Source organism: Planctopirus sp. SH287 (assembly GCF_056500625.1).
Genome location: NZ_CM151403.1, coordinates 4,284,386 through 4,515,071, shown reverse-complemented (window position 1 = coordinate 4,515,071; position 230,686 = coordinate 4,284,386). Strand labels below are relative to the sequence as shown.

The 230,686-nt window shown below is 54.0% G+C and carries 162 protein-coding genes and 2 tRNA genes (2 of these 164 cut by a window edge); 81 read left to right on the top strand and 83 right to left on the bottom strand.

Going from position 1 to position 230,686, the window contains the following annotated elements; translation table 11 throughout:
• A protein-coding gene (locus tag SH287x_RS16715; RefSeq protein WP_479515524.1) for a TAT-variant-translocated molybdopterin oxidoreductase crosses the window boundary here: on the bottom strand, positions 1–2,841 show its 5' portion. 537 nt of this gene lie to the left of the window's left edge; the window shows 2,841 of its 3,378 coding nt (coding positions 1–2,841); its start codon is at positions 2,839–2,841; its stop codon lies beyond the left edge, outside the window.
• Between the two features lie 99 nt (positions 2,842–2,940).
• Positions 2,941–3,624, bottom strand: a complete 684-nt coding sequence (locus SH287x_RS16710) for a cytochrome c3 family protein (protein WP_479515523.1) — start codon at positions 3,622–3,624, stop codon at positions 2,941–2,943.
• A gap of 1,013 nt (positions 3,625–4,637) precedes the next feature.
• Between SH287x_RS16710 and glgX the strand changes: the two genes are divergently transcribed.
• The 5 genes from glgX to SH287x_RS16685 all read left to right on the top strand — a co-directional run bounded on the left by glgX (position 4,638) and on the right by SH287x_RS16685 (position 14,957).
• Entirely contained in the window at positions 4,638–6,776 is a 2,139-nt protein-coding gene (gene glgX, locus SH287x_RS16705) for a glycogen debranching protein GlgX (RefSeq protein WP_479515522.1), read from the top strand.
• Positions 6,777–7,110: 334 nt separating this feature from the next.
• Positions 7,111–10,497, top strand: a complete 3,387-nt coding sequence (locus SH287x_RS16700; protein ID WP_479515521.1) for a hypothetical protein — start codon at positions 7,111–7,113, stop codon at positions 10,495–10,497.
• A gap of 396 nt (positions 10,498–10,893) precedes the next feature.
• Positions 10,894–11,832, top strand: a complete 939-nt coding sequence (locus SH287x_RS16695; protein WP_479515520.1) for an ABC transporter ATP-binding protein — start codon at positions 10,894–10,896, stop codon at positions 11,830–11,832.
• Positions 11,833–11,961: 129 nt separating this feature from the next.
• Positions 11,962–13,593 (top strand): ABC transporter permease, encoded by a 1,632-nt coding sequence (locus SH287x_RS16690; RefSeq protein ID WP_479515519.1) that lies wholly within the window; start codon positions 11,962–11,964, stop codon positions 13,591–13,593.
• Positions 13,590–14,957 (top strand): hypothetical protein, encoded by a 1,368-nt coding sequence (locus SH287x_RS16685; protein WP_479515518.1) that lies wholly within the window; start codon positions 13,590–13,592, stop codon positions 14,955–14,957. The genes SH287x_RS16690 and SH287x_RS16685 overlap by 4 nt, the downstream gene beginning before the upstream one ends.
• Positions 14,958–15,496: 539 nt before the next feature.
• Here the strand turns inward: SH287x_RS16685 and arsD are convergent.
• The gene (arsD, locus tag SH287x_RS16680; RefSeq protein ID WP_479515517.1) at positions 15,497–15,898 is read right to left on the bottom strand and encodes an arsenite efflux transporter metallochaperone ArsD; all 402 of its coding nucleotides are present in this window, start codon (positions 15,896–15,898) and stop codon (positions 15,497–15,499) included.
• 445 nt (positions 15,899–16,343) lie between these two features.
• Between arsD and SH287x_RS16675 the strand changes: the two genes are divergently transcribed.
• The 5 genes from SH287x_RS16675 (at position 16,344) to SH287x_RS16655 (ending at position 23,047) form a co-directional block, all read left to right on the top strand.
• Positions 16,344–18,206: a carbon starvation CstA family protein gene (locus SH287x_RS16675; RefSeq protein ID WP_479515516.1), complete on the top strand. Its 1,863-nt coding sequence runs from the start codon at positions 16,344–16,346 to the stop codon at positions 18,204–18,206.
• Between the two features lie 370 nt (positions 18,207–18,576).
• On the top strand, positions 18,577–19,593 hold the full coding sequence (locus tag SH287x_RS16670; protein WP_479515515.1) for a polyprenyl synthetase family protein: 1,017 nt from the start codon (positions 18,577–18,579) through the stop codon (positions 19,591–19,593).
• Between the two features lie 99 nt (positions 19,594–19,692).
• Entirely contained in the window at positions 19,693–20,751 is a 1,059-nt protein-coding gene (locus tag SH287x_RS16665) for a ligase-associated DNA damage response exonuclease (RefSeq protein ID WP_479515514.1), read from the top strand.
• A 545-nt stretch (positions 20,752–21,296) separates the two neighbouring features.
• The gene (locus tag SH287x_RS16660) at positions 21,297–21,665 is read left to right on the top strand and encodes an STAS domain-containing protein (RefSeq protein WP_479515513.1); all 369 of its coding nucleotides are present in this window, start codon (positions 21,297–21,299) and stop codon (positions 21,663–21,665) included.
• Between the two features lie 386 nt (positions 21,666–22,051).
• Positions 22,052–23,047 (top strand): cell division protein FtsQ/DivIB, encoded by a 996-nt coding sequence (locus tag SH287x_RS16655; RefSeq protein WP_479515512.1) that lies wholly within the window; start codon positions 22,052–22,054, stop codon positions 23,045–23,047.
• Between the two features lie 62 nt (positions 23,048–23,109).
• Here SH287x_RS16655 and SH287x_RS16650 read toward each other — a convergent pair whose 3' ends face one another.
• Positions 23,110–24,435, bottom strand: coding sequence for a nucleotide sugar dehydrogenase (locus tag SH287x_RS16650; protein ID WP_479515511.1), 1,326 nt, complete (start codon positions 24,433–24,435; stop codon positions 23,110–23,112).
• Positions 24,436–24,832: 397 nt separating this feature from the next.
• On the opposite strand from SH287x_RS16650, the gene SH287x_RS16645 reads away from it, so the two are divergent.
• Positions 24,833–27,136: an outer membrane protein assembly factor BamB family protein gene (locus SH287x_RS16645; protein ID WP_479515510.1), complete on the top strand. Its 2,304-nt coding sequence runs from the start codon at positions 24,833–24,835 to the stop codon at positions 27,134–27,136.
• A 167-nt stretch (positions 27,137–27,303) separates the two neighbouring features.
• Here the strand turns inward: SH287x_RS16645 and SH287x_RS16640 are convergent, their stop codons facing one another.
• Together SH287x_RS16640 and SH287x_RS16635 are read right to left on the bottom strand one after the other, a co-directional pair.
• Positions 27,304–29,022: a protein kinase domain-containing protein gene (locus SH287x_RS16640; protein ID WP_479515509.1), complete on the bottom strand. Its 1,719-nt coding sequence runs from the start codon at positions 29,020–29,022 to the stop codon at positions 27,304–27,306.
• A gap of 128 nt (positions 29,023–29,150) precedes the next feature.
• On the bottom strand, positions 29,151–29,744 hold the full coding sequence (locus SH287x_RS16635; RefSeq protein WP_479515508.1) for an RNA polymerase sigma factor: 594 nt from the start codon (positions 29,742–29,744) through the stop codon (positions 29,151–29,153).
• A 289-nt stretch (positions 29,745–30,033) separates the two neighbouring features.
• Between SH287x_RS16635 and SH287x_RS16630 the strand changes: the two genes are divergently transcribed.
• The 4 genes from SH287x_RS16630 (at position 30,034) to SH287x_RS16615 (ending at position 40,397) form a co-directional block, all read left to right on the top strand.
• Entirely contained in the window at positions 30,034–31,413 is a 1,380-nt protein-coding gene (locus SH287x_RS16630; RefSeq protein WP_479515507.1) for a hypothetical protein, read from the top strand.
• A gap of 111 nt (positions 31,414–31,524) precedes the next feature.
• Positions 31,525–32,649 carry a hypothetical protein gene (locus SH287x_RS16625; protein ID WP_479515506.1) on the top strand — a complete coding sequence of 375 codons (1,125 nt, stop codon included), beginning with the start codon at positions 31,525–31,527 and terminating at the stop codon, positions 32,647–32,649.
• A 75-nt stretch (positions 32,650–32,724) separates the two neighbouring features.
• Positions 32,725–39,402: an SUMF1/EgtB/PvdO family nonheme iron enzyme gene (locus SH287x_RS16620; protein ID WP_479515505.1), complete on the top strand. Its 6,678-nt coding sequence runs from the start codon at positions 32,725–32,727 to the stop codon at positions 39,400–39,402.
• Between the two features lie 203 nt (positions 39,403–39,605).
• Positions 39,606–40,397 carry a phosphoadenylyl-sulfate reductase gene (locus SH287x_RS16615; RefSeq protein WP_479515504.1) on the top strand — a complete coding sequence of 264 codons (792 nt, stop codon included), beginning with the start codon at positions 39,606–39,608 and terminating at the stop codon, positions 40,395–40,397.
• Between the two features lie 51 nt (positions 40,398–40,448).
• On the opposite strand, the gene SH287x_RS16610 is transcribed toward SH287x_RS16615, so the two are convergent.
• From SH287x_RS16610 to SH287x_RS16595, 4 genes are all read right to left on the bottom strand, one after another.
• Entirely contained in the window at positions 40,449–41,117 is a 669-nt protein-coding gene (locus SH287x_RS16610; RefSeq protein WP_479515503.1) for an RNA polymerase sigma factor, read from the bottom strand.
• 48 nt (positions 41,118–41,165) lie between these two features.
• A complete protein-coding gene (locus SH287x_RS16605) occupies positions 41,166–42,596 on the bottom strand; it encodes a hypothetical protein (protein ID WP_479515502.1) in 1,431 nt (476 codons plus the stop codon).
• A gap of 70 nt (positions 42,597–42,666) precedes the next feature.
• Positions 42,667–44,385 carry a serine/threonine-protein kinase gene (locus tag SH287x_RS16600; protein WP_479515501.1) on the bottom strand — a complete coding sequence of 573 codons (1,719 nt, stop codon included), beginning with the start codon at positions 44,383–44,385 and terminating at the stop codon, positions 42,667–42,669.
• Between the two features lie 237 nt (positions 44,386–44,622).
• Complete coding sequence (locus SH287x_RS16595) at positions 44,623–45,435, bottom strand: hypothetical protein (protein WP_479515500.1); 813 nt, start codon at positions 45,433–45,435, stop codon at positions 44,623–44,625.
• Positions 45,436–45,790: 355 nt separating this feature from the next.
• Here SH287x_RS16595 and SH287x_RS16590 point away from each other — a divergent pair, with 355 nt between their 5' ends.
• From SH287x_RS16590 to uppS, 8 genes are all read left to right on the top strand, one after another.
• The gene (locus SH287x_RS16590; RefSeq protein WP_479515499.1) at positions 45,791–46,573 is read left to right on the top strand and encodes a DUF4114 domain-containing protein; all 783 of its coding nucleotides are present in this window, start codon (positions 45,791–45,793) and stop codon (positions 46,571–46,573) included.
• A gap of 164 nt (positions 46,574–46,737) precedes the next feature.
• Positions 46,738–47,157, top strand: a complete 420-nt coding sequence (locus SH287x_RS16585) for a TadE/TadG family type IV pilus assembly protein (RefSeq protein WP_479515498.1) — start codon at positions 46,738–46,740, stop codon at positions 47,155–47,157.
• A gap of 43 nt (positions 47,158–47,200) precedes the next feature.
• Positions 47,201–48,397 carry a vWA domain-containing protein gene (locus SH287x_RS16580; RefSeq protein ID WP_479515497.1) on the top strand — a complete coding sequence of 399 codons (1,197 nt, stop codon included), beginning with the start codon at positions 47,201–47,203 and terminating at the stop codon, positions 48,395–48,397.
• 59 nt (positions 48,398–48,456) lie between these two features.
• Positions 48,457–48,831 (top strand): TadE/TadG family type IV pilus assembly protein, encoded by a 375-nt coding sequence (locus tag SH287x_RS16575; protein WP_479515496.1) that lies wholly within the window; start codon positions 48,457–48,459, stop codon positions 48,829–48,831.
• Between the two features lie 162 nt (positions 48,832–48,993).
• On the top strand, positions 48,994–50,247 hold the full coding sequence (gene corA, locus SH287x_RS16570) for a magnesium/cobalt transporter CorA (protein ID WP_479515495.1): 1,254 nt from the start codon (positions 48,994–48,996) through the stop codon (positions 50,245–50,247).
• 340 nt (positions 50,248–50,587) lie between these two features.
• Positions 50,588–54,280 carry a secretin N-terminal domain-containing protein gene (locus SH287x_RS16565; protein ID WP_479515494.1) on the top strand — a complete coding sequence of 1,231 codons (3,693 nt, stop codon included), beginning with the start codon at positions 50,588–50,590 and terminating at the stop codon, positions 54,278–54,280.
• A 125-nt stretch (positions 54,281–54,405) separates the two neighbouring features.
• Positions 54,406–56,079, top strand: a complete 1,674-nt coding sequence (locus SH287x_RS16560; protein WP_479515493.1) for a GspE/PulE family protein — start codon at positions 54,406–54,408, stop codon at positions 56,077–56,079.
• Between the two features lie 762 nt (positions 56,080–56,841).
• On the top strand, positions 56,842–57,606 hold the full coding sequence (gene uppS, locus SH287x_RS16555) for an undecaprenyl pyrophosphate synthase (protein ID WP_479515492.1): 765 nt from the start codon (positions 56,842–56,844) through the stop codon (positions 57,604–57,606).
• Positions 57,607–58,331: 725 nt separating this feature from the next.
• On the opposite strand, the gene SH287x_RS16550 is transcribed toward uppS, so the two are convergent.
• Both SH287x_RS16550 and SH287x_RS16545 read right to left on the bottom strand, forming a co-directional pair.
• Positions 58,332–59,759, bottom strand: coding sequence for an IS1380 family transposase (locus tag SH287x_RS16550; protein WP_479514981.1), 1,428 nt, complete (start codon positions 59,757–59,759; stop codon positions 58,332–58,334).
• A 146-nt stretch (positions 59,760–59,905) separates the two neighbouring features.
• Positions 59,906–61,129 (bottom strand): FG-GAP repeat domain-containing protein, encoded by a 1,224-nt coding sequence (locus tag SH287x_RS16545; protein WP_479515491.1) that lies wholly within the window; start codon positions 61,127–61,129, stop codon positions 59,906–59,908.
• Between the two features lie 849 nt (positions 61,130–61,978).
• On the opposite strand from SH287x_RS16545, the gene SH287x_RS16540 reads away from it, so the two are divergent.
• On the top strand, positions 61,979–62,527 hold the full coding sequence (locus tag SH287x_RS16540) for a Flp family type IVb pilin (RefSeq protein ID WP_479515490.1): 549 nt from the start codon (positions 61,979–61,981) through the stop codon (positions 62,525–62,527).
• A gap of 143 nt (positions 62,528–62,670) precedes the next feature.
• On the opposite strand, the gene SH287x_RS16535 is transcribed toward SH287x_RS16540, so the two are convergent.
• On the bottom strand, positions 62,671–64,059 hold the full coding sequence (locus SH287x_RS16535) for a BBP7 family outer membrane beta-barrel protein (protein WP_479515489.1): 1,389 nt from the start codon (positions 64,057–64,059) through the stop codon (positions 62,671–62,673).
• A 667-nt stretch (positions 64,060–64,726) separates the two neighbouring features.
• On the opposite strand from SH287x_RS16535, the gene SH287x_RS16530 reads away from it, so the two are divergent.
• Positions 64,727–65,917 carry a serine hydrolase domain-containing protein gene (locus SH287x_RS16530; protein WP_479515488.1) on the top strand — a complete coding sequence of 397 codons (1,191 nt, stop codon included), beginning with the start codon at positions 64,727–64,729 and terminating at the stop codon, positions 65,915–65,917.
• A 120-nt stretch (positions 65,918–66,037) separates the two neighbouring features.
• Here SH287x_RS16530 and SH287x_RS16525 read toward each other — a convergent pair whose 3' ends face one another.
• The 3 genes from SH287x_RS16525 to SH287x_RS16515 form a co-directional block, all read right to left on the bottom strand.
• Positions 66,038–67,108, bottom strand: a complete 1,071-nt coding sequence (locus SH287x_RS16525; protein WP_479515487.1) for a DUF1571 domain-containing protein — start codon at positions 67,106–67,108, stop codon at positions 66,038–66,040.
• A gap of 148 nt (positions 67,109–67,256) precedes the next feature.
• Positions 67,257–67,538 carry a hypothetical protein gene (locus SH287x_RS16520; protein WP_479515486.1) on the bottom strand — a complete coding sequence of 94 codons (282 nt, stop codon included), beginning with the start codon at positions 67,536–67,538 and terminating at the stop codon, positions 67,257–67,259.
• Between the two features lie 170 nt (positions 67,539–67,708).
• Positions 67,709–68,059 carry a hypothetical protein gene (locus SH287x_RS16515; RefSeq protein WP_479515485.1) on the bottom strand — a complete coding sequence of 117 codons (351 nt, stop codon included), beginning with the start codon at positions 68,057–68,059 and terminating at the stop codon, positions 67,709–67,711.
• Positions 68,060–68,407: 348 nt separating this feature from the next.
• Between SH287x_RS16515 and SH287x_RS16510 the strand changes: the two genes are divergently transcribed.
• Entirely contained in the window at positions 68,408–69,706 is a 1,299-nt protein-coding gene (locus SH287x_RS16510; protein ID WP_479515484.1) for a nickel pincer cofactor-dependent isomerase, group 22, read from the top strand.
• Positions 69,707–69,759: 53 nt separating this feature from the next.
• Complete coding sequence (locus SH287x_RS16505; protein ID WP_479515483.1) at positions 69,760–70,437, top strand: HD domain-containing protein; 678 nt, start codon at positions 69,760–69,762, stop codon at positions 70,435–70,437.
• Positions 70,438–71,323: 886 nt separating this feature from the next.
• On the opposite strand, the gene SH287x_RS16500 is transcribed toward SH287x_RS16505, so the two are convergent.
• The 4 genes from SH287x_RS16500 to SH287x_RS16485 all read right to left on the bottom strand — a co-directional run bounded on the left by SH287x_RS16500 (position 71,324) and on the right by SH287x_RS16485 (position 77,088).
• A complete protein-coding gene (locus SH287x_RS16500) occupies positions 71,324–71,644 on the bottom strand; it encodes a hypothetical protein (protein WP_479515482.1) in 321 nt (106 codons plus the stop codon).
• 285 nt (positions 71,645–71,929) lie between these two features.
• Positions 71,930–73,657 carry a hypothetical protein gene (locus SH287x_RS16495; RefSeq protein ID WP_479515481.1) on the bottom strand — a complete coding sequence of 576 codons (1,728 nt, stop codon included), beginning with the start codon at positions 73,655–73,657 and terminating at the stop codon, positions 71,930–71,932.
• Between the two features lie 768 nt (positions 73,658–74,425).
• Positions 74,426–75,451, bottom strand: a complete 1,026-nt coding sequence (locus SH287x_RS16490) for a DUF1559 domain-containing protein (RefSeq protein WP_479515480.1) — start codon at positions 75,449–75,451, stop codon at positions 74,426–74,428.
• A 596-nt stretch (positions 75,452–76,047) separates the two neighbouring features.
• Entirely contained in the window at positions 76,048–77,088 is a 1,041-nt protein-coding gene (locus SH287x_RS16485; protein ID WP_479515479.1) for a DUF1559 family PulG-like putative transporter, read from the bottom strand.
• 604 nt (positions 77,089–77,692) lie between these two features.
• Here SH287x_RS16485 and SH287x_RS16480 point away from each other — a divergent pair.
• Positions 77,693–78,667, top strand: a complete 975-nt coding sequence (locus SH287x_RS16480; protein WP_479515478.1) for a helix-turn-helix domain-containing protein — start codon at positions 77,693–77,695, stop codon at positions 78,665–78,667.
• 452 nt (positions 78,668–79,119) lie between these two features.
• Here the strand turns inward: SH287x_RS16480 and SH287x_RS16475 are convergent, their stop codons facing one another.
• The gene (locus tag SH287x_RS16475) at positions 79,120–82,026 is read right to left on the bottom strand and encodes a tetratricopeptide repeat protein (protein ID WP_479515477.1); all 2,907 of its coding nucleotides are present in this window, start codon (positions 82,024–82,026) and stop codon (positions 79,120–79,122) included.
• 476 nt (positions 82,027–82,502) lie between these two features.
• On the opposite strand from SH287x_RS16475, the gene SH287x_RS16470 reads away from it, so the two are divergent.
• The 8 genes from SH287x_RS16470 (at position 82,503) to SH287x_RS16435 (ending at position 93,805) form a co-directional block, all read left to right on the top strand.
• The gene (locus SH287x_RS16470) at positions 82,503–84,137 is read left to right on the top strand and encodes an arylsulfatase (protein ID WP_479518718.1); all 1,635 of its coding nucleotides are present in this window, start codon (positions 82,503–82,505) and stop codon (positions 84,135–84,137) included.
• Positions 84,138–84,310: 173 nt separating this feature from the next.
• Complete coding sequence (locus tag SH287x_RS16465) at positions 84,311–85,375, top strand: hypothetical protein (RefSeq protein ID WP_479515476.1); 1,065 nt, start codon at positions 84,311–84,313, stop codon at positions 85,373–85,375.
• A gap of 391 nt (positions 85,376–85,766) precedes the next feature.
• Positions 85,767–86,267, top strand: a complete 501-nt coding sequence (locus tag SH287x_RS16460) for a hypothetical protein (protein ID WP_479515475.1) — start codon at positions 85,767–85,769, stop codon at positions 86,265–86,267.
• A gap of 905 nt (positions 86,268–87,172) precedes the next feature.
• Complete coding sequence (locus tag SH287x_RS16455; protein ID WP_479515474.1) at positions 87,173–88,252, top strand: DUF1559 family PulG-like putative transporter; 1,080 nt, start codon at positions 87,173–87,175, stop codon at positions 88,250–88,252.
• Between the two features lie 174 nt (positions 88,253–88,426).
• On the top strand, positions 88,427–89,362 hold the full coding sequence (locus SH287x_RS16450) for a DUF1559 family PulG-like putative transporter (RefSeq protein WP_479515473.1): 936 nt from the start codon (positions 88,427–88,429) through the stop codon (positions 89,360–89,362).
• Positions 89,359–90,945 (top strand): DUF1549 and DUF1553 domain-containing protein, encoded by a 1,587-nt coding sequence (locus SH287x_RS16445; protein ID WP_479515472.1) that lies wholly within the window; start codon positions 89,359–89,361, stop codon positions 90,943–90,945. The genes SH287x_RS16450 and SH287x_RS16445 overlap by 4 nt, the downstream gene beginning before the upstream one ends.
• 11 nt (positions 90,946–90,956) lie before the next feature.
• Positions 90,957–92,252, top strand: coding sequence for a DUF1501 domain-containing protein (locus SH287x_RS16440; RefSeq protein WP_479515471.1), 1,296 nt, complete (start codon positions 90,957–90,959; stop codon positions 92,250–92,252).
• Positions 92,249–93,805 (top strand): hypothetical protein, encoded by a 1,557-nt coding sequence (locus SH287x_RS16435; protein WP_479515470.1) that lies wholly within the window; start codon positions 92,249–92,251, stop codon positions 93,803–93,805. Before SH287x_RS16440 ends, SH287x_RS16435 begins: the two co-directional genes overlap by 4 nt.
• Before the next feature lie 197 nt (positions 93,806–94,002).
• On the opposite strand, the gene SH287x_RS16430 is transcribed toward SH287x_RS16435, so the two are convergent.
• From SH287x_RS16430 to SH287x_RS16415, 4 genes are all read right to left on the bottom strand, one after another.
• A complete protein-coding gene (locus tag SH287x_RS16430; RefSeq protein ID WP_479515469.1) occupies positions 94,003–94,398 on the bottom strand; it encodes a hypothetical protein in 396 nt (131 codons plus the stop codon).
• 345 nt (positions 94,399–94,743) lie between these two features.
• Positions 94,744–95,820 (bottom strand): DUF1559 domain-containing protein, encoded by a 1,077-nt coding sequence (locus tag SH287x_RS16425; protein WP_479515468.1) that lies wholly within the window; start codon positions 95,818–95,820, stop codon positions 94,744–94,746.
• A gap of 647 nt (positions 95,821–96,467) precedes the next feature.
• Entirely contained in the window at positions 96,468–97,922 is a 1,455-nt protein-coding gene (locus tag SH287x_RS16420) for a DUF1501 domain-containing protein (RefSeq protein ID WP_479515467.1), read from the bottom strand.
• Positions 97,923–97,930: 8 nt separating this feature from the next.
• The gene (locus SH287x_RS16415) at positions 97,931–101,836 is read right to left on the bottom strand and encodes a PSD1 and planctomycete cytochrome C domain-containing protein (protein ID WP_479515466.1); all 3,906 of its coding nucleotides are present in this window, start codon (positions 101,834–101,836) and stop codon (positions 97,931–97,933) included.
• Positions 101,837–101,908: 72 nt separating this feature from the next.
• Here SH287x_RS16415 and SH287x_RS16410 point away from each other — a divergent pair, with 72 nt between their 5' ends.
• A complete protein-coding gene (locus SH287x_RS16410; RefSeq protein ID WP_479515465.1) occupies positions 101,909–102,703 on the top strand; it encodes a helix-turn-helix domain-containing protein in 795 nt (264 codons plus the stop codon).
• Positions 102,704–103,136: 433 nt separating this feature from the next.
• Here the strand turns inward: SH287x_RS16410 and SH287x_RS16405 are convergent.
• Positions 103,137–103,210: transfer RNA gene (locus tag SH287x_RS16405), tRNA-Val, on the bottom strand.
• 395 nt (positions 103,211–103,605) lie between these two features.
• Here SH287x_RS16405 and SH287x_RS16400 point away from each other — a divergent pair.
• The gene (locus SH287x_RS16400) at positions 103,606–105,900 is read left to right on the top strand and encodes a hypothetical protein (RefSeq protein ID WP_479515464.1); all 2,295 of its coding nucleotides are present in this window, start codon (positions 103,606–103,608) and stop codon (positions 105,898–105,900) included.
• On the opposite strand, the gene SH287x_RS16395 is transcribed toward SH287x_RS16400, so the two are convergent.
• From SH287x_RS16395 to SH287x_RS16380, 4 genes are all read right to left on the bottom strand, one after another.
• Positions 105,875–106,960 carry a lysylphosphatidylglycerol synthase transmembrane domain-containing protein gene (locus SH287x_RS16395; protein WP_479515463.1) on the bottom strand — a complete coding sequence of 362 codons (1,086 nt, stop codon included), beginning with the start codon at positions 106,958–106,960 and terminating at the stop codon, positions 105,875–105,877. The two genes, SH287x_RS16400 and SH287x_RS16395, sit on opposite strands and share 26 nt — an antisense overlap.
• A gap of 174 nt (positions 106,961–107,134) precedes the next feature.
• The gene (locus SH287x_RS16390; RefSeq protein ID WP_479515462.1) at positions 107,135–111,946 is read right to left on the bottom strand and encodes an outer membrane protein assembly factor BamB family protein; all 4,812 of its coding nucleotides are present in this window, start codon (positions 111,944–111,946) and stop codon (positions 107,135–107,137) included.
• Positions 111,947–112,015: 69 nt separating this feature from the next.
• Entirely contained in the window at positions 112,016–112,570 is a 555-nt protein-coding gene (locus SH287x_RS16385) for an RNA polymerase sigma factor (RefSeq protein WP_479515461.1), read from the bottom strand.
• A 174-nt stretch (positions 112,571–112,744) separates the two neighbouring features.
• Complete coding sequence (locus SH287x_RS16380) at positions 112,745–113,569, bottom strand: alpha/beta hydrolase (protein WP_479515460.1); 825 nt, start codon at positions 113,567–113,569, stop codon at positions 112,745–112,747.
• Between the two features lie 301 nt (positions 113,570–113,870).
• On the opposite strand from SH287x_RS16380, the gene SH287x_RS16375 reads away from it, so the two are divergent.
• Both SH287x_RS16375 and SH287x_RS16370 read left to right on the top strand, forming a co-directional pair.
• Positions 113,871–114,806, top strand: coding sequence for a DUF1559 domain-containing protein (locus SH287x_RS16375; protein WP_479515459.1), 936 nt, complete (start codon positions 113,871–113,873; stop codon positions 114,804–114,806).
• Positions 114,807–114,932: 126 nt separating this feature from the next.
• Positions 114,933–115,379, top strand: a complete 447-nt coding sequence (locus tag SH287x_RS16370; RefSeq protein WP_479515458.1) for a hypothetical protein — start codon at positions 114,933–114,935, stop codon at positions 115,377–115,379.
• A 1,244-nt stretch (positions 115,380–116,623) separates the two neighbouring features.
• On the opposite strand, the gene SH287x_RS16365 is transcribed toward SH287x_RS16370, so the two are convergent.
• Positions 116,624–118,507, bottom strand: coding sequence for an ATP-binding protein (locus SH287x_RS16365; RefSeq protein WP_479515457.1), 1,884 nt, complete (start codon positions 118,505–118,507; stop codon positions 116,624–116,626).
• Positions 118,508–118,709: 202 nt separating this feature from the next.
• Here SH287x_RS16365 and rpmA point away from each other — a divergent pair, with 202 nt between their 5' ends.
• Positions 118,710–118,979, top strand: coding sequence for a 50S ribosomal protein L27 (gene rpmA, locus SH287x_RS16360; RefSeq protein WP_479515456.1), 270 nt, complete (start codon positions 118,710–118,712; stop codon positions 118,977–118,979).
• 553 nt (positions 118,980–119,532) lie between these two features.
• Entirely contained in the window at positions 119,533–119,856 is a 324-nt protein-coding gene (locus SH287x_RS16355; protein ID WP_479515455.1) for a tetratricopeptide repeat protein, read from the top strand.
• Positions 119,857–120,106: 250 nt separating this feature from the next.
• On the opposite strand, the gene SH287x_RS16350 is transcribed toward SH287x_RS16355, so the two are convergent.
• Both SH287x_RS16350 and SH287x_RS16345 read right to left on the bottom strand, forming a co-directional pair.
• Complete coding sequence (locus SH287x_RS16350; protein WP_479515454.1) at positions 120,107–120,526, bottom strand: hypothetical protein; 420 nt, start codon at positions 120,524–120,526, stop codon at positions 120,107–120,109.
• Positions 120,527–120,734: 208 nt separating this feature from the next.
• The gene (locus SH287x_RS16345; protein WP_479515453.1) at positions 120,735–121,646 is read right to left on the bottom strand and encodes a DUF1559 domain-containing protein; all 912 of its coding nucleotides are present in this window, start codon (positions 121,644–121,646) and stop codon (positions 120,735–120,737) included.
• Positions 121,647–121,905: 259 nt separating this feature from the next.
• Between SH287x_RS16345 and SH287x_RS16340 the strand changes: the two genes are divergently transcribed.
• Positions 121,906–122,082, top strand: coding sequence for a hypothetical protein (locus SH287x_RS16340; protein WP_479515452.1), 177 nt, complete (start codon positions 121,906–121,908; stop codon positions 122,080–122,082).
• A 78-nt stretch (positions 122,083–122,160) separates the two neighbouring features.
• On the opposite strand, the gene SH287x_RS16335 is transcribed toward SH287x_RS16340, so the two are convergent.
• From SH287x_RS16335 to SH287x_RS16315, 5 genes are all read right to left on the bottom strand, one after another.
• A complete protein-coding gene (locus SH287x_RS16335; protein WP_479515451.1) occupies positions 122,161–123,648 on the bottom strand; it encodes a DUF1501 domain-containing protein in 1,488 nt (495 codons plus the stop codon).
• An 87-nt stretch (positions 123,649–123,735) separates the two neighbouring features.
• A complete protein-coding gene (locus SH287x_RS16330) occupies positions 123,736–124,326 on the bottom strand; it encodes a nucleotidyl transferase AbiEii/AbiGii toxin family protein (RefSeq protein WP_479515450.1) in 591 nt (196 codons plus the stop codon).
• Between the two features lie 220 nt (positions 124,327–124,546).
• Entirely contained in the window at positions 124,547–127,672 is a 3,126-nt protein-coding gene (locus tag SH287x_RS16325) for a PSD1 and planctomycete cytochrome C domain-containing protein (RefSeq protein WP_479515449.1), read from the bottom strand.
• A 412-nt stretch (positions 127,673–128,084) separates the two neighbouring features.
• Entirely contained in the window at positions 128,085–129,434 is a 1,350-nt protein-coding gene (locus SH287x_RS16320) for a sigma-54-dependent transcriptional regulator (RefSeq protein ID WP_479515448.1), read from the bottom strand.
• An 85-nt stretch (positions 129,435–129,519) separates the two neighbouring features.
• The gene (locus SH287x_RS16315) at positions 129,520–130,476 is read right to left on the bottom strand and encodes an aldose 1-epimerase (protein WP_479515447.1); all 957 of its coding nucleotides are present in this window, start codon (positions 130,474–130,476) and stop codon (positions 129,520–129,522) included.
• Positions 130,477–130,592: 116 nt separating this feature from the next.
• On the opposite strand from SH287x_RS16315, the gene SH287x_RS16310 reads away from it, so the two are divergent.
• The 5 genes from SH287x_RS16310 (at position 130,593) to rph (ending at position 136,251) form a co-directional block, all read left to right on the top strand.
• On the top strand, positions 130,593–131,819 hold the full coding sequence (locus tag SH287x_RS16310; protein WP_479515446.1) for a hypothetical protein: 1,227 nt from the start codon (positions 130,593–130,595) through the stop codon (positions 131,817–131,819).
• A gap of 123 nt (positions 131,820–131,942) precedes the next feature.
• A complete protein-coding gene (locus SH287x_RS16305) occupies positions 131,943–133,262 on the top strand; it encodes an N-acetylglucosamine-6-phosphate deacetylase (protein WP_479515445.1) in 1,320 nt (439 codons plus the stop codon).
• Positions 133,249–134,043, top strand: a complete 795-nt coding sequence (locus SH287x_RS16300) for a platelet-activating factor acetylhydrolase IB subunit (protein WP_479515444.1) — start codon at positions 133,249–133,251, stop codon at positions 134,041–134,043. The genes SH287x_RS16305 and SH287x_RS16300 overlap by 14 nt, the downstream gene beginning before the upstream one ends.
• 281 nt (positions 134,044–134,324) lie before the next feature.
• Entirely contained in the window at positions 134,325–135,476 is a 1,152-nt protein-coding gene (locus tag SH287x_RS16295) for a hypothetical protein (RefSeq protein WP_479515443.1), read from the top strand.
• Between the two features lie 55 nt (positions 135,477–135,531).
• Positions 135,532–136,251: a ribonuclease PH gene (gene rph, locus SH287x_RS16290; protein WP_479515442.1), complete on the top strand. Its 720-nt coding sequence runs from the start codon at positions 135,532–135,534 to the stop codon at positions 136,249–136,251.
• A 214-nt stretch (positions 136,252–136,465) separates the two neighbouring features.
• Here rph and SH287x_RS16285 read toward each other — a convergent pair whose 3' ends face one another.
• From SH287x_RS16285 to SH287x_RS16265, 5 genes are all read right to left on the bottom strand, one after another.
• Positions 136,466–136,690, bottom strand: a complete 225-nt coding sequence (locus SH287x_RS16285) for a hypothetical protein (RefSeq protein ID WP_479515441.1) — start codon at positions 136,688–136,690, stop codon at positions 136,466–136,468.
• The gene (locus SH287x_RS16280; RefSeq protein WP_479515440.1) at positions 136,691–136,918 is read right to left on the bottom strand and encodes a hypothetical protein; all 228 of its coding nucleotides are present in this window, start codon (positions 136,916–136,918) and stop codon (positions 136,691–136,693) included.
• A 185-nt stretch (positions 136,919–137,103) separates the two neighbouring features.
• Positions 137,104–138,021, bottom strand: a complete 918-nt coding sequence (locus SH287x_RS16275) for a hypothetical protein (RefSeq protein WP_479515439.1) — start codon at positions 138,019–138,021, stop codon at positions 137,104–137,106.
• An 18-nt stretch (positions 138,022–138,039) separates the two neighbouring features.
• On the bottom strand, positions 138,040–138,477 hold the full coding sequence (locus SH287x_RS16270) for a hypothetical protein (RefSeq protein ID WP_479515438.1): 438 nt from the start codon (positions 138,475–138,477) through the stop codon (positions 138,040–138,042).
• A gap of 260 nt (positions 138,478–138,737) precedes the next feature.
• Positions 138,738–139,808 (bottom strand): DnaA/Hda family protein, encoded by a 1,071-nt coding sequence (locus tag SH287x_RS16265; protein WP_479515437.1) that lies wholly within the window; start codon positions 139,806–139,808, stop codon positions 138,738–138,740.
• A 451-nt stretch (positions 139,809–140,259) separates the two neighbouring features.
• Between SH287x_RS16265 and SH287x_RS16260 the strand changes: the two genes are divergently transcribed.
• Together SH287x_RS16260 and SH287x_RS16255 are read left to right on the top strand one after the other, a co-directional pair.
• Positions 140,260–141,585 (top strand): metallophosphoesterase family protein, encoded by a 1,326-nt coding sequence (locus tag SH287x_RS16260; protein WP_479515436.1) that lies wholly within the window; start codon positions 140,260–140,262, stop codon positions 141,583–141,585.
• Positions 141,582–144,725, top strand: a complete 3,144-nt coding sequence (locus SH287x_RS16255) for an AAA family ATPase (protein ID WP_479515435.1) — start codon at positions 141,582–141,584, stop codon at positions 144,723–144,725. The genes SH287x_RS16260 and SH287x_RS16255 overlap by 4 nt, the downstream gene beginning before the upstream one ends.
• Before the next feature lie 153 nt (positions 144,726–144,878).
• Here the strand turns inward: SH287x_RS16255 and SH287x_RS16250 are convergent, their stop codons facing one another.
• Complete coding sequence (locus tag SH287x_RS16250) at positions 144,879–146,072, bottom strand: XylR family transcriptional regulator (protein WP_479515434.1); 1,194 nt, start codon at positions 146,070–146,072, stop codon at positions 144,879–144,881.
• A 294-nt stretch (positions 146,073–146,366) separates the two neighbouring features.
• Here SH287x_RS16250 and SH287x_RS16245 point away from each other — a divergent pair, with 294 nt between their 5' ends.
• Entirely contained in the window at positions 146,367–147,293 is a 927-nt protein-coding gene (locus tag SH287x_RS16245) for a DUF1559 domain-containing protein (protein ID WP_479515433.1), read from the top strand.
• A 362-nt stretch (positions 147,294–147,655) separates the two neighbouring features.
• On the opposite strand, the gene SH287x_RS16240 is transcribed toward SH287x_RS16245, so the two are convergent.
• Positions 147,656–148,306, bottom strand: a complete 651-nt coding sequence (locus SH287x_RS16240) for a response regulator (protein ID WP_479515432.1) — start codon at positions 148,304–148,306, stop codon at positions 147,656–147,658.
• Positions 148,307–148,684: 378 nt separating this feature from the next.
• On the opposite strand from SH287x_RS16240, the gene SH287x_RS16235 reads away from it, so the two are divergent.
• From SH287x_RS16235 to SH287x_RS16220, 4 genes are all read left to right on the top strand, one after another.
• On the top strand, positions 148,685–149,521 hold the full coding sequence (locus SH287x_RS16235; protein ID WP_479515431.1) for a MotA/TolQ/ExbB proton channel family protein: 837 nt from the start codon (positions 148,685–148,687) through the stop codon (positions 149,519–149,521).
• A 78-nt stretch (positions 149,522–149,599) separates the two neighbouring features.
• Positions 149,600–150,055 (top strand): ExbD/TolR family protein, encoded by a 456-nt coding sequence (locus SH287x_RS16230; RefSeq protein WP_479515430.1) that lies wholly within the window; start codon positions 149,600–149,602, stop codon positions 150,053–150,055.
• Between the two features lies 1 nt (position 150,056).
• Positions 150,057–150,602, top strand: a complete 546-nt coding sequence (locus SH287x_RS16225; RefSeq protein ID WP_479515429.1) for an ExbD/TolR family protein — start codon at positions 150,057–150,059, stop codon at positions 150,600–150,602.
• Positions 150,603–150,615: 13 nt separating this feature from the next.
• Positions 150,616–151,716, top strand: coding sequence for a hypothetical protein (locus SH287x_RS16220; protein WP_479515428.1), 1,101 nt, complete (start codon positions 150,616–150,618; stop codon positions 151,714–151,716).
• A gap of 108 nt (positions 151,717–151,824) precedes the next feature.
• Here the strand turns inward: SH287x_RS16220 and SH287x_RS16215 are convergent, their stop codons facing one another.
• Positions 151,825–152,049 (bottom strand): hypothetical protein, encoded by a 225-nt coding sequence (locus tag SH287x_RS16215; RefSeq protein WP_479515427.1) that lies wholly within the window; start codon positions 152,047–152,049, stop codon positions 151,825–151,827.
• Between the two features lie 187 nt (positions 152,050–152,236).
• On the opposite strand from SH287x_RS16215, the gene SH287x_RS16210 reads away from it, so the two are divergent.
• Together SH287x_RS16210 and SH287x_RS16205 are read left to right on the top strand one after the other, a co-directional pair.
• The gene (locus SH287x_RS16210; RefSeq protein ID WP_479515426.1) at positions 152,237–152,440 is read left to right on the top strand and encodes a hypothetical protein; all 204 of its coding nucleotides are present in this window, start codon (positions 152,237–152,239) and stop codon (positions 152,438–152,440) included.
• A gap of 13 nt (positions 152,441–152,453) precedes the next feature.
• Positions 152,454–155,003 carry a DEAD/DEAH box helicase gene (locus tag SH287x_RS16205; protein WP_479515425.1) on the top strand — a complete coding sequence of 850 codons (2,550 nt, stop codon included), beginning with the start codon at positions 152,454–152,456 and terminating at the stop codon, positions 155,001–155,003.
• A 405-nt stretch (positions 155,004–155,408) separates the two neighbouring features.
• Here the strand turns inward: SH287x_RS16205 and SH287x_RS16200 are convergent, their stop codons facing one another.
• The 3 genes from SH287x_RS16200 to SH287x_RS16190 all read right to left on the bottom strand — a co-directional run bounded on the left by SH287x_RS16200 (position 155,409) and on the right by SH287x_RS16190 (position 157,905).
• On the bottom strand, positions 155,409–156,653 hold the full coding sequence (locus SH287x_RS16200) for a putative sulfate/molybdate transporter (protein ID WP_479515424.1): 1,245 nt from the start codon (positions 156,651–156,653) through the stop codon (positions 155,409–155,411).
• A gap of 35 nt (positions 156,654–156,688) precedes the next feature.
• A complete protein-coding gene (locus tag SH287x_RS16195; RefSeq protein WP_479515423.1) occupies positions 156,689–157,081 on the bottom strand; it encodes an acyl-CoA thioesterase in 393 nt (130 codons plus the stop codon).
• Positions 157,082–157,557: 476 nt separating this feature from the next.
• Positions 157,558–157,905 (bottom strand): hypothetical protein, encoded by a 348-nt coding sequence (locus tag SH287x_RS16190; RefSeq protein ID WP_479515422.1) that lies wholly within the window; start codon positions 157,903–157,905, stop codon positions 157,558–157,560.
• A 437-nt stretch (positions 157,906–158,342) separates the two neighbouring features.
• Between SH287x_RS16190 and SH287x_RS16185 the strand changes: the two genes are divergently transcribed.
• Positions 158,343–159,038 (top strand): hypothetical protein, encoded by a 696-nt coding sequence (locus SH287x_RS16185; RefSeq protein WP_479515421.1) that lies wholly within the window; start codon positions 158,343–158,345, stop codon positions 159,036–159,038.
• 38 nt (positions 159,039–159,076) lie between these two features.
• On the opposite strand, the gene SH287x_RS16180 is transcribed toward SH287x_RS16185, so the two are convergent.
• Positions 159,077–159,955, bottom strand: a complete 879-nt coding sequence (locus SH287x_RS16180; protein WP_479515420.1) for a 3'-5' exonuclease — start codon at positions 159,953–159,955, stop codon at positions 159,077–159,079.
• Positions 159,956–160,307: 352 nt separating this feature from the next.
• On the opposite strand from SH287x_RS16180, the gene SH287x_RS16175 reads away from it, so the two are divergent.
• Positions 160,308–161,453 carry a BPSS1187 family protein gene (locus SH287x_RS16175; RefSeq protein ID WP_479515419.1) on the top strand — a complete coding sequence of 382 codons (1,146 nt, stop codon included), beginning with the start codon at positions 160,308–160,310 and terminating at the stop codon, positions 161,451–161,453.
• A gap of 129 nt (positions 161,454–161,582) precedes the next feature.
• Here the strand turns inward: SH287x_RS16175 and SH287x_RS16170 are convergent, their stop codons facing one another.
• The 4 genes from SH287x_RS16170 to SH287x_RS16155 form a co-directional block, all read right to left on the bottom strand.
• Entirely contained in the window at positions 161,583–162,041 is a 459-nt protein-coding gene (locus SH287x_RS16170; RefSeq protein ID WP_479515418.1) for a hypothetical protein, read from the bottom strand.
• Positions 162,031–163,140, bottom strand: a complete 1,110-nt coding sequence (locus SH287x_RS16165) for a DUF1559 domain-containing protein (RefSeq protein ID WP_479515417.1) — start codon at positions 163,138–163,140, stop codon at positions 162,031–162,033. Before SH287x_RS16165 ends, SH287x_RS16170 begins: the two co-directional genes overlap by 11 nt.
• Before the next feature lie 1,039 nt (positions 163,141–164,179).
• Positions 164,180–165,148, bottom strand: a complete 969-nt coding sequence (locus tag SH287x_RS16160; protein WP_479515416.1) for an NTP transferase domain-containing protein — start codon at positions 165,146–165,148, stop codon at positions 164,180–164,182.
• An 86-nt stretch (positions 165,149–165,234) separates the two neighbouring features.
• Complete coding sequence (locus SH287x_RS16155; RefSeq protein WP_479515415.1) at positions 165,235–166,467, bottom strand: hypothetical protein; 1,233 nt, start codon at positions 166,465–166,467, stop codon at positions 165,235–165,237.
• 147 nt (positions 166,468–166,614) lie between these two features.
• Between SH287x_RS16155 and SH287x_RS16150 the strand changes: the two genes are divergently transcribed.
• Positions 166,615–168,171 (top strand): MFS transporter, encoded by a 1,557-nt coding sequence (locus SH287x_RS16150; RefSeq protein ID WP_479515414.1) that lies wholly within the window; start codon positions 166,615–166,617, stop codon positions 168,169–168,171.
• Between the two features lie 18 nt (positions 168,172–168,189).
• Here the strand turns inward: SH287x_RS16150 and hisC are convergent, their stop codons facing one another.
• A complete protein-coding gene (gene hisC / locus SH287x_RS16145) occupies positions 168,190–169,266 on the bottom strand; it encodes a histidinol-phosphate transaminase (protein WP_479515413.1) in 1,077 nt (358 codons plus the stop codon).
• A 409-nt stretch (positions 169,267–169,675) separates the two neighbouring features.
• Here hisC and SH287x_RS16140 point away from each other — a divergent pair, with 409 nt between their 5' ends.
• Positions 169,676–170,323, top strand: a complete 648-nt coding sequence (locus SH287x_RS16140; RefSeq protein WP_479515412.1) for a hypothetical protein — start codon at positions 169,676–169,678, stop codon at positions 170,321–170,323.
• Positions 170,324–170,582: 259 nt separating this feature from the next.
• Entirely contained in the window at positions 170,583–171,413 is an 831-nt protein-coding gene (locus SH287x_RS16135; protein ID WP_479515411.1) for a BON domain-containing protein, read from the top strand.
• A gap of 151 nt (positions 171,414–171,564) precedes the next feature.
• Here the strand turns inward: SH287x_RS16135 and SH287x_RS16130 are convergent.
• From SH287x_RS16130 to SH287x_RS16120, 3 genes are all read right to left on the bottom strand, one after another.
• Positions 171,565–171,637: transfer RNA gene (locus SH287x_RS16130), tRNA-Lys, on the bottom strand.
• Positions 171,638–171,768: 131 nt separating this feature from the next.
• The gene (locus tag SH287x_RS16125; protein ID WP_479515410.1) at positions 171,769–172,902 is read right to left on the bottom strand and encodes a tRNA dihydrouridine synthase; all 1,134 of its coding nucleotides are present in this window, start codon (positions 172,900–172,902) and stop codon (positions 171,769–171,771) included.
• Positions 172,903–173,029: 127 nt separating this feature from the next.
• Positions 173,030–173,656 carry a Maf family protein gene (locus SH287x_RS16120; RefSeq protein WP_479515409.1) on the bottom strand — a complete coding sequence of 209 codons (627 nt, stop codon included), beginning with the start codon at positions 173,654–173,656 and terminating at the stop codon, positions 173,030–173,032.
• A 554-nt stretch (positions 173,657–174,210) separates the two neighbouring features.
• Between SH287x_RS16120 and SH287x_RS16115 the strand changes: the two genes are divergently transcribed.
• The 3 genes from SH287x_RS16115 (at position 174,211) to murJ (ending at position 180,103) form a co-directional block, all read left to right on the top strand.
• Entirely contained in the window at positions 174,211–177,576 is a 3,366-nt protein-coding gene (locus SH287x_RS16115; protein ID WP_479515408.1) for a sigma 54-interacting transcriptional regulator, read from the top strand.
• Positions 177,577–177,663: 87 nt separating this feature from the next.
• Positions 177,664–178,299, top strand: a complete 636-nt coding sequence (locus tag SH287x_RS16110) for a protein-disulfide reductase DsbD domain-containing protein (protein ID WP_479515407.1) — start codon at positions 177,664–177,666, stop codon at positions 178,297–178,299.
• A gap of 58 nt (positions 178,300–178,357) precedes the next feature.
• The gene (gene murJ, locus SH287x_RS16105; RefSeq protein WP_479515406.1) at positions 178,358–180,103 is read left to right on the top strand and encodes a murein biosynthesis integral membrane protein MurJ; all 1,746 of its coding nucleotides are present in this window, start codon (positions 178,358–178,360) and stop codon (positions 180,101–180,103) included.
• A gap of 260 nt (positions 180,104–180,363) precedes the next feature.
• Here the strand turns inward: murJ and SH287x_RS16100 are convergent, their stop codons facing one another.
• Complete coding sequence (locus tag SH287x_RS16100; RefSeq protein WP_479515405.1) at positions 180,364–182,199, bottom strand: hypothetical protein; 1,836 nt, start codon at positions 182,197–182,199, stop codon at positions 180,364–180,366.
• A gap of 513 nt (positions 182,200–182,712) precedes the next feature.
• Between SH287x_RS16100 and SH287x_RS16095 the strand changes: the two genes are divergently transcribed.
• From SH287x_RS16095 to SH287x_RS16080, 4 genes are all read left to right on the top strand, one after another.
• Complete coding sequence (locus SH287x_RS16095) at positions 182,713–183,120, top strand: hypothetical protein (RefSeq protein WP_479515404.1); 408 nt, start codon at positions 182,713–182,715, stop codon at positions 183,118–183,120.
• 104 nt (positions 183,121–183,224) lie between these two features.
• Positions 183,225–185,129 carry a lipopolysaccharide kinase InaA family protein gene (locus SH287x_RS16090; protein ID WP_479515403.1) on the top strand — a complete coding sequence of 635 codons (1,905 nt, stop codon included), beginning with the start codon at positions 183,225–183,227 and terminating at the stop codon, positions 185,127–185,129.
• The gene (locus SH287x_RS16085; RefSeq protein ID WP_479515402.1) at positions 185,126–186,109 is read left to right on the top strand and encodes a hypothetical protein; all 984 of its coding nucleotides are present in this window, start codon (positions 185,126–185,128) and stop codon (positions 186,107–186,109) included. Before SH287x_RS16090 ends, SH287x_RS16085 begins: the two co-directional genes overlap by 4 nt.
• A gap of 210 nt (positions 186,110–186,319) precedes the next feature.
• Positions 186,320–187,066, top strand: coding sequence for a TerC family protein (locus tag SH287x_RS16080; protein ID WP_479515401.1), 747 nt, complete (start codon positions 186,320–186,322; stop codon positions 187,064–187,066).
• Here the strand turns inward: SH287x_RS16080 and SH287x_RS16075 are convergent.
• Both SH287x_RS16075 and SH287x_RS16070 read right to left on the bottom strand, forming a co-directional pair.
• Positions 187,055–188,380, bottom strand: a complete 1,326-nt coding sequence (locus tag SH287x_RS16075; protein ID WP_479515400.1) for an FAD-binding oxidoreductase — start codon at positions 188,378–188,380, stop codon at positions 187,055–187,057. The two genes, SH287x_RS16080 and SH287x_RS16075, sit on opposite strands and share 12 nt — an antisense overlap.
• A gap of 163 nt (positions 188,381–188,543) precedes the next feature.
• Entirely contained in the window at positions 188,544–189,944 is a 1,401-nt protein-coding gene (locus SH287x_RS16070; RefSeq protein WP_479515399.1) for a Gfo/Idh/MocA family protein, read from the bottom strand.
• Between the two features lie 200 nt (positions 189,945–190,144).
• Here SH287x_RS16070 and SH287x_RS16065 point away from each other — a divergent pair, with 200 nt between their 5' ends.
• The 3 genes from SH287x_RS16065 to msrA all read left to right on the top strand — a co-directional run bounded on the left by SH287x_RS16065 (position 190,145) and on the right by msrA (position 193,442).
• Positions 190,145–191,494: a Gfo/Idh/MocA family protein gene (locus SH287x_RS16065; RefSeq protein WP_479515398.1), complete on the top strand. Its 1,350-nt coding sequence runs from the start codon at positions 190,145–190,147 to the stop codon at positions 191,492–191,494.
• A gap of 138 nt (positions 191,495–191,632) precedes the next feature.
• Entirely contained in the window at positions 191,633–192,661 is a 1,029-nt protein-coding gene (locus SH287x_RS16060) for a GspE/PulE/PilB domain-containing protein (RefSeq protein ID WP_479515397.1), read from the top strand.
• A 208-nt stretch (positions 192,662–192,869) separates the two neighbouring features.
• Positions 192,870–193,442: a peptide-methionine (S)-S-oxide reductase MsrA gene (gene msrA / locus SH287x_RS16055; protein ID WP_479515396.1), complete on the top strand. Its 573-nt coding sequence runs from the start codon at positions 192,870–192,872 to the stop codon at positions 193,440–193,442.
• A gap of 50 nt (positions 193,443–193,492) precedes the next feature.
• Here msrA and SH287x_RS16050 read toward each other — a convergent pair whose 3' ends face one another.
• A complete protein-coding gene (locus SH287x_RS16050) occupies positions 193,493–194,851 on the bottom strand; it encodes a (Fe-S)-binding protein (protein WP_479515395.1) in 1,359 nt (452 codons plus the stop codon).
• Positions 194,852–195,004: 153 nt separating this feature from the next.
• Here SH287x_RS16050 and SH287x_RS16045 point away from each other — a divergent pair, with 153 nt between their 5' ends.
• Both SH287x_RS16045 and SH287x_RS16040 read left to right on the top strand, forming a co-directional pair.
• Positions 195,005–196,255: a glycosyltransferase family 4 protein gene (locus tag SH287x_RS16045; RefSeq protein WP_479515394.1), complete on the top strand. Its 1,251-nt coding sequence runs from the start codon at positions 195,005–195,007 to the stop codon at positions 196,253–196,255.
• A gap of 35 nt (positions 196,256–196,290) precedes the next feature.
• Entirely contained in the window at positions 196,291–196,818 is a 528-nt protein-coding gene (locus SH287x_RS16040) for an NUDIX hydrolase (protein WP_479515393.1), read from the top strand.
• A gap of 41 nt (positions 196,819–196,859) precedes the next feature.
• Here SH287x_RS16040 and truD read toward each other — a convergent pair whose 3' ends face one another.
• From truD to SH287x_RS15975, 13 genes are all read right to left on the bottom strand, one after another.
• Entirely contained in the window at positions 196,860–198,104 is a 1,245-nt protein-coding gene (gene truD, locus SH287x_RS16035) for a tRNA pseudouridine(13) synthase TruD (protein WP_479518717.1), read from the bottom strand.
• Between the two features lie 160 nt (positions 198,105–198,264).
• Positions 198,265–199,104 (bottom strand): peptidylprolyl isomerase, encoded by an 840-nt coding sequence (locus tag SH287x_RS16030; protein WP_479515392.1) that lies wholly within the window; start codon positions 199,102–199,104, stop codon positions 198,265–198,267.
• Between the two features lie 51 nt (positions 199,105–199,155).
• The gene (gene fabF / locus SH287x_RS16025) at positions 199,156–200,445 is read right to left on the bottom strand and encodes a beta-ketoacyl-ACP synthase II (protein ID WP_479515391.1); all 1,290 of its coding nucleotides are present in this window, start codon (positions 200,443–200,445) and stop codon (positions 199,156–199,158) included.
• A gap of 42 nt (positions 200,446–200,487) precedes the next feature.
• The gene (locus tag SH287x_RS16020) at positions 200,488–200,976 is read right to left on the bottom strand and encodes a 3-hydroxyacyl-ACP dehydratase FabZ family protein (RefSeq protein ID WP_479515390.1); all 489 of its coding nucleotides are present in this window, start codon (positions 200,974–200,976) and stop codon (positions 200,488–200,490) included.
• 174 nt (positions 200,977–201,150) lie between these two features.
• Positions 201,151–201,537: an acyl carrier protein gene (locus SH287x_RS16015; RefSeq protein ID WP_479515389.1), complete on the bottom strand. Its 387-nt coding sequence runs from the start codon at positions 201,535–201,537 to the stop codon at positions 201,151–201,153.
• Positions 201,538–201,743: 206 nt separating this feature from the next.
• Positions 201,744–202,499: a 3-oxoacyl-[acyl-carrier-protein] reductase gene (fabG, locus tag SH287x_RS16010; protein ID WP_479515388.1), complete on the bottom strand. Its 756-nt coding sequence runs from the start codon at positions 202,497–202,499 to the stop codon at positions 201,744–201,746.
• A 113-nt stretch (positions 202,500–202,612) separates the two neighbouring features.
• The gene (locus tag SH287x_RS16005; protein ID WP_479515387.1) at positions 202,613–203,116 is read right to left on the bottom strand and encodes a 3-hydroxyacyl-ACP dehydratase FabZ family protein; all 504 of its coding nucleotides are present in this window, start codon (positions 203,114–203,116) and stop codon (positions 202,613–202,615) included.
• 215 nt (positions 203,117–203,331) lie between these two features.
• Positions 203,332–204,843, bottom strand: coding sequence for a hypothetical protein (locus SH287x_RS16000; protein ID WP_479515386.1), 1,512 nt, complete (start codon positions 204,841–204,843; stop codon positions 203,332–203,334).
• Positions 204,840–206,522 (bottom strand): hypothetical protein, encoded by a 1,683-nt coding sequence (locus tag SH287x_RS15995; RefSeq protein WP_479515385.1) that lies wholly within the window; start codon positions 206,520–206,522, stop codon positions 204,840–204,842. The genes SH287x_RS16000 and SH287x_RS15995 overlap by 4 nt, the downstream gene beginning before the upstream one ends.
• A gap of 70 nt (positions 206,523–206,592) precedes the next feature.
• The gene (locus SH287x_RS15990; RefSeq protein ID WP_479515384.1) at positions 206,593–208,722 is read right to left on the bottom strand and encodes a hypothetical protein; all 2,130 of its coding nucleotides are present in this window, start codon (positions 208,720–208,722) and stop codon (positions 206,593–206,595) included.
• A 175-nt stretch (positions 208,723–208,897) separates the two neighbouring features.
• The gene (locus SH287x_RS15985; protein ID WP_479515383.1) at positions 208,898–209,281 is read right to left on the bottom strand and encodes a hypothetical protein; all 384 of its coding nucleotides are present in this window, start codon (positions 209,279–209,281) and stop codon (positions 208,898–208,900) included.
• Positions 209,282–209,318: 37 nt separating this feature from the next.
• Positions 209,319–210,047 carry a hypothetical protein gene (locus SH287x_RS15980; protein ID WP_479515382.1) on the bottom strand — a complete coding sequence of 243 codons (729 nt, stop codon included), beginning with the start codon at positions 210,045–210,047 and terminating at the stop codon, positions 209,319–209,321.
• A gap of 84 nt (positions 210,048–210,131) precedes the next feature.
• The gene (locus tag SH287x_RS15975) at positions 210,132–210,932 is read right to left on the bottom strand and encodes a lysophospholipid acyltransferase family protein (RefSeq protein WP_479515381.1); all 801 of its coding nucleotides are present in this window, start codon (positions 210,930–210,932) and stop codon (positions 210,132–210,134) included.
• A gap of 573 nt (positions 210,933–211,505) precedes the next feature.
• Between SH287x_RS15975 and SH287x_RS15970 the strand changes: the two genes are divergently transcribed.
• Positions 211,506–212,432, top strand: coding sequence for a DUF1559 domain-containing protein (locus SH287x_RS15970; RefSeq protein ID WP_479515380.1), 927 nt, complete (start codon positions 211,506–211,508; stop codon positions 212,430–212,432).
• Positions 212,433–212,616: 184 nt separating this feature from the next.
• On the opposite strand, the gene SH287x_RS15965 is transcribed toward SH287x_RS15970, so the two are convergent.
• On the bottom strand, positions 212,617–213,090 hold the full coding sequence (locus SH287x_RS15965; RefSeq protein WP_479515379.1) for a YkgJ family cysteine cluster protein: 474 nt from the start codon (positions 213,088–213,090) through the stop codon (positions 212,617–212,619).
• 139 nt (positions 213,091–213,229) lie between these two features.
• On the opposite strand from SH287x_RS15965, the gene purM reads away from it, so the two are divergent.
• The 3 genes from purM to SH287x_RS15950 all read left to right on the top strand — a co-directional run bounded on the left by purM (position 213,230) and on the right by SH287x_RS15950 (position 217,743).
• A complete protein-coding gene (purM, locus tag SH287x_RS15960; protein WP_479515378.1) occupies positions 213,230–214,294 on the top strand; it encodes a phosphoribosylformylglycinamidine cyclo-ligase in 1,065 nt (354 codons plus the stop codon).
• Positions 214,294–215,124 carry an ABC transporter permease gene (locus tag SH287x_RS15955; RefSeq protein WP_479515377.1) on the top strand — a complete coding sequence of 277 codons (831 nt, stop codon included), beginning with the start codon at positions 214,294–214,296 and terminating at the stop codon, positions 215,122–215,124. The genes purM and SH287x_RS15955 overlap by 1 nt, the downstream gene beginning before the upstream one ends.
• A gap of 621 nt (positions 215,125–215,745) precedes the next feature.
• Positions 215,746–217,743: a hypothetical protein gene (locus SH287x_RS15950; RefSeq protein ID WP_479515376.1), complete on the top strand. Its 1,998-nt coding sequence runs from the start codon at positions 215,746–215,748 to the stop codon at positions 217,741–217,743.
• 607 nt (positions 217,744–218,350) lie between these two features.
• Here the strand turns inward: SH287x_RS15950 and SH287x_RS15945 are convergent.
• The 3 genes from SH287x_RS15945 to SH287x_RS15935 all read right to left on the bottom strand — a co-directional run bounded on the left by SH287x_RS15945 (position 218,351) and on the right by SH287x_RS15935 (position 223,030).
• Positions 218,351–220,321 (bottom strand): monovalent cation:proton antiporter family protein, encoded by a 1,971-nt coding sequence (locus tag SH287x_RS15945; RefSeq protein ID WP_479515375.1) that lies wholly within the window; start codon positions 220,319–220,321, stop codon positions 218,351–218,353.
• Positions 220,322–220,587: 266 nt separating this feature from the next.
• Positions 220,588–222,114 (bottom strand): DUF2817 domain-containing protein, encoded by a 1,527-nt coding sequence (locus tag SH287x_RS15940; protein ID WP_479515374.1) that lies wholly within the window; start codon positions 222,112–222,114, stop codon positions 220,588–220,590.
• Positions 222,115–222,346: 232 nt separating this feature from the next.
• Positions 222,347–223,030: a hypothetical protein gene (locus tag SH287x_RS15935; protein WP_479515373.1), complete on the bottom strand. Its 684-nt coding sequence runs from the start codon at positions 223,028–223,030 to the stop codon at positions 222,347–222,349.
• Between the two features lie 296 nt (positions 223,031–223,326).
• On the opposite strand from SH287x_RS15935, the gene SH287x_RS15930 reads away from it, so the two are divergent.
• Both SH287x_RS15930 and SH287x_RS15925 read left to right on the top strand, forming a co-directional pair.
• Positions 223,327–223,515: a hypothetical protein gene (locus SH287x_RS15930; protein ID WP_479515372.1), complete on the top strand. Its 189-nt coding sequence runs from the start codon at positions 223,327–223,329 to the stop codon at positions 223,513–223,515.
• 32 nt (positions 223,516–223,547) lie between these two features.
• Entirely contained in the window at positions 223,548–225,092 is a 1,545-nt protein-coding gene (locus tag SH287x_RS15925; RefSeq protein WP_479515371.1) for a transglutaminase-like domain-containing protein, read from the top strand.
• A 655-nt stretch (positions 225,093–225,747) separates the two neighbouring features.
• On the opposite strand, the gene SH287x_RS15920 is transcribed toward SH287x_RS15925, so the two are convergent.
• From SH287x_RS15920 to SH287x_RS15905, 4 genes are all read right to left on the bottom strand, one after another.
• The gene (locus SH287x_RS15920) at positions 225,748–226,713 is read right to left on the bottom strand and encodes a DUF1559 domain-containing protein (protein ID WP_479515370.1); all 966 of its coding nucleotides are present in this window, start codon (positions 226,711–226,713) and stop codon (positions 225,748–225,750) included.
• A 151-nt stretch (positions 226,714–226,864) separates the two neighbouring features.
• Positions 226,865–227,380 carry a hypothetical protein gene (locus tag SH287x_RS15915; RefSeq protein ID WP_479515369.1) on the bottom strand — a complete coding sequence of 172 codons (516 nt, stop codon included), beginning with the start codon at positions 227,378–227,380 and terminating at the stop codon, positions 226,865–226,867.
• Between the two features lie 344 nt (positions 227,381–227,724).
• The gene (metF, locus tag SH287x_RS15910; protein WP_479515368.1) at positions 227,725–228,669 is read right to left on the bottom strand and encodes a methylenetetrahydrofolate reductase [NAD(P)H]; all 945 of its coding nucleotides are present in this window, start codon (positions 228,667–228,669) and stop codon (positions 227,725–227,727) included.
• Positions 228,669–229,910 (bottom strand): LL-diaminopimelate aminotransferase, encoded by a 1,242-nt coding sequence (locus SH287x_RS15905; protein ID WP_479515367.1) that lies wholly within the window; start codon positions 229,908–229,910, stop codon positions 228,669–228,671. Before SH287x_RS15905 ends, metF begins: the two co-directional genes overlap by 1 nt.
• A gap of 396 nt (positions 229,911–230,306) precedes the next feature.
• On the opposite strand from SH287x_RS15905, the gene SH287x_RS15900 reads away from it, so the two are divergent.
• Positions 230,307–230,686: the 5' end (the start) of a UDP-glucuronic acid decarboxylase family protein gene (locus SH287x_RS15900; RefSeq protein WP_479515366.1), read on the top strand. It continues 562 nt past the right edge of the window; only the first 380 of its 942 coding nucleotides appear in the window; the start codon lies at positions 230,307–230,309; the stop codon falls past the right edge of the window.

The window sequence follows — 230,686 nt, the reverse complement described above, 5'->3', positions numbered from 1 at the left end:
GATCATCAGTGGCAGATCGTTGCCTTCAGACTGAGCCTCATCATATTTGGCATTGTAATCGAGGAAATTGAAGCGGCGAACCTTATAGGGGCAGTTGTTCGCACAGTAGCGGGTACCCACACAGCGGTTGTACGCCATGTCGTTCAGACCCTCAGGGCTGTGAGCGGTCGCAGCGACTGGGCAAACCTGCTCGCAAGGAGCATTTTCACAATGCTGGCAAGTGACTGGCTGAGTGGCGAGCACCGGGTTTTCGTCATCGCCTTTGAAGTAGCGATCAATTCGCAGCCAGTGCATTTCACGGCCCTTGGCGACCTGATCGCGGCCAACAATCGGGACGTTATTTTCTGCGGTACAGGCAATAGTGCAGGCGTTGCAACCCACGCAGCGCGAGAGATCGATCGACATGCCCCACGCACGGTTTTCTTCCGAGCGCTTCTGCCAGTCAGGGGCCGGCCACAGCGATTCCAGCGGTGGCACGTGAACAACATGCTGGGCGAAATCCGGATGAGCCTTATAGTCTTCAATCGTCCCTTCACGAACGAGCTTACCAATACGGCCAGCAACACCCTGCATGCCGATCACATCGATGTTGTGGTGATCCTGCGTGGTGGCCAGTGTGTAGGAACCGCTGGCTTTGCTGATCTTTGCACCGGTGAGAATGTCACTTCCCACAGGCCGGATCGATGCGGCATCCACACCGACGGGCGCGATGTCGTCGGAAAGCAATCCTCCGACGTGGCCAGCGGCGGTGCGTCCATACCCCAGTGCCACTCCGATCGAACCAGCGGCCTGGCCCGGCAGGAGATAAACAGGGAGGTTGATCGATTTATCACCCAGGGCGATCTGGACAAGATTGCCCATCGTCACGCCAATTTTCCTGGCAGTGGCGGGACTCATAATGGCGGCGTTGTCCCAGACGATCTTGGTGAGATGATCCGGAGCTTCCTGCAACCAGCCATTATTGGCAAAGCGGCCATCAAAAGTGCTGCTGGAAGGAGAGAAGACAATTTCAAAGTCATCGGCTGCTGACAACTGAGACTCGGGCAATTCCAATCCGTCGACCAGAGTCACTTCGACGGAGGAGAGTTCTTCTTCTTTGAAGAAGCCATCATGAGCCAGTCGGCGGAATTCTTCGGTAAAGCCTGAAGCCGGGAGGATATCGCGAAGCGTCGTGCGGACAATATCGAGCGATACGGTATCGGAATTATCAGCAAAATAGGCCAGGACTTCGAGTTCTGACTTCGTATCAAAAATCGGCTCGATCAGTGGCTGGCGCAGGATCAGTCGCCCATCCCATGAGCGGAAGTCCGACCAGGATTCAAACTGATGGGAACGAGGCAGATGCCAGGTGGAGGCCAGTGAAGTCTCATCGACATAATCACTCAAATGGATTCGATGCTTCACCTTGGTGAATGCGTCGCCGAAGCCAATGGCGGCCGGAGCGGCGTAAACGGGGTTGCCACCAATGACAAAGGCCACATCCACGTTGCCGGCATTCATTTCCGCCGTCAGAGCCTTGAGTTGCTCAACGTAAGGAAGCTTGCCGATCTCATCGGTGGAGGCCGTGGCATTCGCGACAAACTTGACGGTTGCCCCGATGTTTTTCAGCTTGCTGTTAAGACGATGGACGCGGGCCTGGACATCCGCAGGCTGGATCATCCCGACCGTGACGACCGATTTTCCCTGAGCCGCAACAAGATCACTGGCAGCGGCGGCGATCCACCGATCCTGCTCAGAACGTCCCTCTTCTTTTTTGGCGCTGAGTGGCTGACCTGCCAATGTCTGATCAACAGCGGCTTCGAGCTTGGCGACAATCGCGCCAATATCACCGCTGCGGGCGGGAATGCGGTGATCCGCAGCACCACCGGCACTGGAATACTGGCTTTCAACCACATAGAGGCGGTTCATCGGCCCGTTGTCCGGTACCCGCCGTGGTGCCCATTCCTTCAGATTTGATGTGGCCTGGGGATGCTGCCCGAACAGGTCGGCATCAATCGCCACAATGACGTCGGCACCACGCAGATCAATGACTGTCCGCACTGGCTGACCGAAGGCTTTTTGTGTTCCCAGACGATCGTTGTCATAGCTGACGGATTCGTATTCGTACCACTTGGCTTCGGGGAAGCGGGCAAGGAAGGCGTCTTTCAGGCGAGCACGGGAAGGCGAACTGCTCGCTTCGGCCAGTACGCGAACCCCTTTTCCGCCTGAGGTGGCAGCCGCTGGCAGGAGCCTGTCGGCGAAGGCATGAAAGGCACCCCAGGAAGACATCTGAGCCTTACCCGATTTGATCTCTCCCACGGATTGTGAGCGGTCAGGATCATAGAGGTGCAGCAGGGTGGCTTGTGAGTAGCCATCGCTCCCACCACCAGACAAGGGATGCTCGGAGCTTCCGTCCACCTTGATGGGGCGACCATCGATGGAAGTGACTTCCAGTGGGCGAACCAGACCGGCAAACTCAATCGCTGAAGCGAAATACTGAGGCTCGCCCGGAATCCGATTCATCGGACGATTGACGAACGGGGCGATGATTTCCTTTTCCCATCGGCAACCGGCCACACCAGCCAATGCCAGAGAGGCACCCATCAGTTGCAGCCAGCGACGACGGCTGACACCTGTGGGAAATTCTGAGGCAGCGACAGGGAATTCGCGATGAAGGAATTCGACGAACTCGGGTGTTCGCTCCAACTGATCAATGCTGCGCCAGTATTCGTTAGGAACGTATGACTGGCTGTGAGCAGCACCAGCATCAGGCGTCAGTGGGTTGGAGGCAATCGACATGGTCGGAATGATCTCTTCAGCGGGCGTATGGCTGGCAACTTCAACAGGAGAGACCGAAGTCACCCCGCATCGTCGTTGATCATGCAATGACAACAAAACCAATCAGATAATTTATCTCGACAGGCAACTGACAACCCGGCGGCTGTCAGCAACCCACAGGGATCAGCGGTGGCAGGTCGAACAGTTTTCTTTAGTCTTCAGGTGCAATTGCTCCTGAATCCGTCTTCCCACAACCAGAGGATCTTCAGCGGGAACCCAGTCCATCTGGGTCACCAGTTCGGGAGGACGAAGGTTGGGAGCAGGATTGCGGTGACATTCCAGGCACCAGGCCATCGACAGAGGCTTTTTCTGAGCAACCTCTTCCATCTTGTCGATGCGGCCATGGCAAGAAACGCAGCCGACGCCCCGGCGGACGTGGGCACTGTGATTAAAATAAGCATAGTCAGGAAGGTCGTGAATCTTGACCCACTGAACTGAGTCACCACTGGCGTAGCTTTCCCGCAAAGGCAACAGCTTGGGGCTTTTTGATCGCACTGAGGTGGTTGCCACAATGCCATTCTCATCGGCGCCGCGATGGCATTTGATGCAGGTGGCGGTGGGAGGAATGGCTGCATAAGCCGCGACTTCCACCGTGTTATGACAGTAGCGACAATCCATTTTCAGTTTGCCGGCATGCAGGGCATGACTGAAGGGAATCGGTTGTTTGGGCTGGTAACCAACATCCAGTGTCCAGGGACTGCCTCCGACGAAAAGCAACCCGACCACATAGAGGGCACCAAACGCGACCAACCCGCCCAGCACTGGGAGTGCACGATCAAGCCATGTGGGAAAGCGAAACTTCTGCATCTACACGTACCGACTCGGTGAGTGATCCGAATATCAACCAAAGACCTGCCAGAGGCTATCATTTTGGCAAGCAGTGATTCCCGCCATTTCGTCAAAGTGGTTGGGGAAATCCCTGCGAAAAAATGAATGGCAACAGGTCACGACACAGAACGCGCCGTGCGGCGATATTGCTGTGGATCGTAGATGCCAGTGACGAGAAGAGCAATCACTGAAGGGGCCTTTCGATTCGATTTCCCGAAGTCGAAAAGAAGGATGTTTTTCACAGAAACAAGAGCGAAAAACATCGTACCGGCAAGCTTTGCCACGGCGTGTAACAGGTTTTCGCTTAATAACTTACGCGACCAGGCGCAGTTGAGATTCAGTCTCTACTTAATCGGCTTGCCAACTTGACTCCGAAACCTGGGGTCATCGCGCCATTGAGATTCCCAATAATGGGAACAACACGGGGCCTGCTGCCAGCGTCTCTCCCCCACGCGCGAGCTTCGCCCACCCGATGGCTGCGATATTCTGAAGGTGATTTTTGCGTTTAATGAGAGGAAATCGCCCTGTGTGCTGACGAAGGCTTTCTCACAGCAACTGAAACGCAACTTGTTCAACTTTTCATGGAACGATGTTGCGCTGAATCTGCTATTCAATACTCACTGGCGGCGATTCGAGGTGGCCTGACGAGACGTTGGCACTATTTTTCACGGTCTTTTGATGCAAACAAGCGGATCGAGAGCATTTCCTGCCTTGTCAGCCGCTGCCTCCCTGTTTTGCGAGTGGGGCCAGGGACGAGACTGGCATGACCTGACAGCACTGAGGGCATGTGCATTCGTTCTGTTTCTCATGATTTTTGCGGTTACTATTCATCCGGCAAACTGTTACTCCTGATGCAATCCCACTGTTGCAATCCCACTGTGTGCCCAGTGGCATCATCGATCTCTTCAGTCAACGTGAAACCGTGAGCATTGCGACAAGTCAGGCTGAGAGCAGCCTGACGTTTCCCCATTAGAAAATCAGGACTATTCATAATGCGAGTTTGGGCAGGCCGACCTTATCCTCTGGGCGCCACGTGGGATGGTGCTGGTGTCAATTTTGCCCTGTTTTCCGAGAACGCCACACGCGTGGAACTCTGTCTCTTCGACTCAGGGGATTCTTTGAGCGAGTCACAAAGAATTGAACTTCCTGAGCAGACCGATCAGGTCTGGCATGGTTACTTCCCGGAAATCCGCCCCGGCCAGCTCTATGGCTATCGTGTTGACGGCCCCTATGAGCCGGCTTCTGGCATGCGATTTAATCCGAATAAGCTGCTGCTCGATCCTTATGCCAAAGCGATCGGTCGTGACCTCTATTGGCATGATTCTGTCTTTGGCTATGAGGTAGGTCATGATCATGATGACTTGAGTTTTGATACGCGTGATAGCGCCCCTTATGCTCCTTTAGCACTGGTGGTTGAAGAAGCCTATACCTGGGGTGATGACAGGCCGCTATTAACCCCCTGGCATAACACAATCATCTATGAACTTCATGTCAAGGGATTTACGCAGCAGATGCCCGGCGTGCCCGACAGGCTCCGTGGGACTTATGCCGGCCTGGCTTCTGCTCCCGCGATTGACCACCTGAAGAAATTAGGGGTGACAGCGGTCGAACTCATGCCGATCCATCATCATATTGACGAACATGGCCTGCATCAGCGGGGGAAATCAAATTATTGGGGCTATAATACTCTCGCTTACTTTGCGCCCAGTGTGCGATTCAGTTCCGTTCGTCACCCGTTGTTTGCTGCCCATGAGTTCAAGTCGATGGTGCGCACGCTTCACGCTGCGGGGATCGAAGTCATTCTGGACGTTGTATATAATCATACGGCGGAAGGAAATCAGCTGGGGCCAACGCTATCACTGCGAGGGATTGATAACACGAGCTATTATCGCCTGGTAGGTGACAACCCCCGCTACTATATGGATTTTACGGGGTGCGGGAACACCCTGAATATGCGTCACCCGCGCGTCCTGCAACTGGTCATGGATAGTCTTCGCTACTGGGTGCAGGAAATGCATGTGGATGGTTTCCGTTTTGACCTGGCCAGCGCGCTGGCTCGCGAGCTTTATGATGTTGATAAGCTGGGTGCGTTTTTCGATATCATCCATCAGGATCCCGTACTCTCTCGCGTGAAGTTGATTGCCGAACCATGGGATGTCGGCCCTGGTGGCTATCAGGTGGGGAACTTCCCGACAGGTTGGACAGAATGGAACGGAAAATATCGCGATTGTATGCGACGCTTCTGGCGAGGTGACGGTGGGACGATCGGTGAGACCGCCACGCGGTTAACAGGCTCCAGTGACCTTTACGCCCACAGCGGAAGGCGGCCTTATGCCAGCGTCAATTTCATTACCTGTCACGATGGATTTACTCTCCATGACCTGGTGAGTTACGAGCACAAGCACAACGAAGCGAACGGCGAAGAGAATCGTGATGGAGCAAACGACAATCATAGTGCCAGCTATGGCGTTGAAGGCGAAACGACTGATGCCAATGTCAATCGCATTCGCATGCGACAAAAGCGCAATCTGATCGCCACACTCCTGTTCTCTCAGGGGGTCCCGATGATTTACTCAGGTGATGAGCTTGGGCAGACACAGAAGGGAAACAACAACGCTTATTGCCACGATAATCCGCTCTCCTGGGTCGACTGGAGCCTGCTGGAGAAGGAAAAAGACTGGTTTGATTTCTTTCGCAAGCTCATCGGTATCCGTGTATCGCAACCGGCTTTGCGCCGCCGCCGTTTCTTTTCCGGGCGTAATAAACGTGATGAAAATGGGAAAGATGTCTATTGGCTGGCCAGCGATGGCAAAGAGATGGCCGATGACTGCTGGAATCAGGACTCCATCCGCTGCTTCGGGATGCTGATGGGGGGCGACCTGGAAGAATTCGACGAGCAGGGGAATCCGATACGGGGAGATAATCTGCTTGTTCTATTCAATGCGGGAAGCGAGCCGGTTTCGTTCCATTATCCCGTCGCCGGGCCGGCTGGCCCCAGCATGGATCTGATGATTGATACGGCTCGGCCGCACGCTGTGCATGTGGCGTTTGATGCGGTTCATCCTTATCCCATGGAAGGGCGCTCGCTGGCGCTGTTCCGCTGGAAGCCATCCACGCCTGAAATTTCATAGCGATCCTGACGCCCGGCGTGTGGGGAAATCAGAGTGAAATCCTATAAAGGAGCGTCGGAAAACGCTTCCACCGGCTGAAGATCCGTCGATTCTTCCAGCGATCATCATTCTGGCCGCACGGGGTTCATCTTTTCTTCGCAGTCGCCTGTCAGCATAGACTGACCAGCGTGCCTTCAAGTTCAAAGAGGCTTTGTTTTCTTGAGATCCTCTTCCGATTTTTTGTAAACGTGTTTGACCAACTGTTATGGCCGATCTAACGCATAATCATCGGGAAGAGTCGGAATCAGGAGGAAGTTTGACGCGCGGCAGGCGTGCTTCTCCCCGGGTGACAATTTTGCCAATTGTACTGGGCGCGGTCACAACGCTGCTTTCGTTGGCGATTGTTTATGCGGCTGTGACATTACCGCAACAGATTCTCTTGTCAGATCCTATTGAAGTGGTGGGGCCGCCGCTTCTGGAGGTCTATAGTGAGAAATCGGAAAGTGCGGCGTATTTAGCAGCCAGCCTGGGAGTGATTATCTGCGGTTGGTTGCTGAGCTTATGGGTTCCTTCACTGGAGCGATGGAAGGTCAGCAGGACGGCGACGCTCACGGCAGCCGTTATTGCAGTGCAGCTGGTCAGCCTTGCGCTGTCGCGTCAGTTTTACCCCCAATTGACCGTTATGCCGTTGGCGGCATTTATGGGGGGATGCCTGGCGGCGGAACTGGCTCGTCGACAGCGGACTTTGTCGAGAGTCTTTCTGGCAGTGATTCTGGCGTTAGGTTTACTTCTCCTCTTTATGGTCGATGTGGAATCATATAGTACGTCGGCAGGCGTTCTGGGAAAGGCCGTGACGGTCTATCTTGTGGCGATCCTCGCGGCCGTTTTGGGGAGTGATGCTTCAAAAGAGTTTCGCAAGACGGGAATTTGGAATCGGGCGACGCTGGTGCTGGTTCCCATTGTGCTCTGGGTTCAGCAGCAGTCACTGATTGACTTACTGTCACCATTAATGTTGTTGAGCGCCGTCTTCACGGGAGTTGCCATCGGGGCATTTTCCGCCCCCTGGCTGACGAGGCTTGCAGGGCTTGAAGTCCGTCATGCTTTGCTTGATCGCTCTGGCATGACGCCTGATCAACAGGAACTTTCGCGACAAATCACGCCTGAGCACGTGACGCAGCCGTGGATTTATTCCCGCTGGTTTTTAACTGGTGTTGCCCTGCTATTGTTTATTGCGTTGGGGCTTCACTGGAATTCCTGGTGGTCTGCTGGCGGCTTTTTTTTGTTGCTGGCAGGGATTGGCTGGTGTTCGCTACCGACTCGCTTGATGGCCGAGAATTCTTCTGCTGGTCGATCTGAGGTTAATTCACGTTTGTGGTGGAGGGCCTACTTTCCAAGCATCAGCCGTTGGCAGCAGACATGGTGGGGGCCTGTCTGCCTGTCCTTCAGTTTGCTGTTCGTGTTTGTGCCAGTGCTGACTCTCAATAGTGGTGTTGACCCCTTTCATGATGGACAGATTCTTAGCGCGATGCGGGAATTGAAAGCCGGACGCACATTGTATGTCGATGTCTTTCCATTGAGATCCTATTATCTTCTGATCGCGTGGTTTGGCAGTTGTATTCTGCCTCCCACCGTAACCGGGTTTCAGGTGGCGGAACAACTGACCTGGGCGATACCTATTGCGGGTAGCAGTTTAATAGTGTTTGCCTGGACGCGATCCGCGATATGGGGGCTCGTTGCGGCTTTAATGACGCTGACGATTGCTGTCAATGATGTGACTACGATCAATCTTGGTTCGCGCCAGGGGATTCACTTATGGACAGCCGGGTTGGCTCTGCTTGTTCTGCGTGGCCAGTTTCTCATGCGATTGGCTGGCGTCGCTGTTCTTTCCTGTGCCACCACGGCGATTGGTTTAGACGGGTATATACCGTTTATGGCAGGGATGGTGTTGGCAGAACTCACGATCCCAGGGAGAACATCGCTAAATGATATGGCATTGTGGAAAGAGGTTGGTACACGGCTGGGAAGGTCATTTTTGTTGGGAATTACGGGACTGGTGGTTCCTTTAGTGATGCTGGGGTTGGTAGCGGGCGGTCAGGCTGTAGTGACTTACATCACAATCACGCTCGATCTGATTCGCACGCTGGATGCTTTTTATGGGCTTCCCTGGCCGACTTCTTACTTGATTTTCAGTCGGGTTTTCACGGGATTTCTTCTGCTGGCGATCTGGGGGATGGTCGGAGCGTCAATCGCGTGTCATGCGGGTTCGTCGCGCAAAGCCACGCTATGGATTTATCTATTTATTTTCTTTGTCCTGATTTGCCGGCGTTCTGTCGGACGCAGCGGTTATCAACAACTTCAAGCGATTGATTTTCCCATGTGGATCCTGGGAGTGTTAATAGTGTTTGAGATTCTGAGCTACTATCGACGGCGGGGGTGGCGTAGCGATTGGAATCGTCGTGGTATCGTCGGGTTGATTCTCATGGGCAGCCTTCTCTTGCTGAATCCCAATCGTGGGTTATCCGATCCCTGGACAGCTGCCAGGATGGTCTCACAGGTTCCCCGAGAGGAATCATTTCGCAAGATGATTCCGGCCCCACTGTTGACCTTGCCTCCTCAGACTTATATCTGGCCTATTGAGGAAGGCATTATTAATCACTTAATGGATCAACCGAATCCTACCCGGCATGCCATTGCTTATTGTATCAGTTCGACTGATGAACAGGCGCAGGCATTGAAAGACTTGAAGCACCGCCGGCCACTCCTGGTGCGGCATGAAACATTTGAAATTGACGGCATCCCGTGGTCACTGCGCTATGACCGCCTCAGCCCCTGGATCTTTGCTAACTACCGGCCATCGGCAATTAATGGGCTGCTCATTCCGCGAGAGAGAGATTGGACTCCCTCTGCGACAACACTTGAGAAATGGGGATACCCGCTCCCGATGCGCTGGCTTCCTTTGCGCTGGGGGGAAGCTCTGGCGGATCAATTGAAGGTTCCCGAACGACTGCCGCTCGATTTTGCTCCTTCGGAACAGAAATTGAGTCAAGCCGTCATCTTCCAGCCTCAGTTGGTGAACCCTCAGGCTCACAAGACACAAACAGAATCCGCGGCTGCGTCTCAAAACAGGGCACCAACTTCTGGAGCCTTGACCGCAGGCTCTCCGGTGGAAACCATGCACTGGAACGCCTTGATGATCGAAGGGGAACTATTTGCCGCAAATGCTGATGGGGAGGAAGGTTCGCAACGGCCAACTTCTGATTCCGGCCAAATGAATCCTGCGGCAAAAAACTTGTATGCCAACAACTTTTTGGGCCGACAATGGATCCAGGATGCCAGGGCAAGACAATCGCTTCAGATGGATCTGAGGTTCTCGTCACCGGGTTCATCTTCAGCAGCACTCTTATCGCAACCGGAAGTGTCAAATCCGGAGCTGTCGCAGCCAGAGAATACGAGCGGGCGTCAGTTTGACTCCACAAACGTGATCACCTGTCTGCTTTCCAACCGGCCGGGGCGATTTCGTTTGCTGATACCGATTGCGACCAGTCCCGGCTGGATCTGGCGCATTCAGGCCGATCAGTTGCGGGCGGTTCTGTCACAAACAGAAGGGGCTTCGCTGGGGGTAAAAACCATGAAAAGCGATTCCAGAACGATGGCTGGCAACGTTCAGGGCTGGGGAGTGACCCGTTGCGAGTTGTGGAGAGTGGAAGACTGGCAGCCTCCCGTACGGGAAAACACTCGATAGTCATTAATGGTGATCGCTCATCAAGACTTCAGGCCGGATGAGCGCTGTTTATTGGAGAAGTGTCTGTTCAAATGTCCCATTTTTTTGATATTGAAAAGCTGGGGGAGTCCACGATTGCCAGAAAATGGCCAGCAGATATGAAGTTTTCAAGAAACTCGTTTGGCGGGAACCAGCGATTTGGCCGTATGTTACGTATTGTCTCACGAATTCTCGCTCGAGAGTCCACTTCGCGGCATTCAACAGGTTGCGGAGAGTCCCGTCTGTGGCCATGATCCTTAAATATGTTTTCCCATTCTGAATCAGCAGTTGCTGGTGATTCTTTTTTTCCATGACCGGATTGGCCTGTTCAGATCAGAGCAGGAAATCCAGCCCCTTACAACAAGAGTCGAGTCCCTGATGAGCACAGAGTCTGCCTCCCGGACAGCATCTTCCGAATCAGTTCCCGCTCAAGGCCAGGCTGCCTCGGAGCCGGTGATTTCCATTCGTAACCTTTCCAAGGATTACCGGGACTTCTGGGGCCGGCCCAAAGTCAAAGCCTTGAAGTCGCTGACGATGGAAGTTCGCAAAGGGGAAGTCTTTGGTCTGCTGGGGCCAAACGGTTCGGGCAAAACGACCACGATGAAGCTCCTGCTGGGGCTTCTGTTCCCTACTGAAGGCGAGATTTCCATTCTCGGGCGTCCGGCGACCGATGTCTCCAAGAACGAGCGGATTGGTTATCTCCCGGAAGAATCTTACCTTTACCGTTTCCTGAACGCCGAAGAAACGCTGGACTTTTATGGACGTCTGTTCCGTTTGTCTGCTGCTGAGCGAAAGAAGCGAACCGATGAATTGCTGGAACTGGTCAAGGTCAGCCATGCCCGCAAGCGCCAATTGAAAGAGTATTCCAAGGGGATGACTCGTCGTATTGGTCTGGCTCAGGCGTTGATCAATGACCCGGAACTGATTCTTCTCGACGAACCCACCAGCGGTCTGGATCCTCTGGGAAATCGCGATATGAAGGATTTGATTCTCCGATTGAAGGATCAGGGCAAGACGATTGTCATGTGCAGTCACCTGCTGGGCGATGTTCAGGATGTGTGTGACCGCATTGCGATCCTTTACGGTGGTGAACTGAAAGTGATGGGGAAAGTGGAAGACCTCGTCAAAGAACAGAATGCCACACAAATCCGCTCCAGCAAGCTTTCACCAGAGGCGATTGCCGAGATGGAAGCTGTCCTTCGCAAGCATGGGGCGACCGACGTGCTGATCGATCAGCCGACGTCTTCTCTGGAGGATCTCTTCCTGCGAACAGTGCAGGAGAGCAAAGAGCGTCCTGGTCACCGTATTTCGGTCTGATCAATCCCCAGGGTCGATGGCTGGTTCTTGTGATCCGTGCGGATTTTTCGTACGGCCATCTGACGCTGATATTCCCTTTTTTAATGTTGTCTCTCCGTCATCCGCGTGTTCTCTTCGGTGAAATAGACCATGGACTTTTTTCCGGAAGCATTCAATTTCAAGGTGGCGATCCAGCAATGGCTGGCCGTTCTTGGACTGGGAATATCGGCCCTGCTGCTGATCACCTTTCTGACCACATTGGCATCAGATGGGGTGAAAGGGGCGAAACGCTACCTCAATTCTCTGCTGGAGAGTTTGCGAGAGATCATTTCGATCTCTCCCGCTCGCTGCTATGCGACGGCGAAGTTGACGTTTATCGAAGCCGTTCGTCGTAAAGCGCTGTATGTGTTTGTTGTGTTTGCGATTCTGTTCATGTTTGCCGGCTGGTTTATCTCCGATCCCGGCCAGCGTCCGCTCGATTCGGTGAAAGTCCACGTGACGTTCATTCTGAACTCGCTCACCTGGCTGATTTTGATTGTGATGGTGCTTCTGGCCTGTATTGGTATTCCCGAAGACATTCGCCTACGCTCGATTCACACTGTGGTGACAAAGCCCACCAGCCGGTTTGAAATCGTGATTTCCCGCATGCTGGGTTATGCCGCTGTGGGAACAGTGCTTCTGGGGGTGATGTCAGCCGTTTCGCTGGTCTGGATTTACCGGCAGGTTCCAGCAGCTGCCCAGTCGGAATTGACGGCTCGTCAACCAGTCTGGGGAGCAATCTCTTTCCTTGACCGTGTCGGTGAGAAAACCGACGCCGGTATCAACGTGGGGGATATCTGGGCCTTCCGTAGCTACATCGAAGGGGCGACCAAGTCCCGGGCCGTCTGGGTCTTCCCAAATGTCACTCCTGAGATGCTGACGACCATTCAGAATGAATCCGGGGAAAGTTACGACGCCCTGCGGCTGGAGTCCCGGTTTGAAGCCTTCCGCAGCCATAAAGGCAACATGGAGCGGGCCACAAACTTTCAGTACACCATTTTGAACCCCGAGAAAAATCTGGAAGTTCCCGCAGGGACTTTTCAGGTTCGTGAGTTCCGCGGACGGACCGATGGTATCCGTCGGAAAATCATTGCCGCTGACAGTAACAATGAGGCCAAAACCTATGACCTCTTTGATGACCTGGTGGCGAAAGATGGAAGTCTGACGGTTTCTGTGGCCTGTACAGATCCTGGTCAATACCTGGGGATGGCTCGCCCGGATTTGTTCATTCGCCTGCCGGACGCCTCTTTCACCGTCAGCTTTTTGAAGTCGATGCTTGGCGTCTGGATGTTCATGGTGCTGACCGTCGTTCTGGGGGTCACGGCCAGTACATTCGTGAAGGGGCCGTTCGCGATCATTCTGACGTTTACCTTTATCCTTGTGGGCAACATGGCTCGCGAGTTTATGAAAACCTTGCTGTCGGCCCAGTGGACGGGGGGCGGCTTGTTTGAATCGGCTTACCGTATCCTGACCTTCATGAACGACACCACAGAACTGCCTGATAATGCAGGCACGCGATTGATCAAGTATGTGGATTGGGTTTTAAACGGCTTCCTGTGGATTGTGCAGCAGATCCTGCCCAACTTCAGTTACTTCGATACCACACGCTATCTGGCAAATGGTTTTGATGTTGATAATCAGGCAGCCGTGATTCCTGCCATCATGGTGACGATTGGCTACTTAATTCCTTGTGTTCTTCTCGGCTATTACTGTCTGCGTTCGCGTGAACTGGAGGCAAAATGAACCAAATTGATTCGCAGTTCCGCAAACTGCTTTATCTGGGTCTGATCGTTGCATTACTGATTCCGATTGTCGTTCTGGGAATCCCTGGGGGTGGGCAATCCGGTAGTACCGGCGGTGTTCTGCCCAGCCTGCGATCCCAGTTTGAACTGGGGGAATCGGACATTGGCAAAATTGACCCTACCAGCTCTGCCATGAATATGGTGCTGCTGGGTTTCCGGGGCATTGCGGTCAACATGCTCTGGGCTAACGTCGAAGAGTACAAAAAGACCAAGAACTGGTCGCAAATGCGGGCCACTGCCGACGCAATTATTCGTCTGCAGCCGCACTTCATCACTGTCTGGCGATTCAACAGCTGGAACCTGGCTTTCAACGTCAGTGCCGAATTCGACGATGTGAAAGACCGCTTTTACTGGGTCAAAGAAGGCGCGAAGTTCTTGCAAAAGGGCGTCGACGTTAACGGCAAAAATCCGGATCTTCCCTGGGAAGAAGGCCGTGTGACCGGCTTCAAAATCGGGATGTCTGACGAAGCCCGCTTCTTCCGCGAGTTCTTTAAGAAAGACCCCGACGTTGAGCAGTTCAAGGGCGGACCCGATCCCAAGATCAACGAACAGGCTGTCGATAACTACCTCGTCGCTCGCGACTGGTATCTGACCGCCAACGACCGGGAACTTTCCCAGCGCCAAAGAATTCTCGACCGCACCCTGTTCCGCTCTTACCCTGCCCGTTCTTACTTTGACTATGCCTCAGCACTGCAAAAAGACGGCATGTTTGGCGAGCAAACTCGTGTGGCCTGGGATGATGCTTATCGCGACTGGACAACAAAATACGGCCGCGAAGTCTTCCGTGTTCCAGAAATCCCCGAAGCGGAAATGTGGATGGAGATGGGCGAAGACGATGTCACCTCTCAATCCAAGACACCCGACATGGAACGCAAACTGCGCAAAGCGGTGGATGACTACCAGAAGATCGTCAACTACCGTTATTGGCGCGAGCGTGCCCGATGTGAACGTGATCCTCAAATGGCTGACGCTCACCGGGAAATCTATGAAGCCCAGGTTGCTTATGGCGAGCAACGATTGACCGAAGCCAAAGCTCTCGTCGAATCGGGGATGAAAAACTTCGGCGAAATGCTCAAGAAGTATCCTGACCTCCTTGGTGTCGATGATTTGCTGGTCGAAGACGCTCTCACCGCCGTCCTGATCTGGCAATACATTCTCAGACTCAGTGGCGAAACACCCACAGACGACTTCCCACTGAAGGTCATCTGGGATGCTCAGCAGGAGCGACTGCCTGAAGTCCAGAAACGGCTTGATCGCTGGCTGCTGGAACAATCTCGCCAAGCCGCCAAAAAGTCAGCCGCTTAATCGATCTGACTGACAACTGACAATCGAAATGAATCATACGACGACGCACAAAACCAACAGGTCTTGTGCGTCGTCCCCTTTCGAGGTTTAGGGCGGCGTCTGTAGGCCAGTTAATGGGTGATATCGTTTTGTAAGTATATAGAGAGAGTTGCTGTGCGTTAGAAACAGTAGGGTGCATGGAGTCTTCGGAATGCACCAGTCTTTGCATTTGACACCGAATTGGTGCATTGGCATGCACCCTACATGAGATACTTTCTGTACGTTAGAAACAGTAGAGTGCATGGAGTCCTCGGAATGCACCAGTCTTTGCTATCGTTCTCCGACAGCTTTTCAAACGAGTCGATAAAATCCGAATCCACATGATTAACCGAGGTCAAGCACTACGTTAGCTACTCGCTGATAGATAGACGGGTATCGTTTTATCGTGTGCACATCCATAGGGGATGGGCGAGGGAGAAATTCTCCTTTGCAAGGCTAACGCCGCCAGAAAAAAAGGCGTTGCACTGTGATATCTGTCCCTGATGGGAGTTCTTGGCGATTCAGCAGCAGCCGGGATGGCCACAACCGTCATGATCATGGTCGTGATCGTGTGAACCTGTGGAGAAGTCGACGATCGACAGGTTGGGCAGCAGCTTGGAGCGAATGCCGGCCCAGCCCGCCATTTGTTTCCGTGAGGGATAGAGACCGCGCGAACGTTCTTGCCCATCCACGAAAATGACCGGCAGAACTTCAACGCCAGCCGTGGCCAGAATTGATTGAATAGCCGCATTCTCAGCAAAAGCGGCCGGTTCCTGAGCCAGTTGATATCTCTGAACAGTCACGCCTTTCGCCTTGAGCCAGTCCAGGTCGGAGGCAAACTGAGTCAGCACCGGATCTGCCTCCGGGCCGCAAACACCTGTGGGACAGCACAGAGCTTGATCAAAGATTTGAATGGTTTTCATCGGGCTGTCTTTCAGAAGTGAGAACGTAGAGCCGTGCCACAGTTTGATCTTGGGGTTTCACATTGGCGATGCAGTAAGAACGCCTGACAAAACCGGTTGTGCCCGTTGGAAAACGTTAAATGCTTCGTCAATTCCCGCTGCATCAGAGGTTTTGTTAGAGTTTTTAAGTGCCCTGGTGCCACATGGCGTCAAACGCCGTTCACGGCCAGAACGTGGCTAAACAACGCGGCTAAAACAGGCACCAGCCAATAAGCCCCGAACCGCAGTGATCATACGGCACAGAGCTTGCCAGGAGAAACTCACAAAAGACTCGCCAAAGGGGCCATCAGGGCCACAGAGAGATTCAGCGTGAAAAGGCGCTCACGTTTTTTGTGCTGAACCAGTCGGACTTCTGTTTCTCGGTGAAAAGACTGACACACTGACGGATCCACGGTTTATCATATCAGTGGGGTTTGCTACAACACAGGCAAAGCGATTTGTACAGGTCATTTTGATCGACGCAGTGCGGGGATATGCCGTGGGTATGCTGGGAATTGTTGTTATCGCGGCTGTTGTCCTTTATGCGGCCTGGCGATTATATGCACCGCTGCTGGTTCGCTTGCTGGAACTGGATGATGCGCGACCGACACCGGCTGTGACGCAGTGTGACCATCTCGACTATGAACCGATTGAGTCGGATGCGTTGCTTTCACAGCATTTTTCCGCGATTGCTGCTGCGGGGCCGATTGTGGGGCCGATCTTTGCGGGAATCGCGTTTGGCTGGCTTCCGGCTGTGATATGGATCCTTGTGGGAGCCATCTTTATTGGCGGGGTGCATGACATCACCTCGCTGGTGGCCTCTGTGCGACATAAAGCCCGGTCAATTGCCGAAGTTGTCCGTGAGCACATGAGCCGGCGGGCTTTCCTGTTGTTCCTGTCCTTCGTCTGGCTGGCGCTGGTTTATATTGTGGTCGCATTTACAGATATCACGGCCCGCGCCTTTGTGGGCGAGGTTGACTTAGGGAATGGCGAACTGGTGAATGGTGGCGGGATTGCCTCCTCTTCGCTGATCTATCTGGTGATTCCTATTATTATGGGAATCACGATGCGCTACACCAAGCTTTCGCTGGGTTGGGCCACACTCATTTTTCTGCCGCTGGTGGGAGTGTCGATCTATGTGGGGCAATTCATCCCACTGAATATGGAAGAGTTCACCGTCTGGATGGGTTGGGCCACTAACCCCGCTGAAGCCAAGTCAGCCGCCATCAAGACCTGGGATCTGCTCCTGCTCTTTTATTGCTGCATTGCCTCGGTAGCGCCCATGTGGCTCCTGCTGCAACCGCGCGGGCATCTGGGCGGGTACTTTCTTTATATGGCTCTGGGAGGCGGAGCTGCCGGTCTGGTGGTGGGTTGTTTCCTTAATCAGCAGCCCATTCAGTACCCGATGTTTCGTGGCTGGGCACCTCCCGATGCTGGCGATTCGGTTTTTCCCATGCTGTTTATCACCATCGCGTGTGGTGCCTGTTCTGGTTTCCATGCGCTCATCGCTTCGGGAACAACTTCCAAGCAATTGCGAGTGGAAACAGATGCCAAGGTTGTGGGTTACGGCGCCATGCTGCTGGAAGCGATGGTCGCTATTCTTTCTCTGGCCTGCGTCATGCGGCTATCCCAGTCTGATCCGATGTTGAAAGGTGGCGCGCTGGAACCCAACGTGATTTATGCCACCGGGCTGGGGAGTTTTCTCCAGACGTTCGGAATTCCCGCAACGCTCGCGGTCTCGTTTGCTCTCATGGCGTTCACCACGTTTGTCTATGACACGCTCGATGTCTGCACGCGGCTGGGTCGCTATATCATTCAGGAATTGACGGGGTTGCAGAACAACCTGGGGCGATGGATCGGCACGATCGTTTCCGCAGCCACACCGGCGTTTTTTGTCACACAACAAGTGACGAATATGAAAGGCGAGGTTGTCCCTTCGTGGAAGGTCTTCTGGCCGCTCTTTGGTGCCAGTAATCAGCTGCTGGCCGCTCTGACATTGTTGGGCGTGACGGTCTGGTTGTGGCAAACCCGGCGGGCGGCCTGGGTCTGGATTGTGACGGGAATTCCGATGGTCTGGATGTACGTGGTCAGCCTCTGGGCACTGGCTGTGATGACCAACGGCACCTGGCAGCAAATCCAGTCGGGTGGCAAAACCGCACCGGTCAGCTATGTGATTCTGGCCGTTTCGACCCTGCTGATGATTCTGGCAATCCTGATGCTGATTGAGGCAGGACTGGCTTTGTGGGCCTCCAGGCGGAAGCCTCCCGTTCCTGTGGTTGCCACCGCGTAATCGTTGCCATCCTGGGGTTGATGTTCATAACCTGTTTGCACTGAACAGGATCTGGCTTTCTTGGTCAGTTTCAGCAGGTCGGCACTTCATGAGAACTTACAGGTTTTCATGAAGTCGGTTAATTCCGGCATGCCGATTTCGGTTTGATTTTCAGTGAACGAAAAATTTTGTCCAAGACTGACAAAATACAGGTGATGAATCCCGTCTGCCGATGATGTCTATGTCAGTTGAGTCCCAGCAGTGATCATCCGCCCTGAGGCGCGTCACAGAGGGCGACCCATCGACTTTGGTCTCTCGGGTGCAACACGATCCCTGTGAGTTTTGTGCATGACTTACAAGGGTTTTGTGGGTGAAGTAGGAAGCTGCAATTATGGCGATGTCAAAACCACCGACGCTTGAACAGCCCCTTCAAGGCGGGCGTCTCCTGGCATCGATTGATGATTTTCTCGCAGCAGATCTGGCTGAGGTTGAGCAGATTCTGGTCAATGAACTGGAGAGTGATCAGCCCTGCGTTAAAGACATTCTTCAGCATGCGACCCGATTTCGTGGCAAACGCTTGCGACCGATTCTTGTACTGCTGGCCGCACGGGCTTGTGGCCATGTCAATTCTGCTCATAAGTTGCTGGCCGCTGTGGTGGAAATGATCCACATTGCCACGCTGGTACATGACGATGTGCTGGATGAAGCGTCCACCCGGCGGCATGTGGCGACTGTCAATGCTCGCTGGAACAACGAAACGAGTGTCCTGTTTGGCGATTATCTGTTTACCCACGCGTTTCATCTTGCCAGCGATTTGCCCACCACTTATGCCTGCCGGATCATTGGGAGAGCCACGAACAAAGTCTGCGAAGGCGAACTGACGCAGATTCACGAACGTGGCAACCTTGATCTTAATGAGGCCACGTACTTTCGCATCATTGATGGGAAGACAGCCGAGTTGACGGCCGTCAGTACCCATCTGGGAGCCTATTACGCGGATCAACCAACCGAAATTGTCTCCCGGTTGGAAACTTACGGCCGCAAGTTAGGAGTGGCGTTCCAGATTGCTGATGATCTGTTAGATCTGGTCGGGATTGAAAAGAAGACTGGCAAAACGTTGGGGTCTGATCTTCAGAAGCAGAAGCTGACTCTGCCCATCATTCGGCTGCTGAACACCGCTTCTGCGAAGGAGGCTGTGGCCATTCGCGAACTGTTAGCCCACCCGGAGGCAGGGACTCGTGAGGAACTGGCGAAGTATCTGCGAAACAGCGATGCGTTGGACTACACGGCTAAGACCGCTGGTCAACTGGTCAACGAGGCCTGCCAGCAATTGGAGGCCATCCCTGACAGCCCCGCGAGGCAGTTTCTTACGGAGATTGCCCGCTTCTCCATCGAGCGGTCGTTCTGATCGTCAGCGAGGTTCTGACCCGTCAGGCTTGATGTTCGATGGCTGATGGCATCGAATGAAGGACGTTTCGCGTCACGTCTGCCCATGCGGATTTCATTCATGTCAACATCAGGGTACTTGCTGCGCCCGACGGCTGCGGGGCTGTATTGCGAAAAGGGGGGCTTCCATATTGACCCCACGTCCCCTGTTGCCAAAGCCATTGTGACTCATGCGCATGCCGATCATGCCAGTCGGGGTCACGCCAGGTACATTACCAGTCGGTCTGGTGCTGCTCTTGTCCAGCATCGGGTCGGTCAACATGCGGTGATTGAAAGCTGGGAATTTGGCGAGCAGCACCGCGTGGGAGATGTGCTGGTTTCCTTACATCCTGCGGGCCATATCCTTGGGTCGGCTCAGGTTCGCGTGGAATGGAGCAACTCGTCGGGGATGTCAGAGGTGTGGGTCGTCACGGGAGATTATCGCCGTGAATTAGACCCCACCTGTGAACCATTTGAAGCAGTTCGCTGCGATACTCTCGTCACAGAAGCCACCTTTGCCCGTCCCCAATTTCTCTGGCCTTCTGCCGAGGGAGAATTACAAAAGCTGACGTCCTGGTGGAAAGCGAATCAGGCCAGGGGATGCACCAGTATTCTTTACGCTTATGCGCTTGGCAAAGCGCAGCGCATTCTGGCGGCGCTGGATCCTGCCGATGGGCCGATCTTTGCTCCTTCTGTCGTGCGAGACATCAGCCAGATCTATCGACAAGAGGGAATTTCCCTGCCGATGGAACTTGATCCGCAGACAGAGATGCAGCCGGAATTGTGGACACGGGCGTTGATTATTCAACCACCTTCCCGCAGGTATCGTGAGATATTCCCGCAATCGGATAAGGTGTCAACGGCCTTTGCTTCTGGCTGGATGCTCGATCACCGTGAGTGGAAAAGACGACAGGTCGATATGGGCTTCGTCATTTCGGATCATCCGGATCATCAGGAGATTTTGGACACGATTGAGCAATGCGGTGCCCGGCGAGTCTTTGCCACACATGGCGAAACCAACTGGCTGTGTGCTGTCCTCAATGGGCAGGGGATCGAGGCACATGACCTGGATTCTCTGCGCGTCGCCCGTGGCGCTCGGCCCGATCAATCCTGGTGGACGCCGTCAAACAAGAAGCCCTGATGCTTCAGATTCCGAAAGCATTAAGGAAAAAATCACTCGCCCTTGATGTGCGTCACCGAAAAAACGAGAGCGGCACGGCGAGTATGTTAGTTCCGTCATTACTCATTCGAGCAGTTGTGTAAAGATACCCCTTACATCTTATACGGTTTCCATGAAATAACTGCGCTGCTCGAATTCCACATGTCTTTTCACAGGCTGGACTTCGGAACAACGCACCGCGTAGTTTTTTCTTGTGAATGGTATTATCGTCGCGTGTTGCGCAAGCAACTTACTCTCTCCCTGGCGACCTTCGCGTCTTTTACGGGGGGAAAAATTTCGCTTTCACCGGCAAGTCTCGTCGCCTTGGTGAGCGGGGACTAAGCTTGAGAACTTCCGCATAACCGGTCACCCGTGACAGCTCAGTTATGAACAGTCAAAGAGTTTTTTTCGGCGACACTTTTTTTGTTTCGGGCGACTGGACATGATGAGGGGGCAAGCCAGAAGGCTGTCGATGTTCCACGTGGCGGCAAGGATTGGAACCACGCGAGAGAGAGGATTGCTGAGGCATGACCCATCCGAACGATGATTTTCGACTTGAATGGCACGGCAACACCGTCGTCATCACCCCCACTGGTACCGTTGAGGGCATGAACTGGGAACTGATCGAGCAGGCGGCGGAAGTCGTGCTGGGGCCGATTCGTGAACAGCATGCGGCACCCATGGTGGTGTTCGATTTATCCCAGGTCAATTATTTTGGTAGCGTGTTTCTTGCGCTGCTCCTGCGTTGCCACAAAAATGTGCGCAGCCGCGGCGGAGAACTGGTTCTCTGTGGCCTTTCCGAAACCGCGCGTGAACTACTGAAAATCACGGCACTCGATACCGTCTGGGCGATTTACGAATCGAAAGAGTCAGCACTGAAAGCGGTTGATTCGTAACCCTCTGGTTCATGAAACACCGCTGGCTTGACGGAAGATTGGCGGCGGCACGAGCTTCGTTCAGAAAGAACGGCTCACACCGCCGCCATCATGCTTTGGGCCTCGCGTTGAATTCACGTCAAACGCCCCCTTCGCTCATGGCACCACTGCGCCAGCGTTGTTGGTGAGACCTCAGGGCTGACGTTGAAATACGCCTGATTCGCTCAAGATTCCGGCCATTTTTGCCGATCACCGAGCTATGGGAGATCAGTCATCGATGAGACTGTCTCCTGACATACGGGCTTCTTACGATTCTCTCTCCCACCGGCAGGGATGCTGGCATCACTTCGTTTAAGGGTCTTCTCCACTTCGTTGCGAAGCAGAGCAGGCCTCACTGAGTTCGCCAGATGACCCACCAGACGGCCCGTCAATCTTCAGCCTGGATGCGGCTATTTCGCCCACGCATTCTGGTTGTGCTTGCTGTTTCTCTTTCCACACTGGTGATGCTGCCCACCTGGCTTCGTCATGTTCCCCGGCTGGATCAACAAACGGAATACCAGCTTTCCTGGTCACAGTTGGAACTTCCACCCGGCCCGGAAGACTTACCGCAAAATCTGGCTCAGCAGTTCGAGCAGATTGCCGGTGTCAGTTCCCTCTCTTTGTTCGATCAACGGGCCGCTGAGAAAATTGCGTGGACGCTTTCTCATCATCCCTGGATTGCTCAAGTGGAAGAGGTGCGTCTCTCTTTTCCGGCGAAAGGGCTTGTCCGTGTGGAGTATCGCCGCCCGGTGGCCATGGTCGAACGGCCGCAAGGTGTTTATCCCATCGCTGCGGATGGTGTTCTGTTACCACCACAGGATTTTCGTCGCGACGCGATTGCCAGCTTCCCTCAAATACGAGGCATCACCACTCAACCCGCCGGTGCTCCTGGCACCTCCTGGGGAGACCCGATTGTAGAAAGCGCGGCTCGCCTGGCACAGCTTTTAGAAGCCGACTGGCATCAACTCGGACTGGAAGCCATTATTCCAGCCGCTTCCACCGAATTCATGACAGACACCCGCTCACTGGGTGATCTCCCCCCAGAAGAACGACGGTCAGATCAGGATGGTTTCCGTGGGCCTGTCCTGCTGACAGAAGAAAACAAGAGCAAAGAGCCAAAGCCTTCGGCCTCAGTTCCTGAGTTCATCATTCTGACTAAGACGGGATCGCAGATCGAATGGGGCAAAGCGCCGGGTGACAGTGGCCCAGGGGAACTGACTGCCGCCCAGAAGTTGGGCCGGCTTAATCGTTATGCCACGGATGTCGGGAGCTTCGGTAGCGGCTATGCCATCGATCTGCGCCACTGGCATGAAATCAGCCGTCGCCCCATGACCGCGACTAGGCCAACAACGACGCGAAGATAGCCATTGGAATTGACAACGTCGCATCCCCTCTGCGGTTCAGTCCCTTTCGGGATTCAACAGCATCACGCCTTACGGATCTTCTCTCGTCCTTCTTTGATGTTCTTTGTCGCGTTGCGAGTATCAAGAACAAACCTGGCGTGGTTGACAATAAACTGATAGTCGTAGGCCGAGTGGTCGGTGGAGATCAGCACGCAATCCTGAGCGGCCAGAAATTCAGGTGTCAGTTCCTGACTTTCCATATGCGGCAGGTTTGGATAGTGCCGCATCTTTGGCAGAACGGGAACATGCGGGTCATTATACGTGAGATCGGCTTTTCGTTCAGCGAGGATTTTCATTAACTCGAACGACGGGCTTTCTCGCGGATCGTCGACATCCTTCTTGTAGGCCGCTCCCAGAATGCAGATCTTGCTCCCTTTAATCGGCTTACCGGCATCGTTGAGGAACTCGGCCAGGCGAGTGATCACATAATTGGGCATGTGGACGTTAATCTCGCCCGCTAGTTCGATAAAGCGGGTCTGCTCACCATGTTTGCGCGCCAGCCATGTCAGGTAAAAGGGGTCAATCGGGATGCAGTGACCACCCAATCCCGGGCCAGGATAAAAGGCCTGGAAACCAAATGGCTTGGTTTTTGCGGCATCAATCACTTCCCAGACATCGATGTTCATCTTGTCGTAGAGCATTTTCAGCTCGTTGACGAGCGCAATGTTCACCGCGCGGTAGGTGTTTTCAAGGATCTTGCAGGCTTCGGCAATCTCCATGCTTGAAACGGGCACGACCTTCACGACGGCCTTGCTATACATCGCACAGGCGAGTTCGGTGCTGACGGGATCGTAGCCACCGACAACTTTGGGAATCGCTTCGGCACTGAATGTCGGGTTGCCGGGGTCTTCGCGTTCGGGGCTGAAGGCCAGAAAGAAATCCTGGCCCGCCTTCATGCCCGTCGCTTCGAGTACGGGGAGAACGTTGACGCGCGTTGTGGTGGGATGCGTTGTGCTTTCCAGCACGATCAACTGACCGGGGCGAAGGGCCTTGGCGATAGAGTGAGCCGTCCCTTCGATATAACTGAGGTCAGGATCGCGGCTCTCATTCAGGGGAGTCGGGACACAAATAATGACACAGTCGGCCTCACTCAGGCGTGCCATATCGGCAGTCGGCTCGAACTTCTTTTCGTTAATAAGGCCCGTGATGAGGCTGGCTTCGATATGCTTGATATAGCTTTGGCCAGCCTTGAGCTTGTCGACCTTTGTCTGATCGACATCAAAGCCCATGCAGCGAAATCCGGCCGATGTGAACGCGCGGATCAGCGGCAGGCCAACATAGCCCAGACCAATGACGCCGATAGTTGCCGACTTGTCGGCCAGTTTCTTTGCAAGCTGCTGTCCGGACATGGGACTCTTTCGGTTAAAACCTGAGCAAAGGTTACGATGGGAAAAACATGTGCCAACGCCACTTGTCGAGAACATAGCTTGTATTTTTCAAACAGGGCAAGACAAGTTCCGTCACTGACGAGAGTCGAATGGATTTGCTTCGACGGCGATCAGAGGCAGTCTTGATGTTTTTCGCATGACCGTCAGGCCAGACAGAAATAGTCAGCGTTTTATAAGTTTTCTATGCGAATTCTCTGTTCTGCCGTCAAACTGGGGCTATGTGGCAAGCTTGGGGCGATCAGGGGATCTGGTGAGGGGCGGTATGTTGGTGGACAGGAAGAAAGCCGCGTCGTTCCTTTGGCAACCGCAACGTCGATCATTCTTGAACAGGAAGGCTTTGTGGTCAGGCCGGAATGGCATGTGGCTGTATGGCATGTGCCTGCATTGTGTGAGTCTGGGATGGCTGTGGCTTTGCTTTTCTTCGGTCTCGTTGGCACAGATGCCGGAACAACCACTTGTCCAAGCTCGCAAACTGCGTGAAAACTGGTCGTTCGATCTTCCCACGCCGGTCATTCGTCAGTTGGATGTGGCCAAAGAACACACTTCAGCGGGCCAATGGAGCGAGGCCATCCAGTTGTTAGACACGCTCCTGGATCAATCGGCCGGGGAGTTGCTGCCACTGGATCAGGTTCCCGTTCCACTGAACACTCTGGTTCGTGAAGAGGGCATGAGCAAAGCGATTGAACCGGCCTTTCAAAGTTGGAAGAGATATCTCAGTGTCGAACTGACGATTCGCTTCTGGTTGAGCCAATGGCCCGAAGCGGGCCGACAGGTTTATCGGAATGAACTTGATGGCCGGGCCATGCGCTGGTGGCAGGAGTATGAGACGACGGGCGAACTGGCCCTGGTGGATCGTATTGTTCAGCGGGCCTGGCTGTCGTCTGTCGGTGACGAGGCGATCAATGTGCAAGCCCATCGGGCGTTTGAACGAAGAGATTACAACGTTGCTCGCAGCCTGTGGAGTTCCTTGTTGCCTTCTCGCCTTCAGAAGGGACTGGTGGTTCATCAACGGTCAATAGAGCCTGAGGGATTACCCGCTTACCCGGACAGCCAACTCGAACCGGCGGGGCTGCTGGCCCGAGTTGTTCTTTGCGATCTCTATGGTGCCGAGTGGGCAGCGTTTGAATCAGGACGTGGCCTGCTGGAGAGGGAATTTCCACAAGCACCTGGCCGATTGGGGACGCACGAAGGTCTCTGGGGGAAGCTGATTGATGATCTGATCATCGATCTCAAGCAGCAAACCCGGGTGGTCGAGGCATTGCCAGAAGCGGTGGAGTTGCCGTTGACTGGCGTGGAACCTCTTCTCAAGGATCAGACATTACCAGTCACGTGGGCCGGGAGACCGGCTCGCACAGGAGACCGGGGGCCTGCTTTTGATCTGGGGAAAGAAGTCTGGTCAGCAGTGATCCCTCAGGAAAAGCTCTCGTTTTATAAAACGCCAGACCACCCACGGCTTCTCACGGATGTGCCGCAGTCGTATCCGGTAATCTGGAAAGATCTGGTGCTGATTCCCACAGCATCCCAGATTCTCGCCTGGAATTTGAATCGTGGAAACCCGGCCTGGAAAGTCAACACGGAAGAGGGAGCCGCGATTTACCCTCCCAACGGCAGTGACTCTCTGGTGCCACCGATTTTGCCTTCCCTGGGTCATCCGGCCTATTCCCTCACTGTGGCCGAAGACCGACTCTATGCCCGCCTGGGTTGGCCCATTGCTCTCCGGGCAGCCAACGAAACCCGTGACGTTTCCAGTTCATTAATTTGCCTGGATCTTGGGGCCAATCAGGGCAAGCTCCATTGGCGCGTGGCTCCAGAAGATTTGTTTGAAGACGGCGATGGCTGGGATTTTATCGGCACACCCGTTGTGCGGGACAATGCGGTTTATGTCATCGTTGCCAGAAGCCAGGCACTCGTCGATTGGGGGCTGGTTTGTCTCGAAGAAGAGACCGGGGATCTTCGCTGGTTGAGAGAACTCGGGCATGGCATGACCAAACTGCTGCCGAATGTGAATCAACTGGGCCTTTACTTACCCACTTTGCATGATGGAAAGGTTTACCTGTCGACCGAACTGGGAAGCGTGATGTGCGTGGATGGTCAAACCGGTCGGCTGGAGTGGGGAGTCACCTTGTCGATTCGCGAGGACGGGCCACAGCGGGCTTCCTATCTGGTGATGCCCTGCGTCGCTCACGGGAATCAGATTCTGGTCTCGCCTGTTGATGGAGAAGACCTTTATGCACTCGATGCTTCGACAGGAGCCGTGCAGTGGGTCAGGCCACAACCCGAGCCATTAACGCAACTGCTGGGAACAGCCGATGGTCAATTGATCGCAGCCGGCAAATCTCTCTGGAGTTTTGATCTGGCGACAGGCGGGACACGCTGGCGGTTTCTTCAGAGTGATCCCGAGTGGACGAGCTACGGTCGCGGAGTGTTTTCCAGAAACTCGGTCTTCTGGCCAACGCGAGATGTCCTGTTCGAGATTGATCTGTCCACGGGTCAACCCACGCGATGGCATGAATGGCAATGGAGTGGAGAGCACCAGCGGGGAGGGCATCTGGCGATCACAAAGGGACGACTGGTGGTCTCACAACCCGAGCGATTGAGCGTGTATGGCGAATTCTCTGGCTTGAAACGTGAGAAAGCCTCGCCTTCACTTTCGGCCCGCTGAACCCGTTTCCGGGTTCAGGGTGGCGGCGTATGGGCGTCATTTGTCCTGAACAGTTTGGACTTTTACGCCGCCAGAACGCCACCGTTATGAGGGAAGCCAGACATAAAGTGAAAGTCGTAGAGATCTCGCACAGAATTCCTGCCATAGACAAAACCGCGACGCGGCTTTTAAGGAGCCTCGGACATCTGGCAGACGATGGCATAGAGTTGCTTCTGCATGGCAGAGGCCGACTCGAACCGCTGTTCGGGCGATTTCTCCAGCGAACGTTGAATCAGTTCGCAAAGTGCGGGGGGGACTTCCGGACAGATTTTGCTGATCGGAGCCGGTCGTTCTTCAAGAATCGCCAGGAACTTGCAGGGATGATTGTCCAGGACGATCGGTGGTTGTCCGGCAATTAACCAGTACAACGTCGCCCCGGCTGAGTAGAGATCGGAGCCGGGCTTCGCATCCCGCGAGTTAATAAACTGATCGGGGGACATGAACGCCAATGATCCAATCACATCGCCATTGCGAGTCATCTGGCTCATGCCGGCATTGGCAAAATTCTTCGCCAGGCCGAAGTCAGCCAACTTGGCAATCAGCTTGCTACCCGTCCGGCTGATCAACAGGTTTTCGGGCTTGATATCCCGATGAACCATGCCTCGTTTGTGTGCGAAGGACAGGGCACCCAGAATTTGCAACATCATGCCGCAAGCCATCCGGATTCGCTTCGCAGGACTCCATGACGCCGACAGCTCAGCCCATGGTAACGAAGGGAAGTATTCCGTACTGAGAAACAGCATTCCCTGATGCTGGCCCATCTCGATGAGACGAATAATATGGGGATGGTTCAGTTGAGCGAGGATCGAAGCTTCCCGCATAAAGATCTGAACCGACCGGCTTTCCTGATTTGCCTCTGCGGCCAGCAATTTGACCGCACAGAGTTCACCATCGGCCTTGCGGACCGCGCGATAGATGGCTCCCAGTTCTCCCTCGCCGATCATTTCATAGAGCTGGTATCCGGGAATCTGAGGGCCAGCAACCGCTTCCAGTGACGACGGGGCAGGGGCTTGCGCCGAAGGACTGGCCATTTGTCTGAGCGGCTTGGGAGCCATCTCGACAGCGGGCTTCGCGGCGGTAGGCTTGGGGACTGTGGGCTTGGGGGCAGCCATCGGAAGTGGCTTCTCTCGCGGCTTTTGGGGCGTAGCCGGTTCCGGGATATGCACGGTCAACCTGGTTCGCCCTACAGAGACCACATCCCCATCTTTCAGATCCCGCTCCGTGACTCGCACCCCATTAACGAAGGTCCCGTTGGAACTGTTCAGATCCAGCAGAAAGCAGGAGGGAGGGTTCATCTCCAGACGAAAATGATGGCGGGAGATGCGCGGATCGTCCTTGAGGCGAAGCTGGGCATGCACTGATCGGCCCACGAGCAACGTATCGTGCTCCGTGTAAGTGAATCTCAAATCGGCATCTGTTCCCGTAGAAACGAGGAGATGCACTTCCCGCCCAGGAGTTGCCGGTGTTCCGCTTCCCGCGCCAAACAGAAGCGTGGCTTCCATCTCAGCCGGCGAATCAGAAGCCCGCGGGGAAGAAGCAGGAACCGGTGAAGAAGAGGGTGTTGGCTCGCTGGTCATGGATCGGCCCTGCTGCTGGCTGGCAAGGCCAGGTCGTGCTTGAAAAGGCTGGCGAGGTCTGGAATTGAGACCGGCCTTTAGAATCAATTCCTGTTGAAGTTGTTGCAAGAGTTCCAGCAGATTTTTGCGCTCATGCTCTCGAAACAGCGAAAGATAGTCTTCGATTTGCGGACGATTCCCGGTGCGCCATTCCGCTTCAAACTGGTCACACGCGGCATCTAATCGGCGAAGTGTATCTAAATCACCTACAAACGCGGCCAGCGAGTTCATACAACCATTCCCGAACATGACCATTCAATAGCGACCCGGAATCTCAGCGGTGTGACAGAGTTGATTGAAGTCGTAAATCTCCTCTCAGAAGTAAATGCGAAATTCCGGGGGCGATCCGACAGCCATTTTTATAAATTCCACCGGGACACTTCCTGTTGCCATACCAGTTTGACCAGATTCAACTTGCGTTCAACTTTCTTTTCTGTGCAGTCCAACTGGTCGGCAATCTCACGAATGGTATAGGCCATCAATCTTAAGATCGCATAAGGACGAAGATCCTCGTCGAGCAATTCCAGCATTTCTGCACAAAGCAACTCTGGTGCATCCCCCTGTGGAGAAGCGGGTTTCCACTCGATTCCTTGGTCAACAAAATTCTGCTGGCCCCCTCGTTTCTGGGCAAATTCGCGTTCCTGAATTTTCAACGCTTTCCGGACGGTCATCATCCCCAGAAGATTCCAGAGATCTTCACGATCCATGTCGGGGCTGAGATCACCCCGGCCGGCTTTCTCCCAGAAACTGATCACGGCACTCTGCAGAGCATCCTCGGCATCTGCCATCCGTCCTGCACGATTTTTTAACGAAGAGCGTACCAGCGCCAGCAGTCGCGGGCGGAAGTGATCCACCAGTTGACCTAAAGACTCGTCGTGCCCTTCGCGCCATTGTCGGTAGAGCAGCGTGATTGAGCCTGAAGTCCCTTCGGGCGTTGATTGTGGTTGAGTCATGAATATTTGCTGAACCGTGCCGGTTATCTTTTCAAAACACTTTATTGCGCTCAGCAAGCTCTGTAAATTCGTGAAGCTATTATTCTGGATTTCTGCCGGGTTTGATCAGCGTGAAGGAAAGCGGGATTGTCCGCTGGATTTCGCTAACGACGGTGTACCCTCTCCACGGTTTGACCCGTACAAATCCCTGAAGTCAGGGGGTGAATTTTTCCCGAGGGAAGAATTCTTGTCGGGTGAGAGACCGCTTTTCGCATTTACCAATACTGACGAAGTTATAGCGGACGACCGTATGCCTATTCGATTGATGCTGGATCGCCAATTGTTCACGTTTGATGAACCCACTGTGACGATTGGGCGGGCGCAGGATAATCTCCTGAGCTTGCCCAATGACTCCCGGCTGGAACCGCATCATCTCGTCCTGCGCTCGGTACAGGATCGCTGGATCATTGAAGTCGTGGATGTTGCCGAAGTGAGAATTTCCGGCGGGCGGCCCACACGATTCGGCTGGCTCAGTCCGGGGGACACGATCCTGCTGACCGAAGCCGGGCCAGAACTTGTATTTGAGCCTGTGGGGGCTGCCGTAAAAGCGGCCCCCCTTCCCGGAATCGTGCAGGCTGCCATCGCCAGCCAGAATGTGTTGCCATCCCAACCTGTTCCCACCCTCTCATCAGATCAGCCCTCTCCCGATGAACGTTCTGCGGGAACAAAGCTGCGACTGCCTCAGGGGGTGCTGGTCGGTCTTGCCAGCGCGGTGGTGCTGGTTCCGTTATTGTGGCTCTCCGGCATGTATCTGACACGAGGGACATCAAACGCCCAGAATGAGCCACAGGTTGTGTCGCCACAGCCTGATGCGACACAGCCTGCGGGCATGTCTGCCGTCAATCCCGTCCAGCCACCACTCGTCGCGGCAACATTAACCCCTGAACCCGCCATGGCGACTGCCGCGACTGCGGCTGCCACTTTCACGCCCACGCCTGTCTCATCCACTCCCGCGCCGCTGGTCGAAACACCGCCGGTGAAATCTCAATCCCCGCTCAATCCACAGGATCTTCTGGTGCTGGTGGGCATTGGAAATCTTCGTGATGAAGCCCGGCCTCATCTGCTGGGAATGGGCTGGCTGTGGGATGCTCAGACCGTGGTCGTCAGCCGGGATCTGGGCATGGCTCTGGAGGGAGTCATTCAACTTGTCGCCAAAGAAGGTCATTCCCTTCAGGCTTGTGTGATTCAAGGGATCCCGATCCCGATCTCATCGATTGAACATCCGGCTCACGCCTCTCAAATCTCGTGGCTCCGTTTGCAGGAACCTGCGGAACTGACCGTCGCAGGCAAAGACTGCTGGCGCTCTGTTACAGCGATTGATATTGAACGCCTGCGAGGCAAAGGCAAGAAGATCACTTACGTTTCTTACCAGGCATTTCCTCGCAATGAATCGGCTCAGGGAGGACATGGTTTGTCGCTCATGGCTTATGACCCGGAATGGATTCGGATCACCTCCCTGCCGGCCAGTTTTCTCTATGAGCAACGTCGGCATATGTTCAAACCCCTGTCAGAAGAGACTCCACTGGAACGGGGGGGGATTCTGTTGGATGAAGACCAAAAAATTGTCGGCATGGTGCTCCGCGATTCCAGCGTTATCTGGGGAGACCAGCTCAATCCGTCGCTGCTTTAAGTCCTTCCTCCAGAACTCATCTGATTGAAGGACAAGACTCTCCAGAACTTGATAGTGATTCCTACAACTTCGCCGCCTGGCATGTCCTGCAAACTTTCAAGAGACTCGATTATGTCCCTCCGCGCTGCTCTCCTCTCGATGATGTTGCCTGGACTGTTTGGGTCGCAAGCCATGGCACAAGTGATCGATATCAATCGACTGTACCGCGACATTGTGGTGGTGGAGCGTGAAGAAGCCGCTGCGAAAAAGGTTCGTCTGGAATGGATCACCAATGAGCGGACCCGCATCCACACGGAACTGAAAGAGCATGAAGGCGAACTGGAAAAGCTGAAAGAAATGGTGCCCAATCCCCGACGAGAACGGGCCTTGCTGCCTATCGAAGCCAAAAAGCGGCAACTGGAAAACCGCCAGTTCAACGAGTGGGCCAGCAAGTCAGCGACACCAGAATACCGCAATGCCGTTCTCAGTGGTCGCGGCCCGAATGCGCTCCTGAAGATGCTGGGGCCAATTGCTCATTATCGGAAACAGCGGGAAGTGAAATCTTCCAGCGAATTTCCCAGCCTGAATTCCAGCGAATACATCACTTCCAGCATGGCCGGCCAATTAAACCTCAGCCCCGCCACCATGGCGGGATCTCAACTGGTCATTCGCCTCAATCAGAACCCGTTGGAAATCCAGTGGCCTGCAGTCCTCAGTCAATTGTTTCTGCCCGATTGTCAACGCGTCGATAAACTGAGGGCCGAGTACACTCGAGTCTTAAATTCTCCGACGGGTGCCGATGCAACGGCCCGCATCGCAAGCTGGAAAGACTTTGATGAAGCCCTGGAACTGGTTCAGGCCAAGGTCATCAAGAAACGGCAGGAGGCCACGAAAGACACCGCGTTGGATGGCTCCCGCCGGGTCAAAATGTATGTCGAATTGCGGGACAGTATTCGCTATCTGGAATCGATTCGCGTCGCTGCGGAGCGGTATAAAAATGTCCCTGCCGATTACAAGGTTCGATCCTTCCCCGGTGGCTCCATCGAAGACTTTCTCGCCTTTTGTTACACGCATGGGATGATGTTGAAAGAAGCGAAGCCTGGCGATGAAGAAGCCTATATGAAGCTGGGTCGCCAGATGCAGGATTATGCACGCGATGTGCAGTACGTCGAAGACTGGAAGAAGGACATCGAAGAACGCATGGACGAGTTGTCGGCTACGGATAAGGAACTGGTCTGGCGGGCCTCGGCCAAGTAATTCCCGTTTTTGTCCGGCTGAGCGGTGTTTCTTTGTGTAGTCTTATGTCTTTGACGAATTGAGGAGGACAACAACATGGCAGAGCCTCCAGCGGGTTCCGTGCCGCCCCGGCGTGCTGCGGCTGGTTCACCGGCGCAAATCTCTGATCCACCACCAGATTCCACACGACATCCCCGCGCGGGGGATACCAGCCGGGCAGGAGATGCTGTGCCGGAATCTAAAGCCAACTTCACCGAGTTTCCATTTTTTCTGGGACGTTACCGCGTCGAAAAGTTTCTCGGCAGCGGAGCCATGGGGGCGGTTTACCTCGCCGAAGACACCAAGCTCGACCGCAAAGTGGCGCTTAAGGTGCCCAAGCTGGATGGTGTTGACGCCGAAAAGTTGTTGCGGCGCATGGAGATTGAAGCCAAATCTCTCGCCAAGATCGAACATCCGCACGTTTGCCGCGTCCTCGATTTTGATCAACACGATGGCACCCACTTCATCGCCATGGAATTCATTCCCGGCGAAGAATTGCACGATATTCTGAAACGCATCGGGAAGAAGCGCAAACCCAAGGAAGCCGTCAACATCATTCTGCAACTGGCCAAAGGGCTGGAAGCAGCCCACGCCAGCGGCATCATCCACCGCGACTTAAAGCCCGGCAACGTCCGGCGGCGCGAAGATGGCCGCATGGTCATCATGGATTTTGGACTGGCCCGTCAAACTCAAGTCTCCAGCGATGCCGAGCGAACTCAAGGGGGGACGATTCTTGGTTCTGCGGCTTACATGTCCCCCGAACAGGCCAATGGTCGGGTCGATGACATTGATGAAAGCAGCGACATCTATGCTTTAGGCGTCATGCTCTTTGAACTTCTGACAGGGCAATGGCCCTTTCAGGGGAGTGCGATGCAGGTGATCGGCCAGAAAACGGTGCTCGATCCCCCCAATCCCTTGACGCTGGTGCCTGACCTTTCCCCTCAGTTGGCGAACATCTGCCTGAAGATGATCGCGAAGAATCAAGCTGATCGCTATGCGCGCTGTGCTGATGTGACGCGCGACCTGAAGTCCATTGATTGGAAAGCCAGTGTTGCCGACGTTCCCAGCATTCTGGGTGTCAACAACCTCGACTCTCGTCAGATGGCCGTTGTGAACGCGAAAGACGCCCCCGAGGCACCTGCCATGAACATGCTTCCTGCGATGAGTGGAGAGTTTCCCACACCGAATATTTCTCTGGAGGGGATCAAGGGATGGCCGGGTGGCATTTCTGTTCCTGCCGTCCCGGTTAAGAAAAAGAAAGCGGGTGGGAAGAGTCGCGGGAAACTCGACTGGAAACCGCTGACGGCTCCAGCCTTGAAGTGGTGGGCTGCGCAGCCGGTTGCGGTCAAGTGGTTGAGTCTTGCGGGTGGGCCAGCCGCCTTGCTCATGCTGATGGTTGTGTTCTTTTTTCAGACCGAGCAGGGCGTCTTGCGGATTGAAATCGATGATCCGACGCTGGCGGTCAGTTTCGATGGTCACTTCGTGACGTTCGATCAGGCTGGCAAGTCGATTAAAGTCAGCCCGACCAAGCAGCATACGTTAGAAGTCCGTCAGAACGGCATCGCGGTCGATGGGGGGACTCGGGAAATCACTTTGAAAAGCGGTGAAAACCGTTTGGTCAAGGTCTCACTGCTCAGCGGCAAGGTGGTGATTGATGATACGCCAATCGCTTCAAGCTCCTTACCCGATGGATTGAAGGATGAGCGGGTTCCCGACGTGTTTGAAGCCCTTTTCACTACCACTAAAGGTGATTTTGTTGTCGAAGTCCACCGAGACTGGGCACCTATCGGGGCCGATCGTTTCTACGCTTTGGTGAAATCGGGTTTCTATGACGAGACCCGATTCTTCCGTGTTGTGCCGGGCTTCGTGGCGCAGTTCGGTATCGCCGCCGATCCTCAGGTGCAGGTCAAGTGGAACGATGCGACGCTCGCAGACGACCCTGTCAATCAGCCTAACGAACGTGGAACTCTTACCTTTGCGACCTCTGGCCGCAATACCCGCTCGACTCAACTCTTCATCAATTGTGCCGATAACCGCCGCCTTGATAGCAAGGGGTTCAGCCCTTTTGCCCGTGTGACCAAAGGGATGGATGTCGTTGACAAGATCAATTCCGAGTATGGTGAGACCCCAGACCAAATGCTGATCAAGCAACAGGGGAATGCCTATCTCTCGAAAGAGTTCCCCAGATTGGATGGAATCCTTTCAGCAAAGATTCTTTCATCCACAACGGCCAATTCGGCAGCCTCAGCGAAACCACTGGTCTCCCCATTCTCGACAGCTCAGGCCAAAGCCACTCAGGACGCGTGGGCCAAATCACTGGGCCAGTCGGTGGTGGAGAAGAATTCCATTGGTATGGATCTGGTGCTCATCCCCCCCGGTGAGTTCACGATGGGGGCCAGCGCGGCGGAAGCCGCCTATTCCGCAGATGAAGAAAAGCCTCATCCGGTCAGGTTGACACGGGCCTTCCGCATGGCAGCGAAGGAGATCACGCAGGCGGAGTATTTACGGATCATGGGGTCAAATCCCAGCACGTTTTCCCCCGAAGGGGTGAACAAGCACAAACTTGATGGCCGTGATCCGGGAAAACTCCCTGTGGATAACGTCTCCTGGTACGACGCCATCGACTTTTGCAACACTCTGTCATGGCGGGAAAATCTGCCGCTCTATTATGTGCTGCAGAAAGTTCAGCGGGACAAAGACAACAAAATCTTCATGGCGGAAGTCTCTGTAAAGAATAGCGGGGGCTACCGATTGCCCACTGAAGCCGAGTGGGAATTTGCCTGCCGGGCTGGCACGACCACGCCGTTTCACTTTGGTGATATCAACGATGGCAAGGATGCCAACATTGATGGCAACTATCCTTATGGAACTGTGGTTACGGGAGTTTCACTGGGCAGCACGGTCGGTGTGGGGAAGTATCGGGACAATGCCTTCGGCCTTCTGGATATGCACGGGAATGTGCGGGAATGGTGCGAGGATTGGTATGACAAGAATTTCGTCTCCCGGAGTCAGGGCATTGCGATTGACCCGTTGAACGATTTGCCGGGAAGCGTGCGTATTCTTCGCGGCGGGTCATGGAACAGCAACGGCCGCAGCACCCGCGCGGCCCATCGCCTGCGGGACGCCCCCGCCAGCACCAACAACTTCAGCGGTTTCCGCGTGGTGAAGACCGTGAATGAGCCGCCGAAACCCGCAGTTGTCGGGAGTGTTTCGGTGTCGACACCTATTACAACCGCCACTCCCATGAAGTCCCCGTTCTCGGCAGAGCAGGCGAAAACGGGTCAGGAGACTTGGGCCAAGTCGCTGGGAAAAACGGTGATCGAAAAGAACTCCATCGGCATGGATCTGGTGCTCATTCCACCGGGAGAATTCCAGATGGGATCGCCCTTCTCGGAACGGAATCGCGACAGCAATGAAACACCTCATCAAGTACGCCTGACACGGCCATATCGCTTGGGGGCCACTGAAGTCACGGTCGGTCAATTCCGTCAATTTGTCGAAGCTACCGGCTATCAAACCGAAGCCGAACGGGACGGCAAAGGCTCGGGTTGGAATGAATCGACAAAAAGCTTCGACGATAACAAAAAGGGATACTCATGGAAGTCGACAGGGTTTTCGCAAAATGACAATCATCCGGTCGTGAATGTCACTTGGAACGACACTCAAGCGTTTGTGGCCTGGCTCAGTCAGAAAGAAGGTCGGGCTTACCGTCTTCCAACTCAAGCCGAGTGGGAGTATGCCTGCCGTGCAGGAACAACGACCGCTTGGTGGCATGGAAATGACCCGAATGGTCTCGTGCAGAGCGGCAATATTGCTGATGCTTTTGGACACGCTCGTTGGGGGGGGAAGTTTCCCAAGTATGATTATCTTAAAGTCAGTGATGGAGATGTTTTTACAGCCATCGTTGGCAATCACGGTCGGACAAATGCCTTTGCTCTGTCAGACATGCACGGAAATGTCAGTGAATGGTGCGCTGACTGGTTTGATAAAGATTTTTATTCCAAGGCCACAGGTATAGAGATTGACCCATTCAACCTGACGTCCTCGGGAACTCGCGTGGTCTGCGGTTCTAGTTGGATGCATGAAGTCAAGCACAGCCGTTCTGCACTTCGCCGCGGATTAAAGCCTGATTACCGTAGCGACTTTAACGGCTTTCGTGTTGCCATGAGTGAGGACGCAACATCGTTGATGGCCTCTGCTAGCGGCAGTTCCTCGACAGTTTCTCTTTCAACGACAACGTCCACACCTCCTGCTGTCATGCCGCAAAAAACTGACGTTCCCGTGTCCGTTTCCAATGGCTCGCGCGCTGGTGAAGTGCGTGAGTTCACCGATCGGAAGATCAAATTCTGCTGGTGCCCGCCCGGGAATTTTCTGATGGGTAGCCCGGAATCGGACAATGAGGCGGCTCAGGATGAAAAGCCGCAGGTTTCCGTAACACTCACCCACGGATTCTGGATGGCGCAGACAGAAGCCACACATGATCAGTGGCAGCACGTCATCGGCACAAATCCCTGGATTGGCCAACACCATTACAAGGTCGGCCCCGACTATCCGGCGACATTTATCAGTCAGGAAGACGCGACCGTGTATTGCCAGAAACTGACCGATCAGGAACGCCGCGCGGGACGCCTGCCGGAAGGCTGTGTCTATCGATTGCCCACGGAAGCCGAGTGGGAATACGCCTGTAGAGCCGGAACCACGACCAGATACAGTTTTGGAAATGATAGCAGCCAATTGAAAGACTACGGCTGGATTCGCTCCAACGCCTTTGACATTATTAGCGAAAGGTATGCTCACCGGGTGGGACTGAAGAAACCCAATCCTTGGGGACTATATGACATTTATGGCAATGTGTGGGAATGGTGTGTTGACGGTTACACGGAGCGATTGCCGGGAGGCATTAACCCCAGAATCCCCGGTTCCAATTTGAGTGTGCTTCGTGGTGCGGGATACTTTAATGTTGCAGGTTCAGCCACTCGCAATCGGCATGCCGCTGGCGATGGCCGCTTCCGCGATGGCATTGGCTTTCGTGTCGTGCTGGCTTCGACCAGCGGTACCTCGTCTCTCCCTGCCTCTGGAGCGGCGACATCATTGCCTGCGCCGCCGAACGGAAGCGTATCCCAATCCTCATTTCCGGTTGGGATCGTCAATGGCGATTTCTCACAAGGGTGGGATGGATGGACAAGAGAAGAGGGCGCGATCCTAGGGTTTCGCTTGTTTACTCCCCCGGGCAAGAACGAAACGGCCATGACCACCTACGGTGCGATGGCCGGAGATAGTGTCACCGGTCGGATGTACCAGCAATTCGTTGTCCCCTCAAACGCACAAACTCTTGAGTTTGTGACCCATGGTTCCAGTCGCGCCGAGGTTTATACGGCACTTCGTACCGGTGATACCAGAATTCACAAAGCGAACGGCCCGAATAAACAGCAAGGCGTAAGTGTGCAATGGGACATCAGCAAGCTTCGTGGGCAACTTGTCACATTGGAAGTTGTGGATACTTCAAAACAGAATTATGGGTATGTCGGTGTTAGTGGGTTTCGCATTATAAATGCAGCCCTCTCGGATCAGAACACCGCTCAGCCATCGGTCTCTGAAGCATCTCCACCGATTGTTCCTGCGTCGCCAGTTCCAGTAAGTCCAGCCCAGTTCGTTTCCATTTTCAACGGCCGCGACTTCACCGGATGGCAAGGTGCGACCAATGAATTTGAAATCCAGAATGGCGTTCTGAGGTGCAAGGGAACCGGAATGGGGACGCTCTATACCACCAAAAGCTATGACGATTTTATCGTGCGTCTGGAATACCGCCTGATGCCCGGCGCCAACAATGGGTTGGCCATCCGGTTCCCCGGAGGAACGGAAACTCCCTCCCATGTGGGCATGGGCGAAATTCAAATCTTCGATGACGTCAACGGAGTTCCTGCGGATCGCAGCAAATCCACCTGGGATCCCCGTCAAGCCCATGGCTCCGTCTATGGAATGACCGCGGCAAACGCCCCGATTGTCGCGCGGGCCATTGGGCTGTGGAATCAAATGGAAGCGCGCGTTGAAGGTTCCCGGATTATCGTCAAGGTCAATGGCCGGCAGGTCACCAACCACAACGCCTCCCAAGTCACGAGCTTTATGGGAACGACGGAATACGTGGGCCGAAATCGCACCTCGGGCTTCTTCGGCTTCTGCGGCAACAAAGGCGTGGTGGAATTCCGCGATATCGAAATTCAGGAGCTGGGGCAGAAATTGTCTCAATCCTCCAGCGCAACGCCAGTTTCGTCAGCAACCCCATCCCCAGCGACAACGACATCCCCAGCCACGGCCACAAGTCCTGCTCCCCAAAAGATCACTCCGCCCGACGATGCTGTTGAGTTTCGTGGGAAGTCGTACAAAGTGTTCAGCGCGGTGCTCGCGTGGCAGGAAGCCAAAAAGCGGTGTGAGACGCTCGGCGGACATCTGGCAGTGATCAACAATGCCCAGGAAAACCAGTTCATTGTCGATCTGATGCAAAAATCGAATGTAGCTGAAGCCTGGTTGGGCGCAAGCGATGAAACAAAGGAAGGAGATTGGGTCTGGGTGACGGGGCAAAAAATGAACTACCGTCACTGGGGGAAACTGCAGCCTAACAACAAAGGAACCGGCGAGGATTATCTCATCATTCTGTTGTCCCAACAGGGGCAGTGGTCAGATCAACCCAACTTCTCGGCTCAGCACAAACCCGGTTTCATTTGCCAATGGGATTGAGCCTGAGGCGTCGTTGCCCGCCTTCGAGTGAACAAAAGTAGGGCAGGCTCCCGCCTGCCGTCCTTAACTGGAATGGCTGTGGCTGGAATGGCAGGCGGGGGCCTGCCCTACTGTGGCTCGCATTGCCCGATATTCGATGGGTCTGCTAGACTTTGAAAGAGTCACGACCTCAACCCGCCGAATCTCAACTGAAACTACATGGCATGGCGAAGCTTTCTCAGGCAGATCTGAACGAACTGAACCGCACTTTCGAGGAGCGTTCTCCTACCGAACTGCTGCATTGGGCCACCGAAATGTTCGGCCCCAGGGCCGCCGCCATCTCGGCCATGCAGATGGCGGGCAGCGTGCTTTGCCATATGATCAGCACCCAGAAACTTGATTTATCCGTGCTGTTCGTCGATACCGGCGTCAATTTTCAGGAAACACTCGAGACACGGGACCGCATTGCCAGCGAATACGGCGTGGATGTCCGCACGTTGAAGCCCGCTCTCTCGATGGATGAGCAAACAAAGCAGTTGGGCGTCCTCTATCTGACTCCCGATGGCCAGGAACGCTGCTGCCACCTGCGGAAATCTGTCCCACTCGCCAAAACCAAGGGGCAGTACGACTGCCTGATCAGCAGTCTTCGCCGGGCCGAAGGGGGAAAACGGGACAATGTTCCCATTCTCTCCGTTGACCCGCCCATGAATTCATTACGGCTCAATCCTCTGGCGAATCTCAAGGATGATGAGATGGATGCGTACATTGCCACGCATCAGGTCATCATTAATCCTCTGCATTATCAGGGATATTCGACGATCGGGTGCAATCGCTGCACAACCCCCGTGTTGCCGAACGAACCCAAGCGGGCCGGTCGCTGGCGGCATCTGGGGCCATGGGCCATGTATTGCGGCTTAAACGCCACTGACGTTGAGGGCGGTATCTCTCCATCGATTGAACTGGGCCAGGAAGTGGTTGACCGCATTCTGGGCCGCTCGACAGACTTTGCCATCTGAGCCAACGCTCTCTGAAACTGAGATGGCCCGCCATCGAACGAGGAACGGGGTCTAAACGACGGGCGGGAGGATCGCCTCGGAAAGCCCTGCTTTGGCCAGGCGGGTTCTCAGTTGCTGAAGGATGTGGGATTTGTGGTTGGCGACTGTCTGCTCACTGATGCCCAGCATCCGGGCCACGCGCTGGTTGGGATACCCCAGCGCAAACAGCAGTTCGCAGCATTTCAGACGTTCAAATTCACCCCGGCTCTGCCAGCGATTAACCAGTTCTGAAAGGCTGGTCGCCAGGCAGGTTTCAATCTGAGCCACCGTTTCCCGGCCACGATGCAGGCTGGAGGCTTTGTGCTGCTTCTTGTCAACATGCTGGAAGCTGCTGTCGTCCAGTCCTTCGGGTGAGTTGTTCGTCAATGAATACATGCGCCGACGACCGGCTTTTCGCAATGTGTCGATCAGCAGATGAGCCGCAATCTGGTTCAGGAAAGGTTCGAGCGGTCGGGTATCATCGAAATGAGGCAACGATCTGACGAAGGCGAGGAAAACGTCCTGGACAAGATCTTCGGCTGTCGCCGCATCTCCCAGACGAGACTTCATCCAGGCAAAAAGTCGCGGTTCATGCTGTGCGACCAGTTCCCGCCAGGCATCGGCATCCTGTCGGCGGATGCGGGCCATGAGCCAGGTCTCTGCCGAAAGACCTGCGGGGATATCAGGCAACGGAGTGTTCATGACTATCCATACAGGACATGGCGAGCGAAAAAAGCTTGATGACAAGAGTCATCGTGATGGGTCTGCTGCGTGACTGCTGCGTTGGCGACTATACAGCATTATCCCCCAGGCAAGCAAAGCGAGGAATCCTGCCGCTCCGATCACAAGCTTGATACGGCTTTGAGAAAGCAATGTTTCCTGCTGGAGATGCAGCTGCTGAACGACCTGAGACAGATGCAGGTTCTCTGTCGAAATCAACAGATGGACTGCGTACATCCGCCCCGTCACCGTGCCGAATTGGTGCTCGGTTTCTTCCACGACCTGCTGTGTAATGGCGCGGGTGGCGTCAGAGGTGATATCAATCGAGTGAGCCGGTGCAGGGGGAAGGCCCGGATACCGGCGGCAGACTTCTTCCACCAGCCATTGTCTCAATTGCTGATGGGCACTGTTTTCGGCATCAGCCAACGTGGCATAACGACCACTCATCAGATGGGCGTGACCGGCAGGAACTTTGCCAGGATCAATCACCCAGTCAGGAAGCGGGTTGATTCGTGTAAAAGTGGGGCTGGTGAGGGGCATCTCTTCCGGTATGGCAAGCAGTGGCTTGGCCGGTTCATTCATGGGCTGCAACGCATCAGCCGGGGTATTCTCGTGAGAGAGTTTGGCTGGCATGACTGACGAATAAAGATCGGTGGACTTGGCCGTTACGATAGAGGCAATCGTTGTCGTTTTATATGGCTCGGGGTTTACTGTTTGCCCCCGGGCAGCCGGTTCCCAGCGGGGAACATCTTTCAGCCATGAAACAGGGCTGGCTTGTTGCCGATGGCTGGTGCTTCCGGTTCCCCAACTTGTGGAGGAAGTGACGACTGACTGGGTGGATACTGTCGTGAACGCGGATCCGATGAAAATCAGCGGGAGAGCCGTGAGAGTGGCGATTGATGCCAGGACAAGCCACCGGTGACCTGACGATGTGGTGGGCGCGGAGGAAGGGGGAAAGGTCGCAGCAGTTGGCGAGACCTTCACAGGCCGAGCTGTTGCCTCACGAGAAGAAGGCTTTGTGCGAACCATGTCAAAAACGACTTTGGCAATGATCCCCCCAGCAAAACAAACGCCCCACATGGTGAGCATCCCCATTGTGAGTGGGCTGAGGCCCATCCGGGGATGCATGGGGTATGACGGTGCGCGGAAACCTACAAATGATATGGCCAGCAACAGAAACAACGAGAAAGTCGCTGCAATCATGATAGGCCCGACTGCCGTCAGATTCTTCTGCGGGCGAGGTGAAAGACCCGGCTCCCGCCTTTCAACTTCTGGAGTAACACTTTCTGGAGTAAAATAGTGCGGCAGTGACTCTTTCTGCCAATCGTCCGATTTGTGGCTGGGCGAACTGACCAGACGGCCCAGAGCAAAGAAAATAGCCACGAGAATCCCGCCCACCACGAGGGACGCAAAGAGAATCATCGCACCGAAGGCGGCAACAAAAAACAGGCCTGTGGACATGATCCCGATTCCTTCGAAACGGATTTCAAATGCTAGAGTCACTCACACGTGGAAAACTTTGGCAGCGAGATCAAGGGAGGGACTCAAGTGATTTCTTCAAATGGTGCGGCCTCTGGCGCAGGGTGGGTGACGACAGTTGCAACACACAGGAAATCCACCCCGCCATCAGGCATCCCCAAACCGGCGGGAACCAGAAAACGATGCACAACAACCAGCCAAACATCGCCGCATAGAACGTGGCGAAAATTGAAAAACTGCGTTTTCTCGCCAATTGGCTGCTTTGTGCCCAGTTTCCAAAGGCAAACAGCCCGGCGAAATAAATGATCCATGCCATGAGGACAGGGCTGCCACCAAAACCAATCAAAGGGCGGCCCAGTTGCATGACCATGGCGCGGTGGCTGCTGGCCGAGATGGCGTTTTCCGCCAGCAAGAAACTGGCCAGCAGATAGCCGCAGCTTCCGACTAATGCCCCGGCCAACGCCATGGTGCGGAAACCTAATGTCGACGGCCCACTGGTCGTCTGACGCGACCACCAGAACAGCGTCTGTAAAACAATGACGGCTATCGCAGATTGAGTGGCCAGCAAAGCCAGTCCTGACACAGTCTTCCAGGGAAGACGGTCGACAAAGAATGGCAGCCCCAGATTCAATGCCACCGCTAAACCGAACGAAAGGACAATGGCGAGCGCCACCGATTGCGACCATCCTCCCAGCAAGCCACCGGGGATGGTGTCCACCAGACGGGGTTTATTGCCAGAAGCTGCTTTGATCAATGGAGCGGTTGCCGCTGTTTTGACTGCGGGAACGGGTGCAACAGTTGCGAAAGTCGCAGCAGCAGCAGGAATTGACGGGGGTAAGAAATCCCTTAGGGGGATTGATGGGCTGCCTGTTTTCATTGTAGGGATGGTCTGACCTGACATGTGACCTGGCATCTGATGAAAGGAAGCCTGGCCATTGATGGTATGGTCAAAAGATGCGGAAACCATAGATCCGCGCGTTTCAATACCTATTGCCGCCACGACGGCTTGGCGAAAGTCCTGAAGTGTCGCAAATCGGTCGGCGGGATCTTTCGCTAAAGCTTTCGCAAGGACAGGTCTCATGGCAACCGGCAAGCCACTGACATCGGGGAGGTGGGTCAAGTGGCGCATCAGCACTTCGCCCGTCGTTTCGCCGGCAAAGGGAACACGGCCTGTCAACATCTCGAACAGGATGATCGCGAGGCTATAGAGGTCAACATGCGGGCCATACCGACCATGAGAGACTTCGGGGGCCATATAATGAACCGTTCCGATGGTCTGTGTGTGCAGACCATCGGCGCGATCAACGAGTTTCGACAACCCGACATCGCCAATTTTGACGATGCCATGAGTGCGGTAGATATTCGCCGGCTTCAGGTCGCGATGAATGAGGCCACGCGAATGGAGATATTCCAGCCCTTCAATAAGACCCACAAACCAGTCAACCACTTCTTCGGAAGGTAAGCCGCGGGGATGAGTGGAAATGACATCGTCCAGCGTGATGCCGTCGATGTACTCCATGACGATCCAGGGGTTGGCGTCAGTGTCGTGGAGAATGTCGAAGATCGTGACCAGATGAGGGTGACTCAGATTCAGGCACTGACGAACACCCCGCAGTTCAGTCTCTGTTCCCTGATGCAGCAGTTTCAGGGCCACACGTTTGCCGCCGGTGGAAACGCCTTCGTAGACCTCGCCAAATCCTCCGCGCTGGATGCCGCGAATGATCACGAATCCGGGAAGAGGCTGACTTTGAGGAGCGTACTGAAATCGCATGAACGCCCTCTCTGAAATTCGAAAGTGACAGGGTGACGGGAGTCTGTTAAAGGTGCCGTTTTGTAGCGGAATCAAGCATGAATCATCGAGAATCATTGCCCGGAATGCCAGTCGCTGTATGACATTGGCAGATCACCGGCTGATGTGTGATTCATTCTTGTCAAAGAAGCTCTGCTGGAATGATATCCACCCGCAAGTGCTGCGGGTGGATATTGCGGGTGGATTTTCAGTCGCTGATTATTCGACCTGAGCGACGCCGGAAGGTGTCTTCGATGGCACCTGGAAGTAGGCGTCAATCTGGCGGGTCAGATCATCGTTTGTCAGGGGAATGGCGACTTCTTCCACAGGGATCAAGCCCGAGATCTGGCCCGACTGATCGATCAGCTTTTCCTTGACGTCCAGTTGACGATTCAAGCCAGCAATGAGTTCGCGGGCACGGCTCAGGTTGGAGTCATCGATTGTGACCGAAGTGGCGGCTTCAGCAGCACGAACCGTCTCGACACGGGCGGTCAGTTGCTCTAGTTGCACTTCCAGATCCTGCTTGGCTTTGAGCATTGTGGCCAGTTTTTCCTGATTGGCGACGAGAGTTTGCTCGCGAGCCAGCAGGATTTTCTGATCGGCCGCCAGCGATTGCTCGGAAGCCTTGAATCGCTCAAAGCGAATCGACAGATCGCGCTGCACATCGTTCGCTGTATAAGTATGGCCCGCGTAACGGAATGTCCCCTGGCCAGCGGCCAGACTGGATTTTTGCGTCAGAATCGTCTGCTTCTGATGCCCCAGACGGTCGCTTCGCGAGGCGATTTGCTGCTTGAGATGTTCGGTATCCACCTGCTGTTCAGCAATGACTTGCATGCACTGGCGAATATCGGGAATCAGTTTTTCCACGAGTTGTCGGGCACGGGCAATTTCAAATTCGACGGGAACTTCGGCTTTGACCGCACTCCGGAAGTTGGAGGCCCCTGTCCGTAGATAGCTGGGCAGATCAGCCCCGAAGACCATGGCGCCCAGACCCAACGCCCCCACGCCGGCAATAACGAGTTTCTTCAGCATGTTTTTCCCCCCCGCACGGGTGATCAACCGAATTTACGGCAAATTTTGAATCACGAAATTTGTGGCCAAACAGAGCCATTAGCCGTAATTCGCTGAGCCGGGGGAAATCTTTGAAAAAAACTGCCGGGTTTTGAAAAGGTTTTCCCTGCACTTTTTTATGGAGGATGCGGCATCTCCCCGTGTTTTCAAAAAACCACGCCCCTCTGTGGTGGTCTTGAGACGGAGAATCGCGACAAACCGGATTATTCGGACAAGAAACACCTGAAACTGAAAATTGTGAGCTCGTTTTTTGACTTTACGGCGACATGGCGTAGGTTTCCGCTCGTTGCGGGAAAATCCTTACAGGAATTGTGTCATGTTCAGAGTATTCGGGCCGTGTCTGGTTGTTGTGATTACCTCCATGGTCGCGATGGAGCATGCCTGTGCTCAGGCGGCAAAGAATCCATTCAACCTGCCGAAGTACAGCGCCGTCCAGCAGGCGAAGTCAGATACCCGTTCCACGCAATTTTACAATTCGGTACGGCCAACATTTCAGACCTTTATTGATAAGAGTCTGAAGGAAGCCTCGCAGTTCAAGATTGCTCCCGATTATGTGCTCGACCCGACGCGCCTTTATCTCCCGCTCAGCACGCTTCAACCCGTTCGAGTCTACTTCCTGCATGAAGGGGCTGGTTATCGCAATCAGTTGGGAGTCTCGATTGTCGATGCCGGGCATGGTCGAAGCGGCTCATCAGCTCTGATTGATCCGCTGACCCAAGGGAAGCTGATTTTTGAAGACTCCTCATTTGAACTGACTCAAGTCAAAGACAAGAAGGGGAAGGTGACTTCCCAGTCAGGCGGCCTGGAGGCTGGCGATTTTGTCGAAATCGGACACATTGCCGCGGGTAAGCAGGTTGACTTCTTCCTGGCCTCCGACGGTGCGAACGGCACCAAAGCGCTGCTGCGAAACTTCAAAGAACTCAACTCAGACGGTCTGCAACACGTCATCGCGGTTTACTTCAAAGATACCCATCCCGGCTATGTTCTGATTGGTTTTGAAGACATCGTCGGCGGTGGTGACCTGGACTATAACGACACGCTATTCGTCGTTGACTTTGGCTATGACATCTCGATCGATAAAGAAGATCTGCCTCACTAATTAGCTATTGGTAGGGTGCATGAAGTTCCGACGTAATGCACCAATTGATCGAGCTATATCGAAGAACGGAAATACTGGTGCATTGGCATGCACCCTACAAGCTGATTGGCCATTGGTAGGGTGCATGAAATTCCGACGCAATGCACCAATTCACTGATTAAGTTATGCAAAAACTATCGCCTCATAACCGTCTGCAGTTACAGCACTCCCGCAAGGGAGCGGCAGCCGTAGAAATGGCGCTCGTGCTTCCTGTGCTCATTCTGGTGGTGTTTGGAACGATTGCCATTTCACAAGTCATCCACTTTCGTAAAGGGGTGGTTGCGGCAACCGCTGAAGGGATTCGGATCGCTTCCCGCCGGGATGTCAGCAGCAGCGAAGTCGATACATTGATCCGTCAGATTTTAGATGGGCGGAGGATCAATAGCGTCGCGGTCAGTATCACTCCGTCCGATATTTCAACTTTAAAGCCCGGTGATCTGATCGAAGTGAAAGTCACTGCTGACTATCAGGCGCTGGGTGTCGAACCACTTGGCTGGACAGTTCCTGCGAAGATCAGTTATCAGGCCGCTATATTACGTGAATAGCTAGTCGTTGCGAGTTGTACCTATCGCCTGGAAAGGCGTCACCATGCGTAGAGATTACACCCTGCGAAATGCGAATCGTTTGCGGCTGCATTCCCATCCGCGACGGGGTGCGATTGCTGTCCTGGCTGCCTTTGTGATGGTGGCTATTCTGGCACTGGCGGGATTCTTTCTCTCGCTCTCTTATGTAGAACTTGCACGAGCCGAATTGCGAGCTGCCACAGATGCGGCTGCCAGATCGGCTGTGATCCGTCTGGTTGAAACACAATCTGTCAGCCAGGGGCGGACAGCTGCCCGTACGGTTGCTTCGAAGTTTGAAGTCGGAGGTAAAGCTCTGAGTTTGAACAATAGCGATATCCAGTTTGGTCGCTCGACGCGACAAGCCAACGGGGCCTATTCATTTACAGAGAATGGAACTCCGACCAATGCCGCACGTGTGTATGGGCGAAAAACCAAGACATCCGCTTCCGGGGCGGTTGAGTTGCCATTTGGCAGTTTTGTCGGGGCACCCGAATACTCGACACAGCTTAATGCGATTGCGATGCGACTGGACTATGACATTGTCATTGTGCTGGATCGATCGGGGTCGATGGGCTGGGATCTGACAGGGGTGGAATATGAATACCCCGAAGCGATTCGCCAGCGCCCTTTTGTGGAAAACTATTTCAGTCCGCCTGATCCCGTGGGAAGCCGGTGGGCGATCCTTTCGCAAAGCCTGGGAAGTTTTTTGACCATTCTTGAACAGCGTCAGGTTGCTGCTCGGGTGGGGTTAGTGACATATGCCGGGAACTATACGTTCGGAAAGTATTCTTCAGTCACTGTGAAAACCGAAAGTGACCTGACGTCGGACTTGACGAGTATTCGCAACAAGATGACGGCTATTGGACAAGTCCCGTTGATTGGCGCCACGGATATTGGTGCGGGAATGACCACCGCGCAGACAATCCTGACGACATCCAGCCAGGCGCGCCTGAAAACCGGTCAGCCGATCATGGTCATCTTCAGCGATGGCATGTTTAACCAGGGGGTTGAACCTCTGGGCCTGGCGACCAGTGCTTATGCTCAATCCGGAACAATCATTCACAGCGTGACTTTTGGTGCGACAGCCGAAGGGCGGGCGACCATGGACGCTGTCGCACAAGCCGCCGGCAAAGGATTGAGCCTGCATGCCACTAATGCTGCTGAGTTGATTGATAGCTTCAAGTCGATTGCCAACGCCATTCCCATTTTGGTGACAGAATGATTTGCTCTGCGGGCCTGCATCAGAAAAATCATCGACATCAACGACGGCGCGGGGCGTTGATGGTTGAGTTCTCGCTTGTTTTTCCCGTTTTTATGACAGTGCTGCTCTTCTTTTTTGAAGCCTGGCGCGTGGTTCAATGTCAGCAAACGGTTGATCAGGCCACTTTTGAAGCAGCGAGAGTGGCAATTGTTCCCGGAAAAACGGTGGCCGAAGCCAAGGCCCGCGCGTTGATTGTTCTCTCCAGCACCAACCAGAAAGCGGCGACGATCACCATCACGCCAGATCCGATCACGGAAAAAACCGAACAGGTGACCGTGAAAATCGCCCTGCCCTTGAGTGATGTGGGGATCTTCTTTAAGTATTTCTCGTCTGGTTACATCATCGAATCGGAAATGACACTGACCCACGAGAATTCCCGCATTGGCCGTTTGTAAGGTTTTGGGTGGCAGTATTGCCCCGGAAATTGGATGGTCTGTTGATAAAAATGTGGTGTCATCGGGCAGGATTTTGTTCCTGACTGCTGGCTGGCACGGCTATCGTTTTCTCAGTGACAGTTGTTGCCCCTGACGGCTACGCCCCTGTTTCTGAGATTGATCATGACTTTGCCAACGAACGCCACTTCGATGCTTCGCCCCCCGATGCGGGAATCTACCGGCGATCTCTCCAAGCCGACAAATGGTGGCGGTCTTCTTGAGAACGGGGGGCGTCACCGGTTGCCGGTGCGGCAAAAGCGCCGGTGGTTTCAACGGGTTGTTGCCGCTGGCCTGCCACCGGGAACCATGGCCCTTTCTGATCAGATCCGGCCGGTGAAGTTGCAACTGATTTCTTACTCGCCCACGACATTTCAGGATACCACGCTGAATTCTGCCGCCGAACTCTGCCCACTCCTGGTGCCAGATCAGATCCATTGGTTGAATGTGGATGGTTATGGCAATAACGAACTTTTGAAAGAACTGGCGGCTCAGTTCAAAATCCACCCGCTGGCCATGGAAGATGTGGTCAACAATCATCAGCGGGCCAAGGTCGATAATTACGACAACCAACTCTTTATTGTCGCCCGCCGTGTCATGGGGCCACCCTTCGCCAGTGAGCAGATCAGTTTTGTACTGGCTGACAATGTTCTGCTGACATTCCAGGAGGACGTCGAAGGAGACTGCTTCGATGCTGTACGCGAGCGACTGAGAAATAACCGGGGGAGAACGCGCATCTCTGGCAGTGACTACCTGCTTTACGAATTACTGGATGCGGTCATCGACAGTTACTTCCCGGTGATCGAACGGCTGGGAGAAGATCTGGACGAAATCGAAATGATGGTTCAGCAGCATCCCAGCCCGCGTTCGCTCTCTTTGATTCACAATCACCGGGCCGATTTGCTGCAATTGAGGCGAGCGGTCTGGCCACTTCGAGAAGCGGTGCAACATCTGCTGCGCGGTGAGTTTCCTCAGATCACACGAGAAACACTCCTCTATTTGCGCGATGGTTATGATCACGTTGTGCAGATCATGGACATTCTCGACATCTACCGGGAAACCTGCGGCGATCTCAGGGATTATTACTACAACATTGTCAGCAGCCGTACGAACGATGTGATGCGCACGCTGACGATTATTTCCACGCTGTTTCTGCCGATGACATTTGTGGCCGGCGTGTACGGAATGAACTTTCGGGACATGCCCGAGCTTGTCCAGCCCTGGGGATATCCCGCGTGCCTGGCGCTGATGGCCCTGATCGGAATGGGCTTCCTCGTCTTTTTCTGGCGGAAAGGCTGGCTGGAAAATTTCGATCATGAACAGAAATCGCCCGCACGATCTTTCTCTCAAGTGCTTCCTGCGAAAAAAGATCCGTCATAATTGATGGCGGGCGGCAGTGAACTCACTCACGCGGTTTAGTGGAACGGGATCGCAGGAAGATCTGGTTTGAGACGATTGGATCCCTGCTTCCGCATAATCGGTTTCTGCGGCGTAACCCGCAGACCACCCTTCAGGTTGCGTATCCCGAAATCTTTTCTCAACATGCGAAGCCTGCCAAAATCCCCGGTTGCCGAAAAAAGGACTGGTTCGACCGGAACTTCAATGGCGGGGATCTGGTTTGAATATCTACGGGGATGCAACGACGCTCGTTTTGTGCCATTGGCATGAAAAAGTGTCCGCCTGACCATTCCTTGTCTGACTGATGAATAGAGTGCCGGGCATGATGATGTTCCGGAAAGGGTGTGAGATGGACGGGACGATTCCCCACAACAATGACCGGCGGCTTGCTGTCAGTCATGCGGAACATGCGACTTTCGGGACAACCCGATGCGCATTGACTCGCTTGTTTCTGGTCACAGTGGTTACCAGCCAGTGGCTGGCGGGCTTCAATGCCTTTGCTCAGGAACTCAAGGACGGTAACAACGACGTCAACACCACGGTGTCAGTGGCTCCCGCAGAAAGCACTGGCACGGTTCCTGTTGAGCCAGCCGCGACTCCGTCCTCTGAGTCAACCCCGCCAGTGTCCGCTCAGTCTGTGTCCGCTCAGTCTGTGTCCGCTCAGTCTGTGTCCGCTCAGTCTGTGTCCGCTCAGTCTGTGTCCGCTCAGTCTGTGTCCACTCAGTCTGTGACCACTGAGCCAGCCGCAACTGAAGCGGCGACGCCCAGTCTCCCCACCGTCAAAGCGGGTGACGTGACCACACCTACCGCAGTCAAATCACCTGCAGGAACGCCTGCAACAAACCCCACTCCACAAACGGTGGCCAGCTTTAACGCCGTAGCCGCACCGCTCCCTGCGTCAGAGGATCCCGAGCGACCCTTTTCCTTCAGCTTTCGATACGCCCCCTGGGCCGATGTGCTCCAGCTGTTCGCGACCAAAGCCAATCTGACGCTCGACCTGACGGAAGTTCCTCCAGGAACCTTTAATTACCTCGACAACCGCAAATACACACCCACTGAAGCACTGGATATCCTGAACGGATACCTGTTGCAGAAGGGATTCGTACTTGTTCGTCGGGATCAGTTTCTGGTGGTGGCGAACATTTCGAATGGGATTCCACCCAACCTGGTGCCCGATGTGCTTCCCGAAGAGTTGGAGCAACGCGGCAAGAATGAACTGATGTCTGTGGTCATTCCGCTGGTAGGATTGGATGCCGAGGTGGCTGCCAGTGAAGTGAAAGAACTGATCGGGCCGCAGGGGAAGGTCTCCTCATTGAGGAACACCAACTCCCTCATTGTGACCGATATTGGCTCAAATCTGCGACGGATTTATCGCTTGCTGACGGGGGATGGCGCCACAGGCAACCGCGAACTGACTTTCAAATCGGTTCCTCTGAAGCACATTACGGCGGCTGAAGCGGAGCGAACTGTCAGGCGATTGTTCGGGTTGCCATCGTCAACCGCGACAGTCACGTCCAGCGCTCCTGCTTTCGGTGGACGGGAAGATCGCAACCGCTGGGAAGACCGGGGCCGTGATGACCGCGGCCGGGGGGGGGATCCTCGTGAGCAGGCGCAACAGGCTTCTCGAACCACAACAGCCACCAACTCGCTGGCATCCAAGCTGCAAGTGACCGCAGAAGCACGTACCAATTCGCTGTTGATTGCTGCTCCTGTGACTCTGCTTCCAACGGTGGAAGAACTGATTAAATCCATCGATGTGGATCGCGGTGCCGATGGTCGACCATTGGCCGGTGACTCACCTGTTTCGCTGCGTGTTTATCAGGTGACCTCCAGTGATCTGACCCAGGTTGTCCGTACGATCAGCACGTTAATGCCCGGAACCGTGGTGGGTGAAGATGCCCGTTATGGAAAGATCTTCATTCAGGCCACAGAGACGGAACATGCCGAGATCGATCGGTTAGTGAAGCAGTTAGCCGGCGATGCATCGTCTTCGGTGGCAGTGATCAATCTGATCAAGCTGGATCCTGTGGCAGCGTCCAATACGCTGCGTTCGTTGTTCTCCAGCGAAGGGCGCGAAGCCCCCAGCATTGAACCCGATGCCTATGGCAGTCGCCTGATGATCCGTGGGACTCCTGACCAGTTGGCACAGGTGAAATCACTGTTGGCGGAACTCGGTGAAGATGGCTCAGGAACAGGCAAACGGACAACGGGCCAGGGAATGGTGCGATCGTTGGCACTGGGGGGACGTGACCCGGAAGAAATGTTGCCCCTGCTGCAAAAAGTCTGGTCATCAACAGACGAAAGCCCCATCCGGATCGTCGTTCCTTCCTCACGTAATCCTGTGAAGGAACTGAAGACACCCGGTGCCCGACGGATCGAACCCACACCTCGCCCGGCACCACGAGCCGCTGACCCCACAACGGCTCTCCCTTTCCGCCGGGACGAAGCTCATCAGCGTGATGAAGGACGCAATGCCACATGGGACAATGGGAATGACGTTGCTCCTGCCGTGGCGGCAATGGAACAGGGGACGCCCCGCCGGAGCCTGCTGACCGTCTCGCGAACCTCTCGCCAGCAAGCCGATTTACCGGAGACGACCCCGGTGAATGAACTGCCGGCGGTCGCTCTGGAAGATGATGAATCCGAAACGACTTCAGCCATTCTTCCGGCCACTGATGAAAATCAGGCTGATAAAGATGAATCTGATAAAGATGAAGCCGCAGATAAGGACACCCCTTCCAGTGAAGAGGCTGACTCTTCCACCAACGTCAACAACGCAAACAAAGCCGGCAGCAGCCCAGCCGTTCAGACACCTGCGGGAGTCTCAATGACGGTCAATGGGGATGAAATCATCATGACTTCTCCCGATACCGAAGCGCTGGATCGGTTAGAAGAACTGTTCGGTACGTTGTCGGAATCGATTCCTGTGCGCACCCGCTGGACGATTTTCTATCTTCGCTCTGCCGATGCCACAGAAACAGCCACCATGCTCGAACGATTGTTTCCCCAGAGCAGCGTGACAGCGTCTTCTGCCGCAGATTCGGGAGGCATGTTTGGCGGCTTCACCAGCGGCTTCTCTTCCATGGGGCGGGGCATGCTGAATGCTACAGGACTCGATTCTCTCGGATCGCCTTCGCAGCCCGTTCGCATTATCACTGATACCCGTGCCAACGCACTGTTTGTCTCCGGCCCAACCGACAAGGTTCGTGAAATTGAGCAGATGCTTGAGATTCTGGACGCTGATGAATTGCCTCAAAACGCTCGCGATCGTTTGCCACGTTCTCTTGCGGTGAATTACGCCGACGTTGAGGAAGTGGCTTCGATTGTCCAGGAAGTTTTCAAAGACAAGCTGGAAGCGCCTCAAGCGGCTCCCGGCGGTGGTGCAGGTGGACGCGGCGGACGGGGAGGTGGTGACTTCAATCCTCTTGCCATGCTGATGGGACAACAGGGGGGCGCCCAAGGCCGGGGTGCCCAGCGCGGCCCGGAAATGACATTGGGAGTCGACACCCGAACCAGCCATCTGGTGGTTTCTGCCAACGACAGCCTGTTTCAGCAGGTCTCTGAGCTTGTTGAGGATCTCGACACCCGCGCGAAAGATGCCCGCCAGACCATTCGTGTGATCACTCTGGATAAGGCTGATCCCGCCGTGCTGTCGCAGTCCATTTCCTCGTTGATGCCCAAAGTCAGCGTGAGCGGTTCCACACGCACCCGTCCTTCACGAAGTGAAACGAATTCAGGGGGAAATACACCCTCACAACCTCAACAGCAAGCTCCCAACCCCGATGACTTCCGCCGAATGATGGAACAGCGGATGCGGGAACGCACCGGTGGTGGTGGCACTCCCGGCGGTGGAGGATTTGGTGGCGGTGGAGGCAATACGGGTGGGTTTGGTGGTGGACGCGGTGGTAACACCGGCGGTGGATTTGGAGGCGGCGGTGCTGGTGGCGGTGGGCGTGGAGGAAACACTGGCGGCGGAGGAGGACGAGGCACAGGCGGTGGGCGAGGAGGCCGCTGATTCGATATCATCTCTGAAGATCAACTCATTGCTTCTTCAGCCTGATAGATCGCCTTCCACAAAAGTTCGTGCCTGGCTCTCATCTTAACGACCCGACGACCTCTTCCACGCCTGAAGACTGAATCATGAATATCGGTGCGACATTAGTCCGCAAAGGGGTCATCACTTCCGACCAACTGAAAGAGTTGGCCGTGGGGAGCGGTGCCCGTGTGGATCGGCTCGTGATCGATAAGGGGTGGGCTGACGAAGGGTTGGTTCTGCAAACGCTGGCTGCTGAGCTGGGCATGCGGTTCGTCGATGTCAAACACGAAGCTATTGACCGCGAACTGCTGATGCAGTTCCCAACCAATGCCGTGTTCCGGCACTCACTGCTTCCTCTGGGCCGCGACAACGGCAACGTCATTGTTGCCACGAGTGACCCCTTCAATCTGGAAGCCCTCGAAGAGCTTTCCAGCGTCAGTGGTTTTCATCTGGAACCGGTGCTGGCCCGCAAGCTCGATGTGATCGAGATGATCAAGGATCATCTGGGCGTCGGGGGTGATACGCTCAATCAACTGGTCGCGCAACGGGCAGCGGACGGAGTGGAATTACTCAGTGAACCGCTGGATCAGACCGGTGACCTGGAAGACGCGGCCGAAGCTGCCTCGGTGATCAAGCTGGTCAATGAATTGCTGGTCGAAGCGCTTGAAATGCAGGCGAGCGATGTCCACATCGAGCCTCAGGAAAACGGGCTGGTGATCCGTTTCCGCGTGGATGGTTTACTTCGTGTGCAACCATTGCCACCTTCGATCAATCAGTTCCAGCAGGCGATTGTGACTCGATTAAAGATCATGTCACGGTTGAACATCGCTGAAAAACGCCTGCCTCAAGACGGCCGCATCAAACTGAAAATCAAAGGCCGCGAGATCGACGTCCGCGTGTCGATCATCCCCATGCTTTACGGCGAAGGCGTCGTCATGCGTCTGCTCGATAAAGGGCGGATGGTTTTCAGCCTGAAGAACGTGGGCATGCCAGCCATCGTGGATACTCCCTTTCGGAATCTGATCAATCTTCCGCACGGGATTGTGCTGGTCACTGGCCCCACCGGGAGTGGTAAAACGTCGACGCTCTATAGTGCGCTGCACGAAATCAAAGACCCTGCCACCAAGATCATCACTGTTGAAGATCCCGTAGAATATCAGATGCCCGGCATCAGCCAGATCCAGGTGCATTCCAAGATTGGCCTGACGTTCGCAGCGGGTTTGCGCAGTATTCTTCGTCATGACCCTGACGTGATTCTGATCGGGGAAATTCGCGATAGTGAAACAGCGGAAGCGGCGATTCAGGCGTCGTTAACAGGTCACCTGGTCTTCAGCACGCTGCACACCAACGACGCACCATCGGCGTTTGCGCGACTGGTCGATATGGGCGTGGAACCTTATCTGGTCTCCAGCACAGTGGCCGGCGTGCTGGCTCAGCGGCTGGTTCGCAGGCTCTGCAAGCACTGTCGGCGCGCTGTGAAAGTCACGCCGGGAATGCTCCCCGATGATTTTCCAGAACCTGATTGCGAAGTCATTTACGAACCTGTTGGTTGCCGGGAATGTCGCGACATTGGCTTTGCCGGACGACAGGCCATTTTCGAGTTGTTGCTGACAGATGCGGAAGTTGGCCGGCTTTGTATTCGGAGAGCCGCCGCAACCGAAATTCGTACCCACGCCCTGACAGCCGGCATGGTCACGTTGCGCTACTCAGGACTTCTTCGCGTGGCTGACGGCACCACCACACTGGAAGAAGTGGATCGCCTGGCCAAGCGGGAATAGTCAGCTTTGGGCTGTCTATGACACACATCTGGCGGGTTGTAATGCTCACGGCCTTGTGGCTGTCTTTATACATAAATTTTCTCATTCCATTGAACAAGCGGCACGGCATTGACGCCATCAAGGGGTGATGACCAGATCAACCCACGGGAGTTCCGGCCTGGGATAAACTTGCTCATCGGAATGACTCCTTTGCGTTCTTCGCGCCTTTGCGGTGAGTCAAAGAATTTTTACCGCGAAGAAAAGAAGATCGCGAAGGAATTTGGAAGAGATCGAGTGCCGTGTCACGGCTTTGTCTTCGGGTTGATGTCGCCGCAACGTCCTCCGCTGTCGGACTTAACAACAGAAGAAACCCGAATTTTATACTTTGACAATGCAAGAGGGGAGTCGAACGGGATGGGGCGGGAGCCTGCCCTGTGACTTTTGGACAGTATCAACCCCATGAATTCCCTCGGCTGTGTGCCAGATGTTGAGGTAAAGGCCGCAAGGTGGTATGAGCCACCCATGCCAATTTCGTGGTGCGGTTCAGATGGCGAAAAAGTTGTGTATAAACGACAGCCCAGAGCCGTAAGCATGGCAGAGACAGGTCACAACAAAAGCATCGCTTGTGTGCGATGACTTCAGAAAAAACGGCGAGTGGCTCCATGATGTTGCAGAATTCTGTTAGCCTCTGCTGATGGATGAAACACCGAACTGCCCCTGTTTTCTCAGTTCTCAGTGGCTCATGCAGGATCGATCTTCCTCGCTCTTGAGAGCGCTTCCCTGATGACAGTATCCCACCTTCAAATCTCTGACCAGAAAAGCCCCACGCTGCCGCGACATATCGCAGTCATCATGGATGGCAACGGTCGTTGGGCACAGCGGCAGGGGCTGGAACGAATTGAAGGTCATCGACGTGGTGTTCAATCCGTCCGTGCTGTGGTCGAAGAATGTACCCGTCTGGGAATTGAACAGCTTACCCTCTATTGCCTGAGCAGCGAAAACTGGAAGCGTCCTGAAGCAGAACTCAATTTTCTCATGCAATTGCTGAGAGAGTTTCTGATCGCCGAACGTCCCGAGATCATTCGCCAGAATCTGCAATTTTCGGTGATCGGTCGAAGAACCGAGTTGCCGCAAGATGTTTTGGACGAGATCGATGCGACGGCTCACGCAGCTCGTTCACACACCGGCATGCGTTTGTGCCTGGCTATTAACTATGGCAGTCGTGCCGAGATTGTTGACGCCGTGCGATCCCTGGCCCGAGATGTAGCAGACGGGAAACTTGCTCCCGAAGCGATTGATGAGGAACTCATTTCCGCACGTCTCAACACGCAAGGAATGCCAGATCCTGATCTGGTCATTCGCACGGCTGGCGAAATGCGTCTGTCGAATTTTCTGCTTTGGCAGATCAGTTATGCTGAACTGTTCGTCACACCCACGTTCTGGCCCGAGTTTCGCGAAAAAGAACTGCATGCGGCGCTGGAAGCTTTTTCTCGTCGCCAACGACGATTCGGCGGGCTGAATCAAACTCCAACTAACCCTTCTCCCTGAGGGAGAAGGTGGCCGCAGGCCGGATGAGGGGGACGCGTGGCTCTCAACGAAAGGGAGCACACCGCAATCGACGAAATATGATCGATAGCTCTCTGAAACACCGATAGTTAAATCCCCTCACCCCAGCCCTCTCCCGCCAGCGGGAGAGGGAGTCATCAAACCCTTCCCCCGCTTGCCTGCCCTCTGGCGGCGTAAGCCCCATACGTGGATGAACAACTGGCCTTCATACGCCGCCCCAAACCCCGCGAGGGGCCTCTGGTGGCGTAAGCCCCATTCGTGGATAAACGACTGGCCTTCATACGCCGCCACGAACCCTGCAAGGGGCTGAGGGAGAAGGTGGCCGCAGGCTGGATGAGGGGGACGCGTGGCTCTCAATAAAGAGGAGCGTGTTGCTATCGAGGAAGTGTTATCGATAGCTATCTGAAATGCGTATAAATACCCCTCACCCCGGCCCTCTCCCGCAGGCGGGAGAGGGAGTGCTAACCCGGATATCTCACCAGGGCGTGGGGGTGGTGTTTTTTTGCTGGTTGGTAATCGGTTGGAGGGCTGGTGGGGGCCGATCGTTGGGGATTTCGTGATCGCGGAGCGGAATTGCAACGGATTTCCGGCGGGTTCATGGTTTTTTACTCTGCTCAGCGCAGAACTTCTCCCCGCTCTTCGCTGTCGAAACAGGTCTTCGACCGAAGAGGCCTTGGCAAACTCCTGATTTCTAAGCCATAGGCTGGTTACACTCGCAGAGGTGTCCGTTCCTGACGCCGGAGGTTGCCAAGGATCTCTCGGAACAGCGCCTGATACGGATACGCCTGCGACAACGACAGCACCACCCGTCGCACACTCACACTGATTCGTCCACCGATCTTGAGCAGCCTGGCCCGAATCGTGTTGACCTGAGCTGTCGCCAGCGACGTGCCTTTCAGGCCGAACTCCTTGAGCGCTTTATGCAGCACATACGCCATGGTCGAGAACAGCACCCGCAACTGATTACTGCGCATGGCGTGGGTACTCGTGCGGTCGGCGAACAGGAACAACTGCTGTTCTTTAATCCGGTTCTCCATCTCGCCGCGAGCACAATACAGATCCTCGTATAGCGGCCGGGCAGCCATGCGTCTTTCCGGCAGACTCGTCACCACGAACCGGGGGTTGCTCCCTTTCGATAAGTGCTCAGCCTTGCCCACCACCCGGCGGGCCTGCGACCAGCTTTTCCGGGTGCGATACTCAAAGTCTTTGAACACCCGGGAAGAGGCCTGAGTCTGCTCGAACAGAGCTTGCGCCTCGTGCAATTCTTTCCCGATGATGTTCAGCAATCTCTTGTTCTTGGCCAGGCCGAAGACATAATCCACGCGGTTTTGTTCACACCAGTGCAGGATCGCTTCGCGACAGAAGCCGCTGTCGCCACGCACAATGATCCGCACCTGAGGCCAGGCAGCACGCAGCTTGGGAACGATCTTCGCCAAGACCTCCACGGTGCCCGCACAGGCGTCGATATTCGAGGGTTTGAGTAAGGCCAGGAGCGGCCAGCCATCACAAAAACAGTACAGCGGCAGGTAGCAATAATTCTGGTAGTACCCGTGAAAGAACTTGCCAAGCTGATCGCCGTGAATGGGGTTGTCTGTGGCGTCGAAGTCGAGAATCAGTTCTGGCGGTACGCACAGTTTGGCCTTCATCCGAATGAAGATATCGACCAGCGTTTCCTGCAACTGGTCGATGCTGGCGACAATCTTCTTGTAGCGACTTTTCGCACTGGCTCCGGGCGGTGTGAGTTCCAGCCGGTTGAGCGTGCTCTTGCCCGCCAGCGGCTTGCCGTGATCTTGTGGATGGAGGCGATTGTGGCCAGTGATATCCTTTCGTCCACAGAGCAGCGCCAGGAGAGGATCATGGCGAAGTTGTTCGTGATCGTTGAGGTCTTCATACCCCAAAGCCAGCCCCATCACCCGCTGGAGCAGGAGTTCTTCCACGGTGAATTCAATGAGTTCTTCATCGCGATGATCGGTGAAACACCCGGCCAACTGGCGGACGATGCCGAACCGCTCTTCGACTTCGCGGAGTAAGAGCCCCCCGGCATCGGAAGTGATCTTCCCGCCGTCAAAATCAGCGACCACTTCCCGGCGATCGTGGTGCTGAAAGAGCAGCTGCTGCGTGTTACACTCTGTCATGACGAGACGTCCTTGTGCTGGCGTGGTGAGTTGTGTGGTAACAACACTTTACGCAAATCCAGGCGTCTCGTTTATGCTGCGCTGTGAGAAATCCGGGCTAATCCTTCTTTCTGAAAAAGAAAGGGATCACACTCCGTGATGCGTCATTACTGATTCCAGTAAATCACCACGTTGTGTGTGGCGCGGCCGCCTGTGATGAGATCGGGTTTGCCATCGCCGTTCAGGTCAGCGGCCAAGGCATCTTCCACGGCACAGCCTCCATCGTCGATGACATGTTTCTTCCATGTGGTGCCGAGTGATGCCCGGTTGTCGGGGGCCACATCATTCACCTCAAACACCATCAGCCCCGGCCCGTTGGTAAGGGCTGTCCCTTTTTCACGGAAGCCGACGATGACTTCATCACAACCATCATGGTTCAAGTCAGCCGTCCAGAGAGCATGGCCCTGCTTGAGTCCCGTCTCCAGGACAACACGTTTCCATCGGGGTTGAGTCGCATCCTCTGCCAGATAGACCACAGCATCGGTGCCGTGCATCGGTTCGATCGTTGCGAAAAATGGCTTTGATGTGTGCGAGAGCGGCTGATCATCATGCCTTTTCCCTTGAAGGATGCCGCGTTTCACTTCACCGGCTCCCTGGAGTTCGGGCTTGTTCCCTGTCGCTCCTGTTGTCAGTAGGCTTTTCATAAGCGAACCGTCAGATTTTTTGACCAGATGATGCACACCTTCCTGTGAAGCCGTGTATGTATTGTCGGCTCCGCTTTCGTTCAGGCTGACATGTGTGTGGGCGTGCAATCGGTTCAAGGTCGAGTCAATGGGAACGGGTTGCCAGCGATCTGTGGCGGGATTCCTGGGGATCTCGAAAGCTAACAGTCTGGCCCCTTCCTCGACGGATCGATTCAGAGGCGAAACAACAAGTTGCGGCTGACCAGTCCCCAGAATATCAGCAAACGACATGCGATGCGTACTGAGTTCTTTACCGATGAAGTTCACTTTCCAAAGTGCCTTGGGGTCGGCTTGGCGACTGATCCATTGGAGCGTGCCGATCTTTGTCCAGCCCGCACCGATCGCGAAATCAATCTGACCATCGCCATCAATATCGTGAGCAGCCAGACAGACATTATCACGCTCTGTCTGGTCTTCAAGAATGACATGCTTTTGCCAGGTGGGATTCTCATACCACTGGATGCGATTCTCGCTGACGGCGACGACATCGGGCCGATGGTCGCCGTTCACATCAGCCACACTGACGGCATAGCAGACCTTACCAATTTCGGGATCGATCACCTGTTTACGAAACGTGGGGAATTCGGCTGCCGAAGCAGAACCGGCAAGCAGGGCCAGGCTCAAGAGTGACTGAAGGGGGCGTGACATGGTGAGAATCCTCTGTGAAGGCGCTCCGTCCTGATGAGGGAGCTATTTTCGCGGACTCTGTGTTGTACCGCATTCCGTATTGGAAAAGACATAGGCAAGACCGCCTCGTTCTTCTGCCTGGCAAGAACCTGCACCAGCGATGGGGTGGCAAAGAAACTCTGCGAAAAGCTCCTCAAAAAGGCTTCGTGTTCAAGCTTCTTGACGTTTTGTTGTCAATCGCGCCAATTGCGATAATCGCTGCAACCCCGAGGATCGTTACAACCGCACCTTCGGGAGGATTGATTTCTCGTGGTAACTCATTCTGGTGGAGTGACTTACTGCGGCGGTTCCGATTGTAGCGATTCTGTGGATCCTCCCAATGGCACGCTCTGTGCTGATTACTCCGCCATCGGGACGTTAATCGTTCTGAACTGTGTGACGAGCGTGTGCAGGTGACCTGAGACCTCCTGAAACACGCCTTGAGACGAATGTCGTCCACGTCTGTGGCAAGCGTGGACGACTCCCGCCCGCCAGTCGCCTGGGGCAGCACAACGTTTTCTTTTCACTTTCGTGAACTGTAGTGAACAGAAAATGTGCCCCAGGCTTCTGCGGCGAACGGGACTTCGGCGTCGCCAGCACTTATTCCGGCGTTGCAGCAAACGCCATCAGCCACAAAGCAGCCATTAATCCTCAATACCTACTTTTTCGCTATCGGCAAGAAGACTTAAAGCTTCTGACGTACTGACGAATTCTCTATGCCGCACTTCTAGAGTGCCTGTCATTAAAGACTCACCGGGGTCATGCCCCCATTAGAAAATGAGATATCTACAGAGTTCACTGTTTCCCTATTGCCACGAGAGGATATTTGTTATGCGAGCTTTACTTCGCGATGAAAGCGGGTTCATTATCAGTGCCGAACTGGTGCTGATCGGAACCCTGGTTGTGTTGGGAATGATTACCGGCCTGGTCTGTTTAAGATCGGCTGTGGTCGATGAATTGGCCTCTGTCGGGGCCGCCTTACGAGGCATGAATCAGTCGTATTACACGCCGGCCTTTTTTGGATGCCGGAAGTGGTGGGGTTCCACCAGTTTTACAGCAGGCTCTTACTACCGCGACGTCAATTTTATGGGTAGTTTTCCGGCTGCCGCTGAAATTCAGGGAGGTTGGGGAGTCGGTGGTGGTGGTGGCGGTGTCATCACAACACCGAATACAGGAGCGGCAGTGATTGAGAATAACGGAACTGCTCCGGCGTCTCCTGCCCCGATCCCCGAGGATTGTGCTCCGCCTGTCGTCACTCCTTGCGATTCATGCCCGCCCATGGGGCAGGGCACTGGGGGCGGAACCTTTCAGCGTCTGGGGCCTGATGGCCGGCCAGAGATCCCTTTTGGCCCTTCGCCTCAGGCTTTACCACAGTTGTAATTGATAGATTAACACTTTGGATCGTTCTATAAAACAAGCACGTCACACGAGGCATTGAGTCGCCTGGTGTGACGTGCTTGCATTGTCTGTTGAACGGAACTTACCTGAGGGGTAAAGACCTTCAAGCCATCGTCGCGAAAGTGTTAATAGCGAATTTCGCCACCGACAGTAATACCATAGAGAAACATATTGGTGAATTTTGGGTCGAGGATCAGGTTCGATTGGGGAGGGTTCGTCTGATTCGTCGCATTGTAGTCGACGTTCATATATGGTCGGCTGACAAATCCTGTATACATCCCTTCCCAGCTCACAAAGAGTGAGAATGAATCTGACAGATGAACCTTGCCGGACACCTGCAGGTCAAGGATTGGCCCGAAAGTAGTGTCCGAGATGGTTTGGGACGTCAATGCTTCATTCGGCAGGACGTTCTCGTTTTGAAGCGTGGCCTTGTAGGAATTCAAACCGATCAAAGCTTTGGGTTCGGCTGCGATCGAGAATCGTCTCCCAACCAGTTCTGCTCTCAAACCGATCTGCGGCCCGTAGAAGTTATTGTTAACCTCGGAATCGATCGTCGTGGTGTAAGTAGGAGCCGCTGGGTCGGAAGGATCATCTAAGGTACTCACGCCTGTCTGATTGAGAGATTCCCGAAAATTCAGATAGCGGAAACCAACCAGAGGACGCACCTGAAAGAACGCGTTGGGATCAAAGGAATCGATCACATAATTCGATTCCACACCCCAGACACCAGTCTTCAAGTCGGCTTGATAGGAACGATTAAAAACTCGTAGCAGGTTTTCTCCGTCCACATCGACCGGGATGACGGGATACAATGCGTCAATAGCTCCGGGGCCAGAGGGGAGTTCCACCAAGCCTGTAACAATGCCGTTTGATGTCTGCAAACTGAAGACACTGGTTTCCAGGGTTCCGTTGCCGATCGGCAGACCCCACATACCGCGAATGCCGTTATTGTTATTGAGATCTATCTCATAGAGATTTTGAACGATCCCGTTCCCAATAAACCCGCCCGTGACAGGGTCATTGACCTCAACCTCTTCACCAATGTTTCCATTGAATCCAGACAGGTCTGTCCCAATCACCCGGTTACCTGGTTTGGAAATTGTCCAGTTCAGATATTCCAACCGGAAAAAGCCATGACGAAAGGTGTTCTTCAGCGCTTTATCGATGGGCGAGTCTTGATAGAGCCATCCCCCATCGTCGGGATATTGCTGATAGGTCGTGTTCGGCATATTTCCCTGGAGAAAGCCATCCCCCCCTGTCCCGTATGCGGGAGGAAATGGTGCCGAATACCCTGGTGGGCCATAATTGTGCCCATTACCATGAGGCCCATTGGGAACCATGCCCTGGCCGTATTGTCCGGCGCCGACAGGGCCGGGGCCAAACGATGGCTGAGCATAGCCACCGGGGCCATACACCATCTCGCCTTGGGGAAAGGCCCCCTGCTGAGCCTGGACTTCGTTCCCCAATAGCAATGGCAGCAGGCACAACATGCTGAGTGAATACCGAAGGGGCATGTTCACCTTCCCTGGTCGAGTGTCCACAGTAGGGTCATCCTGCTGGCGACGAGACAATACGTGGTCAGGCTTTTCTCTAGAGAGAATCAGCCTGCAATCCACGCGAGAATTCCGAATGTGTCGTATGTATCGGTATTGGCGGGTGGTGGACTTGCCGCTTTCCGGTCTGGCGGGGTTAAAAAACTCCGCCTGTATGAGTTGAATTGAATGTAGCGGCGGATCATGCCTTTTGCTCACCGGCAAAAACCGCCAGTGGGTCACCTGCTCTGGTTGCACCTGATATGAATCGCAACTTGAAATTACGTGTTGAGGATCGCGTAAACATGCTTGCCCCCAAAGTTGCAAGCATGGCACACAGAGCGCTATTTCAAATTGGAATGCGTATAAAGCCCCCACACCCCGGCCGCAAACGGGAGAGGGAGTGTGAAAATCTTTCTCCCTCAGGGAGAAGTTGGGCCGCAGGCCGGATCAGATGAAGGGTTAAGCATTGGCATTGGAAACACTGATGGTTCATCGGCTCTCCCACACTAGCTCTCTCTCACGTGGAAAAAGGGAATTTTCCCGGACAGTCTTTAAGCACTCGTTTCACAGGGAAACTGAGACGATTCGTCGAGCATTTGCCTTACCAGATGGCCTGGTTCAACGTGGGTGTCTCCTAGGATTGGTGATGTTGTTTTCCATTGGAGAGCAGCAAATGCTTTCCGCTAAAGATCTTCCTTCAGGCGAGGTGGAAAAGTCCATCCGAGCTTACGTTGACCAGCATCCCCAAGCTGTTATTGCCGCAACGATCATTCAACAGGGGAAAACGGCGTTTTATACGGCGGGAAAATTTGAAAAAGAGGGGCAGTTACAAGCAGTCAACGAACATTCCGTCTTTGCCATTGCTTCAGTCACCAAGACATTTACAGCCGGTTTGCTGGCTGTTCTGGTGGCTGAAAACCGCCTCCGTCTGGATGATCCAGCAAATCGATACTTGCCCGATGAGTGGCAACTTCCTCAGGAAGTATCCTCTGAAGGAACCCGCCAGATCACATTGCGAGAGCTTTCAACGCATTATTCCGGCTTGCCTGTGCAACCACCCACCATCGCTGCTTTCGCTCGCCAACATCAAACCGTGCTGAATCCTTACTCACAGTTTCAGCGGGAAGACCTCGCCAACACGATGTCGACCCTGAAATTGTCACATCCGATGGGTAGCAAATATCTCTACTCAAATCTTGGCACGGGACTGCTGGGGCATGCTCTGGCAAAAGCTGCCGGTCAACCAGACTTCGAGACCGCATTGAGAACGTCGGTACTGGCTCCCCTTTCCATGCACGAGACCGCTTTCCAGATGACGCCGGCGATGCAATCACATGTCGTTCCCACCTTCGATAAAGAGGGGACGCCGGCTCCCATGTGGGAGTTCGCTACGCTGGAAGCGGCTGGCGGTTTGAAATCGACCAGTCATGACCTGACTCGCTGGGTTCAACTTCATTGCGGCCCAAAACCAGGTGAAAAAGAAGTTCAAGCGGGCGATGGGCTTCACCCGGAAGAATCCCGCCTGGCAACGGCTTTAAGAACCACTTTGGTGGCGCAGTTTCCTCGTGAGGTTCCCGCCACATCCCGCAAACTCATCATGGGTTTGGGGTGGCATCTCATCGCTTTGCCGCCGCGCCCTGCTGCCCAGGGACAAAATTCTCTCACGGCTGATCCTGTGCAACGCATTGTGTTCCACAACGGGGGAACCACCGCATCGCGCAGCTTTGTCGCGTTTGCGCCTGACCACAGCGTTGGCATCGTCCTTCTGGCCAACGTTCCACACTCGCTGGATGACATCGGGATCTCATGGATGGCTCAGATGATGGCTTCCGATTGATACCGGGAAACGACTGAGGCCGGACGAGAAAATTCTCACCCGGCCTCAGCAACATGGCATCACTTGCGAACCACTGATCACGGCCTCTGACATGCGGGGAAGGCTGTCAGCGACGAAGAGTTAATTGCGGCGGAACCGATATTCTTCGTTGCTCGAATCAAAATCGGCCGTGGCCAACTGCTGGCGGAACTCAATTTCCGTGTAGCTATAGGCTTCTACCAGCGTGTCATCGTCGAGAGTTTCCGATGTTTCCCCACCATTTGATGGCCAGGAATAATTGCGGATGCAGACAGGAATCTTCCACTCATTATCGATCAGCGTAATCGTCTTGCGATAATCGGGTGATTGAGTCTTTGAAAGGTATTCCACCTGGAATGCCGTACAGGGACGGTCTCCAAACGTCTCGTTTTCCAGGAGGTCACACGAGGCGAGGTTATTCGATTTGAGATCAATGTTGTGGTAATGGAGGAGAAGTTTCGTTAATTCGAGCAGGCCGGCTTTGGTCACCGGGTGTCGGGATTCCGCCATCGCCAATGAGCTTTCAGGCTCTATGGAGAGAGCCGGCAAGCGGGCCTTCCAGCCACCAGCGTGAACAATCATCTTGTCCGAGTTTTCACCCGCGACATACAGCACTTCACGACCAGTGTCTCCTGTCAGCCACTTCAGATAAATACTGAACGGGGCATGACGAATCTTAACGAACATCGTCTGTTCTTCCGTCAGTTCACCAGCGACAAGTTCCTGCTTGGTGAACTGGGCGGTGTAATCAGGAACCTGCTGAAGATGCAACAGACCTTCGCTAAGCATCGCCACTTTACGGCGGAGGTTCACCATGTGAACTGGCTCAGCCTCAGCAGTGGTGGAAGGCTTTAAGGCCAGAGAAGATTCCGCTTCGGCAGAAATGGCCGAAGGATTTGCCAATGGCCCTGTTCCGCCAGAACTGGCGTTTGCCAAGGCGACACCCGTTTCGGCGTTGGCATTTTCCTGAGCCAGAGCCGGAGTGTTCCCGCCAAAAGACATTTTCAGTGGTTGTGTCTTTTTGACCACCATCTGCCGATAATCTGCACCGGCAATGGACGGGTCAAATTCGAGTCGGAGACCCACCAATGTGACAAAAGCCACTGCGATGGCCCCGCCATTGGCACGGTAAACGGATGGCAACGAAGAATAGTATCGGAAGAGTCGACGCATGCGCGAGGTGTCCTGCCTGGGATTCCATGGCCAAAATCGCGAAACAACGAAAATTGCGTCGGGGGTCGATTTTCAACGGCCATGAAGTTGGTCACAAGACGTTGAGCAACGAGCGGACAACTGGTTGCACTCAAACTGACATCAGCTTTCATCGGCCACAAAACGCGCGGACAGTAAGCAGACTGCTCGCAGCGGCTGAAAAGAATGCCAGACAGAACGCGATCAAGAAGTCGCAGAAGAGAAATCCCCACCCACCGATGAATGGGATCGGCTGAAGCTGCTGATCTTCACCAACAGAGTTTTTTTCAGCCGACTGAACGGCGCCGTTGCGACAAGCGATCCAGGCAGGAGAGTTTGCCATGCCAGTGGCAAACCCCCTCAAATCCTGGCAGATCACTGAACTCAGCCGCAGGTTCGTTGGCAGGTTCATGGCGATCGATCCCGCCCATGAAACACACTCACCCGGCATGGAGCATGCCGGGTGAGAGGAGATCGTCATCACAGATCATTCAACGTCATCGGATCGTCCGTCCCGAGAGACTGGACTGTCAACGAAGGGGATCTTCTGGAATGTCAGACACTGTCACTGCGAGACTGTGACTACGAGACCGTGGCAGCAGTGACGGTGGTGGTCATGAGCCAGCGCTCCTGATCCACAATCACCAGTTCCGCAGGATTTGATGTTGAGGGAGCGAGTTCCACTCCCGCACCTTCCAGAAGACCTGCCTGCTCGGATTCCGCAGGAATGTTCCCTTCGTTTCCGACAATGCGATACCACTGAAGGTGAGGCCAGTCACGGCGGACAGCATTCAATGCCGTCAAAAGTGCCTTGCTGGCGGCACCGGGCTTAAAGCCGCACTGTGCTGCTGCCTCGTTATGCGTGGCAAGCTTGTCGGCTCGCTTCAGGGCAAAAATCACTTCGGCAAGAGCATCGGCACGGGTTGAGGCCATGTTGAATCTCCAACGAACAAAAAAATGATAGAGGCGAGGAAATGGCCTTCCTGGCGCGGCTCTCGTCACCAGTCAAAAATGCAGTGACTCGTGAAAAGAGATCCGAGCAGGCTCTCACCTGCCACGAATCTCTCTCCACCAGCTTAATCAATTTTGCGGCTCATCTCAATGACTGAGTTCAGCACTTTGAATAGATCGTCATCTGGTAACTGGTGCGTGCGATCACTGTCTTCACACCGTTGAAGCCAGGTCCTCTTTCAATCAGCCACATCGTCTTGGCGGGTTTAGTGTTACCATACAACAACTTGCGTGAAACTTTCTTCGCTTTCGCGGTCGGGATTTGCTTCCATGTCATCACTTTCCAACACGGCCCATTTGGAAAATCATGCCCAACTTTTCCCAAGATTGGCCCGGCTGCGACAAACATTTTCCCGGCCACTCGAAGTCCATCTTCCCCAAGCCGTTCATCGGGAACTCTCCCTCCTGCGGCTGGATCAGAAGCTGGCTTGTGGCGAAACCGTCGCCATCACTGCGGGGAGTCGCGGGATTGCTTCCATCGATGTGATAATCAAAGCTGTCGTTGAATTCATTCAATCGCTGGGCGGGATCCCCTTCGTTGTTCCCGCGATGGGAAGCCACGGAGGTGCGACCGCAACGGGACAGGCGCAGCTTCTCGCAGATTATGGCATCACCCCCCAAACCATGGGTTGCGAAATCCACTCTTCCATGGAAACCGGGATTGTTGCTCACACAAAAGCTGGCGTGCCCGTGCATATCGATCGCCATGCGTTGTCAGCCGACCACGTGCTGGTTGTTAACCGGATCAAGCCGCACACGGGCTTTGTCGGAGAGATTGAATCGGGCCTGCACAAAATGCTGCTGATCGGATTGGGGAAGCATACGGGCGCGATGCTTTATCATCAGGCCATTGTCCGTTCCAGCTTTCGTGAAATCTGGTCGGAAGTGGCTCCGATTGTTTTGGAAAAAGCCAAGGTGATCGCAGGTCTGGGGATCGTGGAAAATGCGTTCGATGAGACGGCTCGCATCGCTGGTGTCCCAGTAGAGCAATTTGCCGTGAAAGAGGCTGAACTGCTGCGGCAAGCCAAAGCTTATCTTCCCAAGCTTCCCTTTGAGGAGATTGATCTACTCATTGTCGACCGCATTGGCAAGAACATCAGCGGCACGGGCATGGATACGAATATTGTCGGCAGGAAATACAACGATCACGCTGCCACCGATCAGGATGACGCCCGCGTTCGTCGCATCTTTGTGAAAGGTCTGACCGAAGCCACACACGGCAACGCCACAGGAATTGGCATCGCTGAATTTACGAACGACCGAACCGTGGCCAGCATCAATCGGGAAATCACCCAGATCAACTGCATTACCGCCAGCCACCCGACCGGTGCCATGATCCCGGTCTCATATGCAAATGATCGGGAAGTGATTGCTCAGGCATTGAAGACCATCGGCTGGATTCCCCCTAGTGATGCCCGAATCGTGCAGATTTCCGACACGCTGCATCTGGAGGACGTGCTTGTCAGCGAAGCCTTTGCAGCGGAGATTGGTTTAAGGAACGATCTCTCCCGCGTCAGCGAGTGGCAAGAAATGAACTTTGATAAATTTGGAAATCTGTCGGACGTGTGACTTGAGGCTCAGAGATTGATGCCGACAAGATGTTATTGATGAATGGAGCGGTGATGAATCAGGGCTTGAGTGGCGCGCAGCAGCGTGTGATTGATGATATTGCAAAACGGGCTGAGCAGGCTTTATCACATGATGCCAGTGGTCATGATTGGTGGCACATCCAGCGAGTCAGGCATGTGGCATTGCGCCTGGCGGAGCGGGAAGGGGCTGATGCGTTTATTGTCGAGTTAGCCGCCCTGTTGCATGATGTTGGTGACTGGAAATCTCAGGCCGATCGGGAAGACGTGGGAGGACGTATTGCCAGGGAATGGCTCACGCCATTAAACGTCGAGAGTGAGATCATTCAGCACGTCGCCGACATCATTGAGGGATTATCGTACAAGGGGGCGGGCGTTGTCACAGAGATGCCCACGCTGGAAGGAAAGTGTGTGCAGGACGCGGACCGATTGGATGCGATTGGTGCCATTGGGATTGGCCGGGCCTTTGCCTTTGGGGGATCTCGAGGCCGCGCCATGCACGATCCTCAGCGAGAAGCTGTTCTGCATCAATCGTTCGATGAATATAAGCAGAAGAGTGGTGCCACGCTGCACCATTTCACGGAAAAACTGTTGCTTTTGAAAGACCGTATGCAAACGCCCAGCGGCCGCCAATGGGCCGAACGCCGGCATCAGTTGACCCAGGAGTTCTACGATCGCTTCCTCGCCGAATGGGATTCGGTCGATATGGTTTGAGATTCTGTGGGAAGTGTTCAGCAGGGTGTAGGAAGCGAGGCGCCATGCATCGATTCAGTTGTATGACTATTTATAGATAAACGCTGGGTGGCACAGGTTGCCCGTCTGCGGGCTACCTGTGTGCCAGAGGCAAAAGAGGTTTGTATCTGCCGGGTCACGTGGCACTTTGAAAACCACTTGTGAAACCTCTTGTGGCGTTGCCACCCCGGTAGAAATCGGAATTTCAACCGGGGCTACCCTGCTGTGTTGGTGCATTCCGTCGGAACTTCATGCACCCTACATCACTACTACATTGCCATGCACCGCTGGGTGGCACAGGTTGCCCGTCTGCGGGCTACCTGTGTGCCAGAGGCAAAAGAGGTTTGTATCTGCCGGGTCACGTGGCACTTTGAAAACCACTTGTGAAAACCTCTTTTGGCGTTGCCACCCCGGTAGAAATCGGAATTTCAACCGGGGCTACCCTGCTTTTCCCCGCGCCCACATTTCATGGGTAAGTCCAAACCGTAGATCGTCTGTGTTGGTGCATTCCGTCGGAACTTCATGCACCCTACATGACTACTAAATTGCCATGCACCGCTGGGTGGCACAGGTTGCCCGTTTGCGGGCTACCTGTGTGCCAGAGGCAAAAGAGGTTTGTATCTGCCGGGTCACGTGGCACTTTGAAAACCACTGGTGAAAAGCTCTTGTGGCGTTGCCACCCCGGTAGAAATCGGAATTTCAACCGGGGCTACCCTGCTCCTCAGCCTGGTGAGCGGAGAATGAGCCAATCTTGATTTCACGCGGGATCACTTTTCGGGAGGAGCAAAGAAAAAGCCGGCCACCATCTCTGGCAGCCGGCTTAGGGTTAATTGGGTGAAGTTTCTGGGTCACACTTATTATGATGAAACTAGACTCCAACACCTAGCCATGATAGCGGCGTGAAAACAATCACTGCTGCCGTCACAACCCAAGTAAACAGAATCAACCACAACTGACGGTAAGCGCAAGCTACAATTGTTGAGCCGATGCTCATCGCCATGCTTCCCCCAACAATTGCCAATACTAATCCATCTGTTGTCTGCCAGGAGTTCGCCAGATAGGCAATCAGAAAAGTAGCGACAATAATCGAGGAATGTGTGAGTCCCATGATAAGGGGTGTTGCTGAAAACGCAGGCACTTCTAAGTTATGTCTATTCACAAAAAACTTGCTGTTGATTCTGTTTGCCATTTTCAGTGCCTCTGCTTATAACCGCCAGCATCTTGCCATCTGCTCTGCTGCACAAGCAGCTATGGTGTTAAGCATGGCACTACATAGGTCGCTGGGTGGCACAGGTTGCCCGTCTGCGGGCTACCTGTGTGCCAGAGGCAAAAGAGGTTTGTATCTGCCGGGTCACGTGGCACTTTGAAAACCACTTGTGAAACCTCTTGTGGCGTTGCCACCCCGGTAGAAATCGGAATTTCAACCGGGGCTACCCTGCTAAACGACCCAGGGGCATGAAATCAGGGCATTAAATTATGTGCCTGCCGCTGGTTCTACAGGTGTCTTGGTGAGGAATGTTGATTCTAATTCCACAATGCGGCGAAGGCCTTCCTGTTTCTTTTCATCGGCCAGCGTCTTTAGGTTTTCCGCCAGAGCCAATGTTTCCAGCCAGTATTTCAGTCGCTCAAGCTTCACGACTTGAAGCTCTTTCTGATCGACCTCAGCCGACAAGCCTTTAATCTCTTCGAGCTTCTTTTTCATCTCGGGGTAGCGTTTGTGGTTCAAAATTTCGCTGCGAACGACGTCGGCTTCTTCTGTGATCAATCGGGCCGTTTCAGGATGCCAGGGGCTGGCGATGAACGGCCAGCGCTTTCGCACGCTGCCGGAGATCTCCCGCTTGATACTGGTGACTGCTGTTCGATGAGTACGAACTTCCGTTTCTAATCGCTGCTTTTCCTCGCGTTTGCTGCGAATGGCCTGATCAACATCCTTGGCCCGGTCAGTCCCTTTCAGATCAAATCGCTCGCTAAGCCCTTCCACCACAGCCCGTTCAATCGGACTGGCACTTGCGAGCAGATCAGCGACGGGAGAATTAGCCGTCAGGAGGCCGTCCTGACCTTTTGTTCGCGAGACGTTGCGAAGATAGATATCAGTGGTGCGCACGGGGATATCAATCGTGTCGGCATTCAGGACGGTGTAGGCGTGAGCTTCCAGGAATGATGTCTGTCCGTCTCGATTGTAATCCGGGCATGTCACCGGTTGCCCGGTGCGGGATTCACCACACAACGCTTCAAAGAAATAAGACGAATACTCACGGTAGTCCGCCTCATTGACGTTCGGCGTACAACCGGCGGCAACACGGTCTGGCACGGTCGAAAAGAACCCGCAACGCGGATGTTCTGCCAGCCCATTCGCGGGGTTTCCTCCCTTGAAGACGAAATTGCCAAAGCCACCGCTATAGCACTGCACCATGACGGCAAAGACCGGGACATCTTTGGGAAGCTGATCCAGCTTTTCTGTCCACTCAGTGACAGACAGATCCGTGCTGTTCCACAGGTGCATAATGTTATTCGCAAAAGCCGGTGGCCGATTGCCTTTCCCGCTTTCTGGCGGACGAGTGCTGGATTCCACGTTCTGTGGCCGATCGGCACTGGCGGGAGCATTCTCGGCCAGCCCACTGGAAGAACTTTTCGCGTCGCCAGAAGGGGCTTCCAGCGGCGTTGGCTCACGTCGGGAATCACTGGCAGGCGGACGTGACCCGCCCGGCCCGCGAGAGCTTCCTGCCTGTGGTCCTTCGCCACGAGCGCGGCCGCCATGGCCGGTAAAGTAGACAATCAGGCGATCACCATTGGCCAGTTGAGCACCAAATTTCTTGAACGTTTCTTCAATCGTCGCCGGAGTGGCGGAGCCATCCACAATCGGGAGCAGGCTGGTTCGATAATCGAAGTTGATTCCATTGGCAGGCCCGATGATATCAGCCAGCAGGACACGCAAGTCTTCGGGGTTTCGCTGGGCATCGAACTGCAAATCCTGCTGTTCGGCTCCCCCATCAGAAAACAGAATTTTCTGGGGAAGATCTTTCAGGTGCAGGCGATCCAGCACGCGCTGAAAATAGTGAACGTTGTTCTCGAGCGAGATCTGATTGCTCTCTGGTCTGGGGCCACCACCAATGGTGAAGATGTGATCGTTCGACCACACCTGGCTGGCACAGCCCAGGAAGACACATGATGTGAGGCACCAGGAGACACAATGTCGGAGCATGGGACGTTTTCCAATGAACAATAATCAGAGGCATGCTGTCATGGTTTGAAGTTAATAAAGTCTCGAGAAGAACTTTCTGCCAAGCAGAAATCCTCTTCGTTTCACTTTTTCAGGTGCCACGGTGCGCGCGCAGATGCCTCTGAAAAGTTAACCACAAAGTGGCCCAATTGCTTCGCACAAAATTCAAAAATAATTGCTCGGTGTACACGCGGCCTGTTTGCGGGCGAGTCAAACTTTGACTCCTCCGGTGCGTCCCATGTCCGGCTAGGCACGATCCCTCCGTGATCATCCCGCGTGACGTGTGAGCTGACATTGAAAAGATCACGGAGAGATCCACTCTGTCATTGCGTCGGTGAGAGACGATCCGAGAATGCTGAAATCCTTCTCCGTTTGAGGGAGAAGGGTCGCTGGCCGGACAAGGGGGAGGATGTCGCTCTCGATGAGAGGTTGTCTATTGCTATGAGACACGGAGGGTTAATCGGCCTTCACTTCGGTTCTCTTCCGTCAGCGGGAGAGAGAGTATTCCCGGACAGATTCTTACCCCTCAATCAGGAGAGACGTTTCCGACTCTCTCACCTGCACATCCTCGGGATGAGGTTCAGCTTCTACCGGCTGAAAAAGCCACCAACTCCCCAGCCATAATACAAAGACTACCCCCAATATGACATATATAGGCTTCGGACTGGAGAAGAGTTGGTTTTCCATTTTGTGATAACCGAGTCGATTTTAAGAAGTTCGCAAACAATGGGAAAAAGAAAGACATGGGGATCAGTATTCGCCAGTGAGTTCGCCGTCGTTGATCCCCGCCAGGGAGTAACGGATCACGTTCTGACTGACGTAGATATTAAATGGCCGGGCGGATCCGTCGGCCATGGCGAACATGCAGATCCCCACGTGTGGACTGGAGAAACGTAAACCGAGATCAGCTCCAAACCCGGTAAAAAATCTGTTGGCGATCGTGCCGGTGTGCATCGACTGGCAATTAGAGCCCATCCATGGCAGGGCCTGAGCAAGAACTCCGTTTGCGGTCTGGTTTCCGATCACCTCACCGAAGAGGAGTGTGTTGGAAGTTCCATCGGAGATCTCGCCAAGTCTGGTCTTGCTGCGTCGATAAAAGGCTCCATGATACTTGTCAACATCTTCACGTCCGGTCACTCCCCCCCAACCCGCGACTCCCACGTAGTTGGTCCGGCCAACATTACTGTTAGGCACCCCGCCAACCGTCGCGGCAGCTAAAATTCCGCTAGTGGTCAAATTGCCGTTGCCAGCAACATATGTGATGATCGATGAATACACACTGGTGGATTCATAGGGACTCGGAGAGTTCGAGGGGCAGATCAGCATGGGGAGACGGGTCAGGCAGGCTTTGCTGGTCGTGGCTTCCGTGGTCCAGAGCGTCTGGGTCGTAGCAGCGACATCAACGTTGAGCTGATTCTTGTTGATTGTGTTGTAAACCGGAGCCTGCTCGAAATAGGGGAGCAAATGAACCAAAGGACCAACGCGAGATCCGCTGACTGCGAACCCTGTTAACGTGGTGATAATCCCCGAGGATGTCGCACTGGCGGCGTTGTAACCCGGCGGCAAATGGCCGTGGGTGCTTTCAAAATTATGCGCCGCCAACGCGATCTGCTTGAGATTGTTCAGGCACTGTGTTCGGCGGGCCGCTTCGCGGGCTTGTTGCACAGCTGGCAATAATAGCGAGATCAGCATGGCGATGATCGCGATCACCACCAGTAACTCAACGAGAGTGAAGCCTGCGCGAAACCTGCGATCATTCCTCACGGAAAAAAACATAGAACCTCTCCTGGTAGAACGTGAAAATGACTCGCACCCTGAAGAACATCCCAGACAGATGTTTGGCCAGTGGATACGAGAGAACAGAAAAGACGACTTAATGGAGAGCGCGTTGAACAGTGTTGCGTGGTTTATTGTCTCTTGACAACCCGAGACTTCATCGTTTGTTGACAAATTCTTTAGGCGACAGTCGGAAGTACGGCCCGCCCTGTAAAAACTGACACTTATGTTCATGCGAACATAATTCTGCAGCGATTCTGCGTGCTTGAGAAGAGCGGCATTTTTTTGACATACCCGGATCTCCAGTTAGATAGGGATAATATCATCAGAGAGAGGCCGCCCATCTTCAGTGGTACGCGGTTGTTGCGCTTGAGGGTTTGGCTCATTGTCCGATTTTGAGAAGACCCACCAACTGCCCAACCAAAGAATCAGTGTAACCGCAAATACAAGGTAAAGCGGCTTAACTCCCAAATTGAAATCGCTCTCCATATTTAAACATATCCATAAATGAAATGATTGATTCGATTAGTAAAAAGACAGATATTTATTATGTTGAATGATGTATTCATGGTGTTGCTCTCATAGATACACGTATTTTAGTATTCACTAACCACATCTGAGTCAGACATTCCTGCTAATGATTGACGCAGAATGGCCTGGTTCATATTCACGCTGAATGGCCGCACTGAACCGTCGGCCATGGCAAACATCACAACTCCAGTATGGGGACTGGAAAAACGGTAAAGAAGCATCGTTGATTCGTTTGAAGCAACTCGATTGGCAACCAGTCCCATCCCGGTGATTTGGCAATTGGTTCCCATCCAGGCCAAGGTGTGAAGGTAGCGACCATCATTTCGTAAATCGCCAATGATCTCGCCAAATAGCAATGTATTTGATGTTCCGTCAGTAATTTCACCAATCTTTGTTTTAGTTCGACGCGAAAAGATGCCTTTGTATTTATTAAGGGTCGAGGATTCTACATTTCCTGCCCAGCCTGCCACTCCGACGTAATTTGTACGACCGAGATCGCGATAAAACTTGCCACCCAATGAATTGGTGACACCCATGCCATAGGCGTTGAAGGTCGCATTGTTCGCTGTTGCTTGATGGTAAATAATCGCCCAGTAAACATTCCCTGTGCTGTCATATGGAGAAGGGGCTGTTGATGGGCAGATAAGTAGAGGCAGACGCGTGAAAGCGGCACTACGAGTTGTGGCTTCGTTATGCCAGAATGATTGCGTCGTCAGGTCGGCATCGGGATTGATTTGATTCTTGTTAATCGTATTGTAAACCATGCCTTGGTCGAAGTACGGAAGCATATGGGGGAACGGCCCGGACTGAGAACCAGCGAGGTTAGCGCCAGTAATTGTGGGAGGAAAATGCCCGCCGGGCGTAGTCTTGTCCATGGAATTGAAACCCGGCGGGAGATGGCCGTAGGTGTTCTCGAAATTATGCGCCGCCAATGCGATCTGCTTGAGATTATTCTGGCATTGTGTTCGCCTTGCTGCCTCGCGGGCTTGCTGGACTGCTGGCAGTAGCAGCGAGATCAGCATGGCGATAATGGCAATGACGACCAGTAACTCAACGAGGGTAAAACCCGTGCGGAACTTGCGATCGTTCCTCAAGAAATGACGCATAAAAGCAGCCCCTGTTTATGAGTGAGGACTTCTCGAACTCTGGCAGAAGTTCCGAAGAACGTTTGCCAATCGTTGCGAGAGAACAGAAATCACTACTTGACGAGGAGCGCGTAGCCTGTGTTACAGTGCGCGTGAACTGTTGACAATCTGAGGTTTCACAAATTGTTGGCGGTTTCTTAAGAATGACGGTGGCAACTACGCCGCTCCTTGTAAAAACAGCTTCTGACCTGCCCCGATGACTCAATGCACCTCATTTCCTTAAGCCCGCTGCACTGCAGGAAGATGAGATGAGGCCCCACCTGATCCTTTTCTCACAAGTGACTTAACCGTGAAGTCGCCTGTGAGTTGGTTTGCTGAAATCCCATTGGAAATCGAACGATGTTTTCATTGAGAATTAATGGCTTCGAGACGATGATTTCTGGAAACAATTAAAATACTCACTGAATGAGTGTTATATTGTTGGCGAGATCATCTGCAATATTTAAATTTGTAAAATGACTTCAATTGTCAGAAATTGTGTCCACAATTCCCCTTTTCATCATAAAAATGACTTCGTGCTCTGCCATTTCCCCAATGGTGATCACGTTTTGATGAGGGGGAAGGGATGTCGGTGGCACAATTGCCAATCACAGGGCCAAACATGGATCACGATTCTCGCGGCAACACGCCGGCCGATCATTCGCCGTTTGCCTCGCATTTTCTTTCGAGGTATGTCCAGCCCTCTGTTTCGGACAGTGATTGCAGTAACGTGGAGTATCACTTTTCTGCGCGAAGGTCTCTGGCGCTTTACCAAAGCTCACGTCATGTTGCGACGCCGACAACGCCCAAGCCCGACTATATGCTGCGTCTGCATATGAATAAGACGCCCGCCTTGCATGAAGTCAACTATGGTGAGGGATGGACTCAGCGCCAGCCGGATTCTTTTTTATTGGCACCGCCCAATGTGGAAGTCTCTCGTATCCGGGGGAATGTCCATAATCATTTTACGAACCTGATTCTGGTTTTTCCGGAAATCGAATTGCGGCAGATCGCCGGTGAAATTCTGGAAACGGAGGGAGAGCATCTCCGGCGCCCTCCTTCCAAAGAATTGCAGGATCCGTTCATTCCCGGACTGATGAGACAGCTCTGGAGTTCCGTCAACGCCACCTCACCCGCTGACTCCATTCTTGTCGAAGGGACGTTTATTTCTTTAGTGGGGCGATTGCTCCTGATGGGCGAGAAAAAGCGGCTCGCTTTCCCCAAGTATGAAAGCAGTGCCGCGTTGATCACCGACAAAGCCCTCCGCTTTATGCGTGATCAATTAAGTCAAAAAATCACGCTGACCGAAATCGCGGCGGCGGCGGGTGTCAGCCGATCGTACCTGACGCAGGTCTTCTCGCAGGCCACTGGCAAAAGCGTTCATGCCCAGCTGATTGAATTGCGGGTTGAGCGTGCCAAGCAATTAATTACCCAATACGGCAAGAACATGACGTTCGATGAAATCGCCTCTCACTGTGGATTCTGGGACGGGACGCATCTCACGCGAATCTTTGTCAAACATGTCGGTGTGACACCGCAGGTCTTTCGGACAAAAACGTAAGGCCCGCGTTATACGAATCGCAACTTGAATAATCGCGTTGATGATTGCAAAAACATGCTTGCCCAAAGCTGTTGTCTTTTATGCGTAACTTTTTCGCCACCTGAACCGCACCATGAAATTGACATGGTTGGCCCAGGTTGCTTTGCAACCTGGGCGGCAGTGCCGTAGGAGGTTGTCTCCTGAAGGTGTTAATGAAACAAAGGGGTTATGTCGAAATTCCGGAGAAGTATGAATCATCCAGGCTAGCGCGAGGCAGAACGTTTCTTGTTTGACCGAGTACGGCCTCGCCAGGTTGACTCAAACTGCGACCTCTCACCGGCTTTGCCGGCCCAGGTTGCAAAGCAACCTGGGCTACCCGCTGTGGATTCGGAGATGTGTGTAATAGACAGCTCAGAGCCGTGAGCTTGGCACACAGATCGCTATTTCAAATTGGAATGCGTATCAGATACCTGTCATTTCGACTTGGAAGGCAATCGATAGGGTTTGCCGGATTTGATGGCGCTCAGAACATCTTGCGCCAGTTTTTTCTCATCGTCTGACTTGGCCAGTGTGACGGCTTCCTCCGCAGCCTTCAGGGCCGGTTCCGGTTTGCCTATCTGCATTTCGACAGCTGCGGTGGTGAGTGCGACCCGAAACTTGTTCTCCTTGCAGAACTTTTCATCCATTTTGATGAACCTCATCCAGAGGCTAGCATCTGACCCTTGCTGCTTCTCCTCATCTTTGGTCACCGCCAGCAACCAGGCCAGTTCGAGATTCTCGCTGTGTTCTCTGGCCTTGTCCGATGCCATGCGATCTTTTCGAAAGTGCTTGGCCGCCAATTCATACTCGTGCAGATTCAGATAACACTTCGCAAGCATGTAGTCCAAAGACATGACATCAAACTGGCGATCATCCAATGACTTGAGATAAGGCAAAGCCTCTTCCCATTCCTCTGCTTCGAACAGTAATTGGCCCATCGCGTTCATGTGGAACGGAGATTCCGGCATTTCCTTGAGCGCCAGAAGATGGTATTCGCGTTCCTCCTGTTTATTCATCTTCTTTGGCGGTGGGTCGATGGTTAAACGTCGGATCCGGACGTTACGAAGCTTCATGACCGCGGTCGATCCCCCGCCTTGGAGATTTCCAAAATGGAGATGATCATTGACCGGCAATTCGTAGTTCAGATCGGAATGGATCACACGATTCCAGGCAATGAATTGCAGGGCGCCGGGCCATTGGCGGATGGAAAGTGGCACAAAGCCCCTGCTGTTCCAGCGATGCTTAGGACGGTGGAATGAGGATGAGAGATCTCCTCTGATTCGCTTGTGGTATTGTTCGACAGAGACAGTGTCGCCATCCGTCCCTGAAGAGATCAACTGGGGTGACTTCGATCGGGTCCACATGTTGCTGCCCACCACAATCCCCGTATAGGCACCACCGTCCAGTGGGTTTCCCGCCCAGATTTCGGCTTCCACAACGAAAGGAGGGCGGAACCTTGCGGTTGGCTGAATGATCGTATTTTTCTTCTTGGAGGAACTGCGGAGTACGACTGTGTGATCGCCTTCCATATTCACGGATTCCGCCATGACGATCCAGCCGTGAAGTGCGTCGTCGAACGTCAGTTGAACCCATTCCCCAGCCGTATAGGTGCTCAATTGGTCAAGAACTTTTTCCGATTCCTTGAAATAGAATTCTGATGACGGGTTGGGATCTTTCTTTCTGATGGCGGCCAATTCCTGCTTCCATTCGTCAATCTCCTCTGAAGTGGGAGACGAGTCCTGCGACATAAAAACGGCGGCATGAAAATTGGCGACATCCTGAGCCGCAGGGCCGCTCAAAGCACTTGAAAGCCCATATGCCTGCCAATAATTAACACCGTTCGTTGGACTCCAGTGATTGAGGCCGCGGCTTTCCAGCAATTCAAAACACTCCTTTGCCTTTGCGAAATCAGCCGCCTCCATATGCACAGACGCGATGATGCAAAGATGAGGGAGGTAATCTTCAATGCGTGCTTTCCCAGAAGATAACACTGGTTTCAGGGCATCGAGACTGGCGTCTGCCAGTTCTTTGGCTTCAGGCATTTCCCCCAGATGTCCCCCAGGAGGAACATCTACTTGAAGTCGCCACAGGGCGTTTATTCCCAGCATCGGGATTTTTGTATCCCAGCGTTCAGTGGCCAGACATTGCCTGGCGAAATTCACCATCCCCTGGTGAGATCCACCCCAGCGAGGCAACTGTGATTGCAGATAGGAGGTATAAACATTGGGATAATCACAGCGAATGCGGATCGTCTCCATCAGCCACTGCTCTTTGCTCCAACCGGTATCGATGGCCATGAACGTCATTTCCATGAGTTCCCAGGCTGGTCGGGGGAATTCCGGATGGAGATACCACGCGCGGAGATGGTGCATCGCGGCTCGATTCATGAAGTAGTCGAGCTTTTGAAAACCCTCTTCGGTGACCGTGTTTGCATAGCCGTTGCCGCGATGGAACCAGGCCACACTCCGATAGAATCCGCCGGCGATGACGTGCAGGATCCAGGGGTCAACTTTCTGACGCGACAGGCAAGTCTCATAGAATTCGCACTGCTGTTCGAGAGGAAGTGCTTGAGGTTGCAGGATGTTGCGGGTGAAGCCCAGCAAGGCTTCCTGATTAAGCCTGTCATGATCCTTGATGAGATAATCAGCCGCCGAAGCAAACGCTTTATCACGACTCACCTTGGGGTCACTATTGCCGACAATGAGGACCCTGCGGGCGTTGAAATGCCAGGCATTCGCGATGAAGACGAATATTGCAGGCACATCTTTCGCTGCTTCCAAGCTCTTCTGGATATGCAGTGTCTGATCGTGCCTTTCATGTGTTGTCAGTTCTCCACGAAGTTGCTTGGCACGAGTGAAGAATAACTTAATCAAAGGATCCTGCTGGCGGGATTCCAGGAGCTTCCGACCTGTTTCATAGTCAGCATCGGAAATTCTGTCCCCTTCCAGATCCATTTCTGCGTAGAGGCATTGCATTAAGAACTGACGCATCTCGGCCTGGTTCTTCTTGATCGCCAGCGACGATTTGAGATATTCATCGACCACCTGCTCACGATAGGCAACGTTCTTCAGTGCATGTTGTTGCATGGTCACTGCGTCGGGCGTGACGGAGACCAGATGATCGGGATCGACCTGGGGAGCCTGCTTCTCCATCCGTTCTTCAATGGCTTTCGTATCAGCCTTGATGCCGTCGGTGAGAGACTTCTCCAATTCCTCGAAGCGTTTTGCGACCTCGGGAGGAAAAGGATCGACCTTGTCCTTTTGCTGAGCCAGCGCAACGTTCGATCCGATCAGCAGCATCGAAATAGAAAGGCCTGAAGCCAGCAGTCGTGGAAGACTCATGGTCAGCACTCACTCATGCAGTAGGAGATGTGATTACTTCTACCCCGCGACACGGACAGTCAGCGAAAAGAACCAGTGACAACTGCGAGGTTGTCCAGAACATACAGAAGTCGACTTGCGCAATGCAATATGCCACCTGTCAATTCCTGCGTACGGCATCGACCTTCGGAATTCAGCCGGAATCCCGTCGAGACGTGTGGCTTTCACAGCATCACAGGCCACACCCTCCATCCCGGAACCAATCCTGTGATTCCGAAGGGATGACCGGTTTCTGTGAATCTTTCCCAAAGTTCTGTCATTTTCTCTTGGAATGGTTGTGACCAAGGCCGGAAACTACCCTTCCTGTGTTCGGTAACTGCCGCAACGTTGATCGCTATCTCACAAGAGGAGACATCATGCCCATGAACAGAGATCTAAGGAAAAAACTGACAAAGAAGCCCTTTCGTCGGGTGGCGCGACTTGTCGGCTGCCTTGCCATGGTGATGTCGATCCTTGGTCACTCAGCCAATATCGAAGCCGTGGCACAGGAGAATGCTGGACAATCTGCGAAGAAGCCGAACATCGTTGTCATCATGGGTGATGATATCGGCTGGTTCAATATCGGAGCCTATCATCAAGGGATGATGTCGGGCAAAACTCCGAACCTCGATAAGCTCGCTTCGCAAGGAATGCGGTTCACTGATTATTATGCCGAGGCCAGTTGTACTGCGGGTCGTGCCGCGTTCATTACAGGGCAAATCCCCCTCCGTACCGGTCTGACGACAGTGGGTCAGGCGGGCGCTGATGTCGGCATGCCAGACAAGTCATCTACAATAGCAGCCGCTCTGAAAACTCAAGGCTATGCGACGGGTCAATTTGGTAAAAACCATCTGGGTGATCTCAATAAGTATCTCCCCACTCTCCACGGGTTTGATGAATTTCACGGCTATCTCTATCACCTCGATGCGATGTCGGATCCCTATTGGTTTTCGTATCCTAAAGACCCTGCCTTTCGTGCGAAATACGGCCCTCGCAACGTGCTGCACACCTGGGCAACTGACGTCGATGACCCCACAGTCATGCCACGCTGGGGAAAAGTCGGGAAGCAGAAGATCGTTGATGATGGCCCCCTGCCGCCGCACCCGGTGGAAGGGGTTAAATACAACATGGAGACCGTCGACGACGTCTTCCTGGAATCCGATTTTGCCTTTATGGATAAGGCCAAAAAAGAAGGCAAGCCTTTCTTCGTCTGGCACAACACGACGCGCATGCATATCTGGACGAATCTCTCCGAAAAGTATAAGTCCATGATGAATAGCGACACCAATTACAATCTCTATGAAGCAGGGATGGCTCAGCTTGACGACATTGTCGGTACGATCATGAAAAAGATCGAAGACATGGGAGAGGCCGACAACACCATTCTGATCTTTACGACAGATAATGGGGCGGAAGTCTTCACTTGGCCGGATGGTGGCAATACGCCGTTTAAGGGAACCAAAGGGATGGTGACGGAAGGTGGCTTCCGTGCTCCGTGCCTTGTCCGTTGGCCGGGAAAGATCAAGGCCGGCAGCATTCAGAACGAGATTTTCGGTTCCCAGGACTGGTTCCCAACGCTTCTCGCTGCTGCCGGTGATCCGAATGTCACCGACAAGTTGCTCAAGGGAGTCCAGATGGGTGATAAGTTCTATAAGAACCATCTTGATGGATACAACCAGTTGGCTCTACTTCAGGGAAAAGGCCCGTCGGCGCGTAGCGAGATTTTCTACTTTGAAGGCCCGCAGTTGGGTGCGATCCGTATCAACGAAATGAAGTTCACGTTCTATACACAGCCCACGGGTTGGGCAGGCCCGAAGTCGGTTACATCGATGCCTACAATGGTGAATCTCCGCCAGGATCCTTTTGAGCGTTATGTCATGGGAGCAGGTGAAACGACAGCCAACGGTGCCTTCGGTTACGGCAACGATTTCGCCGCCCGGGAGTTCTGGCGTTTCGTGCGGGTTCAGGAAAAAGTAGGTGCGTTGGCCATGACCGCCATTGATTATCCACCAATGCAATCCCCCGCTTCATTCAATCTGGAAGCGATTAAGAAACAGGTGGAAGAGATGATCAACAAAAGCCGCGGTCGGTAAGTTGCCACCCAGGTAGACTGAGTACAGTCAACCTGGGCTACCCCGCGGTTTATGCAAATGATATCCCGTGCCCCGGTCACTCGCCAACTGGGCAAGATTGCCGTTGTTGTCCTTGTTACTGCTGGGTTTGTTTGCCAGGCAGTTAATGAGAAATAATCGTTAGGAGTAATTTCATGATGAGGCTTATTGGAACGACAGTGTTTCTCATGTATTCTTCTGCCTCAACAATCATTTTTGGGGCGGATGTGGATCCATTCCGTCAGCTTGTTGATACAGTAGCCAAAATCCATAGCATCCACATAAAAGTTGAGAACACTGCGTCTTTTAATGGAGGGAAAGCTGAAACGACGACTATTTGCGAAGCATGGCGCAGCAGCATTTTTCAACGTAGCATTACACAAACTTTAAATCGGTTGAATGCCGATGGTGCTTTTGTTGCGGTTCCCTTGCGTAGTCAGTATCTGCAGTTTGAGTTTTCTGATAAGGAAAGTCGCAACATAAATGGGTGGAATCCATCCTTTGGGACGCATCCCACCCTCACTCTTAACCCCAGCGATGAGACAATGATGTCTATGAATGGGTCACTTGCATTTCGTGATCCTCTTGGCCCCACAACACATATATGGCAGATGGTTTTGTTAGAACCGATTTATGGTCTAACTTGGGAGGATTTTGCCAAGCAGGCAACACTTATTGAAACTGATGATGTTCAGCGGCCAATTTATCGATATCGTGTTGATCGTTGCGAGAGGGAGGTTTTGAATGGCGCTTTGTTAGATTTAGATGCTAGCCATGGCTTTATGGTATCACGCATGGAGCTTAAGTCTGGCGTGGAAACAAAAGTTGTGGAGTTTATGGAATTTGCGGGAGGGGTGTGGTTGCCTGCAAAAATAGAGCGCAAGGCTGGCCCGATCCAGGGCACGACTCGTATCGTAGAATGCAGCGTTAACGAAGAGATCGCCCCTGATGATCTGAAGATTCCGTTTCCTCGGAATATGCGTGTCGACGAGCCAGAGAAATCGTTGGTACACATCTGGGGTGATAGAAAGCCAGATAAATCATTCTCATCAGCTCAAGAGTATTTTGCATTTGTAGAGAATGCTGCCCGTGAGGCTAAAGTCAGGGTAAATCTATTGCAACCAAAGAAGCATTCATATTTTTACTTACTATTCTGGATTAGCGCATGCATCTTGGGGTTGATTGCTCTCTTGTTTGTAGTAAGGAAGCGTTTACATTGACAATAGAATTTCTCAGGGTGGCGCAGGTTGCTCGTTTTCGGACGTCCTGTATGCTGGAAGCACAGGAGGCTGATTGTCGATAAAATAAGGCATAATGTTGCATCTATTGAGTGCCATTTCTTAATATGTGAGCCAAGGCTGATCAAACCTTCTGCTAGCCCTTTTAATCACTTTGACCTCTTGTGGCGTTGCCACCCAGGTAGACTGAGTACAGTCAACCTGGGCTACCCCGCTACCCCACAAGCGGGAAGCTGTGCTACCCCGTGGATCACCAATCATGCAAAGGATTATATTAGGTTTTATTATCCTCTGTCAGTTAGGGTGCGCATATCAACAAGAGCGTGGTGGGCTGCTTCCTCACACGGAAACGGTACTTCAGTCCGGAGACACCATGATAGTGAATCATCCTCATGGCTCCTTAATAATTCAAGCTGGCGATGGGGCTTCGCGAAGCTTTAGTGGCGAAGGCTGGAAAGCGGATCGTCTGCTGATCCCTCGGAAAAGTCGCTGGTATGGTTCTGCGGGGCTCTATGATCCCGCTGCAAGCACGACGCCGCATGGGCGGATTCTGGTGGATGAAGGGCGGCAATTCTTTTCTACCGAGTCTGAGGCATTACGGTTCTTAAACATGGGCAGCGAGATATTTCGACCGGTCTATACGAGCCAAGGTTTGGTTGTTGGTTACTCTAATTCACCAGTTCCAGGAGGCGAAGTGCGATCAATCACGATCTGGCAGATTTACATCCAGGGAAAGAAGCCCGCCTTACTGCGGGGAGCCAATGATTCTTTGTTTGAATTAACTGGACGATTTGCTCCGGAAGAGGCTAGCCCGGCAAATGTAGAAGTCGGATATGAGAGAAGATTGGCCACAGAAGAATACCGACCTGAATAATCGCAAGGCGTGGCACAGGTTGCTCGTCAGCAGGCTATCTATGTGCTGTAAGTGCAAGAGGCTGATTGCCGATGATTAAAGAGGTACACCGTCACTCAAATTGAGCGTCCTGGCCTGACCTGTGAGCCAAGACTGAAAGAAAGCCATCGGCTAGCTCATTTCAATCACTTTGACCTCTTGTGGCTTTGCCACCCAGGTAGACTGAGTACAGTCAACCTGGGCTACCCCTGCCCCGCCGAACCGGCAGGCGGGAGCCTGCCCTACGTTGCTGGAGCATGGGATGAAATGAATCGTCCCATATCAACGAGCCGGAAGCGTTAGCGACGGGCACTCGGATTATTGGTTATCTCATGATCGGGAGTGAGAGGGATTCAAGAAAAAAGGTTTGATTCGGAGGGTTGTTGAAGAAGAACTTGTGGCGGGGGAGTGATTAATTAATCATGCCCGTCGCTGACGCTTCCGGCTCGTGGCGCTTCCGGCTCGTGTTGTTGCTTGAGTTGTGGTCAAGGCATTGAAAGCCTTCCGCTAGCCGAACTGGCAGGCGGGAGCCTGCCCTTCTGTTACTGGCAGGCGGGAGCCTGCCCTACTGTTACTGATCACCATCCCTGGATGGCAAAAGACACAGCAACGTTGAATCCACGACACGCGTCACCCTTTTGTACGACTTGTCGCAACTTGCGTCTTCGATGTCGCGCGGATCGACATGGCGTCTCGTGGCGATAGGTCTGGCGGGTTACTGGCGATCTTCGCTGGCTCAACAGTATCGCAGATAACGGAGCCGTGACTTCCCGTTCCATCAGGTTCGGCATGGGGATTGCCTATGTCTTCAACGAGGTTCAAAAGTTGTGAGTTATGCCGCAACTTACGACATCAATTCGAGTTCACCTCTGCGGGAGGATTTACGATTGAAGACTAGGAATAACGAGAAGTTTATCAGGTATTACCACCTGTCGACCGCTCTTCGAGGTGGGTTCACGCTCATTGAACTTCTGGTGGTGATCGCGATCATCGCGGTGTTAATCGCTCTGCTGTTGCCGGCCGTTCAGCAAGCCCGTGAGGCTGCTCGGCGAACCCAGTGTAAGAACAATCTCAAGCAGATTGGCCTGGCGACCCACAATTTTTCCGACGCGCTGGGTCGGCTGCCCTGGGGCACCCGCCATGGCCATGCCGACAGCGGGCAAACAACCGATGGGTTCAATCAATTCTATGGCAGCTTTCTGGAAGTGCTGCCATATATTGAGCAGGGCAATGTCTCGCAATTGTATGACCGTTCCAAGAGCTACAGCGATACCACCATAAACGCATCGGGTGTTTCTAACGCGCAGGTTCTGAACAATCCCTTGCCGGTCTATTCGTGTCCTTCGGATGGCCAGAATAAGGGGACGGTCACCGGATGGGGCAGCTATTCCTGGAGCGGGGGCAACAACGGTTCGGATACTCACTCCGACATTTCTTCTATTTACTATGGTTATCCCGTGGAGGGAAACACCGGGCGTAATACCTATGTGACGACCAAGAATTGGGAAGGAGGGTTCCACGACGGCGCGATCGGGAACTCGCGCGAGGGAAATAAAAGTTGGCGAGATATCACGGATGGGACAAGTAATACGCTCCTCGCCGGAGAGACAGGATGGGTGCTTGAGGAGTACATCGCGAGCGGTACTCCGGTCTACGGTGTGACGACCTGGGGGGCCGCGCACTATCCACGTTCCCATGTCTCCACCAATGTCCGGTTGAATCTCAAGGTGTCGCCCAGCGGCTGCAATCCAAACATTGGAAGCGGCCCAATGCGAACTGTTGTCTCTCTGACCGATCCCACCAATTGGATCAACAATGGTTGTTTTGGATTCCGCAGTCCTCATACCGGCATGGTGAATTTCGCGTTCTGTGATGGGTCGGTGAGGACACTGAATGAGAATATCGACCATCGCACCTACATGGCGTTGGGAAGTCGTGACAAGGGTGATCTTCCCGGTGAGTACTAATGCCTTGTTACGGCTTGATGAGACGGGCGCGTGTCGCAATAACATCGTGGCGAGATCTGCCTACTCTGCTTTGATATGAAAAGAGTTCGATTTGCCATGAGTGATAAGCCAGAGGCTCGTTCTATGAGATGTTTGTCGTGTTTCCCCCGGCACAGTCGGCGGGGAGCCGCAAGAATGGAATTGCTTGCTATTGTGGCCACGGCGATGTTCGGCATCGCGCTGTTGCCGCCGCTGATTCTGCAAGCCCGGGAAGCGGCCCGGAACGCGGCGACTTTGGACAATCTCCGCAAGATCGGTTCTGCGACAATCACATTCGAGGAATCGCGGAAGCATTTGCCCTACGGGACGTTTCATGACAAGGAGTCACCCAGCGGCACCTGTGATCCGCGGTATCACATGTTCTACAGCGGTTGGACGGCGATTCTGCCGTACCTGGATCAGGCGGAACTCTTCAACCGCTACAATCCTTCGATCTCTTATCGTGACGAGACCGATCCGGATGGTGATGGCTGGTCGAATCGTCGGATCACGGAGACACGGCCTGACGTGTTTGTCGATCCCGGAATGCCGGTACCGGAAGCACCGCCTCACTCGGGTTGGTCAAGTTATGCCTGGAGCGGTGGAAACAATGCCTATGACAACGGTGGGAATCTCACCGGTGGGTCGGGCGGAACGCATGACGGGGCCATCGTCAACGCGAAGCAGGGGCCGGTCAGACTGAGTGATATCACCGATGGCTCCTCGATGACTTTTCTGGCTGGTGAAGCGCACTACACACTCCGTGGCATGAAGCATCAGGCCAAGGATGAAAAGCTGGCCGGAAAACCCAACACCGGGCAGAATGTCTGGGGTGCGGGGCATTATCCCCGATCGCATCTTTCCACGAACACGCCGGTCAACACGCATCTCTCCGCTCACTCCAATCCCAATCTGGCCGACTGGTACAAGCAAGGCTCCTTCGGCTTTCGGAGTGCCCATGAGGGAGGCTGCCACTTCGTGTTTTGCGATGGTTCGGCGCGGATGATCAGCGAAAAGATCGCCATGCCGGTCTACAAGGCATTGGGGAGCCGGGCTGGAGGAGAAGTTGTCGAAGTCGAGGAGGTCGAGTGATCGGATTCGCCCTTCTTCGCAAGTCTTCACTTTTAGTCGGGATTTGTTTCGGCTTAATCGTCTGGTGGGGCGGTCTGTTGAATCCGCCCAATCTGGGTGCGGCTGAAACTCCGTCGTCGGCAGATCGAATCGCCGCCATCAACAGCGACTTGAGGCGTCTTTGGGCCGACACGCGATTGACCCCCGCGCCGACTTGCGATGACAGCACTTTTGTGCGGAGAGTCTCGCTCGATTTGTTGGGACGCATTCCCACACCGGCGGAGACGCAGGCATTTCTGTTGGACGCGGACACCGGAAAACGGGAAAAACTTGTCGACCGGATGTTGCGGTCGCCAGTTCATGATCGCCATTTGGCGACATTCTGGCGACGGGTCTGGTTGCCGCAAACCGATGGGGCGGGATCGGCTCAGCTGGCGCAGCATTTCGAGACATGGTTTGTCGAACAATTGGCGGCGGGAGCCAGCTACGATGAGATGGTTCATCGCGTGCTGACGCTACCAGCGAAGGGCCTCGCCCGTGTCGACAATTTGTCGAGGGAGCAGCTTGCAGGTTCGATCTTTGAAGCGGTCAGTGAGTCCCGACCAGAGACTTTGGCGGCGAACACCACACGGGCATTTCTCGGTTTGAATCTCGATTGCGCTCAATGCCACAACCATCCCTTCGCCAGCTGGAGCCAGGATCAATTCTGGGAAATGGCCGCTTTTTTCAGCAAGCCCACCTCGGCGACCGCGATTCGACCGGCGATGCTGGAGATCAAGATCGAAGGCCAAGAGAAGATGGTGGTGGCCCGCTATCTGACCGGCGAGGAGATGACGCTTCCTGAATCTTTTGATGATGCGACGGGAAAACGCCTTCTGGCCGATTGGGTTACCTCTCGCAAGAATCCGTACTTGCTGCGACATGCGGTCAACCGGATGTGGGCTAGGTTTTGTGGATCGGGACTGATGGAACCTTTGGACGACACCAGCGACGCCAATCCGCCTGTTGCTCCTGCCCTGTTGGAGACTGTGATTCAAGCCTTTCTGGCGGAAGGTCTCGATATCCGCCAACTCGAACGGATAATCGTGCTTTCCGACGCCTATCAACGTTCGAGCGCCCATGAAAACGGAATCGACGACGAGGTGATGATGTTCGCACGACACCCCGTCCGCGGACTGCACGGCGAACAATTGTACGACAGTCTCTTCACAGCGTCCGGCCACACGATTCCACGACCCGATACGGACTCGCGCGAGTCGCTGCAGCGTCGGTACGAATTTGCGATGCGTTTCCAGGTCGACCGTGCGGAATCAGCCCGGCGATCGATCCTGCAATCGCTCGCGATGATGAACGGAGAATTGATGATCGGCTCCAGCGCCGCCTCGCGGAGTCCTTTGGTGGCAGGGCTGGAAGCCCCATTCTTGTCCGACAATGAACGGATCGACCAGATGTTTCTGGCGGCTTTTTCCCGTTACCCCACCCCTGAGGAGCGGAGCCGGTTGACTGATCTGCTCGCCACAGCGGGAGCAACCGATCGTCGCCGTGTCCTCTCCAATCTTTTCTGGGCCATGCTCAATTCGAGCGAATTCAACACGAATCACTGACGGGGGTTTCGATGGGCCGTTTCGACTTGCAATTCTCCGCTTCCCGTCGAGGGTGGTTATGGAAATCGGCCGGTCTTTTGGGGATGTGCGGCTCCCGGTGGCTTCCCGCGCTGGCGGCAGCCGAACCCGGGCCGTCGTCACCCGCACGTTCCGTTATCCTGCTCTGGATGAATGGCGGACCGGCGACCATCGACCTTTGGGATCTGAAGCCCGGACATGCCAACGGCGGGCCGTTTCAAGAGATCGAAACATCGGCTCCCGGTTTAAAAATCTCGGAGCATCTTCCCGAATTGGCACGTTGGGGCCGGGAGATAGCGATCATCCGCTCGTTGACCAGCAAGGAAGGGGATCATGGGCGTGCCCGGCAATACGTGCATACTGGATACACTCCCCAGCCCGCGATCCGTTTTCCGCTACTGGGATCGTTGATCGCCCATGAATTTCATTCGGAGTCGAGCGATCTGCCGGACTTTGTCAGCATTACCCCCGAGCGGGCGCTGGTCTCCGTGGGAAGTGGCTTTCTGGGGCCTCAATTCGCACCATTGACCATCGGACAGATGGGAGACGAGGTCTCCGGGTTGGTCGTCCCCGATATTCGCCGTCATCGCGAGGTACTGGAGCAGGATCAGGCCGATCGGCTTTCGCTCTTGCGCGAGTTCGACCACCGTTTTGGAGAGCGGCACCGATCAGAAGTGATCGGCGGTATGCGGGCCGCGACCGAACGGGCCGTGCGCATGATGGAGCCTTCCGCGGCGGGGACATTTCAGCTGGAACAGGAACCCGACAAGACCCGTGAGGCCTATGGCCCCGGCGTTTTCGGGCAAGGATGTCTGTTGGCGAGAAGATTGGTTGAAAGGGGTGTCCGATTCGTTGAAGTTTCCCTCGATGGTTGGGATACGCACAACAATAATTTCGAGCGGGTCAAGACACTTTCCCAAACACTCGACAAGGCCTTCGCGGCGCTGCTCTCGGATCTCAAGGAGCGTGGGCTGCTCGATTCGACCCTGGTGATCTGCCAGGGTGAATTCGGTCGCACCCCGAAGATCAACGGCAATACGGGGCGGGATCATTGGCCCGGTTCCTGGTCCACCGTGTTCGCGGGTGGTGGTATCCGCGGGGGACAGGCGATCGGGCGAACCAGCGACGACGGGTTGACGGTCGCGGATCGGCCCGTCTCCGTGCCCGATGCAATCGCCACGGTTTGCCGCCTCACGGGGATCGATCCGAAGAAGCAGAATGCCTCCAATGTCGGTCGACCGATCCGCATCGCCGATCCTGAAGCACACGCGATTGAAGAACTGCTATGACCTATTGGACGCACGATGATCGAAGAGCAAATCCTCGCAACGGGATTCGTGCTCACTGTTCGAGTTGTTTAGGGTTGTGGCTGCTGGTGGCCTCTTTCCCGCTGTTCTCGGTTGCCGATGACGTCGCCGCCGCCCGTTCCTCTGCCGTTGAGTTACAGCTGATCACGTCGAAGATCCCGTGGCGGATTGACATTGATATCGACATCGACGGATTGCCGGTCGACATGCATTGGGGGAAGGCCTTTGAAGCCCTCCACCGGCATTATGACCGCGACCATAATGAATCCCTCAGTCTGGAAGAGGCGATGCGTCTTCCCTCCGCTTCTGCATGGAAGCAGATGCTCTGGGGGCAATGCATGCCCTGTATTTCCCGTCCTCTTCCCTTCGACGAACTGGATCGGAATCGCGATGGCGGTGTCACTCTTGATGAATTGAAGCATTGGTATGAACAGCGGGGCCTCGGTGAAGTGGTGGTCAGCCATGTGATCCCCGCAGGACTGGCGGAACTCGACAATCGACTGACGACCCTGCTTGACGGGAATCGTGATGGTGTGCTTGACGAGGAGGAGTTTTTGCATGCCGAGCAGAGGCTCATGGAGTTGGATCGGAACGAGGACTGGCTGGTGGAGATGCGGGAGCTGTCGGATCGGCTCCATGAACAAGTCGTATCAAGTGCCCGGCAGTTGAGTTCGCTGAAAGAAACTGGCAATACAGGGAAATCTGATGACAAACAGCCGATTGTCCGTTTGAAACGGCGTAGTCCCATCAAGCCGGCTCCAGATGAAGCCGCGATCGGGTCTGCCGATCACGTCCGTTGGGTCTGCGGGTTTTCTTCGGTGGAAGGCGTTCCCCACCCTGAACTGGCCCTTCCGTTGAAGCCGCTGTCAGCGCCGAATCTGCGGGTCAGCGGCGTCCGGTGGCACGGGGCGGCACCGGGGGCGATGGATCGGTTCATGCGCCTGTCGCGGGAGCGATTCACCGCTCTGGACATGAATCACGATCAGGTCGTCGACGGGGAAGAAGCCAAAGTCCCCCACGCGTTCGACATGGTCGCCTTGGTGGCCGTGGCGGATGACGATGGGGATCATCGGCTCAGCGAGGCGGAACTCGATCGTTGGCTGATGCTCCAGCAGAATTTGGCCAGGCCCATGATGCAGGTCAAAGTGATCGAGTCCGGCTCTAGCCTGTTCCAACTATTGGATGCAAACGCGGATCAGGCTCTCTCCCAGCGGGAGCTAAGGATGGCCTGGAGTCGACTCCAGGCGGAAGGCTGTGTGGTGGACGGAAAGGTCGATGTCTCGCGCATTCCCCATCAGTGGACTCTGGTGATGAGTCCCGGTCGAGCGGAGGGTGGGCACATTGACCTCCCAAAGGTTCCCGCATGGTTTCAGGCGATGGATCGCAACGGCGATGGAGATTTGTCGCTCCACGAGTTCACAGGCCCCGTCAACACGTTCCAAAAGTTGGATAGTGATCATGATGGACTACTGACAAGTGATGAAGCCGCCGCACCGCCATCGGACGTAAGCCCCTCCTGTCAGCGGATCGAGTGAAATCAACGCGCCTTTGGCTCTCAGAACAAATAGCCCTTCATCGGCCATCGTGGTGGTTCCACTTGGCCCTACCCCGGCAGCCGCTTCCCAGAACCGGCTGGGATCAGTATTGACCCACAGAACATCGCCCGTGGATGCATCCAGGCAGACGATGGCTTCGTCATCATCACGTTGCTCCTGCGTGACGGCAACCAGTGCTATTTTGACTCCAGTTCAAAATCAAATCGATTTTCTTCATCGGGTCTAACGATCACTTCCAGCTTACTTTCCTTATTGAATTCCGGTGGAATGTACTGCTCCATGTCTGGGCCTCCCAACGGATTTTTTGAGCCTGGAATTGGCCGCTGCGCAGTGATTTCCACTCGTTTGGAGCCTTGCAGCGTCTTTAACGAGAATTGCCCGTGCTGAATTAGTGATGTATCCGAGTCGCGCCCGCTGTCCATCGGATAAAAGATAATGTAGCCGTCGGAGATCGGCCTGCCCTCCCATAAGACAGATCCTTCCAACTGGTATAAACGGGGACTCGAATCGCCGCATCCAGAGATTACCATTACTAATACACCGAACAATGCGAGCGTCAGTATTCGCGGCATGAAACTTCTCTCTTTGCAAAAAACAAGGTATTTAGGTTTGAACGATCCCTAACAAATCATGCCCGATCAAAAATGAAATACGAGACTTATTCTGCGAAACAATCGCCTGAATCAATAATCAGTCGGATTGACTACTGATGCGTGAGCGAAAGTCGTGGTGTCACGATGCTTAGGAACGAGTTTCAGGCTTTCATCTATTTAATGAAAGCGGCTCGAAAACACTTATCTTCGCATAGACAACTAAACCCGTTTGGGGGTTCAGTGTGGCGGTGTATGAGCGTCGTTTTCTATGAAACATATGGGTTTTTATGCCGCCGTAACGCTACGATTCGCATGGAATTCGTATTAATACTCACCGACGACCTGGCCGTCGGCTCGGGTGCCGAGACGCTGGAATGTTGTTCGATCGATACTCGAAGAGATAAATCGAACCGAACCATCAGCCAAGGCTGCATACGCACCGCCAGGGTGATAACTACGAGCGTGCACGAGAGCACTATTTTTCGCGCAACCGCTGCATCTCGCCTGTGGGATATCTCCGCAGGCATTCCATATTTGGTCCGCGACATTTGTATTAGGTGGATTCAACGCGGTGAAGAGTACTGTGCCCCCAATGGGATTGTAATAAGCCCCTCGATAGTCGTATTGGCCAGTGTAGCAGGCAGCTGGGCCGGATCCGACATTATCTGGGACGAGCACCAGTTCGCTCGCCAGAAGTGTTGACGACGAGCCATCAGTGACGTCTCGCAGTTTTGTTTTCGAGATAGTGTAAAACATTCCATTGAGACTCTCTCCGAGAGTGCTGCCTGTGCCGATAATATCTTCCGAGCCAGCGGCCATGACATAGTTACCAAAAAATCCTTGAGTTGGATTCCCAACTCTTCCAATCTTCGGATTGGCGGGGTCAGACGGACACATCAGTCCGGGGATGATGGTGTCTTTCCCCACCCAGCGATACGCTTCGGTGGTTGAATTCATCTGGGGGACGAACTGCTGATAAAGTGGTGCCTGATCGATGAACGGGAGGATCATTTGCATCCAGCATTTTCGCCGCCCCCCAATCGTGTCCAGGGGAGTCCCGGTATTGAGCGTATAGATCCGGTTGAAGATCCCCGGAGGAAACACCAGGTGAGTGTCGTGATAGTTATGCATTGCCAGTGCCAGCTGCTTAAGGTTGTTCTGGCACTGGGATCTTCTAGCTGCTTCTCGGGCCTGTTGAACCGCGGGGAGCAGTAATACTATCAAAATGGCGATAATGGCAATAACGACCAGTAGCTCAATCAGCGTAAATGCTCTTCGGCTTTTGAAGGAGCATTCAGGATGAATGCGTGATGGCGATTCAGCAGGAGTGCTCTGTGAAACATCTCGCTGATCGCGTTGCAGTGAAGATGAGCAGAAAAATGAAATTGCCGTCGAGAACATGAAATGACTCCGCAAGATGAGGCGTGGTAGTGATCGCTGGATAACTACATTATTGGAATCTCAACTTGAAATATCGCGTTAATGATCTCGAGAGTATGCCCGCTCAAAGCTGGAAGCGTGACGCACAGATCGCTATTTCAAGTTGAAAATGCGTATTAACTACGCAAGCAACTTGTATGATAGTCGCGGATGTTAACTTTGTGTGTAGATACAGTAAATAAATATAGCGAAATTCAAGATGGTATATGGAGTTGCGAGCAGGTGATAATCAATGGGCTTGCGTTGAAGTGCGCAGAGCGATATTCGGCATATATGTATATGTCGAGCCAGAGAGGCGGCAGGGATGAATGTTGCGCCGAATGAAATTTGCAAATTACTTGTGATGCCAGTCCGCACTGGCTGCTGATAAACACGCAAAGAAAACATGCCAAGGTATCAGCTCATGGTTTTTCGTGATTTTCTACTGCTGTCGAGATATTCAAGCGTTTTCAGTTCAATCAAGAGTTATGACCTTTTTTGATGTTGTGACTGATTCAGTGAGACTTTTGAAATATCTTTCACTTCAGGCGATCTGCTGCTGCTATCGCCTTGAATTCAAATATATGAATAGATGCCAATTTACCGGGTAAGCGAATTTGTAAGTATTATTATGAAATGATCTTATGAAGCACGTTGCCGTGAACGTCCGTGAGTCGGTGGTCGCGTCCTCCATGCCGGAACGTTAATGCCGTATGGTCAATTCCAAACTGATGCAATATCGTGGCATGGAGATCATGAATATCGACACGGTCGGCAACGACTGAGTTTCCGAAGTCGTCCGTTTCTCCATACGTCATCCCCCCACGGAAACCGCCGCCAGCCATAAAGACGGAATAGCCATTCACATGGTGATCCCGGCCACAGTTCTCATTCAGCCTGGGTGTATGGGGAGTTCGTCCCATCTCGCCCGCCCAGAGGACAATTGTGTCTTCCAGCATGCCCCGCTGGTGAAGGTCAGTAATCAGTGCCGCCACAGACTGTTCGGTGATGCGGGCGTTCTTTTCGTGATTTTTTCGCAGGAAGCCGTGCTGGTCCCAGGGCGAATTATTGTTGTCGAAGCTTAGACAGGTGATCTCAACAAACCGCACCCCGGCTTCAACGAGACGTCGTGCCCGCAGCGCCTGAATTGCGTAAAACCGTTGATGTGGGTCTGGCGAATCAACGCCATAAAGCTTCTGGATATGAGCAGGTTCTGCAGAGATATCCGTGACATCCGGAATTGCACTTTGCATCCGGAACGCCGTTTCGTAGTTAGCAATCGCCCCTTCAATCGCATTCCCGTTCGAAACCCTGGCGGTGTACTCGGCATCCTGTTGAGAAAGGAGTGCCAACTTCTGCCGTTGTCTCTCTGCTGAATCGGACGGCACGATATTATCGACCAGAATCCCTTCAGAACGAATCGTCGTCGCCTGATGAGAGGCAGGCAGGTAAGAGCTGCCAAAGTTTTCCAACCCGCCATTCGGAACCCAGTTATTGTTCAGTACAACATATCCGGGAAGGTTACGATTCTCGGTTCCCAGCCCATAAGAAACCCAGGCCCCCAAGCTGGGAGCCTGCCCCAAAGGCCGACCAGTATGCAGCAGAAGATTCTGCTGCCCATGCAGCGGCAATTCTCCCACCATAGACCGAACGACACACAGATGGTCCGCGACATTCGCAATGTTTGGGAACAGGTCACTGACCCATAACCCGCTTTCCCCTCGCTGCTGGAATTTCCACGGACATCCCAGCCAGACGCGATTCGCGTTCGACGCCTGTGAAAGCTTGGAACCAGCAGAATTCCCGATCTTCTGCCCTTCATGCTGTTTCAGCAGTGGCTTGTAATCAAAGGTATCTACATGGCTTGGGCCACCGTCCATGAAGCAGAAAATGATGTTCTTGGCCCGAGGGGCATGATGCGGCGTCGGATTCGCACTCGCGGGTTTCTGATCACTTGCTAAACCAGCCAGAGCCAGCCATCCAAAACCAGCGCCTGAACGACGCAAAAAGCCGCGGCGGGACAGGTCATTGGGAACCCGCCCCGGGCAACTGCTGTTGTTTTGAGTCGCATGGAGTGTCGTCATCGTTCTACTCACCTGTAGTACAGGAATTCTTTGGTATTGAAGAGAAGATGAGCGACTTCCGACCACACCTTGGGATCGGTCATTGCGGGTGTGTCTGATGTGGAGAACACCCACACTATCTCCGTCCAGCGAGCCAGTTCCTCAACCGATGGCTCACGCCCCAGTGCCGAAAGAAACATCGTGCGTATCCGCTCTTCCGGTCGGGACAGACCGTCTTGAACAAGCTTCTCGGCCCAGCGATCAGCCGACTTCCTGACCAGGGGGTCATTCAGGAGCGTCAACGCCTGGGCGGGAACATTCGTCACGTCCCGGCGACCAGTCGGCAGCCTCAAGTCAGGCAAATTAAAGCAAACAAGAAACTTCGCCGGCTCAAGAATCGACATCTCCATGTACAACGACCGACGTCCATGGCTCTCAAGTGGCCCGGAAAACAATCGCTTTTGGGAATCTTCTGCCACACGTGGCGGCTTGATCGGAGGGCCATACAACTGTGGGGCCAATCCACCAGAGACAGTGAGCAGACTGTCGCGAATGCCTTCAGCTTCCAGTCGCCGCGTCGGATAATGATGCCACAGCCTCACGCCTGGATCGACCTCCATGCCGCGTGCTGAGGCGACCCCGGACTGCCGAAAAGTTTGCGAGAGCACAAGCCGACGAATCAGCCGCTTTGTGGACCATTCATCGTCCATAAATTGAATCGTCAGCCAGTCGAGTAGCTCCGGATGCGAAGGTAACTCACCCAGTTTTCCAAAATCATTTGGCGTCGCTACGATCCCTGCCCCAAACACCCATTGCCAGACACGGTTCACATAGACCTTGGCCGTCAAAGGATTGTCCCGGTTCACCAGATGCTCGACCAATTCCAGCCGACCACTTCCTTGCGCCCGAGCAACATGATGACTGTTGGCAAAGACCTCCAGAAAGTTGCGCTGGACTTCGTCACCTTCTTCATCCACGTTCCCGCGAATGTTGAGTCGATAGTTGATGGGTTCGACACCCCGTTCATCCATGCTGTTTACACTGCGGGAAAAACCGATGCGGGCTTCGACCTTGCGGTAACTCTCAACCAGCTCCGCCACATGCGGCAACGTCGCCGCAGAATTAGGAAGCAGGTTCTGCTCCAGCATCCAATTCAGTAATTCGACGTCACCTGGCGCGACCTTCTCTTCCGCCCATCGATCGACTGCTTCGCAAAGCCAGTCCGCAATCTGTTGCCAGGCTGCTTGTTCATGTTCAGGAGTAACTGATGAATAGAGCGAAGCGAAGGTATCCAGAGTCTTGCCGGGGGTAGCACCTTTGTCATGAGCAACGATTGCGGTCACGCTGAACCAGCTTCTCTTATCGAAGCCCAGGTCCTGGTCTGGTAACGTCACTCGTCCAGATCGTGCGACACCAGTTCGCGGCGGGAAATTCGAGTTCAATGAAGCCGTTGTCAGTTCCGTCAGTACCCGAGTGACACCATTTTTCAGATTCATTCTGGACACAGTCGTCCAGATGGACTGGGCAGCGGGGTCAAAGAAGAACGGCCTCTCACTTAGAAAGGCGTTCTGAGGTATCGAGCGAGATCCAGCCCATTCTCCACCGGCCGATTGCAGGCTCACTTTCGAGCGGGGAAATTGCTTCGGATCCGGCAGTCGCACCGCACCAGCAAGCTTTGAAGACAAGGCATGCGTATGGTATCCACGAGGCAACAGGCGTGAGACGATTCGATCCTGTTCCAATGCAATCAGCGGAGTGCCATCAGCCACGAATCCATGCGTAATCCCGTCTCCCTCAACGCTCCATCCTTCCGGAAAGCCAGGTGTCGAGAAATCCGTCAGTGTCTGGAAAGTCTCCACATTTTCTTGAAGACGAGTGCCACGAAGTTTATTCCAGTCTGAAGCCAGTTGAGTCCATGTTTTGGCGACGGACAGATCTCTTTCAGCATCCTGATGGCCCGTAGCCAACGCACTATTTGAAACTTCCGGATCGCTGCCTGGGGTCAGACGAAAATGCCCAAGCAAATGATTGTCCCCATATTCCTGCACCAGCGAGACCGTCCATGCCCCTCCAAATGGGAGCACAACCGGTTCCGCAAATGTGAACCAGGCGGTTCGATTCACGTGCGGGTTACCCGTTGTTACTCCAACGCTCCACCCGCGCTGCGATGGACGGATCGTATCTTCAATGGAGTAACCCTTCTGAGAGAAATCTGCGGTCGCCATCACAATCGGAATCCGCCGCAGCTCTCCGGTTTTCGCCCCATCCTTATCGAATGGCTCCACAGAAACTTCCAGTTGCGAAAGCACAAAGTTCCCATTGGGAGCGCGTCCGGGACCGCTCTTGCCGTCCGCCAAAGCTTCCAGCCGTAACAGCGTTGCCGTGACAGAAGCCGTCGTAAAAGTGATGGTGTAGATATCCTTCTTCGGGACATCACCCCGAAACACGATCGAAGCGTCTTCGTGAATCACAAACTCGGGCGAGTTCGCGGCATGGGCGGCAACGGCATCGGTTTTCACCCACACTGTCTGCTGCGAAGGCGACTTGATCGGATCAAGCAACTGCGAGATCGGGTAGGCCACGTCATCAACCGTCGATTTAGCGAATGTCGCTCGCCGGGCCAATGCCCACTCCTTGAGCTTCTTCGCCGTCAACGACTCCCCATGAATTGTCTCTCGCCACGCATCGGCCATCGCGTGCCGGATATCTTCCCGGAGCCGTTTAAGTTCCGCAATTTCCACATCATATATTCCAGGGGCATCGATAGAACGTGCCGTCCAGCGAGGTGTCATGAACACGCCTGCCAAGGCGTAATAATCCTCTTGGGAAATGGCATCGAGTTTATGATCATGGCATCGTGCGCACGCGACAGTTAGTCCCAGAAATGCTTTCGAAAAGGCATCGATCTTGTTGTCGACCATATCCTGGTGAATACCATTAAACTCCAGACTATTACTGTGGCGATGCTCTCCCATGTGATAGAACATAGGCCCAATCATGCTCTCATTCACACCCGCAATACGATTGATGCGAGGTGTCGGCAAAAGGTCTCCCGCCAGCTGTTCACGAATCAATTGATCGAAACCAATATCATCGTTGAAGGCTCGAATCAGATAGTCGCGATACTCCCATGAACCCTTTGCGGGAATATCCCACTCATTTCCATACGTGTCGGTATAGCGAACAACATCCATCCAGTGCCGGGCAAATCGCTCACCAAAATGCGGCGACTCCAATAGCTCGTCGACCAGAGCGATGAGAGCGGCTTCACGGTCTTTTGCAAAAGCATCACGAAACTGGAGCACTTTCTCCGGCTGGGGAGGCAACCCTGTCAACACAAACGACAATCGCCTCAAAAGCACATCAGCTTCTGCATGTTCAGCAGGAGCCAGCCCCGCAGACTTCAGTTGGCTGAGGATAAACCGATCAACGGGCTCTTTTCCCCAAAGCGGATCATCCACTTCCGGTGGCTTCACAGGCTGAGGAGGTTGCAGACTCCACCAATGACGCCGCGTGGCCAGCCGTGCCTTCCAAGCGAGATTCGCAGTCTCTGTCACCGAGGGCGGCTTGTCCCGGGGATCTATAGCTCCGTGTTCAATCCAGTGGGTAAAATCAGCAATGACAGACGCAGGCAGCTTTCCCGAAGGAGGCATCTCGAAAGATTCATATTTCAATGCATCTAAAATCAGACTTTCTGCAGGCTTACCCGGCACAACCGCCGGCCCCGATTCACCACCCCGACGAAGGCCGTCGCGAAAATCCAGTACAAACTCGCCCTTAGCGTCGCCAGTCCCGGAAGCATGGCACTCGTAACAATACTCAATCAGAACCGGACGAATCCGCGATTCAAAAAAAAACAGATCCTCCGGTGTCGTGGCGAACACCGCAGGGGAAAGGAAAATCAGACAGAATATGGCTGAAATTGATGATCGCATGGTGCGCAGATTCTAAAAAATGTCTCACCCCCTGTCTTTGAGATTTGTATCAAAAAATGGTAAAATCCTATCATGGACACTCACATTTTGCAGAGCGAATTCTTTGATGCGATGGCCAGTACCAGGGAGATACTCGACATTTTGAGTCACATTCCCGGGGCGATGTTCATGATCAAAAACCTCGACTCAAGATACATCTTTATGAGCCGGGCACTGCGGGAAGCCATCAATTTGCACCCCAGTCAGGAGGTCGTGGGGAAGACTGACTTCGATCTGTTTCCAGCCATCATCGCGGAAAGTTACCGCCAGAACGACCTTCTGGTTCTGCGTGATGGCCAGACCCTGATTAACGAAGTCCATGTCATGACTTTTTTCGCTGGTCAGGCAAAATGGTTTTTTTCCAGCAAATACCCAGTCCTGGATAAGCACCAGAAGATCATCGGGCTGGTCACGATCAACTCACTTTACGACCAGGCGATGGGGCAGGACTCTGAACTTAATCAACTCTTACCCGCTATTGACTACGTGACCAAGAACTTTGAACACAAGTTAATGATTTCCGAACTCGCAGAAAAATGTCGGATATCGGAAAGTCACTTCATGCGCATCTTCAAGCAACGCATGAAAATCACCGCCCACGACTTTCTGGAACGCGTTCGCATGTACCACGCAATCCACGCCGTAAAACACTCTCACGCTTCAATCGCGTCAATCGCCCACAGCTGCGGATTCTATGACCACAGCTCATTCATCAAACGATTCAAAAAAATGACCGGCACCACCCCCCTCCGATACCGTCACGAATTTCAGAGACAGCATCTCGATGATGCAAGGATTGTGTTTCCAGATTCATTTCCAAAGTCATAGAACTCGTCCAGTGTCAGTAAGAGACAAGGACTTTCGATAAACAAACGAGCCAGGAACGAATGGCAGGGTGGGTCAGGTTGCCCGTTTTCGAGCGACCTGTGTGCTGGAAGCACAGGTCGCAGATTGTCGATAAAACAAGGCATATTGTTGCATCTATTGAGTGCCATTTCTCAACATGTGAGCTAAGGCATTGAAAGCATTCAGATAGCCCATTTCAATCACTTTAACCTCTTGTGGCGTTGCCACCCAGGTAGACTGAGTACAGTCAACATGGCTACGCCTGCGCCGCCGAAGCGGCAGGCGGGAGCCTGCCCTACGTAGCCGGCAAACTGTTGCCGGGAAAAATGACAAACCCCACAAAACGCTGGCTTGGGGGCCATGGGGTTTTGCGGGGTTATGATGCCTGTTGATGAGGCTTGTGAAATGGCTTCGATGGGCGGTGAGGGACTCGAACCCCCGACATTCACGGTGTAAGCGTGACGCTCTAACCAACTGAGCTAACCGCCCGCATCACCAACCCCTTGACAAGGGGTTTATGGCGGACTGAAAGAAGTATAAGCGATCAGCCTCTGGCGAACAACTGCCTGCCACAACAACTGGCAACCTCTGATATCAGAATGGGTTACAGCAATTTCCCAAGAGATTCCTCCCGTTCATACGCCATTCGTGAAGGCAGGGCAAGCTGTGCTGGCCGCCCATGCTGTTGGTCTCTGGCTGTCAGATTTCCCTGCCTGGGCACAATGGGGCTTTGTATTGGCGCCTGGTGTGAGGTAACCTCCTATTTTGTCAGATGTTACAACGGGTTGAGCCACATCCCTCTCACAGCGGCTAAGTTCTCGAATTGCTGGCATTCGTCGGGCAATAACCCATGTCCGTTTTGCTTGCAACGGGGTCTTCGTGCGATGACATCCCTTCCTGATTTTTTTCGCCGTATCCTGCGTCGATCTCACTCATTTACCGATACCCATCACATGAACCGGCGGATGAATTCTCCTGTCGTACTCTGGCTTCAATTCGCGGGCGTGGCGGTCGCCACGGGGCTGTTCGCTGTCAGCGCTACGATTCAAGAGCGTCTCGCCAGCTTGGAACCATTCGTCGCCACACTCCTGTGGGCAGGTTTGTTACTCGTCATCTGGCGGCAGATTCGTCAGCGGGAACAAGCCACCAACAGGCCTGAAGTTACCCTGCTTGGCGAGAATCGTTGGTCTGCCTTCAAAACCGTGTTGGCATCAATTGTGATCACTTTTCTGTTGTTGGTGCCTGTCGCGCGGGCCTGGCAGCAGCCTTCTGTTCACGGCAGTCTGGTGGGGGGGATCCTCCCGAGAAACGACGCCGCCGGTTACTACCAGGGAGCATTGGAACTTCTGGAAGGTGAGCCTTTGGGGGCTTGGCCAAGTCGTCGACCCATCAATTCGGCCTGGCTGGCCGTTCGTTTTTGGCTGACGGGTTCATGGGAAGGGGCGATCCTGTTTCAAGTCGGGTTGTTAGCCGCGAGCTGGTTTGTCATGAACCAGGCGTTGCGGCGGGCAAGGCTCCCATTCGCCCTTCGATATGCCAGCTTTGTCTTCGTTGAACGCTTCAGCAGCGACATGTCATCCGCCATGCTGTCGGAACCGCTGGGACTGACGTTGGCCATGTTGTCCATGGCATTGCTGTTGCCTGCCATCCAGTCGGGACTGCGAGCGAAGCATGCCATTTTGCACTATTCACTGGGGAGCGGACTGTTGGCGCTGGGTTTATCGGCCCGGCCTGGTGCCATGTTCGTTCTCGTGGGACAAACCCTTTGGCCACTGCTGCTGATCCTTCCCCGTTTTGCCAGATTGGTTCCAGGGGCACCAAAGACCGAAGTTGCGGCGCGGCGGCATTTTCTGACGAAAAGCGACCCTCTCGCCATCTCGCCTTCCATCGCGGTCAGTCCACCACATCAGCAAGCCTCGCTCACCACGAAGCTCCTGGCGACAGCTTGCGCGCTGGCCATGATGGTGGCCGCTTTGACCGTGCAACCGCTTCTCAACGGCTGGTACGGGACAGGGTATTCGCTGGGACAGGGGAGTTTTGCTCATACGATCTATGGTTTGACAACGGGACAACCGGGCTGGAGCCGCGTTTTCGACGATCATCCCGAGGTGCGCACACTCCCCGATGACCGGGCGCAGGTGAAGCGGATCTACGAATTGACCTGGGACGCTTATCGGGAGCACCCTTCCCGCATCGTGCTGGGATGTTTGCGTGGCTGGCAGATGTCGGCCAAATGGATCGTGACATCGGTGATTGAGTGGCTCAAACTTCCTTCACGCTGGCTGGGGTTGCTGGTGGTTTCTGCGTGCGGATTGTGGCTGCTTTGGAAGGCCCGTATTCGACAACGAGATGATCTTTCACTGTATCTGGTGGTGCAGTGTGTGGTGACGTTCGTGTCGCTGCCGTTCTTTTTGCCGGATACCGGGATTCGTGGATTGGCAGCGACGTGGCCGCTGTGCATTCTGATTCTGCTGATGGGGCTGATCCCGTTGCACTCCACTACCCCAAAGCCAGACGTTTCTGGGAGTGATGAGACTGGGGCCGATGAGACCGGGAGCGATGAGACTGATCAGCCAAACGAACCTGTCAAACCTCTGGCCACGCAGCTTCTTACCACCGAAAAGCTTCGTGGGAAGCAGCGACTGTTACGGCATGTTTCTCTCGAAAAACTTCGAGGCTGTTTCGATACGTCTCAAATGATGGCCATGGGATTGGCCACCATGATCACAGCCAGTGCCTTGCTGCTCCCCTGGTCATGGCGAAGTGATCAAAAAGCGTCTCGCCGACAACCTGCCCAAGGCGTGGCAATTATTGTCTATGACCCTGAGAAATGTGACGACAACAAATTGAAACATGCGATGAAGTCGTCACCCTGGCCGCGATGGATCCGCTCCCAGTCACTGGTGGATAGCTGGCCCGAACCGATCCCCGGTGAACTGATTGACGCACTTCTCGAACACCCGCTCTGGCAACTGCAGGCTCAACTCGAACCGGCCGATCCCCAAAATCCTGACAGTCGCTCACGCCTGCGATGGGAACTCACACCCGGGCAATTTGAGACCCGGCCAAATTCTGTCCGCTACACCTTTGGCCCGCTGGAAACAAACAGTGAAGTGTGTTTTTTCGTCCCTGGCCTGTATCAACAGTTATGTATCAAATGGATCGATCAGAAACGCTGACATCCGTTTCTACCACAGAGTCTTCTCTCACTTGATGACGTTCATGACGAACCAGGCACAAGGCCCCTGCTCCTAATGATTCGCCGAGAAAACTGGCCAGTCGGGCGAGAATCGTCATGACGGCAATTTGTGGCGGAGTGAGCATGTCCTGCTGTGAAAGGATCTCGACCATCAACCATTCCCGTGGCCCCAGACCGCCGGGAGCAAAGAAGACCAGAAACCCGCCAACGCTGCTGATCGTCGCGGCTGCCAGACAATTTCCCAGATGCGGCCATGATTGTTCAGGCAGACTGACGCTTTGCCACAGGCATGCCAAAGCCATTCCCTGAATCAACCAACTGAGACTCAGAATCGCCAGCAGACTTAATAATTGGGGCGAGCTGATCGCGATAGGCAGCGTTCCCGTGACCGCCGAGGCCATCTTGCGCGACAGCAGGTTCATCAGCCGCGTCACCACCGGCAACGAGATCAGGAGCATGCCGACAATGGCCAGCGGCCACAGCCACCAATATCTTTCCGGCAGCATCCAGTCTTTCAACACCTCTTTCAAACCCAGGGGAAGAAACATGGCAGCCCAGAAGGCTCCTGTCGCCATGAACGCCAGCGATTCATACCCCGCTGTCAAAACGCCTAACCGCAAGGGAATGCCTGCGTCATCTCGCACCACCCAGCCGCGGATCGCCAGAACCATCGCTTTGCCGGGAACATACTTGCCAAAGTGACCCAGATAGTGAGCCTTGGCGATGGTCAACAGGGGGGCTGTCTGATGACACAATCGCAACAGGCGGCGCCACGCGAAGATGGTGGGCACCCAACTGAACGCGAACAGTCCCACGGCTCCAATGAAATACCACCAGTTCACCGTCAGCGTGTGGGCCTGGCCTTCCCGCCACATGTGCAGCAACTGCCGACCCACAAAGACCAGCACTATTACAAACACAACCCACTTCAGAACATTTCGCAGAATGTGCGGTTTTTGAACCGGCACAGGGTTGAGATCAATGGCAGTCTCCGGTTCAGGCAGAGGTTCTCGTGGTGGTTCAGACTGCGGATCAGACACGACAGCATCAACTCATTCTGGGAGAAAAATTAGTCAGTTTTTGATGCATTCCGTCGGAACTCCATGCACCCGACCTGGCTCATTAATTCTGTTGGAATCGAACCAGACACGGAAAACCATCGGAGACTCGCCGGGTTTGTGCAACATCAAAACCGTGTTTCACAGGGAGAATCTTCATTCCCAGAGAAATCGGCCCTGTTCCCAAAGAGATTCTGCCGTCTGAGAGGTCAGCGATGTTTGTCCAATTGTGACAAGAACTTGACGGCCACGCACCGAAGAAAGATCCAACTCCCAGTCGACAGTCTCCTTCGGCCCGATCTCGCGGCGGGCGATTTCCTGCCCGTCCGCACGAGCCACCAACTCCAGCTTCTGGCCCGTCACTTCACTGATCCTGGCGAGATAGCGAACATCTCCCTCCAGTGGGACTTTAATGATCCGGCCCAGCACCAACTGCTGCCGGGGAGCAGACCGGAGCGAGATCCCAGAGAGTTCTGCCCGACGTCCGATGCGGCCAGAGGTCTCACCCGCCAGATCAAAGCCAGTCATCTGTTGCAGCGCCATCCGCTCGCGAGACTCGTCGTTGCCAGACCATGCCGAGGGCCAGGCCATGACCGCGCTCCATGATCGGCGAGGCTCACTTTCCGTTGAAGGCTTCAATTCCCACAAATCACGTTTCAGCTTGGTTCCCTGACCGACCCACGCAAACAACCGGGAATCCAATGAGAAAAGCTGACCGACGAACAGGTCATCTCCTTCGAAGCCTTCAATGGGGATGCGATGGGTTAAGCGTCCCGAATCTTGATCAACCCAAACCGCTTCCAAACCCATTTTTCCGTTCATTCCACGTTGCCGGCGGGTGATGATAAAACGATCCGAGTCGAGGGCAAAACCATCCAGCAGATCGGAAATCTCGGTCTGCCAGCGAATCGCGCCCGATTTGGTCTCAATCGCCACCAACCCCCGGTTCGACTTACCCAACCAGAGTCCACCTTCAATCCCCAGTCGCCCGATCAAACCATTGATGGGGGTCATCCAGCGGGTTGCGCCCGTCTGGGCATCCAACGCGATGACACCATGAGTCCCCGGCGGTTCCACAATCAGTAATTCACCATCCAAAGCGGGAGGATTTACCAGTTTGTTGTAGTCCCGGTCATCGATCGTACGAGGGATCCACGTGTGCTGCTTCAACCAGAGAATCTCTCCATGGTGTGAAAGGCAGGCACTCAGCCCGGGGGCCGAAATGTAGAGGCGGCGGTCGGCGATCGTCGATGTGATCAGGAACTGGCCTGGCAGCAGATCCCGCACACGGAAGAGAGGTGTTGCTTCCAGTAACTGGCCTGTCATCGCATCCAGCAAATGCCACTCGATGGAAACAACTTCACTTTCAATCCGTCGCTCGACAATCACGCCCAGCCTGGAAAACTGGGGCCAGGGATCAGTGAGAATGCTGGCACGCTCATTGTTTCCACTTTCAGAAGCACCACGATATGTCCAGCGTGTGTTGCCGTTCGAGAGATCCATCGCCACCAGTTCAACACCATCTTTCTCGATACGTCGCACCAGCAGTTGATTGCCTTGCCGCACGGGAGGGAACGGAAGATGTGTGTAAGCCAGCGTGGAACCTTGCTCGCCATTGACCTCGTTCTTCCATTGCTCCGCAAGGGTTGCCCGGTCATACGATCTTGTCTCAAAGCGGTTATGAACAATCAGCGACGAATCAATGACGCTGGTCGACATCTGTCGTGACCAGTGATCTCCATAGCGATGATCTTTGCGATCCGTCTCACGTCCACCCATCGGGATCAGGCTCAGAACCTGATTGGCGTTCCATTGTTGAGGGCTTGGTACGGGATTCATGGAGACAGATTCCGATGGCGTCCCTTGTGTGGCCATGACCTGCTGTTGCAGATAACCACGTGCCTGCGACAGCGTTTCCATCGAAACACCAGCCGGGAACGAACTGCGCGCCTGTTGAAACAGCGACTGAAGCTCGTCTTCTTTTGGAAGAGAAATCCCCATCAACCAGAGCCGAAGCTGGATGGCTTCCTCGACTTGAGAATCAGGAAGATGGCTCCCTGCAATAAAATGCTCCTGGGCATCCAGCCAGTTGCCGGCCGAGAACGCACGGTCTCCCAACCAGAGATGGGCCTGAGCGGCTGCGGGTGTCTGCGAGAATTGCAGCGTGATCGCTTCGATGGATGTGACATTCCCGTCGGCAATCGCCTGACGCACACGCACATCGCCCGCCGCTCCCATTTGATCCCGCATGGCCGCTAATAAGGCCGGATACTGCTTCATCACTCGTTCGACAGCAGCCGGCAACGAAACAAACAATTGAGGGTCGGTGGCGACAGGCAGCAGCTCGCCCTGATCCGTCGCCACCAGGCTGGCAATCACCCGGCAACCATCCAGAAAGGCTTCACCATCCAGTGCCGCCTGTAACTCGGCACTGGCGTTGTAACCTTCTTTGCTCAGTTGCAATAAGAGCGGATGTCGCCAGCTTCGCAGCATGACGGGCGAGTTTTCTGAATTGGCTGATAAAGCTTGCAGCCATTTCATCCGCTTCACCATCAACTCAATAGGATAGGGAGGATTCTGATCAGGGTGCACCATTTCCCAGCGGGCCAGCAGTTCGTTCGCCGTCACTTTTTGCTGGTCTAATGTCCCCAGAAGAATGGCTTCTGTGAGAGCCTGCGAATCACGACGCACCAGAGCCTGCCAGGGATTGGCATTGGTCCATAGCGGTGTCTTAGCCCAGATCGCCAGTGCGTCATTGTTTTCGACCCACGCCGGCCCTTGAACAGTGTCAACGGCGATCTCACCAAACAGATTGATGAATTCCCGGGCACGCCCTTCATCCCAGGCAGACTGCATGATCAATAGTCGGGAAGCCGCTTTCATCCGGTCGATTGCCGAACGTGGCGTTGTTTCCAACGCGGAGAGCAACCGCTTCTGAATTTTGCGGGAGAGATCTTTTGAGACATCCTGCGAGAGCGTCCAGACTGCCGACGCAACCAGCCATTCTTCAGGGGAAACACCCGTCGGGCATTGTCCGACAACCTGAGAAACCCACTGGGAATATTCCAGTGAAGGGGTCAGTGTAGGCTGCGGCCCTTCATTCTTTAGCCGGGCCAGCACTCCCTGATCCGCTATCGTTTCCATGGCTTGTGCCGGATGAATGACGATGTTTTCCAGCTCGATCATTCGCGCCTGATCGCCGCGCAGACAAAAGACTCCCAGCGTCGCTACAGGCTCCAGAGGAACATCATGATTGAATCCGTCCGGCAGGGGACTCCAGTTTACCCCGTCCGGACTGACGAACAGCATGAGGCCGCCCGAGTGACCAATCAGTCGCAGCCATTGATGATCTCGCAAATGAGTCACCGGCTGATGATTCGGGTCAGCATCCACCTCATCATGTCCATGGTGGGGATGCCCCAGTTGAACCAGATCCTTGCCAGTGCGACGATTGTGATAGACCTGCACGGTGGCCACCGGCTTCCCGCTGGCATTTCCCAGATACCAGCCGGTGCCTCGCGTGGCGGATTGTAATTGCACCGCCACATCGAACATCCCTTTGCCGGGCAGCGGTGTAAAACAGGCCGCAATCTGAGAGGGCGTATTGCCTGACAGCCGGATCGTGCCGTCCTCCTGCTTCTGCACCGTTCCGACACATTCGGGTGCGGTCTGCCATTCAAATTCGCTGGGAGTCGGCAGATCTTCCTGCCGCATCGTCACGAGAACGGCTGAGGGGTCACACATGGGAACATCCGAGACACGCAGGTAGTCCAGCCCTCTCAGACGAAACTGGCCATCCAGAGCGATTTCCTCCGGTTGTCCCTCGAATGGCGCCTCAAGCAACACCATCCGCTGTTTGATCAGTTTCAGTTTTCCGGCATCCCACGTCAGGTCAATCGTCCCTTGTCCCAATCGATTCCAGCCACTGCCATCCGTTGACAGGATGCCCATGCCAGCGGCTTTCCGCTCTAGCTTTTCCTGAACATCTTTGCGTTCCAGTTGAGTGGCAACCCACATGGCAGGCTGACGATGCGGGAACCAGCGCAGTTGCACCCCTTTCAACCCCGACCAGACGGTGATGGCCAGTTCATTGGTATCGAAGAGAGCCAGCCGCAGGCAGGTGTCAGCCTGCCAGGGGGCTTTCAGTCGAGCCGCTCCATTCATCTGGAGGGTGGGAATCCGCTGATGCTGGTGTTCCTGAAGATCCAGGCCATGTCCCGACGCCGGTTCAAACCAGTCGAGGAACGTTGATTTCTGTAATCGATCCAGCCGCATGGAGGAGAGGTTAGCTGCAAACAGCGAATCACGATAACTGACAGGAACCGCATCGTCTGCCAGCCAGGCAGCCCAAGGAGCCGGCGCGATTTCTACGATTGGGGCTTCGGCGGGAACAGATTCTTTAACCATCTCATTGAGGGCTGGTTGCGGGATGGTTGTTGAAGCCATGGCCGGGACATTGGCCGCTTCCTGCTTCACAGCAACCGCCATGTCACTCCCACGCAGGTCGGCCAGTTGCTGGCTACTGGCTTGAGCATCGACCGGGTTTGAAGTTCCCGGCGCAGGCCGTCCTTCACTTCCTTTGATCACTGCCTCGTTCTGTTCCGAGATGGCGGAGGCAAGCGGTTGATTCACAGCAGGAGGCAGCACGCGTGGCCAGACAATGAATCCCACGCCCCCCACAATCATCATGCAGGCCATCAATCCCACAAGAGTCCAGAGGCGTCGCATGTTCTTGCCAGCGGCCGCCTGCTGCTTGTCAGCCGCTCTGAGCAGGATCTTTTCCACTGACAGGTCAATCGGTGCATAGTGCGTGCTCAGTGCTTCCTGTAAAGCAATGTTCTCGCCCAGCACCTGTTGCAACTCCGTCGAGAAGGGAAGTCGCTGGCGCAACAGGGCAATCTCCTGAGAGGTCAATTCCTCGGGAGTTTTTTCCTGGACGAGTCGGAGAAGATCTTGGTCACTCGTCATGGCATACGGCTCGCAGACTGATCGAAAGAGAGAAACGACAGGAATTCATGAAGGGAAAAAGGCCAGCACTCACAATTGTTTGAGCTTGTGTTCCAGACACGTTTTGAGTGCCAATCGGGCGCGATGCACCAGAAGCTTGATCGCTCCTTCACTGCGCCGCAGCGTGGTGCCGATATCGCACAGTTTTTGTTCAGAACGGTATTTCAATTCGATCGCTTGTCGGGCACTGGGGCCAAGGGCGTCCAGGCAATGCGGCAGGTTCTCCAGAACATCGGCATCAAGCGAACTGGCTGCTCCTCCCGTGAGTGTTTCCAGTTCAAAGCAGAGTTCTGTCCAACCCACTTCGCGCCGGCGGCGGACATCGCGAATCCATTCTCTCAAGACGTTTCGGGCAATCCCTAATAGCCAGGGCCGGATGAGTGAAGCCGAATCAAACCTGGCCCTCGCTTCATAGAATCGAAGAAATACTTCCTGAGCCAGGTCATCGGCATCCACGGGTTGCGCCAACCGCGCTCGTAAAAATCCATAGACAGCCCGCTGATGAAGATCAATCACTTGAGAAAAGGCGGAACGATCCCCTTCCTGGACTCGCCGCATCAATTCCTGGTCAACCGCTGACACCATCCGCACAGGCTCAATGTTGAAGACAGATGACAATTTAACGAAAGTGCGAGGTCAAACAGTAGGGGGCATGCCAATGCACCAATTTGGCTTTTTCATCGTCACCGACGAGCATGGTGCTGCCTGGTGACTGGCCACGACTTGGGTATTGGTTACGACGACCTGAAGACCCCCAACTTAGTCATCCACTGGTGACTCTTGAATCAATTGCTCGATTCGTTTCGCCAATTCCGTGACAACCTGCTGAGGAATTCCATGTTCCCCCCCGAATGCCCAAAAGTCCAACGGAATTCCAGAGGATTCCATGAGCTGCCCTAACATCTGGGCACCCACAATCGGCAACACCGGATCATACTTTCCATGCGACTGAAAGACGGCCAACCGGGAGGAAAGATCACCCGCACTCGACAGAAACTTTGTCCACTCCGGACGGCAGATCAACGCCCCCGACATCACAACCAGCAATCGCGGCGACAGCAATCCCGTCAGCGTCAGATGCGTGGAAATCATCGCCCCCTGCGAGAATCCTCCCAGAATCAACCGATCTTCGCTCAGTCCCAACGCCGCCAGACGCTCTACAATCCCCGCTTTCAATTGAGCGGCTGCTTCCACCAATCCGGGCGGGGTCTCATCGACCAGTTCCAGCAGGTTACCTGATTGCGTGATCTGCAACAGTCGCTGCATGTTGATCGGCCACCAGGCCCGACCTCCCGGCATCCCCAACTCTGCCAGATCGTTGGGTGCCTCAGGAAATACAAACTCCACCTGCTCAGCCAGTTCCGGCACCTCATCCGCGATGACCTCCGCCAGCCCCACCAGATCAGTACCAGGAGCACCGTAGCCATGGCACAGCACCATCAACCAGCGCGGCCGTTCTGGTGAGAAAGCCACAGCCTTGAGAGAACCAAACGCAATGAACTGAGGATCTTGCATCGACAACCAGTCAGATTCGAGAAAACACAACGGGAACAGCAACAACCCCTGAGATTGGAGCAAAAACACCAGGGGAGTTTCAATTCTGATTTGACAGGTTCAGCAAAGAGTGGTGAGCAGGCCAACGAGCCTGCGGACAAACTCAACAACCGGTCAGGACAGAGTGGTCGTATCACAAAGCTGACAGAAGAAAATCACACAATCTTAACAATTTGTTTTTGAAACGTTTCTTTTTTCGTGTTTTGATCTTTCACAATATGTAAAAAGTGAATCAGCCAGCGTTGATGACATCGCACACAAGATGTCACACAGTAATCGCTTTAGTATGTATGCTAGAGGTTTTTTGAACACGTCTCACTGAAAGAGCCTGATGAAGTCAAATCTGTACCATCGCACGAGAGCCTTTACACTGATCGAGTTGTTGGTGGTGATTGCGATTATCGCCATCCTGATTGCTCTGCTGCTCCCCGCAGTTCAACAAGCCCGGGAAGCCGCCCGACGGGCGCAGTGCCAGAACAACCTGAAGCAAATGGGGCTGGCGATCCATAATTATCACGATATCTATCAGAAGTTACCTGTAGGCGCACAATACAGGCCGGGAAACGGAACACTGAGTAGCTGGAGTTGGGGATTCGCGATTTTGCCACAGTTGGAGTTGGCAGCACTCTTTAACGAGTTGGGTGGTGGAGTGATCCCTCCGGGAGCAGCGACAGGAAACATGACGCGATCACTCACTCCTTTTCGTTGCCCATCGGATGTTGCGGTCAGTGGTGTCAATCCTAATCGGGGTAACTACTCCATCAGCAACTATGTCGCCGTTAATAACAATGGCAACGTCTCACCCGGGCCACTCTCCGACAGACCGGCTGCCGATTACGGCAAGTTTTCTCCCACAAATGTCGGAGATGCCAACTACCGACGGCATATTGGAGCATTCTCGGCTGATACGAATCATTCGTTTCGCGATATCACTGACGGTATGAGTAACTCGCTGATGATTGGCGAGCGAGCAACCAGAACATCATCAACCAAAGCGAATACTGCTGGTCTGGCGCTCCTCGTGAGAGACCGTCGCAATAATGGCACCGACGTCCTGGGGGGAGGTGCCGCTGCTATCAACGGAACTGGTAGTGGCCAGATCTTTTCAAGTCCTCACACAGGCGGCGCCTTTTTCCTGCTCGGAGATGGTGGCGTGCGATTCATCAACGAAAATATCTCCCATATCCCTCACACGAGTCCTTCCGAATCAAACCTCTTGGGCAAGCTGATCGGGATCGCTGATGGACTTGTGGTCGGTGAGTTTTAATCCGTCACTCAGGGCTTGATTTTTTCCATCATCAGGGAAGAAGGCAGACGGAATGTTTGCCTTCTTCCCTGTAGGCATCGCGACCTGCTCTCCCTATCCACTTAAATTATTGATAATGACGGGCCTATGAACAAAATACGTGATTGCCAGTGTCTATTATTTTCTTTAATGATAGGGGTTCTCGGGATTTCAGGGTGTGGTAACAGTCCCAGCTTTATCTATGCTCCTGTTTCAGGAAGAGTCACCCTGGATGACAAACCCCTCGCAAAAGTCGGTGTTCTTTTCTTTCCGCAGCCAGAACCCGGTGTCAAGAATGGATTGGTTGGCAGGTATTCCTATGCACTGACAGATGATAAAGGGAACTTCACCTTAAAAACCATTGATGAAGAATCCGGCGCAAGAATAGGAAAGCATATCGTTTTTATTAAAGGAGCTGGCTGGGAAGAAAACGACATGGATAAGCCTCTACGTCAAGAATTTCTGCCTGCTCGCTATCATCAGGCAGGCAGTCTCACCTTCGAGGTTCCCGACGACGGCACTTCACATGCTTTTTTCAATTTGACGAAGGATTAGACTCAGAGTCTCTCCGGGAAGACTCCCTCTCCCGCTTGCGGGAGAGGCCAAGGATGTGAAGACTGGGGTGAAGGGCCGATGAACCAGCTGTGTGCCATGCTTGCATGCTTTGGGCTGTCTTTTATACACAACTTTTTCGCCACCTGAACCGTACCACGAAATTGACATGGGTGGCCCAGGTTGCTTTGCAACCTGGGCGGCAGAGCCGTGGGAGGTTGTCTCCAGGAGGCGTTAATGAAACAAAAGGGTTCTGGCTGGCCCGCGACGCACGACCGATGACCAGTTCGGTGGTCAATTTCGTGCCATTTCCCTGCCTGCGGTAAGAAATGTTCATTCACCACTTCTGTCTACGCGAGGCAGATCATCTTTTGTTTGACCGGGTATGGTCTCGTCGGATTGACTCAAGCTGCGACCTCTCACCGGCTTTGCCGGCCCAGGTTGCAAAGCAACCTGGGCTACCCTCGCTTGGCAAGCCTGCCAACAAATGCTCAAGAAAACTTGTGTATAAACGACAGCAGCTTTGGGGCAAGCATGTGTTTTCGATCGTCAACGTGCTATTTCAAGTTGCGATTCGTATCACACGAACCATCAACGCGAATCGCGATGAACAAAACTCAAGAGAGATCCCGAACGCCAAAAAAATAACCCGGCAGCCACTGTCACCAGTAACCACCGGGCTATTAATACGGACATCAAACAATCCACGACCGATCAGAGCCGCACGGAGAGTCGCCGTCGCAAAGTTTCCCTCGCGTCAGTCTCGCCTGCAGTCTTGAGCACCTCACCCACCGGTTTCACGTTTCTGCGGAAAGTTGCAGGTTTTCAGTTTCCTGACTACCAATAGCTAATTTCCGCACTCAGTCGGCTTCATAAAGAAGTCAACGAAACACCAGCTTCGGATTCTCTCGATCGAGCTGAGAGCGCCACAGGCCTCTCAGGTCAGCAGTATCTTCCGACACCGCCAGCACAGTGCGGCCCTGATCAAGCCGCAAACCGAGGGACTTCTTCCAGATCGCAGGCCAGCACAAGGATGTGCCACCCACGAGGCGCGCCCAGCGAAGCCCCTCTATCTCACCACCCCTTGTTGCGCCGTTTTATCCCTTTCCCCGCATCTTGCGCGGGCAAAAGTCTGAGTCAGTGGGCTTTCTTATTGAAACCGCTGGAATGGGAAGGCACCAACAAGTTTCGTCGACTGGGCCAAGACCCCGCGAAATCATCTTGCGACAAAATCCTTCACTCCCCGCTCAATCCGAAATGGTGCGCATGCCGCCGGAGGGGGCCTCGTCTTCGGTGCGCGGCCAGGCGAGGACGAAGCGGGAGCCACGGTCGACTTCAGATTCCACCGTGATTTCCCCGCCATGCTCGCGAACGATCTTCTGACTCACCGCCAATCCCAGGCCTGTCCCGCGAGAACCTTTTGTCGACTCAAACATCATGAACATCTTGGAGAGATTCTCTGGCGGAATCCCCGTGCCGTTGTCCTCCACCGAGACCCACAACAAATCTCGTGTCGAGTCATAACCGGTCTTCACCGTCACCTGAGGATGATCGGCATGTTCAACAGCATCCATCGCGTTATTGACAATATTCAAAATCGCGCGATGCAAGCCTTCTGGATCAAAGGTGCTGGTGGGGATATTAATCGCTGGCTCATAGAGCAATTGCGTCTCGCCTTCTCCCGCACGCGGCTGCATCAACTCCACCACATCCTGCACCACATCATTGACATCGGCCCGTTCCATGGCGGGCTGGCGCTCTTTGGAAAAGGTCAGCATGTCCATCACCAGGTGATAGATCTTGTTCTGGTTCTTATCAACTATCCCCCAGCCTTTGCGGATCAGTTCGGTATCCGTCTGCCCCAGACCCATATCAATCAGATAGCTTCCTCCGCGCACACCTTGCAGAATGTTCTTGATGTGATGACTGAGCGTGGCGATGGTCTGACCCATGGCGGCTAATCGTTCGGACTTCACAAACGCTTCCTGAAAACGGTGATTCTCCACCGCCAGGGCGGCCTGTCGTCCAATCGCCGCCAGAAGCCGTAATTGTTCTTCATTGAAGCGGGCTTCATCGCCTCGCAGAATCAATTCCTCAGCCGATGAGGTGATGTCCAGATAAAGAACCCCCATCAGTTCGTGACGGGCCTGAAGCGGGACACACATCGCCTCACGAATGCCGGCTCGCACAATGCTCTGGGCAGTATCAAAGCGGCTGTCATGCCGGGCATCCGATGTACGAACGGCCTGCACATTCTTCACCACATAATCCACGATAGACCTTGAGACGGGAATTCGCCCTCCCTCGCCTGAAGCCTCATCCTGTTGTGAGTCGTCATCAGTCGTGACGTCTTTGGCGACAATACTGGAATCTGAGGAGGAATTTGCCGAGCGGGCCTTTCGATAACCCACGGCTGTTGGCCGAAAGGCATCCGTTTCCGGCTCGCGGAGCAGCACACAACCCCGGTCGGCTCCTAACGTATGAATGGCCAAATCCAGCATCCGCTGAAGAATCTGCTCCATTGATGATGAAGGCCGCACCGCTTCTTCTGAAATGCGATAGAGCATTTGCAGATTGATCGCTGCCTGCTGGGAAACCTCTGGCTCTCCGAGTTGTTTGCTGCCGGTAAAAGGCATGGTGCCAAAATCTTGCAGCCCCATGCCTCCCGTCAAAGCCACATGCCCGACAATACTTGACCGATCAACAGACGGGCTTTGGCTCAGCAGATCGACTCTGGCCGCAGCCTTCTTTTGGTCATCCGAGGTTCCTTGCAGGAACTGCAACAGCGACCGCCCGATCTGTATCTGATCCCCCGGCCGGAGAACTTTTGATTTGACAACCGTCCCGTTGACATAGGTGCCATTGGAACTGTTGCGATCGGTCAGAACGTACTTCCCCCCCTGGCATTCAATCTGGGCATGCGTCCGTGAGACTTCGGTGTCAAGCAGTCGGATCAGGTTGTGCAGACTCCGACCAATCGTGATCGAGGCCTCACCCAGTTCAAACCGGGTGCCCTGATCAACTCCCTGCACAATCAAAAGTGACGCGCTGGCTGTAGGAATTTTCGATCCTCCGACCTCACTGCGGGCAGATCCTGGGGGGCAAATCACGTGGGGAAGAATGAGTCGCAATTGCGTAAAAAATGCAGACGAACCGATGTTTTTCTGTAACTCCTTACAGTGATTGCTGTTGCGAAGCAATCTCCAGAGGTTGCAATTTTCTGTCCTGATGATGAAACTATGGGTTCAGTTCCCGGAATTCAATCACAGACCGTTAAGCCGCTGTCCGGACAGGGGCCTGGCGGGTTTATCAGCATCAAGAGGATTGTGGATCATGGCACATAAGAAGGGTCAGGGGTCGAGCCGTAACGGTCGTGATTCCAATGCCAAGCGACTGGGCGTCAAGAAGTTTGGCGGCCAGTTGGTCATTGCAGGCAACATTATCATTCGTCAGCGCGGGACTCGCTGGCATGCTGGCAAGAATGTTGGCATGGGCCGCGATCATACGCTCTTCTCGCTGGTTGACGGCGTGGTTTTCTTTGATCAGGAAGGCCGTCGCGTCAACATCAAGCCACAAGAAGAAGCGGTCGCCGCTGCCGTCTAGTGCCACGCTTTTTCTTGCCAAAATCAAAGCAGGTTCAAACGCAAGCCGTTTGGCCTGCTTTCTTTATTCGTGCGATGGCATGAACATCAGCCCAACGGCCTGAATGTTTCCTCTCTCTCAGAGCGGCATTAGTCTCTACACATCTCAAAAACCCCAAAATAATAGGATAAAACACGAAGCGTAGAGGGACATCACATGAAACCCAGCCATCCTGTCTTGCCTATTCTGTGAATTTAACGATCTCTTTGAGGACGTTTTTCTACTTTTTCAGAGGATGTTTTTTCGAGATCAATCTTGATTCCGAGATGTGTAGAGACCAATGCTCAGAGCGGGAATATCAGTTCGCTGGGCGGTGGCATTTCAAGGCTTGAGATTTGGCATCGTGACGCCATCAAGAGATTGCGGCGGGCATTGTAGCACAGCTTAGTCTTGAAGTTATCGCCAAGGCTTGAGTTCTGGCAGTCGGTGCGTTGGAATGTCTTCTGAGAGATATTGAAGCCCGAAATGCCTGACGATATAGGCATGAGATGACTCAGATGGAAGGAAGAGATCGATGGCCGCCGTTGATGACGCCTATGATGCTGCAATTCGTTTGAAAGATGCCGGCGACCTGGAAGGGGCCGCAGTCGGGTTGGAGAAGGTTCTCGCCGAATACCCCGAGCACGTGCTGACCCATTCTGCGCTGGCCGTGATTCTTCAGAAGCTGGGGCGTTATGATGACGCGATCGCTTATGCGAAGAAAGTGACGGAACTCGAGCCGCACGACTCGTTTTCATACACCCAGCTTTCAGTGATCTGCCAGCGCTGCGGACGCATTCCAGAAGCGGAAGACGCTCTTGCCCGCATGCGAATGATGCAATCCAGCGGCCTGCACTAACCCCCTTGCGGGGTTTGGGGCGGCGTATGAAGGCCAGTCGTTCATCCACGAATGGGGCTTACGCCGCCAGAGGCTACGCTGGCGGGAGCGGGTTGGGAGGATTTAGGTATCTGTGTTTCAGCTAGCTATCAACAACACTTCGTCGATAGCGATGTGCTACATCTCATTGTGGGCCAGCGTGTTCCACGAGGGGACACGTTTTAACAATAGGAGAATCTGGGCCTATTCCCAAATTCTCCGGGGCATGGGATTAAGGTTCCAGCGCAAAATCGAAGACGTTATTCCCCGATTTGACTTCCGCCTCCAGAATCGATTTGGCGTTGTATTTCATCGGGAGCGGATCAATTGTCTTCTTGACTTTAACATCTCCAGTCTCGCCAGTGACAGGTTCCTGAAAAATTCGCACTGTATGTTTCCCCAGAATGGCCCCAGGATGGCCTTCGGTGTATTCCATCCGATAGCTTCCATCAGTTCCTGTGGTTCCAAAGGAGGGGCGACCATCTGTTGGCAGAAATTGCACGAGCGCGCTCTCCACAGGCTTCCCCTTGAAGGTCACTTTGCCGGTGACCTGCCCGAGTTGAGGGCCAGCATTGCTACCGCAACCAGTCACGCCCAGCATCAGTACAGCTAGAAAAACAGCGCCACGACACCATGACGAATCAACTCGCATTCTTTCATCCTTCTCTGCCACAATGATTGGGAATCTTGTCTGGCAAACGACACCTTCATGAGGTTCGATTGTCGGCTTGTGTATCAGACCGTGTGGAAAGTTGTTGTCTGTCGATCTCGCTTTCCCACGTGGCGAGATGGCGCATTCGCGCCACGTGGGACGAGAACCAAGTCTCTTTCAGACGCTGATCCGTGTCTTTGCGAGGATGTTAAATCTCAGGGATCACTTCGTCACCATCCATTGTGCCCAGAGCGGCCTGGACGCGCAGGTTGATATTCTCACTCAAGAAAATGACGGCACCGTCACCTTTGAGACAATGAGTTCCGCCCCCATGCTGACTACTGGGGTTGTAGGGGGTGGTGTTGCCGTTAATGAGGTAATCGATGTCGTTGCCACTTCGTTCCATGCGCATGCGAACCTGGAACTGAGCGACAGACCCGGTGATTGCTCCAGCCGAATCGAGATGGTAACCCACCCACAATGAGCCGGCGGGACTCCCTTTCGTTCCTCGCTCAACAACAAAAACAGTGTTGCTGAGGCCATCGGTCACATCCCGGAAATTACGGGCAAGGTTGTCGACGAAAATCGATGCTCGATCACTGCCACCGTCCGTCGCCGTAGCGTTTGTGGCATGATAATGAGCGGAGTGAACACCGACATAGTTGGATTTGGCATAGATATGCCCCGCTGTCCCGCCGCCGCCCAGATCAGGATTCAAGCCTGAACCCGGATCTGATGGGCAGACAAAAGCATTAAGAATTGTCTTGGCAAAGGGTGTTGATCCCGTTGAAACCATGGCCGGCACATTTTCCCAAGGCTGATTGAACGCGCCAGACCCTGAGATCGAGTTATAGAGCGGTCCCTGATCAATATAAGGCAAAATGAAAGTGCTCCAGGCCAGTCGGTTATTCGCAATAATACCGGGGGGCAGACGATTGTGCGTGTCGTGATAATTATGGAGAGCCAACCCCAACTGCTTGAGATTGTTCTTACATTGGCTGCGACGGGCGGCTTCACGCGCCTGTTGAACGGCCGGCAACAGCAGAGCAATCAGAATGGCGATGATCGCAATCACCACCAGCAATTCAATCAGGGTAAACCCCAAACGCCGATTTCGCATGCTTGGCTCCAGAGAAAGAAAGGAGAGAAGAAGGGAGACTGAAATGGCCATCCAATGACAGCAGCGAGACTCACCGAGCTGATCAATGATTTCAAAGTCATCATTTAATGCAGAAGAAATCTGCGAACGCATCTGTCGGAATGACAAGTAAGGATGTGTTGATTTAACTTATCGAGCAGGATGCGTCCTGTCACCTACGAATCTCAAAGAAACCATTGAGATGAGTCTTTAACCTCAAAGTGTGTCAAGGATAATCAATATGTATGATGTATATGTCGCCACGCGCACGATGTGCATGGCTTATCAATCAGCCCGTGAGATTGATGGATCGATCCTTGGGGAATCCGCAGCGGCAACTCAAGAGATGAAAGTGTCTGGCCGCCGGCAACTGGTGGCCGCGAACTCGTCGTTCGTCCAACTTGAAAAGCGGGGTTGAACAGGTCGTAACGTCCCGCAGCGCAGGACGTTACGACGCATGAAGCTCCAAGATAAAGCCGTGGCAAGGCATGAGGCGTCATGCAAGAATGTCGTGGATTACATTCCCTTCGACATCGGTCAGGCGGAAGTCTCGCCCTTGCGATCGATAAGTCAGCCGTTCGTGGTTGATCCCCAGATTGTGCAGGATCGTCGCGTTTAAATCATGAATGTGCATCTTCTGGTGCTCACTCACGATGTTGTAGCTGAAGTCGTCCGTCTCACCATACACGGTGCCGGGCTTCATGCCGCCACCTGCAAACCACATGGTGAAACAACGCGGGTGATGGTCGCGGCCATAGTTCTCTTTGGTCAAAGTCCCCTGGCTATAAATGGTGCGACCGAATTCACCACCCCAGACAACCAGCGTATCATCCAGCATCCCCCGCTGCTTGAGGTCTTTAATCAGAGCGGCACAGGGTTGATCGGCTGCCTTGACCAACTGCTTGATCTGGCCGGGCAGCCCCCCATGATGATCCCATCCACGTAAGAAAATCTGAGTAAACCGCACACCCCGCTCGGCCAGACGTCGTGCCAGAAGGCAGTTATAGGCGAACGTTCCCGGTTCGTTCACTTCCGGCCCATACATCTCCAGCGTTTCTTTCGTTTCGCCCTTAAGATCCACCAGATCCGGCACCGAAGTCTGCATGCGGAAAGCCATCTCATATTGCGCAATCCGGGCGGCAATCTCGGGATCACCCATTTCCTGAAGATGCTGCTGATTCAGTTCAGCCAGCCCATCCAGCATCTGACGGCGTGATTGCGAACTGACCCCCTTGGGGTTGGAAAGATAGAGCACAGGATCACCGCTTGAACGCAGTGCGACTCCCTGATGCTTTGTCGGGAGAAAACCTGAACCCCACAATCGTGAAAACAGAGCCTGCGTTTGGGCACCGGCGGCTAACTTGGAATGCAGCACGACAAACGCGGGCAGATCCTGATTCGGGCTGCCGATGCCGTAAGACAACCACGCCCCCAGACTCGGGCGACCAGGCAGTTCACTTCCGGTCTGGATAAAGGTGATCGCGGGATCGTGATTGATCGCTTCGGTGTGCATCGACTTGACGATCGTCAGGTCATCGACAATCCCACCCAGATGTGGCAGCAGTTCGCTGATGTAAGTGCCGTTTTCACCATGCTGATTGAACTTGAACACAGAGGGCGCGATGGGGAAGCGTGACTGGCCCGAGGTCATCGTGGTGATTCGCTGACCATTCCGGATCGATTCGGGAAGGTCTTTATCGAACCAGTCGACCATCTTGGGCTTATAGTCGAAGAGATCAAGTTGTGAAGGGCCATCCGCCATAAACAGCCAGATCACCCGCTTCGCTTTCGGCGCATGATGCAGACCGGGCAGTGTGCCGAGCGATGAGAGATCAGGAGTGGCACTGCCGGCTGAATCGGGATTTGCTGCGAATAACCGGGGATTGATCAACGACGCCAGCGCGGCGCTTCCCAACCCCGCCGACGAACGGCCAAAGAAATACCGCCGGGTCATCTGCTGCCGGAGTTGTTCGTAGAGAGACATCGTGATGATCCGGGATGTTAGATGGTTGGTCTATGAAGTATGCGAATGAAAAGGAGGCGTCTAATTGCGACCCTTGTTGGTCGATTGTCAGCCTTCCGGCGTATCAATGAGGGATTGCAAACGACGTCCAAGTTCCGGGTGGTAACGATCAGGCCAGGTGGCATCAATCAGACCGACATCAAGCATGTCTCTTAAATGGGTGCGATCTTTATCACGAAATGACGTCAGCTTCATACGGACGAGCGCTTCGAGCGAAATGACTCGATAGCTTGGGCCTGCTTCCGATTCATCGACATCCGGCGCAGTAGCCACGTATTCCTCACGAACCTTTTCGTTCGCCTTGACGATATGTACGGCATCGCGGAACTTCCCCTCCGGGCCATCCGTGAAGAAGTCAATCCCGGCAGCATGCCTATGAATAAAGCCCGCTGAGCTTAAAGCTTGGGTTGCAGCAGGAATATCATCCCGACGGAAAAGCAGATCCACATCAGCAGTGAAACGGACAGCTGCTTCATCAATTCGTGACACCCAGTTGGCGACTGCATTCCCTCCCACCACAGCGTAAGGAACATCAGCTGTTTCTAAAGCCGCTGTCGCCCGAAGCAATCGCTCCTGAATCTTGTTAATCGCCATCTCGACCCTTCTCAAATCAAACGGTTGAAGAGGTACTGTAGACATCGAGATGGTTCCTACAAGCTTCGCGAAGTATTTGCTGGATCACTGGCCTGACAGGATCTAGCGAATATGACAGTTTATCAACAATCTGTTTCCACAGAATAACTTAAATGACAAGGACTTTGTCCACTCGAGTGTCAAGTGGGGTTGAACGGTTGTAAAGCCCGGAATGAGATAACGTTACAGTTCGTGAACTCCTCCAGGATAGAGCCGTGATACAGCATTATTCCTTCGTAATGGCAGCATCCAGATTGAGCATCAGGTTAGCGATCATTGTATAGGCCGCGAGTTCAGATACTTCCATCTGGCCGGGTTTGGGAAGTGTCCCAATCGAGAGAAGTTGTTCTGCCGCTTTGCCATCCGCGCGGTAAATCTCCAACTGCTTGTCGAGCACGCGCTCAAGCACGACCAACTCTTCCGCTCTGGCTTCACGGCCCAGCACCCGACGATAAGCGTAGTTGATTCTCTCAGCAGGCGCCATGCCTCCCTCGGACATCATCTGCCCGGCGAGATGGCGGGCCGCCTCAACATACTGATCGTCATTCATCAGCGCCAGCGCCTGGAGCGGCGTGTTTGTCCTTGCACGGCGTACAGTGCAGGTCTCGCGCGATGGAGCGTCGAACGTCGTCATGGAGGGCGGCGGAGCTGTCCGCTTCCAGAATGTATAGAGGCTACGGCGGAAAAGAGCCTCGCCATTATCGCGGGTATAGGTGCGGGTATTACTGTTCTGAAACGCGATCGGTTCCCAGACGCCATCGGGCTGGTACGTTCGCACGCTCTTGCCTCCTTGCCTTTCTACTAAGAGCCCCGACGCGAAGAGAACACTGTCACGAATCGTTTCCGCATCCAGTCGGAAGCGGGGGCCTCGTGCGATGAGAAGATTTTCGGGATCTTTCGCATAGAGTTCAGGAGTCACCTTGGAAGACTGGCGATAGGCTTGTGACATGACGATCAGCTTCTGGAACTTCTTTAAGTCCCAGCCAGTTTCCATGAATTCAGCCGCCATCCAATCGAGCAGTTCCGGATGAGTCGGCCACTCGGATTGCGACCCGAAATCGTTCGATGACTTCACAATCCCGATGCCGAAATACTGCTGCCACAACCGGTTGACCGTCACGCGCGATGTTAGCGGATGATCCCGTGAAACCAGCCATGTGGCCAAACCTAACCGGTTACGCGGCAGGTCATCGGCCATAGGAGGCAGTGCGGCCGGTGTGGCCCGCGTGACCTTATCCCCCGGTTTGTCGTAAGCCCCGCGGATCAGCACGAAAGCGTCACGTGGCTGAGCCATGTCTTCACTCACCAATGTCGCAGGGATCTGCTTATCCAAAGCATCCCGCTGAGCCTGTGCTTTGGACAATTCACTATTGATCGGGCTAAAGACTTTTCGCGTTTCCGGATGAACAAACTCAACGAAGTATTCGCGAAGCTCCTTCTTCTGGGCATCGTTCCTCTTTTCAGGAGCGATCTTGATCAACTTGTTGATGTTCTCCGGCAAGGCCGGCTTCTTCTGCAACTTCTGATAGTTTTCCCACGCCAGCAGGGAGTGAAAAGACTCGCCGTTCTGGAGCGTCAGTGTCCGAATGCCCGCGTAATCCCAAAAGACCGTGCCGCCAAACTGTGTGAAGGCCCAACCGTTGATTTTGGCCCCGGAATTCAGCCCCACATGCTGGGCGTTGACCGACAACCGCACCCATTCGCCAGTTTTAGGGAGCGGCCCGCCGTGACGATGTCCGGATGTTCCTCCCTTCCCGTAAGGAATCGCGTCGTCACCAAAATAGACACGGTGTTCCCAGGAACCATCATTGAATTGGAGCATGATTGTCTTGGGCGGATTCGCGGGATCGAGATAGACATAGGCGAAGAGTTCATCTCCCTGCCCAACTTCCAGCGGCGACGCGGCACCCGTAAAAAAGTGCTGGTCAAGTCCCGGCGTCGTACGTGTCGAAGCCGTCGTGCCTGAGAATACCGGCCCTTCATTGGAAGTGATGAATTTCCACGATCCCGTATTCGATTGAGGTTGAGCACCAGGCGGCAAGACATCATCAACCCAGACAAAATCACGGCGGGTCACACTCAGCGCGTCAGCCGGGGCATCCAGTGGAGGTTCCACGTAAGGTGTCTCCGCCCGTAATTTATTTCGTTTGGATTTGATCTCGTTCAATTGTTGGTCGAAAGCCGCTAGTTGCGCGGTCTGCTCGGGAGTGGGCAGCCGCAATGTGGGCGGAGGAAGCAGCGCGTTGCCATCCATTGCCTTGTCATTAAGGCTATTGAAGAACGCATAAAGTGAATAAAACTCTTTCTGGGAAACCGGGTCAAACTTGTGATCGTGGCATGACGCACAACTGAGCGTCAGGCCCAGCCAGACCGTACCGACAGCGTCCGTCCGGTCGATGGCATAGCGAACGTACCATTCGGCATCAATCGCCCCACCTTCACTTGTCGTGACGTTGCAGCGGTTAAAGCCTGTCGCCACCCGTTGATCAATCGTGGGTGATGGCAAGAGATCGCCCGCCAGTTGATCAATCGTGAACTGGTCGAACGGCTGGTTGTCATTGAAGGCCCCGATCACCCATTCGCGATAAGGCCATAACGAACGTTCGTTATCGAGATGCAGGCCGTGCGTATCGCCATAGCGGGCGGCATCAAGCCAGTAGCGAGCCATATGTTCGCCATAACGGGGCGAAGCCAGCAATCGATCAACCGCTTTACTGTAAGCGTCTGGCGAGGCATCGCTTACGAAGGCATCCACTTCAGCAGGCGTGGGTGGCAAGCCGGTCAGATCGAACGTCACCCGGCGGATCAGTGCCAACCGATCGGCATCATCGGCCAGTGTCAATCCTTCGTTCTCTAACCGCGATTGCAGAAAACGATCAATGGGGGTGCGAACGCGGGTATCGTTCTTCACCACAGGAAGCTCGGGCCGCTCGATCCTGAGGAACGACCAGTGGGCCTGATACTCCGCTCCTTCACTCACCCAGCGTTTCAATGTCTCGATTTGTTCGGGAGTGACTGCTTTACCGCTATCCGGAGGCGGCATTTTCAGGTCAGGATCATTTGAAGTCACGCGAGCGATCATTTCGCTCATCGCGAGATCACCCGGCACAATCGATCGAATGCCTGAATCAGTTTCAGCCAGGGCGGCTTCCCGTTGATCCAGCCGCAAACCGGCTTCCCGCTTGGCACTATCCGGGCCATGACATTGGAAGCAGGTGTTCGACAGAATCGGGCGGATATCCCGATTGAACTCCAGTTTCTGAGCCGCACTCGCGTTTTCACTGACAGCGACCAGCACTATTGAAACAGCCAGCCACAACATCGGTTGTGTCAAAGACTCACGCATTCTCATCGAGTTGAATCCTCGAGGCCAACTGTCGCATTGCCATCAGGAAAATGGCAATGAATTCAGCTTGTGGGGACTGTGAAGGCGAGGGATCAGTCGCACAGAGCAAGTGATCGTCAACGGAGGGATTTCATCCTGCATTGGATCACAAACAGATAGGAAAGTCTACAATTGTCATTGTGCTCGGAGTTAAGCTTGGCGGAGTGCCCGTCATAACCCCATCGCGGACTTGCTAAAGGCGATCCGGCAAGACTCCCTCGCCCGCTTGCGGGAGAGGGCTGGGGTGAGGGTCTCATCCCTCCTCGCTTCTAACAGCTATCGACAACCTCTCATCGAAAGCGACGTACACACCCCTCATACCGCCTGTAGCCACCATCTCTCTCTTGGGAGAATGATTTGAGAGCTTCCGGACGGACACTCAAAGATCGATTCCTAATTCTTCAATCTTGCGATAAAGGCTGGAAAGGCCGAGCTTGAGCCGCTTGGCAGCCTCCCGCTTGTCCGGGCACAGTTTCAAAACCCTGAGAATATGCATCTTCTCGTAATGCCTGATGGCGGTGCGCAGGTCGTCGGTATCGGGCAACGCCTGAGTGATCCCGACAAGTTCGGGAGGGAGGTCTTTGGGCGTGATCTGTGTGGAGTCGCAGAGCATCACGGCTCGTTGAATCGCGTTATCGAGCTGCCGAACGTTCCCCTTCCAGTTCGCAGTGAGTAGCAGGCGAATGGTTTCGCTCGTGGCACTGGTGACGCGCTGGTTCATGGCCTTGCTGTGCCGGGCGATAAAGAAATCCACCAGTTCGGGAATGTCGTCCAGTCGGTCGCGGAGAGGCGGGATGGGAAGCTTCACGCCGTCGAGTCGATAGAACAGATCCTCCTGAAACCGGCCTTCCGCCACTTCAAGAGCCAGGTCGCGTGATGAAGAAGCGATGATCCGGCATTCAATCTTGGCCGCATCGGCACTTCCCAAAGGAAGCACCTCGTTGTACTCGATGGCTCGAACAAGTTTCGCCTGCATGGACAGGGGAAGAAGCGTGATTTCATCCAGAAAGACCGTGCCACTTTCGGCGGCACGAAACACACCAACCTGCTCCCCACTTCCGGAGACAGCACCCGCTGCTGCCCCGAAGAGTTGGCTTTCCAGCATCTCCACAGGTCGCATCCCACAATGAATCGCCAGAAAGCGTTCTTCTTTCTTAGGCCCCCATTTGTGAATCATGCGGGCAAAGAGTTCTTTCCCCGTTCCTGATTCCCCCGAGAGCAGGACGTTGGCATTCGCCATCCCCACCTTCCGGGCTGAATCCTGCAACTCTTTGAGAATTTTGCTGGAGCCGACAATTTCATCGCCATCTTCGCGGCGAGCGAGTTCCCGTCGCAGAACCTGATTTTCCAGATAAAGATCGCGGTACTGAAACAGCCGGGCCAGCTTGTTGGAAAGGTCATCGAAGATCACGGGCTTGACGAGGTAATCAAACGCCCCCGACTTGAAGGCCTCGACCGCATTTTCAACCGTGGCATACGCGGTAATGATCAGTCCAGAGACGCCTGGCGTGACTTGTTGCAGCTTTCGCAATAAGGCCAGACCGTCTCCATCAGGAAGCTGGACATCACAAACGGCGACCTGAAACTCACGTTCACGGGCCAGCTTCAGTGCCGTGGCGACGTTGGGAGCCGCCATCGTCTGATAGCCTTCATCGGTCAAAAACTCGAGCAGCGATGTCCGGATAATCTCTTCATCTTCGACAATCAGGACACTGCGAGCATATTTCATAATGTGGTCTTCACTCGATCACAGGAAGTCATGACTCAGAGGTCTCTCTATAGACCTGCTTAAAGTGTCTCATCACGGTATGATGTCACGCAATCGTTCGAGAGACACTGATATCAACCCAGGTATGGAACTCGGCATCGGGAGCTAACACCCGGATGCCAGACGAGATCCCCTGCTGCTCCAGATTCAAGGCGTCTGTCGGGCAAGTATAAGGTTCGACGCAAACGGCAGGACGGCCCGGCGGAGTATAGATCACCACATCCCGGAAAATCGGCGGGCAGGTCTGAACCACTTGCAAACCGGCCGCTTCATCGACCAGCACCATATCAAACTGTGGCCCGTCATAATCGAGCGACGTAAAAACATCATCCAGTTTCAGCAGCGAAACATAGGCCCCCTCCCGCAGTTCCAGATCAGGATCAATGGGATGGATCTTTCCCGTGGGGAGGCTCTCCACCAGTTCAAACTGCTCTGTCACAGGAACTTCCAGCAGGCAGTCTTCAAACCGGCTTTTCGGCGAAAGTGGCAACTTAAAATAGGGGTGTGTTCCCAATCCCCAGGGAAGCGGACGCCGCCCCGTATTGGTGATGCGGAAGTTGGCTCTCAAGCGATTATGGATCAGTTCGTAATCCACGCAGATTAAAAAGTCGCTGGGCCACAGTTCGAACCGATCGGGGGCGTCCACACTTAATTGAAACTCTCCCGTGACAAAATCACTCCCCTGCGCCGTCACGCGCCATGGCCGGTCATAACAGAATCCATGGATGGCGTTCTTCCCCTGGCTGTTCAGCGGCAACTGATATTTCTGGCCTTCCCAGGAAAATTCACCACCACGAATACGGTTCGGGAATGGGAACAGAATCGGGATCCCCCCACTCGAAGGGCGAGCTGTCCCTTCCGCAAAATCGGCAGGAGCATCCAGAACTTCCACCGGCTGATTGTCAATCACAGCCGTGAATTGGTAACAGTTGAACCCCACATCCGGGGCAATTGACGCCGTCGCACCGGTATGCTGATCGATCAATTGAATAATGCGAGTCATGAATGAGCAGCTTTCAAAGGGTGACCCCTCAGGAACGCGAATGGCAGCCACATGGATCAGAATTGCTGCCAATCACCATTTTTAAAGCATAACGATTTTTCGATAGTGAATCCCCTGTGAGTCTGGTCTGTCTCGGTGAGACCATGGCGGGATCTTCACAATTCGCAATGAAGCCTTCTGAGAACCCCATGCCCAAGCCTCATTTATTTGCTCCTCAAAATGAACAGAAGGAGGAACTGACCAATCGCCGCATGCGATGGATTGGCCTGGATGAAGCGGGATTAGGCCCCAATCTAGGCCCGCTGGTCATCACGGCGACCGTTTGGGAAACTCCGCTGGAATGGTGGCAACCTGCTTCACGTGCTGAAGCCCCTGCCTGTGCCTGGCTGGCTTCAAACCGGTTCTGGGAACAGTTACAAACAGCCATCACCTGCCAACCGGTACGCGGGGATCGCCGGTTGCATGTCGCCGATTCCAAAGAAGTCTATTCTCCGGCCAAAGGGGTGGCGTCGCTGGCGGCTTCTGTCCATGGGCTTCTGTCACTCTGGAAATCGCAGGACAGTCACACTCTGCCCACCGACTGGGCCGCCTCTCTAACCATTGGCGGGCTGATTCATGCCATTGATCACACGCTCTGCCAACTGGCATTGCAACCGCCGGCATTGAGGTCTGAACCCTGGCAAAGAGAGAGCGAACCCTGGTACACCACTCTCGGTCAGCAGTCCCTCGTGGGATGCCCCCTCACGCCAGATGATTCCAATCTTTGGCGACAATCCGCCCTGCAATGGCAGCAGTGCTGCAAACAATCGCAGATCGAGCTGAAAACCATTCAATCACGAGTGGTCTTCACGCCCGAATTAAACCACCGACTGGTTCAAACCGGGAACAAGGCGGCGGCTGTTTCTGAAGTGGCACTGGAACTCATGAAATCGGTCTGGAAAGAAGCGGCTGCTCACGATTCAGCCCCTCTTCCCACCGTGGTCATCAGTGATCAACATGGGGGACGTCAAAAATATGAAGCGTTGCTGACTCATCATTTCCCCGAAGAATGGTGGACATGCCTGTCTCAGGGAGCAGGCGGGAGCCATTACTTAACGCCCACCTCGCTTGTCAGTTTTGCCCCCCGTGCGGAAATCCATCTTCCCGTCGCAGCGGCATCGCTGATCTGCAAATACGTTCGTGAATGCTGCATGGAGATCATGAACCAATGGTGGATTAAGCGACGTCCCGAGATAAAACCCACCAAAGGATATCCTCAGGATGCCAAACGCTTCCGAACACAAATTCTCGCTGATTGTGAATCATGGAATTTACCGGAAACAGTCTGGTGGCGCATGAAATAGAAATGCTGAAGCTGCTTTCCCTCGTAAAATAACGCACTGATTATCAAGTACGACTTATCAGGCACAACTCAAAAACGACATCGGGGTGAGACCCCAACAGGTGCCACCTGGAGTTCCCGAAAAATGTACTGCCTTGCCCGCCGCTATGACTCGGGAACACCGGTCGAAGTTGTCGTGGAAAACGGCACAATTCAGTCCCTGTGGCCCGTCGTGACACGCACACCGTTGGAAGCTCTCCCGTTTGTCGCTCCTTCCTTTTTTGATTTGCAGATTAATGGCTATGGCGGCCACTGGTTCAGTGACTCCCATCTGACAACCCCGCAAGTCGTGGCCATCTCCGATGTCCTCTCGCGATTTGGGATCGGGGCCTTCTTTCCCACGGTGGTCACAAACACCACTGAAGTCATGCACCAGAGCCTCCAGGCCATTGCACAAGCCCGTCATGAAGTTCCTGCATTGCAGCGAAGAATCGCCGGGATTCATCTGGAAGGACCGTGGATTTCTCCACTTGATGGCCCGCGGGGCGCTCATCCCGTTCATGCCGTTCGCCCCCCCTCTCTCGATGAGTTTGATTCACTCCAATCGGCGGCGAATGGGTTGATCCGCTTGGTCACACTCGCTCCGGAATGGCCGGGAACGGCACCATTCATTTCCGGGTTAGTCTCACGAGGTATTGTGGTGGCCATTGGTCATACGGCTGCCACTGCCGAAGAAATTCACAAGGCCATCGATGCCGGTGCCACTCTGGGAACGCATCTGGGAAACGGGATCGCGGCTCAACTTCATCGGCATGCCAATCCTCTTTGGCCTCAACTGGCCGATGACCGCCTGACCTGCAGCCTGATTGCCGACGGGCAGCATCTTCCCCCTGATTTTCTCAAAGTCGCTCTCCGTGCCAAGTCGGCTCAGCGCGTGATTCTGACCAGTGACCTGAGTGGCTGGGCTGGTCTTCCCGCAGGACGACATCAATCAGAGTGGGGAGCCTGTGAGGTGTTGGAATCTGGCAAACTGGTCGTGGCCGGCCAACGGGAGTTTCTCGCAGGGAGCCATCTGGGACTGGGAGACTGTGTCGCCACGGCGGCCGCGCTGGGCGGAATTTCTTTATGCCAGGCGATTGAAATGGCCTCCCTCGGGCCACGCCGGTTGTTGAAACTTCCCTGTCAGGAATTAGCGCCCGGCGCTCCGGCTGACCTGATTTTCTATCGCCGGCCCGAACCTGCTTCCAGGGAGCAACACGTCACACTTCCCATTCTGGCAACGTTATCCCAGGGGGAAGTCATCTATCGCGCGAGCAGCTTTTCTGGTGATGACCACACGTCTTTTTCAAGTCGTGCTGGCATGTCGGCGAACAAAAGTGTAATTCCTTTTGAAGAGATGGCTCATGATGGCAATGGGCTTGAGATCGACACCTTAGGTGGAAAGCTTCACGATGAATCGACCTGACTTCGCTTGGTCTTCGCTGGCATTTTACGGATTTCTGGTACTGGGAACAGGAATCGGAACAGAGCTGATGGCCCAGGCCACAGCCACCGCTCCTGCTCCTCAGGCGACAGCGGCCAAACCTTCCGGCTCAGCCTCAACCACGCCTGTTCCCCGCGATGGCAATTGGATGAAACGCCATGAGTCCATGAACGCCCGCGTGGCCAAAGGAGACGTCGACCTTCTCTTTATCGGTGACTCCATTACTCAAGGCTGGGAAGGTGCTGGCAAAGACGTCTGGAAAGAACGCTTTGCTCCTCGCAATGCGGTCAATCTCGGAATCGGCGGTGATCGCACACAGCACGTTCTCTGGCGACTGGAAAACGGCAACATCAAGGGCATCAATCCCAAGCTCGCCGTCCTCATGATTGGCACCAATAACTCGGGTTCCGACTCCAGCGAAGCCATCGCCGATGGTGTGGAAGCGATTGTCGAAAAGCTCAAGACTGATCTGCCAAAAACCAAAATTCTGATCCTGGCCATTTTCCCACGCGGGGCCACTCCAGAAACTCCTCAGCGCAAGGTCAACGAAGGTGCCAACGCCATCATCGCTAAACTTGCCGACGGCGATCGCGTAGAATACCTCGATATCGGCCCCAGGTTCCTCGAAGCCGATGGCACGCTGAGCAAAGAGATCATGCCTGACCTCCTGCACCTCAACCCCAAGAGCTATGCCCTTTGGGCCGACGCCATTGAGCCACAATTGACCAAGGTCTATGGCCCACTCCCGACCGAACAGAAATAAACAGAACAGAAAAAAGCTGAAGAGAAATAAAACCTCTCTTTCAGGCGGACGAGTCCCTGTTGACACCACCCGGCAGCCTGCTGCGACTGATCCACAAACGGCTGCCGGGTGAATGATTTCACAGGGGCGAAATCATTCTCGTTGCTGGCCCTCCTTACGAGCGACTTTCTGGTGTATGCTCTTCGTGGAAGAGACGTAAAAACCGGCTTTTCAAAGCAAATGACGTACATGCCCCCACTCTGATCCGAAGACGGGTCTTGTGACGGCCTCGAAAGACTTTCATGGTTTCCGATCAACTTGCCGACACACTCGCCCGTGCTCACTCGCCACGCGAAATTCTCGAGACGCTGCTGGCCGAATTGACTGCAAACAGCACGTGGCATCAGGTCTTCGATGCAAAACTGGCGATTGCCAAACTGGAATTGAATCTCCCCCTGCTGAAGCCAACTTCTTTTGAAGACGTGCCGGCACATGTTCGGCCAGCGTTTGAAAAAGCTTATGCCGAGGCCGCCCGCTTCGTGGGAGATTCATTGCTCGCTCAGAAAGATCTTATCGGCGCCTTCCCTTACTTTCAGGCCATTCGGGATCTCGCTCCTGTCGGCCAGGTTCTGAGATCACTCCCAATCCCGACCATGTCCTCTGATGAATCACAGAATCTTGTCCAGATCGCGCTCTATCAGAAGGCAGCCCCCGAGCGTGGCGTCGAGATTCTGCTCAAGACGCAAGGAACATGCAGCACCATCACGGCTCTGGATCAAATCTTCGCGGAACTCACTTCGGCTGATCGGTCGGCCTGTGCCACCCGCATGGTTCGGACATTGCACCGCGATCTGCTGGCGAATCTCACACGGGAAGTTCAACAAAGGCTGCCGATGGTCGAGTCTCCCAGAACGATCCGGGAAGCCATCACGGGCCGCGACTGGTTATTTGCCGAGTCCAACTATCACATTGATGTGTCACATCTTCACAGCGTGGTGCGGTTCGCCCGCTCGATCATGAACAGCCCCCCGGATCTGGCACTGGCCCGTGATCTGGCCGAGTACGGCGAGATGCTCGATCCCCAGTTGCAATACGCCGCTGAAGTTCCCTTCGATGATTACTATGCGGCTCACAAGCACTTCTTTAACGTGCTGCTGGAACCTGCTTCCGAGGCTGACCTGGGATGGTTCCAGAAGAAGTTGGAAAATGAACCCGACCGCCCTGATCAAGCGCTGATTGCCTATGTCATGGTCGATCTGCTTGCCCGGTTGAAACGCACGGGCGAAGCCATTCCTCTGGCCCGCAAATACCTGCTGGATGTCGACCCGCAGTTTCTGTCCGCCTTTGCAGAACTTTGCCGTGATGCCAACGAATGGCAGGCGCTGGCAGAGGTTGCTAAAGAGCAGGATGACCCTGTCCTGCTGGCTGCCGCGCTGGCGGCCACTTGTGCTTGACCTCTCAGTAAACACGTTTCACTTCGTTCGATCTACTTCAGGGACTCTTTCAATCATGCGACATGATGGCCGCGCACCGGATCAACTCCGCCCGATCAAAATTCAGCGTCACTTCACGAAAGTGGCACCAGGCAGCGTTTTGATTCAGGCCGGAGAGACCATCCTGCTGGTGACCGCCAGTGTCGATGAAACGCTTCCCCCCTGGAAAGCGGCTGACCCTGCTGCTCAAAAGGGCTGGCTGACGGCTGAATACTGCATGCTGCCAGGCAGTACGTCGCCGCGCAAGCGACGGGAGCGTGAAAAGACAGATGGACGCTCGACGGAAATCCAACGGCTGATTGGCCGTAGCCTGAGGGCCTGCGTCGACTTTGAAGCATTGGGGCCGCGTACGATCACCATTGATGTGGAAGTCCTTCAAGCTGATGGCGGGACGCGCACGCTAGGGATTACTGGTGGTTATATTGCCCTCTGTGATGCCATCGCATCGATCCAGGAAAAGCTGCCTGTTGACCGCCCTGTAATTAAAACCAGCATCGCGGCTGTGAGTGTCGGAATTACTCATGGCACTCCCGTGCTGGATCTCGACTATATTGAAGACAGCCAGGCGGAGGTCGATCTCAATGTGGTCATGACCGGTGAAGGCGACTTCATCGAAATTCAGGGAACGGCAGAAGGCCGTGCGTTTTCACGAACACAACTCGACCAGCAACTGGCTCTGGCCGAGAGCGGCATCCGCCAACTCATGGCACTCCAGCAACAAGCCCTCCAAAGCTGAACGCTTCCTAAAAAACATCTTGCGGCTCTGCCCTTTACTCAACAAGAGCGAAGGGCAGAACGGCCTCTTGTTGTTGGTGCCTCTGCCCGGATCGATGAAAGCGACATCTCTAAAAAGGAAAATCAGAGCCACGAATGAACCCTGGTCGCGTCTATAATGCCGCTAATCGATTGACTTGTACTGGTTCGGCTTGAGGGAAAGATTGCTCAGCGGGTTACGGATTTCTGGATGGGCTTGGAGCGTTTTCTTTTTGAATCGCTGCAAGCTGCTCCTCGATAGTCTCAAAAGTCTGGTGATCAGCCCAGTTGTGGCGTTCCACCGCATAGTTGCCATTACCATTCTCGAACTGCTGAAGAAACCGGATCATTCCAGTCACTCCAAGTTTTTCACGAAGAGCATCGAGTCCATCACGGTTTATTTCGTTGAGAGTCAATGGCATCTAGATTCTCGTTTGGAGTTTTAACACGCGGGCTTTCCGTACCATATCAGAGTTCTGATTGATCTCAATAGACGCCATTTCGGAAGAAAGAGAGATCAATTGAGATTGTTCGATGGCTTCGATCAGCAGCATGGTCGCTTCTGCTTCGAGTCGATTTCGTGGTTCCGTTTGATCGTCAAAAGGGCGATTCAAGACAGACACGTCCAGATAGACTCGCTTTATTGTCATTGAAAGACCTTCGCCCACAGAAGCTTGTTACGGCAAATCTTGCGATTGGACAGAGTGTCATCTTTGATCCTGACAACTCAAAAACACACTCCAGATACCGTCCACTTGAAAACCAGGGTGAAAAAGACTCGCTGGCGTATTAGCATGGGGATTTGTAAGTCTCGCCCTATTCAAAGCACCTCATTTTAAGAGGGGTCGTCTCCAAATGGCGGGGGGTTGACTGTGAACTCTTTCAGATCCAGTTTACCGGTTTGTTCGGCTTCCATTAGTTGCTGACGCTGTTCCAGACGAGAAAGCCGCATCTCTAACTCGGGATGAGTTTGAGCCAGCTTCATGATTCGTTTGGGACGAGGAACAGCGGGAAAGTTCAGTTGTCGTTGTAATGCCGCAAAAAAATAGAGCGGATCTTTCCCGCGATTGGCGCGGGCAATGCGCCCAGCCGATTCATCGAACAGAATCTCTTCGCCCGTCGGAACGTTAGCCGGAGACTGAGTCGAATCATCTGTGGGCGGATTGTCATCGTCAGTGAGTGCCGAGCGTCGCTGAGACGCCTGCTGTTCGCGCAATCGGGCGGCCAGAGCAGAACGATGATAAACCAGTTCGGCAAAGTCGACGGTTCCCAACAATGACCTCAGGCGTTTGATCCAGACTTGCCAGGCCTTGTGATAGATCGGGTCAGCCGCGATCGCCTCAAGTCCTTTATCGTATCCCAGCCGATTTCTGGCGAGCGATTCAAACTGATAGATAAAAAGTCCTGAATCAAGAGGCTGCTTCGATTTGTAATCTGCCTCACGCTCCAGAATTTCTAGAGCGAGTCGTTGGTCAAACCGTGTCCCTTCATCTTCGGCCTGTTCGATCACATACGCCTGGAAGGGAGTAAAATAGTGACTGAGTTGCTTCATCCCCGTATGAATCACGCCGCTATGCAGTAACTCGGTTCTCAGATGATTGACAGCCAGGGGCAACCGCGTTGAAGCGAGGAGTTCATCCTGTAACGAAAGGAGAATTTCCTGTGTCGGAGAATCATCCGCTAAACGTTCGCGAAACGTCCGAAAAAAATGCGTCTGCTCAATGTATTCTTCTCGGGGGAGCATAGCGGACATGATCGGGACGAGATTCCCTCAGAGGGTCGTGGTGGATTCATCACGCTGGGTTTCTGGCTGCGGATGTTCGGCTGGTTCGACGGTATCAACGGCACTCAGGTCAACCTGAATGTTTCTCAGGGCGAAGTCCCATTCCATCCACATCCGCATGACCGACCATAAGCTGCGCATACGCATTAATTGTGCTTTGGGAAGTTGCGACGCCTGAGTCAGCCAGGTCTGGGCGGCTGCGGTTAAGCCCCACATGGCAGCCAGTTGTTTGCAGATGCCATCAGCGGAAAGGTCGGGCGTGGCATCGTCGCCTGTCAGCCCCGCTTCATAGGCCAGCTTGAACAACTGAAAAAGTTCCCGATGGAAGGGGTCGATTTCCAGCGGCCGTGTCTGCGATTCGGCTTGCTGAATGAGTCGATCAATTTCCCCAAGAATTTTCTGTGCAAAAATATCAGCAGCCGGCATGGTCATCCTGTTCAATCCATATTCGTCATTGATGCTCGATGTTCCTTTTAGTCTATCCGAACAAGGTCTCAGCCAGCCACCATCGCGTGCGGCGGCATTCGGCAGACTGACCTGTAACACACATTTTGAGGAGAGTGTCAACAGATAGAACGGTTCTTCCCGTTGGCGTTTCAAACCTGATTTAAATTTAAGAGGTTGAGCCATGAGCTGTGAACAGACTGACGCGATCAATAGCCTGTTTGGATAGAGGCTCGTACCATCTACGCCGTGCGACTGTGATTCGCACTGCTTGAAGGCAGGCGGCTGCGAATTTTTTGAAGCACTTGACGCAGTGTGGGTGTCCCCGGAAGTAATTCTTCCAGCTTCGCGCAGCCATGCGAGACCGTGGTGTGATTGCGGTCACCAAAAAATCGGCCAATCTCTTCTAATGTCGAAGCGGTCATCTGGCGAGCCAGCAGCATGGCACAATGGCGGGGCAGCACGACCGACTGATGCCGCGATTTGCTTTGAAGTGCTTCCAGTGAAACGCCAAACTCCTCGGCCACTTGCAACGCCACCTGCTCGACAGTAATTGCCTGCGAGACTACATCGCCTTGCAGATATCGCTTCACAAACAAGGCATCGACCGCCACCTGCTCCCGGCGAGCCATGACTTCGATCTGCTGGATGGCGAGCAGCAAACGCGCAGGTGAACCGGGAAGATTCTCTGCCAGCTCTAACGCTCCGGCCTCTGTTAATGGCAGATGTTTCTGATGGGCAAAATGCAACGCCAGTTGCCGACGGCTTTCAATCGAAGGCCATTTTAATGGTACGCAGAGGCCGCCGTGACATCGGTTGACCAGCCGCGCCGTCATTCCCCGAAGTTCCCCCGGCCCCTTTTCGCTGATCAGCAGCACATGCCCCCCGGTTTCGGCCATCTGGTCGAGAACCGAAAGAAGATGCTGTTGATGGTCCGCCCGATCCTGGAGTTCATCGAGTTGATCAAGCACGAGAACGTCAGTGGCACGAAGTGCATCCAGCGCTTCCAGCGAAGCTTTCTGTTCAGCGGCATCCACAAGGAAAGTGGTGAACTCGTGGGCGCGAACAAACAAAACCTTACTGCGATTCTGACGCTTGATGACTTCTCGGGAAGCCTGCCGGCAGAGATGAGTTTTACCACCGCCGGGCGGACCATAAATCACAGTGATGCGCGGGCCATGAATCCCCGCTGATCCGTTTGGCTCAGCAATCCGCATCGCTGCCGTAAAGGCAAAATGGTTCTCGGGGAGCACGAAGAACGGCTCCGGGGAAACCAGTGCAGATTGGCTGCGCGCCAACAGGCCGGCGAGCATAATCCTGGTCCGACGTCACTGCGGACAATCTTGGGGGTTGGGCAAACATCCTTTTGCCTCGGCTCATCCTTGGGGGCAGACCGCATTAGCAGCGAAGAGTCCCTCTTCATCTGCCGTGCAATTCACCCTAATGAGAAAAGCTTTCCTGGCTTTCCCCACAGCAAAGATCGTCTCGTGAGTCGGGATCCCACAACTCAAATATCCCCCATTTACCCCAAGCTGACTGAAGGGCATGGGATGTTCTGATTGTAGCGGTTTGGCCTGGAGGTCGCCTGTGAAATGTCTGGTTTATGGCGGCTCAGGTGGCGTTGAAGACCAAAATTTTGCCTGAACTACCTCGTTAGACCGGCTTCAGGAGTAAATTTCACTTTCGCTAAAGCCCGTAAAGGCGGTAAGCTGGGATTAACCGGCAGAAAATGCCGACAAAGACTTTCCCGGAAAGGATTCCGATATGCTGTTCAGGCCACTGCGGTTTCTGCATGCCGCCGGCTTGATGCTGGAGCGGCCTCTCCTTGAAACAGGCGAATTGGTAGGCGAGGTGGCGAAAACAGCCGCTCACGCGACCCTGTTCGCTTGGGAAAAACTCGTTGACATTGCCATCGCCAAAGATGTCGATTTTGTGCTCCTCTCTGGCGACACCTTTGATACCCGCGAGGCCTCCCTGGCGGCGGAAGTCGCGTTTCGCCACGGTGCAGAACGGTTGGCTGCCAAAGAAATTCCACTGGTCATTGCTCCCGGCCAGCTGGATTCGGCTGCCGCCTGGGCCGCGATTCCTTCGCTTCCGGATAATGTCGTCGTTTTTCGCCAGGCTGATGACGCCACAGTCGATCTGACATCCAATAATCAGACTTATTGTTCCATCGTCCCCATCACCGATTCAGCCAGTGTTGATCCACCCGAGTTGGAGCGTCTTCGATCGCGAACGGCCAAAAAAGGGCAGATCGAACCCTTTGTGGTGGGCGTGATGTGTCACCGTCTGCAAAACTGGACGACGACCGAGCCTTCCGCTACCCATGCCGCCCGACGATACATTTCGGTGCATTATCTGGCCCATGGTGGTCGGCAATCTCCTGAACTTCTGCCTGTCACGGAAGGGCAGGTGCATGCTCCCCCGTTGCCCGTTCCTTTCCGTCGCCGGGATGTCACCACGGGAGCCACATTGGTGGAAGTGGATGGTTCCGGCCGGGTGCAATTGGTGCTGCAACCTCTCTCTCCTGTCCGTCGCTATCAGTTCACGATTGATCTCACTCCGATTCGGTCGCGCAGTGAGCTTGTGGAAAAAATGCTGGCGATGGTGCAAGAGCAGCAACCTCTACCGCATGAATCGTTGTGTCTGGCCCATTGGTCGTTTGTGGGAACAAGCAGCGTTGTGCAGGAATTAGCCAGCGATGAAGCGGTCAAAAACACGTTGCGTCAGCTGAGCGATTGGACAGATCAACTGGAGCGGGGCAAGTGGCGGCATACCTGCTCACCCCGATACGGCAGCCATTCAGGCTGGTTGGGGAGCGAGAATTCTCTGGAAGCCAACGCCCGGGAAGTGCTTGATCGAATCGAGCCTCAGGATGACGATAGCTGGCAGGGCTGGGTGATGAATCATCTTCCCGAGCACGACGATTTTTTTGCGGGTCTTCTGGCCAGCGTAGGCCCGCTGGATGATGAACGGATTTCTGGTCAGGCGCGTCAGCTTTGCCATGAATGGCTCAGCGATCTGTCCGACATGCCCCTCGCCGGAACCTCTTCGCCGGATGTGAAGACACCGGGAGACGCCACACAGTGAAAATTTCGAATATCCACATTGATCGCTTTGGAGTCTGGGAAGACTTCGACCAGACCATCAAGCCCAATGGGCTGACCGTTTTTTACGGGACAAATGGGACTGGTAAGACGACATTGTTGCGGTTCCTGCGCGCCATGCTCTATGGCTTTACCCTGGATGACCGGCAAATTGCCGAGCGCTGGCGGGATCGCTTCAGCCGCGAAGGTTCGCTGGTGGTGCAGCATCAGGGACGCACGCACCGACTGCATCGCATGGCCACGCTGGAAGCCGATCCCGGCCGCCTGACGATTGATGGCCAGGATGCTAATGGCGTCGGAAAGCCTCTCTACGAAGATCTGGTCGGACGGCTGGATGCCCGCTTGTTTCAGTCGGTCTTCGCGTTAGGACTGCCCGAGTTACAACAACTGGGAACGCTGGAAGACGAAGTCGTCGCCCGACATATCTATGCCATGACGCTCGGGCCGCAAGGACGTCAGCTTCAAGACGCTGGCCCCAAACTTGAAAACTACCAGCGAGCCATCCGCAACCCCTCCGCCATGTCTGGTCGTTTGCTCGAGCTTTCACAACAACGGACGCGCTTGCGCGCCCTGGGCGAAGCCGAAGGCACCCGCCTGAAGAGGCACCGTGAACTGCTCCGAAAGAGGGAAGAACTCGAAACCCGGCAAGAGAATCTCACCAGTCGGCAGACATCAACACAGGCGGCACTCCTGGAATCCCGTCATCTTCAACGAGTCTGGGAACCCTGGCGGCTTGTGAATCAATGCCAGCGGGAATTGAGCGGGCTGCCCGAACTCAAGGCCATTGCCCCCGATACAATTTCTCAGCTGGATCGCATTGAAACGGAAATTGCCACGCATGGCCAGAAGCGATCGCTGGCCCGTGCACGGGTTGATCAGATCGAAGAAAAACTCAAGTCTGCCCGGAAGCTGGCTGACTTCGGACGTTATGGCCCTGCCCTGCATGCCCTCTGGGATCACAAAGAAACCTGGCAGGTGCGAGAAGCCGAAAGGCTTCGGTTAGAGCAAGAGGTCAATGCTTCTGAGCAGGAACTCTCTCGTCGTCTTAAGGAACTCGGGCCACGCTGGACGCGCCAGCGCCTGAGTGAAATCGTCAACACACCGGCTGCTCAGGCCGAACTGCTGGGGGCCGCCCGCGCATTTCAGGATATCCGATCACGTCAGGCACTCCGCCAGCATCGATATCAAAAGAAATCCAGTGTCTGCCACGACCGCGAACTCACTCTGAAAACCAGCCTGCTGGAATTGGGGATTCAGAGCGAAACCATTGAAGAACCACTTCACTTCGCCCGGCAGCGACTCGCCCATGTGGTCGAGTTGGGACGGCTCCAAATTGCCGCAGGTGAACATCTGGAGCGAATCCGCGAGCTGGAAAAACAACTGGAGCGCATCCAGGTTCGTTCCAGCATGCCCCCCTGGATTTTCACACTGCTGTTTCTGTTCTTAGCCGCTGGTGTGGGCCTTGTCTTCTGGGGAGCACTCTCTTCAGTCACCACCGGCATTTTTGTGGGCACAATCTATGCGCTGATCGGAGCGATGGCCATCAGCCTCTCGTATGGTCTGAAAGTCCAGTTCGAGCGTGATGCCGAAGATCAGGTGCGGGCCATTCGAGAAAGCCGACGTGATTATCAGGTGCGACTGCATGACGCCCGTGAGCAAATGCGCGATCTGGCCAGTCAGCACGATCTCATGGATGCCAGCGAACTGGCCCAGTGGATGAATGGCACCAATGATGGCGGCCTCATTGCCCAGGCTGCCTCTCGACTGGCCGATCTCGAAAAATTGCAGCGGCAATTTCAGGAGATCCGGCGCGTGCGCAAATCCCTCAGTGCTGCTCGCAAGAAATTGCAGGAAGGGCAGCGCGATCTGGCTCAGGCTCGAAACGAGTGGAGCCGCAAACTGGTCGGCATCGGTCTCGACGAATCGACGTCGATCAGCACGACTTACAACCTGTGGGACAAAGTCCACAACGCCTTTTCCCTGTTGAAAACATCACAGGATCTCGGCAGTAAACTGCAAAGTGTGCAGGGGCAGCAACTGAGCTTCCGACAACAGGTGGAAACTCTCGCCGGACGGATGCAGCGACCACTGACCCCCGCTTCACAACCCTGGAATCTGCTCGAAGGGTGGCGAGGTGAACTGGAGACAGCGCTGGTCAAACGCAAAGCCAAACGCAAGCTTGATCATCTTCTGGAACAACGGCAGGAAGTCCGCTTTCGCCTCGATCGGCAACTCGAACAGAATCACCTGGATCGCACCGCTCTGCTCAGTGCCGCTGGTGTTCGCGACCGTGACGGCCTGATGGATCGCATCCAAACCTGGGAAAAGCGTCGCGAGTGGGAATTGCGCCTGCAACAGGCCCAGCACGATCTTGAGCAAGCCATCCAGTCACAACCCACGTTAGTGATCACCGAAGACGTTCTGCGTAAGTTCAATCGCACGCAAAATGATCAGAGGATCAATGAGTTCACCAAAGATCTGGCGGTGATTGAACAGGATCTCAAGCGGCTCTATGAAGAGTTGGGAAGTGTGAAGCAAGAGACGCGAACTCTCGAAGCTGACACGTCAGGCGTCACCCGCCGACTGGAACTCGCCACGATTGAACAACAGATGCGTCGGAGCATGGAAGACTGGTACGCCGCCTCTCTGGCGCAGCAGAGTATGGACGAACTGCGTCAGCGTTTTGAACGAACAAATCAGCCACAGCTATTAGCGGAAGCTTCGCCGTTCCTCTCGCGGCTGACATGCGGGCAGTATCCCAATATCTGGACGCCGCTGGGTCAACACGCCCTGTGCGTCGACGATGATCGGCAAAATCCCTGGCCCGTCCAGATGCTTTCCGGTGGCACGCGCGAGCAACTCTTCCTCGCGATTCGGCTGGCCATGGTTCGCCGCTTCACCGCGAAGAATATCGAGCTGCCGATGATTCTCGACGATGTCACCGTCAACTTTGATGAACAGCGCTCGGGAGCAGCCGTCGATACCTTGATCGACTTCGCATCGACCGGCCAGCAGGTGCTGGTCTTCACCAGCCATTTGAACTTCGCAGAACAGTTCCAGTCCCGCGGCGTCGAACCCGTCTGGCTGTCAAGAACCGAATCACAAAGCCGCAAAGCAGGTTAGTGCCGCGCCCACCTTTATCTTGAAGTGTATTAAAAGTAGGGTGCATGTAGTCTTCGGAATGCACCAGCATCTATTTAGCGTTCAGCTAAGCTGGTAATCTCTATCTCCATGGTTTCATGATCCCCTATTGTTGGGACAAAGCGACCACAGGGGTTATCCGTGGGTCTTGATATTCTGTCGGTATTGAAGAGGTGTGGTGCCGCAGTCTCTTTTGAATTGGCGGATCATGACCTCTGGATGTGAAAAACCCACACTGTAAGCAACTTGAGTAATCGTGTAGTCGGTTTCTCTCAGCAGCTTCTTCACCTGAGCCAGCTTGCAGCGGCGAATTTCATCACTGGGGCTTCTTCTCAGTGTCTTCTTGAAAGAGAGTTCCAACGTACGGCGCGAAACGCCAAGGCTTCTGACCAGATCCGTCACTGCGTACGGCTCATTCTGATAAGCCCGGATCAATGCCACCGCTTGCCGCACCACAGGATCGCTTGTGAACATTGTATCGGTCGAGAAACTCTCAAAGACTTCCAGAGGAGGAACCGTGATCGGCGCATGGGGTGCTCCCTTCCCCTGCATCATCTCCTCCAGGAGAGCCGCTGCCCGATATCCCACTTCATGGCCATCTTGCCGAATGCTGGAAAGTGGCAATGGTGAAAGAGCCGAGACCAAAGGATCCTGCTCAATTGCCAGAATGGCCAGATCATCGGGAATTTCGATCTTCTGCCGCGCACAGGCCAGAGCCAACTCGCGGCCCGTGACATCCGACCATACCACGACAGCGGCGGGTTTTGCCAACGTCCCCACCCAGTCTTCCATCGCCTTTCGCTGAAGCACAGGATTGGTCGGGTCGACAGCCTTCTGGCTCAAATCATAGAGATAATTAGCGCAACCATGTCCCGCGAGCTTCAAGCGATCGACAAACCCGTCACGAACGGCTGTGGAATAGTTCATCGAAGGATGTGAACCACAGAAACCAAACGACGTATATTGTTTATTGAGAAGAAACTCGGCAGCCATCGTTCCCGCAGCCCGTTCATCAGAAACGACTTTAGGAATATAAGTCGCATGTTTCCCCAGCCATGAAACATTCACTGCGGGAAGCTTCGACTTTTTAATTTGCCTGGCTAACGTATCCGAGGTTAGCCGGCAGATGATTCCATCGCCTTTCCAGTCGGCGGGCAGTTCCAGCTCATCTCCCAATCCGCGCTGTTCCAGCCAGAAATCCCATCCCCCTCGCTCAAAGGCATAGCTGGCCACGCCTCGAAGCACTTCACGGCTCCAATGCGTCGCAGTCTGAACCAGTATTGCCACACGGGGGCGTTCTCGGATTTGCATGGCAAGAAGGTGACTCATTTCGTTCCGTGAAGCAATACGCACAAAACGGGCGGTTGCATGAATATTTGAAGAAGTCTGCGGTGGAAAAGTCAAAAAGATTGCGCCGCAAATCAGTGCTTATCCTTCTTGTCTCCTGGAGAATTACAGCGTCGTGGCAAATGTCAGCCAAGGTTTCATACCTCTTGGAAGGCACCGGCAACACCCTTCGCTTCCCTTTCCCGTCCTGAAAATTGTGTGTGTCGCAAGCCTGTCACGAATTACCGGCAAGGTTGATTGATTGTTCAAGTTTCTCTTGTTTTAAGGGTCAGTTCAATGAAACGCCAGGGCTTTACTTTAATCGAACTGCTGGTCGTGATCGCCATCATTGCCATCCTGATTGCGCTGCTATTACCAGCCGTCCAACAGGCCCGTGAAGCTGCCCGCCGCAGCCAGTGCAAAAACAACCTGAAACAACTGGGACTGGCACTCCATAACTATCATGATATTCACAACGTGCTCCCCTTCGGCGGGGCATACGAAGGCGCCATGTGGTCAGCCATGATTCTACCGCAAATCGATCAGGCCCCGCTTTACAACTCCATTCCTTCGTGGGGAGAACTGCCAGCAGGCGAACCGTCAAACTGGGGAAACGCAGCCGGTACGAATACGTATCCCAAGACCAAAGCTTGTGAAGTCCTGATTCCCGTTTTCCGCTGCCCCTCCGCTTCCATTCCCGAACATCATGAGGAACGTGGTGTCGGTAACGGCTATCGGATCAAGGGCCGTGTCCCTGTGACCTATCTGGCCAACGCGTGGGGTTCGGGCGGTGATCGGACTGACGACACAGCCGTGGAACCGATCTGGCAGGCCAGTGACGGAATGTTTTCTTTCAATATCCCTCGTCGCTTCCGCGATGCGACCGACGGGCTTTCGAACGTTGTCATGCTGGGTGAAGCCCTTCCCAACCTGAGCAATACATCCACCACTGTCGACGAACCAGTCTGGCCGAATGGAATTAAAGATCACTGGGCCATTGGTAGCGATGACTACGACGACAAATGCGACCTTTCGGAAGCCATGGGTTCCACGGGCGTGCGAATCAACACCAGCTTTGAAACGGCTTATGGCAGTGCCCACACCGGCGGCACCCACATCGTCCTTGGCGATGGCTCCGTGCGGTTTGTTAGTGAAAACATCGACAACACGCTCTGGGCTGACTTGGGCGCACGCAATGATGGCCGAGCCCTTGGTGAATACTAATTCGCCATCTCTATAGAACCGTAGGGTGGTTAAGTTTTGTAGGGTGCATGTAGCGGAGCGTAATGCACCAATTCGGCGTAAAATACAAAGACCGGTGCATTACGAGGACTTCATGCACCCTACTGTTTCACCTCGGTTGATATTATGGGTTTCGATTGTATCTATCTAGCAACCCACCAGCTCAGAGATTCTGATCAAATGAACGATGATCGCAGTTTTGTAGGGTACATGTAGCGGAGCGTAATGCACCAATTCGGCGTAAAATGAAAAGACCGGTGCATTCCGGGGACTCCATGCACCCTACGAAACTTTAACCGATCGTCACAAGATTGGTACATTGAATTGGCATGCACCCTGCAAGACTATTCCGAGAGCCACCCCTGGCGCACAGAATAGCGAACCAGTTCCGAACGGCCTCGAATGTTGAGTTTCTGCATGCCGCGAAATTTATAGGTCTCGACGGTCTTTAAACTGATGTCCAGGCGGGCAGCGATTTCTTTAGCCATATATCCCGAAGCCATCAGCCGTAATACTTCTTGTTCACGCTCACTTAATGCTTCTGTTTGCGGGTGAGGCAGGACAACGGCTGGGATATGTTCGTGAGGCTGTTGTATTGAGACAGCATCAGTACCGGAAGTGTGTCGTTCCCCTGCGGCAATTTTTCTGAGCGAGTGAATCAGTTCTTCGGCTGTGGCCCGCTTGGTGAGAAATCCATAGGCTCCCAATTCCAGTGATTTCTGCCGGGCGGAGGGATCTTCATTGGATGTGACCACCAGCACTTTGGGTGGTTCCCGCTGACATTGAAGTTGTTCCAGCACTTCAAAACCGTTGAAGTAAGGAATCCCCAGATCCAGCAGGACAATGGCCGGCTTGAGACGGGCCATCATTTTCAGACCAGTGACACCATCACCGGCTTCTCCCACGACAAGAAAATCGGCCTGATGCTCCAGCAGCATTTTGAAGCCGGCCCGGACAAGTTCATGATCTTCGATCAGCACGATCGGAATCGGCATGTGACGCTCTTTTCTTGCCTGTCGTAATCCTGTTTTTTGTCAATTTCGCCCTGAGGTGAAAAGTCGGCAAAATCCAACTTCTGCTTTCGTTGTAGGAACTTATGTCAGTAAAACCGGTAGTTGATTACAAATAAACAGAACCTGAATTGTTGTGTTTTGTGAAAGAAATAGGTTTGTGGCGTGCACTTTGTTGCATTATGCCACTGAATCCCTGTCACTTTGTCAGCGAATTCTTGACGGACTTTACCATTTTTCCTGACACAAAGTTGTTCTCAAATCCATGAACATTTGCCAGAATGAAATCAAATCCAAGGAGGTAGTACCTTCAGACGGATTTGATTGCCCATCAATTGGCTGTTTGAAATTCTGGAGACGCTCATGACGACCCCTATGGGAAAAATGCTGGCCTGTTTGCTTCCTTGCGCCGCATTTCTCATTGCTGCCACGCTCATCTGGAGTGAATCCCGTTCCGCAATTGCTCAGGACGATGCGGCTCCTGCCGAAGCACCGGCTGCCGCTGCCGCTGGTGAAGAAGCAGCACCGGCTGGCGAGGGACATTCCCCCCAGCGGATGTCGACACTCGCCTGGTTGATCCACACTTCGGGTTGGATCGGCGGCCTGTTGTTCGTCATGTCGATTTACCTGGTGGCTAAAATCACTCAGTTGTTCCTGCGCCTGCGACCTGAAAACGTCATGCCGGAAGATCTGACGACCGAGTGGAGCGAGATGCTGAACAAGCGGGATTACCACGGGATTTATCGCACAGCCAAAGAGAGCGACAGCGAGCTTGGCCAGTTGGTTGCCAACGGTATTTCGGCTCTGAATGGTGGTCTTGCCGAAGCACGCGACTCGATCGATCGCCAGGGGGAAGTCATCACCGTCGAGATGGAAAAGCAGATCAGTATGCTGGCAGTGATTGGATCGCTGGGGCCGCTGATTGGTCTGCTGGGAACACTCAAAGGGATGATCGCCAGCTTCAGTGTGATCGCGATGTCTGAAACCCAGATGAAAGCCAGTGAAGTGGCTGGCGGTATTTCGGAAGCGTTGCTGATTACTTTTGAAGGGGTGGCTCTTTCTGTCCCGGCGATTTTCTTCTTCGCGATTTTCCGTAATCGCGTGTCGACTCTCAGCCTGGGTGCCATCAATATGGCCAATGAAATGGTAAGGCGCATTCAGACCACCGCCGCTGCCCGAACTCCTGCCGCCACTACTTAATTCTCCAGAATGCGGGAAACGGTTTTTCATTTTTGATGACAACTCAAGTCGTCAGTCTCATCATCTGGAGGGTTATCCATGTCTGCGCATAGCAGCGAGGGGGGCGATCCCAACCTGACGCCGATCCTCGACATGGTCTTTCAGTTGATCACTTTCTTTATGCTGGTGATCAACTTCAAAGGGGCCGCATTGGATCTGTCTCTGAAGCTCCCTGTTCTGGGTTCAGCCAGGCCACTGGAATACATCGGTCACCGTGAACCCATCACGCTGAACATCTCCGAAGATGGCAATGTCTCTTCTTACGGACAAAAGATTGAACCAGAACAGTTCATTGCCACTGAGGGACGCCTGCAGAAGTTGCAGGCTGAGAGCATTTCCGGCAAGGGGGCTTCCAATGAACTGACAACGCCGGTCATTATCCGGGCGGATCAGTCGGTTCCCTTCACCAAGATCAACGAGATCATTCACCTTTGCCAGAAGAACGGCTTTCGGAATTTCGCACTCAGTGCCATGAGCGGAAAGGGGAATCGTTAGCGTGAAAAGACGTTCCCGCCGTAAAGGCCCTCGTGACGTTGAGCTGAACCTGGCTGCCATGCTTGATATGGCCTTCCAGTTGTTGGCCTTCTTTATTCTCACCTTCCGTCCCAGTCCGGTGGAAGGCCATTTGCAGTTGCAGATGCCTCCTCCGACACCAGTGACGCAAATGGAAACGGAGAAAGTCTCGCCCTCATTGGACAGCGGCGGCATTACTCCCGATCTCAAAACGCTCAACATCTTTGTGAACAGTGATCCTTCTGGCCATATTTCAGGGATCAAGGCTGGTTTACGAACTGTCGTGCAGGGGCCGCTCACACCAGCGGCCAGTGAAGCGTTGGGAGAACACCTCAAATCGTTGTTGGGGTCGGGCATTACATCGTTCGACCGTGTTCAGTTGCACGTTGACAGCCAATTGCGATACGAGGAACTGATGAAGGTTGTTGACGTCTGTACGCTACAGACCTTGCCAGATGGCACGCCTCTGAGTCGCGTCAGCTTTGTTGAAAATCTGACAGGTGGCGCAGCTGCCGGCGCGAGCGAATGAAAGCCGGGACGACATGACACGTAGAATTGTCCGCCCGTTTGGATATTCGATTCCAGCGACCCGGACACTCACATTGCTTTTCACCCTGTTGATTCTCTGGGTGATGTACGACACCATCCGCCAACCTATGGTCTGGCGATGGTTGGCGCAAGGTGAGCAGGTCTCTCGTCCTGAAGATGACGCCGAAAGCTCACCTGAAACGGTGATTGCTGGGGTCAACGATACTGACCCCGAAGAACTGGCTGAGTTCCATCGGCTTAAAGAACTCCTGAGAGATCGTGCCGACCTGCGACCGCGAGAAATGCCTCTTTACTGGCGCCTGGTCGGTTGGGCGAACTCACAAACATTTGACGAACTGGCCAAACGCGCTAAACGAGAACCCGCTTTTACGCAAATCTGGGACACTCCAGACAAGTATCGCGCCGTTCCCATCAAGATGAAACTGCACATTCGCCGTGTGTTGCAGTTCGACGCTCCCGAAAATCCTCTGGGCATCGAGAAGGTTTTTGAAGCCTGGGGGACAACCGACGACTCAAAGTCGTTCCCTTATGTGGTGGTCTTTACTCAAAAACCAAAGGGGCTACCGATTGGCCCTGATGCCTGGGCTGAGGTGGAATTTGCGGGCTATTTTCTCAAAGTGATGTCCTATAAAGCCTTCGACGTTCGCCGTGGTGCCCCGCTGTTAATTGGACGAATCCGCCTCGCTCCATCCGAGCAAATTCGCCTGAAAAAAGCTGCCGAAACCCAGGACACGTCCATCTATTGGATTTACGGCATTGCAGCCATTGCCTCGCTCGTGATGGCCACGCTTTACATCCGGAAAAACCTCGTCTATCGCGGTCGTCCCCGCGTCCCTCGAAAAGACGTCACCGATCAGGATGAACTTCCTGAAACAGCGGACGGCTTCAGCTTTGGTGCCAATGACTCGCCCACACCCGTGATCACTCCACCGCCGAACCCCGGGCTTTATCTCCCTTTCCCCATTGATTTGACGGTGGATCCGAATCAGCCGGCACCCTCGTCAGCGAACCCATTGGCCCTCGATCCAACTCTTCCCGATCCAACACTTCCCAGTGAGGGAACAGAGCCGGATTCCAAGCCGCCTTCCGTTTGAGAATCGCCCGAGCCGAGATGAGCCTGCCCGAGAACACGCCCTCTCCCACTGGCGGGAAAGGGCTGGGGTGAGGGGCATTTAGTCTTCCGTTTTTTTGATAGCTATCAATTATACTTCGCCAATGGCAACGTGCCCCTCTCTCTCATCGAGAGCCACGCGTTCCCCCCTCAACCGGCCTTCGGCCACCTTCTCCCTGAGGGAGAAGGATTGAAAAGCTCCCTCTCCCGCTGGCGGGAGAGGGCTGGGGTGAGGGTCTAATGAACCAGCCGTGTCTCCAAAGCCAAGATCAATCCCCTCAACCGAAGGAGGATTTGACTGCTTTCGGCCAGTCACCCAGTGGCCCGCCTCTCAGTGGGCAGCCACCCCCCCAAAAAAAATGGCTTTGTCTCTCGCGTCAATGTGCCTCCAGCGAGTGTGATATGCGACAGTATCGTTTGTTGGCTCTGACCTCCCATTCAGGATAAAGTGTGAACTTTGCCGAACTCATGATCCCTCTGGTTCATTCATCAAAGAGATGACGATGCCCAGCACCTCTGGCTCTTCCAAACGTGTCAAAGCTTCTGGCCATGGCAAGCAGCCCACAGCTCATACCAAGGGCAAGAAACGCCTCTCGTTTCAGGATCGTCTGGCACGTCTAACGTATGTTCAGGCTTGTCGCCTGCTGGGGGAAGAGGGGGGCGCAACTCCTGCGAAGCGGCAGTCAACGCTGGGATCTGAATTGTGAGGATCACGCCTATTTGGCCGGCGATCTTTTGCGTATCAGCATTCCAGAACAAACAATTCCTGGCGGAAAAGCGATTGTCATCCTGACGCAAATGACTGCCCGGTCGCAAGAACTGCACTTGCGCTGCGATCAGTGCGATGTTCCTTGCGTTCATGCGGGCGCGGCGCTGAATCTGCTGCTTGAACAAAAACTTCCGCTTGGTCTCTCCGCTCCTCCCGATGAAGCCGTGCCATTTGAATTGCTGACGGAGCAGGAACTTCTCGAGCGAGCCGTGGAGGAACGTCGCCAACGGGCATCGCAGGAGCGAATGACGCTCCGCTCTGGCAGCCCAGGTCATCCCTGGTGCGATTACACGCTGATGAGCCACCAGTCCGGCAAGACCTATCGTGTGTCATTACTGGGCGATGCTCCCGGGGAAGCGTTTTGCTCCTGCCCCGACTTTCGCACGAACCATCTCGGGACGTGCAAGCACATCATGCATGCCCTTGAAAAAATCAAAACGCGATTCAGTAAGCGGGATCTTCAGTACCGGCCTCGCATTTCACAAGTCTGGCTGTGGATCGATTATCGCGATGGCATTGCCCTGCGGTTCACGCTTCCTGATGAATGTCCGGACAATGTTCGTCGAATCGTTGGCCAGTGGGCCACCGAGCCTCTTGGTGATGCTCAGATTGCCATGACTTGCCTCAAGAAATTGGAACGAGCCGGGCAAGAGGTGCTGGTCTACCCGGATGCCGAAGAGTGGATTGAACGAGAATTACTGCATCAACAACTTCAAGAGCAGACGGCAGAAATTCGTCGGGATCCTCAAGGACATCCCCTTCGGACAACGCTGCTTAAGCAGCCGCTGCTTCCTTATCAGATGGATGGGGTCGCGTTTGCCGCAGGCGCGGGAAGAGCGGTTCTGGCCGATGACATGGGACTTGGCAAAACCATTCAGGGAATCGGCACGGCGGAACTGCTTTCTCGTTTGATAGGGATTCAGCGCGTTCTGGTCGTTTGTCCGGCATCGGTGAAAGGGCAGTGGCGCGACGAAATCCAACGCTTCACAGACAGTACTGTGGAGATCGTCATTGGCCGCACGGAAGAACGTCGGCAGATTTATCAGGGGAAAACATTCTTCACGATCTGCAATTACGAACAAGTCTTGCGAGATTTGGAAGCCATTGAACAGACTCCCTGGGATTTGATCATTCTTGATGAAGGGCAACGGATCAAAAATTGGGAGTCGAAGACATCGCAGGTGATTCGCTCGCTCCGTAGCCCCTTTGCGCTCGTCTTGAGCGGCACGCCTTTGGAAAATCGACTCGATGAATTGTACACCGTTGTGAAATTCGTCGATGAACGGCGGTTAGGCCCTGCGTTTCGGTTCTTTCACAAACATCGCCGGGTAGATGACAATGGCCGGGTGCTGGGATTTCGCAAACTGGACGAACTGCGAGAACAACTGAAGCCGATTCTGCTGCGAAGAACCCGGCAGGAAATCCTGCAACAGCTTCCCGAAAGAACGACTTCGGTGATCCGAATTCGACCAACGGAAGAACAGCTGGAAATGCACCAGGGTTTTATGCAGACCGTGGCTCAAATCACAAACAAAGCCTATTTCACAGAGATGGATCTGTTGCGTCTGCAAAAGGCACTTCTCATGTGCCGGCTCTGTGCGAATGGGACGGGACTGGTCAATCCGGAGGCGCCAAACTATAGCAGCAAGCTGGTTAAGCTGACAGAACTGCTGGAACAATTGTCGGAACAGTCTGACCGTAAGATTGTGTTGTTCAGCGAATGGAAGCGGATGCACGATTTGATTGAACCCGTGCTGGAACGATTGGGAATGCCGTTCGTCCGCCTGGATGGTAGTGTCTCTCAAAAGCATCGTCCCGCACTCATCCAGAGGTTCCAGCGTGACTCGGACTGCCGCGTGATCCTTCTGACCAATGCGGGCAGTACGGGTTTGAACCTGCAATCCGCCAATACGGTGATTAATGTTGATCTCCCCTGGAATCCTGCGATTTTGGAACAGCGGATTGCGCGGGCACACCGTATGGGTCAGAAGAACCCCGTCCATGTCTATTTACTGATCACGGAAGAGACTCTGGAAGAACGCCTGCTCGATACTTTGGCAACTAAAGCCGAACTCGCCGCTGCTGCGTTAGATGTGGATAGCGATATCGATGAAGTTCAGATGAAAAGTGGTATTGAAGAACTTCGCCGTCGGGTAGAACGCCTGCTTGGAAAAGCCCCCGATGCACCCATCGACTGTTCGTTACAAACCCGCGTCGAAGAAGAGGCCCGGCAGATCAAAGATCGCCGGGAGCGTGTGGCGGCCGCCAGTGGTCAATTGATTGGAGCCGCTCTTCAGCTGGTGGGAGAACTGATTTCCGAACAAGGCCGTCCCGCACCCGACCCTGCGATGGTCAGCCGGTTGCGAGAGGGTTTGAATGAGAGCGTGGAGCGTGACGAAGCCGGGCGGCCGCAATTGAGGCTCACGCTGCCCAACGATGAATCGCTCTCACAATTTGCCATGACACTTGCTCAACTTCTGGCACCACCTCAGGCTTCTTGAGCCATGTTGAGGGCATGTTAATGCACCAGTGTTTGCAATTCATACCGAATTGGTGCATTAACATGCACCCTACTAAATAGTAAAAAGTAGAGTGCATGAAGCAGAGCGTAATGCACCAGATTTACTGGTTGTGCACTACTAAATAGAATTGTCTACAGTTATGCGATATGTTTGCGGTTTTGTGCAAGTATGTTTTTGAGTTCCTTAACGCGCTGTTTTCAAGTTGCAATTCGTGTTGTTTAACTCATTAAAAAGTAGGGTGCATGAAACGCCAGTGCAATGCACCAGTTGTTGCGATTCACGCCGAATTGGTGCATTAATATGCACCCTACTAAATAGCATCGCCTAAAGCTGTGTGCCATGTTTTCAGATTTGGTAAGCAGGTTTTTTGAGATCATTAACGTGCTACTTCGCGTTGCGATTCGTGTGATTCAGCTCAGCGGTTTCTTCCAGTCGGAACCAACCCAGGCGGAGGCACCAGGCCATGGCCAGACCCAGGGCGAAGCCGATAGCAATGTTATTGAGTCCCAGGCAGGCGGCGGTCGTGAGGAGCATGGTGAAGGCATCCCCACGTGTCGTCTGATCACGGCAAACGAGCGCCAACTCCATTCCACTGAAAGCGAGCATCACCCCCAGAACACTGGCGGGAAATGACTGACAGGTCGCCATCAGCGAGGCACCCAGAAAAACCGCCAGGACGACCTTCACCGTTCCCAGAAAAAGAATCGAACCATTGGTTCGGGCACCGAAGCGATACTGACCTGCAAGGCCGCCGGCCCCGTGACACATCGGCATGCCACCAAACCAGCAGGCCACAAGATTCATCATCCCGACGGAAATCGAGACCTTGCGAGGATCAGCCGCCCGACCAGGGAATAAATCGGCAGAGAGAGCGCAAACGGCAATCACCGAATTCAGTGTCGTCAAAGGAATCTGAGGCAAAGCGGCTTTGGGGAACGATGTGATGAAATCATTCCATTGTGGCGGTGTGAATTGGGGGAAATAGATTCCCATTCCCAAGGTTTGAAGCACGTCGGGGTGCGAAATCAAAGTGATCACGATCCCGATGCCAAACAGTAATAGTGCCGCTGGCACCTTTCGTGAGAAAAAAAGGGCCAGCACGATGGCGGTACAAACCAGCCCGGTGAGATAGCCATCTAACGCCAGCCACTCTTTGGTTCCGGCAACCATCTGCATCCCCTTCATCAGGAGAGTGAGGCCCAGAGCCAGTTGCAATCCGCGAACGACTGATCGCGGCACCATGCGGTTGAGCCAAATGATCCCGCCGGAAATTCCCAGAATCAGTATGAACAGGCTGACCGTTGCTCCCGCAGCAAGAATCTGCGGCGTCGTCAGTCCCTCCGTCAACGCAACTGCCGCAATGGCCTTCATCGGTTGAACAGCCATGGGAATCGAGAAAGTCAGCCCTGTGATGATGTTGAACAACCCTGCAAAGAACAGGGCAGCTGAGAAGTTCAGACCATTCTGAGCCGACATCCCCACTAACAGGGGCAGGAATGTTCCCAGGTCACCCAATGAGCCGGCAATCTCGTAGCGATCAAGCCGTGCATCTCTCAAGGCTCGCGGTAGCAATGAGTCATACCACTTGCGAGGAGAAGCGGTGACAGTCGGACTGTCAGGCTTGAGCATGCGATCGTTTCCTGAAGGCGCATAATGCTTCAAAATCAGACGTTGCCGCCAGTCACAGAGTCGGGCAGCCTCTGAATCCGGCCTTCGCGGTCAAGGCATGCCAAGGTACTGGTGCCTGTGGCGATTTTTGTCTCACCTCGCATCAGTTGATATTCATGCTCAATTTTGCACATCGAGACCTGAGTCACGAGGGTTTTCAGAGTCAGCTCATCATCGTAATGGGCGGGTGAGTGGTAGTGGCATCCAATGCGGGCGACGACGAGAAAAATCCCCGCCGCTTCCATCTCTTTATAAGAACCGCCCTGCGCCCTCAGCAGTTCGATCCGCCCCATCTCAAAGTATTTGAAGAAGTTGGCGTGATGCAGCAGGCCCATCGCGTCGGTCTCGGAGTATCGCACGCGGATTTCAATCGAATGTTCTTGAAGCATTTGGCGTTGATTCCTGACAAAAAGCAGAGTTCCGCCCTTCAAGGATGGCCAGATGATTTCAAATTGACAACCTGACCACGTTCCAGCTTTGTGCTACGACCACTCTGTCCTGACCGGTTGTTGAGCTTGTCCGCAGGCTCGTTGGCCTGCTCACCACTCTTTGCTTGATCTGTCAAATCAGAAGGAATGCTCCACGAGTCATCGAAGCGTTGTCGTTTCAGTGAAAGAATCTCGCTTTTGTAAAACGTGGGATTGTTGACGTTCAAATCGAGGAGAAAAGTGAAAATCGACCGAAAAGGAAACGAAAAATCCCTTGACACTCAGGGCGTCTTTGTGATCAGGCTCGATGAAGACCTGCTGCAAAGCCGCGAAATGTGCCAAGGGAATCGTGAAGAGAATTTTCAGGGCGAGGAATGTTTGTTGTGTCAGATTCTCATGAACTGAAGTTGTAACGACCCTCTTTGAGATCTAGAGGATTACCGAACGTAGATACCGAAGCCTGGTGTGGAGATTCCGACTCCGCCCCGGTTCCAGCCCCGGCCATAGTATCCATTTCCGTAGTAACCGTTGCCGTAATAGCCGTTGTTGTAGTAGCCGCGATTTCCATAATAGCCGTTGTTGTAATAACCCCGGTTCCAGCCACGGTTGTTGTAAACTGGGGCGTTGTAATATCCCCGGCGGACGCCCGGGCCAACCACTCGGACTCCTGGCCCGCCCACCCGGACGCGAACGCCAGCATCGGCAACCTGCGGCGTTGCCAGGACAAATGTTCCCGCCACCATTGCGCCAACAACGGCCATACTCAGGAATGTGTTGCGAATCATGATCTGTCTCCTCTCAAATTGAGCCGATCCCTCAGTGCTTCTGACAGATCTGACTCTCTGAATCCATTAACCTGAACGTCCAGGTTTCCATGTTGTTGATAAACCCTGTTAGAGCAGTCATCGTGCCATTCCTCCGGAATTTCGGCGGGTTGCTGGCGTAACATCTTTTATTGTAGTGGGTTAGGGGGATGGAAATTTTGTCTCGTCGAGATGAAAGAGGCGTTTGATTGGCTTCTGAGCAATCAAACTGACTGCTGTTCCGTCTCTTTTTAGCGGCAGGTTTTGCCGGTTAGTTGGCTCGTATGGTTTTTGTCGTTTGGTGGCTATTGGGGTTGGTAATGTTGCTAATTCTCAACATGAGGTCGCAGAATTATTGGACTTGAAGAAAATTAGTTGCCACGATGCGTGGGCAGTTTACCTAACGAGGAAATATCAGCATGCAACTGCGTGCGGACGCATTAGAAGTCCTTCATAAACTTCGAGACAATCTGGCTGATCGAATGTCCGAAAGGATTCTCGAGACCGCTGAAGATCTGCTCGATGATGCCATGGGGGATTCGTTCCGCGGTGAGATCGAACTTCTCTATGAACAGTTCGGTGCCAAGCTGGTGTTAATCAATCAGATGATCGGTAACTTTCCTTCCGAGAATGTGGTTCCTTTGAATGGCGAGTTTGGCAACGAGAGCCTCTCGTTGAGTTCTCCAGATGCTGTTTACGAGCTTCCCCTGAATCACATGGCGTCGTTGGAGAATTCTTCATCGGAAGGCCAATCGACACCTTCTGCGTCGTCCCCCTTTGATTCACCAGAATCCGCTTGGGAACAGTTTCTTCATCTGATCCGCTCGCGTGACATCATGGCTGCTGGCGAAGTTTTTTCTTCGATCAGCGCGTTGCCCAACGAACGTGCCGAACTCGCTGCGTCACATTTCCTCAAACGAGTGGATCATGACAGCGGCTTCTTTCAGCATGCTGTTCAACTCATTGAAGATGTTCGCCTGGCTGGCGTGAATGACGCGCTGGAGATCCTTTACGGTGCTTTCGGCCTGGAAGGAGACGATGCACTGGCAACGCTGGTGGCCTTGCGGCCATTTCTTGCCCGTGAACTGAGCGCCTCGCAGGATCTCTGGGAATAATTGTCGTCACTGTCAGTCAGTCATCACGGACTCGATCTTTAAGAGTCGTGTCCCGCCAGCGAGTTTTCTTCCCTTGGGGGTGATGGCGGCGCCATTTGCCCTGGGGCCTGCCAGGTTCCCCAGTGGGCAAGATAATGCTGATAAGCCGGTGATTGAGGCGCCTGCGCCTCCAGCCATAACTTGGTCTCTCCCACCAGGTGCTGTTCCTGTTCGAGCGTTAGCTTTCCTTGCAATACCTGACTTCTCAGAAACACGAAATAGGTATCTAGCACGTCACATCGGCAATAATCATTGATCTCTTCGTCGCGGCCTGCATGGTGCATGTCTTGCACCATCGAGCCATCGATTCCGCTCTTTCCAGGCTTCCCCAGCACACTGGCCAGCAGATTCAGCCCTCCTGTCAGTCGTGTCGCTCCGAAGTTGGAAAGCAGGTCACACAAATCCAGGTGCGAAGACGAATTGTATCGGTTGCGTGGTTGTTCAAATGATCGCAGATCCAGCGAGAACCAGGCGGGGACTCCGATGCCGTAACGAAAAGCCGCCAGTTCCAGTAGCGGCACGTCATAAGATCGCCCGTTAAAACTGACGAGAGTGGGGTGCCCGTAATGCTGCCAGCCTTGCCAGAATAGCTGTGTGATTCGCGATGGCCGATACTCTGGCGCATCGAGCACGACCAAGTCCATCAATTTGTATTGCGCATCAACTTTGGCAATCGCCACAGAGACCGGAAGCATGAACGTGACGGGAAGCACATCTTTCCCGGTCGCCTCCATCAGTTCCGCACGATAGCGAGCAATGGCGGCTTCAGCCGACAGGTTCTCGCCTGGAAATCGAATGCGAGAGACAAGATCTCCGTCCGCGACCGCTTCGATATCAAAGACGAGAAACTTGACTGCAGAACGGCGTTCTTCGGCCATCACTGACTCCAACCTGGGGGATGACCGTTTCATTCTGCGACAGCATTTCACCGAAACCGACATCGTTTGAGGGCTGATTCAGTTATTGAAGCATGCCAGCAACCTGAGATTCAACTCTTCCTTGAATCAACACGACTCGGGCAATTTGAGTGATCTCGTCTTACTCAACGCATTGAACATCCCTTTTTGATTCCCATCGCGTTAAAACAACAATGAAGTTTGATGTGATAGGCACGAAGTCTGTCAGTATTTTTATGGCCATTTTTGAGGATGCGCGGGCCTGTGTCTCTCGTGGCCGGGCTGTGGAAACTGATTCAATCTCAATCTTTGACAAATCACCAGGAGTTTCTCGATGACGTTTCGTCGTGATTGTTTTCTTAGCCGAGACCTTTCTCGGCAAGCTCTCTTTGCCGGGATCCTTTCCACGGGAGTGATGCTGTGTTTGACAGGTTCTTCATTGGCCCAGTCAGCGGCCACATCCTCGAAAGCCGTTGCTCCTCGCACGGTGCCGGCTTATCGGGATCGCACTCCCAAACGCTACGACTTGACAGCCCGTGCCAGCCAGATTGATTCGCGTGCCAAGGAGCATCCCGAGATCGGCTTTATTTTTGAAAAGGATGGCAAGCCACAAGACGTCCAGCATGCTGTGGTTGATACCCGGGTCAAGCCCAAAGGAAAGCTGGTGATCTGGCTCATGGGACATAACCAGGGGTTATTCGAGAGAATTTCCAGCTATGGTTTGCATGGAATTCAGGTTCACTACGCCAATGGCTGGTTTGGCAAACTTAATAAAGAACCCGCTCCCGACAGCCTTTACCTGGGCCGTATCAGGTTGGAAGCCGCAACGGGCGAAGACTTCAGCCCGGATATCGAGATTCCTTTGGCCGATGGCATGGCCGAACGTTCGCGCCAATTTGTGAAATGGCTGGCGAAAGAAAATCCTCAGGGGGAATGGGGCCAGTTCCTCACAGACGATGGCAACGATCTTCGCTGGGATGATGTGATCATGTCGGGAATTTCTCACGGTTCCACCACAGCCGCCCGTTTTGCTGTGCATCAGAAAGTGGATCGTGTGGTCATGTTCTCTGGCCCGAGAGACCAATACGAAACGTGGTATGAACTTCCTTCTGCGACCCCACACAACCGCTTCTTTGGTTTCACCCATGTTCTGGACGGCGGTTGGACGGCCGACCACTATTGCCGCTCCTGGATTCTCCTTGGTTTGAACGAATACGGCCCGCTGGTCAACGTCGACAACTCCAGGCCACCCTTCAGTAACACCCGCCGCCTGATCACTGACGCCGATGTGAAAGGCGATGCCAACAAAGCCCACGGCGCTTCTGTTCCCGGCGGCTCATCTCCCAAGAATGCCAAGGGACAGTTTCTTTATGAAGAAGCCTGGAAGTATCTCTTCACGCATCCCGTTGACCGACTAGGCCCTGCTGTCCCTGCCGAAGCCGATTGCCAGTTGGAACTGCAAGTGAAAAAGAAGAAGTGATCTTGCCGCGTCACGGCTTCGTGTGTGTGGGAGGGGTGGCCATCATACATCCATTGCATGTGTTGTTAGGCCTGACCACTTGCCCCCCCCACCGATTTCTGATTGTCACTACAAATCCCAAGTTAAAAATCAGTCGGCCGGCTCATGATCGACAGACTGCTGCAGGGCAGCGATTAGAAGCTGCGTGGTCTTTTCGTCAAGTTGAGATGAGGTTTTTAGCCACGTGGAAATAGCAGCAAGTTGCTGCTGCTTCGGGATGGATTCCACGAGGTGAAGCTTTAACAGAATGTCATCAGCGATCATCTCAAGTGTTTGCGGCGCACTGCGGGAGGCGTCGCTGCCATGTTCGCTATGAGCACCATTTTTAGAGATCAGTCTGTCCGCTTCAGATAGAGGCTGTTTTGTGGAACGATAGCGGCTGACATATTCCTGTCCAACGATTTCAATCGTATAGGGCAATTCCTTAAGGCGACGAGTTGTCTGGTCACCCGTGTCGGTCGAACAGCCCTGCCAGCCGAACGTTAAAAGGCATAGAGCCATGCCAGAGATCTTCCCCAGGCAAGGGAACGAGAGGAGATTAGAATTCACCGATCACCTCGTTTTCTCCTTTTGTTCCCAAGGCCCACCACGCCTGCAAATCCACGCTGTTTGAAATGAAACGAACAGAGCCATCCATCATGGTGACATGCACTCCACCGGTATGTTCACTGGATGCTGTGATTCCTCCGTCACCTTCATGGCACCGGAATGTCTCATCACTATAGGATGCAATGTTTACCGTGTTGGGTGGAAAGAGATGTGCATAGACATGCTTTTGCCAGGAGTCAGAATACATCCATGAATGACCTTTGTAGGTAGTCCATGACGCATAGTTTATAGGGTTTGCCAGTCCGTCTCGTACGACGTTGTCAATATAGGCGTCGTATTGTTCGATTGCCCTGGAGCTGGTGTAAGAGAGGTTGCGTCGGCGATCTGTGTTGGTGCTGCCCCCTGAAACCAACGATTCGCTTAGCATCGCCGTGTTAGAGGTTCCATCGGTAATGTCTCTAATGCGAACAATATTGTTCGCTGTTCGCGACCAGTTTGTACTGAAGTTGCAGCCAGGCGTCATTCGTGACATTGTCACAATTCCCTTGGAAGCTGGCGGGGCTGCCCCGCCTGTCGAAGGCTGTCCCGGCATTAACAAATTCCGTGGACGCCCGGCACTTGCTACATAGTTGAAATTGGCAGCAGAAATTCCATCGGCAGTGTTGACCATTGACTCTGATGGGCACTTGAACGCCGGCATCTGAATCCGGGAAACCTTCATCTGGTTGGTTGTTCCTGCTGCAAATTCACTCCAGCCGCCACCGGCACTAAAGTCAAGCTGGTTATAGGCAGGTGCCTGATCCATGAATGGAAGAATGCTGCAATACCATGATTTTCCCCCGGCACTGCCGTTGCCTCCAGTGTAGTCATTAGCCTTTCGATGTTCATGAATGGGGGTTGTGCCATGCGTTTCAATATAGTTATGGAATGCCAAACCTAACTGCTTGAGATTGTTACGGCATTGAGTTCGGCGGGCAGCCTCTCGGGCTTGCTGAACGGCGGGTAACAGTAAAGAAATCAGAATGCCAATGATCGCAATAACAACCAGTAATTCGATCAGTGTAAAACCCGGAATATGACTTTTCTTGTGAGTTCTCATCGCCTCTCCTTGAGAGATGTATGAAGGCCGATGCCTCAGACGAAGACAGAATGAAACAGAATCAACCGCAGTCAAAATCAACCGTAGTCAAACGACAGCTTTTTCAGTCACACGGTTTTCGCTAATTCGCTCTGCTTTCCCTGCTGTCGCGGGAATGTTTCATATCAACGGCATCTTGCCGCCATAAAAGGACGCGTGCATGGCACGCTGACTTCAAATAAATAGTCACCGTGAATTTCTGAGATCCCTGTCGCGTCGCCGCTCATCCTACATGGCTGGAATGACGTGACAAGTGCTGTTGCGGAATCGCCGCGAAATTCACGTATTCCTCATGGTGTCGTGGATACGTCACTGTAGACAGTAATGCTTGTTAGATGGGCTGTTAGGAGATGCTGATTGACTTAATGCGTACGAATCATGCACGCGAGGTTTTGTATGTAATTTTTTTTAGATATGACGTGCAGTCTGAATGATCTTATGCGGATCTCAACTTGAAACTGAGAGTTGACAATGATGAAGGCATCGTTGCCCAAAGCTGAAAGCATGACACGCTGAACGCGATTTCAGTTTGGATGGCGTTTTTTGTTTGCGAGGTGCTGAGTCGTATACTTCTGTTTATAAAAACTGACCGATTCTGCTATGGCCGGTGGCAAGTGTCTCCAGCGTCGATACCAATTGATATCTGAGGCTAACAACTGTGTGAACGAGTGACGCTGGTGACTCAAAGCAGTTCAAACACGAGGATGGGCATTGATGCGATTGCAAGGTGAGCGGCGTTCAATGGTGATTGGTGGCTTGAACTGCAAGCAAATGGCAAACCATAAATGTATGGTGAACTGAATATTCGTTTCTTGGCGAATACCACCCACTCTTGGCAAATACCCATCAGGCCAGTCCCTGCCAGGGGAACGGCACCTGTTATACTTACAGGCGAAGCAAGATGTTGAGCATTCAGGCTCATTTCAAGCAAAAGTCCCGACCTGAATTCAGGCCGGGACTTTTTTAAGAGGGACAGCACAAAAATGAAAAGTGCTTTGTTCTAAGCTGACGGAGAGCGATGTTCAAACGGCTTGATGATGGTGCCTTCGGGCAATGAGAGCGGCCCTTCCAGGACAGAGTGCGAACCGATGTAGCTCCCCTTGCCAATTTCTACGGCACCGCGAATCACAACAAATGGCTCAATGACGACGTCGGCAGCAATCTTCGCTTGAGGATCAATTGAAACCAGCTTCGGGTCAACAATCGTGACTCCCTCAGCCATGAGACGTCGGTCTGTCCGATCTTTAATGACCTGTGCGACTTCAGCAAGCTGAATACGTGTGTTGACGCCCATGGCCTCTTCAATCGAGAAGCATTCTGCGGCTGCCACAATATCGCCATCGTTTTTCAAGAGAGCGGGAGCGTCTGTGAGGTAATATTCGCCCTGGGCGTTTGTTGGCTGGAGCCGTTCCAGAGCGCTTGCCAGTCGCTTGCCATCAAAGGCATAGCAGCCGGTGTTGATTTCCTGAATCTTCTTTTCGGCAGGTGTGGCATCGCGCTCTTCGACGATCCGTACGAATTCGCCATCAGGTTGTCGCACAATGCGCCCCAGGCCTTCATTGGCAGCCGTTGTGGCTGTTCCAATGACCGCCGCTGCGCCGGCCTGTTGAGCCGCCAGCAGTTTTTTCAACGACTCCGTTTTCAGTAGTGGTGTATCCCCCGAAAGGATCAGCACGGGGCCGTCATGTGATTGCAGTGCAGGTAAGCACATCATCACGGCATGGCCTGTTCCTTTCTGCTCGGCCTGCAAGGCAAATTCGACATCGGGATGATGCGACAGAATCGATTTGACCTCGTCTGCCCGGTGACCCACGACAACGACCAGGCGTTCAATCCCCGCATCACGAGCGGCATCAAAGACATATTCGACCATTGGCCGGCCGAAAAGAGGATGCACAACTTTCGGCAGTTCCGACTTCATCCGAGTGCTTTTGCCAGCAGCGAGAACGATTGCCAGAGGTGCAGCCATAAAAGGTTTCAATCCCGTAGATAGTCTCGATGTCGGGTGCATGTGAATGCGCCCTGCGAAATGACGAAACAGCCCGATAGTACAGGCTAAAACCGAATGCCAAAGCGGGCTGTGAATGTATCTGAAAGGTCGAAGTCTGGCGTACCATATTTAAAGTCGACCTTCCGTCCCAGAACGGCACCGACTTCAATAAACTTTTCGTAATATCCATGATCACTACGCAGACCTAGCATAACCCGCCAGTCGGTGAACTGGATTTGCTCAGCCATATCTGGCCCCTGCATCTGGATCTGATAGCTTTCGGCATGGAAGCCCCCAGAGACATAGAGCCAATGGCTCCCGTTGAGGAAGTTCCCCACGAAATAGCTGATCTTGCCTTGTGGGAACAGAACTTGAAATTCCCAGCGGTCGTTGGGCAACCAGATCACCCCCCCATATGGCAGCAGGAAATTATCGACGCGATCCCAATAGGTCACCCCGCCAACGATCGTGAATGTGGGAGATGCCTGATAAACCAGAGCCGCGGTTCCGTCCCAGTTAAACGCATCGGAATCGAGGCTTGCTGTCAGATCCGTGTTGATTGAAGGATTGAAACCCACACGGATTCCCCAACCGTTGACTGGAACCGTATCAAGTTGCATATCGAGGCCAAAGCGGTAGACCTGGCCAGGAAGATTGGGGGAAAGCGGGCCATCCCAGAATCGCATGCCGAACTGGGGAGCAATGGAGAACAATCCTCCCTGGCCGATAATCGTGTTGTAGCGAAGCTCACTGTCGATTTCAAAAACATCCAGTTTACCGCTGGCCCCCGGCCCGGTCGCAGTAGCCGGCGCCAAGTATCCCAGATCAAGGCTGGGGATCCAGCCAAGACGGAAAGGTTGCGGGCCATTCACGCCGAAAAACTGTTGTGGAGCACCAAAACTTCCCATCGAATCAGGAACAGTGGCTCCCGGATACTGGAGGAAAGGATCTTGATATCCTCCTTGCGGTGCCAGATAGGGAGCTTGTCCAGGAGCCGCAGGATACCCGCCACCCGGTGCTGGCTGTGCTCCCATCGTAGGGTTGTAAGGTTGATCAAAGGTCGGAGAAGGGGATTGCCCCCGAATCGAAGATTCCAGATCCTTTGACCAGCGGTAATCGATCAGGCGGTCAGATTCGGATGTTGTTGGGAAGCCGCGCGTCCACCAGTCATTCGCGGTTGCCAATGAAAGGTCAAACGCACTGATACACAATACCAGGAACGCACCAGTCAATCGGCGAAGAAACGCTCCCGATTGGCGATGAAGGGTGGCACTGCGGTATTGTGGGCATCCATGCATGACAAAACTCCTGCAACCATCGTTTGGCCCAGCAACTGACTCCGATCCATCGAAGCCAGAAGCAGCACAAAATTCCTCGTGGAAAGGCCATCCCTGCGCGAACAGTCCGCTGAATGACCCCGATTTCCGCCGATGGTAACGGTGGGAATGTTGGGAAATTTGGAGATTTCGTCAACATCATTTCCGGCAAAGATTGCCGAACGAGTGATTTACTACCAGATGTCACGAGAGAAAGCCGTGGATTCGGGTCGATCTCATCTTCCGTTAGCCAATACAGATCCGGCTCCTTCTCCGTCCACATCCCGCTCAATTGCGCTGCTGGTCGCGGCCTGTTTTTTCATGGAAAATCTGGATAGCACGGTCATTGCGACCGCTTTGCCACAAATGGCGATCAGCTTCCGTGAAAACCCTGTTGACCTGAATATGGGGATGACGGCTTACCTGTTTTCTCTTGCCGTCTTTATTCCGTTGAGTGGCTGGATTTCGGATCGATATGGCGCCCGGCGGATCTTTACGACGGCAATCTTCATCTTCACGCTGGCCTCCATCTTCTGTGGATTCAGCCAGAATTTGTGGCAGTTCACATTGGCTCGTGTCTTCCAGGGGTTTGGCGGAGCGATGATGGTGCCTGTTGGCCGGGCTGTCGTATTGCGCGCCACCACGAAACAAGACCTGCTCCGTTCGATTGCCTATCTCACCTGGCCGGCTTTGTTTGGCCCCCTGGTCGGCCCACCAATTGGCGGACTTATCACGACGTATGCCTCATGGCATTGGATCTTTTTTCTCAATGTTCCTCTGGGGATCACCGCGTTTGTGCTGGCTTATCGAATGATTCCGATCATCCCGGGTGAAGACAATGGGCGATTTGATCTGGTGGGATTCCTTCTTTGCGGGGTCGCTTCTCTCTGCTTGCTCTATGGTCTGGAAGTTGTCGGCCAGCCGGCCCATCACTGGAAAATTATTGTCGGTTTATTAGCAACCAGCTTACTGGCTGGGGGGCTGATGGTCTTCCATCTGATGAGGACGCCCACGCCCCTCTTTGACCTTCGCGTTTTCCACTACCGCACTTTTCAAGTGACAATGATCGGCGGTGGCCTGTTTCGTATGTCAGTGGGATCAACCGGATTTCTGCTGCCTCAACTTTTTCAGGTGGGGTTCGGATACGACGCGGCAAGGTCAGGATTTCTGATCCTGGCGATCTTTGCCGGCAACCTGGGAATGAAGCCTGCCACGACTTTTATGCTCAGGAAGTTTGGCTTGAAAAATGTTCTGATCGGCAACGGCCTGCTTTGCGCCTTATCACTCTGGGCTTGCATCTTCCTGAAAGCGACAACCCCCACACCATTGATCATGGCGATCCTGTTTGCGGGAGGGCTGTTCCGTTCGATGCAATTCACCTGTCTTAACACGCTGGCCTTCACAGATATTCCCCAGGAATTGACGGGGGAAGCCAACGTTCTCTTCAGTCTGGGAAGACAGCTTAACATCGGCGTCGGTATCGCGCTGGCAGCGTTGTTTCTCCGCCTTGCCTCGGTTTGGGGAGGAACCACCAACTTTCAGGAATTCCACGTCCCCGTGGTTCCCGACTTCCAAATCACTTTCGGTTTGATGGGCGTCCTTGTAGTGCTTTCTACATTCGACAGCTGGCGACTGGATTCCGATGCCGGCAAAGAAGTGACGGGCCATCAAAGCCAGGATGCCTGATATGGCCGATTGATCAGATCAGACAATTTCTCGCAAGGCATTGACACAGGCTTCTACTTCTTCCTGAGTACCGATAGTGATCCTCAATCCATCCAGGACGCGGTCGGGTGCCCAATCCACGCCGGGAAATTTCATATAGCGGACAAGGATCTTCTTCGCTTTGAGTGCCTGATAGATCTCGTGATGCTTCCCAGTGGGGTGAGTTGTCCAGACAAAGTTGGCCTGGCTGGGAGTGGGATCGAATCCCAGCTCTTTTAGCTTGGAAAACAGCCAGTTTCGTGTCGCACGGATGCGTTCGACATTGGCCAGCATCCACCGCTGATCAGAAATGGCAGCTGTCGCAACCGCTAAAGAGATCGCATCGCAGTTGTAACTATCTTTGACTTTTCTCAGTCCGGAAATCATGTCGGGCCTGGCGATCGCAAAACCAAAACGAATGCCGGCCAAACTATAGGACTTGCTGAAAGTTCTGGTCAGTATGAGCTGGTTTCCCAGGTCAGTCTCCAGCAGGCGGGCGGTCTGTGGTTCATCGGCAAAATCGGCGTAGGCACCGTCGAGCACCAGCACACCATTGGGAGGGACAAGCTGGGCGATCTGCTCATCGCTCCAACAGTTCCCTGATGGTGAATTGGGATTGGGAACAAACACCGCTTTGGCCCGGCTGAGCGCGGGGCCAACCCGTTCTGGCAGCCATGTCCAGTCAGGTTCCAGAATCAATCGCTGATGAGAGACGTTTTGCAGATCGGCCAACGTCTCGTAAAGGATATAGCTGGGGTAGGGATAACAAATCAGATCCCCCGTTCCTGTAAACGAACGGGTGATGATGGTGAGGACTTCATCGCTACCGTTGGTTGGCAGGATTTGATCCGGTTCGACGCCGTAAACTTCGGCGGCAACCTGACGAAACTTTGTTGCCAAAGGATCGGGATATAAGTTCAGTCGGCTGGTGGCTGCCTGCTGAATCGTTTCAGCGACCAAAGGGGAAGGGGGGTAAGGATTCTCGTTGGTATTGAGCTTGATCCAGCCTGAATCTTGCGGCTGCTCGCCGGGGACATAGCCAGAGATTCGCTCGATGTGTTCCAGGAAAAAGCTCATCCCACCGCCTTCATTCGTCGTTTGTCGCAGATAATTTGAATCGCCAAGTGCCGTGTCACGGCTTTGTCTTCGGGTTGATGTCGCCGCAGCGTCCTCCGTTGTCGGACTTTGCAACCTGTTCAACCCTGTTTTTCAACTTTGACAATGCCCTAGTCGCGTGTGATTCTCTCAGGAAGCGGCTGAGTGGGCAATTCACCCGCCATGCGGCTTTGATGCATGAGACACCGCGTGGAGTTGGTCAGTTCGCGACAATTCTGGCAGGGGCCGCCGCAAGGCGATATGCTTCCAAGAGAAATTGTGTCCCGACCCAGGGTATTTCACCGATCGGGAGTTCACGCCGAGACCTTCTGTTCATTTCTGACGGCTTCCATGGTTGTCATTGGGAATGGACACATTGAAAGAGTTCAGGATGTCCATTGCTCCCGGGGAAGCTCGCCAGGTTTCCGCATCTGTTCCTCCCAAGCGACGCTTTAGTCGCACCTTGCTTATTTTGGGGATCGTGGGTGCCGTGGGAATCATCGGCTGTTGCGGCCTCTGCCTGATCTTTGGCAAAGCGTTGAATCCGTCGATTGCGACCACGCCGGAAGAGATTACGGCTCAACTGGCAGAGATTATGCCGTTGACTCCGCCGGAGGGGTTCAAGCCAGACTCAGCCGAATCGATGGATAACGTGTTTTTCCTGATGCGAACGGTGTTCATACGTCAAGAGGATGGTCGGGGATGGCTCCGGATTTTCCAGTTTGATCCCCGTGCGATTGGCCCCGATGTGGGCAAAAAGCCCTCACCATTCGATGCGGCTCTTGAGCAGGTCGACAGTAAATATCCGGGTCTGGAACCATTAAATTCACCCGATGAACAGGTGATTAAGCGACTGATTGGAAATCGGGAAGTTTCGCTGCGTGTTTTGTCGGGCGAAGCCGCTGCTTCCCGGACGCGTTATGTTCAGATTCTGGCCCGATTCCCGGGGAAAGTGGGAGAAATCGACTTAAAATTCCAGGTGGAAGCTGCTATCTGGGACGATCAGAAGACAGCGGCGTTAATAGACCAAATCAAGTAGCCACTTCAGCCGATTAATTTTCTGAAGCATTGAAGAAGCGGTGATTTCAAGTCTTTTGCAATGATTTCACCGAAACTTGTTCGCTGAAAATCGTGTTAAGTGTCATGTCGCTGGTTCTGTTAGCAGGCTGTCTCTCAGAAACGTTGCCTGATGTCGAAGCATAGTAGAAAACTCATGCTTTGTTCGTTGAGAGGAACGCAAGTGTTTTGAGAAAACGAGCGACAGTGTCATCCTGTGCGTGTCTCTGGAGGATTTTGAAATGCTTGATCGCGAATGCCAATCCTCCTTACTTCGGGTGATTTCAATTCCTGTGGTGGCACGACGAAGCCGACGGTCACTTGTGTGGGCCAGTCTCGTGGCCTTGACGGCATTGTCTCCCGTGGTCAGTCAGGCCCAGCAACAATCCTCAGGCGGTGGGCGATCCAGCACGGGAGGGGCTACGTCTGGCCGCAGTGCTCCCAGCACGACGCAGCCATCATCGTTTGGCGGTAACACGCTTTCCGGCATGAGTGGAACCGGCGGTGGCGGTGGGATGGGTGGTCAGGGTGGACTGGGAAGTTCTGCTCTCTCGGGAATTGGTGCGGGGCTTTCGACTTTCGGCCAGCAAAGCGGTGCCGGGGGATTTATCGGGCAGAATTTTGGAACCGGCCAATTTGTTGGTCAGGCCAACGCCGGGCAAACAGGTCAGAACGGCAACCAGCGCGGCGGAGCCAACAATCGCGGTGGTGTTGACAGAAACGTGGCCCAGCAGTTGAACGGCGGTATGGGTGGTCAGAACATGGGTGGTGGCGGTGGGGCGGCACAGCAGATTACCATCCGCCCTCAGCAGCGAATCGCCTTTGATTTCCCTAAACCAATGGGCGACAAGATCGCTGTCAACTCCCGCGCACGGTTCGATAAGCTGTCTGTCAGGCAGCCTCATCTTGCTGGCGTTAACATTCGGATCAATGAGGCAGGCGAAGCCGTGCTGACGGGCAATGTTGCCAATGAGAGCCATCGCAAGCTGGCTGAACATCTGGTGCGATTAGAGCCGGGGGTTCGCAGCGTGAAAAACGAGTTGCAAATGCCACCGTCGACCACAACGCCGTAGCGTTCGGGATTCCGTACATTTTACAGTGTTCGTTTTACACTGCTCGTTTTTACTGAATAGCGTCAACAAAGCACAAAAGGATCGCATCGAGGAGTTCGATACGATCCCTTTTCATATTGATGCGCCGGAACCAGTGCCGAGCATTTCAAAATGCCCCCAGTAGGACTCGAACCTACAACAAACAGATTAAGAGTCTGCTGCTCTACCAATTGAGCTATAGGGGCCAGACGGGTGAAGTCTAAATGCTCTTCGTCAGTCTTTCAAGCGGGTGAGCATTTCCGGGCAGGGGGAATCTGACCTGGCGACGCAACCCGTTTCAATGTGATGGCTTATATCGCAGGCACTGATTCTTGCTCTACCAGAGTTCGTTGGGGCCGTTGGGGACTTTGATCAGTGCTGTTGGGATCCGGCATTCTCCTTCGCCGTGCCGCTCACGAATCTCGCCAACAATTTCATCCATCTCTTCTGGTGACTCAATGCGTCTCAATCGATCTTCCAGGTCGAGAGGAATTCCCAGCCTGGCGCCGTACCAACCTGCAAATTTACGAAATAGCTGCGTTGATTTGTCACCAAACAGATCGACTATTTCCCGAAAGTGTGTCACGAGAAACTCAATCAGCTGTTCACCCTGAGGCTCGCTATATGTTCCCGTTGTGATGTAGTCGCGGAGCTTGCAGAAAATCCACGGGTCAAGCAGCGCTCCCCGACCAATGGCCACGGCAGCACATCCGGTTTCTCGTCGCATGGAAATGGCGTCTTCAACGGTGCGAACATCTCCATTTCCAATGACGGGGATCGAGTGTACGGCATCAACCGTCGCAGCGATTCCTTCGCGGTTGACCTGCCCGCTGAATCCCTGTGCTCTGGTTCGACCATGAACGGTAATGGCAGCGGCCCCCGCTTCTTCAAATTGGCGGGCCAGATGGGGAGCTGTCAGTGAGTTGGCATCCCAGCCCAATCGCATTTTCACTGTCACGGGAATCGATACGGCTGCTACGGCGCGCGCGACAAGCGCGGTGGCCCCCAAGGGATCACACATGAGCCTGGCACCACCTCCCGCTCCATTCACTTTGGCCATGGGGCAGCCCATGTTCAGGTCAACTCCGCCATAGCCGAGATCTTCCAGCCAGCGAGCGGCCGTTGTCACATGAGCAGGATCAGCACCAAACAGTTGAACGCTGAGCGGGTGGTCATGTTGGCTGGTGGCGATGAGTTGTCGAGAAAAAAGATTGCCAGAAAGGAGTTTTCCCGAGTGAACCAGATCGGTGGTGGCTAATCCCATGCCGCCAAGTTCTCGAATGGCCACACGGAACGGTCTTTGGGTATAGCCTGCTAAAGGAGCCAGGCCATACCGGTGTTCAATTGTCCGGTTACCAATCTGCCAGGGGGCGTGACTGAGGTCGCTGGCAGGAATTAACGAGGAAGCCTGCTGGTCAGCAACCGGCTCTTTCTTCACGGAAACGATTTCAGAAGGGGCAACGTCAGACAACTTAAATCCGGCATGCGAAATTCAGAATCAAGAACCATGCACAGCCATGGTGCTGAGGATAATCCAGCGTAACAAATCGCTAATGCGAGTGCTTTTGCCGTGTAACGATTTTGAGACGATGCCGGTCTCAGTTCAATTGGGGGACTGTCCATTCGGCCAATAGTTCCAGCGGGAGGCCAATCACATTACTGAGGCTTCCTTCAATCCGTTCGACCAGCACGCTGCCTGCTCCCTGGATCGCGTAACCGCCGGCTTTGCCGTGAGATTCATTAAGTGAAACGTACCAGTCCAGCCACCGGGACACATCGGCCCGGAAGGTCAGTTCTGTCATGGAGGTTCCTTCCCGTTGCTCCCCCCATTCATTGAGCAGGCAGCAGGCGGTGATCACCCGATGCGTCCTGCGGGAAAAATGTTCAGAGAGCCATTCCCTTAAAGCGTCAACATCTCCCGGCTCCATGGGTGGCTGTCCGATGGCTCGCCAGTGGCCTGTGGCGGTTTGATAGGCCACGGTGGTGTCAGCGCACAGAACACGCTGGGGTGATGGTGGCGTTGGAGGAAGCTGTGCCAGGACATCTTGAAACTTGGCCCTCGCGATCAAAGCCAGACGATCCAGGACTTGTGGCCATGTGTTTAGGTTGTCGAAACCTGCTTCATCTGGGGATCGCGGGGGAAGAACCTGAATTTCTCCCAGTGGATCAAAAGCCTGAAGTAGATCCAAACGGCGCGGGGAGCGGCTTCCCAGAACCCATTTCACGAGTTGAACCCTCCCACGGATCGAGTGAGGGGCAGATGCCATATTTCAAAAAACGAAAAAGCCCCTGGAGAAAAGCTTCGCTGATCCGCGTGGTGTGTTCAAGAAAGAGGTCTGAAAAACAGTGTGGGTTGGGTCGTTTTTCAGTGGGTCAGGAACCACGGATTCAGTCGAGCTTGTCATTGTCTCCAGGGGCGGCTGGGGTAAGGTTGGGTCAACTTGTTGTCGACGGTGAATTCATGCTGCACTCTGCGTGCCAAGTTTTGGGCGCCGACATTCCTCTCTCTGGGAATTCACTGTGTAAGAATTCTTATGTCTTTAATTTGTATTAATTTAAGTGATGTGTATTCCAAGTTACAAAAATGTTGACGGCGCCGAAAAGTCAGGATTTTTATGAATGCTGAGACCCCGTTTGTTTTCGGCGCTAGGGAATTATCAACAAAAAATCTGGTAATCTGGGTTGTCGTTGATTTCGGCGCCGAAGGAGATAGACTGCTTCTGAGAGATTATGACTCAATTCCCTCAAGTCCATGCCTTTTGCGGATCGGAAAATCTCCATGCAGATTCAAAATCGCTGGACGAGGCCGTTCCTTGCCACGGCTGGTGGAATCTCTCTGATCTACTGTGCCATTGCGTTGGTGTATGTGGCGACAGCCCCTGACGTCCGGCTGAGATGTCTGCTGGTGGATATCCCGACACAACGAGGCAAGCCGCCTGCCATTGTGATTCAGATGACTCCGGGGATTGAGTTCAAAGGCCCACGGCCGATGCCTGGAGATGAACTCCTCCGGATTGGCGAGCAGAGGCTGGGGACATCACTCGATTACTTCCACTATATGGACTGGCTGCGGACAGCACCCACACCACCTGGCGGCGTCATGTTGGCCGGTGGCGACCCGCTGGAGCAGGAACTTCCCAAGCTGGTTCAGGAAGAAGGAGGGCCACGCTGGGTCGAAGTGGAATTTTTCCGCCCGTCCGATGGAAAAACATACGTCGCCTCGGTGGCTGTCCAGGGGGTTCCCTTTGAGGAAATTGGACTGACGCTGGTCTGGTTTCTGTTGCAGCTGGCGATTTCTTCTGTCGGAGCGGTGGCCTTCTGGAGAAGGCCATTTGATCACCCCGCCCAGCTCTTTTTTGCGATGTGTCTGGTGACCATTTCGGCGTTTGTGGGTGGCTTTCATTGGTGGGTCATTGCAGGGAATCCCTGGATTAATCTTCCCTTTGCCTTGAGCGCCATCATGGTGCCTGTGGTGACGTTTCATTTCTTTCTGATCTACCCCCGTCCCAAGCCGCCGTTTGATCGCTATCCCTTTGAAACGTTGGTGACGATTTATGCGGTGCCAGTTGCGGCGCTGGTCATGCTGTTGCTGGCGGAATGGTCAATCTGGTGGCTGATGGCCACTCCCGGCCTGTCGGTTGAAGCCCGTGCATTACAGATGACAGGTTGGCTGACCGCTCTTAAAAACGGGGTGTATATCTATGTTTCGATCGCCGGGATTTACTTTGCCGGGATCATTGCGGCTCTGGTGCATGGTGTCTGGACAACGCGCAACCCTGTGGAACGCAATCAGGTCAAATGGATCTTGTGGGCCGGCTTGTTTGCGACGCTGCTGATTGGCTATACGCTGCTGCTGGCAGGGTTCTCGCGAGCCAACTTTGCTCTGGGCGGCGGTCGTTGGCCCATGTTCTTTGCCAGCCTGCTGTTCATGCTGGCTTATGCCGTCGGGATTGGCCGTTATAAGCTGATGCTGGTTGATCAGGTTGTCAGCCGGGGGATGCTTTATTATGTCCTCAGCTTTGGAACAACACTGGCGGTCTCAGCCGCCATTTCAATGACAGCCGTTGCCGCAGTCACCTGGAGAGAGCAACTGACGTCACCTCAATTAACCGTCGTGGCGGCGATTCTTGTCGTAATTGTAGGGATGTTTCTCTGGGCACGTGATGCCTGGCAACGCCTGGTTGACCGTAAATTCTTTCGTGAAAAGTATCAACTCGATAAAGCACTTCAACGCATGAACCGTGCTGTTGGCCAACTGGCCGATACGGAAACTTTGGCCCAACGGATGGCTGGTTCTTGCCGTGATGTGATTCAGGCTGAGCGAGCCGCGATTTATTTGCGGGAAGGGCGATCCACCAATTTCCGACTGATCGCTGCAGAAGGCCCATGGATCGGCGTTTCGATGCAGGTGGCAACCTCTCCTGATTTCGTGCAGACCCTGGCCTCGGCTTCCACTTTGCAAGCTGTCCCTGCGGCTTCGCGTGACAGCATGAATGCGGTTCAGTCATTCCTGCGGGATCTGCATGCCGAATTGATCCATGCGTTGGAAGTCGAAGGGGAGTTGTCAGGCTTTGTCGTTCTTGGGCCGCGTCACACCAGTGGGATTTATTCCGCGGAAGATATCACATTCCTGACGGCCATGGGACAGATCACGGGCGTGGCTCTCCATTGTGCCAAGGTTCATAAGGATCTCAGCCGCCTGAACGAAGAACTTCGTCTCAAAGTCGACCGGATTGAACAACAGAAGCAGCAGATTCTCATGCTGCAGGCAGAAATCAATGAGTCGCAAGAACCGCTGACATTGACTCCTGAGTCCGAATTCAATCGCGGCATGATCCGTGGCTCCAGCCAGACGCTGATGGAAACATTGGAGATTGTCCGCAAGGCGGCTCCGAGCGAGTCGTCCGTGCTGATCACTGGCGAAAGTGGGACTGGCAAGGAACTGATGGCACACGCCATTCATGCCAACAGCCCCCGGCATGGGGGGCCGCTGGTCATTGTCCATTGTGCGGCACTTTCCACTGGCCTGCTGGAAAGTGAACTCTTTGGACATGTGAAAGGGGCCTTTACAGGAGCACATTCCGACAAGCCCGGCCGCTTTGAGATGGCGAATGGCGGGACACTCTTTCTTGATGAAGTGGGTGAAATTCCGTTGGAAACTCAGGTCAAACTGCTGCGAGTGCTTCAACAGCGAACCTTTGAAAGAGTCGGTAGCGGAGAAACGCTGCGTTGCGATGTCCGACTGGTCGCAGCCACTCACAAGAACCTGGAGCAGGCGATTCGTGAGGGGCGGTTCCGTGAAGATCTTTATTACCGATTGAATGTCGTCAATATCCCTCTTCCGCCGCTGCGAGAACGCAAGGACGATCTCTACGAATTGATTCGTCATTTTCTCAGACAGGCAGCCGGGAAGACAGGCAAAAACGTGGCTCAGGTTGATGAAGCCGCTCTTTCTGCCTTGTTGGCTTACAATTGGCCAGGAAATATTCGAGAGCTTGAGAACGTCATCGAGCGGGCCGTTGTCCTGTCCGAATCGAACACACTGACTTTAATTGATCTACCACAAACGCTGCGGCGACTGGAAACAGCAGCCATACGGCGAAGCGAACTGGCAGCGCCCCCATTAACCATTGATGGCCCGTTGGTGGCCATGGAACTGGGCGGCTTACAGAGAGAACAAAGGGAACCTGGAAAGCATCTGGGGGCCATTCCTGCCGGCGCTGTTGCGGGTTTCTCGTCCTCCAGTCGTGCGTTGGAATCATCCAGGCCGCGAACAGAAGTCGTTGATGTCGAAAATCGCCCATTACAAACAGGGCAAGCAGAACCCACAGAGAGTCCGTTGACAAAAGAATCTGTGATCACGACAGATTCGATGGCTGGTCGGCGTTCGCGCTCTCAACCAGAATCGCCCGTGCGGTCATCGGGGCAGAATCCGGTCACACAATCGGAGTGGGGATCATCGGCGCCGCGTCCTGCTGAGCGAATTGCGGCACCAGATTCCGGTGTCAGTGAAAAGGATGAACGCCAGATGCTGATTCATGCTCTCGAGCATTGCCGGGGGAACAAGGCCGAGGCGGCGCGAATGTTGGGCTTGCCACGAAGCACATATTTCAGCAAGTTGAAGAAGTATCGGATTGCTCAGTAACTGGTCAATCGTCGTTTTTCATACCGATGGCGTTGAGTAATTTTGAGTGATTCCCGTTTCATTATCGATCTACAGTGAGTGTTGAGCATGTCGCAGCAGACATCAGCAACGAGGCGATTTTTCCAGCGAGTGTCTCTCATGGCAGCCGGCATGGCCGTGGTCTTGATGTTGCTGGCAGCAGTCATTCTGACGTGGCCTTGTCCTGCGGTTGCTCAAGCGGACAGTAATCCAGCGGGGGGAAACCGGGCATCGACAGAAAGTGTTGTCCGGGCCGATGTTTACCTGGAATATGACCAGCTTCCTGCGGGAAGAACGTGCCGCTTTGCTGTGATTTTTGACATCAAGGAAGGGTGGCACGTGAATGCCAACCCTCCTCAACCCGAGAACCTCATTCCCATTCAAGTGAAGGTCAAATCGAAGGCCGGCTTACGCATGGTGCCTATCGATTATCCGGAAGGAGAAGAAATTCATGTGGAGTTTTCTCCGGAACCGGCGCTGTGTCACTCGGGGAGATTTGCCGTTCGCGGAGTGATTGAAGTTCCCTGTGATGCGGGTGGCCAGACAGATGACATGGAAGTGCTGATCAAGTATCAGACCTGCAACGACAAGATCTGTATTGCCCCTAAGACGGTTAAGCTCCGGGCGGCACCGGTGATTGCCGTCGCTGGTGCTCCTGTCCGACCGGTGAACCCGAAGCTGTTTACTCCGCGTGACGACGAATAGTCTGAGGCAGACTCGAGCGTGACTTTTTGAGACTGAAATTTCGCAGACTGATCGCTTTATGACTCGTGCCGAACCTGTTGATTCTCCTTCGGCATCTGTCGAAGTCTCGGCTCATGTCATAACCCCCCAAGCCTCTTTTGGTAGCTGGCGACTGGTGAGCCTGTGCACGTTTTCCAGCCGGGTATTGGGCCTGGTTCGTGATGCTGCCATGGCTGCGACATTTGGAGGTGGCCCGTTGCTGGATGCCTTTACGGTGGCGTTCCGCATTCCCAATCTGGCGCGTGTTCTTCTGGGAGAAGGGGTGCTGGCGACTGCGTTTTTGCCACAGCTTCTCAGGGAAGAACGAGAGTCGGGACGACCAGCCGCTTTCCGTCTGGCAACGGCGATCTGCATGTTGCTGATCGGCGGTTTGAGTCTGGCTGTGGTGCTGATTCAAATGCTGCTGCTGGTGGGGATTTCTCCGTTTCTAACGAACCCCAACAACCAGATTCTCTGTGAACTGACGGCTTACCTGATGCCCTATGTCGTTTTTGTCTGTGCCGCAGCACAGCTATCGACAATCCTGCATGCTTTCCACCGGTTTACGGCGGCGGCTTTAATTCCCGTGGTGCTGAATCTGGGTTGGTTACTGGCGCTTTGGGGGGTGATTCAATGGGTGGAAGATCCTCGGGCACAGCTCAAAATTCTGGCCTGGTTGATTGTGGCTCTTGGTTTTTGTCAATGCGTGGCTCTCGTGCCTTCGTTGAAAGCGGTCGGTTTTCGCTATCAGCCGGATTGGTGGCAGGCTCGGTCGGCTGTCTGGAGCAATCTTTGTCAGATGGGGCCAATCCTGGCTGCATTGCTTGTGTTGCAACTCAGTGCTGTCTGGGAAAGTGGCATCAGTTGGTTGCTCTCTCCCAATAGCAACATGGCGAGCGACATGGCGATCAGCCACTGGTTTGGAGCAGGCAACCAGACTGCACCGCTCCCCACGGGAGCCGCCTCATTTCTTTATCTGGGGCAACGTCTCTATCAGTTCCCTCTCGGGATCTTCGGTGTGGCTTTGGGAACCGTGCTCTATCCCATGCTCACGCGGTATGCGCAGATGCGTGACTGGCAGGCATTTCAGGCATCAATTCATCTGGCGACCCGGTTGGTGATGGCGATCGGGATTCCCGCCAGTGTGGGATTATTCTGTCTGGCCTTTCCGATCACGGATCTTCTCTTTGGGCGAGGGGCCTTTGGATCTGACTCGATTCGCCAGACATCGTATGTGATTCAGGCCTATGGCGTGGGCGTCTGGGCGATGTGTGGTTTAGTGGTCGTGCAGCGGGCGTTTTATGCCCTGGATGACCGTTGGACACCGCTCTATATCGCCTTTGGAGGAACAGCCGTTGGAATGGTGGTTGGTTTCATCTCGCTTTGGAAGATGGGCGTGGCAGGGTTAGCATTGGGAACCACGGTCTCTGCTGTGATTCAAGTGATCGCAAATGTTCTGGTATTGAATCAGCGCATTCGTGCGCAGACTTCCCCAAGCCACAATCAGCAGGGACTAATGGCCGGGTGGCTTCCGTTGAAACTGCTGATCACGAACCTGGCGATGGCAGGTGCCTGTTTCGCGTTGGCTCAATGGTCAAGCACGTTTTTTGAGACACATGGCTCGATTCGGGATCGGCTCCTGCTGGTGGTGATTCCCATGGCCGGAGCGATCGTGGTCTTTGCGATGACCAGCCACCTGATTGGCTATCGGGATCCCTGGCTTGTCTTGCAGCGCAAGCCTCTTTCTCTTTCGGAATCCTCAGAGACAGTTAAGAAAACGCCATAGCTGGTGCCGTGTCACGGCTTTGAGAGTCTGTTCGTCAAGACTCTCTCTCCCGCTTGCGGGAGAGGCCAGGGATGTGAAGGTGGGGTGAGGGGGCCGATGAACCAGCCGTGTTTCCAACGCCAAGACCAATTCCCTCATCCGGCCTGCGGCCACCTTCTCCCTCAGGGAGAAAGACTTATAGAGATCCCTCAGGGAGAAGGGTTTGAGCGTTTTTGGACAGCCTCTGAACAACCGGTTTCAGGTTTGACGAACACTTGTCGTTAGCCCAGCAGGCCAGCCAGCGAATTGATGATGGATGTCGCGAGGCCCGATGGTTCCGCACCATTCCACATCGTCGCTGTGGCTTCCCAGACCAGCCATCCGTTCAGGACGACGAACAATCCGCCGAGGCATAAGGCGATGGTTGTGGGCACACCAAACGAAGGAAGTGCCGGAGCATTTGCCTTGGCTTTTGCGGACTCACGAGTTGGCAACGCTTCTTCCGAGAAGTCATCGTCATCAGCAAGAACCGCGTCTTCGTCGTCTTCAAGAACGTCGTCATCACTAAAGCTGGCAACGTCATCGTCGTCATCAAAGGCTCCGACGACAACATCTTCCAGATCATCGGTCAGTTCAAGATCTTCGACCTGTTCGCCCAGATCAAGCTGGCCGCTCAAGCCGCGTTTCTGTCCACTTCCTTTGGAACCACGAATCTGGGTTGAGGCGTCATCGTCGACGTTGTCTTCGCCAAGAATCAGCATCTGGGTGACGTCTTCGTCGGACATCACCTCTTCTGCCAGTTGTGTGGCAAACAGATCTTCCTCGTGGAATTGTTCTTCCCGGGCCAGACGTCGTGTGGAGCTTGATTCCTGAAGCGAGTCTTCATCTTCCAGTGACATTTCATCACTGAGAGTGAAATCATCTTCCGGCATTCCCCCGAGATCCATGCGTTGAGTTCCCTCAACAGCAGGAGCGGGATGGTTGTCATCTGCCGAAAGATCCAGAGACAGACCGGAATCTCCCATATCGAGAGAAAGCCCGCTGTCACCGACGTCCAGTGATAAGCCACTGTCGCCGGTATCGAGTGATAAACCACTATCCCCTGTGTCGAGCGAGAGGCCGCTGTCACCGGTATCGAGTGATAAGCCACTGTCACCGGTGTTCATCCGCAAACTGCTGTCGGAAGCCCCAGAGCCATCGAGGTCACCCGTGTCGAGGATGATGCCGCTTTCGCCGGTATCACCCAGGATTTCGGAACCCGTGTCCAAAGAAAGGCCACTGTCTTCCATCCCCAGGCCCAATGACTCATCCGAGCCGGCACTCAGTTTTCCGACAAACCCTGGAGTGAAATCGTCGCTCACTTCATTGGGCAATTCGAGACGAATGCCGGTTTCGTCGCTCTCATTGTCCAGATCAAGATTTGCAGGGGCTGTGGCCATTGTTTCCGTGTGCGGAAAATCGAGGCCAATACCTGATTCGTCTGTCGACAATTCGTCATCAGGCGTGCTCATGAGTTCGGTGACAAAGCTGGATTCTTCCGACTTGGCCATCTCGTTGGCTGGTACAGGTTGGGCTTCTATCGAAGAACCCAGATCAAGATCAGTCCCCCCCGCCGTTTCATCAGGCTGGTCATCGGAAAACAGGTCGGCCATCAGTTCTGACTGGCCGCGCTGATTGGAATCTGGCGTGGCTTTTGGGGCGTCGCTGATCTGAGCGATGTTTTCGGACGAAGCATCTTCAAGCTCGGACAAAAAGCCCATGAGATCATCATCGACCGTCTCAGGAAGCGGTTTCTGAGTGACAGCATCCCCTGAGGCTCCCTGAAGTGCCTCTTCATCGATTTCCAGGAATGACAGAACATCATCGCCTTGCGATTCGAAGCCGCCATCGAAATCAAAGCTGATCACATCGGATTCTGAGGTGTTGCCGGAAACGACAGTTCCCAGCGGCGTCAATCCATCGGCCAGCAGACCTTCAATTTCTTCGCGGCGGTATTTCCATGCTCCGCGATCAGCCAACGCCTTCAGTTTTCCTTCACCGACCAGAGATTCAATCTGGTCACGGGTCAGGCCATAGGCAGAAATGATCTCTTCGGCGGTGAAAAATTTCTTATCCATGATCGATCCTGTGGCATGGTCTCAAACACAGGCGGGTGTGTTTGTGCCAATTCGTAGACGAAATGCAAGCGGTATTGATATTGGGAGCGTCTTGCCATGGAGTTGGCGAGACGTTTATGAGTTGATTTTCGTGGAACACCAGAGGCGTCACTCACCGGGATGAGAGTCGCTCCTAGCCATCGCTGACCAAAGCAGCCATGTTTTTCACTCTTCTAGGATAACTCACTCAAATCCCCTGACGCTAGAAGTCGGTTCACGAAGATGGAAACTCTGAGGAAAGTTACGGGATGTTTCCGAACAGTCCGGCAACTTCATAAAAATTCAAGTCGTGCCGGATATGTGTTGCCGTCAGAGTCGGTTTAATCGACATAACCGTCATGTTGGTTTCGAGTTACGCAAGGCAAACAGCGACATCAGGCGTGGCTTGTGTGTCTCCAGAGTCACCCAACCAGAGTCATCTTGTGACGTTTTGGTTTCTCTGCGAAACTCTGCGGGATTGCACAAGATCGGTGGATGGCAAGGAATGCCCAACCGGCATTGGGAAGTGTAAAGGGAAGCATGATGCTGCGTGGACTCGTCCTGATTCTGTTTGGTGGCACCATCGGAGCGACCGGAATGTGGGGAGCGTTCAACTTCCATGTCATCCGAACGGATGATCAGCTCCTGATTGTGCAGCGCAGCACGCCCCACCTGAAGGAAGGGTTTGCCGATGTTCGCTCCTGGGGGCGAAACGACTGGATGTCTCATCCTTATGTGACGCGTTCCATGATGGGGGCCGGGCACAAAAAGGTGATTGAAAAATCGCTTCGTAATGAAGCCGGTGATTTCCTGGACGCATCTTTGACCCAGGGGATCGGCAAACTCACGGGAAGTTCGCAATCACCATCGAGTGGCATGCTATCCACGGCGCCGGCCCTGTAATGCCCCCGGCTAATTTCCATGACTCAGGTCTCAATCGCTCACGACATGCTGGTTGAGTCTTGAGAAAGCTTCTCTCAGTCATTGCTCGACCACGTGAACAACAGATGCCAGTGGAGCTTCCGATCTTGACGGCAACATCTCAGAATCTCGCTGCGGACACCTCGACGACGTTGCCGGCGGCTCATGCCAGACAATCGACTTCCATGAATTGGGAACTCTCGCCAGAACTGAGAGATCTTCTGAGCGATGGCGCACTACCTCTGAAGTCCTGGTTGAAGGCAGGGACAGCGAAGATCGCTAACACCGACCAGAAACGAGTGCTCTACCGCGTGGAGACGCCGGATCGAGTTCTGTTCATTAAACAATTTGTGCCTGATCCAGCGCCTAAACGCCTGAAGTCATTGATTGCCCGTCCCAAGGCTCAACGTGAACGGGATGTGATTCTTGCCATGCAAAAGCAGGGGTTGTCAGTGCCCAAAGTGCTGGGCTTTGGCCATCCTTCGATTCGTTCACACTCAAAACCACACCGTGAGAGTGGCCGTTCAGAAGTTGAAAACGATCTCGGCTTTCCTGAGCTTCCTTTTCTGGACGCCCCGAAAAGCTGCTATCTGATTCTGGAAGCCATTGAACCAACGATGTCACTGGCCAACGTGGCGCTCCGATTTTCTGAAGTCATGACGCGCGATGCGTTGGGAATTCGTGGCAGGCATCATTTGACGGTGGCCTGCGCCCGCATGTTGGCACGGCTTCATAAAGCTGGCTTTTACTATCGACAACTCCAGGCGGAAAGTCTGCTGGTTGCTCCCGTTCAAAACGAAGGGCCTATGCGGCTCTGGTGGGCTGACCTCAGTCAGGTACGCCAACAATGGCTGGGTGTTTCGCAGGGGCAGATTCTTCAGAATTTCGCGATGCTTCGCCATTCGTTGCATCGCATGCTGACCCGTGCCGATCAGCTTCGGTTTCTGGCCGCCTACCTTGAAGAATTTGCCAGTGTCCAACGCCCTGATCTCACGAAAGACGCCAGTGCGGTGGGTGATGCCGTTGATTTCAGAATTCGACCTTGTCGAAAACCTCTGCGAGCTTTGTCACTTCCCCGACAGAAGGTTTCATCGGTCAGTCTGATCAAACGATTCTGTCAGCAAGCCGCGAACACGATGAGCGATCATTCACGATCTGCCTGGAAAGTGGCCGATCAGCAATGGCGTCTCGGGCACCGCAAGTTACTCATTTGTCAGCAGGGCGTTCGGAATGGTCGATCGGTCGCTGGTCTCGGGAAAGAGTATCTGGCAGAACTGGTGCGTCACCCATCACAATTGTTTAATCCCCCTTTTCTGGTGCAGTCTTTAGAAGGAACGGCACTTCAAAAATCGGCAATCATTCAGCTTCCCATTGCGAACGGAGCCATGCGGGCGGAGTTGGAAGCGAGGCCGCTCATTCGTGATCAATACGATTCATGGGCACGCCGGATGTGGGAAAACAGCTACGCGATGCTGCGTCGCGGGTTCTCGACTCCTGGCCCACTGTTGATCATTGAAACCGAGCAGGAACAACTGGTGGCTCGGGCCTATCATCATGCCCAGCAGACAGTGACCCAGTGGATTCATGAGCAGGGCCGACTCTCCTTTGCGCCGGATTCAGAAGAATGGAAAGTGGCCGAGATTCTGGTCAAAACCGTTTCCAAATTGCTTGATGCCGGTTTCCGGCCAGATGTTGCTGATCTCGACCAGTTTTTCATGCTCAAGTTAGAGACCCGATTTTTTCTGGCAGTGGCTGACCCTTCCAGATTCCACCATCAAGACAGCTTCACGTTGCGTCAAATCGCGGCGACTTTCCGTGAGTTGCACGACGTCGCCACCCGGATGACAACCGTCCGAACATCTCTTTGTGTACGGCTGTTGAAACGAGTTGCAAAATCTCATCCGCCAATGACCTGGCGCACGTTATTCGTCGAAATTCTCAAACAGCGGGCCCAACGCGTAGAGAATTATAAAAAATGGCATGCCGCATGAAATCGGCTGGATTCCCGACACACGCCTGTCGTCACTCAGACTTTTGCACTCACACTGCAATGAAGCCGCTGGAGTTCCGGGTGCAGGAGCTTTCCGGGGTTGCGTTGCGTCTTCGCCTGCTCGCAATGCTGGGAATGATCTGGGTGGGAGTGATGGTCTTTTCGGGTTGCCAGACTCAGCCCAAATATGTGGGGCTTCCTACGAAAACATCCGTTAAGAACGATGGCCTCAAGGTTCTTTCTGATCTCAAGCTTCCCAAAAATCACGAGCTTCTGGTGGATTTGGAGAACTTGCGCGACGAGATTTCCAGCGAACTCAACCTGCCGCCTCAGAAGCAGCAAGTCGTGGTTTATCTGTTTGGTTCGGAAGAACGATACCGCGGTTATATGCGAGATGCTTTCCCTCAGTTGCCGCCGCGGCGCGCCTATTTCGTGGGGTCTTCTAAAGAGCTTGCCGTCTATACCTTTTGGGGGGATCGCGTTCAGGAAGATTTAAGGCACGAATATACGCATGGGATTCTCCACGCCACGTTGAAGGATGTCCCCCTTTGGCTTGATGAAGGTTTAGCGGAATACTTTGAATTGGCGGGGCCGCCTGGCCAGATCAATCAGGAGTATGCTTCGCGACTGGGTGTGGCCGTGACGGGTGGTTGGCAACCCGATATGGATCGGTTGGAGCATTTGGAATCCGTGGGGCAAATGCAGCGGGCCGACTATCAGGAAGCCTGGGCCTGGGTGCACTTCATGCTTCATGATGGGGATGACTCACGCGCCGTCCTTTTGGGGTACCTCAAGACTCTTCAGAGTCAGAAAGATGCGGGAAGTCTTGTGGCACGGCTGAAGGATGACATTCCTTCCTTCAACGACCGCTTCACCAGTTATGTGGCTACCATCCGCATGCCAGGCAACCCGCAGCAGGCCCTGGGGCAACGTCCCGTCCCCGTCATTAAGCATGTGCTGGGCCAGCAGCCCGATGAGTAATCCTCATTGCGAAATGAAGACATTCTTAGGGAAGAGATTACATGTGAATGCCGTTTTGCCGCTTCGTTCTGGAGGCGAAGACTGGACGGTGACGTCTGCTGTCGTCAAGCTTGACCACAGGTTCCGCCTCAATTCTTGACAGTGACCAACTATTGAAATCAGCTCGCATGTCTGGTTGACCCGTCACTGGCTTTCAAGGTTTCTTTTGATATGTTCACGACCGAGATCCTGATTGCCTTTCTCACGCTGACATTGCTGGAGATTGTGCTGGGCATCGACAACATCATTTTCATTGCGATCCTGGCGGGGAAGCTACCGAAATCGCAGCAGGATTTTGCCCGCAAGCTGGGGATCAGTCTGGCGGTGGTGTCACGCATCGGACTGCTGCTGACGCTGGGATGGGTTCTCAAGCTGCGAGAGCCGCTGTTCACGGTTCTTTCAACCAGCATCAGTGGCAAGGATCTGGTCTTGATTGTGGGGGGGATGTTCCTGATCGGAAAGGCGACCTATGAGATCCACCACAAGGTCAATCTGATGCATGATGAACACGATCGCTCCAAAGCACCTCCTTCGTTGTTCTGGATGCTGGTGCAGGTGATCGCGATTGATGTGGTGTTCTCGCTGGATTCGGTGATTACAGCAGTTGGGATTACCGAGAACATCCCGGTGATTGTGGCGGCGGTGATTGTCAGCGTGATCATCATGCTGATTTTTTCCGGGCCGATTGTGCGGTTTGTCGATAAGTATCCTGCGATCAAGTTGCTGGCACTGTCGTTCCTGCTACTGATTGGGGTGTTGCTGGTGGCTGAAGGATTTCATCACAAGATTCCCAAGGGCTATATCTACTTTGCCATGGCCTTTTCACTGGGGATTGAAATGCTGCAAATGTGGCAGGAACGAAATGCCCGCCATGCGGCGCTGGATCGTGAGAAACCGCCTGAGCAACTATCCCACTGACGAGGCTTCTCCACAGCAGCGTTCCAGCACGCCGGGATTGAGGAGGTTCAAGGGGTCAAGCTGTGTTTTGACTTTCAGGCTCCAGTGAGCACCGGAGGCGATGTGGCCTGTGGTGTTGAACAATCTCAGTGCCGGTGGAGCGGAGTGGCAGACGGTTGCCGCTGGTGCTGAAGCGGGCTGAGGCCAGCGTGTCCATTCCCAGACACTGTGAGCGATGTGGTGATTCAGCGAGGCCCCTGGATCTTGCTGAAAAGCCACATCACTGAGGAATGTGAGTTCTTCCGGAGAAGGAAGATGATCCCAGGAGATTCGGAGCAGGCCATCGAGAGAATGGGCTGTCAGGCGACATTCTGCCGGAATCATGGCCGCCACAGTGGTCATCAATGAAGGTCGCGTGGCCAGAGTCAGCTCGCAAGGCCATTCGTTTTCCTGGTGAAGGATCTGAGTGAGGAACCGCCCGGCATCGGGCGTGGAGTGATCTTCATGAACTTCGATCAGGTCATGAGGCACCCAGGATGACAGTTCTTTACGAAGCCGTTCCAGTTGCCAGGCGATTGTGCCGGGGTTTCCTTCCACCATGATGGCCAGTGCCAACTGGTTGTGGATTTGTGGAAGACCGTTCCCGCGCAGTACCTCGATGGCTACTGGCCGGGCCTCCGATTGCAGGAGCCGCTCAAGAACGGCATCGATTTCTGACCAACTCTGCCAGGTTGTGATGAGCCAGGCCGATCCTTGAGGGAGAGGCTTCAGTTTGAAGGTACAGGACGTGATGGCTGCCAGAGTGCCGCGGGAACCGATGATTAATTTTGAAAGGTCATAGCCTGCCACATTTTTGACAACCCGGCCGCCTGCCTTGAAAGGGATGCCTTCCGAGGTGATCGCTTCAAAGCCCAGCAGGTAGTCGCGGAAAGTGCCATAGGTATAACGACGAGGGCCGCTGACATTCGCAGCCATCAGCCCCCCCACGGTGGCTGATGGATCAAAAACATCGATGGGAAGCTGCTGGTCTTCTACTTTAAGTTGAGCGGACAAGTCTTTCCACGCCATCCCCGCTTCAACAGTGATCGTCATATCTCTGGCGGGGTAGTCAATCGTGCGATTCAGACGGCGGAGATTGAGAGAGATGGCTGGCTGGCTGGCCTGATAAATGGCCATGCTCGACTGCCCTGCTCCCAGAGGGATCACCACATGACGATCCTTCTGAGCATTGGTGGCCAGCCAGTCCCGAACCTCTGCGGATGAATCGGGTTGAACTGCTGTCGAGGTCGAGGCGTTGAACATCAGGTGACCATCAAGAGAATAGAAGTGTGTCATGCGCATTCCAATTTGAAATGGCGCTCCGGGTGCTACGTTTGCCGTTTCAGTCTCTCTTTACAAAGGCTCTCACAAAAGCTCTGATACCGTGAGAATTGGCGAGGCATGCAACTTTTTTCAACAGGTATCACCGGTTTTGCCAAGTGACAGGTTGAGAATGGTATCAGGTGCTGGGATGAACCCAGGGGGCGCGGTAAGGTCGGGCGAGTTTTTGATTGGCTTCGTCATCGCCCACAACTTTCCCGGTTGCGGGATCCCATTGAAGAGAGCGGCCCAGTTCCAGTGAGAGATTGGCCAGAATGCAACTGATGGTTGAAATGTGGCCTTCTTCAATATCTGCCACTGGCTTTGAGCGCTGGTCAATCGCCTTTAGAAAATCTCGCATGTGCTGACGGATCGCCGGTGCAACGTGTTTCTCCAGATCTTTCTCGGTTTTATCTTCAGGAAACTCGTCCAGTTCATAGGCCACGTCTTTATGAACGGGTTCCCCTTTGCCCTGGGGGATGAAGTCATAGCCCATGACACTGGCTTTGAGTGTGCCTTTATCACCATAGATCGTGAGTCCCCAGGGATACTTACTGTCTGGTGCCGAGCCATAGCTGCGATGCTGCCAGACAACATCCAGGCCATCGAAATCAAAGGTGGCGGTTTGTGTATCAGGGATATTGGCCTGACTCTGAGGATCGACATAAATTCCACCGACCGACGCGACGGATTTGGGCCAACCAAGCCCCAGCAGGAATCGGGTGCAGTCGAGCATATGAATGCACATGTCGCCCATAATGCCGTTGCCATATTCGTTGAAGGCCCGCCAGCGGCGCGGATGAATCAACGCGGTGAAGGGACGTTTGGGTGCTGGCCCCGCCCACATTTCATAGTCCAGATTTTCAGGCGGGGCGGTCTCGGGAGGATTGTCTTTCGCCCGCATATGGTAGTAACAATAGACTTCTACTAAACCGATTTTCCCCAGCATACCAGTATCGATAAACTTTTCTTTTGCCTCCACGATGTGCGGCGTGCTGCGCCGCTGGGTTCCGACTTGAACGACGCGGCGATGCTTGCGGGCGGCGGCCAGCATGGCCTGACTTTCCACGACATCCACGCTGGTTGGCTTTTGCACATAGACATCTGCCCCGGCTTCTACCGCTGCAATCATGGCCAGTGCATGCCAGTGATCAGGTGTGGCGACCAGCACGATTTCGGGCTTGGCCTCCTTCAACATCACACGGAAGTCGCTATAGAGGGCCGGGGGCTTTTCGAGTTTCCCGCGAGCGGTAATCAACTCGCTGGCATCGGCCAGCATTTTGGAATCGACATCACATAACGCCACTACATCGACCGGTTCCACCTGCATCAGTCTCAGCAGATCGCACTTGCCATACCAACCGGTGCCAATGACAGCCACCTTGCGGCGAGGCCGGGTGGCGTTGCTGTTCGTTTGATTGGAGGCCGAGGGCTGATCAGCCGCAAAAATTTCGGCAGGAACAGTGGAGACAGCACTTAAGCCAGCGGAAGCGAGTAAGCCGGCCTGTGAGGTGGAATGGAGAAACTGTCGACGATCCATGATGCTCAAGCTCCGGGGTGTTAAGTCTTCAGTGGTTCAGGCTGTCGTGGGAGAATCTCTCTGGCAAGAGGTGTACCGTCTGTTTCTCAGATCATCACATTCCCTGAAAGAGACTTCCAGAGGCTCTGCAAAGAAGGCATGATTCAGTGGCTTGTCTACCACCCGCCAATCACTCTTTTTGCACGTCGGGATTCGGTTCCATGAGTCAGGTTGCTTCGGGGAAATCTGCTTTGTCATCGTCAACGACGGGCCATCGGCCGCATCATCATCTGAAGGCCGCCATGGTGGGGCTGGGGATGATTTTTGATGAAACGTACCGGCCTTTTTTTGAACAGGCAGGCCAGCATGGCTTCCTGGTTCCCGAGGCCGGTGTCATCTCGTGCGAGATGGCTGCGGTGGTCAGCCTGACAGGGAGTCGGGCGAATGTTTATCGTCAGAAAGCCCCCGCACCACTCGCTTCATTCGCCAGTTTTCAGGGGGATCTTGCTCTGGAAGAGTTGCTGGGAAGCGATGCAGGAAAAACTCTTGATGCCGTCTGCATTGCGACGCCGGATGATCGGCACTTCGAATCAGCCCGAGCCGCGTTACAGGCGGGTAAGCATGTTCTGATTGAAAAGCCGTCGGTGCTTTCACTGGCAGAACTTGATCAACTGGAGATGCTGGCCCATCAGCAGCAACGGCTTGTCCGGGTGGTCTATCACAAGCTGTTTGACCCGGATCATAAACGGCTCAGAACGCTGGTTGTCGATGGGGTGCTCTCACATATCAATCATGGCTATTGCTCGTTACTGGAACCCAAGTCGGTTGGGCTGGGTCAATTTGCGGCGTGGAATCAAGGCCGCAATCCGGGGACTTATGTGGCGTGTCATTATCTGAAGCTGATTGATTTCACGTTTGGTGGCCGGCTGGTTTCGGTCAGTGCCACGGGCCAGAGAGGTTTGGCAGGCCCGGCGTCGGGTAACACCTGGGACAGTACACAACTTCGCGTGACCTATGCTTTCCCTGATGATCGGCAGGCTTCATTTGACATTCATACCTCGTGGGTGACGCCCGACAATTTCCCCGGTTATGTCGAGCAGGAAGTTCAATTTCGGTTTGATAATGGCGTCTGGAATGGTCACTCCCGCAAACGAGGTGTTGAGCTGACGGTCGAAGGCCGGACTCCTCATGAACTGAAAACGACGATCAACACGCATTACAATGGCACTGCCTTTGAACCTTGGGGCGTTCGTACGCAGCGAGGGTATGGAATCGAAGCGATTGAACAGTTTTTCAAAGAAGTCGCGTTGATTGAGCATGGGGGTACTGGCAGCCGTGAAGATCGGCTGCGGCAGGTGAATGACCGGCCCTTTTCCAGTGTGGCTGCTGATCGTCCGGTCGTGGCTGCCGTTCAGGCGTTAGAAGAGATTCTGGCTGCTGCGGCAGAAGGGCACCCTGATGGTGTTGTTTATATTGATCGGCAAGAAAGGGGGCTGACGTTGTGGTTACCGGGAAACGCTGAGCCTCGCGTGCTCTATTCGCCAGCGGTCTACAGGTCATCAATGGTTTGAAGGAAGGTGGTTTGAAGAAAACGGCTTTATGAGGATCCCTTGCGTTGTGCGAGCGAGGTTGATTCCATGATATGACCTTTCAGCAATTCTTCCCCTCGAATTACAGCTTGATGATGAGATAACCTCCGGGAGCGGAACGTGGCAATTGATGTCTATAAAGAGTGGCTGGGCATTCCCGAAGGCCCTCGTCCGCCTGATCATTATGCGTTGTTGCGTGTCGTGCAGTTTGAAGACGATGCCGACAAGATTCGCAAGAATTACAAGAAGCTCAACGGGCATGTTCGTAAATACTCGACAGGGCAGTACTCGAACGAATCGCAGGAATTGCTCAATGAATTAGCTCGCGCGATGCTCTGTCTGACCGACGTGGAGCGCAAGCTGGACTATGATCGTTCACAGGGCCGGGAAATTGATGACCGTGATCCGAACACTGGTCGGCGCCCTGTGACGGCTTATCTGATGGATCAGGGCGCCATCACTCAGGATCAGGCGAAGGAAGTCAAAGCTTTTGCCGATCGGGCCGGTCTTTCTTTGAAAGATGCTGTTGTTCAATTGAAAATGGTGGATGGCGAAACCGCCGCTCGGGCCTTGGCCAGCGAACTGGGCCGGCCCTATGTTGATCTGGCGGAAATGCTGCCCGACGACTCGATTCTGGATCTGCTTCCCAGGCAGGTGGTGCGTCGTCATACCTGTATGCCACTCTTTGAAGATGATGGGCAGATTCTGGTGGCTTGCGCCGAAGATCCTACGCAAGAACTTGAAGACGAAGTTCGTCTGCGATATGGCAAGCCCATGCGGCATGTGATCGCCTCGCAACTGGGGATCAATCAGGGCATTTCCAAGTATTATGCCAATGGCATGCGTAAGGAAGTGGCTGAGCCGACTGGCAAGAAAGGGGGCAAGTCGGGCGGATCAAAATCTCAGAGTGCTGCTCCACGTCGACAATCGAACGAGAAGCTGACCGACGATGAATACGCCGAGCAGAAAAACACCGGTATCCTGATAATTTGCGGCATGTTGATTGCCGGTTTCAATCTGGATACCTGGGTTCTCTGGCCTTACCTCTTTCAGAACCGTCTTCCCAGCTGGATCTTGTTCCCACTGACATTCCTGATGGCGCCCCCCGTGATCTTCTTCGCGTATCAGACTTATCTCAAAAGAAAATAGTGTCGTGTCACGGCTTTGTCCTGACTGGTGAATGAGGTTGTCCGCAGGCTCGTTGGCCTGCTCATCGATCGTTGCTTAACCTGCCAAATCTGAATGGAAGCAACCAGTTGTAGCACCACTTTGCCCTGACAGATTAGTGAGTTTGTCCGCAGGCTGAACACGTCTCAGTGGGCGTGAGTCAGCTTTGCAAATTTGAGGAGGCACCCAGATGTCCGAATCCGCAGCATTCACAGAGTCTCAAGTGACAACGGCAAAAGCCACATTGGCTGGCGGCTGCTTCTGGTGCCTGGAAGCGGTTTTTGAAAACGTGATCGGTGTTGATGCGGTTGTTTCAGGCTATATGGGAGGCCAAATTCCCGATCCGACTTACGAACAGGTTTGCACGGGCCGGACAGGGCATGCCGAAGTGGTTGAGATCGCATTTGATTCAACAGTGATCACGTTCGACGATCTTCTGGATATTTTCTTTGCGATCCATGACCCCACGACGAAGGATCGGCAGGGAGGAGATATCGGTACTCAGTATCGCTCGGCCATTTTTTTCCATAACGCGGAACAGGAAAGTGAGGCGAAGGCCAAGATCAGCCAGCTTGAAGCGGAAGGGATCTGGCCCGCCCGGTTCGTGACGCAGGTGGTGCCTGTCGAAACATTTTATCCTGCAGAAGCCTACCATCAGGGCTATTTCCGAGCGCATCCCACACAAGGCTATTGTGCGACGGTGGTGGCTTCCAAGGTGGCCAAGTTCCGTCAGAAATTTGCCCATCGCCTTAAATCCCGCTGATCGGCCTCTGTGTTCTCAAATGGCTTTTCAGTCGGGAATCAGGGTGCAGATCATGGTGCGGGAAGTGGCCCATAGCTGCGGTCGAGTAAATCCATCACGTGCATGACGGGCAAGGGATGGCCACTTTCTGAAAGCGATGCGGCCAACTGGAGGGCACATCCCGCATTCCCGGTCAATACGGCCTGCACACCGGGAGCAGCGAGGATGTGCCGGACTTTTCGCTGTCCCAGCCGATCGGCCATTTCGGGCTGCGTGAGGTTATAACTTCCGGCAGCTCCGCAGCAGATTTCCGCTTCTTCAATGGGAAGGATTTCCAGGCCCGGCACGAGCTTTAATAAATCGCGAGGCTGCTGCCGGATCTTCTGCGCATGACACAGGTGGCAGGCATCGTGATACACCGCTTTCAGTGAAACAGGATGTGCTGGTGGGATCGGCCCCAGCGAGACCAGAAACTCGGAGATATCCCGCACATTCCCTGCGAAAGAGCTGAGTTCTTCCAGCAGGACAGGATCGATGGCGGGATCTTCTTCACCGATGTGGCCGTAATCCTTGAGCATGGCTCCGCAACCCGCCACGTTGACAACGACCGCATCGATTTCTCGCCAGGGAAAGCTGGCCAGGTTCTGCCGTGCTAATTGAAGGGCTGTTGTTCGCTCTCCGTTGTGGTAATGGATGGCGCCGCAGCATCCTTGCCCGCGAGGGATCAGGACTTCGCAGCCATTATGTTGCAGCACGCGGGCCGTGGCCCGATTGGTTTGCGAAAACATCGCTTCCGCCACGCAGCCGGTAAACAACGCCACGGTGGCCCGCTTCTTTCCAACAGGCGGTAAACGTGTCGGCAGTGGGGGGGCTGGCGGCGATAATTGAGGCAACAACCGGTGCATGCGCTGGAGAATTTCTGGTGTCATCAACCGTGCTGGCCAGCTTTTCGCCAATCCATCCAACCCGAGTTGTTGTAACCATCGAGCGGGCCACAAGGCCCATTGGGTCATGCGTGCCGACGGAAAGAGCTTCGTCAATAACGTCGACTTCAGTAAGCCTCCCGCTTTGTCGATGACTCCGCTGTCTGGCTTGCCGGAGTGATTTGCCACGGACTCCATGGCCACTTTGAACGGTTCAATCAGTCGCCCATATTTCACCCCGGAAGGACAGGCCGTTTCGCACGCCCGGCAATCCAGGCAAGCATCAAGATGAGACGTGACTTCCGGCGTGAGATTCAGTTGTCCCTCGGCCACGGCCCGCATCAAATAAATGCGACCGCGCGGGCTATCGTTCTCGTCGCCCGTTTCGAGATATGTCGGGCAGGCGGACAGGCATAACCCGCAATGAACACAATCGAGAAACCGTTGTTGAGGAATGGAAGACGCCACCTGCTGGCGTAACGCGTCATCTCCCGGAGATGGCAACATGGCGGAGGTTATTCCTGACTCTTTCGTCGTATTTCTTGTGCTCATGTAAGACAGACTCTTGTGGAGATCATCCGGGCATCATACGTATCATATCATCTGCTTCAGCGGTCGCTTGTCAGTCGCATGAGTTCTTCGCCTTGGGATTGTTTTTGCATGAAAATCGCCATTGTGGCCTGGAATGCACTGCCAGTCATTGATCCCCATGCTGGCAGTGCCATTGGTGGTCTGGAAACATTTGCCTGGTTACTTGCTCGCAGTCTGGCAAGGCGGCCTGAACTCGCTGTATCGCTTGTCATGTGGCATCCCTTTCCCCCTCAAATGTCTGCCGTCGAAGGGGTGACGTTAAGCGTTCATGTCGAACCGCTGGTGCGAGACCGGGAAATCCTGCGATCATGTCTGTCTCTTGCTCCTCATTTCCCCTGGATCAAACCGCAGGCATTCTGGCTCCCGTGGCCTGCAGCGATGTATCGCATGATCTGTGACCGATTCCAGCGTCGGTTCACTCGAAAGCGAGATCGGCTCGCGGCATTCATCAATTATCATGAAGCCGACTGCTGGATTGTTTTGGGAGGAAGTGCTGAATCCTGCCTAGTTGTTGAGCAGATTCGCTCAGCGGGGGGGATGGCCTATTTGTGGGTTCGAAGCAACGCTGAAGTCGACCAGACAATGCTGGCACATCCTGAGCAGCGAAATACGTGTGGCGTGTTATCATCGCGAGTCATCAATGCCTTACGTCTGGCGACAGGTGTGATCTGCCAAACCCGCTGGCAATGGGAGAGACTGGGGGCTTTTCGTTCAACCAACCGTTATCTCATTCGTAACCCGTTCGATCCTGCCATGGCTATATCGAAGACATCCTCGCGGCCTGTGGGAGAGCATGTGTTGTGGGTTGGCCGCTATGATCGGCTTCATAAGCGCCCACATCTGGCTTTGGCTGTGGCCCGTCTGTTGCCCCAGATTCCGTTTCTCATGGTTTTCAATGGAGGAGACGATAACGTTGAGGCTGAAGTTCGTCGCGATCTCCCTGCTAATGTGACGATCAGCAGTGCGATCCCGCGTGCGAATATGAAAGCTGCCTTCCTCGGTTCCAAACTGTTTTTCGGCACAGGTTCCTCAACGCTTGAAGGGTTTCCCAATGTGCTCTTGGAAGCCGCCGTGACGGGCACGCCCATTGTGACCGCTGAAGACTTTGATCAATTTGTCGCGATGTCAAAAGCGGGTCTGGTGACGGGTGATTCACCAGCCGAGATGGCAAAAGCCATTCAGTTTATCTGGAACGATGTTGCGACTTGGGAGCAGCACTCTTGCAATGGCCGGGAATATGTGACAGAGCATTACAGTGTGGAATCTGTCGTTGATGAGGTGCTTCAACTCTGTCGGCCCTCAAATTCAGAGATCCGGTAAAATCAACTTCTTTCAAAGTGGAAATTTATTCTCACATGAGTATTTCTGATGGCCCGGAAGAGTTGTTTGATGTGGTTGATGAGCATGATGTGGTTGTGGATGTTTTGCCGCGTTCGGTTGTGCATGCCCGCAAGCTGTGGCATCGCGCGGTGCATGTTTTCGTCTTTAACGGAAAGCATGAACTGCTGATTCACCAGCGGTCGGCCAATAAAGATGAAGAGCCACTCATGTGGAATTCCTCCTGCTCGGGGCACCTTTCTGCCGGTGAGGATTACGACACCGCAGCGCCCCGCGAGCTGAAGGAAGAGTTGGGGCTGGAGGCTCCGCTGGAGTTCGTTGGGCAGTTACCAGCATCGCCCTTGCTGGCATATGAACACAGCCGACTCTACCGGACAGTGACTGACACCACGCCGGTCTTCGATCCCGGTGAGATCGCTGATGGCTGTTTCAAACCTGTGGCGGAGATTATCGAGGATGTGGCTTTAAGGCCGGAGGTTTACTCGCAGCCTTTCAAGACACTGCTGGCGTGGTATCTGGCCAATGCCACACCCTTGTCGTCATAACGCCATGGCTATGCCGCGCAAGGATGTCGATGGCACTGGACTTACTCTTCGCTGGTGACGACATCGTTGGTGGAAGTCGTCAGATCGTGGGAACGATCACTGACGGCTGTCGGGTCGAGTGTGAGCCGCTTGAGGACGATGGTGGCATAGGAACCGCGTGGCAGTTCAAAATCACAGGCGACTTTGTACTTTCCAGCGTATTGTTCGTCGGGCGCCATGGCCATTTTCAAGTTATGCGGGACGATCAATGCTGGCCGTTCTCCTTTGGAGAAGAAGCTGTCACGCGGATATTTCACTCGCAATTCCCGCAATTCCACGCCCATTTCTTTCAACACTTTTTCATAATGGGCGGCGAGCGGTGAGCCTTCCAGATCGATGCGAGCCGACGGGAGGGGCAGCTTCATCTGCGAGAGAGACTCTTGCTCTTCCATGGTCAATGAGGTGCAGAAGGCGACGCGTTGAGCTGCCAGGCTGACATCATAGACTCGCTCATGCCAGACTTTGCTGCGAATCAACTCGGCGAGAATGTGGTTCCAGAGGAAGCTCTGGTAGGCGGACAGATATAACCCTCGGAGATCGACACGGATCAGTGCAAAGGCATTCTTGAAGTTGGTGGGATGGTCACACAAGTAGGTCACAATGCTGCGACGGGATGATTGTGACAACTTGGCCTTACAGGCTTCCCACTGCCCCCACATATCGCGGAGAATACGCTTTTCTTCGCGATCACCGGGACGGTCGTGAGGGTTTGGTTCGGCAAGAGCCAGCCAGAGGGCGCGTTCATAATCCCCGGCACACCAAGGCTGGGCAATGAACTCGCGCGAGGCCCCCAATGATCCAAATCGCTGATCGTCAAAGTAATTCGGCAGGCGATCAACCAGCAGGGATTCCCGCAGGCCGACATACTTCTGAGCCAGGTTCCGATTAAGATCGCGGATGACAATGTGAAAACGATTTCCCGAGATATCAGTGGGGCCGAAGTGCTGTTTGGTCTGCCCTTGATAGACCAGCGTGAAGTTCTGCTGGTTCAGGTCGCGCTTGGGGCCACGATTGATCGTGACAAACTGTTGTGTGACGGCATGTCGGTCTTTGAGGCCACCATAGCTGATCTGCTCCCGCTTGATTTTCCAGCGATGCAGAATGGCTTCAATGGCTTCGGGTGTCCCTAGCGAAGTTTTGGTGAGCTTATAGACAGCAAACGAGCCGCCTTCAATCTCGAACTCGCTGAGTTCTTCGACCTGAAAGTCCTCGGGGAGACATTTCAATTTCATGCGCGCAGCCGCTATCTGGGTAAGGCGAACAGTCGGCGTTCCAATGAACGAACTTGCCCAGTATACCGTCTGTCAGAACCGTGAGCTACCTGTGATCTTGCGTTCATGTGTTTTTCAGGTGAAGCCGTGCTCAGCAAGAACGGGCTTTATCTGTAACATCAATGATAATGATGTGTTACGGATTTGTTCCGCCAGGGGTCTCTGGAGCGTCGCCTGTCGAAATGGCAGCTGGAGAGGGTGTTTCTGCGGAATCTTTTGTGTCAGATTTTGCCGGAGTTTCTTCTGCGGGTGCCGATATGGCGGGTGAGATAATCTTTGCGGAAAGGATTCCGTCCAGTCGGGGGAAGGCTTTTGAGAGATAGGCGTTGCCCTGCTGCTCGATCAGCATCTGGTCTGGGGCCTCGCCATATTCGGCGTTGATTTTCTCAACGACATCCATCCCTTTGGTGACACGGGCGAAAGGGCTGAAACCCATCGCGTCCAGGCGTGGGTTGTCATCATAGTTGATGAAGATCTGCGTGGTTCGCGAGTTGGGGTAGCCCGGCTTGGCATAGGTCAGCGTCCCCTTGGCATTGGTCTCTTTGACGGGGTCATCTTTGAGGGAAAGGCCATCCCACATGGCATGAACTTCAGGATCAGCGGCAATTCCAAATTGCACGACAAAGCCGGGGACGACGCGGAAGAAGCGGGCATCGTTATAAAAGCCCGACTTCACCAGCGTGTAGAAGTGGTCTGCCCCCAGGGGCGCCCAGTCGCGGTGAGTTTCGACAACGAAATCCCCCTTGGTCGTCGTAAAGAGCGTCTCGAAGACATCGGGACCGCGCTCATCTTTGACAGGAATATTTAGCGTGCGACCTGTGGAGAGGGCGGGAGCCTCTGCGGTTTTGGCCTGCCCATCACCGGGAGCCGTGCCACTGTCACAGGCCAGACCTGTCCCCAGGAGAATGAACGTGAAACCGCTGTAAGCCAAAAACATCCGGCGGCGAACTGTTATTTTCGTGCTTGCATCATGCATGGCTTCGAACTTCTTGTCTCGAAGGATCATTCAATCGATCTGCGTAAGGTCTTACGCCTTGTACTCAGAAAAGATCAGTGAAACATTCTGGCCACCGAAACCAAAGCTATTCGACAAGGCGCGACGCACCTTTCGCTGGCGGGCTTCGTTGGGAATATAATCCAGATCACAGTCAGGATCGGGAGTGGTGTAGTTGATTGTCGGTGGCACCACGTTATCGCGGATTGAAAGCAGGCATGTAATGGCTTCAACGCTTCCCGCAGCAGCAATCAGGTGTCCCATCATGCTCTTGATGCTGGAGACGGGGATTTTGTAAGCCTGCTCACCGAATGTCTGGCGGATGGCGAGTGTCTCGACCTTATCGTTCACTTCGGTGCTGGTGCCGTGAGCGTTGATGTAGTCGATCTCGTCGGAATTGAGGCCGGCATCCTTCAAAGCCATTTTCATACAGGCAATGGCACCCCGGCCTTCGGGATGGATATCAGTAATGCGATAGGCATCGGCGGTTGAGCCATAGCCCATGACTTCGCCGTAGATCTTGGCACCGCGTTTTTTCGCGTGTTCCAGTTCTTCCAGAATGAGAATGCCGGCACCTTCTCCCAGAACGAAGCCATCGCGATCTTTATCGAATGGTCGGGAAGCGGTTTCCGGGCTGCTGTTTCTTGTGGAAAGCGCCGTCAGCAGGTTAAAGCCTGTCACGCCAAAGGGGTGGATCATGCTGTGCGCACCTCCCGAGATCATCACATCAGCATCGCCGCGACGGATGATTTCAGAAGCTTCGCCAATGGCCTGGCTGGAAGCAGCGCAAGCGGTCAGGCAGTTAAGATTCGGGCCTTGGGCATTGAAGACGGCCGCGAGGTGGCCAGCCGTCATGTTGGGTTCCTGCTCCATCTCCTTCTGAGGGTGCATGCGGGCCAACCCCTCACGAGTAAAGACTTCCAGGTCGACTTCGCCCGAAGCATCCTTCTGTGACTTCGCGATAATGCTCATGATCATCAGGAAGTCTTGCTGTCCTTCACCAGCTCCGAGATAAACACCCATGCGACCGGGATCAATCTGGCTATCAGTAATCCCGGAATCATTGAAAGCCTGACGAGCGGCCCCCAGGGCGAAATGGATGTTTCGGCCACTGAATTCATAGGGCTTCACATCAGAGACGAACTGATTCAGATCGTAATTCTTGACTTCACCAGCGAAGGTGGTGGGGAAGCGGCTGGCGTCGAAATGAGTGATGGGGCCGATACCGCAACGGGCAGCCTGCTGTGCTTCCCACATGGATTCGATGGAGTTCCCGATCGGAGTGATTGCCCCGATCCCTGTCACAACGACACGTCTTCGCATCTTCAGATTTCCTCAAACAGAAGCTCAACACAGGCTAAAAACTCAAGCAGTCGGCAGTGACGGATCACCGGCCTTCCCTACATCGAGAACGCCGCGCAGCAGTTCAAAGACAAAGCTTTTCTGATCCACCCGGACTGATCCCGCCTGGTCAGGCTTCACATGGGCAAACAGAATTTCGCCATCAGCGACCAATCGTTCACCGGCATGTGCTGTGGCCGAAACCATGCCACCTTCCGGGTTCGCATCTTCCAGGTTGACGCGATAGGTCAGCGTTTCACCGGGAGTGACATAGCTGTGGAAAGTCATGCGAGGAACTTTAGCCAGCACAACAACTTGTGAAAACTGGTGAGTTTCCCCCAACAGGATTCCACCGGTCTGTGCCAACCCTTCCAGAATCAGGGAGTGCGGCATGACCGGGAAGCCCGGGAAATGGTCGTGAAGATGTTCTTCCGCCATGGAGACATTTTTAATTGAGACGGCTCGTTTTCCGCTCTCAAATTCAACGAAACGATCCACCCACATCCAGCGCATGGCAATCTCAAGGTACGGACGGGGAGAGCTACGAAAAGACCAAACCCCTTCTGCACGCGAGAAGCTCCCCAGCCGTGCGTGCAGAAGGTTTTTGATTCGTTGCTTCTGATCCCATGTTGATGTTGCCCTCCGTGCGGAACACCGAACGAAGAGCGACCTCAGAACATTGGAAGATCAGGCAAGCTTGGTTTCCAGGAAGTTCACAATCATTTTGACAGTCAGGAGATCTGGCAGTTTTTCAACTTTCGGATCTGCGGCGAAGGCATCGATGTCTGCATGAGGCATCTTGGCTTTCAGTTCAGCGACACCGGCAGGAGTCAGGACGCCGTTGGCTACAAAGTTGGGATCAGCAGCTGTGACGTTATCAGGGAGAAGTTCTGCCCGAGGAATCTTGATTCCAAATCCCTTTTCCAGACGGAAGAGGATATCCAGAATATCGATTGACTCAGCCCCCAGATCGCCGAACAGTGTCGACGACTCTTTCACTTCCTCTTCGTCCACTCCCAAAGCATCGCAGAGTGTGTCACGAACTTTTTCGAAAATCTCGTCGCGTGAAGGCATCCAATCACTCCTCGTAGGATCATTTCGAATTTCACGTAGTCGAATGATCCGCAGTATTGTCCGATATCAAAGGTGTTCGCAGATCTTGGCATGTCGGACACGCTTCTGCCAGATCGAACCCACGCGAACCCTTCTGAAAATACTGATTGTGTCGCTTAGATGAACAATTCCGGCAGCTTTTGGGAACTGTACAGTGTCACTACCGGTTAGCCCATTCCCCCTAATGTTAATCCACCGTCGACTTTCAGGGTCTGGCCGGTGATGTAGCTGGCTTCGTTGGAAACCAGGAAGTGGACGGCATAGGCAATATCGTCAGGTTGCCCTAACCGCTTGCAGGGAATTGCTTTTTTGATCTGTTCACCAGCAGCATTCACCACGGCGACCGTCATATCTGTTTCGATGAAGCCGGGAGCCACGCAATTGACCGTGACGTTTCGCTTGGCTAACTCGACAGCCATGCACCGGCTGAAGCCTTCAATGCCGGCCTTACTGGCGGCGTAGTTCGCCTGTCCGGGATTGGAGAAATCAGCCGAGACGCTCGACATATTCACAATGCGGCCATATCGGGCGGACATCATGGGGCGAGTGACGGCCTGACAGAAATTGAAGACGCTTGTCAGATTGGTGTCGATGACAGCCTTCCACTGTTCAGCTGTCATTGTGGCCAGAAGACCATCGCGGATAATGCCGGCATTGTTGACGAGAATGTCGACCTTGCCCCATTTTTCCACGACTTGCTCAACGACGGCATCGCAAGCGACCTTGTCGGCGACATCGCACTTGATGGCCCAGCTTTCATGCCCGGCAGCGGTCAGTTCTTCCACAATGGCCTGAGCAGGGGCTTCGCTTGATTGATAGACAAACGCCACCTTGGCACCGGCTTTGGCCAGCTTGATCACAATGGCTCGACCAATCCCGCGGCTTCCGCCTGTGACCAGTGCGACACGTCCCGTCAAATCCATACGATATTCCTTTTTCGTCAGCCCAGTTGGCTTGAAATCGATATTGTTTGGGCACTTCAAAACGGATCTTGCGAAGAACTTAAGGCCTTTTCGATAAAGCCAGGAAAGCCCTGCTAAGATCCCAAGTTATTCCCCGCGTCTGCTGGAGACCATAACGTGGGAAACAGTTGTCGCAACCAGGCCTTTCGGGCCTCATCGGCTGGCCGGGCAGCAGCATCACGATCACCGGGATTGAACTGCGTCAGGATCACACGAGCACTTACGGCCGATTCCTGTGTGCTGGCCAGTTTGCCGGAACCCATGAATTCCCAGATGTTTTCCGACTTTTTCTTGACGGTCATGGAAATCTGCAACTGGTCACCGGGGGCCACAAAGGCGTTGTATTTTAGCGCCTTTGTCTCTTTCAGCAAAATCGTGCTGTAGGCGAAGTCGTTGCTGGCCCGCATCAGCCAGGCACCGGTTTGAGTGAGAGCTTCCAGCATGAAAACCCCTGGCAACACGGGGAAGCCGGGAAAGTGATCTGCCAGGTATTCCTCGGCAATGCTCACATTCTTGACCGCAGTAATCGACTCGTTGGGCACGAGACTGGTAATGCGATCAATCAGCAGAAAACGCATGGCGACTCATTGATAAAGGTCATTGAAATTCCGGTTGTCGTTCGCGCGGACTACTTTCCGGAAATTTCGGGTAACTTGAAATACAGAACGGCGGATCATAGGGAGTCGGCCAAGTGACCTCAAGCCCGGTCGGCGAGAGGTGTGTACTTGTTTATACTGTCTGGATGTTTTTGATCACTTCCGGGCTTGCTGTGACATCAAAGAGAATCACAGTCTCAGATCCCTCCCAGAAAAATCGTCAGGCCAAGAACGATCATCAACAAGAGGGGATCACTGATTGAGAAGGGCGCTTTCCGGGCACCGATGGCGACTCCCTGGATCGCAATGCTGAGCCAATTGAAAGCGGCAATCAGTGTCAGCCAGCTCCCTGCCAGAATCAAACAGGTGCCCGGAACGATGACCCAGCCAGAAGCCGTGACGGAATCGTCTGCCTGAACTGTCATCGGCCAGGCTTTCATGAGAATGTCGGTGCGCAGTTGCATCACGAGTGCTGTTGGAAAGCTGCTTAACAGGATGATCCCGAGAGCGACGATCACCACACCGCTTCGGCAATGGGTGACAAGCCCTCGCCATTCTTCCAGATATTCGAGTCGGCGACCCGTGGAGGTGGCCCGGTCGGTTCCCCAGAGCAGTAACAGATATCCCATGCACAGCAATGTCGCCAGATAGACAAGGAGATGCCAATAGTGCTGTTGATCAGAGACCGGCAGCGTTGGTAACAGGCTTAAGCTCCAGACCCAACTCCCGGTGGCTGTCATGAGGAGCGTGGCCCTCCATCGCCGCCAATCTTCCTGACAGATCAGCATCAACCCGCCCCACAAAGCTGTCCATCCCCCCAGAAGCGACCAGACGAGTTGGGACGTCTGATTGTCCCGTGGTTCCCAATGGGCAAGAGGGATGACAACCCCTAAAGCGGCCAACCAGCGAATAAGCTGGCCCCCTTGAAAATCCCACATCGCCTGATTCTTCTCGGCGATGGCCAAGTCGTGTAATCGCGATGATTCGGTGGAAAGGGTGGCCGTGTCGATCCAGACAAAATGTCCGGGAATGACGCAAGTACGGCCCGCCCATCCCAACACCATCAGCAACCAGCCAGCAAGCTGCCAGTTGCTGCCGGGGTTACTGATTCCAGAATCCATGATTTCGCTGGAGAATCGCCCTTCGATGCCTGAAATGGCCCATCCGCTCCAGAGAAACAGTGATGTCATGATTTGCCAGAAAGAGAGGTTCCAGCGAATCTGTTGCCGGATGTGCTGTGCCTGAATCGCATCTCCCCATGAGGGAGGCAAAATCTGCCCCGCTTGTGTCAGGGTGAGAATCTCCCACGCCAGCAACCAGCCGACGGATGTCGGCGAAGTGGCCATGATCGCGGATACTCCCCCAGCCAGCAGTAACCAGCAGGCATGAGGGGGAAATGGCCTGAGAGGCGGATCAGGCAAGGAGGCCGCATTCTCACTGAGAATGGTGACGATCCGGTGAGAAGAATAAATCTTCCCAAGAACGACCGTGACCACACTCACCATCAGAAGCATTAACCAGCGTGACTCCGAAGTCAGCACCAAAGGCTGGTTCCAGAAACCTGGCAAGCCATCAGTCAGCATGGCCATTATTCCCAGCAGCCAGCCTCCCAGAGCGATCCACAATCCTGGGGCGCGTCGAAATCCCAGCAGGCCGACCAGTGCGACCAGTGTCCAGACAATTCCCAGCAGGTTGAAGTTTCCCGTCATACAAACCACCCCAGCAGCACCTGGGCAGAAGCGACGACGATGAAAGCGATCGTTCCCATGAGTGAAAGATCCGGCATCAGCGGTTGATCATCGCGTTCCTGTTGCCTGGATGGCTGAAACGCGTGTGGCACCGTGGGGTAGCGGGAACGCCCGGAAAGCATCCGCAGCGTGACGTTCAGTTGTGTCGAGATCAGGATCATCCAACTGATGATCATGGGGAAAGACCAGCCGGATTGTTGGGCAAATCGTGTGGCGACCAACAACCAGATTCCCGAAGCCGCGGTGCCTGGTAAGCCCCCGGCCAGCAACCAGCTACTTGCACCAAACGCCTGTGACCATCGAGGAAGATGCCATGCCAATCCCCCCCAGCCATCGACTTCTCTGGCGGAAAACTGTTCTTCGAGGCAGGCGAGCAGCAGCATGAGAAAGCCGCCTGACAGGATTCCTCCAAAAATCAAACGTTGCCCAGCGAAAGCCCCGGCAGACGTCGACGTCAAGTGAGCGAGTGCCGCAAGTTGGAGTAGCGTGAGTGTGGAAAACGTGATGATCTTTCGTAGATCAGTCTGCGATAGCGCCAGGCTGGCCAGCCACAACACACCAAATCCCAGAGGCCACGCTAACCAGAGTCCCAGTTCTGGCCATTCCTTCAGAAACAATGGCCAGATCAGACGCTGCAGAATTTGCAAACTGCTTAATGCAAACCCCGATGTCAATAACACCGACAGAGGGATTGTTTGCGTGATGCTCAAATGTGACCACCACCCATGAAAAGGAAACCATGCGCCGCGAATCCAGACGGCAGCCAGCAACCCCAGTAAGATTGCTCCCGACGCCGATTGCCAGACACGCAGGGCGATCTCATTCTGACCGGTCAGCCGCACCGTTTGACTGATCAGTTCGTCATAACGAAAGCTGACTTCTGGCAGAGTCGGTACGAGGTCTGACTTCAACACCGGTGAGATCGAAGAGAGCATCACCATCGCGACAAATAATGCCAGGCTGGCCAATCCCTGCCATGCCACGACTCCTACAAGGGAATGCTGGCGATGATGCCCCGCGCCTGAGGCTTTGGCTGTTCCCGCAGGGGAATGATCCATTGCCCCCGGTGAAGCCAACAACAGTCCGACCATCCCCAGCATCCAGCCTGAATCGAACGTCGCCAGACTGACTCGCCAGTCAGCCGCCAGCCAACTGATTGTCCACAGAGTCTGGATCAGGAGGAGGAGCGACAGCCTGGACAGGTCTGCGCTGATCTGTAATCCGGTCTGTAATCTGGTCTCTAATCCGGGCGGATCGTCGGAGTGTTGTCGCACGCGTGGCACCAGAACACCCGGCGTGGCGATCAACACCGTCAGCGACAAAACCAGCAGCGATGGCCATGTCAGCGGATGAAGGTGGACGTTCTTGTTCAGCCACTGTTTCTGCCAAAGATTCAGCCACTGTGACCAGTCTGTTTGCGTCAGGAGTTCGGCCGTAGCGGCCTGACGATCAGTGCCGATCAAGACAAAGGCAACAAGTCCCAGAAACAAGGCCACGACCGTCAGCCAGGGCCAGATCATGAGCAGTCGATAGAGGTTTTGAGGACAGTTCACTGCTTTGGCAAAAACCAGCGCCAGCCCGCTGCCTAAGGCGGGAAGGATCACGACCGCAGGAATCAACCATACCCAGCCTTCACTCACCGGAAGTCCTTTTTATGGAGAGTTCTCCATGACATGTGCGTTCTGCCGGGGTGGGCAGTCATCATCCCCATCAATGATTCAATAGCAGGATCATCCAGAGGGATGCCATCAGGAACAGCACGAGAGCGTAGAGAGTGATCTGGCCTGTCTGCAATCCCCTCAACCACAACCCGCATTGCATCGAAAGGCTGCCGGCCTGTTGCCAGCAACCATCAATGAAATACCAGTCACTGAACCTCACTAATTGAGCCAATCCCCGGACGGGAAGGTTGATCCCCCAGAAGAGGATGCCTCCCAGATGGAATGACTCGCGCGCGATTTCCAGCAGAGGCCCGGCTATTTTTTGCAAGACCATGCCTGCTGCCGGAAAAGATCGGAGAAACCATGGGGCCAATTGCCCCAGCATCACGGCAACCGGCGCTATTCCTGCCAAGGGACTCCAGGGAATCGGTTTCCCAACCCACCAATGGAGCAACACCACGCCCGGCAGACCCATGCAGAAGAGTAAGACCATGTTGGGAGCGATGATTGCCCATGTACCAGAGTGGTTCTCTTGATCTGGAAGGCCAGACTCTGGAAGGCCAGAGTTCCAGAGGAGAGGGAAGACGCCTGCCGAGAACAGAAAGATGGCCAGAAAAACGGCTCCTTGCGTCCAGTTCATATCCGATGCTGTGAAAGGGAGAGGCAGCAGTGATAACCCCAGCACAAACATCGCAGCAAAGATCGGGTTGGAAGCTGAGCGTCGCGGCGATATTACCAGCAGGCAGCAGCCCAGCAACCAGGGAGCCAACAGCGACATCAGGTTCAGGGATTGAATGAATTCATCGGAGGCCACAGCCCCCGCCATCGTGTCCATACGGTCGGGAGACAAGCTGTTTAGAGGCTCGTTTTCCTGAGACGGTTTTTCCTGAATGATGGTTGATGGAGGGATCGTCTGAAAAAAAAGCCAGGCGGAGAGACTGGTGAGCGTGGCGAATAAAAGGGATACTTCGCCGCGAACCAGACCAGACTCGGGCGTTGTGTGAGCAGGTGGAGAACTTTTGACCTGGCCTGCCAGGGCCATCCAGCCACAAGCAACGCTGGAAATCGCAGCGATCTGCATTCCCAGTTGAACGGCGGCAGAATCGGTACCCATTCCCGGATGTGCATAAAGCCCGAAAGCGCGGGCGAGCAACAGAATTCCGGCCGCCGCACTGCTGATGGCCAGAGAAAAACAACGGTGACTCGCGGGCTTTCGTTCAAATTCTCTGGCGGGCAAGACCGCAGGAAACAGGAACAGCTTGGGAAGGCAGCCCATGAACCAGACGATGCCCAGGATCTCGATCAATCCCAGCTGAAAAGTTGTTGGTTCAGAGAGGGTTGAAAGCTCTGCAAAGGTTGTGGCTCCGAATCCTTGCCAAAGCAGCACACTCACAGCGACCAGCAACATGTCGCCGGGAAATTGATGAAGCAGCCAACGCTGGAGACTGATGACGCTGTCCTGGACGCGGGAATGTTCCTCGCTGGCGGGTAAGTTCCCGAGCAGCACTCCCCAGGTGATGAGATGGGAACCAAACGCCATGACGAGAACTTCGCCAGCAAGGCTCAGGAGCATTAATCCGCAAAGAATGAGGCCAGCCCCGCAGTCTCTCCAGCGAGTCATCACGAGAGAAGACTGCGAGGTGTCAACATCGATCGCTCTGCGAGATCGGCTCAGCGTGAGGGTGCCTGACAGACAAATCATGCTCAAAGTCAGCAGGAGAGGCCATTCACCAATCAGGTGCAAGCAAAGGGGAGGAGTGCTGGCTGTTCCCGAATTCTGATGTGATATCAGGGAGGAATTTTCTTTCCCCGCCATTCCCCCCGGTAGGGTGGAGATCTGTGGCCACGACTCAAAACAATTGACCGTGACCTGCAAACGCTGGCGGTTATTTGCCAACGAGCTTTCGTTTTCTGCCGTGAGTCTATCGTCTGATGGAGTTGGGGTTCCAAACGTGAGAATGGGCAAGGCCAGGGCCAACGCTCCCGCTGCTGACATTCCCCAGGCCAGCCTGAGAATGGTACCGCTTCCTGAAGTGAGGAGAGAGGATTCTGCCGATGCCCGGCTTTTTGCCATGCCAGGCCACCAGACCGGCGACCCGATCAGTGACAATGCCGCCAATCCTGCCAGTGGGAGGCAAAACAGACTCAGCAGAATCATCCAGAAGAGATTTGTCAGCATCGGAAATCAGCGATGGTTTGTGTCGTACACGATGGTCTCAGGCTGCCACCTTATACCGATTGCCGCTTGTCCCTCCAATTCTGATTCTATAAACGGGTTTCTTCAGGCAGCCGGCACGTCGTCACGGTTTTGTAAAACGGTGTTCCAAAAGAATGCGGTCGTCAATATTGATCGGTCACTCGTGAAAAGCGACGCGATCCGACAGGCATTGCTCTGCCTGCTGCTGAAGCTTCCTATCAGCACGCACGAGGTCTTGTTCCTGTTGCCACGATGAGAGGTCAGGAGAGATGGTCGAAGTGTCCAGGCTGGCTGATGGTGAAAGCTCCTGCTGGGCAGGTCTCATTGACCAGAGCCAGAGCAATACCAGCCATGCCAGAGGGGTAATTCCCGGAATCATGAGCAGCCAGCCGCTGGGGGTTCCATTGGCGACACTTAATAAAAGTAATGTCAGTCCCCAGGCGGCACATGCCAGACTGTTGTTGCGGTCACTGGGGCGCCCGCTCAAACTGCGGGCCATACCGATCAGCAGAATCAGTAGCCCGGCACATGCCATCTCCATCTGAGAATCCTTTCGGGCCTGTGGGTGAGTCTTTCAATTATGGAAGCCGCGAAGATGATGCTTGTGGCTGCGTCTCAGCCGGCGATTGGCCCATGACCCTCCAGCCGACCACCAGCAGCAGGCCGGCAAGAATCACAAATGCCGGCCATTCGTCCTGAAGCGGACGCAGCACATTTCCCAGAGAATGCGATGAAGAGAGAGGCTCCCATGTTCCCAGCCACATGACCGCCGTCAGCAACGCCACAGTTCCCAGAATCGCGCTGATTGTCATCCGAAAACGCACCAGCAGGACGGTTTCAATCGCTTTCCCCTCCGCACGTTTTTGTTCCTGTTGAGCGGCGATTTGAGCAGCGATCACGTCAGGGAATGCGACAAATTGTGGCGTATTCCAGACCACCAGGCTCAGGCATAATCCTCCCGAGATCAGAACCAGCACACTGGCGGCAAGACCTTGTGAGAGCATCGCCCCTCCCGCAGCAAGAACCACAGAGCCTGCCAGTAACAAATTGCTGACAACACGAGTTCGCGGTGTTGCACAGCGCAGCGAGGCCCAGCCACCAAAGAGAGCCACCACTCCACACCAGAGCAATTGCTGCAGAGTCATGCCAGATGAAGCGGTGCGATCGAATGACATTTCCCGCCAGAGAGCCACCATGGAAATCGCCACAACCACGCTGCCCAACCAGGAGGCCGTTAAGCGACGCGACCAACTGGCGGCTCCCCACCCTAATCCCAACACAATGGGCCAGAAGTATGCTGCACTCACCTGTGTGCTCCGCTTCAGCACCTGATGGATAACTGTTTTGTATCAGCGAGATTTTTGATTTGATACAGTTTGAAGAAGTCTGATTTACAGTGGGCCGGTGGGGGCTGGGCCGCCCAGACGCCATGCTTCGGCCGCTTCTGCACAGGCTGCAATTCGGCTGCGGATCAGTTCCAGCAGTTCATCATCCTGTTTGCGTCCAAAGGCTTCGACCTCTTCGGGAAGGATCGGCTTGCCAAACACCACGCGCACTCGCCGCGGGCGTATCATGAGCTTTCCCCGAGGGAGTGCCAGATTGGCCCCGGCAATCCCTGCGGGATAAACAGGGACTTTGGCACGTCTCAACAAGGCCAGAAATCCTGGCTTGAGTGGCCCCATGGTTCCATCAATCGAACGGGTTCCTTCGGGAAAAATGCCGACCAGGAAACCATGGTCGAGCCGCCGCTGCATCTCCCGCAAACTCCCGGCGCGAGCCGAGTCGCGGTCAATGGGAACGACATAAACTGTACGCAGGAAGTCTCCCAGAAATCGCTTTTTGAATAATGTACTGCGTGCCAGATAAGTGACCGGGCGTGCGAGTTCCAGGGGAAGAAGCAGGGGATCAAGAAAGCTTTGATGATTGCTGAGAATCAAAGCTCCGCCGCAGGTTTTGAGTTGCTCCACGCCGCGCTGCTGGTATCCAAACCAGGGGTAAAAGACGAGTTTGTAAACCATCTGACACCAGAACCAGGTGTAGTTCCGGCGGGTGGGATGTGGCAGGGGGAAAGCCTCTGCGACCGCGTTTTGGGCAGGAACTGTCGTGGCGGAAGAAGAGACAGGCTCAACCGATGCTGCAACAACATGAGGGGTTTCGGTTGATGGTGAAGTCTGAGGAGAATCCGGGGGCATACTGACTCATTCACTGTGATTTGCTCTGCTGGGCGATGTCAAAGATTTGACGTGCGAACCAGGACTGACCAGACCTTCACCCGCACTGAGTCAGCATACTCAACCACAAGAGGGATGCGTAGCCACTCCGCTTTATCTGCCGCTGGCAGGGAGTTTTGAGGGGAAGAATTCGTGATCGCGTGAGGGACTTGCTCCTTATGAGTTTGTCCAAAGGATCACCTGATAGATCGCATGCAGTCAACAAGAAGGGACGGTGGGATGTGGTGGCAGTCGGTATGCGGACACTCCTGTGTGTGTAGGTGTTTTTACTCATTCCGCGTGACCTGTTTTTGCTGGAGGCGCTCTGGCAGGTTCAATTTCTCTGTCCATCAAAGCCAAAGCATCATTTCACGACTTGCAAGCGTATCTCCATGCGTGTATATGATTACTTGTAGATGTGTTTGTCCGTCATATTCCTTTTTGCAGCGATGGGTTCTGTTTTTTCTGCGCGGATACGGCAGTCAAAACATCTTGAATCAGGCAACTGGTAAAACAGACTTCGAGTGCTTTTTTTATTTTTTTGAGAGATTCTCTATGAAAAGTCGTCAGCGCGGGTTCACGCTTATCGAGCTATTGGTTGTGATTGCCATTATTGCGATTCTGATTGCGCTGTTGTTGCCGGCTGTGCAGCAGGCACGGGAAGCCGCTCGTCGGACTCAGTGCCGCAACAATCTCAAGCAGATTGGTTTGGCGATGCACAATTATCACGACACCTTTAACGCATTTCCTCCGGGAAATATCGTAGAAAAAGCGACCTGGGCATCAACACTTCCACGCCAGCCAAATATTGGCTGGGCTGTCTTCCTGCTTCCCAATATTGATCAGACACCGCTCTATAATAAGATTGCGGCAGAATCCTCGAATTTTGCACGGGACTGGAACTCAGGTACCCAGGCACTGTTCGATCTCGCCAAAACCGCTCAACCTGCTTACATCTGTCCTTCCGATCCTTCAGGGAATCTCAACACGGATTGGGGCGTAAATCTCCAGGCTCCACTCACGGGAAGTAACCAGGTTGGCAAATCGAATTATGTTGCCAGTACCTTTTCTTCAGGAGATCCCTTGTTTCGAGAAAATAGTGTTCTACGAATCCGCGACATCACTGATGGCGCAAGCAATACATTTATGGTGGGCGAAAAGACCTCTCAAGGTTCCTACTTTGCTGGCGTTTGGATGGGTGGGCATCGGTGGGGGTCAGGTATAACCGAGTACACAACAGAATCGATTTTCGGTTATTCCAACGGAATTGCTTCGGGCATGCCTTGGCGTATCAATGGCGATGGCACTGGTTCCACCAATCAATCGCAGCACTACAAAGGCAATTACAGCAGTGTCCACACGGGTGGTGTTCACTTTGTCTTTGGCGACGGAAAAGTGATGTTCCTCTCTGAAAACATCGCTTTGGAGACCTTCAATGGTCTGGCAACAAAAGCGGGCGGGGAAGTCTTGGGTGAGTTCTAAACCAATGCTTTTTCCTTAGCCGCAAGCCGCACCCACCGAACAATAGGTGCCGCCAATTGTGAATCGACAACTTTGATGCCTTGCGAAGTCCATGAAGCCTTTCCGAAGTGCTTTATGGACTTTTTCATTGGTTCATCCCCACAACTTTAGATGAGGCGGACTACTTAGTTTTTCCGCAGCCTGATTAGAGTCGAGATTCTGCAACTTGCCTTTGGATGATGTTCAGCGGAACAAGTTCGCCGCGACCGGCTCCGGGGCAAACGTCGCAGGTGGCTTGCCACGCTGCGGGACTCTCGACCGTTTTGCCCCAGAAGGGCCAGGTGCGGCATTGGGCAGGTCTTACGGGATAGATGCGGCATTTGCGGGTGAAGCCGTCCAGGAAGACACAGTCCCCGTTGGCGTGATCGGCCAGGGAAAGCTTTCCCAACGCGGTTTTTGTGTGCATGACACGAATTTCGCCGGTGGTTGTCTGGAGGTAGTCGGCAATCTGCCGCAGTTCCACCTCACTGAGCCAGACATAACCGGGCGTTCCCGTACAACAGTTGCCGCATTGCGTGCAGTGAAATTGCAAACCCTCCGCATACCAGGGGGGTGGCGTTTCTTCTGAAACAGAGTCATTCACAGTCATTTGTTCCTGAACGACGGATAAAAACTGCATGAAATCGTAATCCAAATTTCGTTTCAGCGGAAATCGGAAGCCAGGAACCTGCGCTGCTTTGGTTCGAGCGGTGCGAAAATGGAACCCGGCAGTTACAATCCGGGCTGGCAAATTGCTGGTTTTCCAAGGGTGCTGCCCGATGGCCTCGTTGACGTATGAATCTGCTGGCGTTGATCTGAAACTTTACGACGAGGCCATGCGCCGGTTGCCGGCACTGATGGCACGGACTCACACCCCCCGTGTGGTGCCGATCAACGATGCTTTTGGCGGTTTGTTTCGACTCAACCATAGTCGAAAGCCGGGGCAACACAGCTATGAAGATCCTGTTCTGGTTTCCGGGACGGATGGTGTGGGCACCAAGCTCAAGGTGGCCATTCAACTGAAGAAGTTTGATACGGTCGGCATCGATCTGGTGGGGATGTCGGTCAATGATGTCCTATGCATGGGGGCTGAACCTCTCTTCTTTCTGGATTATCTGGCGCTGGGAAAAGATAACCCGGATCTGGTGGCCAACCTGGTTGCTGGCGTGGCCAAAGGCTGTGAAGAGTGTGGTGCGGCACTCCTGGGTGGTGAAACCGCCATTATGCCTGATATCTATGCGACGGGCGATTTTGATATGGCCGGCTTCTGCGTCGGTGTTGTCGAGCGGAAGCGATTGATTGATGGCAAAGCTGTCAAGCCGGGTGACGTGCTGATTGGTCTCCCATCCAGCGGCTTCCACTCGAATGGTTACAGTCTGGTGCGCAAGGTTGTCTTTGAACTGGCTGGCCATCAGGTCGATGATCAGATCAAGGAGCTAGGAACGACTGTCGGCGAAGCTTTGATGGCTCCGACCCGGCTGTACGTCAAACCTGTTTTGAGTGTGCTGCATCGGTACACCAGCCGCATTGCGGTCAGCGGACTGGCTCATATCACTGGGGGGGGGCTGAAGGATAATATCGAGCGATTCCTTCCACCTGGCGCGCACGTTGTCGTTGACCGGTCGTCCTGGCAGGTTCCTCCGCTGTTCACCTGGGTGCAAAAACTGGGAAAAATCGACCGCGAAGAGATGTATAAGGTCTTCAACATGGGGATCGGCTTTGTTCTGATCGTCAGACCTTCATTCGCCGCGAGTATTGAGAAACAACTGCGAAGCATGGGCGAGTCTCCTGTCCGTATTGGAGAAGTGACCGCCGGAGAAACCGGTGTGGAGTCTGTGGGATAATGGCCGAAGAGCGACCCCTCCCGGCGAACTACTTCCGTGTGCTTGCGGTTTTCTTCCGTAATGCGCTGGTGCGGGAGATGTCGTTTCGCAGTAATTTCATGATCACGCTGTTTTCACGGCTGATCTGGTTTGCCGCCCAGATTTTGATGTTTGATCTGATCTTTCGCGCGGTCTCTGAAATCAATGGCTGGACACGAGCCGAGTATTTCGGCTTTATGGCGACGGGGATGTTGATCAACGCCATTGTTGAGGCCGTTTTCATGCCCAACTGTGCGAACTTTAGCGAGATGATCCGGACAGGATCGCTGGACTTTGCGCTGTTAAAGCCAATTGATACTCAGTTCCTTGTCTCATTTGAGAAGATGGATCTGTCGATGGCGAACCAGATCGTCTTTGCGCTGGGTCTTCTGGTTTACTCATTGTATCAGAATGGTGTCTTGCCGAGTGGCTGGGTGCTGGTGATCTATCCCCTGCTGATTGTGTCGGCAGTGGCTTTTTTTTACAGCCTGATGATCTCGCTGGCAGCCGCCAGTATCTGGTTGGGGCGGAACCAGGGCCTGCTGGACTTCTGGTTCTATGTGACGGTGTTCGCCCGCTATCCCGCCAGTATTTATAGTGGTTCGCCAACTGGTGAGTTGATTCGGTTCACCTTTCAGTTTGTCATCCCGATCCTTCTGGTTGTGACGGTTCCTTCGCAGGTGATCATGTCAATGATTGAGGCTCCTTCACCTTGGATTGTGCTGACGCTGGGGTTGGCGGGGCTTTCGTTGCTGGTGGCGCGTGGGATCTTTCAATTTGCATTGACTCAATATCGAAGTGCCAGTTCTTGAGAGAAACGATGCGTGCCAGCGGAAAATCTGGCAAAATCAGCGATCGCTGGAATGTCACCCGGAGCAGACCTTTTTAAGAGAGACCTCTTTATGTCGTGATCTGACCGGCAGCTTCTGCCAGACATTCAGACAGAATAAATCGCTTTGGATCGTTTTTGTCTCTGAAATAAGGGGATTCCCCTCAATAGAATCGGGCTTGTGGGCATGAAGGGGACGCTCACAGAACACACATGAATCGTGTTCAACATCTACGGGTTATTCAGCCGAAATCACGATAGGCAGCGCTAGGGCCAGCGTTCGTCACGTGATCGATCAGGATGTTCTGGTAGACTGGGGCATCTGATTGGTCTGGCCTTCTCGTTGTGGATCATGCACGGTTCAACGGACTGGACAATGGCTTGATACTCTGTCGCGCTCAATCGGCAGTATGTCATAAAAAGACCTCTCCAGCATGGAAGGCTTGGGAATCGTATGCGGGCATCTTTCGCCACGGAAGCGTTTCGGCACACTCCTGCAAAATCAAGTGATATGAGAATTGAAGAAATGGTTAGTGGAAGCTGCTGCTTCATGGATTGGCCCAGGTGTTGCCTGAGAATGCGGTGTTGCCTGGGAGTGTTAGCCTTGGGGTTGTTCTCCCTGGGAAACATGACTTCGGGGCTGGCCCAGACGGGTGTCATCACCGGCCCGTCTTCATTGCCTCCGACTTCAGGATCGCCCGCATCAGAAGCGACGACTGGCGCAACGCAAAACACCACTCAAGCCCAGGGTGCAGTGACCACTCCTGTTGTGCCAGTGCCCGTGGTACCGCTGACGACATTCGGTGCTCCGGCGCCACCTTATCCCGCGAATGATCCTCTGAGTGATCCACTCCAGAAGCAACTTGGCACGGCCATTCAAGTGACCAGTCAGCGGTATCTGACGGCTAATGTGCACACTCCCTGGCAGATTTTTCACGGTATTCTTGCATTGCACGAGAAGTTCCAATTGAAGCTGGGGACAGAAAAAGTTTCGGCGATTGAATGGATGGCCACATCAAATCCTCAATTCGATGGTCGTCCCTGGATCTTGATCACCGCCAATGGGGGCAAGTTTCACCCCTTCACGCGCCCCTATGCCTTTGAAGGTCATCCGGCTCAATCGCTGGCTTTGCTTTCGGAGTCCAACCTGCCGCCGACGTTCGAGTTCAAGACGCCCACGCGAAACGTCACAATCACGGAGATGCTCCAGACCGCGATGCGCGATGTGAATGATCGCGAAGAAATTACCTGGGTGCTGTGGTCACTGGTGCATTACTATCCGACCAACACCCGCTGGAATAATGCTCGCAATGAACCCTGGAGCATTGAACGACTGGTGCAGATTCAGAATGCTGCCGCTGTGGAAAAAGGGGCTTGCGGCGGTAATCACGGCTTGTTCGCACTGGCTCGTGCCCGTGACAAACATATTGCTGAAGGACTCCCGCTGCAAGGTGTCTGGTTTGAAGCCGACTATAAGATCAAACGATATATTGAAACCGCACGATCGATGCAGAATCCTGATGGCACGTTTTCCAGCAAGTTCTATCAAGGCCCCGGTTACACTTCAGACCTGAACTCACGTTTGAATACGACCGGGCACACTCTGGAGTTTCTGGCAGCAGCCTTGCCCGCAGAACGCCTCCATGAAGCCTGGGTGCGAAACGCGGCGGCCGCCCTTTCCAAAGATATGATCGATCACCGCAAGGCTCCCTCCGATTGTGGCCCGCTCTATCACTCATTAAACGCCCTGCAGATCTATCACAGTCGGGCATGGCCACAGGCTGTGACAGTCGCGAAGCCACAAGTCGCTGAAGAAATCATTAAGCAGCCTGCAACAACCAATACGCAGTCCCCCACCACCCCAGGTAAGGTGGAAACGGCGGTCATTCCACAAACCGCTCCCATGCCATCAACCGTTTTACCTTCCGCACAGCCAGAACTGGCTCGTCCCGTGGTCTCTGAAAACAGTCCCATGCCTAGTGAAAACAAGCCCGTGCCAGTTCAGGTGCCGGTGGTTCCTGCGACTCCAGTGATTCCAACAACTCCAACTCCAGCGACTCCGACGCCAGCACCTGCTGCCGTCACACCGGAGATTAAAGGCAACCCGCCCGTAGTGTCACCCGAGCCACAGACTCAGTCACAGAATCCAGGGACGTCCGGCTCCACGACATTGGTTCCGGTGTCGCCACCGATTTCTGTGCAAATCTCACCACAACAAGTACCATGGTTGGATCAACCTGTGCCAACGACCGCTGCTTTGAATGAATCGCCCACCACGGCCGGGCTGCCCGTGAATGTGATGATTCCTCCGGCACCCGTTCCTTCAGCGCCTGTTCGCGTGACGAAGAAAATCGGGACAGATTACTTCGTGAATGGTCAGCTTGTTCACGAGAAGTCGATGTCATCACACTCGGGTGCTGTCGGCATTGCCCGGTTGGGTAATCAGCAGGATCCTTCAACCAAGCCTTCGGCTTTATCGACAGCCAGCGCTGTCAGTATTGAAGCGGCCTTTGACGAACCAGGACGCCTGAACGTCGCACCGGCGGCCATGCCCATTCAAAACCTGCCCGCATCGGCCATCAAGCCACACAATGAATCGTGACCATGGCAGAATCTGGCTGTGTGCCCCTTGCGGGGTTTGGGCCTATCGGCCGGGACGTCGGCTAAAGATCCGCGGCCCCGTTGTGGCCGCTCCTTCCTTGCGCCTTGCGGGGTTTGGTACGGCGTATGGGGGCCGGTTGTTGATATACGAATGGGTCTTACGCCGTCAGGGTGGTAGTAGAGATGGTGGGTTGCGCAAAGCCTTAAACCACCCTACTGTTTAATAGCGGTTCATTGCTACTTGAACGTAGTCGTTGGGAGTTGGTGCATTGCGCTGCGCTTCATGCACCCTACGTAGTAAATGCTTGGCGATAGTAGGCGTTTTTATGTAGTTAATATCTATTAAAAACAGCCCTCACCCATCGGAATCCCCTTGCGGGGTTTGGGCCTATCGGCCGGGATGTTGGCTAAAGATTCGCTGCCCCGTTGTGGCCGCTTCCCTGACGTGGATTGGGGTTGCGTGAGTATGCCGGACTTGCGTTTGATATTGATCCTGAAGAAGACTGCAGAGCATGCTTGCTCCTCAAAGCCGCAAGTATGGCACGCAAAGCAGTATGACACACAAAGTAAGCATGGCGCGCAAAGTGCCGTTAAATCCTTGGATAGTCTTATGCGGGGAGTTCGAGCAGTTCAATTGCTGTCTGGAACTGCTCTGGCTCGCCCAGCAGAACCAGCACATCTCCCAGTTCCAGCAGAAGATCGGCAGCGGGGTTGGTAAAGACCTGCCCCTTGCGCTTCACGGCTACAACCGTGACCCCGGTCAGGTTTCGCAAGCGAAGTTGTCCCAGCGTTTTGCCAATCGCATGAGACTCTGGTGTCAGCTGGCAGCTTTCAAACTGGGCATCCAGATTTCCATCTGGCGAGATAGAGAGCAGGGCACGTCCTAATGACTCGCCGCGGAAAGCCTGGTAATGATCGGTGCGGATATTGGCCACTAGCCGATTGATCATGTTTCCGGGAATATGGTACTCCCGGAGGACATGGGCGAAAATTTCCAGCGACGTTTCAAACTCCTCAGAGATAATGCTGTCCGCGCCCAGATGCTTGAGGTCAAAGGATTCAGTAAAGTAGCGGGTTCTGACCACAATATGGATATCAGGATTCATCCGCCGAGCCAGTTGCACTGTTCGTCTGGCCGAGATGGGATCGTTGATTGCGACGACCAGTGCTTTGGCTTTTTCAATCCCTACATACTCCAGCACTGTTTCCCGTCCGGAATCACCAAAATGAATCGACTGACCCAGCGCTCGTTCCCGGCGAACCGTTTGCGGGTTCATGTCGAGAACCACATAAGGGATTTTCAGTTCTTTAAGAACGGTTGCCAGATTGCGGCCATTAAAGCCATAGCCTGCAATCACCACATGATCATGAAGCTCATCCGATAGCCCTTCGTTGTCGTGCGCCGAGTTCTGCCAGCGACGAAAGAGGGGGATCTTCTCAATCAGATCGATCAAATGCGGCAAGCCATCCAGGGCTAAAGGAGTCGCGACCATCGAAAGCACGGAGACCGCAAGAAACAACTGGTACTCATCCTGATTAATCAGTTGATAATCCAGGCCACTTTTGGCCAGTACGAATGAGAATTCCCCGATCTGAGCCAGTGAAACTCCCGCCAGGATTGCGGTGCGTAAAGAGTAGCCGACCATGAGCGAAGGAATCGTGGCTGTTAACGTTTTCACCAGCAAAATAGCGGCCAGAAGCAACGTCACAGAGATCCCATGTGTCAGGAGATAATTGACGTCCAAGAGCATTCCGACCGAGATGAAAAAGAGGCTGCTCAAGGTGTCTCGAAACGGCATCACTTCTGCGAGTGTTTGGTGGCCATATTCCGATTCAGCGATCACCAGTCCGGCCAGGAAAGCGCCCAGCGGCAAGGAGAGATTAACCATATTGGTTAGAGCTGCTGTTCCAATACAGATGACAAAAATGGAGATCAGAAACAGTTCGCGATTCCTGGTTCGCACAATCTGGTAAAGCATCGGCGGGACGACATAACGCCCCACGACAATGATAGCCAGCACCATCAGCATGCCCCGCGAGACATCGACAAGAAACGAACTATGCTGCCCCGCTTCAGCAGCCAGTAAAGGAACCATCAGAACAAAGGCGACAACCAGCAGATCCTGAAGTAACAGCACTGCGACAGAAATCCTGCCATGGGGTGTCCCCAGTTCTCCCCGGTCGGCCAGCAGCTTGATGACAATCGCGGTGGATGACATGGCAACCAGCATGCCTGCGAAAAGCGACGAATTCCACGGCACCCCCACGCTCATGCAGGCCAGCATCCCCGCAATGGCAGAGAATCCCACCTGCGGCAGCCCCACCTGCATCATCAAAGGGGCCATCTTCACCACTCGAGACAGCGAAAACTCCAACCCGACGGTGAAGAGCAACACGACCACGCCAATTTCGGCCAACAGGTCAACGCGATGGACATCATCGATGATTTTCAGGCCATAAGGGCCAACCAGCACTCCTGTGACCAGAAGCCCCACGACAGTGGGTATGCGCAGCCGTTGAAAGAGATAAACAACGACACCGGCACAGAGAAAAACCAGCAACAGGTCTTTAAGAAACACAACATCATCCCTGAACAGCAAATTTCTGGCGCTGAGCACGTTCCAGGAAATGTCGTAACACAGTTGGCCACTTCTGGCGAGTCAGGCTCGTGCCAGGAAATTCGGTGATGGCGTCATTACGGTGATGTCACGGGCCTGGCTGTTCAGCAGGCAGGCGTTGAAATGCACAAGCCATGCCCGCTGACAGAACGGCGGGCATGGCTCTCATAGGTGCTGCTTTTTTGAGGAACGTCAGGCTCAAATGAGGTGAGATGTTCCAGATCGGATCAGGTGCGTGATGGTGGGGGCGGGGGAAGTTCCTGATAGCCGCGTGGTTTACCGATGGGTGGCGCGCCATGTGGTGCCGATGTGGGAACCCCCTGATTGTTCAGCCGGTATTTCTGCATATTGGGAGTTTCAACAGACGTTTCAGGAGCAACAGGCGTGCGGGCACTCTGTGTCATCAGGTTTTCCAATTCCTGAAAGCGTCGATTCTTCGCCATGGGTGAAAGCGTTTCGCCTCCCTGTCCCGCGACCGACACCATCAGTCCCTGGAGATGGCGATCGAACTCGGCGTTCGGGTCATTTCCCTGCGTCAGTCCCAATGAGACCACCTGTGCTCCGATAGTTTCATCAGCCAACACTTCCAATGATCCTGGCCAATCGGGCGACATCAGCAGGTGAGGCGTCCATTTGGCAGAGTTCATCAGGTGATTGGCAATCTCCTTGGCAGCCATGGAATGAATCACTTCCGACGTTCGAGCAGGTGTCGAGCGAAGGATGACGACGCGGTTGGGTTTATTGGAAGCCATCATTTGCAGGATGGCCCGGGTTTCCAGTTCACTGGCCGGAGCATCACCACTTCGTCTGGTTTGACCACGCGAGAAGTTCGCTGTCGGGAAATTGCGGTTCAGGTCGACATCATTTGCGTTAGTTCGCTTGCCCGCTTGCAGTCCATCAGGATTAGCCGCACGAACCAGAGTGATCCGGCAGGTGTTCAGCATCTGAGGGTTCTTGGAAAGTGCCGTTGCCAGCTTATCGACCCAGCGAACCGAGACACGGTCTGTGCCTTCAATCCCGGCGATCACCAAAGTTGAGAACTCTCCCCGTCCCATGGTGCGGACATAGATTGGCAAGCCATCGGTCGATTTGTACGCGATCTCCCATCGTCCCAGCAGTGAATCTTCTTGAGAGACAGGGCGGGCGACTGGTTCTGGAAATTTTGCTTTTTGCGTAATCACAGGTTCTGCTGGAGCGGTCGACAAAATGCCTTCGATCATTGAACCGAAGGTGGCCGCTGGTTTTTCAACAGCAGTGGTTTCTTCAACGGGAGTTTTTGTCACAGGCTGGCTGGTAAGACGGCGCGGGATGCTTCTGGTGCGTTTTGTGGCAGGTGCCTCAACAGGTGCTTCGGGTGATATTGCGGGAGTCGACCGTGTGGGCGGTGTATAAGGGGCCGCCGCAGGATCGGAAAAGACAGAATGGAGTTCAGATGTTGCCGGCAGCGGCTTGGAAAGCGCCATCAACAACGGCTCCGATTCTCCCAGTGCAACGGAAGGTGAGCCAGAGTCATCCATACTCAAAACAACATCGGATGAAGATGGTTTTTTTGCTGAAGAAATGGGCTGAATTTCTGGGAGTAGTGGCCGCGAGGCCACTGTATTGAGCCTGGCGGGGGCAGTCTCCGCAGGTTCTTCAGGGATTCGTGCCCGTGCCACGAGGAGTGGTGTGGCAACCCCATCGGGCAGCTTGATGTCGTTTTCGGATGACCACCACATCACACCCAGACCGGCAGCGGTAACAAATGACAACATGGGTAAGACTTTCAAGGATCCCTCCGTCAAAGTACATCCACCGACTTCGAGGGGCGAAGCCGATCCGACTCATGAACATGGAAACGAACGATAAAGACCATCAGGCATCGTGCGGGTGAGGCCTAAGCGACGTGCCAACCCTCTTTTGTTGGCACATTCACTCGACTACCCGATAGCGGTGGATGTGTAAGGGGCAAAGCCTCCCGCTTTATCCCTTGGGTGAATCACAGGCTCACTCGTCATCGATCCCCAGGCGGTATTGAAGCTGGCGGAACTGACGCGAGAAATCTTCTGACGACGAATGGACGTGCTCGGCTTCGGTAATGAATTTCATCTCTTCGCTACAGTTCAGGCCGTAGTCATCGAGAATGTCTTTGAAATCCACCAATTCCTGGCCGTACATAATAATGAGCTTGTGCTCATCCAGTTGAATTTCCAGGGGGATATTCGGGTTAAGAACGGCCAGTCCGGTGCAGCCATCGTTGAGCAGCAGATCCTCAAAATCGTAGAGTGTGCTTTTGAGGATCGGAATATCGATGCTCTCGCGATAGAGGTCATCATGCCCGCCCCGGCGTTCATGACTGGTCTCCAGCACGACATCGACTTCATCACCTAAAGGTGCCATCAGATCGATGAAAACATCGAGCAGCTGCTCCTTGGAAACGGAAGCCATCAGTACGGGAATTTTGATTCCCGTTTCTTTGTCATGATAAGCATCGTGACGATAGCCGGCCCTTGGCACGACTTGCAGGTCATATGAGGGACGAACGGCATCTGTCATCATAAATGAGCCATATTTGGCAATATTCAGATGAGCTTCAAGCTGTTCGTCATCCAGGTTGTCAAAGCTGCTTTTGCCGTGACGCACCCCGCCGTCGCGATAAGTATTCTTGAAGAACTTCTTCAGGAACCCCATGGTTCGTGTCTCACTTCATCCGGTGCTGTTGATCTAGTCAGGCGGCGAGAAGGGGTGTCACCGCAACATCAATGTGAACACGCAAACCTAGCACATGAATCCCGGGGCCATCGGAAATGAGATCTCGAAGAGGTCACGAATCCGTCAACGACCTGGCCGGATGATCCTACAGGGGGGAATGGTGCATGGCGGCAACAGGGGTGGAGTTTGCGGGCAACGATCCCGTGGTTTGTTGTTGCGGGAAGGCGGCGTGACTTGAGAAATCTTCTCCGTTTGCCTCATGAATGAGCGAAATCGTGATCAAAATCATCTTCAGTGAGGCGATGTCTTCGCTACAATCGGCAGCGGCAATCCAATCCGCAAACTCCTCGGCATTTGGGGCATCATGGACGAAATCTCACCGACAGGACGATGTCAGCCAGGACGATGTCAGCCAGGACGATGTCTGCCAGAACGATGTCAGCACTCTTTCGCTCGTTCGCTGATCTTCGTTCACAATCAGGGCTGGGGCTGGAAGATGAAGCGGTTGCTGGCGGTACTCTTGCTGTGGCTGGCAGCCGATCTGTCCATCACTGAGGCTCTGGCGAATCCTGAGAACCCACCAGCGACCAAAAGTCCCACGGCATCTGACAGCACACGCTCCGTCTGGGGTGTGATTTATCTGCAAGGGAAGAGGACGGGTTATCAATCGGGCACACGGACGACATTCACGTCACCGACGGGAGAGGCACTGGTTCGTTGTGAGCAATCGACCTCGTTGAAATTGACTCGCTTCGGGACACCGCTTGTTCTGGAATCCTCGACGGTCACCGTTGAGACAGACGCCGGTGAGATCCGACGTTTCACCCATAAACAGGCTAACCCTCCCGCAGACTCCGCGATTCTGGAAGGGACAATCACCGGGGACAAATGCGAGTTGATCAGTACGCTGGGGGGACAGACACAGAAGGCCACCATTCCCTGGAATCCTCAATGGCGATCACCTGCGTATCAGGATGAATTTCTGAGGTCTCAACCTTTGAAAGAAGGCGAAAAGCGACGGCTGGAGATTTTCTTTCCCGAGTTCCGCTCGGCAGGAACCCTTGATCTTCAAGCCAAAGAACTGGTGCCCATCATGAATCTGGATCGTCAGGAGAAGAAGCTACTCCGAGTGACGGCCAGGATCTCCTTGATCGAAGATTCGCCGATCACGATTTATGTCGACAGCGATGGGGAAGCCGTCGTCACCCGGATGGGGATCTTCGGAACCGAGATGTTTACCTATCTGGCATCCCGGGAACAGGCACTCCTGCCTATTGAAGGGACTGGCCCGGAAATTGGGTCGCTAACACTAATCAAGGCACAGCTCCCCAAAGATTGGCCGACGAGGAAAGAACTCACTTATGAACTCAAACTGCCGGGAGAAGATCTGGCTCGCCTGTTGAGCAGTGGCCCCGGGCAATCATTAGAAGTCATCGACCGGGAGACCGTCCGTCTGACGATTCGGGTTCCCGACTGGAATCAGGCAGGACGCCAACTCAGTCCCGTGGAATCTCCTGACAAAGTTTACCTTCAGGGGAATTTGCTGCTGCAGACAGAGGATCCGAATGTAAAACAACTGGCGAGTGCTGCCATGGCGACTGTGCGTCAGGATCGTAAGGATGATATTCGCGAGCAGGCTCTGGCAATGAGTCAGTATGTTCACAAGACCATTTCCACAAAGAACCTGTCTACGGCGCTGGCCTCAGCGGCTGAAGTCGCCAAGAGTAAATCGGGAGATTGCACCGAGCATGCGACATTGCTGGCCGCCCTGCTGAGAACACAGGGCATCCCTTCCCGGTTTGTGATGGGGCTGGTGTATGTACCCAATGAAGCGGCTTTTGGTCTCCATGCCTGGACGGAAGCCAAACTGGGAGACCAGTGGTATCCACTCGATTCAGTGGCGGCGAGCGGTCGCACCAGCATCGCCCATTTGAGAATGACGGCAGATTCACTGGATGAATCGACCGGCGATCCCGTACTGAGAATGGATGTCTATGCCCGGAAACTCCCCGGCCGACTCCAGATCCGCGTTGTGCCTTAAAAGAAACCCTCGCCCGCGCAGCTGTCTTTTACACATAAATTTCTCATTCCCTTGAGCAAGCGGCACGGCATTGACACCATCAAGGGGTGATGACCAGATCAACCCACGGGAGTTCCGGCCTGGGAGAAACCTGCTCATCGGAATGACTCCTTTGCGTTCTTCGCGCCTTGGCGGTGAGTCAAAGAATTTTTACCGCGAAGAAAAGAAGAGCGCGAAGGAATTCGGAAGAGATCGAAGGGAGACGAACGGTATGGGGCGGAAGCCTGCTCTATGACTTTTGGACAGTATCAACCCCATGAATTCCCTTGGCTGTGTGCCAGATGTTGAGGTAACGGCCGCAAGGTGGTATGGGCCACCCATGCCAATTTCATGGTGCGGTTCAGGTGGCGAAAAAGTTGTGTATAAACGACAGCCCGCGCAGGCGGGAGAGGGTGGCACGCGGTGCCCGGTGAGGGATTTTCCAATAGGCTTTCTTAATAGAGAAGTGTGCCAGGGGTGCCTATTGATCTGGAGTATTTACTAATCGCCTTTTAAGCTCCAGCTCGCCCTCACCCAGCCTCTCCCATCGGAATGGGAGAGGAGTTAATCAATCAATCCCAACGAGGAATACCGCAACCTTGGCACGCACATGCGCCGTTATATCCTGGGATTCGTATTAGAACTCGCCCAGCGTCTGGCCATCGGCAATGGTGCTGAGATTGCGCCAGGTGCCAAGGTCGATGTTCTGGCTGACGAAGCGGGCTGAGCCATCACCCAGAAGAACATGCACGCCGCCAGTGTGCCGACTGCGAGCCGAGAACATGATCGGATTCGCGGAGTCACTATTAGCACAAGGCAACTGAATCGCTGAATTGGTGGGAATACAAAAACTCATGGGTCGATCGGGAACAGTGGTGTTGGGCGGATTGTGGGCGGTGAAGCCAACAAATGGCACATACCAGATCATGCCGCGGAGATCTTGAGGAGATGGTGCAGTGTTCTGCCCCTGGCGAACTTCAGCGACCAGCATCACGTTTGTTGTTCCGTCCATGAAATCCGACATTTTAGTCGTTTTGCAGTTTTTTGAACCGACATTCCCAGGTGTCGCGTCAGTTGTTGTGTTAAACGGCGAGGCCATGTAGTTGACACCATTGAAAGGCGAGAGCCGGGTGGTGGTTGTATTCCCCAAGTTGACGGCATAGTTGTAGTTAGGAACATCGTTCCAAGTCTTGGATGCAGTGTCACTTGGGCAGAGAAAGACAGGGTACGTTTTGGTGATGATATTTCTATTAGTACCGGAATTGTATTGAATGTTTTCATTCCAGCTGTTGTAGGCTGTTGCCAGATCAATGTAAGGCATGATGGCTCGGATCCAGACACGACCACTTTGATTCTGATCGGTGATGCCGCCGGTGACGCCATTATCGGCTCCATTCCCGCCCATGGGGAACGAATTGAAGACATCATGATAGTTATGCATCGCCAAGCCGATTTGTTTTAGCGAACTGCGGCATTGAGTTCTGCGTGCCGCTTCGCGGGCCTGCTGGACTGCAGGAAGCAACAGAGCAATGAGAATCGCAATAATGGCGATAACGACCAGAAGCTCGATCAGGGTGAATCCCATTCGACGTGTGCGGAGCATGCTGTACCTCACAATTGGCAGACAAGAGAGAGAAAAAACGAAAAGGCGTGACAGGAATCAAATCAACCACCAGACAACGCAATCGCGATCTGGTGGTGAAAAATTTGGCGATAGTAGATGGGATCAGTGAGATGTTGCTGCACAAAGCCGGCTATTTTTTAGTTGGTGGAGTTAATGCAGGCTTCTCAGTCAATTCGAAAGGAAACTGGTTAGAGCCATTGGCTGCGACTTCAATCGTTAATTCACTTTTGCGATTATAGCGTTCAGGAATCAACTGTTTAGGCAGTGGTTGCTGGCTGGCTAGCGTCATGGCTTCCTCCGGATCTTTGGAGGTGATGACTGGGACTGTTTCAGTCGCAGTGATGGCGACCATGTATTTCCCAGGTGGTAGTCCTGTGCTGGCTGGCAAGGAATACGCTCCCTCTTTGATGCTCGCGCCGGATGCGGTGCGTTTATCGCCGGGTTGCAGACCCATCGGCTCGAAGCGGATTTCTCCCTGCTTGAGAGGCGCACCTTCCCAGGAGACTTTCCCTGAAACAGCTTTGCGGCCAAGAGGATCTGCGGTTCCGCAACCACTGATGCAAGGTGCCAGGCAAAGTGCGGCAAGCAACAGAAAAGGGAATTTTGTGCGGAACAACCGATGAGAGACCAGTGTGCGATTGATCATGAAAAATTGACTCACGTTGCAGAAGGCAACTTCAGATGTGACAGTAATGATATTTAATATCATTATTCGTTGATTAGTTCCTCTGAAATGTTGCGAAAAGCGCATTTTTCATAGAAGTTTGACTAACTCGCAGATGCCAGAAGAGCTTGAACAACATGGTAAACACGACGCAAAACAGGAGTAACAACTCACTTAAGAATGAGTCACTGACATCGAAGGCCATAACCGGAGGAATGGCGTATCGTTTTTTGGATATGGGTTTATAGGGTTCAAACGAACACAGATCCTTCACATGCCTGGCATATGAAGGATCTGTGGATGAGAGAAGGCGATGAGGCCAAAGCTCAAACTGGCGACGCCTCGCTTTTCAGGCCCAAGGCCTGGAAAATCTGGCTGGTGGCGTGGGCCTTATTAAGAACATAGAAGTGCAGGCCCGGGACGCCGTGATCGATGAGATCTTGGCACTGGCGGATGGAGTAGTCGACGCCAATTTCCAGCTGGGCGGCTTTGTCATCTTTTTGGTGGGCCTGTTCGAGGCGTTCCAGCAATGACTGAGGGACTTTGGTGCCGCTGATTTCGACAATCCGCTTCACGCGGGAATACTCGGTGATGGGCATGACGCCGGGAATCAGCGGGACATCAATCCCTTGAGCCAGGCAGGCTTCCCAGTACCGGTAGTAAGTGTCGTTGTCGTAAAAAAGCTGGGTGAAGACGGCATTTCCGCCGGCTGAAACTTTCTCTTTGAGAAACCCGATATCCGTCTCCAGAGAAGAGGCTTCGGGATGTTTTTCCGGATAGCCTGCCACGCCAATCCCCATATCGGGAAACTCACGACGAATGAGTTCCACCAGTTGAGTAGCGTAGCTGAAACCACCTTCCACCGCCTTGAAACTTGTTTCCCCTTTGGGGACATCACCGCGTAAGGCCATGATGTTCCGCACGCCCAACTGCCAGGCTTGTCCCAGCCAGTCGATCAACTCATCGCTGCTGCTGCCCACGCAGGTGAAGTGGGCGGTCGGAGCCGTCCCGTGCGTTTGAATAATTTCACGGCACCAGTCAAGCGTATGATTACGAGTAGAGCCACCCGCTCCATAGGTGCAGGAAACGAACGCCGGGCTATAGGAGCACAGCTCTGCGAGCGCCTGCCGGAGGGACTCTTCTCCTTCGCTGGTTTTCGGTGGAAAAATCTCAATCGAGAGCGAGAATTGGCCCGGACGATAGAGATTCTTCAAGCTGGAAGCTGGCGAAGGAGTCTGGGAAAACGGTGTCTGAGAAAACAAAGCGTTCATCAGCGCGATCCTTGCACAAAACGGTTGACGCGCTCGATGGCTTCCAGCACGTTTTCACGGCTGTTGAACGCACTCAAGCGGAAATACCCTTCACCTGAAGCGCCAAAGCCAGATCCTGGTGTACCGACCAGATGGGCTTTCGACAATAACTGGTCGAAGAAATCCCAACTGGAAAGATGGTGGGGTGTCTTCAGCCAGACATAAGGAGCGTTCACGCCACCAAAGACGGTCAGACCTGCTTTTTGGAGGCCAGCACACATCAGCTGGGCGTTTTCCATATAGAAGTCGGCCAGTTGGCGAACCTGGGCTTGTCCCTCTTCGGAATAAACCGCCTCGGCTCCCCGCTGCACGATATAGGAAACGCCATTGAATTTGGTTGAGTGACGACGATTCCATAAGCTGTGGAGTTCGATCTCGGTGCCGTCACTCGCCTGAGCTTTCAAACCCTTGGGGACAACGGTGAAAGCACAGCGAGTCCCAGTAAATCCTGCGGTTTTACTGAAGCTGCGGAATTCAATGGCGCATTCGGAGGCCCCTTCAATCTCATAGATCGAATGCGGAACATCCTCTTCGGTGATAAAGGCTTCATAGGCGGCGTCGAAGAAGATCAACGACTTGTTGGCGCGGGCATATTCCACCCACTTGGCAAGATCGGCCTTCTTAGCGGCCATCCCGGTGGGATTGTTCGGCGAGCAGAGGTAAACAATGTCAACCTTCTGATCGGGAATGGCGGGAACGAAGCCATTGGCTTCGGTCATCGGGAGGTAAACCAGCCCGGCATATTGTCCACCCGCATTCGCTTCTCCCGTGTGGCCAGCCATCACGTTGGTATCGACATAGACGGGATAAACCGGATCGGTGACGGCAATGACATTGGTCTTGCCAAGGATGTCAAGAATATTGCCCGTATCGCACTTTGAGCCATCGGAGACGAAAATTTCGTCGGCGGAAATGTTCGCACCGCGCGACTGGAAATCGTGTTTGGCAATGGCTTCCCGCAGGAAATCAAATCCCTGCTCGGGGCCGTAGCCTCGGAAGGTGGCCCGTTGGGCCATTTCATCGACGGCTTTGTGCATGGCTGAAATGACGGCGCCGGGAAGCGGCTCGGTCACATCGCCGATCCCCATGCGAATGACCTTCGCTTCGGGGTTTTCTTTGACGAACCTGGCCACACGACGGCCAATTTCAGGAAACAGGTAACCCGCTTTAAGCTTCAGGTAGTTGTCGTTGACGTGAGCCATAATCTTCAAATCAGTCAGAGTGTTGCCAAGTTGGGTTGTTCATGGGGATCACATCGTTCTGTCAAGAAGACGCCTCCCATACGCCGTAGTTTGCAATCAGCTTATTTGATCAGGAGCCAGTTCACCAGAGTGAGCGTTTTCCGACAAGTTCACAGGGAATTTCACACAGAAATTTGTCATAACAGTTTCATTATGCCAGCTTGTCCAGAAGCTGAAACGACCTGATTGCGTCCATCAGTGATCGATCAATCCCTTGATCCCACGTCTTTTGATTGATTATGCGATGTGTTCCTCTATCGCCTCGCGCTTGCGAAGCTCCCCTTATTCACTGAACAATAGGAATCTGGATAAGTTTCGATCGGGCAATTCCACGTTTTTGATGACAGGCGGTATCTCGTGACATCGACAGTGCTGGTAACTGGTGGAGCAGGATTTGTCGGCAGCCACATTTGTGACCGACTGATTGAACGTGGCGACAAAGTGATCTGCCTCGATAACTTTTTCACCGGCCGCATGGCGAACATTGCTCATTTGAAAGAGCACCCGAACTTTCAGTTGATCGAGCATGACATTGTTCATCCGATCACACTTGATGTCGACCGCATCTACAACATGGCATGCCCGGCTTCGCCAGTGGCCTATCAGTATAACCCGATCAAAACGATCAAAACCTCAACATTGGGGATGATCAACATGCTCGGACTGGCCAAGCGGTGCAAAGCACGGATTTTGCAAGCCAGCACCTCGGAGGTTTATGGCGACCCTAATATCCATCC

Bases quoted from the DNA above. Each gene is read 5' to 3' on its own strand.
- arsD (WP_479515517.1), bottom strand. From the start codon at position 15,898: ATGAAAACCATTCAAATCTTTGATCAAGCTCTGTGCTGTCCCACAGGT.
- SH287x_RS16045 (WP_479515394.1), top strand. From the start codon at position 195,005: ATGAAAATCGCCATTGTGGCCTGGAATGCACTGCCAGTCATTGATCCC.
- SH287x_RS16080 (WP_479515401.1), top strand. From the start codon at position 186,320: ATGTTCACGACCGAGATCCTGATTGCCTTTCTCACGCTGACATTGCTG.
- SH287x_RS16425 (WP_479515468.1), bottom strand. From the start codon at position 95,820: ATGTTCTCGACGGCAATTTCATTTTTCTGCTCATCTTCACTGCAACGC.
- SH287x_RS16560 (WP_479515493.1), top strand. From the start codon at position 54,406: ATGAATATCGGTGCGACATTAGTCCGCAAAGGGGTCATCACTTCCGAC.
- SH287x_RS16190 (WP_479515422.1), bottom strand. From the start codon at position 157,905: ATGATTCGCAACACATTCCTGAGTATGGCCGTTGTTGGCGCAATGGTG.
- glgX (WP_479515522.1), top strand. From the start codon at position 4,638: ATGCGAGTTTGGGCAGGCCGACCTTATCCTCTGGGCGCCACGTGGGAT.
- SH287x_RS16625 (WP_479515506.1), top strand. From the start codon at position 31,525: ATGTCCCTCCGCGCTGCTCTCCTCTCGATGATGTTGCCTGGACTGTTT.
- SH287x_RS16580 (WP_479515497.1), top strand. From the start codon at position 47,201: ATGCGTAGAGATTACACCCTGCGAAATGCGAATCGTTTGCGGCTGCAT.
- SH287x_RS16470 (WP_479518718.1), top strand. From the start codon at position 82,503: ATGGTGATGTCGATCCTTGGTCACTCAGCCAATATCGAAGCCGTGGCA.
- SH287x_RS16070 (WP_479515399.1), bottom strand. From the start codon at position 189,944: ATGGATCGTCGACAGTTTCTCCATTCCACCTCACAGGCCGGCTTACTC.
- SH287x_RS16710 (WP_479515523.1), bottom strand. From the start codon at position 3,624: ATGCAGAAGTTTCGCTTTCCCACATGGCTTGATCGTGCACTCCCAGTG.
- SH287x_RS16020 (WP_479515390.1), bottom strand. From the start codon at position 200,976: ATGCGCTGGATGTGGGTGGATCGTTTCGTTGAATTTGAGAGCGGAAAA.
- SH287x_RS16200 (WP_479515424.1), bottom strand. From the start codon at position 156,653: ATGCTCAAGCCTGACAGTCCGACTGTCACCGCTTCTCCTCGCAAGTGG.
- SH287x_RS16160 (WP_479515416.1), bottom strand. From the start codon at position 165,148: ATGGCTGCACCTCTGGCAATCGTTCTCGCTGCTGGCAAAAGCACTCGG.
- SH287x_RS16420 (WP_479515467.1), bottom strand. From the start codon at position 97,922: ATGACGACACTCCATGCGACTCAAAACAACAGCAGTTGCCCGGGGCGG.
- msrA (WP_479515396.1), top strand. From the start codon at position 192,870: ATGTCCGAATCCGCAGCATTCACAGAGTCTCAAGTGACAACGGCAAAA.
- SH287x_RS16340 (WP_479515452.1), top strand. From the start codon at position 121,906: ATGTATGATGTATATGTCGCCACGCGCACGATGTGCATGGCTTATCAA.
- SH287x_RS16150 (WP_479515414.1), top strand. From the start codon at position 166,615: ATGTTGGGAAATTTGGAGATTTCGTCAACATCATTTCCGGCAAAGATT.
- SH287x_RS16320 (WP_479515448.1), bottom strand. From the start codon at position 129,434: ATGAAATATGCTCGCAGTGTCCTGATTGTCGAAGATGAAGAGATTATC.
- SH287x_RS16300 (WP_479515444.1), top strand. From the start codon at position 133,249: ATGAATCGACCTGACTTCGCTTGGTCTTCGCTGGCATTTTACGGATTT.
- SH287x_RS15915 (WP_479515369.1), bottom strand. From the start codon at position 227,380: ATGATCAATCGCACACTGGTCTCTCATCGGTTGTTCCGCACAAAATTC.
- purM (WP_479515378.1), top strand. From the start codon at position 213,230: ATGGCCTCGTTGACGTATGAATCTGCTGGCGTTGATCTGAAACTTTAC.
- SH287x_RS16505 (WP_479515483.1), top strand. From the start codon at position 69,760: ATGAATCAGGGCTTGAGTGGCGCGCAGCAGCGTGTGATTGATGATATT.
- SH287x_RS16115 (WP_479515408.1), top strand. From the start codon at position 174,211: ATGCAGATTCAAAATCGCTGGACGAGGCCGTTCCTTGCCACGGCTGGT.
- SH287x_RS16245 (WP_479515433.1), top strand. From the start codon at position 146,367: ATGAAACGCCAGGGCTTTACTTTAATCGAACTGCTGGTCGTGATCGCC.
- SH287x_RS16040 (WP_479515393.1), top strand. From the start codon at position 196,291: ATGAGTATTTCTGATGGCCCGGAAGAGTTGTTTGATGTGGTTGATGAG.
- SH287x_RS16465 (WP_479515476.1), top strand. From the start codon at position 84,311: ATGATGAGGCTTATTGGAACGACAGTGTTTCTCATGTATTCTTCTGCC.
- rpmA (WP_479515456.1), top strand. From the start codon at position 118,710: ATGGCACATAAGAAGGGTCAGGGGTCGAGCCGTAACGGTCGTGATTCC.
- SH287x_RS16545 (WP_479515491.1), bottom strand. From the start codon at position 61,129: ATGTCACGCCCCCTTCAGTCACTCTTGAGCCTGGCCCTGCTTGCCGGT.
- SH287x_RS16435 (WP_479515470.1), top strand. From the start codon at position 92,249: ATGACCTATTGGACGCACGATGATCGAAGAGCAAATCCTCGCAACGGG.
- SH287x_RS16305 (WP_479515445.1), top strand. From the start codon at position 131,943: ATGTACTGCCTTGCCCGCCGCTATGACTCGGGAACACCGGTCGAAGTT.
- SH287x_RS16000 (WP_479515386.1), bottom strand. From the start codon at position 204,843: ATGACGGGAAACTTCAACCTGCTGGGAATTGTCTGGACACTGGTCGCA.
- SH287x_RS16180 (WP_479515420.1), bottom strand. From the start codon at position 159,955: ATGGCCGAAGAACGCCGTTCTGCAGTCAAGTTTCTCGTCTTTGATATC.
- SH287x_RS16485 (WP_479515479.1), bottom strand. From the start codon at position 77,088: ATGCGTCATTTCTTGAGGAACGATCGCAAGTTCCGCACGGGTTTTACC.
- SH287x_RS16670 (WP_479515515.1), top strand. From the start codon at position 18,577: ATGGCGATGTCAAAACCACCGACGCTTGAACAGCCCCTTCAAGGCGGG.
- SH287x_RS16100 (WP_479515405.1), bottom strand. From the start codon at position 182,199: ATGGATAAGAAATTTTTCACCGCCGAAGAGATCATTTCTGCCTATGGC.
- SH287x_RS16110 (WP_479515407.1), top strand. From the start codon at position 177,664: ATGTCGCAGCAGACATCAGCAACGAGGCGATTTTTCCAGCGAGTGTCT.
- SH287x_RS16220 (WP_479515428.1), top strand. From the start codon at position 150,616: ATGACACGTAGAATTGTCCGCCCGTTTGGATATTCGATTCCAGCGACC.
- SH287x_RS16350 (WP_479515454.1), bottom strand. From the start codon at position 120,526: ATGCGAGTTGATTCGTCATGGTGTCGTGGCGCTGTTTTTCTAGCTGTA.
- SH287x_RS16140 (WP_479515412.1), top strand. From the start codon at position 169,676: ATGTCCATTGCTCCCGGGGAAGCTCGCCAGGTTTCCGCATCTGTTCCT.
- SH287x_RS16530 (WP_479515488.1), top strand. From the start codon at position 64,727: ATGTTGTTTTCCATTGGAGAGCAGCAAATGCTTTCCGCTAAAGATCTT.
- SH287x_RS16075 (WP_479515400.1), bottom strand. From the start codon at position 188,380: ATGACACACTTCTATTCTCTTGATGGTCACCTGATGTTCAACGCCTCG.
- SH287x_RS16495 (WP_479515481.1), bottom strand. From the start codon at position 73,657: ATGCTCCGACATTGTGTCTCCTGGTGCCTCACATCATGTGTCTTCCTG.
- SH287x_RS16665 (WP_479515514.1), top strand. From the start codon at position 19,693: ATGTCAACATCAGGGTACTTGCTGCGCCCGACGGCTGCGGGGCTGTAT.
- SH287x_RS16015 (WP_479515389.1), bottom strand. From the start codon at position 201,537: ATGCCTTCACGCGACGAGATTTTCGAAAAAGTTCGTGACACACTCTGC.
- SH287x_RS16095 (WP_479515404.1), top strand. From the start codon at position 182,713: ATGGCAAGGAATGCCCAACCGGCATTGGGAAGTGTAAAGGGAAGCATG.
- SH287x_RS16175 (WP_479515419.1), top strand. From the start codon at position 160,308: ATGACGTTTCGTCGTGATTGTTTTCTTAGCCGAGACCTTTCTCGGCAA.
- SH287x_RS16540 (WP_479515490.1), top strand. From the start codon at position 61,979: ATGCGAGCTTTACTTCGCGATGAAAGCGGGTTCATTATCAGTGCCGAA.
- SH287x_RS15970 (WP_479515380.1), top strand. From the start codon at position 211,506: ATGAAAAGTCGTCAGCGCGGGTTCACGCTTATCGAGCTATTGGTTGTG.
- rph (WP_479515442.1), top strand. From the start codon at position 135,532: ATGCGACATGATGGCCGCGCACCGGATCAACTCCGCCCGATCAAAATT.
- SH287x_RS15925 (WP_479515371.1), top strand. From the start codon at position 223,548: ATGAAGCGGTTGCTGGCGGTACTCTTGCTGTGGCTGGCAGCCGATCTG.
- SH287x_RS16355 (WP_479515455.1), top strand. From the start codon at position 119,533: ATGGCCGCCGTTGATGACGCCTATGATGCTGCAATTCGTTTGAAAGAT.
- SH287x_RS16065 (WP_479515398.1), top strand. From the start codon at position 190,145: ATGAGTCAGGTTGCTTCGGGGAAATCTGCTTTGTCATCGTCAACGACG.
- SH287x_RS15985 (WP_479515383.1), bottom strand. From the start codon at position 209,281: ATGGAGATGGCATGTGCCGGGCTACTGATTCTGCTGATCGGTATGGCC.
- SH287x_RS16285 (WP_479515441.1), bottom strand. From the start codon at position 136,690: ATGCCATTGACTCTCAACGAAATAAACCGTGATGGACTCGATGCTCTT.
- SH287x_RS15920 (WP_479515370.1), bottom strand. From the start codon at position 226,713: ATGCTCCGCACACGTCGAATGGGATTCACCCTGATCGAGCTTCTGGTC.
- SH287x_RS15975 (WP_479515381.1), bottom strand. From the start codon at position 210,932: ATGCCCCCGGATTCTCCTCAGACTTCACCATCAACCGAAACCCCTCAT.
- murJ (WP_479515406.1), top strand. From the start codon at position 178,358: ATGACTCGTGCCGAACCTGTTGATTCTCCTTCGGCATCTGTCGAAGTC.
- SH287x_RS16605 (WP_479515502.1), bottom strand. From the start codon at position 42,596: ATGTCCACAGGCCTGTTTTTTGTTGCCGCCTTCGGTGCGATGATTCTC.
- SH287x_RS16230 (WP_479515430.1), top strand. From the start codon at position 149,600: ATGTCTGCGCATAGCAGCGAGGGGGGCGATCCCAACCTGACGCCGATC.
- SH287x_RS16375 (WP_479515459.1), top strand. From the start codon at position 113,871: ATGAAGTCAAATCTGTACCATCGCACGAGAGCCTTTACACTGATCGAG.
- SH287x_RS16260 (WP_479515436.1), top strand. From the start codon at position 140,260: ATGCTGTTCAGGCCACTGCGGTTTCTGCATGCCGCCGGCTTGATGCTG.
- SH287x_RS16390 (WP_479515462.1), bottom strand. From the start codon at position 111,946: ATGACGAGTGACCAAGATCTTCTCCGACTCGTCCAGGAAAAAACTCCC.
- SH287x_RS16410 (WP_479515465.1), top strand. From the start codon at position 101,909: ATGGACACTCACATTTTGCAGAGCGAATTCTTTGATGCGATGGCCAGT.
- fabF (WP_479515391.1), bottom strand. From the start codon at position 200,445: ATGCGAAGACGTGTCGTTGTGACAGGGATCGGGGCAATCACTCCGATC.
- SH287x_RS16050 (WP_479515395.1), bottom strand. From the start codon at position 194,851: ATGTTGCCATCTCCGGGAGATGACGCGTTACGCCAGCAGGTGGCGTCT.
- SH287x_RS16450 (WP_479515473.1), top strand. From the start codon at position 88,427: ATGGAATTGCTTGCTATTGTGGCCACGGCGATGTTCGGCATCGCGCTG.
- SH287x_RS16415 (WP_479515466.1), bottom strand. From the start codon at position 101,836: ATGCGATCATCAATTTCAGCCATATTCTGTCTGATTTTCCTTTCCCCT.
- SH287x_RS16535 (WP_479515489.1), bottom strand. From the start codon at position 64,059: ATGCCCCTTCGGTATTCACTCAGCATGTTGTGCCTGCTGCCATTGCTA.
- SH287x_RS16460 (WP_479515475.1), top strand. From the start codon at position 85,767: ATGATAGTGAATCATCCTCATGGCTCCTTAATAATTCAAGCTGGCGAT.
- SH287x_RS16005 (WP_479515387.1), bottom strand. From the start codon at position 203,116: ATGCGTTTTCTGCTGATTGATCGCATTACCAGTCTCGTGCCCAACGAG.
- SH287x_RS16500 (WP_479515482.1), bottom strand. From the start codon at position 71,644: ATGGCAAACAGAATCAACAGCAAGTTTTTTGTGAATAGACATAACTTA.
- SH287x_RS16655 (WP_479515512.1), top strand. From the start codon at position 22,052: ATGACCCACCAGACGGCCCGTCAATCTTCAGCCTGGATGCGGCTATTT.
- fabG (WP_479515388.1), bottom strand. From the start codon at position 202,499: ATGGATTTGACGGGACGTGTCGCACTGGTCACAGGCGGAAGCCGCGGG.
- SH287x_RS16030 (WP_479515392.1), bottom strand. From the start codon at position 199,104: ATGCATGATGCAAGCACGAAAATAACAGTTCGCCGCCGGATGTTTTTG.
- SH287x_RS15905 (WP_479515367.1), bottom strand. From the start codon at position 229,910: ATGGCTCACGTCAACGACAACTACCTGAAGCTTAAAGCGGGTTACCTG.
- SH287x_RS16240 (WP_479515432.1), bottom strand. From the start codon at position 148,306: ATGCCGATTCCGATCGTGCTGATCGAAGATCATGAACTTGTCCGGGCC.
- SH287x_RS16615 (WP_479515504.1), top strand. From the start codon at position 39,606: ATGGCGAAGCTTTCTCAGGCAGATCTGAACGAACTGAACCGCACTTTC.
- SH287x_RS15965 (WP_479515379.1), bottom strand. From the start codon at position 213,090: ATGCAGTTTTTATCCGTCGTTCAGGAACAAATGACTGTGAATGACTCT.
- SH287x_RS16280 (WP_479515440.1), bottom strand. From the start codon at position 136,918: ATGACAATAAAGCGAGTCTATCTGGACGTGTCTGTCTTGAATCGCCCT.
- SH287x_RS16385 (WP_479515461.1), bottom strand. From the start codon at position 112,570: ATGGTGTCAGCGGTTGACCAGGAATTGATGCGGCGAGTCCAGGAAGGG.
- SH287x_RS16155 (WP_479515415.1), bottom strand. From the start codon at position 166,467: ATGCATGGATGCCCACAATACCGCAGTGCCACCCTTCATCGCCAATCG.
- SH287x_RS16635 (WP_479515508.1), bottom strand. From the start codon at position 29,744: ATGACTCAACCACAATCAACGCCCGAAGGGACTTCAGGCTCAATCACG.
- SH287x_RS16585 (WP_479515498.1), top strand. From the start codon at position 46,738: ATGCAAAAACTATCGCCTCATAACCGTCTGCAGTTACAGCACTCCCGC.
- SH287x_RS16185 (WP_479515421.1), top strand. From the start codon at position 158,343: ATGCAACTGCGTGCGGACGCATTAGAAGTCCTTCATAAACTTCGAGAC.
- SH287x_RS16430 (WP_479515469.1), bottom strand. From the start codon at position 94,398: ATGCCGCGAATACTGACGCTCGCATTGTTCGGTGTATTAGTAATGGTA.
- SH287x_RS16525 (WP_479515487.1), bottom strand. From the start codon at position 67,108: ATGCGTCGACTCTTCCGATACTATTCTTCGTTGCCATCCGTTTACCGT.
- SH287x_RS16630 (WP_479515507.1), top strand. From the start codon at position 30,034: ATGCCTATTCGATTGATGCTGGATCGCCAATTGTTCACGTTTGATGAA.
- SH287x_RS16270 (WP_479515438.1), bottom strand. From the start codon at position 138,477: ATGCCGGCTGCTGATATTTTTGCACAGAAAATTCTTGGGGAAATTGAT.
- SH287x_RS16595 (WP_479515500.1), bottom strand. From the start codon at position 45,435: ATGCTGAAGAAACTCGTTATTGCCGGCGTGGGGGCGTTGGGTCTGGGC.
- SH287x_RS16265 (WP_479515437.1), bottom strand. From the start codon at position 139,808: ATGCTCGCCGGCCTGTTGGCGCGCAGCCAATCTGCACTGGTTTCCCCG.
- SH287x_RS15990 (WP_479515384.1), bottom strand. From the start codon at position 208,722: ATGCTGACAAATCTCTTCTGGATGATTCTGCTGAGTCTGTTTTGCCTC.
- metF (WP_479515368.1), bottom strand. From the start codon at position 228,669: ATGAACGCTTTGTTTTCTCAGACACCGTTTTCCCAGACTCCTTCGCCA.
- SH287x_RS16695 (WP_479515520.1), top strand. From the start codon at position 10,894: ATGAGCACAGAGTCTGCCTCCCGGACAGCATCTTCCGAATCAGTTCCC.
- hisC (WP_479515413.1), bottom strand. From the start codon at position 169,266: ATGAGCTTTTTCCTGGAACACATCGAGCGAATCTCTGGCTATGTCCCC.
- SH287x_RS16520 (WP_479515486.1), bottom strand. From the start codon at position 67,538: ATGAACCTGCCAACGAACCTGCGGCTGAGTTCAGTGATCTGCCAGGAT.
- SH287x_RS16590 (WP_479515499.1), top strand. From the start codon at position 45,791: ATGTTCAGAGTATTCGGGCCGTGTCTGGTTGTTGTGATTACCTCCATG.
- SH287x_RS16475 (WP_479515477.1), bottom strand. From the start codon at position 82,026: ATGAGTCTTCCACGACTGCTGGCTTCAGGCCTTTCTATTTCGATGCTG.
- SH287x_RS16235 (WP_479515431.1), top strand. From the start codon at position 148,685: ATGACGACCCCTATGGGAAAAATGCTGGCCTGTTTGCTTCCTTGCGCC.
- SH287x_RS16250 (WP_479515434.1), bottom strand. From the start codon at position 146,072: ATGAGTCACCTTCTTGCCATGCAAATCCGAGAACGCCCCCGTGTGGCA.
- corA (WP_479515495.1), top strand. From the start codon at position 48,994: ATGACTTTGCCAACGAACGCCACTTCGATGCTTCGCCCCCCGATGCGG.
- SH287x_RS16315 (WP_479515447.1), bottom strand. From the start codon at position 130,476: ATGACTCGCATTATTCAATTGATCGATCAGCATACCGGTGCGACGGCG.
- SH287x_RS16620 (WP_479515505.1), top strand. From the start codon at position 32,725: ATGGCAGAGCCTCCAGCGGGTTCCGTGCCGCCCCGGCGTGCTGCGGCT.
- SH287x_RS15935 (WP_479515373.1), bottom strand. From the start codon at position 223,030: ATGGGGTTCCTGAAGAAGTTCTTCAAGAATACTTATCGCGACGGCGGG.
- SH287x_RS16610 (WP_479515503.1), bottom strand. From the start codon at position 41,117: ATGAACACTCCGTTGCCTGATATCCCCGCAGGTCTTTCGGCAGAGACC.
- SH287x_RS16295 (WP_479515443.1), top strand. From the start codon at position 134,325: ATGGTTTCCGATCAACTTGCCGACACACTCGCCCGTGCTCACTCGCCA.
- SH287x_RS16090 (WP_479515403.1), top strand. From the start codon at position 183,225: ATGCCAGTGGAGCTTCCGATCTTGACGGCAACATCTCAGAATCTCGCT.
- SH287x_RS16480 (WP_479515478.1), top strand. From the start codon at position 77,693: ATGTCGGTGGCACAATTGCCAATCACAGGGCCAAACATGGATCACGAT.
- SH287x_RS16275 (WP_479515439.1), bottom strand. From the start codon at position 138,021: ATGTCCGCTATGCTCCCCCGAGAAGAATACATTGAGCAGACGCATTTT.
- SH287x_RS16600 (WP_479515501.1), bottom strand. From the start codon at position 44,385: ATGCGATTTCAGTACGCTCCTCAAAGTCAGCCTCTTCCCGGATTCGTG.
- SH287x_RS16660 (WP_479515513.1), top strand. From the start codon at position 21,297: ATGACCCATCCGAACGATGATTTTCGACTTGAATGGCACGGCAACACC.
- SH287x_RS16515 (WP_479515485.1), bottom strand. From the start codon at position 68,059: ATGGCCTCAACCCGTGCCGATGCTCTTGCCGAAGTGATTTTTGCCCTG.
- SH287x_RS16565 (WP_479515494.1), top strand. From the start codon at position 50,588: ATGATGATGTTCCGGAAAGGGTGTGAGATGGACGGGACGATTCCCCAC.
- SH287x_RS16210 (WP_479515426.1), top strand. From the start codon at position 152,237: ATGCCCAGCACCTCTGGCTCTTCCAAACGTGTCAAAGCTTCTGGCCAT.
- SH287x_RS16330 (WP_479515450.1), bottom strand. From the start codon at position 124,326: ATGTCTACAGTACCTCTTCAACCGTTTGATTTGAGAAGGGTCGAGATG.
- SH287x_RS16510 (WP_479515484.1), top strand. From the start codon at position 68,408: ATGTCATCACTTTCCAACACGGCCCATTTGGAAAATCATGCCCAACTT.
- SH287x_RS16085 (WP_479515402.1), top strand. From the start codon at position 185,126: ATGAAATCGGCTGGATTCCCGACACACGCCTGTCGTCACTCAGACTTT.
- SH287x_RS16690 (WP_479515519.1), top strand. From the start codon at position 11,962: ATGGACTTTTTTCCGGAAGCATTCAATTTCAAGGTGGCGATCCAGCAA.
- SH287x_RS16195 (WP_479515423.1), bottom strand. From the start codon at position 157,081: ATGCTTCAAGAACATTCGATTGAAATCCGCGTGCGATACTCCGAGACC.
- SH287x_RS16165 (WP_479515417.1), bottom strand. From the start codon at position 163,140: ATGAGAACTCACAAGAAAAGTCATATTCCGGGTTTTACACTGATCGAA.
- SH287x_RS16345 (WP_479515453.1), bottom strand. From the start codon at position 121,646: ATGCGAAATCGGCGTTTGGGGTTTACCCTGATTGAATTGCTGGTGGTG.
- SH287x_RS16135 (WP_479515411.1), top strand. From the start codon at position 170,583: ATGCTTGATCGCGAATGCCAATCCTCCTTACTTCGGGTGATTTCAATT.
- SH287x_RS16400 (WP_479515464.1), top strand. From the start codon at position 103,606: ATGACATCCCTTCCTGATTTTTTTCGCCGTATCCTGCGTCGATCTCAC.
- SH287x_RS16685 (WP_479515518.1), top strand. From the start codon at position 13,590: ATGAACCAAATTGATTCGCAGTTCCGCAAACTGCTTTATCTGGGTCTG.
- SH287x_RS16490 (WP_479515480.1), bottom strand. From the start codon at position 75,451: ATGTTTTTTTCCGTGAGGAATGATCGCAGGTTTCGCGCAGGCTTCACT.
- SH287x_RS16575 (WP_479515496.1), top strand. From the start codon at position 48,457: ATGGTTGAGTTCTCGCTTGTTTTTCCCGTTTTTATGACAGTGCTGCTC.
- SH287x_RS16645 (WP_479515510.1), top strand. From the start codon at position 24,833: ATGTGGCTGTATGGCATGTGCCTGCATTGTGTGAGTCTGGGATGGCTG.
- SH287x_RS16650 (WP_479515511.1), bottom strand. From the start codon at position 24,435: ATGTCCGGACAGCAGCTTGCAAAGAAACTGGCCGACAAGTCGGCAACT.
- SH287x_RS15955 (WP_479515377.1), top strand. From the start codon at position 214,294: ATGGCCGAAGAGCGACCCCTCCCGGCGAACTACTTCCGTGTGCTTGCG.
- SH287x_RS15940 (WP_479515374.1), bottom strand. From the start codon at position 222,114: ATGTTGTCATTTGTTACCGCTGCCGGTCTGGGTGTGATGTGGTGGTCA.
- SH287x_RS16370 (WP_479515458.1), top strand. From the start codon at position 114,933: ATGAACAAAATACGTGATTGCCAGTGTCTATTATTTTCTTTAATGATA.
- uppS (WP_479515492.1), top strand. From the start codon at position 56,842: ATGACAGTATCCCACCTTCAAATCTCTGACCAGAAAAGCCCCACGCTG.
- SH287x_RS16640 (WP_479515509.1), bottom strand. From the start codon at position 29,022: ATGAACTCGCTGGCCGCGTTTGTAGGTGATTTAGATACACTTCGCCGA.
- SH287x_RS16550 (WP_479514981.1), bottom strand. From the start codon at position 59,759: ATGACAGAGTGTAACACGCAGCAGCTGCTCTTTCAGCACCACGATCGC.
- SH287x_RS16440 (WP_479515471.1), top strand. From the start codon at position 90,957: ATGGGCCGTTTCGACTTGCAATTCTCCGCTTCCCGTCGAGGGTGGTTA.
- SH287x_RS16325 (WP_479515449.1), bottom strand. From the start codon at position 127,672: ATGAGAATGCGTGAGTCTTTGACACAACCGATGTTGTGGCTGGCTGTT.
- SH287x_RS16335 (WP_479515451.1), bottom strand. From the start codon at position 123,648: ATGTCTCTCTACGAACAACTCCGGCAGCAGATGACCCGGCGGTATTTC.